Annotated in this window: 196 protein-coding genes, 9 tRNA genes and 1 other RNA gene (1 of these 206 only partly in view); 68 read left to right on the top strand and 138 right to left on the bottom strand. The window is 68.9% G+C overall.

The features are described from left to right. The 3 genes from efp to ACFXOO_RS06290 form a co-directional block, all read right to left on the bottom strand. Positions 1-70, bottom strand: partial view of an elongation factor P gene (gene efp, locus ACFXOO_RS06280; protein WP_378839454.1) — the beginning only. It extends 491 nt beyond the left edge of the window; the window shows 70 of its 561 coding nt (coding positions 1-70); its start codon is at positions 68-70; the stop codon falls past the left edge of the window. Between the two features lie 112 nt (positions 71-182). Then, a complete protein-coding gene (locus tag ACFXOO_RS06285; RefSeq protein WP_378839456.1) occupies positions 183-641 on the bottom strand; it encodes a type II 3-dehydroquinate dehydratase in 459 nt (152 codons plus the stop codon). After that, a complete protein-coding gene (locus ACFXOO_RS06290) occupies positions 638-2,476 on the bottom strand; it encodes a bifunctional sugar phosphate isomerase/epimerase/4-hydroxyphenylpyruvate dioxygenase family protein (protein WP_378839459.1) in 1,839 nt (612 codons plus the stop codon). Before ACFXOO_RS06290 ends, ACFXOO_RS06285 begins: the two co-directional genes overlap by 4 nt. Positions 2,477-2,551: 75 nt before the next feature. Between ACFXOO_RS06290 and ACFXOO_RS06295 the strand changes: the two genes are divergently transcribed. The 3 genes from ACFXOO_RS06295 (at position 2,552) to ACFXOO_RS06305 (ending at position 5,671) form a co-directional block, all read left to right on the top strand. Continuing rightward, positions 2,552-3,184: a TetR/AcrR family transcriptional regulator gene (locus ACFXOO_RS06295; RefSeq protein WP_378839461.1), complete on the top strand. Its 633-nt coding sequence runs from the start codon at positions 2,552-2,554 to the stop codon at positions 3,182-3,184. Between the two features lie 271 nt (positions 3,185-3,455). Further along, a complete protein-coding gene (locus ACFXOO_RS06300; protein WP_378839464.1) occupies positions 3,456-4,331 on the top strand; it encodes a shikimate dehydrogenase in 876 nt (291 codons plus the stop codon). A gap of 17 nt (positions 4,332-4,348) precedes the next feature. Continuing rightward, the gene (locus tag ACFXOO_RS06305) at positions 4,349-5,671 is read left to right on the top strand and encodes an MFS transporter (RefSeq protein ID WP_394563063.1); all 1,323 of its coding nucleotides are present in this window, start codon (positions 4,349-4,351) and stop codon (positions 5,669-5,671) included. 95 nt (positions 5,672-5,766) lie between these two features. Here the strand turns inward: ACFXOO_RS06305 and ACFXOO_RS06310 are convergent, their stop codons facing one another. The 11 genes from ACFXOO_RS06310 to ACFXOO_RS06360 form a co-directional block, all read right to left on the bottom strand. Then, on the bottom strand, positions 5,767-6,273 hold the full coding sequence (locus ACFXOO_RS06310; RefSeq protein ID WP_394563064.1) for a GNAT family N-acetyltransferase: 507 nt from the start codon (positions 6,271-6,273) through the stop codon (positions 5,767-5,769). Between the two features lie 23 nt (positions 6,274-6,296). Next, positions 6,297-7,385: a 3-dehydroquinate synthase gene (aroB, locus tag ACFXOO_RS06315; RefSeq protein ID WP_394563065.1), complete on the bottom strand. Its 1,089-nt coding sequence runs from the start codon at positions 7,383-7,385 to the stop codon at positions 6,297-6,299. After that, a complete protein-coding gene (locus ACFXOO_RS06320; protein ID WP_378839518.1) occupies positions 7,382-7,942 on the bottom strand; it encodes a shikimate kinase in 561 nt (186 codons plus the stop codon). Before ACFXOO_RS06320 ends, aroB begins: the two co-directional genes overlap by 4 nt. Beyond that, complete coding sequence (gene aroC, locus ACFXOO_RS06325; protein WP_378850554.1) at positions 7,926-9,155, bottom strand: chorismate synthase; 1,230 nt, start codon at positions 9,153-9,155, stop codon at positions 7,926-7,928. Before aroC ends, ACFXOO_RS06320 begins: the two co-directional genes overlap by 17 nt. A 30-nt stretch (positions 9,156-9,185) precedes the next feature. Continuing rightward, positions 9,186-10,064 (bottom strand): shikimate dehydrogenase family protein, encoded by an 879-nt coding sequence (locus tag ACFXOO_RS06330; RefSeq protein ID WP_378850551.1) that lies wholly within the window; start codon positions 10,062-10,064, stop codon positions 9,186-9,188. Further along, on the bottom strand, positions 10,022-11,269 hold the full coding sequence (mltG, locus tag ACFXOO_RS06335; RefSeq protein ID WP_378850548.1) for an endolytic transglycosylase MltG: 1,248 nt from the start codon (positions 11,267-11,269) through the stop codon (positions 10,022-10,024). The genes ACFXOO_RS06330 and mltG overlap by 43 nt, the downstream gene beginning before the upstream one ends. Before the next feature lie 314 nt (positions 11,270-11,583). After that, on the bottom strand, positions 11,584-12,066 hold the full coding sequence (gene ruvX, locus ACFXOO_RS06340) for a Holliday junction resolvase RuvX (protein WP_378839530.1): 483 nt from the start codon (positions 12,064-12,066) through the stop codon (positions 11,584-11,586). Further along, a complete protein-coding gene (alaS, locus tag ACFXOO_RS06345; protein ID WP_378850546.1) occupies positions 12,063-14,729 on the bottom strand; it encodes an alanine--tRNA ligase in 2,667 nt (888 codons plus the stop codon). Before alaS ends, ruvX begins: the two co-directional genes overlap by 4 nt. 59 nt (positions 14,730-14,788) lie before the next feature. Beyond that, complete coding sequence (locus ACFXOO_RS06350) at positions 14,789-15,247, bottom strand: hypothetical protein (RefSeq protein ID WP_378839536.1); 459 nt, start codon at positions 15,245-15,247, stop codon at positions 14,789-14,791. 122 nt (positions 15,248-15,369) lie between these two features. Continuing rightward, positions 15,370-15,999, bottom strand: a complete 630-nt coding sequence (rpsD, locus tag ACFXOO_RS06355) for a 30S ribosomal protein S4 (RefSeq protein WP_378839538.1) — start codon at positions 15,997-15,999, stop codon at positions 15,370-15,372. A gap of 207 nt (positions 16,000-16,206) precedes the next feature. Further along, positions 16,207-17,610 (bottom strand): replication-associated recombination protein A, encoded by a 1,404-nt coding sequence (locus ACFXOO_RS06360; protein WP_378850543.1) that lies wholly within the window; start codon positions 17,608-17,610, stop codon positions 16,207-16,209. Positions 17,611-17,729: 119 nt separating this feature from the next. Between ACFXOO_RS06360 and ACFXOO_RS06365 the strand changes: the two genes are divergently transcribed. From ACFXOO_RS06365 to ACFXOO_RS06375, 3 genes are all read left to right on the top strand, one after another. Further along, entirely contained in the window at positions 17,730-18,008 is a 279-nt protein-coding gene (locus tag ACFXOO_RS06365; protein ID WP_378850541.1) for a dioxygenase, read from the top strand. Between the two features lie 362 nt (positions 18,009-18,370). Continuing rightward, on the top strand, positions 18,371-19,651 hold the full coding sequence (locus tag ACFXOO_RS06370; RefSeq protein WP_378851302.1) for a DUF349 domain-containing protein: 1,281 nt from the start codon (positions 18,371-18,373) through the stop codon (positions 19,649-19,651). Positions 19,652-19,741: 90 nt separating this feature from the next. After that, positions 19,742-20,335 carry a hypothetical protein gene (locus tag ACFXOO_RS06375; RefSeq protein WP_378850538.1) on the top strand — a complete coding sequence of 198 codons (594 nt, stop codon included), beginning with the start codon at positions 19,742-19,744 and terminating at the stop codon, positions 20,333-20,335. On the opposite strand, the gene ACFXOO_RS06380 is transcribed toward ACFXOO_RS06375, so the two are convergent. From ACFXOO_RS06380 to ACFXOO_RS06415, 8 genes are all read right to left on the bottom strand, one after another. Then, entirely contained in the window at positions 20,322-22,574 is a 2,253-nt protein-coding gene (locus tag ACFXOO_RS06380; RefSeq protein ID WP_378839549.1) for a RelA/SpoT family protein, read from the bottom strand. The two genes, ACFXOO_RS06375 and ACFXOO_RS06380, sit on opposite strands and share 14 nt — an antisense overlap. Before the next feature lie 59 nt (positions 22,575-22,633). After that, positions 22,634-23,626 (bottom strand): protein translocase subunit SecF, encoded by a 993-nt coding sequence (gene secF, locus ACFXOO_RS06385; protein ID WP_378839551.1) that lies wholly within the window; start codon positions 23,624-23,626, stop codon positions 22,634-22,636. Further along, positions 23,626-25,368: a protein translocase subunit SecD gene (secD, locus tag ACFXOO_RS06390; RefSeq protein ID WP_378850535.1), complete on the bottom strand. Its 1,743-nt coding sequence runs from the start codon at positions 25,366-25,368 to the stop codon at positions 23,626-23,628. Before secD ends, secF begins: the two co-directional genes overlap by 1 nt. A 39-nt stretch (positions 25,369-25,407) precedes the next feature. Further along, entirely contained in the window at positions 25,408-25,863 is a 456-nt protein-coding gene (yajC, locus tag ACFXOO_RS06395) for a preprotein translocase subunit YajC (protein WP_378839556.1), read from the bottom strand. A gap of 81 nt (positions 25,864-25,944) precedes the next feature. Then, entirely contained in the window at positions 25,945-26,976 is a 1,032-nt protein-coding gene (gene ruvB, locus ACFXOO_RS06400; protein WP_378839558.1) for a Holliday junction branch migration DNA helicase RuvB, read from the bottom strand. Beyond that, the gene (gene ruvA, locus ACFXOO_RS06405) at positions 26,969-27,589 is read right to left on the bottom strand and encodes a Holliday junction branch migration protein RuvA (protein WP_378850532.1); all 621 of its coding nucleotides are present in this window, start codon (positions 27,587-27,589) and stop codon (positions 26,969-26,971) included. The genes ruvB and ruvA overlap by 8 nt, the downstream gene beginning before the upstream one ends. A 45-nt stretch (positions 27,590-27,634) precedes the next feature. After that, complete coding sequence (ruvC, locus tag ACFXOO_RS06410) at positions 27,635-28,201, bottom strand: crossover junction endodeoxyribonuclease RuvC (RefSeq protein ID WP_378839564.1); 567 nt, start codon at positions 28,199-28,201, stop codon at positions 27,635-27,637. 96 nt (positions 28,202-28,297) lie between these two features. Then, entirely contained in the window at positions 28,298-29,056 is a 759-nt protein-coding gene (locus ACFXOO_RS06415; protein WP_378839566.1) for a YebC/PmpR family DNA-binding transcriptional regulator, read from the bottom strand. Between the two features lie 115 nt (positions 29,057-29,171). Here ACFXOO_RS06415 and ACFXOO_RS06420 point away from each other — a divergent pair, with 115 nt between their 5' ends. Beyond that, complete coding sequence (locus tag ACFXOO_RS06420) at positions 29,172-30,554, top strand: pyridoxal phosphate-dependent decarboxylase family protein (protein WP_394563066.1); 1,383 nt, start codon at positions 29,172-29,174, stop codon at positions 30,552-30,554. Here the strand turns inward: ACFXOO_RS06420 and ACFXOO_RS06425 are convergent. From ACFXOO_RS06425 to pdxS, 3 genes are read right to left on the bottom strand one after another with little or no spacing between them, the layout of a single operon-like run. Then, positions 30,538-31,071 (bottom strand): DUF1697 domain-containing protein, encoded by a 534-nt coding sequence (locus tag ACFXOO_RS06425; RefSeq protein ID WP_378850526.1) that lies wholly within the window; start codon positions 31,069-31,071, stop codon positions 30,538-30,540. The genes ACFXOO_RS06420 and ACFXOO_RS06425 overlap by 17 nt on opposite strands. Before the next feature lie 4 nt (positions 31,072-31,075). Next, positions 31,076-31,693 carry a pyridoxal 5'-phosphate synthase glutaminase subunit PdxT gene (gene pdxT / locus ACFXOO_RS06430; protein WP_378850523.1) on the bottom strand — a complete coding sequence of 206 codons (618 nt, stop codon included), beginning with the start codon at positions 31,691-31,693 and terminating at the stop codon, positions 31,076-31,078. An 11-nt stretch (positions 31,694-31,704) separates the two neighbouring features. Then, positions 31,705-32,598 carry a pyridoxal 5'-phosphate synthase lyase subunit PdxS gene (gene pdxS / locus ACFXOO_RS06435; protein ID WP_378839577.1) on the bottom strand — a complete coding sequence of 298 codons (894 nt, stop codon included), beginning with the start codon at positions 32,596-32,598 and terminating at the stop codon, positions 31,705-31,707. A 41-nt stretch (positions 32,599-32,639) separates the two neighbouring features. Here pdxS and pdxY point away from each other — a divergent pair, with 41 nt between their 5' ends. Further along, a complete protein-coding gene (gene pdxY, locus ACFXOO_RS06440; protein WP_378839579.1) occupies positions 32,640-33,491 on the top strand; it encodes a pyridoxal kinase PdxY in 852 nt (283 codons plus the stop codon). 6 nt (positions 33,492-33,497) lie between these two features. Here pdxY and ACFXOO_RS06445 read toward each other — a convergent pair whose 3' ends face one another. From ACFXOO_RS06445 to ACFXOO_RS06470, 6 genes are all read right to left on the bottom strand, one after another. Next, a complete protein-coding gene (locus ACFXOO_RS06445; RefSeq protein WP_378839581.1) occupies positions 33,498-34,070 on the bottom strand; it encodes an HIT family protein in 573 nt (190 codons plus the stop codon). After that, a complete protein-coding gene (gene thrS, locus ACFXOO_RS06450; RefSeq protein WP_378839854.1) occupies positions 34,070-35,998 on the bottom strand; it encodes a threonine--tRNA ligase in 1,929 nt (642 codons plus the stop codon). Before thrS ends, ACFXOO_RS06445 begins: the two co-directional genes overlap by 1 nt. Positions 35,999-36,219: 221 nt before the next feature. Then, positions 36,220-37,521 carry a low temperature requirement protein A gene (locus tag ACFXOO_RS06455; RefSeq protein WP_378839583.1) on the bottom strand — a complete coding sequence of 434 codons (1,302 nt, stop codon included), beginning with the start codon at positions 37,519-37,521 and terminating at the stop codon, positions 36,220-36,222. A gap of 171 nt (positions 37,522-37,692) precedes the next feature. Next, positions 37,693-37,767: transfer RNA gene (locus ACFXOO_RS06460), tRNA-Val, on the bottom strand. A gap of 25 nt (positions 37,768-37,792) precedes the next feature. After that, positions 37,793-37,866: transfer RNA gene (locus ACFXOO_RS06465), tRNA-Cys, on the bottom strand. A 50-nt stretch (positions 37,867-37,916) separates the two neighbouring features. Beyond that, positions 37,917-37,988: transfer RNA gene (locus ACFXOO_RS06470), tRNA-Gly, on the bottom strand. A 151-nt stretch (positions 37,989-38,139) separates the two neighbouring features. On the opposite strand from ACFXOO_RS06470, the gene ACFXOO_RS06475 reads away from it, so the two are divergent. Then, a tRNA-Val gene (locus tag ACFXOO_RS06475) sits at positions 38,140-38,212 on the top strand. Positions 38,213-38,252: 40 nt separating this feature from the next. Here the strand turns inward: ACFXOO_RS06475 and ACFXOO_RS06480 are convergent. The 4 genes from ACFXOO_RS06480 to zapE form a co-directional block, all read right to left on the bottom strand. Further along, on the bottom strand, positions 38,253-39,344 hold the full coding sequence (locus ACFXOO_RS06480; RefSeq protein WP_378839585.1) for a hypothetical protein: 1,092 nt from the start codon (positions 39,342-39,344) through the stop codon (positions 38,253-38,255). A gap of 130 nt (positions 39,345-39,474) precedes the next feature. After that, the gene (locus tag ACFXOO_RS06485) at positions 39,475-40,023 is read right to left on the bottom strand and encodes a type II toxin-antitoxin system PemK/MazF family toxin (RefSeq protein WP_394563067.1); all 549 of its coding nucleotides are present in this window, start codon (positions 40,021-40,023) and stop codon (positions 39,475-39,477) included. Between the two features lie 97 nt (positions 40,024-40,120). Continuing rightward, positions 40,121-41,389 (bottom strand): ammonium transporter, encoded by a 1,269-nt coding sequence (locus ACFXOO_RS06490; RefSeq protein ID WP_378839589.1) that lies wholly within the window; start codon positions 41,387-41,389, stop codon positions 40,121-40,123. A gap of 168 nt (positions 41,390-41,557) precedes the next feature. Further along, a complete protein-coding gene (gene zapE, locus ACFXOO_RS06495; protein ID WP_378850478.1) occupies positions 41,558-42,592 on the bottom strand; it encodes a cell division protein ZapE in 1,035 nt (344 codons plus the stop codon). 131 nt (positions 42,593-42,723) lie between these two features. Here zapE and ACFXOO_RS06500 point away from each other — a divergent pair, with 131 nt between their 5' ends. From ACFXOO_RS06500 to ACFXOO_RS06510, 3 genes are all read left to right on the top strand, one after another. Beyond that, positions 42,724-43,626, top strand: coding sequence for a sulfurtransferase (locus ACFXOO_RS06500; RefSeq protein WP_378839594.1), 903 nt, complete (start codon positions 42,724-42,726; stop codon positions 43,624-43,626). Positions 43,627-43,725: 99 nt separating this feature from the next. Next, positions 43,726-44,166, top strand: a complete 441-nt coding sequence (locus tag ACFXOO_RS06505) for a SufE family protein (RefSeq protein WP_378839596.1) — start codon at positions 43,726-43,728, stop codon at positions 44,164-44,166. A gap of 8 nt (positions 44,167-44,174) precedes the next feature. Next, a complete protein-coding gene (locus ACFXOO_RS06510; protein ID WP_394563069.1) occupies positions 44,175-44,897 on the top strand; it encodes a dihydrofolate reductase family protein in 723 nt (240 codons plus the stop codon). Here the strand turns inward: ACFXOO_RS06510 and ACFXOO_RS06515 are convergent. After that, on the bottom strand, positions 44,866-46,089 hold the full coding sequence (locus ACFXOO_RS06515) for an alpha/beta hydrolase (RefSeq protein ID WP_378839601.1): 1,224 nt from the start codon (positions 46,087-46,089) through the stop codon (positions 44,866-44,868). The genes ACFXOO_RS06510 and ACFXOO_RS06515 overlap by 32 nt on opposite strands. A gap of 25 nt (positions 46,090-46,114) precedes the next feature. Between ACFXOO_RS06515 and ACFXOO_RS06520 the strand changes: the two genes are divergently transcribed. From ACFXOO_RS06520 to ACFXOO_RS06535, 4 genes are all read left to right on the top strand, one after another. Then, the gene (locus tag ACFXOO_RS06520) at positions 46,115-46,705 is read left to right on the top strand and encodes a DUF3000 domain-containing protein (protein WP_378839604.1); all 591 of its coding nucleotides are present in this window, start codon (positions 46,115-46,117) and stop codon (positions 46,703-46,705) included. Then, positions 46,698-47,897 (top strand): ribonuclease D, encoded by a 1,200-nt coding sequence (locus ACFXOO_RS06525; RefSeq protein ID WP_378839606.1) that lies wholly within the window; start codon positions 46,698-46,700, stop codon positions 47,895-47,897. Before ACFXOO_RS06520 ends, ACFXOO_RS06525 begins: the two co-directional genes overlap by 8 nt. Positions 47,898-47,970: 73 nt before the next feature. Then, entirely contained in the window at positions 47,971-49,179 is a 1,209-nt protein-coding gene (locus ACFXOO_RS06530; RefSeq protein WP_378850472.1) for a thiolase family protein, read from the top strand. A gap of 9 nt (positions 49,180-49,188) precedes the next feature. Continuing rightward, entirely contained in the window at positions 49,189-51,351 is a 2,163-nt protein-coding gene (locus ACFXOO_RS06535; protein ID WP_394563071.1) for a 3-hydroxyacyl-CoA dehydrogenase NAD-binding domain-containing protein, read from the top strand. Between the two features lie 95 nt (positions 51,352-51,446). On the opposite strand, the gene dxs is transcribed toward ACFXOO_RS06535, so the two are convergent. The 5 genes from dxs to dut all read right to left on the bottom strand — a co-directional run bounded on the left by dxs (position 51,447) and on the right by dut (position 58,593). Next, positions 51,447-53,420 (bottom strand): 1-deoxy-D-xylulose-5-phosphate synthase, encoded by a 1,974-nt coding sequence (dxs, locus tag ACFXOO_RS06540; protein WP_378839614.1) that lies wholly within the window; start codon positions 53,418-53,420, stop codon positions 51,447-51,449. A gap of 324 nt (positions 53,421-53,744) precedes the next feature. Then, positions 53,745-56,579: an aconitate hydratase gene (locus tag ACFXOO_RS06545; protein ID WP_394563073.1), complete on the bottom strand. Its 2,835-nt coding sequence runs from the start codon at positions 56,577-56,579 to the stop codon at positions 53,745-53,747. Between the two features lie 135 nt (positions 56,580-56,714). After that, complete coding sequence (locus tag ACFXOO_RS06550; protein WP_394563075.1) at positions 56,715-57,464, bottom strand: DUF3159 domain-containing protein; 750 nt, start codon at positions 57,462-57,464, stop codon at positions 56,715-56,717. A gap of 56 nt (positions 57,465-57,520) precedes the next feature. Further along, positions 57,521-58,141 carry a DUF3710 domain-containing protein gene (locus ACFXOO_RS06555; RefSeq protein WP_394563077.1) on the bottom strand — a complete coding sequence of 207 codons (621 nt, stop codon included), beginning with the start codon at positions 58,139-58,141 and terminating at the stop codon, positions 57,521-57,523. Continuing rightward, positions 58,138-58,593: a dUTP diphosphatase gene (gene dut, locus ACFXOO_RS06560; protein ID WP_378839624.1), complete on the bottom strand. Its 456-nt coding sequence runs from the start codon at positions 58,591-58,593 to the stop codon at positions 58,138-58,140. The genes ACFXOO_RS06555 and dut overlap by 4 nt, the downstream gene beginning before the upstream one ends. Before the next feature lie 39 nt (positions 58,594-58,632). Between dut and ACFXOO_RS06565 the strand changes: the two genes are divergently transcribed. Next, a complete protein-coding gene (locus tag ACFXOO_RS06565; RefSeq protein WP_378850460.1) occupies positions 58,633-59,097 on the top strand; it encodes a DUF3093 domain-containing protein in 465 nt (154 codons plus the stop codon). Between the two features lie 12 nt (positions 59,098-59,109). Here ACFXOO_RS06565 and ACFXOO_RS06570 read toward each other — a convergent pair whose 3' ends face one another. Beyond that, on the bottom strand, positions 59,110-59,400 hold the full coding sequence (locus ACFXOO_RS06570) for a DUF4193 domain-containing protein (protein ID WP_378850457.1): 291 nt from the start codon (positions 59,398-59,400) through the stop codon (positions 59,110-59,112). Positions 59,401-59,629: 229 nt separating this feature from the next. Here ACFXOO_RS06570 and sepH point away from each other — a divergent pair, with 229 nt between their 5' ends. Further along, positions 59,630-60,682 carry a septation protein SepH gene (gene sepH / locus ACFXOO_RS06575; RefSeq protein ID WP_394563078.1) on the top strand — a complete coding sequence of 351 codons (1,053 nt, stop codon included), beginning with the start codon at positions 59,630-59,632 and terminating at the stop codon, positions 60,680-60,682. A gap of 21 nt (positions 60,683-60,703) precedes the next feature. Here sepH and ACFXOO_RS06580 read toward each other — a convergent pair whose 3' ends face one another. After that, the gene (locus ACFXOO_RS06580) at positions 60,704-61,834 is read right to left on the bottom strand and encodes an alkaline phosphatase family protein (protein WP_378839634.1); all 1,131 of its coding nucleotides are present in this window, start codon (positions 61,832-61,834) and stop codon (positions 60,704-60,706) included. 84 nt (positions 61,835-61,918) lie between these two features. Here ACFXOO_RS06580 and ACFXOO_RS06585 point away from each other — a divergent pair, with 84 nt between their 5' ends. Then, entirely contained in the window at positions 61,919-64,387 is a 2,469-nt protein-coding gene (locus ACFXOO_RS06585; RefSeq protein WP_378839636.1) for a DNA topoisomerase (ATP-hydrolyzing) subunit A, read from the top strand. Positions 64,388-64,404: 17 nt separating this feature from the next. On the opposite strand, the gene ACFXOO_RS06590 is transcribed toward ACFXOO_RS06585, so the two are convergent. Beyond that, entirely contained in the window at positions 64,405-66,486 is a 2,082-nt protein-coding gene (locus ACFXOO_RS06590; protein ID WP_394563079.1) for a type IIA DNA topoisomerase subunit B, read from the bottom strand. 171 nt (positions 66,487-66,657) lie between these two features. Between ACFXOO_RS06590 and ACFXOO_RS06595 the strand changes: the two genes are divergently transcribed. Then, positions 66,658-66,882, top strand: a complete 225-nt coding sequence (locus tag ACFXOO_RS06595) for a hypothetical protein (protein ID WP_378850449.1) — start codon at positions 66,658-66,660, stop codon at positions 66,880-66,882. Between the two features lie 105 nt (positions 66,883-66,987). Here the strand turns inward: ACFXOO_RS06595 and ACFXOO_RS06600 are convergent, their stop codons facing one another. Further along, positions 66,988-68,049, bottom strand: a complete 1,062-nt coding sequence (locus ACFXOO_RS06600; protein ID WP_394563080.1) for an alanine racemase — start codon at positions 68,047-68,049, stop codon at positions 66,988-66,990. Beyond that, a complete protein-coding gene (locus tag ACFXOO_RS06605) occupies positions 68,046-68,744 on the bottom strand; it encodes an alanine racemase C-terminal domain-containing protein (protein ID WP_394563081.1) in 699 nt (232 codons plus the stop codon). The genes ACFXOO_RS06600 and ACFXOO_RS06605 overlap by 4 nt, the downstream gene beginning before the upstream one ends. Before the next feature lie 44 nt (positions 68,745-68,788). On the opposite strand from ACFXOO_RS06605, the gene ACFXOO_RS06610 reads away from it, so the two are divergent. Continuing rightward, on the top strand, positions 68,789-69,811 hold the full coding sequence (locus ACFXOO_RS06610; RefSeq protein WP_394563082.1) for a sugar-transfer associated ATP-grasp domain-containing protein: 1,023 nt from the start codon (positions 68,789-68,791) through the stop codon (positions 69,809-69,811). 66 nt (positions 69,812-69,877) lie between these two features. On the opposite strand, the gene ACFXOO_RS06615 is transcribed toward ACFXOO_RS06610, so the two are convergent. The 3 genes from ACFXOO_RS06615 to ACFXOO_RS06625 form a co-directional block, all read right to left on the bottom strand. Then, a complete protein-coding gene (locus ACFXOO_RS06615; RefSeq protein WP_394563083.1) occupies positions 69,878-70,576 on the bottom strand; it encodes a coenzyme F420-0:L-glutamate ligase in 699 nt (232 codons plus the stop codon). Continuing rightward, entirely contained in the window at positions 70,576-72,090 is a 1,515-nt protein-coding gene (locus ACFXOO_RS06620; protein ID WP_378851299.1) for an RNA polymerase sigma factor, read from the bottom strand. Before ACFXOO_RS06620 ends, ACFXOO_RS06615 begins: the two co-directional genes overlap by 1 nt. A gap of 158 nt (positions 72,091-72,248) precedes the next feature. Then, positions 72,249-73,163, bottom strand: coding sequence for a proteasome assembly chaperone family protein (locus ACFXOO_RS06625; protein WP_378839656.1), 915 nt, complete (start codon positions 73,161-73,163; stop codon positions 72,249-72,251). Positions 73,164-73,251: 88 nt separating this feature from the next. Here ACFXOO_RS06625 and ACFXOO_RS06630 point away from each other — a divergent pair, with 88 nt between their 5' ends. The 3 genes from ACFXOO_RS06630 (at position 73,252) to sucB (ending at position 77,935) form a co-directional block, all read left to right on the top strand. Further along, positions 73,252-74,730, top strand: a complete 1,479-nt coding sequence (locus ACFXOO_RS06630) for a leucyl aminopeptidase (RefSeq protein ID WP_394563084.1) — start codon at positions 73,252-73,254, stop codon at positions 74,728-74,730. After that, positions 74,727-76,100 carry a dihydrolipoyl dehydrogenase gene (lpdA, locus tag ACFXOO_RS06635; RefSeq protein ID WP_394563085.1) on the top strand — a complete coding sequence of 458 codons (1,374 nt, stop codon included), beginning with the start codon at positions 74,727-74,729 and terminating at the stop codon, positions 76,098-76,100. Before ACFXOO_RS06630 ends, lpdA begins: the two co-directional genes overlap by 4 nt. 74 nt (positions 76,101-76,174) lie before the next feature. After that, entirely contained in the window at positions 76,175-77,935 is a 1,761-nt protein-coding gene (gene sucB, locus ACFXOO_RS06640) for a 2-oxoglutarate dehydrogenase, E2 component, dihydrolipoamide succinyltransferase (RefSeq protein WP_394563087.1), read from the top strand. 1 nt (position 77,936) lies between these two features. Here sucB and ACFXOO_RS06645 read toward each other — a convergent pair whose 3' ends face one another. Then, the gene (locus ACFXOO_RS06645) at positions 77,937-79,313 is read right to left on the bottom strand and encodes a hypothetical protein (protein WP_394563088.1); all 1,377 of its coding nucleotides are present in this window, start codon (positions 79,311-79,313) and stop codon (positions 77,937-77,939) included. A 127-nt stretch (positions 79,314-79,440) separates the two neighbouring features. Between ACFXOO_RS06645 and ACFXOO_RS06650 the strand changes: the two genes are divergently transcribed. Then, complete coding sequence (locus ACFXOO_RS06650) at positions 79,441-80,151, top strand: DUF4191 family protein (protein ID WP_378839670.1); 711 nt, start codon at positions 79,441-79,443, stop codon at positions 80,149-80,151. 24 nt (positions 80,152-80,175) lie between these two features. Here ACFXOO_RS06650 and ACFXOO_RS06655 read toward each other — a convergent pair whose 3' ends face one another. Beyond that, positions 80,176-80,538 carry an RDD family protein gene (locus ACFXOO_RS06655; protein WP_378839857.1) on the bottom strand — a complete coding sequence of 121 codons (363 nt, stop codon included), beginning with the start codon at positions 80,536-80,538 and terminating at the stop codon, positions 80,176-80,178. A 214-nt stretch (positions 80,539-80,752) separates the two neighbouring features. Between ACFXOO_RS06655 and glnA the strand changes: the two genes are divergently transcribed. Beyond that, positions 80,753-82,177 (top strand): type I glutamate--ammonia ligase, encoded by a 1,425-nt coding sequence (gene glnA / locus ACFXOO_RS06660; RefSeq protein WP_378839672.1) that lies wholly within the window; start codon positions 80,753-80,755, stop codon positions 82,175-82,177. A gap of 61 nt (positions 82,178-82,238) precedes the next feature. On the opposite strand, the gene ACFXOO_RS06665 is transcribed toward glnA, so the two are convergent. The 3 genes from ACFXOO_RS06665 to ACFXOO_RS06675 are packed head-to-tail and all read right to left on the bottom strand — an operon-like array spanning position 82,239 to position 86,868. Next, positions 82,239-85,244, bottom strand: a complete 3,006-nt coding sequence (locus ACFXOO_RS06665; protein ID WP_394563089.1) for a bifunctional [glutamine synthetase] adenylyltransferase/[glutamine synthetase]-adenylyl-L-tyrosine phosphorylase — start codon at positions 85,242-85,244, stop codon at positions 82,239-82,241. A gap of 14 nt (positions 85,245-85,258) precedes the next feature. After that, entirely contained in the window at positions 85,259-86,596 is a 1,338-nt protein-coding gene (locus ACFXOO_RS06670) for a glutamine synthetase family protein (RefSeq protein WP_378839677.1), read from the bottom strand. A gap of 38 nt (positions 86,597-86,634) precedes the next feature. Continuing rightward, positions 86,635-86,868 (bottom strand): SPOR domain-containing protein, encoded by a 234-nt coding sequence (locus tag ACFXOO_RS06675; protein ID WP_378839680.1) that lies wholly within the window; start codon positions 86,866-86,868, stop codon positions 86,635-86,637. 86 nt (positions 86,869-86,954) lie between these two features. Here ACFXOO_RS06675 and ppgK point away from each other — a divergent pair, with 86 nt between their 5' ends. Beyond that, a complete protein-coding gene (gene ppgK, locus ACFXOO_RS06680; RefSeq protein WP_378839682.1) occupies positions 86,955-87,776 on the top strand; it encodes a polyphosphate--glucose phosphotransferase in 822 nt (273 codons plus the stop codon). A gap of 5 nt (positions 87,777-87,781) precedes the next feature. Here the strand turns inward: ppgK and rnpB are convergent. Beyond that, an RNA gene (rnpB, locus tag ACFXOO_RS06685) (RNase P RNA component class A) lies at positions 87,782-88,142 on the bottom strand. 167 nt (positions 88,143-88,309) lie between these two features. Here rnpB and ACFXOO_RS06690 point away from each other — a divergent pair. Further along, on the top strand, positions 88,310-88,963 hold the full coding sequence (locus tag ACFXOO_RS06690) for an LPXTG cell wall anchor domain-containing protein (RefSeq protein WP_378839686.1): 654 nt from the start codon (positions 88,310-88,312) through the stop codon (positions 88,961-88,963). 114 nt (positions 88,964-89,077) lie between these two features. On the opposite strand, the gene ACFXOO_RS06695 is transcribed toward ACFXOO_RS06690, so the two are convergent. From ACFXOO_RS06695 to ACFXOO_RS06710, 4 genes are all read right to left on the bottom strand, one after another. Then, on the bottom strand, positions 89,078-90,832 hold the full coding sequence (locus tag ACFXOO_RS06695; protein WP_394563090.1) for a bifunctional 3'-5' exonuclease/DNA polymerase: 1,755 nt from the start codon (positions 90,830-90,832) through the stop codon (positions 89,078-89,080). A 12-nt stretch (positions 90,833-90,844) separates the two neighbouring features. After that, the gene (locus tag ACFXOO_RS06700; protein WP_394563092.1) at positions 90,845-91,576 is read right to left on the bottom strand and encodes a zinc ribbon domain-containing protein; all 732 of its coding nucleotides are present in this window, start codon (positions 91,574-91,576) and stop codon (positions 90,845-90,847) included. Between the two features lie 341 nt (positions 91,577-91,917). Then, on the bottom strand, positions 91,918-94,809 hold the full coding sequence (locus ACFXOO_RS06705; RefSeq protein WP_394563094.1) for a fibronectin type III domain-containing protein: 2,892 nt from the start codon (positions 94,807-94,809) through the stop codon (positions 91,918-91,920). A 426-nt stretch (positions 94,810-95,235) separates the two neighbouring features. Next, positions 95,236-95,308, bottom strand: a tRNA-Val gene (locus ACFXOO_RS06710). Positions 95,309-95,485: 177 nt separating this feature from the next. On the opposite strand from ACFXOO_RS06710, the gene aceE reads away from it, so the two are divergent. From aceE to ACFXOO_RS06740, 6 genes are all read left to right on the top strand, one after another. Then, on the top strand, positions 95,486-98,212 hold the full coding sequence (aceE, locus tag ACFXOO_RS06715) for a pyruvate dehydrogenase (acetyl-transferring), homodimeric type (protein ID WP_394563095.1): 2,727 nt from the start codon (positions 95,486-95,488) through the stop codon (positions 98,210-98,212). 17 nt (positions 98,213-98,229) lie between these two features. Next, positions 98,230-99,426: a PucR family transcriptional regulator gene (locus ACFXOO_RS06720; protein ID WP_378839697.1), complete on the top strand. Its 1,197-nt coding sequence runs from the start codon at positions 98,230-98,232 to the stop codon at positions 99,424-99,426. Between the two features lie 95 nt (positions 99,427-99,521). Continuing rightward, positions 99,522-100,436 carry an ACP S-malonyltransferase gene (locus ACFXOO_RS06725; protein ID WP_378839700.1) on the top strand — a complete coding sequence of 305 codons (915 nt, stop codon included), beginning with the start codon at positions 99,522-99,524 and terminating at the stop codon, positions 100,434-100,436. Beyond that, a complete protein-coding gene (locus tag ACFXOO_RS06730) occupies positions 100,433-101,434 on the top strand; it encodes a beta-ketoacyl-ACP synthase III (protein WP_378839702.1) in 1,002 nt (333 codons plus the stop codon). Before ACFXOO_RS06725 ends, ACFXOO_RS06730 begins: the two co-directional genes overlap by 4 nt. Before the next feature lie 75 nt (positions 101,435-101,509). Beyond that, positions 101,510-101,758: an acyl carrier protein gene (locus ACFXOO_RS06735; protein ID WP_045276804.1), complete on the top strand. Its 249-nt coding sequence runs from the start codon at positions 101,510-101,512 to the stop codon at positions 101,756-101,758. Between the two features lie 109 nt (positions 101,759-101,867). Beyond that, complete coding sequence (locus ACFXOO_RS06740; RefSeq protein ID WP_394563098.1) at positions 101,868-103,106, top strand: beta-ketoacyl-[acyl-carrier-protein] synthase family protein; 1,239 nt, start codon at positions 101,868-101,870, stop codon at positions 103,104-103,106. A gap of 152 nt (positions 103,107-103,258) precedes the next feature. Here ACFXOO_RS06740 and ACFXOO_RS06745 read toward each other — a convergent pair whose 3' ends face one another. Continuing rightward, complete coding sequence (locus ACFXOO_RS06745) at positions 103,259-103,762, bottom strand: DUF3145 domain-containing protein (protein ID WP_378839859.1); 504 nt, start codon at positions 103,760-103,762, stop codon at positions 103,259-103,261. Between the two features lie 214 nt (positions 103,763-103,976). After that, the gene (locus tag ACFXOO_RS06750) at positions 103,977-104,750 is read right to left on the bottom strand and encodes a hypothetical protein (RefSeq protein WP_378839708.1); all 774 of its coding nucleotides are present in this window, start codon (positions 104,748-104,750) and stop codon (positions 103,977-103,979) included. 213 nt (positions 104,751-104,963) lie between these two features. On the opposite strand from ACFXOO_RS06750, the gene ACFXOO_RS06755 reads away from it, so the two are divergent. Further along, on the top strand, positions 104,964-106,976 hold the full coding sequence (locus ACFXOO_RS06755) for a DUF262 domain-containing protein (RefSeq protein ID WP_394563100.1): 2,013 nt from the start codon (positions 104,964-104,966) through the stop codon (positions 106,974-106,976). A 103-nt stretch (positions 106,977-107,079) separates the two neighbouring features. On the opposite strand, the gene ACFXOO_RS06760 is transcribed toward ACFXOO_RS06755, so the two are convergent. Both ACFXOO_RS06760 and ACFXOO_RS06765 read right to left on the bottom strand, forming a co-directional pair. Then, positions 107,080-107,153 (bottom strand) — tRNA-Ile (locus ACFXOO_RS06760). Between the two features lie 48 nt (positions 107,154-107,201). Next, positions 107,202-108,302, bottom strand: coding sequence for a DMT family transporter (locus tag ACFXOO_RS06765; protein ID WP_378839713.1), 1,101 nt, complete (start codon positions 108,300-108,302; stop codon positions 107,202-107,204). A gap of 42 nt (positions 108,303-108,344) precedes the next feature. On the opposite strand from ACFXOO_RS06765, the gene def reads away from it, so the two are divergent. Beyond that, complete coding sequence (gene def, locus ACFXOO_RS06770; RefSeq protein ID WP_394563101.1) at positions 108,345-108,911, top strand: peptide deformylase; 567 nt, start codon at positions 108,345-108,347, stop codon at positions 108,909-108,911. A 117-nt stretch (positions 108,912-109,028) separates the two neighbouring features. Here the strand turns inward: def and ACFXOO_RS06775 are convergent. From ACFXOO_RS06775 to dusB, 5 genes are all read right to left on the bottom strand, one after another. Next, a tRNA-Asn gene (locus ACFXOO_RS06775) sits at positions 109,029-109,101 on the bottom strand. A 61-nt stretch (positions 109,102-109,162) separates the two neighbouring features. Continuing rightward, positions 109,163-109,954: an ATP-binding cassette domain-containing protein gene (locus tag ACFXOO_RS06780; protein WP_378839718.1), complete on the bottom strand. Its 792-nt coding sequence runs from the start codon at positions 109,952-109,954 to the stop codon at positions 109,163-109,165. Between the two features lie 57 nt (positions 109,955-110,011). Further along, entirely contained in the window at positions 110,012-111,889 is a 1,878-nt protein-coding gene (dnaG, locus tag ACFXOO_RS06785) for a DNA primase (RefSeq protein WP_394563102.1), read from the bottom strand. Beyond that, on the bottom strand, positions 111,889-113,262 hold the full coding sequence (locus ACFXOO_RS06790; protein ID WP_378839723.1) for a deoxyguanosinetriphosphate triphosphohydrolase: 1,374 nt from the start codon (positions 113,260-113,262) through the stop codon (positions 111,889-111,891). Before ACFXOO_RS06790 ends, dnaG begins: the two co-directional genes overlap by 1 nt. A gap of 5 nt (positions 113,263-113,267) precedes the next feature. Next, on the bottom strand, positions 113,268-114,428 hold the full coding sequence (gene dusB, locus ACFXOO_RS06795; protein WP_394563220.1) for a tRNA dihydrouridine synthase DusB: 1,161 nt from the start codon (positions 114,426-114,428) through the stop codon (positions 113,268-113,270). A 213-nt stretch (positions 114,429-114,641) separates the two neighbouring features. On the opposite strand from dusB, the gene ACFXOO_RS06800 reads away from it, so the two are divergent. Continuing rightward, positions 114,642-115,142, top strand: coding sequence for a glutathione peroxidase (locus tag ACFXOO_RS06800; protein WP_394563103.1), 501 nt, complete (start codon positions 114,642-114,644; stop codon positions 115,140-115,142). Between the two features lie 50 nt (positions 115,143-115,192). Here the strand turns inward: ACFXOO_RS06800 and ACFXOO_RS06805 are convergent, their stop codons facing one another. The 5 genes from ACFXOO_RS06805 to recO all read right to left on the bottom strand — a co-directional run bounded on the left by ACFXOO_RS06805 (position 115,193) and on the right by recO (position 119,219). Further along, a complete protein-coding gene (locus ACFXOO_RS06805; RefSeq protein WP_394563104.1) occupies positions 115,193-115,882 on the bottom strand; it encodes a DsbA family protein in 690 nt (229 codons plus the stop codon). Positions 115,883-115,928: 46 nt separating this feature from the next. Next, a complete protein-coding gene (locus ACFXOO_RS06810; RefSeq protein ID WP_394563105.1) occupies positions 115,929-116,786 on the bottom strand; it encodes a hypothetical protein in 858 nt (285 codons plus the stop codon). A gap of 138 nt (positions 116,787-116,924) precedes the next feature. After that, positions 116,925-117,587, bottom strand: a complete 663-nt coding sequence (locus ACFXOO_RS06815; protein ID WP_394563106.1) for a hypothetical protein — start codon at positions 117,585-117,587, stop codon at positions 116,925-116,927. Positions 117,588-117,690: 103 nt separating this feature from the next. Further along, the gene (locus ACFXOO_RS06820; protein WP_378839736.1) at positions 117,691-118,494 is read right to left on the bottom strand and encodes an isoprenyl transferase; all 804 of its coding nucleotides are present in this window, start codon (positions 118,492-118,494) and stop codon (positions 117,691-117,693) included. After that, positions 118,491-119,219, bottom strand: coding sequence for a DNA repair protein RecO (recO, locus tag ACFXOO_RS06825; protein WP_378839738.1), 729 nt, complete (start codon positions 119,217-119,219; stop codon positions 118,491-118,493). The genes ACFXOO_RS06820 and recO overlap by 4 nt, the downstream gene beginning before the upstream one ends. Before the next feature lie 102 nt (positions 119,220-119,321). Here recO and ACFXOO_RS06830 point away from each other — a divergent pair, with 102 nt between their 5' ends. After that, positions 119,322-120,008, top strand: coding sequence for a trimeric intracellular cation channel family protein (locus tag ACFXOO_RS06830; protein WP_378839741.1), 687 nt, complete (start codon positions 119,322-119,324; stop codon positions 120,006-120,008). 85 nt (positions 120,009-120,093) lie between these two features. On the opposite strand, the gene leuA is transcribed toward ACFXOO_RS06830, so the two are convergent. The 13 genes from leuA to lepA form a co-directional block, all read right to left on the bottom strand. Next, on the bottom strand, positions 120,094-121,854 hold the full coding sequence (leuA, locus tag ACFXOO_RS06835; protein ID WP_394563108.1) for a 2-isopropylmalate synthase: 1,761 nt from the start codon (positions 121,852-121,854) through the stop codon (positions 120,094-120,096). A 141-nt stretch (positions 121,855-121,995) separates the two neighbouring features. Continuing rightward, a complete protein-coding gene (locus ACFXOO_RS06840) occupies positions 121,996-122,931 on the bottom strand; it encodes a zinc-binding alcohol dehydrogenase family protein (protein ID WP_378839746.1) in 936 nt (311 codons plus the stop codon). A gap of 186 nt (positions 122,932-123,117) precedes the next feature. Then, on the bottom strand, positions 123,118-124,014 hold the full coding sequence (gene era / locus ACFXOO_RS06845; RefSeq protein ID WP_378839748.1) for a GTPase Era: 897 nt from the start codon (positions 124,012-124,014) through the stop codon (positions 123,118-123,120). Continuing rightward, a complete protein-coding gene (locus ACFXOO_RS06850; RefSeq protein ID WP_378839750.1) occupies positions 124,007-125,482 on the bottom strand; it encodes a hemolysin family protein in 1,476 nt (491 codons plus the stop codon). Before ACFXOO_RS06850 ends, era begins: the two co-directional genes overlap by 8 nt. After that, positions 125,479-125,949 carry an rRNA maturation RNase YbeY gene (gene ybeY, locus ACFXOO_RS06855; protein WP_378839753.1) on the bottom strand — a complete coding sequence of 157 codons (471 nt, stop codon included), beginning with the start codon at positions 125,947-125,949 and terminating at the stop codon, positions 125,479-125,481. The genes ACFXOO_RS06850 and ybeY overlap by 4 nt, the downstream gene beginning before the upstream one ends. Continuing rightward, a complete protein-coding gene (locus ACFXOO_RS06860) occupies positions 125,946-126,974 on the bottom strand; it encodes a PhoH family protein (RefSeq protein ID WP_378839864.1) in 1,029 nt (342 codons plus the stop codon). The genes ybeY and ACFXOO_RS06860 overlap by 4 nt, the downstream gene beginning before the upstream one ends. A gap of 55 nt (positions 126,975-127,029) precedes the next feature. Next, complete coding sequence (locus ACFXOO_RS06865) at positions 127,030-127,377, bottom strand: HIT domain-containing protein (RefSeq protein ID WP_378839755.1); 348 nt, start codon at positions 127,375-127,377, stop codon at positions 127,030-127,032. Positions 127,378-127,434: 57 nt separating this feature from the next. Further along, the gene (locus ACFXOO_RS06870; RefSeq protein WP_378839758.1) at positions 127,435-128,172 is read right to left on the bottom strand and encodes a 16S rRNA (uracil(1498)-N(3))-methyltransferase; all 738 of its coding nucleotides are present in this window, start codon (positions 128,170-128,172) and stop codon (positions 127,435-127,437) included. 4 nt (positions 128,173-128,176) lie between these two features. Further along, complete coding sequence (gene dnaJ, locus ACFXOO_RS06875; protein WP_378839760.1) at positions 128,177-129,298, bottom strand: molecular chaperone DnaJ; 1,122 nt, start codon at positions 129,296-129,298, stop codon at positions 128,177-128,179. Positions 129,299-129,350: 52 nt separating this feature from the next. Next, positions 129,351-130,391 (bottom strand): heat-inducible transcriptional repressor HrcA, encoded by a 1,041-nt coding sequence (gene hrcA / locus ACFXOO_RS06880; protein ID WP_378839763.1) that lies wholly within the window; start codon positions 130,389-130,391, stop codon positions 129,351-129,353. Between the two features lie 79 nt (positions 130,392-130,470). Beyond that, entirely contained in the window at positions 130,471-131,688 is a 1,218-nt protein-coding gene (gene hemW, locus ACFXOO_RS06885) for a radical SAM family heme chaperone HemW (RefSeq protein WP_378839765.1), read from the bottom strand. Further along, the gene (locus ACFXOO_RS06890; RefSeq protein ID WP_378839768.1) at positions 131,688-132,338 is read right to left on the bottom strand and encodes a DUF1990 family protein; all 651 of its coding nucleotides are present in this window, start codon (positions 132,336-132,338) and stop codon (positions 131,688-131,690) included. Before ACFXOO_RS06890 ends, hemW begins: the two co-directional genes overlap by 1 nt. Positions 132,339-132,347: 9 nt before the next feature. Beyond that, complete coding sequence (gene lepA, locus ACFXOO_RS06895) at positions 132,348-134,201, bottom strand: translation elongation factor 4 (protein ID WP_394563110.1); 1,854 nt, start codon at positions 134,199-134,201, stop codon at positions 132,348-132,350. 205 nt (positions 134,202-134,406) lie between these two features. On the opposite strand from lepA, the gene ACFXOO_RS06900 reads away from it, so the two are divergent. The 3 genes from ACFXOO_RS06900 (at position 134,407) to rpsT (ending at position 138,391) form a co-directional block, all read left to right on the top strand. Continuing rightward, positions 134,407-137,238 (top strand): ExeM/NucH family extracellular endonuclease, encoded by a 2,832-nt coding sequence (locus ACFXOO_RS06900; RefSeq protein WP_394563111.1) that lies wholly within the window; start codon positions 134,407-134,409, stop codon positions 137,236-137,238. Positions 137,239-137,298: 60 nt separating this feature from the next. Then, on the top strand, positions 137,299-138,018 hold the full coding sequence (locus ACFXOO_RS06905; RefSeq protein ID WP_378839778.1) for an alpha/beta fold hydrolase: 720 nt from the start codon (positions 137,299-137,301) through the stop codon (positions 138,016-138,018). A 112-nt stretch (positions 138,019-138,130) separates the two neighbouring features. Continuing rightward, positions 138,131-138,391 (top strand): 30S ribosomal protein S20, encoded by a 261-nt coding sequence (gene rpsT / locus ACFXOO_RS06910; protein ID WP_378839781.1) that lies wholly within the window; start codon positions 138,131-138,133, stop codon positions 138,389-138,391. Between the two features lie 112 nt (positions 138,392-138,503). Here rpsT and holA read toward each other — a convergent pair whose 3' ends face one another. The 5 genes from holA to ACFXOO_RS06935 all read right to left on the bottom strand — a co-directional run bounded on the left by holA (position 138,504) and on the right by ACFXOO_RS06935 (position 146,705). After that, positions 138,504-139,445 (bottom strand): DNA polymerase III subunit delta, encoded by a 942-nt coding sequence (gene holA / locus ACFXOO_RS06915; protein WP_378839783.1) that lies wholly within the window; start codon positions 139,443-139,445, stop codon positions 138,504-138,506. Then, positions 139,385-142,009 (bottom strand): ComEC/Rec2 family competence protein, encoded by a 2,625-nt coding sequence (locus ACFXOO_RS06920; protein WP_394563112.1) that lies wholly within the window; start codon positions 142,007-142,009, stop codon positions 139,385-139,387. The genes holA and ACFXOO_RS06920 overlap by 61 nt, the downstream gene beginning before the upstream one ends. Continuing rightward, the gene (locus tag ACFXOO_RS06925; protein ID WP_378850356.1) at positions 142,006-142,638 is read right to left on the bottom strand and encodes a helix-hairpin-helix domain-containing protein; all 633 of its coding nucleotides are present in this window, start codon (positions 142,636-142,638) and stop codon (positions 142,006-142,008) included. The genes ACFXOO_RS06920 and ACFXOO_RS06925 overlap by 4 nt, the downstream gene beginning before the upstream one ends. Positions 142,639-142,731: 93 nt before the next feature. Continuing rightward, positions 142,732-145,314 carry a leucine--tRNA ligase gene (gene leuS / locus ACFXOO_RS06930; RefSeq protein WP_378850353.1) on the bottom strand — a complete coding sequence of 861 codons (2,583 nt, stop codon included), beginning with the start codon at positions 145,312-145,314 and terminating at the stop codon, positions 142,732-142,734. Between the two features lie 68 nt (positions 145,315-145,382). Continuing rightward, positions 145,383-146,705, bottom strand: coding sequence for an anthranilate synthase component I family protein (locus ACFXOO_RS06935; protein WP_394563114.1), 1,323 nt, complete (start codon positions 146,703-146,705; stop codon positions 145,383-145,385). A gap of 42 nt (positions 146,706-146,747) precedes the next feature. Here ACFXOO_RS06935 and ACFXOO_RS06940 point away from each other — a divergent pair, with 42 nt between their 5' ends. The 5 genes from ACFXOO_RS06940 (at position 146,748) to ACFXOO_RS06960 (ending at position 150,960) form a co-directional block, all read left to right on the top strand. Beyond that, positions 146,748-147,434 carry a DedA family protein gene (locus tag ACFXOO_RS06940; RefSeq protein ID WP_394563115.1) on the top strand — a complete coding sequence of 229 codons (687 nt, stop codon included), beginning with the start codon at positions 146,748-146,750 and terminating at the stop codon, positions 147,432-147,434. A gap of 12 nt (positions 147,435-147,446) precedes the next feature. Continuing rightward, positions 147,447-148,502: an App1 family protein gene (locus ACFXOO_RS06945; RefSeq protein WP_378839800.1), complete on the top strand. Its 1,056-nt coding sequence runs from the start codon at positions 147,447-147,449 to the stop codon at positions 148,500-148,502. Between the two features lie 65 nt (positions 148,503-148,567). Further along, entirely contained in the window at positions 148,568-149,278 is a 711-nt protein-coding gene (locus ACFXOO_RS06950) for an SOS response-associated peptidase (RefSeq protein WP_394563116.1), read from the top strand. Between the two features lie 78 nt (positions 149,279-149,356). Beyond that, the gene (locus ACFXOO_RS06955; protein ID WP_378851297.1) at positions 149,357-150,199 is read left to right on the top strand and encodes a 3-methyladenine DNA glycosylase; all 843 of its coding nucleotides are present in this window, start codon (positions 149,357-149,359) and stop codon (positions 150,197-150,199) included. 104 nt (positions 150,200-150,303) lie between these two features. Further along, entirely contained in the window at positions 150,304-150,960 is a 657-nt protein-coding gene (locus tag ACFXOO_RS06960; RefSeq protein WP_378850345.1) for a DUF805 domain-containing protein, read from the top strand. 28 nt (positions 150,961-150,988) lie between these two features. On the opposite strand, the gene ACFXOO_RS06965 is transcribed toward ACFXOO_RS06960, so the two are convergent. Next, positions 150,989-151,954, bottom strand: coding sequence for an alpha/beta fold hydrolase (locus ACFXOO_RS06965; RefSeq protein ID WP_378839809.1), 966 nt, complete (start codon positions 151,952-151,954; stop codon positions 150,989-150,991). A gap of 64 nt (positions 151,955-152,018) precedes the next feature. Here ACFXOO_RS06965 and ACFXOO_RS06970 point away from each other — a divergent pair, with 64 nt between their 5' ends. Further along, complete coding sequence (locus ACFXOO_RS06970) at positions 152,019-152,525, top strand: 2'-5' RNA ligase family protein (RefSeq protein WP_378839811.1); 507 nt, start codon at positions 152,019-152,021, stop codon at positions 152,523-152,525. A 32-nt stretch (positions 152,526-152,557) separates the two neighbouring features. Here ACFXOO_RS06970 and ACFXOO_RS06975 read toward each other — a convergent pair whose 3' ends face one another. The 12 genes from ACFXOO_RS06975 to rplU form a co-directional block, all read right to left on the bottom strand. After that, on the bottom strand, positions 152,558-154,237 hold the full coding sequence (locus ACFXOO_RS06975; RefSeq protein WP_394563117.1) for an acyl-CoA dehydrogenase family protein: 1,680 nt from the start codon (positions 154,235-154,237) through the stop codon (positions 152,558-152,560). Beyond that, positions 154,234-155,319, bottom strand: a complete 1,086-nt coding sequence (locus ACFXOO_RS06980; protein WP_394563118.1) for a putative zinc-binding metallopeptidase — start codon at positions 155,317-155,319, stop codon at positions 154,234-154,236. The genes ACFXOO_RS06975 and ACFXOO_RS06980 overlap by 4 nt, the downstream gene beginning before the upstream one ends. 58 nt (positions 155,320-155,377) lie before the next feature. Then, a tRNA-Ala gene (locus ACFXOO_RS06985) sits at positions 155,378-155,450 on the bottom strand. Between the two features lie 80 nt (positions 155,451-155,530). Then, a complete protein-coding gene (gene rsfS, locus ACFXOO_RS06990; RefSeq protein WP_378839819.1) occupies positions 155,531-155,911 on the bottom strand; it encodes a ribosome silencing factor in 381 nt (126 codons plus the stop codon). Continuing rightward, positions 155,908-157,131, bottom strand: coding sequence for a hypothetical protein (locus tag ACFXOO_RS06995; protein WP_394563119.1), 1,224 nt, complete (start codon positions 157,129-157,131; stop codon positions 155,908-155,910). The genes rsfS and ACFXOO_RS06995 overlap by 4 nt, the downstream gene beginning before the upstream one ends. Then, positions 157,128-157,724 (bottom strand): nicotinate-nucleotide adenylyltransferase, encoded by a 597-nt coding sequence (gene nadD / locus ACFXOO_RS07000; protein ID WP_378839825.1) that lies wholly within the window; start codon positions 157,722-157,724, stop codon positions 157,128-157,130. Before nadD ends, ACFXOO_RS06995 begins: the two co-directional genes overlap by 4 nt. Positions 157,725-157,733: 9 nt before the next feature. Beyond that, on the bottom strand, positions 157,734-157,958 hold the full coding sequence (locus tag ACFXOO_RS07005) for a hypothetical protein (protein ID WP_378839827.1): 225 nt from the start codon (positions 157,956-157,958) through the stop codon (positions 157,734-157,736). A 55-nt stretch (positions 157,959-158,013) separates the two neighbouring features. Beyond that, entirely contained in the window at positions 158,014-159,303 is a 1,290-nt protein-coding gene (locus ACFXOO_RS07010; RefSeq protein WP_394563120.1) for a glutamate-5-semialdehyde dehydrogenase, read from the bottom strand. After that, a complete protein-coding gene (proB, locus tag ACFXOO_RS07015) occupies positions 159,300-160,160 on the bottom strand; it encodes a glutamate 5-kinase (RefSeq protein WP_378839832.1) in 861 nt (286 codons plus the stop codon). The genes ACFXOO_RS07010 and proB overlap by 4 nt, the downstream gene beginning before the upstream one ends. Then, on the bottom strand, positions 160,157-161,665 hold the full coding sequence (obgE, locus tag ACFXOO_RS07020; protein ID WP_378839835.1) for a GTPase ObgE: 1,509 nt from the start codon (positions 161,663-161,665) through the stop codon (positions 160,157-160,159). Before obgE ends, proB begins: the two co-directional genes overlap by 4 nt. Before the next feature lie 99 nt (positions 161,666-161,764). Further along, complete coding sequence (gene rpmA, locus ACFXOO_RS07025) at positions 161,765-162,028, bottom strand: 50S ribosomal protein L27 (RefSeq protein ID WP_378839837.1); 264 nt, start codon at positions 162,026-162,028, stop codon at positions 161,765-161,767. 20 nt (positions 162,029-162,048) lie between these two features. Continuing rightward, on the bottom strand, positions 162,049-162,357 hold the full coding sequence (rplU, locus tag ACFXOO_RS07030) for a 50S ribosomal protein L21 (protein WP_378839840.1): 309 nt from the start codon (positions 162,355-162,357) through the stop codon (positions 162,049-162,051). A 170-nt stretch (positions 162,358-162,527) separates the two neighbouring features. Between rplU and ACFXOO_RS07035 the strand changes: the two genes are divergently transcribed. After that, the gene (locus tag ACFXOO_RS07035; RefSeq protein ID WP_378839842.1) at positions 162,528-162,800 is read left to right on the top strand and encodes a DUF4031 domain-containing protein; all 273 of its coding nucleotides are present in this window, start codon (positions 162,528-162,530) and stop codon (positions 162,798-162,800) included. A 28-nt stretch (positions 162,801-162,828) separates the two neighbouring features. Here ACFXOO_RS07035 and ACFXOO_RS07040 read toward each other — a convergent pair whose 3' ends face one another. After that, positions 162,829-165,156, bottom strand: coding sequence for an Rne/Rng family ribonuclease (locus ACFXOO_RS07040; RefSeq protein WP_394563121.1), 2,328 nt, complete (start codon positions 165,154-165,156; stop codon positions 162,829-162,831). Between the two features lie 288 nt (positions 165,157-165,444). Between ACFXOO_RS07040 and ACFXOO_RS07045 the strand changes: the two genes are divergently transcribed. After that, positions 165,445-166,062 carry a vitamin K epoxide reductase family protein gene (locus ACFXOO_RS07045; protein WP_378850292.1) on the top strand — a complete coding sequence of 206 codons (618 nt, stop codon included), beginning with the start codon at positions 165,445-165,447 and terminating at the stop codon, positions 166,060-166,062. Here the strand turns inward: ACFXOO_RS07045 and ACFXOO_RS07050 are convergent. The 5 genes from ACFXOO_RS07050 to ileS are packed head-to-tail and all read right to left on the bottom strand — an operon-like array spanning position 165,987 to position 172,124. Further along, positions 165,987-166,445 carry a DUF6578 domain-containing protein gene (locus ACFXOO_RS07050; RefSeq protein ID WP_394563122.1) on the bottom strand — a complete coding sequence of 153 codons (459 nt, stop codon included), beginning with the start codon at positions 166,443-166,445 and terminating at the stop codon, positions 165,987-165,989. The two genes, ACFXOO_RS07045 and ACFXOO_RS07050, sit on opposite strands and share 76 nt — an antisense overlap. Before the next feature lie 52 nt (positions 166,446-166,497). Further along, complete coding sequence (ndk, locus tag ACFXOO_RS07055) at positions 166,498-166,914, bottom strand: nucleoside-diphosphate kinase (RefSeq protein WP_378839877.1); 417 nt, start codon at positions 166,912-166,914, stop codon at positions 166,498-166,500. Between the two features lies 1 nt (position 166,915). Then, positions 166,916-167,338, bottom strand: a complete 423-nt coding sequence (locus ACFXOO_RS07060) for a DUF4233 domain-containing protein (RefSeq protein WP_394563123.1) — start codon at positions 167,336-167,338, stop codon at positions 166,916-166,918. Next, positions 167,335-168,687: a bifunctional folylpolyglutamate synthase/dihydrofolate synthase gene (locus ACFXOO_RS07065; RefSeq protein WP_394563124.1), complete on the bottom strand. Its 1,353-nt coding sequence runs from the start codon at positions 168,685-168,687 to the stop codon at positions 167,335-167,337. Before ACFXOO_RS07065 ends, ACFXOO_RS07060 begins: the two co-directional genes overlap by 4 nt. Next, the gene (gene ileS, locus ACFXOO_RS07070; RefSeq protein ID WP_394563125.1) at positions 168,684-172,124 is read right to left on the bottom strand and encodes an isoleucine--tRNA ligase; all 3,441 of its coding nucleotides are present in this window, start codon (positions 172,122-172,124) and stop codon (positions 168,684-168,686) included. Before ileS ends, ACFXOO_RS07065 begins: the two co-directional genes overlap by 4 nt. Before the next feature lie 441 nt (positions 172,125-172,565). Between ileS and ACFXOO_RS07075 the strand changes: the two genes are divergently transcribed. Both ACFXOO_RS07075 and ACFXOO_RS07080 read left to right on the top strand, forming a co-directional pair. Further along, the gene (locus tag ACFXOO_RS07075) at positions 172,566-173,912 is read left to right on the top strand and encodes an MFS transporter (protein WP_394563126.1); all 1,347 of its coding nucleotides are present in this window, start codon (positions 172,566-172,568) and stop codon (positions 173,910-173,912) included. Beyond that, positions 173,912-174,571, top strand: a complete 660-nt coding sequence (locus tag ACFXOO_RS07080; protein ID WP_378839891.1) for a pentapeptide repeat-containing protein — start codon at positions 173,912-173,914, stop codon at positions 174,569-174,571. Before ACFXOO_RS07075 ends, ACFXOO_RS07080 begins: the two co-directional genes overlap by 1 nt. A gap of 34 nt (positions 174,572-174,605) precedes the next feature. Here the strand turns inward: ACFXOO_RS07080 and ACFXOO_RS07085 are convergent, their stop codons facing one another. From ACFXOO_RS07085 to ACFXOO_RS07095, 3 genes are read right to left on the bottom strand one after another with little or no spacing between them, the layout of a single operon-like run. Next, a complete protein-coding gene (locus ACFXOO_RS07085; RefSeq protein WP_394563128.1) occupies positions 174,606-175,046 on the bottom strand; it encodes a hypothetical protein in 441 nt (146 codons plus the stop codon). A gap of 10 nt (positions 175,047-175,056) precedes the next feature. Then, a complete protein-coding gene (locus tag ACFXOO_RS07090) occupies positions 175,057-175,638 on the bottom strand; it encodes a DUF1990 family protein (protein ID WP_378850270.1) in 582 nt (193 codons plus the stop codon). Positions 175,639-175,675: 37 nt separating this feature from the next. Next, complete coding sequence (locus ACFXOO_RS07095; RefSeq protein WP_378850267.1) at positions 175,676-176,332, bottom strand: histidine phosphatase family protein; 657 nt, start codon at positions 176,330-176,332, stop codon at positions 175,676-175,678. A gap of 163 nt (positions 176,333-176,495) precedes the next feature. On the opposite strand from ACFXOO_RS07095, the gene ACFXOO_RS07100 reads away from it, so the two are divergent. Further along, positions 176,496-177,080: a GNAT family N-acetyltransferase gene (locus ACFXOO_RS07100; RefSeq protein WP_378839900.1), complete on the top strand. Its 585-nt coding sequence runs from the start codon at positions 176,496-176,498 to the stop codon at positions 177,078-177,080. Here ACFXOO_RS07100 and ACFXOO_RS07105 read toward each other — a convergent pair. Both ACFXOO_RS07105 and ACFXOO_RS07110 read right to left on the bottom strand, forming a co-directional pair. Then, positions 177,077-178,264 carry an RNA polymerase sigma factor gene (locus ACFXOO_RS07105; protein ID WP_378840662.1) on the bottom strand — a complete coding sequence of 396 codons (1,188 nt, stop codon included), beginning with the start codon at positions 178,262-178,264 and terminating at the stop codon, positions 177,077-177,079. The genes ACFXOO_RS07100 and ACFXOO_RS07105 overlap by 4 nt on opposite strands. Positions 178,265-178,324: 60 nt before the next feature. Beyond that, positions 178,325-178,744, bottom strand: a complete 420-nt coding sequence (locus ACFXOO_RS07110) for a YciI family protein (protein ID WP_378839902.1) — start codon at positions 178,742-178,744, stop codon at positions 178,325-178,327. A gap of 218 nt (positions 178,745-178,962) precedes the next feature. Here ACFXOO_RS07110 and ACFXOO_RS07115 point away from each other — a divergent pair, with 218 nt between their 5' ends. Next, entirely contained in the window at positions 178,963-179,103 is a 141-nt protein-coding gene (locus ACFXOO_RS07115; RefSeq protein WP_378839907.1) for a hypothetical protein, read from the top strand. A 17-nt stretch (positions 179,104-179,120) separates the two neighbouring features. Here ACFXOO_RS07115 and dinB read toward each other — a convergent pair whose 3' ends face one another. Continuing rightward, a complete protein-coding gene (dinB, locus tag ACFXOO_RS07120) occupies positions 179,121-180,317 on the bottom strand; it encodes a DNA polymerase IV (RefSeq protein ID WP_378850265.1) in 1,197 nt (398 codons plus the stop codon). A 142-nt stretch (positions 180,318-180,459) separates the two neighbouring features. On the opposite strand from dinB, the gene ACFXOO_RS07125 reads away from it, so the two are divergent. Beyond that, entirely contained in the window at positions 180,460-181,458 is a 999-nt protein-coding gene (locus tag ACFXOO_RS07125) for an NAD-dependent epimerase/dehydratase family protein (RefSeq protein ID WP_394563131.1), read from the top strand. On the opposite strand, the gene ACFXOO_RS07130 is transcribed toward ACFXOO_RS07125, so the two are convergent. The 5 genes from ACFXOO_RS07130 to ACFXOO_RS07150 all read right to left on the bottom strand — a co-directional run bounded on the left by ACFXOO_RS07130 (position 181,445) and on the right by ACFXOO_RS07150 (position 187,043). Continuing rightward, on the bottom strand, positions 181,445-182,269 hold the full coding sequence (locus tag ACFXOO_RS07130) for an undecaprenyl-diphosphate phosphatase (RefSeq protein WP_394563133.1): 825 nt from the start codon (positions 182,267-182,269) through the stop codon (positions 181,445-181,447). The genes ACFXOO_RS07125 and ACFXOO_RS07130 overlap by 14 nt on opposite strands. A 9-nt stretch (positions 182,270-182,278) precedes the next feature. Then, positions 182,279-183,580, bottom strand: coding sequence for a M20/M25/M40 family metallo-hydrolase (locus ACFXOO_RS07135; protein WP_394563134.1), 1,302 nt, complete (start codon positions 183,578-183,580; stop codon positions 182,279-182,281). Between the two features lie 131 nt (positions 183,581-183,711). Continuing rightward, a tRNA-Leu gene (locus ACFXOO_RS07140) sits at positions 183,712-183,796 on the bottom strand. Positions 183,797-183,876: 80 nt separating this feature from the next. Beyond that, positions 183,877-184,992: a VIT1/CCC1 family protein gene (locus ACFXOO_RS07145; RefSeq protein ID WP_394563135.1), complete on the bottom strand. Its 1,116-nt coding sequence runs from the start codon at positions 184,990-184,992 to the stop codon at positions 183,877-183,879. 179 nt (positions 184,993-185,171) lie between these two features. Further along, positions 185,172-187,043, bottom strand: coding sequence for a DEAD/DEAH box helicase (locus tag ACFXOO_RS07150; RefSeq protein ID WP_394563223.1), 1,872 nt, complete (start codon positions 187,041-187,043; stop codon positions 185,172-185,174). 160 nt (positions 187,044-187,203) lie between these two features. On the opposite strand from ACFXOO_RS07150, the gene ACFXOO_RS07155 reads away from it, so the two are divergent. Then, positions 187,204-188,070: an SGNH/GDSL hydrolase family protein gene (locus tag ACFXOO_RS07155; protein WP_378839920.1), complete on the top strand. Its 867-nt coding sequence runs from the start codon at positions 187,204-187,206 to the stop codon at positions 188,068-188,070. Positions 188,071-188,084: 14 nt separating this feature from the next. On the opposite strand, the gene ACFXOO_RS07160 is transcribed toward ACFXOO_RS07155, so the two are convergent. After that, positions 188,085-188,888 (bottom strand): TrmH family RNA methyltransferase, encoded by an 804-nt coding sequence (locus ACFXOO_RS07160; RefSeq protein WP_394563136.1) that lies wholly within the window; start codon positions 188,886-188,888, stop codon positions 188,085-188,087. Between the two features lie 101 nt (positions 188,889-188,989). Between ACFXOO_RS07160 and ACFXOO_RS07165 the strand changes: the two genes are divergently transcribed. Continuing rightward, on the top strand, positions 188,990-189,841 hold the full coding sequence (locus tag ACFXOO_RS07165; RefSeq protein WP_394563137.1) for a Sir2 family NAD-dependent protein deacetylase: 852 nt from the start codon (positions 188,990-188,992) through the stop codon (positions 189,839-189,841). A 25-nt stretch (positions 189,842-189,866) separates the two neighbouring features. Then, positions 189,867-190,463 carry a histidine phosphatase family protein gene (locus ACFXOO_RS07170; protein ID WP_378839927.1) on the top strand — a complete coding sequence of 199 codons (597 nt, stop codon included), beginning with the start codon at positions 189,867-189,869 and terminating at the stop codon, positions 190,461-190,463. Between the two features lie 14 nt (positions 190,464-190,477). Here ACFXOO_RS07170 and ACFXOO_RS07175 read toward each other — a convergent pair whose 3' ends face one another. The 5 genes from ACFXOO_RS07175 to ACFXOO_RS07195 form a co-directional block, all read right to left on the bottom strand. After that, entirely contained in the window at positions 190,478-191,296 is an 819-nt protein-coding gene (locus ACFXOO_RS07175; protein ID WP_394563139.1) for an HpcH/HpaI aldolase/citrate lyase family protein, read from the bottom strand. Further along, on the bottom strand, positions 191,293-191,859 hold the full coding sequence (locus ACFXOO_RS07180) for a MaoC family dehydratase (RefSeq protein ID WP_394563141.1): 567 nt from the start codon (positions 191,857-191,859) through the stop codon (positions 191,293-191,295). Before ACFXOO_RS07180 ends, ACFXOO_RS07175 begins: the two co-directional genes overlap by 4 nt. Positions 191,860-191,869: 10 nt before the next feature. After that, on the bottom strand, positions 191,870-193,024 hold the full coding sequence (locus tag ACFXOO_RS07185; RefSeq protein ID WP_378839934.1) for an acyl-CoA dehydrogenase family protein: 1,155 nt from the start codon (positions 193,022-193,024) through the stop codon (positions 191,870-191,872). A 76-nt stretch (positions 193,025-193,100) separates the two neighbouring features. Continuing rightward, the gene (locus tag ACFXOO_RS07190) at positions 193,101-195,131 is read right to left on the bottom strand and encodes an acetyl/propionyl/methylcrotonyl-CoA carboxylase subunit alpha (protein ID WP_394563143.1); all 2,031 of its coding nucleotides are present in this window, start codon (positions 195,129-195,131) and stop codon (positions 193,101-193,103) included. Between the two features lie 5 nt (positions 195,132-195,136). Beyond that, positions 195,137-196,741 carry a carboxyl transferase domain-containing protein gene (locus ACFXOO_RS07195; RefSeq protein ID WP_394563144.1) on the bottom strand — a complete coding sequence of 535 codons (1,605 nt, stop codon included), beginning with the start codon at positions 196,739-196,741 and terminating at the stop codon, positions 195,137-195,139. 106 nt (positions 196,742-196,847) lie between these two features. Here ACFXOO_RS07195 and ACFXOO_RS07200 point away from each other — a divergent pair, with 106 nt between their 5' ends. Beyond that, positions 196,848-197,456, top strand: coding sequence for a TetR/AcrR family transcriptional regulator (locus tag ACFXOO_RS07200; RefSeq protein ID WP_394563145.1), 609 nt, complete (start codon positions 196,848-196,850; stop codon positions 197,454-197,456). A 209-nt stretch (positions 197,457-197,665) separates the two neighbouring features. On the opposite strand, the gene ACFXOO_RS07205 is transcribed toward ACFXOO_RS07200, so the two are convergent. From ACFXOO_RS07205 to pdhA, 4 genes are all read right to left on the bottom strand, one after another. Next, a complete protein-coding gene (locus ACFXOO_RS07205) occupies positions 197,666-199,189 on the bottom strand; it encodes a DEAD/DEAH box helicase (protein ID WP_394563146.1) in 1,524 nt (507 codons plus the stop codon). A gap of 293 nt (positions 199,190-199,482) precedes the next feature. Further along, entirely contained in the window at positions 199,483-200,856 is a 1,374-nt protein-coding gene (locus tag ACFXOO_RS07210) for a dihydrolipoamide acetyltransferase family protein (protein WP_394563147.1), read from the bottom strand. Next, entirely contained in the window at positions 200,853-201,848 is a 996-nt protein-coding gene (locus ACFXOO_RS07215) for an alpha-ketoacid dehydrogenase subunit beta (RefSeq protein ID WP_394563225.1), read from the bottom strand. Before ACFXOO_RS07215 ends, ACFXOO_RS07210 begins: the two co-directional genes overlap by 4 nt. Positions 201,849-201,895: 47 nt before the next feature. Beyond that, the gene (gene pdhA, locus ACFXOO_RS07220) at positions 201,896-203,053 is read right to left on the bottom strand and encodes a pyruvate dehydrogenase (acetyl-transferring) E1 component subunit alpha (RefSeq protein ID WP_394563148.1); all 1,158 of its coding nucleotides are present in this window, start codon (positions 203,051-203,053) and stop codon (positions 201,896-201,898) included. A gap of 164 nt (positions 203,054-203,217) precedes the next feature. Here pdhA and ACFXOO_RS07225 point away from each other — a divergent pair, with 164 nt between their 5' ends. Then, on the top strand, positions 203,218-203,691 hold the full coding sequence (locus ACFXOO_RS07225) for an Lrp/AsnC family transcriptional regulator (protein WP_378839953.1): 474 nt from the start codon (positions 203,218-203,220) through the stop codon (positions 203,689-203,691). Here ACFXOO_RS07225 and ACFXOO_RS07230 read toward each other — a convergent pair. Beyond that, positions 203,663-204,655, bottom strand: a complete 993-nt coding sequence (locus ACFXOO_RS07230; protein WP_378839956.1) for a DMT family transporter — start codon at positions 204,653-204,655, stop codon at positions 203,663-203,665. The genes ACFXOO_RS07225 and ACFXOO_RS07230 overlap by 29 nt on opposite strands. Before the next feature lie 73 nt (positions 204,656-204,728). Here ACFXOO_RS07230 and ACFXOO_RS07235 point away from each other — a divergent pair, with 73 nt between their 5' ends. Beyond that, positions 204,729-205,289, top strand: coding sequence for a CGNR zinc finger domain-containing protein (locus tag ACFXOO_RS07235; RefSeq protein WP_378840669.1), 561 nt, complete (start codon positions 204,729-204,731; stop codon positions 205,287-205,289). On the opposite strand, the gene ACFXOO_RS07240 is transcribed toward ACFXOO_RS07235, so the two are convergent. Beyond that, positions 205,249-206,148 carry an alpha/beta fold hydrolase gene (locus ACFXOO_RS07240; protein WP_378839959.1) on the bottom strand — a complete coding sequence of 300 codons (900 nt, stop codon included), beginning with the start codon at positions 206,146-206,148 and terminating at the stop codon, positions 205,249-205,251. The two genes, ACFXOO_RS07235 and ACFXOO_RS07240, sit on opposite strands and share 41 nt — an antisense overlap. Before the next feature lie 69 nt (positions 206,149-206,217). Here ACFXOO_RS07240 and ACFXOO_RS07245 point away from each other — a divergent pair, with 69 nt between their 5' ends. Further along, positions 206,218-207,018: an exonuclease domain-containing protein gene (locus ACFXOO_RS07245; RefSeq protein WP_394563150.1), complete on the top strand. Its 801-nt coding sequence runs from the start codon at positions 206,218-206,220 to the stop codon at positions 207,016-207,018. 85 nt (positions 207,019-207,103) lie between these two features. On the opposite strand, the gene ACFXOO_RS07250 is transcribed toward ACFXOO_RS07245, so the two are convergent. The 3 genes from ACFXOO_RS07250 to glgA form a co-directional block, all read right to left on the bottom strand. Next, positions 207,104-207,361, bottom strand: coding sequence for a type B 50S ribosomal protein L31 (locus ACFXOO_RS07250; RefSeq protein WP_378839964.1), 258 nt, complete (start codon positions 207,359-207,361; stop codon positions 207,104-207,106). Between the two features lie 114 nt (positions 207,362-207,475). Beyond that, positions 207,476-208,261: an ABC transporter ATP-binding protein gene (locus ACFXOO_RS07255; protein ID WP_378850230.1), complete on the bottom strand. Its 786-nt coding sequence runs from the start codon at positions 208,259-208,261 to the stop codon at positions 207,476-207,478. A gap of 10 nt (positions 208,262-208,271) precedes the next feature. Beyond that, on the bottom strand, positions 208,272-209,465 hold the full coding sequence (gene glgA, locus ACFXOO_RS07260) for a glycogen synthase (protein ID WP_378839969.1): 1,194 nt from the start codon (positions 209,463-209,465) through the stop codon (positions 208,272-208,274). 77 nt (positions 209,466-209,542) lie between these two features. On the opposite strand from glgA, the gene glgC reads away from it, so the two are divergent. Then, entirely contained in the window at positions 209,543-210,787 is a 1,245-nt protein-coding gene (glgC, locus tag ACFXOO_RS07265) for a glucose-1-phosphate adenylyltransferase (RefSeq protein ID WP_378839971.1), read from the top strand. Between the two features lie 49 nt (positions 210,788-210,836). Further along, complete coding sequence (gene serB, locus ACFXOO_RS07270) at positions 210,837-211,478, top strand: phosphoserine phosphatase SerB (RefSeq protein WP_394563153.1); 642 nt, start codon at positions 210,837-210,839, stop codon at positions 211,476-211,478. Positions 211,479-211,493: 15 nt separating this feature from the next. On the opposite strand, the gene fabG is transcribed toward serB, so the two are convergent. After that, the gene (gene fabG, locus ACFXOO_RS07275) at positions 211,494-212,204 is read right to left on the bottom strand and encodes a 3-oxoacyl-ACP reductase FabG (RefSeq protein ID WP_378850225.1); all 711 of its coding nucleotides are present in this window, start codon (positions 212,202-212,204) and stop codon (positions 211,494-211,496) included. Positions 212,205-212,335: 131 nt separating this feature from the next. Here fabG and ACFXOO_RS07280 point away from each other — a divergent pair, with 131 nt between their 5' ends. Genes ACFXOO_RS07280 through ACFXOO_RS07295 form a run of 4 tightly spaced genes read left to right on the top strand, consistent with a single transcriptional unit; the run spans position 212,336 to position 214,364 of the window. Beyond that, positions 212,336-212,809 (top strand): DUF4190 domain-containing protein, encoded by a 474-nt coding sequence (locus ACFXOO_RS07280; RefSeq protein ID WP_394563155.1) that lies wholly within the window; start codon positions 212,336-212,338, stop codon positions 212,807-212,809. A gap of 51 nt (positions 212,810-212,860) precedes the next feature. Next, positions 212,861-213,241: a DUF3099 domain-containing protein gene (locus ACFXOO_RS07285; protein WP_378840672.1), complete on the top strand. Its 381-nt coding sequence runs from the start codon at positions 212,861-212,863 to the stop codon at positions 213,239-213,241. Further along, a complete protein-coding gene (locus ACFXOO_RS07290) occupies positions 213,238-213,465 on the top strand; it encodes a hypothetical protein (protein WP_378839981.1) in 228 nt (75 codons plus the stop codon). Before ACFXOO_RS07285 ends, ACFXOO_RS07290 begins: the two co-directional genes overlap by 4 nt. Continuing rightward, on the top strand, positions 213,462-214,364 hold the full coding sequence (locus ACFXOO_RS07295) for an SURF1 family protein (protein ID WP_394563156.1): 903 nt from the start codon (positions 213,462-213,464) through the stop codon (positions 214,362-214,364). Before ACFXOO_RS07290 ends, ACFXOO_RS07295 begins: the two co-directional genes overlap by 4 nt. 39 nt (positions 214,365-214,403) lie before the next feature. On the opposite strand, the gene ACFXOO_RS07300 is transcribed toward ACFXOO_RS07295, so the two are convergent. Continuing rightward, positions 214,404-216,002: an ABC-F family ATP-binding cassette domain-containing protein gene (locus ACFXOO_RS07300; protein ID WP_378839986.1), complete on the bottom strand. Its 1,599-nt coding sequence runs from the start codon at positions 216,000-216,002 to the stop codon at positions 214,404-214,406. A gap of 206 nt (positions 216,003-216,208) precedes the next feature. Between ACFXOO_RS07300 and ACFXOO_RS07305 the strand changes: the two genes are divergently transcribed. Continuing rightward, positions 216,209-216,859: a biotin transporter BioY gene (locus tag ACFXOO_RS07305; RefSeq protein ID WP_394563157.1), complete on the top strand. Its 651-nt coding sequence runs from the start codon at positions 216,209-216,211 to the stop codon at positions 216,857-216,859. Positions 216,860-217,010: the final 151 nt, after the last annotated feature.

Below are 217,010 nucleotides of genomic sequence, written 5' to 3' on the forward strand. Positions count from 1 at the left end.
CGATGACGTTCCACAGCTGACCGTCGATGCTGAGGACGACGCCGTTGCGGATGTCTGCGGTGGATGCCATGTGAGTACGAGTTCCGTTCGTGTGAGAGAAGCGGCCGCAACGCACGAGAAGCGGCAGGCCGACACCCGATTCTACGGGATGCGCCCGACGCCCGGTGAAGACGCCTCTCCCCTCAGCCTTCGGCGCCGCCCGCGATGACGTCGATGAGCCGTGTCGTGGCGGTCGCATAGCCCGCCACGCCCTCGCCGACCACGTGCACGACCGCGACGTCCGCCACGTAGGAGAGATGCCGGAACGACTCGCGCCGACGCACGTCCGAGATGTGGATCTCGGCGACCGGGAGGTCCGCCGCGGAGAGCGCGTCTCGAAGGACCACCGAGGTGTGGGTCAACCCGCCGGGGTTGATCACGATGCCCGCGCACGTGGTGCGCGCAGCATGGATCGCGTCGATCAGAACGCCCTCGTGGTTGCTCTGGAGGGCGTCCACCTCGAAGCCGTAGGCGGCCGCCGTGCGGGTGACGAGCTCCTCCACGTCCGCGAGGGTCTCGGTGCCGTAGATCTCGGGCTGCCGCGTGCCCAGCATGTTCAGGTTGGGTCCATTGACCAGCAGCAGGCGCCGGGGGGTGCTCATGGACGCACCTTACCAGCGGGCGCCCCGCCGGCCTGGGCCGTGAGGCGAACGGGGGCATTGCCCGCGCCGTAGCCGTCGTACCCGCCGCGCCGCTCCACGAACTCCCAGAAGATCCGACCGATCGTGCGGGTGTAGAACTGCAGATACTCGGTATCGCCGTCACGGTCGTAGACGAGGTCGAGCGATCGAAGCTCCTCGATCGTGGCCGCATCCAGGTCGAATCGTGCCGCGAGATCCTCGTAGTAGTTGAGCGGCATCCGCAGCACGTCCAGCCCACGCTCGCGCGCCGCTCGCGCGAGCGAGACCACGTCGGTGCAGGCGAAGGCGACATGACGGGGGATGCCGCCCGCACCGCCGCGCTCGGCGACGATCGGCGGCGCCACGTTGAGGGGGATGCGCACCGCACCGTCGGCCGACCGCAGCACCCGGGAGTGGACGAGCCCTTGAGGACCTGCCACTTCGGTGGCGCTCGCGGACTGCAGGGCGAACACCGACGTGTAGAAGAGCACCGACTCGTCGAGCACATGCCACGGCTCGGTGAGGCTGACGTGATCGATGCCGGAGATCGTGGACGGCCGAACCGGCTCGCCGTGCTCGAACTCCGACACCCAATCGGGCTCGCGGTCCCGCGCGGTCTCGGCCCAGTAGATCTCGGTGCCGCCGGGGGCGATCGCCGCCTCCAGCGCCTGCTCGCTCGCCGCCGTGCGCCGATATGCGAGCGGAGTGCCGAGCTCCCGGGCGCGCGCGGTCGCAGCATCCGGGTCGTCGACGGCGAAGCCGATCGCCGCGAGCTGCGGCTCCAGATCGCGCGCATGCTGCTCATTGAGGATCACGCGTGCGCTCCCCGCGGTCCACAGCGAAACCGGCTTCGTTCGATGGCGCCCCCGTGACGTGAACCCGGCACGCGCGAGCAGTGCTTCGATGTCCGATGTGTCCTCGGCCTTGATCTCGACGAAGTCGAACCCCCGAGGCGACGCGACGTCCGTCAGGGTGCGGATGTGCGGCGGCGCGTCGGTGCCGAGATCGCGGGCGACCGCATCTTCGAGCCAACGCAGCGAGCGGCGGGCGTGGACGGCCGTTTCGGTGCCGTCCGTCTGACGGAACGTGTCGTTGAAGACCTCCAGCGACAGCGGACCTTCGTACCCGGCGCGCAGCACGTGGCCGACGAAGCCGACCAGGTCGAAAGCACCCTCGCCGGGGAAGAGACGGTGATGACGACTCCAGGAGAGCACGTCCATCGAGAGCGACGGCGCGTCCGCGAGCTGCAGGAAGAAGATCTTCGAGCCGGGGATCGCCTCGATCTGAGCGGGATCGTGGCCGCGCGACAAGACGTGGAACGAATCCAGGCACACGCCTACCGCGGGATGATCCGCCAGTTCGACGACACGCCACGCGCGCCGGTAGTCGTCGATGAATCTGCCCCATGCCAGCGCCTCGAACGCGATGCGCACACCGTAGCCCTGAGCGAGCGCGCCCAACCGGCGCAGCTGGTCGGCACTGACCGCGTCGTCGTCGATCGTGGCGGTGCCGACGTTGCTGCAGCACAGCACCAGATGCATCCCCAGTCGCTGCATCAGCGCGAACTTCGCCTCGGCCCGGCGAAGGACGTCGGCGAACGTCGACTCGTCGACGCCCTCCACATCCCGCAGGGGCTGGTAGAGGTCGAGGGTGAGACCGAGCCTGTCCGCCAGGGCCCGGATCTCTTCCGGACTCTCCGGGGCGACGACGAGGTCCGGCTCGAAGATCTCCACGCCGTCGAAACCCGCGGCAGCGCAGGCGTGCAGCTTGTCCGCGAGCGTGCCGCTCAGGCACACGGTGGCGATCGACGTCTTCATCCGCGTCAATGTACCATGCAGTACATTGACGCGGATGCCCCGGGTCCGCGGCATCCGGTCCACTATCCTTGCGGCGTGAGCACCGTTCAGCGAGATGCCGCGCGAACTCGTGCGGAGCTGCTCGCCGTCGCGACCGAGGTCTTCGCCGAGGACGGCTACTCGGGTGCACGAGTCGACGACATCGCAGAGCGCACCCGCACCACGAAGCGGATGATCTACTACTACTTCGGGGGCAAGGAGCAGCTCTACAAGGCCGTGCTGGAGAACGCCTACCAGGGCATCCGCGAGGCGGAACGTGCGATCGACGTCGACGAGACCGATCCCCTCGTGGCGATCCGGCGCCTCGCCGAGCTGACCTACGATCACCACGTCTCCCATGATGCCTTCGTGCGCCTCGTCGCCATCGAGAACATCCACCGCGGTCAGTCCATCCGCACGTTGGAGTCCTTGCGCACCCTCGGCCAGCCCGCCAAGACCCTGCTCGACCGCATCCTCGAGAAGGGCCGAGAGCTCGGTGAGTTCCGGACCGATGTCGACGCCATCGATGTGCACCTCGTGATCAGTGCCTACTGCGTCTTCCAGATCGCCAATCAGTACACCTTCGGTTACCTCTTCGACACTGATCTGGCAGCTCCCGAGCGTCGAGACCACCTGCGCGCCGTGATCGGCGACGTCGTCGTCGGCTGGCTCACCTCCGGCGTGCGCTGACCCGACTGCCAGGCCCGGACCGGGCCGGCCCCCGCAGCTGATCGGGCCTTGGCCTGCCCGTCGCCTTGGCTCCGCTGCACGACGTCTCAGACGCGCGCGAATCCCACAGACCCTTGTCGGGATCCTGCGCAGTCCGCGCCGATCTGCGCAGTTCGTGCAGTGACGTCGCGGGACGCCCACGCTTCTTCTCCCCCGCAGGGTCTTGACACGCAAATCCCCGCGTGGTTCACTCTGGACGTACCAGTTAGTACATACGGAACGAAGGAGTACCGTGTCGGACGCCCATCCCTATCTCGTCGGGTTGATCGGTGCCGGAGTGACGCCGTCGCTGACGCCTCCCCTCCACATGACCGAGGCGCGGCACTGGGGACTCGACTACGTCTATCGGCCGATCGACCTCACTGCACTCGGTCTCGTCCCCGATCAGCTCCCCGACATCCTCGAGTGGACGCGCAGACTCGGATTCGATGCGTTGAACATCACGCACCCCTGCAAACGCCTCGTCATCGAGTACCTCGACCGCGTGGATCCCGTCGCCGCGGCACTGGGCGCCGTGAACACGGTGCTCTTCACCGACGAGGGCATGGTCGGCTACAACACCGACACGACCGGGTTCGAGAAGGCCTTCACCACGGGTCTGCCGGACGCCGCCGTCCAGCGCGTGACGATCCTCGGAGCGGGCGGAGCGGGTTCGGCCGTCGCCGACGCGCTGCTGCGCGTCGGCGTCGCTCACCTGAGCATCGTGGACGTCGAGACCGGACGGGCCGACGAGCTCGCAGGTGAGCTCGGCTCCCGCCACGACGCGACCGTCGACGCCCACTCCCCCGCCGACCTCCCCACCCTGCTGGCGGCGAGCGACGGTGTCGTGCACTGCACACCGACCGGAATGGCGGACCACCCCGGCATGCCGGTTCCGCGGCATCTGCTGCGGCCCGACCTGTGGGTCGCCGACATCGTCTACCGTCCGCTCGAGACCGAGCTTCTCCGGGCGGCACGCGGACTCGGATGCCGCACCCTGGACGGCGGTCGGATGGCCGTGTACCAGGCCGTCGACGCCCTCGCACTCATCACGGATCTCACCCCCGACCCCGACCGCATGATCGGTCACTTCCACGACCTCGTGCAGACGCACGACGTCCTCACCTGAAAGCGAGCAACACTCCGATGACAACCACCGCAACGACGCGGAAGACCCCCGTGAGGGCCGCCGTCGCCAGTTTCATGGGCAGTGCCGTCGAGTACTACGACTTCTTCCTGTTCGGCTCAGCGGCCGCGCTGATCTTCCCCACCGTTTTCTTCCCGTCGGGTGATCAGGCCGCTCTCGTGATGTCCTTCGCGACGTTCGGCTTCGCCTACATCGCACGCCCGTTCGGGGCCGTGATCCTCGGGCATTTCGGTGACCGGATCGGGCGTCAGAAGGTGCTCATGTTCACGCTCGTGCTGATGGGGGTGTCCACCTTCCTCATCGGATGCCTGCCCGGGTTCGAGCAGATCGGATGGTTCGCTCCGGCGCTGCTGGTGCTCTGCCGCCTCATGCAGGGCCTCTCCGCCGCCGGTGAGCAGGCCGGTGCCTCCTCCCTCACGCTCGAGCACGCTCCCGACGACCGTCGCTCGTTCTTCACCTCCTGGACGCTCACCGGTACGCAGGGCGGCCAGATCCTGGCCGCCTTGATCTTCATCCCCGTCGTGGCGCTCCCGGACGAGATCAAGTTCACATGGGGCTGGCGCGTGCCGTTCTGGCTGAGCGCCGTCGTCGTGCTCGTGGCCTTCTTCATCCGGCGGAGCCTGCACGAGACTCCCGCCTTCGAAGATGCCAAGGCACGCGGAGACATCGCGCGGATGCCGCTCATCCCGCTGCTGCGCGACCACTGGCGCGACGTACTCCGCGTGATCTGCTGCGCGTTCATCGCGGCCGTCTCGACGGTGTTCGGCAACCTGGCGATCGCCTACGGCGTGGTCGTCGGCCTCGACGCCTCCCTCACGCTGTGGCTTGTGGTCGTCGCGAACATCTTCGCCCTGGGCACCCAGCCGCTGTTCGGCCGACTCGCCGACCGCATCGGCCGCAAGCCCGTCTTCATCTACGGCGCGCTGTCGTCGGCGGCACTCATGCCCTTCTACATGCTGTCGATGTCGAGCGGCAACACGGTGCTCACGTTCGTCCTCGCCGTCCTCACCTTCTCGTTCGGATACGCCGCGGCCAACGCCGTCTGGCCGTCGTTCTACGGCGAGATGTTCAGCACGCGGGTGCGCTTCTCGGGCATGGCGATCGGCACCCAGCTCGGCTTCCTGATGGCCGGCTTCGCGCCGAGCATCGTCACCGCCTTCGGTGGCGTGCAGGAAGGCGGGTGGGTCGTGATCAGCGTCTTCACCGGCATCATCGCCGTGATCGCATCGGTCAGTGCGCTGACCGCGCGCGAGACGAAGAACGTGCCCACCGATGAGCTCGGGCTGTCCCGCGGACAGCACCGCGAGTCGGTCAGCGCCTGACCCGTCCCCGCAGGCACGTCGCGAAGCCCGTTCCCTCCCCCTGTGTGACGGGGGTTGCGCTTTTGGGTCCACAGGGCGGGACCGCTGTTGCGCGCTCAGAGCGGCTTGCGCATCTCCAGCTCGGGTCCGATCGTGCTGGTGAACGTGACGCCGGTCGGCTCGAAGCCGATCCTTCGGTAGGCGGCCTGCGCCCTCGTGTTCCCCGTGTGCACGTCCAGGGTGAGCGCGGCGACGTCGCTCGCCGAAGCCCAGGCGGCGGCGGCGTCCATGAGCTCGCCCAGGAGGCCCCTGCCACGGTGGGCGGGTGAGAGGTACACCCCGACGACGTCCGCTCGCCTGTCGACCACGTCGTGTCCGAGGTGATCTCTGGTCCCCGGCTCGCGGAGGAGCACGGTCACCGACCCCGCCCAATCGCCGTCAACGAGCGCGACGAACTGGGCCGACGTGTCTCCCATCGCCGCACCGGCCGCCCGTTCGCGCCAGAAGGCCTCGCTGCGCGCGAGCTCTTCGTCAGGCGTCGTGAGGAACGCCAGCGACGCCTGGGGATCGCTCACCGCCTCGATGCGCAGGTCGCGTACTTCCCTCCACTCGTGGAGCCTCACCCGGCGCACGGTCGTGGCGCGCGTCAACCGGCGACTTCCTGGTACGCGGCGAACAGGAGCGACTCGTCGGGCGCCTGCAGGACGGTCGGCCGAGCGAGATCGTCGAGCACGATGAAGCGCAGCATCCCTCCCCTGCTCTTCTTGTCCCGCTGCATCGTCGCGAGAAGCTGCGGCCACGCGCCCCCGCGGTACGACGTCGGCAGCCCCAGCATCTCGAGCACATCGCGATGACGCTGCGCCTGCGCGTCGGGCAGTCGTCCGGCGAGCCGCGACAGTTCGGCGGCGAAGAGCATACCGACCGAGATCGCGGCGCCATGACGCCACCGATAGCGTTCGGCATGCTCGATCGCGTGTCCGAGGGTGTGTCCGTAATTGAGCACTTCCCGCAGACCGCCCTCACGGAAGTCCTCGCTCACGACGCGCGCCTTCATCTCGATGGCCAGCTCGATGCAGCGACGGAACGCATCCGTACCCGGGTCGACGGCGGCCGCCGGATCGGCCTCGATCAGATCGAGGATCTCGGGGTACCAGATGAAGCCGGCCTTGACGACTTCGGCGAATCCGGCGACGGCCTCGTTCTTGGACAGCGTGTCGAGGGTCTCGAGGTCGCAGACGACGGCGCGCGGCGCCCAGAAGGCTCCGACGAGGTTCTTGCCCTCGGCCGTGTTGACGCCGGTCTTGCCGCCGACGGCGGCGTCGACCATTCCGAGGACGGTGGTCGGCACCTGGACGACCTGCACACCCCGAAGCCACGTGGCGGCCACGAAGCCGGCGAGATCGGTCACAGCTCCACCGCCGAACCCCACGACGGCGTCGGTCCGGGTGAAGTCCGCCTGGCCCATCACCTGCCAGCAGAAGGCCGCCACCTCGATGCGCTTGCCCTGCTCGGCGTCGGGGATCTCGGCGAGCAGCACCTCGCGGCCCTCAGTGCCCATCAGCAGCTCGCGAAGCCGCCCTGCCTCGGCCGTCAGGGTCGGAGGGTGCACGACCAGCACTTTGCGCACCGATGGCGCGAGAGCGGCGCCCACGAGGTCGAGGATGCCGCGGCCCACCGAGATGTCGTGCCCGGTCTCGCCGCTCACGTGCAGCGTGGTCGTGGTCGTGGTGTTCATGCGTCCTCCCGGGCGGCGTCGTGTGCCACCGATCGCGCGACCCGGGATTCGTCCCGCGCCCACCGCACGATGTCGGCGACCACCGCGGCCAGCGGGCCCGATGATGTGTCGAACGTGATGTCGGCGAGCTCGTCGTACAGGGGTCGTCGCTCGGCGTAGATGCGCTCCCACCGGAGCGCAGGCGTCTCCCGGCCCGAGAGCAACGGCCGCGTCTCGCCGTGCAAGCGGGCGGCGACGATGTGCGGCGCCACGGTCAGCAGGACGACGTCGTGCTGCGCGAGGTCGGCGCGGGTCTCAGCATCCAGCACCGCGCCGCCGCCGAGGGCGATCACTCCCCCGGCGTCGAGCGCCTCGGCGACGGCCGTCCGCTCGACGGCGCGGAAGTGCGCCTCGCCGTGGGCGGTGAAGAGATCGGCGATGGGCCCGTGGTCGCGGACCACGATCTTGTCGGTGTCGGTGAAGCTCAGACCGAGCTCCCGGGCGACACGACGACCCACGCTGGTTTTGCCCGCACCCATCGGCCCGATCAGGACGAGGGCGCTAGCGGGCGAGGTCATGTTCGACGAGCTCCGCGTCGCTGGCATCGGTCGTTCGCAGCGTGGTCGGGATCGCGGCGAGGTAGCCCTCGAGGTTCCGCCGCGTCTCCAGGATGTTGTCGCCGCCGAACTTCTCCAGCACGCTCTCGGCGAGCACGATCGCGACCATCGCCTCGGCGACGACACCCGCCGCGGGCACCGCGCAGACGTCCGATCGCTGATGGTGGGCAGAGGCGGTGTCGCCGGTCGCGACGTCGACCGTGCGCAGAGCATGCGGCACGGTCGCGATCGGCTTCATGCCCGCGCGCACGCGCAGAACGGTACCCGTGGACATTCCACCCTCCGTGCCGCCGGCGCGATCGGTCGAGCGGGTGATCCCGTCGGCGGTCGCGAAAAGCTCGTCGTGCGCCGCGGAACCCGGCCGGCGCGTGGTCTCGAAGCCGTCGCCGACCTCGACGCCCTTGATCGCCTGGATGCTCATGATGGCCTGCGCGAGCTTGCCGTCGAGGCGTCGGTCCCACTGCACATGGGAACCCAGGCCCGGGGGCAGACCGTAGGCGAGCACTTCGACGATGCCGCCGAGGGTGTCGCCGTCCTTGCGGGCGGCGTCGACCTCCTCGACCATGCGGGCGGACGTCTGGGGGTGGAAGCAGCGCAGCAGGTCGGCGTCGAGCGTGTCGACGTCGTCGGGAGTGGGCAGCGGGGCGCCGTCGGGTACGCGCACGGGGCCGATCGACAGGGTGTGACTGACCAGCCGGATGCCGAGTTCGCCGAGGAAGCCGCGCGCCAGAGCGCCGAGGGCGACGCGCGCCGCCGTCTCGCGCGCGCTCGCGCGCTCGAGGATCGGGCGGGCCTCGTCGAAGCCGTACTTCTGCATGCCGACGAGGTCGGCGTGCCCGGGGCGGGGTCGCGTGAGCGCCGCGCCGCGGCCGCGCGATCGTTCGGTGAGCTCGACGGGGTCGGGGCTCATCACCTCGACCCACTTGGGCCACTCCGTATTGCCGATGCGCAGTGCGATCGGGCTCCCGATGGAGTAGCCGTGGATGACACCCGTGGAGATCGAGAGCTCGTCTTCCTCGAATTTCATCCGCGAGCCGCGTCCGTAGCCGAGCTTGCGGCGGGCGAGGTCGGCCTGGATGGCAGCACGGGACACGGGCACACCCGCGGGCAGGCCCTCCATGATGGCGACGAGTTCGGGGCCGTGGGATTCGCCGGCCGTGGTCACGCGGAGCATTCCTCCAGTCTCCCACGACCCGGGCCGCGTTCAGTCGTCTGTGACGGCCTGCCGCATGGCGACGAGCACTGCGTCCTCATCGGCGAGTGGGGTGTGCACCTGGCCGGTGGCGAACACCCGCACCTGCAGGACCGCCTGATGCAGCAGCATCCCCAGCCCGGAGCGCGCCGTGCGACCGGCGTCCTCCCACGCGCGCGACAGCGCCGTCGGCCAGTGGCCGTAGACCACGTCCATCAGAAGTCCCCCGTGGGCGGCCAGAGAGCGTGCCGTCGCCGCGGGCACCACGGCCTCGCCCGGCAGCGTGGCGATCGTCACCGCGACGTCGTCGTGATCCGCGGCGGCGAACGGCACCGCCACGACGTCGACGCCGAGACGCTCGCCGATGGCCTCGAGGGGCGCGGTGACGCCCGGCCGCCGTGCGACGACGTCGATGCGCTCCGCGCCGAGCTCCGCGAGCGCGACCACCGCAGAGGCCGCGGTCGCACCGGCACCCACCAAGCGCGCATGCGCGACCGCTTCGATGCCGTCGTCCTCCAGCGCCCGCACGATGCCGCCGACATCGGTGTTGAATCCGTGGGGACGCCCGGTGGGGTCGATCAGCAGCGTGTTCACGGCGCCCGTCAGCTCCGCTCGTCGATCGAGCGTTCCGGCGGCGGCGAACGCCTCGCCTTTGAGCGGGAACGTGACAGACAGTCCGCGCCATGATTCGTCGAGCGAACCGAGCGTGGACGACAGCTCGGATGCCGCGACCCGGCGTCGCTCGTAGGTCCAGCCCAGTCCGAGCACGTCGTAGGCCGCGGCGTGCAGCTGGGGCGACCGACTGTGAGCGATGGGGTCGCCCCACACGGCGAGCCGCGTGCGCTCGGTCAGCACCCCGAGTCCGGGTGGTCCGCGCACCAAGCCTGCCACTGCGCGACCGCCCTGTTGTGGTCGGCCAGGTTGTCGGTGAACACCGTCTCACCGGTGTCGAGGTTGACCGTCACGAAGTACAGCCACGACCCGTCGGCGGGGTGCATCGCCGCGTCGATCGCGGTGTCCCCGGGGTTCGAGATGGGTCCGGCGGGCAGGCCGGTCACCACGTACGTGTTCCACGGATTGTCGTCGGCCAGCGCCTCGGCGGACGTGCTGACCGTGCCGTCGTGCATCTCGCCGTACCCGTACTGCGCGGTCGAGTCCATCTGCAGCTTGCCGAACGTCTCCTGATTCGACGGCGACAGCCGGTTCTGGATCACGCGCGACACCTTGTAGAAGTCTGCCTCGAACCGTGCTTCGCGCTGAATGATCGACGCGATCGTCAAGATCTCCTGACGTCGCTCGACGGGTACGGCTGCGGCGTCGAGGGACTGGACGGTGCGGTTCACCAGGGTGGTGATCACATCCTTCGCCGTCACACCGGGATCGAACGTGTAGGTCGCCGGGAACAGCCAGCCCTCCAGGCTGCCCGCGGTCACGCCGTAATCCGCGGGTGTCGCCACCGCCGCGTCGAAGTCCGCGAGCGGCAGACCGGTCGCTTCCACGAGGATCGGCAGTGACTGCGCGACAGTGAGGCCTTCGCGCAGCTGCGCGGTGTTCGACATCTTGTTGGCCGGGTCCAGGAGCGCCGCGAGGGCGGCTTCCGAGGTCATCTGCGTCTGCATCTTGAAGACCCCGGGCACGAACGGCGGATTCTGACCGGTGGAGATGAGGTAGTCGTAGAAGGCGCTCGGAGTCTTCGTGATGCCGGCGTCGAACAGGTGCTGCGAGATCGGGCTGCCGGTGTCGCCCGACGAGATCGTGACGAACGTCTCTCCGGTGGCGATGCCGGCGGCGTAGTCCTTGGGCTCCTCCCAGCCCATGAACGCGCGGATCTTGTCTTCGTACGTGTTCCACGCCCACAGGCCGCCGCCGGCGATGCCGCCGAGGGTCACCAGGACGATGCCGAGGGCGATCCACCCGCCGATCCGACGACGACGCTTGTTCTTGGGCGGAGGAGGCGCACCGATCTCATCCGTCGTGCGCGCGCCCGCGAAGAGATCCTCCAGCGCGGCCGGCGGAGCCGTCGGCCCCGTGACCGGAGCGGGCTCCGGGCGCGTGTTCGCGGACGACGACGAGGCGGCGGGGCGAGTGGGGTCCACGCGCGGCGCCGGCGCGCGAACGGGCTGGGCGGACGGGGCGGGCGGCGCGGACGTCGCGGGAGCGAGGTTCACGTCCCCTGTTTCGGCCGACGCCGCTCGTGCCGCGCGGCGAGAGAGAGGGGCGCCGCCGCTCGACGGTGACGCGTCGCTCCGGGGCGGCGTTCGAGTATCGGGGGCCGAACCGTTCGTCGCCCGCCCTTCCCCGGTGCCCGGCTTCGCGGAGCGCGTCGCCTGCTGTCGTGCGCGCGGATCAGGCAGCTTGCCGAACAGATCCGCCAACGGATCGTCGAAGGGCGACGATGAATCGGGCATGATCAGGTGAACTCCTGGTCCGGGGGAAGGGGGGATGCAGGTGTGCCGGGAGGACGGCCGCTGTTCTTCTCGACCTCGAGAGCCTGCTGCAGCAGCACGACCGCGGCGACTTGATCCACAATGCTACGAGAAGAACGCTGTGACCGCCCCGATTGCCGGAGAGCCGCGTGAGCGGACACGGTGCTCAGACGCTCATCCACCAGACGCACGGGGAGAGCGGATGCCGCAGCCAGAGCCGCGGCGAACTCCCGGGCGTCGGTCGTGGACGCGGTGTCCGCGCCGCTGAGACTCATCGGCAGGCCGACGAGGATCTCCATCGCGGCGAGCTCTCCGGCGAGCTCTGCGATCCGCGCGACCGACCCCTCCGCGCGCGGCACGGTCTCCACAGGGGTTGCGAGAAGGCCGTCGGGATCGCACTTCGCGACACCGACGCGGGCCTTGCCCACGTCGACACCGACGCGCACTCCGCGGCGGAACCCGGTCACGCGGGCACGGCCTCCAGGGCGCCGTGCACAGCGGTCAACGCGGCAGGCAGAGCCGAAGCGTCCGTCCCGCCGCCCTGCGCGACATCGTCGCGACCGCCGCCTCCACCGCCGAGGACTCCGGCGGCGAGCTTGGCGAGTGCGCCGGCCTTCGCACCCGTCGCGCGGGCCGCATCGTTCGTGGCGACGATCACGACGGGGCGGTGGTTCACCTCGGCGCCGATCGCGACCACCGCGGCCGGCGATCCGAGTCGGTCGCGCACCTGCAGCGTCAAAGTGCGCACATCGTCTGCCGACGCCGCAGCGCCGATCGACGTGGCGACCAGTCGGATGCCCCCCACGGTGACCGCGCTCTCCGCGATCGTGGGTGCACGGTCGGCGAGCGCCCTTGCCTCGAACCCGGCGATCTTCTTCTCGGCGGCCTTGAGGCTCGCCGTGAGCTCCGCGATCCGTGCCGGCAGCTGCTCGCGCGGCGTCTTCAGCGTGGACGTGAGCTGAGAGACGAGCGCGCGCTCCGCCGCGAGCGAACGGAAGGCGTCGAGACCGACGAGGGCCTCGACGCGACGGTTGGAGGCGCCGACGGAGGACTCCCCCACGAGGTTGATGAGACCGATCTCGGCGCTCGTGGCGACATGGGTCCCTCCGCAGAGCTCACGCGACCACGGACCCCCGATGTCGACCATGCGGACGACCTCGCCGTACTTCTCGCCGAACAGCGCCTGGGCGCCGAGGGCCTTGGCCTCGTCCAGCGCGACCACGCGGGTCGTCACCTCGAGATTGTCACGCACCGCGTTGTTCGCGATCTCCTCGATCTCGGTCTTGGTGGCATCCGACAGCGCCTGACCCCACGAGAAATCGAACCGCATGTAGCCGGCGCGGTTGAGCGAACCGGTCTGGGTCGCCGTCTTTCCGAGCGTGTCCCGGAGGGCCGCGTGGATCAGGTGGGTGGCGGAGTGCGCCTGCTGCGCAGCACGCCGGTTCACCGCGTCGACGACGGTGGTGGCGGGCTGGCCCACGGCCACCTCGCCGGTCGTGACTTCGACGGTGTGGCTCACGAGCCCGGGCACCGGCTTCTGAACGTCGAGCACGTCGAGCTCGTAGCCGGGACCGACGATGACGCCCTTGTCGGCCACCTGTCCGCCCGATTCCGCGTACAGCGCCGTCTCGCCGAGGATGACCTCGGCGATCTGCCCGGCCGTCGCCCGGTCGACGGGTGCCCCGTCGACCAGCAGACCGAGCACGGTCGACGCGGTCTCGAGGTCGGAGTACCCCGTGAACACGGTCTCGCCGCGACCACGCAGCTCGCGGTAGACGCTCGTATCGGCGAGCTGCCGCTTGCGGGAGCGCGCGTCGGCCTTGGCGCGGTTCCGCTGTTCGAGCATGAGGGTGTCGAAAGCCGCGCGGTCGACGGTCAGGCCGGCCTCTTCGGCGATCTCGAGCGTCAATTCGATCGGAAAGCCGTACGTGTCGTGCAGGAGGAACGCCTCGGATCCGCCGATCGTCGCACCCCCGGCGACCTTCGTCTGCGCGACCGAGTCGTCCAGCAGGGCGGAACCTGACGCCAGCGTCCGCAGGAAGGTCGCCTCCTCGGCGAGGGCGTACTGCTCGATGCGCGGATAGTCCGTCGCCACGATCGGGTAGGCGTCCTTCATCGCGTCGCGCGACGCGGCGAAGAGATCGGCGAAGGTCGGTCCGTCCACACCCAGCAGACGCATCGAGCGGATCGCCCGCCGCATCAGTCGGCGGAGGATGTAGCCGCGACCGTCGTTCGCGGGCGTCACGCCGTCGGCCAGCAGCATGAGCGACGAGCGCACATGGTCTGCCACGACGCGGAAGCGCACGTCGTCTTCGTGGTCCGCGCCGTACGTGCGTCCGGAGAGCTCGACGGCCTTGTCGAGGACCGGCCGCACCTGGTCGGTCTCGTACATGTTGTCGACGCCCTGCTTGATGAAGGCGATGCGCTCCAGGCCCATGCCGGTGTCGATGTTCTTGTTGGGCAGATCCCCGACGATGTCGAAGTCGTACTTCGACGTCACATTCGTGATCTCGTACTGCATGAACACCAGGTTCCAGATCTCCACGTACCGGTCGTCGTCGGTGGCAGGGCCGCCGTCGACGCCGTAGGCGGGTCCGCGATCGAAGAAGATCTCCGAGCAGGGTCCTGCCGGGCCGGGCAGACCTGTGGACCAGTAGTTGGTGTCCTTGCCCAGGCGCTGAATGCGCTCCTCCGGGAGACTCGTCAGCCCCAGCCAGAGATCGCGGGCCTCGTCGTCCTCCTCGTACACGGTGACCCAGAGGTCGTTCGCATCGAACCCGAGTCCCCCGTCCTCCTCCGGGGTGGTCAGCAGCTCCCACGCGTAGCGGATGGCGCCCTCTTTGAAGTAGTCGCCGAACGACCAGTTGCCGAGCATCTGGAAGAACGTGCCGTGCCGAGGCGTGTGCCCGACCTCTTCGATGTCGTTCGTCCGGATGCACTTCTGCACGTCGGCGGCCCGCGGATAGGGCGGGGGGACGTCACCGCTCAGATACGGGATGAACGGCACCATCCCCGCGACGGTGAACAGCAGCGCCGGGTCGTCGGTCACCAGGGAGGCCGAAGGGACGATGGTGTGGCCGCGCTTCTGGAAGAAGTCCAGGTAGCGGGCAGCGATCTCTACGGTCTTCATGAGTGGGTCCTCGATGGCAAGCGGGCACACCTCCACCCCGGAAGGTGGAGGGGTGGTGATCAGTCGGAATGCTTCTTCGCGGCATCGTCGGCGGAGTCGGCAGCCTCAGAGACCGCGTCCTTCGCCTCGTCGACGGCATCGGATGCCGCGGCCTTCGCGTCGTCGGCCGCATCCTTGACGTCGTCGGCCGCGTCTGCAACGTGGTCCTGAGCATCCTGGACGGCATCCTCCGCAGACGACTGCGCGGACGCGAGGGCATCGGACGCAGCATCCGTCACGCTCTTCGCGGCGCCCTTCGCGGACTCGAGGGCGTCCGAGGCGGCATCCTTCGCCTGAGTGACGATATCGCCGAGCCGGCCCTCCTGTTCGCGGTAGGCGTCGCCGATGCGATCGGTGAACTCCGCGATGCGCCCGTCGACCTCGGCGAGCAGCTCATGCCCTCGCGGGTCTTTGTTCACGAGATGCGCGGTGATGAAACCGCCGACGATACCGAGTAGAAACCACACAAGGCTTTTCACTGTCAGCACTCCCTGGGTCGGGCCGCGTCATGGGCGCGGCATCGTTCACATCGTATGCGGAAAACGCCGAAGGGCGCCGGGACGAGATCCCGACGCCCTTCGGCGATGACGACGGCGTGACGTCAGCGTGCCGCGTAGTACTCGACGACGAGCTGCACGTCACACGTGACGGGAACCTCGGCGCGCTTCGGGCGACGAACGAGACGTGCCTGCAGCTTGTCGAGCTCGACCTCGACGTAGCTCGGAACCGGGGGCAGCACGTCGGCGTGACCGCCGGCCGCGGCCACCTGGAAGGGCTCGGTGCCTTCCGACTTGGCCTTGACGTGGATGAGCTGTCCGGGCTTGACGCGGAACGAGGGGCGGTCCACGGTCTGACCGTCGACCAGGATGTGGCGGTGCACGACCAGCTGGCGGGCCTGAGCGGTGGTGCGGGCGAGGCCCGAGCGCAGAACCAGGGCGTCCAGACGCATCTCGAGCAGCTCGACGAGGTTCTCACCCGTCAGTCCGTCCTTGCGACGTGCCTCGTTGAAGGTGTTGCGCATCTGCTTCTCGCGGATGCCGTACTGCTCGCGCAGACGCTGCTTCTCACGGAGCCGGACGGCGTAGTCGCTGTCCTGCTTGCGCTTGGTGCGGCCGTGCTCACCCGGAGCGTAGGGACGCTTCTCGAGGTAGCGGGCGGCCTTCGGGGTCAGTGCGATGCCGAGGGCGCGCGAAAGGCGCACCTTCCGGCGGTCCTGGGACTTCGTAGCCACGAAGTGATCCTTCCGATGACGTGGCCGCGCATTTCGCGGCTCACGGACGTATCTCCGTCTTCTCGCCCTGTCCGGACTGCACGCCGGGGCATGCCGGAAGGTCGGTGAGGAGAAGAGGGGATGCCCGAAAACTGTGTTTCGAGCCGGTCCAGTCTACCAGAGGCGGTGCCCCGCCCCGTCACGGAGGCAGGGGACGGATGCTGCGGCTCAGGACCGCCCGTCGAGGATGCGCCGGATCTTCTCGAGGCGGGCCTGCACATCACGCTCCTGGCCGTGGTTGGTGGGCTCGTAGTACGTGCGGCCGCGGAGCTCATCCGGGAGGTACTGCTGCGCCACGACGCCGATCTCGCTGTCGTGCGGATAGCGGTAGCCCTTGCCGTGCCCGAGCTTCTTCGCCCCGGCATAGTGGGCATCTCGCAGGGGTGGCGGAACGCGACCGAATCCACCCGCCCGCACGTCGGCGATCGCCTTGTCGATCGCGAGGTAGGCGGCGTTGGACTTGGCGGTCGTCGCCAGGTAGGCGGTGGCCTCGGCGAGCGGTATCCGGCCCTCGGGCATGCCGATGAAGGCGACCGCGTCGGCGGCGGCCACCGCGATCTGCAGTCCGGACGGGTCGGCGAGCCCGATGTCTTCGGCCGCCGAGATGACGAGCCGACGAGCGATGAAGCGCGGATCCTCCCCCGCCTCGATCATCCGGGCGAGGTAGTGCAGGGCGGCGTCCACGTCGGACCCCCGGATGGACTTGATGAAGGCGCTGATGACGTCGTAGTGCTCATCGCCCTGTCGGTCGTAGCGCAGCAGTGCGCGATCAGCCGCCTGCGCGATGTGTTCAGCGGTGACGGTCGTCGCGGTGGGCGCGGAGTACGGCTCGTCGTGCTCGGGTGCGGCGTCGCCGTCTTCCTCGTCGTCGTCCGGGTTCGCGTCGGGCTCCTCGTCGAGACCCGCCGACATGGTGGCCGCGGCCTCGAGAGCGGTCAGCGCCCGGCGGGCGTCGCCGGAAGCCAGCCGGATGAGGGCGGCACGCGCCTCCGGGTCGAGTTCGACGGCCCCGGCGAGACCGCGCGGGTCCGCGACGGCGCGGTCGATCAGCAGGCCGAGGTCCTCGTCGGTCAGAGGGCGGAGCGTCAGGAGCAGCGACCGGGACATCAGGGGCGAGATCACCGAGAACGACGGATTCTCCGTCGTCGCGGCGATCAGGATCACCCAGCCGTTCTCGACACCCGGCAGCAGCGCGTCCTGCTGCGCCTTCGTGAAGCGGTGGATCTCGTCGAGGAAAAGGATCGTCGACTGCCCGTAGAGGTCGCGCTGCGTGAGCGCCTCCTGCATCACTTCGCGGACGTCTCGCACACCGGCCGTCACGGCGGACAACTCCACGAACCGCCGACCCGATGACCGCGCGATGGCCTGCGCCAGCGTCGTCTTGCCGGTGCCGGGCGGTCCCCACAGGATCACCGAGACAGCGGATGCCGCGGCATCCGGATTCGCCAGCGCCACGAGCGGCGACCCGCGGCGCAGCAGGTGCGACTGACCCGCGACCTCGTCCAGCGAGACGGGTCGCATCCGCACCGCCAGAGGCGTCTGCCCCTGGAAGAGCGCAGAAGAGGGAGTCATCCGTCCAGGCTAGTCGCGGGCTCCGACCCCCGCGTCGGCCGCCGTCGCCGCGGTTTTGCCCCGAAAGGACGGGGTCGTAGGATCGGGGCGGTCCGGGCATCCGGAGACGAGGAGGCCACGTGGCTGCGAGTGGCAAGGCCGGCAGAGATCGCGACACGCGTGCGGAGCGAGAGCGCATCCGCCTCTACCAGGCACGGCAGACCTTCCACGAGGAGCAGCTGCGGCGTCGTCGGCGCGACAACCTGATCGCCGGGGTCGTCGGCGGTGTCCTGATCCTGGCGGTCGTCGGCGGCCAGATCGCCTACTACACCGCGGGTCCCGGCGTACCGGGCCCGAGCCCGACACCCTCCGCCTCCGTCTCGACCACGCAATCCCCCACTCCCGCGCCCACCCCCTGACGGGCGATGTCCCCGCGCGACGACGCCGGGCGTATTAGGCTCGATGCTGTCCATCCCCCACAGGCGGCGCGAGCCGCGATGAGGTGCATCCCGTGACTGCCGCCGCAGATTCCCTTCCCGAAAACACCGAGCCGTCGACCGACGAGGTCGTCACCGACGAGACCACTGCTCCGGCCGCCGAGAGCGCTGAGGCCGAGGCTGCCGCCGAGAGCGCCGAGACGGTCGAGCCCGACGCCGGGACGGTCGAGCCCGAGCCTGGGCCCGAGGTCGAGTCGACGGTCCCCGCGGCCGACACCGAGTCTGCTGCGGTTCCCCCGGCGGTGTCACCGAAGCCGACGCCCGCACCCGGTCCGCGGGCGCCCATGCCCCGCCCACCCGCCGGGGCCGCGCGCCCGGTCGTGCCCGCGCCGACCCCCGGCGACGAGTCGTGGGGTCGCGTCGACGACGACGGCACGGTCTCGGTGCGCGAGGGCGAGGAATGGCGCGTCGTCGGACAGTTCCCCGACGGGTCGCCCGCGGAGGCTCTCGCCTATTTCGAGCGGAAGTACGCGGATCTCGCCAGCGAGGTCACGCTGCTCGAGGTGCGTCACCGCAATGGCGGCGCCCCGGCATCCGAACTGCGCTCGACGGCCAAGACCGTGGGCGACAAGGTCGCCGGTGCCGCCGCCGTGGGAGACCTGGCCCGACTCGAGAAGCGCCTGGCTGCCCTGATCGAAGATCTGAGCGCCGCCTCGGCGACCGAGGCGAAGGCCGCGCGAGAAGCGGTGGACGCCGCCGTGCGCGAGCGCACCGAACTCGTCGAGAAGGCAGAAGCACTCGCGGCCCGCGAACCGCGCACCATCCAGTGGAAGCAGACGTCCGCCGAGATCGGCGAGCTGTTCGACCAGTGGCAGTCGCAGCAGCAGAACGGTCCGCGTCTGCCCAAATCCACCGCGCAGGCACTGTGGAAGCGTTTCCGCGATGCGCGCGGCACCCTCGACAAGCTTCGCCGCGAGTTCTACTCCGAGCTCGACGGCGAGCACAAGGCGGTTCGCGATCGCAAGACGCGCATCGTCGAGAAGGCTGAGGCGCTCGCGCCCCGTGGCGAGGACGGCATCGGCGCCTACCGGGAGCTGCTCGACGAGTGGAAGGCGGCCGGCCGAGCCGGCAAGAAGGCCGACGACGCGCTGTGGGCGCGGTTCAAGGCGGCCGGCGACGCCCTCTACGCCGCTCGGGGTGAGCGCGAAGCCGCCGACGTCGAAGAGTCCCGCGAGAAGATCGAAGCCAAGCGGGCTCTGCTGGTCGAGGCAGCGGCGGTGCCCTCCGAGACCGACACCGCGAAGGCGCGCGCACAGCTGACGGCGATCCAGAGGCGGTGGGACGAGATCGGTCGCATCTTCCCCCGTGACAAGGAACGGGCTCTGGACGACGACCTCCGCAAGATCGAGACCACCATCCGCGGAAGAGAAGACACGGACTGGAAGCGCAACAATCCCGAGACCAAGGCTCGGACCAACGACATGTCGCGTCAGCTCACCGAGGCGATCGAGAAGCTCGAGAACGAGTTGGCCGCAGCTCAGAAGGCCGGCGACAAGAAGGCCGCGGCGGCCGCGCGCGAAGCGCTCGATGCCCGCAAGGCCTGGTTGAAGGTCGTCGGCGGCTGACCTCCTCCCCCTGAACGGCGCGGCCTCCGGTTCTCCACAGAACAGGAGACCGCGCCGTTCGGTCGTCTCGGGTCGGGCACGCTGACTGTCATGCACTCCCCCTACCTGTACTTCGCCGGTGAGCGTCTCTCGCGCGCGGAACTGTCGGCGGCGCGGCTCGACGGACACCTGGTCGAAGTGGGCGACGCCTACATCCCCGCGGATGCGGTCGAGACGCGGGGTCTGCGGGCGGGATCCCTCGTCGGCCTGCTGGGCGCCACACTCGCCGCCACGCACCTCAGTGCCGCCTGGATCCACGGCGCACTGCCCGAGCCGCCCTCACGCCACACGGTGCAACGCGCCGTGCAGAGACGAGTGCATCGCGTCCCGTCCCACCACATCGTCTACCGCGATCTTCAGGTGGCGGAGAGCGACCTCCAACGTCTCGGGGGCGTGTCCGTCACCTCGCCCGTCCGCACCCTCGCCGACCTCACGCGTGTGGACGATCCGCTCCATCGGCGGGTGGCGCAGTCGATGATCGACTCCATCCCCTCGATCGCCGCGGACGCGATCGTCTGGCTCGAGAACCACCGGTCACTGCCGGGTAAGAAGGACGCACTGACGTACTTGCGCGCGTCGGCGGGCGAAGCACCCGATCCGAGCGCGATGACGACGTCCGGACGGCGTGAGATCAGGAGGACGTGACGCGATAGACGTCGTAGACCGCGTCGATACGCCGTACCGCGTTCAAGACGCGTTCGAGGTGCACGATGTCGCCCATCTCGAACACGAACTTGCTCAGCGCCAGCCGATCGTTCGTCGTCGACACGGTGGCCGAGAGGATGTTCACATGGTGCTCGGTCAGCACCCGCGTGACATCGCTCAGAAGACCCGAGCGATCCAACGCCTCGATCTGGATCTGGACGAGGAAGATGCTCTTGGTCGTCGGGGCCCACTCGACGTCGATCAAGCGCTGCGGATCTTCACGCAGGGCCTTCACATTGGTGCAGTCCGAGCGGTGGACCGACACTCCGCTGCCGCGCGTCACGAACCCGATGATCTGATCACCGGGCACGGGAGTGCAGCATTTGGCGAGCTTGACGAGGATGTCGGGCGCTCCCCGGACGAGGATCCCCGAATCGCCACCGCGCGGCTGGCGCGCGCGACCGATGTGCGGGATCTCGATGGGTCCGGTCGACGTGTCCTCGTTCGCCTTGACCAGCGACGTGACCTTCTCGATGACGGATTGCGTCGAGACATGACCCTCGCCGACCGCGGCGTACAGCGCGGAGACGTCCTCGTAGCGCAGCTGCTGAGCCACCTCCGAGAACGAGTCCTGGCTCATCAGTCTCTGCAGGGGCAGGTTCTGACGGCGCATCGCGCGCGCGATGGCCTCCTTGCCCTGTTCGACGGCCTCTTCGCGACGCTCCTTCGTGAACCAGCCGCGGATCTTGCTCCGCGCGCGGGTGCTCTTGACGAACCCGAGCCAGTCCTGGCTGGGGCCGGCGTCCGGGTTCTTCGACGTGAAAACCTCGACGACGTCTCCGCTGGAGAGCTCCGACTCCAGCGGTACGAGCCGCCCATTGACCTTGGCCCCCATGGTGCGATGGCCGACCTCGGTGTGCACGGCGTACGCGAAATCGACCGGCGTCGCGCCGGCGGGAAGGCCGATGACGCGTCCCTTCGGAGTGAAGACGTAGACCTCCTTCGCGCCGATCTCGAAGCGCAACGAGTCGAGGAACTCGCCGGGGTCGGCTGTCTCGGCCTGCCAGTCCGAGATGCGCGCGAGCCAGGCCATGTCGGTGTCGAGCGACTTGCCCTCGCTCTTGCCGCCCGCCATCCGCTCCTTGTACTTCCAATGCGCCGCGACCCCGTACTCGGCCTGCTGGTTCATCTCGTTCGTACGGATCTGGATCTCGACCGTGCGCCCGCCGGGACCGATCACGGTCGTATGCAGCGACTGGTACAGGTTGAACTTCGGTGTCGCGATGTAATCCTTGAACCGACCGGGCAGCGGCGTCCAGCGCGCGTGGATGGCGCCCAGGACGGCATAGCAGTCGCGCACGGTTCCGACCAGCACGCGGATGCCGATCAGGTCGTAGATGTCGTCGAACTCGCGGCCGCGCACCACCATCTTCTGATACACGGAGTACAGCTGCTTCGGGCGCCCCATGACGCGTCCACGGATGCGCAGCTCGCGCAGATCGGACTCGACCGACTCGATCACGTTCTGCACGTACTGCTCCCGCTGCGGGGTGCGCTGCTTCACGAGACTCTCGATCTCGACGTAGAGCTTGGGGTGCAGAACAGCGAAGGACAGGTCCTCGAGCTCGGACTTGATCGCCTGGATGCCGAGTCGGTGCGCGAGCGGGGCGTAGATCTCGAGCGTCTCCGTCGCTTTGCGACGTGACTTCTCGGGCGGCACGAAACCCCACGTCCGTGCGTTGTGCAGGCGGTCGGCGAGTTTGATCAGCAGAACCCGGATGTCTCGCGACATCGCGACGATCATCTTGCGCACGGTCTCGGCCTGAGCACTTTCGCCGTACTTGACCTTGTCGAGCTTCGTGACTCCGTCCACGAGCATCGCGACCTCGTCGCCGAACTCGGCGGTGAGCTCGTCGAGCCGGTAGTCGGTGTCTTCCACGGTGTCGTGCAGCAGCGCCGCGGCGATGGCCCGTGGACCCAGTCCCAACTCCGCGAGGATCTGCGCAACCGCGAGCGGGTGGGTGATGTAGGGCTCACCGCTCTGCCGCTTCTGCCCTTCGTGGGCCTTCTCGGCCACGGCATAGGCGCGCTCGATGATCGTCAGATCACCCTTGGGATGGTGGGTTCGCACCGTCCGCAGCAGCTGCTCGGGACCGTCGCGACGTCCGGACCGCGAGAAGATGCGTGGCACGAGTCGCCGCAGCGACGACGATTGCGCGGCCGGAACGGTCTCCGTCATCCGATCGTCCTCCCCGCGCTGAATCTCTCAATCCTACGCCCGCGCGGGCAGCGCTCAGATCACGCGGTGGGCACCCCGGCACGCTCCCGAGCGGCCAGCACCTTCGCGTTGCGCGCCTTGATGGCCGGCTCGTTCTCCCGGAACAGCGAGAAGAGCGGTGCCGCGACGAACAGCGTCGAGTAGGCCGCGACGATGATGCCGACGAAGATCGACAGCGAGATGTCGCTGAGGGTCTGCGCCCCGAGCCAGAACGCGCCGATGAAGAGGATCGCCCCGACGGGCAGGATCGCCACCACCGTGGTGTTGATCGATCGGATGAGGGTCTGGTTCACCGCGAGGTTCACGGATTCCCCGAATGTCCGCCCCGAGATCTCGCCGTCCTCCTGCGTGTTCTCGCGCACCTTGTCGAAGACGACCGTCGTGTCGTAGAGCGCGTACGCCAGGATCGTGAGGAATCCGATGACCGCGGCCGGAGAGATCTCGAAGCCGGCCAGCGCATAGACGCCGATGGTGATGACGAGGACGTCGACGAGCCCGAGGATCGCGGCGACCGACATCTTCCACGTGCGGAAGTACAGCGCGAGGATGATGAACGTCAGCGCCAGGAAGATCGCGAGGCCCCAGAGCGACTGTCGCGTCACGTCGTTGCCCCAGCTGGGGCCGATGAAGGAGGCGGTGACCTCGCTGGCCGGGACGCTGTAGGCCTCCGCCAGCGCCGCCGTGACCGCCTGCGTCTCTTCCGGCGTCATCTGGTCGGCCTGCACGCGCACCGCGGTACCGCCCACCGTGGTCACCTTCGTCGCGGCGTTGGGAACCACGGACTGCACGGCTCGGGTGGCCTCGGTCTGGTCTGGGCTGCTCAGCCCGGAGACCGTGAACTGCGAACCGCCGGTGAACTCGATGGAGAACTGCACGGGCCGGAAGAGCGGAACGAGGCACGAGGCGATCACGAGGACCGCCGCGATGATGAACCACAGCCGGCGACGGCCGACGAACGGGAAGGAGGTCTTGCCGGAATACAGGTCGTTTCCGAGCTGGTTCATGGAGCGCATCAGTCGTCGCCCTTCTTGCCGGCGTTGCCGGGGGTTTTCGCGTCGGATGCTCCGGTCGCCGCGAGCTCGGCCTGCTTGCGCTCGGCGATGGTCTGGCGCCGCTCGGCCTCACCGCGCGACTTCGCACTCTTGCGGGCCTTGCCGCCGGGTGCGGACGACGCCGCGATCGGCGCACGGAACTGCGCGCGGCCACGGTAGACCGCGCCCAGTGCCTCCGGGTCGAGACCCGAGAGCTTGTGGCCCTGGCCGAAGAACCTGGTGCGGGCGAGCAGCTGCATGACGGGGTGGGTGAACAGGATGAAGATCAGCACGTCGATGGCGGTGGTCAGACCCAGCGTGAACGCGAAGCCCTTCACCGTGGCATCCGCCAGGATGTACAGCACGATCGCGGCCAGCACGTTGATCGACTTCGAGATGTAGATCGTCCGCCTCGCGCGCGCCCAGCCGTCCTCCACCGCGCTCGTCACCGATTTGCCGTCGCGCAGTTCGTCGCGAATGCGCTCGAAATACACGATGAACGAGTCGGCCGTGAATCCGATCGTGACGATGATGCCCGCGATGCCGGCGAGAGACAGACGGAATCCCATGCGCCAGGCCAGCACGCAGATCATGATGTAGGTCAGGACGCCCATGACGATCAGCGACGCGATGATGACCGAGCCGAGCGCGCGATACACCACGAGCGAGTAGACCGCGACGAGGATCAAGCCGATGAGGCCCGCGATGAAACCGATCTGAAGCTGCTGGGAGCCCAGCGTCGCCGAGATGGTGTCGGAGCTGACGACCTGGAAGCTGAGCGGCAGAGCACCGTACTTGAGCTGGTCGGCGAGAGTCTTGGCCGTCTCCTGGGTGAAGCTCCCGGTGATGCTCGGGTTGCCGTCGAGGATCACACCGTTCATCGACGGCGCGGAGAGCACGCTGCCGTCGAGCACGAACGCGAACTGGTTCAGCGGAGCCGTCTTGCCGTAGAGGCGCTGGCTGATCTCGCCGAAGGTCTGCGTACCGGCGTCGTCGAAGTTCAGGTTGACGGCCCACTGACCGTTCGTCTGCTGCAGACCGAAGGTCGCGTCGTCGATCGCCGTGCCGTCGAGCTCGACGGGACCGAGGATGTACTTGACCGACCCTGTGGTGTCGCACGTGATGAGCGGCTGATCCTTGGGCGCGTTCGCCGCGTCGTTCTCCGCGTTGCTGCAGTCGTATGCGAGGAACTGCGCCTGCAGGGCAGGGGTGATCCAGCTGACGTCGCTGCCGTCCGTCGGCGCGATCGTCGGCGTCGCGGGCAGCGCGGGGTCGGGCGTCGGGTACGGCGTGGAGGCGCCGTCATCGCCGACGAACGACGTGGCGGGTGCGCCCGTGTAGAGCACGGCACGCAGCTGCAGCTGAGCGGATGCCTGGATGCGCTGTCGTGTCTCCTCGTCTGCCTGCCCGGGGATCTGGACGACGATGTTCCTGCCGCCCTCGGTGGTGACATCGGCCTCGCCGACGCCCGACGCATCGACGCGCTGGCGGATGATCGACACCGCCTGCGTCAACTGCTCGTCGGTGGGGTTGGCGCCATCGGTGGTCTGTGCCTGGAGGATGATCTGCGTGCCGCCCTGGAGGTCGAGCGCGAGCTCGGGTGTCCAGGAGCTCTTGCCGAACACGTAGACGCCCAGGGCGTTGACGCCGAACAGGAGCGCGGTGATGACCAGGAGTCCGGTCAGCGCGCGCCAGGCATGACGGACGGGAGTGGAAGTCGCCACGGAAGGTCAGCTTTCTCGGTCGCCCCGAAGGGCGGGGAATCAGGCGCGGGGCTTGGTGTCTGCGTCGGGGTCGACCGGCTTCTCCGCCTTGTCGGCTGCGGCGATGCGCTGGTCGTCACTGAGCGAGGTGATCTCGCCGTCGGCGACGCCGGCGATGTATCCGGCCTCGCTGACCTCCGCCTCGATGAAGTCGTCTTCGGTCACGAAGCCCTCGGTGGGGTTGACGACGCGCAGGATCGCCTGGCTGTGCACCTTGATCTCGACGCCGGGCGCGATCTCGATGACGGCCGGCTGGTCGAGGTTGTCGGGGTCGAACTCGACGATGGTGCCGTAGAGGCCACCCTGCAGGAGCACCTCCGCACCGGGTACGGTCTGACGAGCCTTGGCCTCCTGCTCGACCTTCTGCTTCTGCATGCGTCGACGCGAGCTCCAGAACATGAAGGCCAGGAGCACGACCAGAAGGATGATGAGGCCGTAGTTGGCTAGGAAGTCCATGGAGGTGGGTGCACCTTTCGAGTGCGGCGCACCGGGCGGCGCTGCCGATAAGTAGGGAGGTGAGGCGAAAGCCTTCAGCGATTATAGGTCATCGAGTCTGAGCGCACCCTCGGGGTGGGTGACGCCCAGGTGGGCGTAGGCCTCCGGGGTCGCGACACGTCCGCGGGGCGTGCGTCCGAGGAACCCGATGCGCACCAGGTACGGCTCGACCACCGACTCGATCGTCTCGGACTCCTCGCCGACCGTCACGGCCAGCGTGTTCAGGCCCACGGGACCCCCGCGGAAGCGCCGTACCACGGCGTCGAGAACCGCGCGGTCGAGCCTGTCGAGGCCGATGACGTCGACGTCGTACAGGTCGAGCGCGGCATCGACCGTCGCGAGATCCCCCACGCCGTCGGCCGGGCCGTGCACGATGAGGAAGTCCCGCACCCGCCTCAGCAGACGGTTGGCGATCCGAGGTGTTCCGCGCGAGCGGCGGGCGATCTCCGCACGCGAAGGGTGGGGCAGGTCCACGCCCAGCATCTGAGCCGATCGATCGATCACGCGCTCGAGTTCGGCCGGATCGTAGTACTCCAGGTGCGCGGTGAACCCGAACCGATCGCGGAGGGGATTGGGGAGCAGCCCCGATCGCGTCGTCGCGCCCACCAGCGTGAACGGCGCCAGGTCGAGAGGGATGCTCGTGGCACCGGCTCCCTTGCCCACCATGATGTCGATGCGGAAGTCCTCCATGGCGAGGTAGAGCATCTCTTCCGCGGAACGCGCCATGCGGTGGATCTCATCGATGAACAGCACCTCGCCGGGCGTGAGGCTGGACAGCAGCGCGGCGAGGTCGCCGGCGTGCTGGATCGCCGGACCGCTCGACATGCGCAGGGGCCGACCGCTCTCGTGCGCGACGATCATCGCAAGGGTGGTCTTGCCGAGCCCGGGCGGGCCGGAGAGGAGGATGTGGTCAGGAGAACGCTGCTGGATGCGCGCCGCATCCAGCAGCAGCTGCAGCTGACCCCGCACCTTCTGCTGGCCGACGAATTCCGCCAACGACGTCGGGCGCAGCGCGCCCTCGATCGCGAGCTCGGTGTCGTCACGGGCGTCGTCGAGGTCTCTCAGGTCATCCACGCGCGGGCTCCTTGCGAGCAGGGCCGAGCACCGCGAGCGTCAGCCGCAGCACGGTCGGCACGGAGGTGCGCTCGATCGCCGTGGCCTCCTCGAGGACTCCGACCACGGCCTCCGCGGCGATCCGCTCGGACCAGCCGAGGCCGATGAGGGCCTGAGTGACTTGCGCGGTGAGCGCGGGCGCGGCATCCGGCCGGTCTGTCGTCGCGGTCCGCGCGGGGACGAGCTTGCCGGCCAACTGCACGGCGATCAGCTTCGCCGTCTTGGGGCCGATCCCCGACACCCTGCGGAACGGTGCGTCGTCGTCGGCGTCGACGGCCTCGGCGATCTGGGTCACCGTCAGGGAGGAGAGCACTCCCAGCGCCGACTTCGGGCCGACTCCGGTCACTCCCAGCAGCTGCGTGAAGACGACGAGCTCGTCGCGCGATCCGAAGCCGAAGAGGGAGAGCGCGTCCTCCCGCACGATCAGATGGGTGTGCAGGTGCACATCGTCGCCGACATGCGTCGCATGGGCCACCTGCGACGTCACGGCGACAGCAAGGCCGACTCCCCCGATCTCGATGATGATCGACTCCGGTTCGACGTGGGCGGCACGGCCGCGCAGCGAGGAGATCATGCCCTCAGCCTATGTTCAGCTCGGATATTTGTTCGAGCGACACGCTCACCGCCGACTGAGCCGCTCGGCGTCCGCCCATGCGCGCTGCGCCGGGGTCAGCGCCGCGGATCGATCGGCTGCGACGGGTCCGCCACGCCACGCGTGGCACAGCGCGATGGCGAGGGCGTCGGCGGCGTCCGCGGGCTGCGGCAGCTCCTCGAGCCGCAGCACCCGGGCGACCATGGCCTGCACCTGCCGCTTGTCCGCCGACCCGTACCCGGTGATCGCGGCCTTGACCTCGGTCGGGGTGTGGAGGGCGGCCGGTAGACCGCGTTCGCCGGCGAGCAGCAGGGCGATGCCGCTGGCTTGCGCGGTGCCCATCACGCTATGGCGGTTCTGCTGCGCGAACACCCGCTCGACGGCGACGACGGCCGGCCGGTGCTCGTCGAGCACCGCACGGATACCGCGTGCGATGGCGGCGAGACGCACCTCGATCGGATCGCCCGGTGCCGACCGGACCACGCCCACGTGGACGAGCGTCGCCGATCTGTCTCGAGCGACGTCGACCACGCCCACGCCGCACCGCGTCAGCCCGGGGTCGATGCCGAGGACGCGGAGAGGAGCGGATGCCACGTCCCCACGCTACGTCCCGCACGGGCGGCGACGCTTCAGGCGCACCGCACCCGGCAGCGGCACGACCTTGGTGACGCGCGGGCCGCAGCGTGCCGGCTACTCGTCGTTCTCGAGCTCCGCCTGCACATCGGCGGTCAGATCGAAGTTGCTGAAGACGTTCTGCACGTCGTCGCTGTCTTCGAGGGCGTCGATCAGCCGAAAGACCTTCCGTGCGGTGTCGGCGTCGATCTCCACCTTCAGGGTGGGCACGAACTCGACGTCCGCTGATTCGTAATCTATTCCGGCGTCCTGCAGCGCCGAGCGCACTTTGACGACGTCCTGCGCTTCGGTGATGACCTCGAAGCCGTCCGCGTGATCGGCGACCTCCTCCGCGCCGGCGTCCAGCACGGCGAGCATCACGTCGTCTTCGGTGGTGCCTTCGCCGCCCACGACGATGACTCCCTTGCGGTGGAAGTTGTACGCGACGCTGCCGGGGTCGGCCATGGTGCCGCCGTTGCGGGTCATCGCCGTGCGGACTTCTGCGGCCGCCCGGTTCTTGTTGTCGGTGAGGCACTCGATCAGCAGTGCGACGCCGTTGGGCCCGTAGCCTTCATAGAGGATCGTGGCGTAGTCGACGGACTCACCGCTGAGCCCCGCGCCGCGTTTGACGGCGCGATCGATGTTGTCGTTGGGGACCGAGGTCTTCTTGGCCTTCTGGATCGCGTCGACGAGCGTGGGGTTGCCGGAGAGGTCGGCGCCGCCCATCTTGGCCGCGACCTCGATGTTCTTGATGAGTTTGGCGAACGACTTCGCGCGGCGGGAGTCGATGACCGCCTTCTTGTGCTTCGTCGTCGCCCACTTGGAATGACCGCTCACAGCGCTCCTCTCGAAAGACCATCGTCGAGTCTACCCGTGGCCTCTCCCCGAATCGGCGGCGCGACCCGCAGGCGGTGCCTTGTATCACCGAGGGGGGCGGAGAACACTCCTGGGTATGGATGAAAGAGAACGCGCCCTGTCTGCCGCCCACCGCGGCGCCACCGACTTCCTGGATTCGCTGAGCACCCGGCCGGTGTGGCCTCGCGCGTCCCTGGACGACATGCTCAAAGTCTTCGGAGGGCCGCTCCCGGAGCAGGGGCAGGATGCCGCCACCGTGGTCGCCGAGCTCGCCGAGCGCGCCGACCCCGGCCTCGTGGCCATCCCCGGGCCGCGGTTCTTCGGGTTCGTGATCGGCGGCACGCTTCCCGCAGCGCTGGGAGCGGACTGGCTGGTCTCGGCCTGGGACCAGAACGCGGGCTCGAGCTCGATGACCACGGCGACCGTGGCGGTGGAGAGGGTCGCCGGACAGTGGATCTGCGACCTCCTCGGATTGCCGGCGCAGGCCTCCGTGGGCTTCGTCACGGGGGCGCAGATGTCGAACTTCGTGTGTCTCGCCGTCGCGCAGCACGCAGTGCTGCGCCGGGCGGGGTGGGATCTCGTGCGGCAGGGGCTGCGGGGCGCGCCGCGCGTGCAGCTCGTCGTGGGGGCGGATCGCCACGGATCGATCGACCGAGCGGCACGTTTCTGCGGGGTCGGCGCCGACGAACTCGTCACCGTCGCCTCCGACGATCAGGGGCGGATGATCCCGAAGGCCCTGGCGGCGGCGCTCGCAGACGGCCCGGAGATCCCTACGATCGTCTGCCTGCAGGCGGGTGAGGTGCACACCGGCGCCTTCGACGACTTCGCCGAGCTGATACCGATCGCCCGCCGCCACGGTGCGTGGGTGCACGTCGACGGCGCGTTCGGGTTGTGGGCGGCGGCGTCGCCCGGGCTGCAGTCGCTCACGGCGGGTGTCGGCGAGGCGGATTCCTGGACGACCGACGCCCACAAGACCCTCAACGTGCCCTACGACTGCGGGATGGCGATCGTCCGCGATCCCGCCGACTCCATCGCCATGTTCCGCACGGGCGGGGACTACCTGATGTACGCGAGCCTCGATCCGTGGGACGTGACGCCCGAGCTCTCCCGGCGCGGGCGGGGCGTGCCGACGTGGGCGGCGCTGCGCAGCCTCGGGCGCCGAGGGGTGGGGGATCTCGTCGACCGCCTGCACGCGAACGCGCGGCTCCTGGCCGCGCGGCTTCGCGACGTGCCGGGCGTGACGGTGGTGGATGACCCGCCCTACACCCAGGTGCTCTTCCATCTCGCCGACGACGCGGCGACCCGCGCCCTCGGCGCGGCGATCCTCGCCGACGGCACGGCGGCGCTGACCGGCGCCGAGTGGCGGGGTCGGGCGGTGCTCCGCTGCTCGATGTCGTCGTGGGCGACCACCGACGCCGACATCGCCCTGACCATCGGCGCCATCGCCCGACTGACCGGCGAGATCACTCCACGATCTTGATCAGCGTGCGCAGGTTCCGATTGGTCGTCGTCGCCTTGTAGCGGCTGCGGGCGAGGATCCGCGAGAACGGCGTGTCGACGGTGGTCCCCTTCACGGGGTGCCAGTAGAGGACGCCGTCGCCCGAACCGACGGGGTCGACGGCGGGATCAGCGGACGCCGCGGCTTCCGTGATCTCGTCCTGCACTGTCTGCTCGGAGCAGAAGATGACATAGGGGTGGCGGGTCGGATCCTGCGCGTCGAACGGGAATCCGGCGATGGCCGCCTCGAGCTCCACTTTCGTGACGATAATGATCCACGCCTCGTACCTGAAGCGGTCGCGCAAAGCCCTTTCGATGCTCGCCTTGAGCTGCGAGCGGGCGGATGCCGCGGCATCCGTCTCGAATCTCGCGTTGCCGCTCGCCAGGAAGGTCTTCACCTCGGCGAGGCCCAGGCCGCGCAGCATCGTGGCCAGGTCGGCGCTGCGGACCGTGATGCCGCCGACGTTCACTCCGCGCAGAAGCGCCACCCAGGTCGTCATGCCCTCACGGTAGTGCGCGTCGTGCGCCTCGAGGATCGAAGACCTGCTCGAGGAACAGCCGGTGGAAACGACGCTCCCCCGTCATCTCGGGGTGGAAGGACGTACCCATGATCGCCCCGGACCGGACGGCGACCACCCGGCCGTCGTCGAGGTGCGCCAGGGATTCGACGCCGTCCCCCACCCGGTCCACGAGCGGAGCCCGGATGAATGCGGCGTGCACGGCCGGCGATCCGAGCACGGGGACGTCGAGATCGGTCTCGAAGGAGTCGATCTGGCTGCCGAAGGCGTTCCTGCGCACCGTCACGTCAAGTCCGCCGAACGTCTGCTGCCCGGCGATGCCGTCCGTGATGGCGTCAGCGAGCAGGATCAGCCCCGCGCAGGTGCCGAACACGGGCATGCCCCCGGCGATGGCCTCTCGGACCGGCTCGCGCATGCCGAAGGCTCGCGAGAGCTTGTCGATCACGCTGGATTCGCCGCCCGGCAGCACGAGCCCGTCGACAGCGGCCAGTTCTCCGGGGCGGCGGACGAGGGAAACCTCGGCGCCGAGCTCGGTGAGCACACGGGCGTGCTCGCGGACGTCGCCCTGCAGAGCGAGCACGCCCACGCGGGCGGCGGAGGCCACGCGTCGCTGCTCTACCAGCCGCGCTCGGACAGACGGTGCGGCGCGGGCAGGTCCTTGACGTTGATCCCCACCATCGCCTCGCCCAGTCCCCGCGAGACATCTGCGACGATCTTCGCATCGTCGAAGAAGGTGGTGGCCTTCACGATCGCCGCCGCGCGCTGCGCCGGATTGCCCGACTTGAAGATGCCCGAGCCGACGAAGACCCCGTCGGCGCCGAGCTGCATCATCATCGCGGCATCCGCCGGTGTCGCCACGCCGCCGGCGACGAAGAGCACGACGGGCAGAGACCCGGTCTCGGCGACCTCGACGACGAGGTCATACGGGGCCTGGAGCTCCTTCGCGGCCACGTAGAGCTCGTCCTTCGTCATCGACCGGAGGACGTTGATCTCGCTTTTGATCTTGCGGATGTGCTTGGTCGCCTCGGAGACGTCGCCGGTACCGGCCTCGCCCTTGGAACGGATCATCGCGGCGCCCTCGTTGATACGACGCAGGGCCTCGCCGAGGTTCGTCGCGCCGCAGACGAAGGGCACCGTGAAGCCCCACTTGTCGATGTGGTTGACGTAGTCGGCAGGCGAGAGCACTTCGGATTCGTCGATGTAGTCGACGCCCAGCTCCTGCAGGACCTGCGCTTCGACGAAGTGACCGATGCGGGCCTTCGCCATCACCGGAATCGACACGGCCGCGATGATGCCGTCGATCATGTCGGGGTCGCTCATGCGCGACACGCCGCCCTCGGCGCGGATGTCGGCCGGTACGCGCTCGAGCGCCATCACGGCGACAGCACCGGCGTCTTCGGCGATCCTGGCCTGGTCGGCCGTGACGACGTCCATGATGACGCCGCCCTTGAGCATCTCGGCGAGACCGCGCTTGACGCGGCTCGATCCTGTCTGGGGAGTTTCGGGCATGACGAGAATCGTAGCCCGCCCGCCGGTGGGAAGATCGATGGGTGAAGATCCTCTCCATCCAGTCGGCCGTGGCATACGGCCACGTCGGCAATTCAGCCGCGGTGTTCCCCCTTCAGCGCATCGGCGTGGAGGTGCTCCCCGTCAATACGGTGAATTTCTCCAACCACACCGGGTACGGGCAGTGGCGCGGCCCCCTCATCGCTCCCGACGACGTCCGCGACGTCATCACCGGCATCGAGGAGCGCGGTGTCTTCCCCGAAATCGACGCCGTGCTGTCGGGCTATCAGGGCGGCGAGGGCATCGGGGACGTCATCCTCGATGCGGTCGCGCGCGTGAAGGCGGCCAACCCGTCGGCCGTGTACGCGTGCGACCCCGTGATGGGCAACGCGAAGTCCGGATGCTTCGTGGCACCGGCGATCCCCGAGCTGCTGCGCGAGCGCGTGGTGCCGGCGGCCGACATCATCACGCCGAACCAGTTCGAGCTGGGATACCTGACCCGCACCGACCCCGACACGCTCGAGTCGACGCTGGAGTCGGTCGAGCTCGCCCGCGCGATGGGCCCTCGAACCGTGCTCGTCACGAGTGTCGAGCGGCCGGATCGGCCGGCGGACACGATCGAGATGCTGGTCGTCGACGACGCCGGCGCCTGGATCGTGCAGACTCCGCTCCTGCCCATGAAGGCGAACGGCTCGGGCGACGTCACGGCCGCTCTGTTCACCGCGCATCTCGGGCGCACCGGCGATGCCGCCGACGCGCTCGCCCGTACCGTGTCCAGCGTGTTCGATCTTCTCGAGCACACCCACCGCTCGGGAGAGCGGGAACTCCAGTTGGTGGAGGCGCAGGAGTTCTATGCCCATCCGCGCATGCAGTTCGGGGTCACCCAGGTGCGCTGAGCGTCCTCACGCCGGCCAGGCCGCAGCGATCGTCTCGCGCACCTCGCCGAGCAGCTGTGGCAGCGCTTTGGTCTTGGCGATGATCGGGAAGAAGTTGGCGTCCGACGACCACCGGGGCACGACATGCTGGTGAAGGTGCGCGTCGACACCGGCTCCCGCGACCGCGCCCTGATTCATGCCGATGTTGAAGCCGTCGCATCGTGACACGGCACGCAACACCCGCATCGCGGTCTGCGTCATCGCGCCGATCTCGGCGACCTCCTCCTCGCTCGCCTCGTCGTAGAGCCCGATATGGCGGTAGGGGCACACCAGCAGGTGACCGGAGTTGTAGGGGAACAGGTTGAGCAGCGCGTAGCTCGTCTTCCCCCGCGCGACGATCAGCCCCTGCTCATCGGGGAGATCCGGCGCCGCACAGAAGGGGCAGGTCTCGCGGAGCGGTTCAGGACCCGCCTGGATGTAGACCATCCGGTGCGGCGTCCACAGTCGCTGGAACTCGTCGGGCACGCCGACCAGACCTGATGCAGCCGCCGACGGCACGTCGCCGTCGTGGTGCGCTGCGTCGTCGGCGGGAGCCGTCATCACTCGAAGTCCGCCGCGGTGTTGACGAGGACCCGGCCCGAGATGGCGTCTGTGATCCGGCGGATGGCGTCGTCGACGGGCACACCGTTCGTCTGCGTCCCGTCGCGGAACCGGAACGAGACCGTGCCGCCGTCCCTGTCCTGCTCCCCCACGATGAGCTGGAGGGGGACCTTCTGTGTCGTGTGGGTGCGGATCTTCTTCTGCATCCGGTCGTCGCTGTGATCGACCTCGGCGCGCACACCGCCGGCTCGCAGGCGGTGGATGATGTCGTCGAGGTAATCCACGTACTGCTCGGCCACCGGGATGCCGATGACCTGCAGCGGTGAGAGCCAGATCGGGAACGCCCCGGCGTAGTGCTCGAGCAGGATCGCGAAGAACCTCTCGATCGAGCCGAAGAGTGCGCGATGGATCATGACCGGACGATGCTTCGCGCCGTCGGGCCCGGTGTACTCGAGTTCGAACCGCTCCGGCTGGTTGAAATCGAGCTGGATCGTCGACATCTGCCACGTCCGGCCGATGGCGTCGCGCGCCTGCACCGAGATCTTGGGCCCGTAGAACGCCGCCCCACCGGGGTCGGGAACGAGTTCGAGACCGGATGCCTCGGCCACCTGGCGCAACGTCTCGGTCGCATCCGCCCACAGATCGTCGGACCCCAGGAACTTCGGGTTGCCCTCCTCCTTGGTGGAGAGCTCGAGGTAGAAGTCGTCGAGTCCGTAATCGCGCAGCACCTGCAGCACGAACTCCAGGTTGCGGGTGAGCTCTTCGCGCACCTGATCCTGCGCGACATAGATGTGCGCATCGTCCTGGGTCATACCGCGGACGCGGGTCAGACCCGACAGGGTGCCGCTCTTCTCGTAGCGGTACACCGTCCCGAACTCGGCGAGCCGCAGCGGAAGCTCGCGGTAGCTGCGACCGCGTGACCGGAAGATCAGGTTGTGGAACGGGCAGTTCATCGGCTTGAGGTAGTACTCCTGCCCCTGGCGCGACACGTTGCCGTCGGCGTCCACGACCTCGTCGAGCTGCATCGGCGGGTACATGCCGTCGGCGTACCACTGCAGGTGACCGCTCGTCATGAACAGGTCGGCTTTGGTGATGTGCGGCGAGTTGACCATCTCGTACCCGTTCGCGAGGAGCCGCTCGCGCATGTAGCGCTCGATCTCGTAGCGGATCATCCCCCCCTTGGGGTGGAAGACCGCGAGCCCCGGACCGATCTCGTCGGGGAACGAGAAGAGATCGAGCTCCGCGCCGAGCTTCCGGTGGTCGCGACGCGCCGCTTCGGCGAGGCGCTCCTGGTGGGCGCGCAGCTCGTCCTTCGTGGGCCAGGCCGTTCCGTAGATGCGCTGCAGCTGAGGGTTCTTCTCGCTCCCGCGCCAGTACGCGGCAGCCACACGGGTGAGGTCCCAGCCGTTGCCGATCATGCGCGTGTTCGGCAGGTGCGGGCCGCGGCACAGGTCCTTCCAGACCGTCTCTCCGTCGCGGTTGACGTTGTCGTAGATCGTGAGCTCGCCCGCTCCCACCTCGACCGAGGCGCCTTCGGTGGCGTCGGCTCCTGGTCCTTTCAGCCCGATCAGCTCGAGCTTGAACGGCTCGGCGGCGAGCTCGGTGCGTGCTTCGTCCTCGCTGACCACCCGACGGACGAAGCGCTGGCCCTCGCGGATGATCCGCTGCATCTCCTTGTCGACGGCCTTCACGTCCTCGGGAGTGAACGGCACATCCACACCGAAGTCGTAGTAGAAGCCGTCGGTGATGGGCGGGCCGATACCGAGGTTCGCCTGCGGATTGATGCGCTGCACCGCCTGGGCGAGCACATGGGCCGCAGAGTGCCGCAGGATGTTCAGCCCGTCGGGGCTGTCGATCGTCACCGGCTCGACGGTGTCGGCTTCGGTCACCTCGGACGCGAGGTCGGTCAGTTCGCCGTTGACGCGCATGGCCACGACGGAACGATCGGTGAACAGTGAAAAGCCGTCAGACACGAGAGATCTCTCCAGAAGAAGGGGGAACGCGGTCACTCAGCATCGGGCGCGCGCGGCGCCCCGCCCGCTCAAGCGGTCGGAGTTCGCGTCGTCGGGGTCGACAGGACGCGCTGCGACTGGTCCATGCGCCCAGTCTACGGTGACGACGGATGCCGCGCCGAGTCCGCCGCCGCACCTCAGCGGTGATCGCCGAGGACAGAATCCAGCTGCGTCTGCAGCATCCGCCACGCTCCGCCCTCGTACGCCAGGATCAGCACGACGGGAGCAGCGAGCACGAGCAGGACGCACGCCCACAGATCCACGCCGAGCGCGGCCGCGCCGATCGCTGCCGCCGGCAGCAGCAGGGTGATGAACTGCAGACCAGCTGTGCGCGGCAGCGAGGACAAGAGCCAGGCGTGAAGCAGGAGGATTGCGACGAGGAAGATCAGGACGGGGACGGCGATCGCCACGACCGCGGTCATCGTCGACACGTGATAGTGCTCGTCGTAGACGTAGCCGATCACGTGCAGGCCGGTCCCGACCGCGGCGATGGACGCGAAGACCAGGATGTGACCGTAGCCCCACGGGAACGCCCGGTCGCGGCGGAGCGCGAGTACGGGCCCGGCAGGGACCAGGAAATAGAGCCACCACAAGGCGAACGACAGCGCGACGCCGGCTCCGATGATGACGACGGTGGAAACGCCCCACCCCTCCGCCGCCGAAATGCCCTGTGCGGCGGCGAGCGTACCCAGCACGGTCTCGCCGAGGGCGACGATCGTGAGCAGCGAGTACCGTTCGGCGATGTGGAGCGGATGCCACGGGGTCGACCCGCCGCCGCTGCGCACACCGCGCCGTTCGGCGACGACGGGGCCGAGCAGTTCGATCGACCACAGGAGGATCGCGGCGAAGGATGCCTGAAGCAGATCGAACGGAAGGATCGCGACGGCGATCCACCCGACCTGAGCGACGGAGACGAACACCGCGTACGTCAGCGCGGCCGACCGGTAGACCGGATCGCTCGCTGCGACGCGCAGCCACTGCGCCACCATGGCGACACGCATCACGACATAGCCCGCCACCACGACGCGATTGTCGATCGCCTGTCCCTCTTCGATCGAGGCGAAGAGGGCGGGGATGCCGATCGCCAGGACGATGACCCCGGTCATCTGCACCATCGTCACCACGCGGAACAGCCAGTCATCGGTGTCGAAGGCCGAAGCGAACCAGGAGAAGTTGATCCACGCCCACACGATGGAGCCCATCGCGAACATGAACGCCACCAAGCCCGATTGCCAGTGCCCCTCGGCGATCGCGTGGGCGAATTCGTTCCCGGCGACGCCGAAGGCCGCGACGAACGTCAAGTCGAAGAGCAGCTCGAGCGGCGTCGCGGGGCGATGGGAGCCCGCCGTCGAACGTCCGCGCATGCGCGTGAGGGCGTGCCGGTAATAGCCCATTCGCTCGGCCGCCCCCGGGTGACCGTCGACTTCGTGCCCTGCCACAGTGCCTCCTGGTGTGATGCGCGATTGCCGACATCCTCGCATCCTGGGCACCGTGGTGTGCGCCACCGTCGGGCGCATCCGTCCATCCGCAGATGAGCCTTCGTCCGACCTCAGCGACATCGAGCGAGCCGCCTCGGGCAAGAAAAAACCCCGGCGAGCCGGGGTTTTTCGTGGTGCGCGATACTGGGATCGAACCAGTGACCTCTTCCGTGTCAGGGAAGCGCGCTACCGCTGCGCCAATCGCGCCTCTTCAGGCTGTTCAGTTGGAGAGTGGAGGTGGCGACGGGATTCGAACCCGTGTAAACGGCTTTGCAGGCCGGTGCCTAGCCGCTCGGCCACGCCACCACAGGGTTTCCCCACATGCCAGGCTCCCCGGAAAGGGAGTCCTGCACTCGAGCGGATGACGAGATTCGAACTCGCGACCCTAACCTTGGCAAGGTTATGCGCTACCACTGCGCCACATCCGCATCGCACCCGGATCGTTCCGGGCACTCGCATGACTTTACCTGATCCTCAGCCCGGTTCCAAACCAGGCTGGACCCCGCGTGTCACCCGCGGATGCGGTTCTCGGCGGGCGCCGGCATCCGGTAACATGATCAATCGGCCCCAGGGCCAGCGGGGCGATTGGCGCAGTTGGTAGCGCGCTTCCTTCACACGGAAGAGGTCGTCGGTTCGAGTCCGGCATCGCCCACCCTCACCCCCCCACGCCGTCAGGTGGTCGCTTCAGACCATCACGGCGCCACACCTTCCGCGGGTACTCGGAAGTTGTCGCCCTCGTACGACCAGAAGTTCGGCCAGAGCGCGATGACCCGATCCCTCTCCGCGGCGCTCGCGGTGTAGAAATGGTGCCGCGCCGTCGGACTCCAGAAGCGGGCGACCGGCACCGTCCCGGGTTGCGTCGAGGTCGCCGGGTACACGAAGTACGCCACGCCTTCATAGCTCCACACATCGGGCCAGGTGCTGATCACCCGATCCCGCTCGCCGGCATCCGCGGTGAAGAAGTGCCCGTTGTACTGCGCGCTCCAGAACCGGTAGAGCGCCACGGTTCCGGGCGCCTGCTTCCGGAACGCCGTGTACCGCTGACCCTCATAGGACCAGATGTCGGGCCATCGCGCGGCCACATTGTCGCGCTCTGCGGCGTCGGCCGTATAGAAGTGACCCTGGTAGACCGGACTCCAGAACCGGTAGACCGGGATCGGCGAGGCCGGGGCGGTCGAGGGTTCGACATCGGCTCCGCGATACTCGACGTGCAGGTGGTCGCAGGAGTCGTTGAACCTCGTCCAGCCCGAAGGAACGGTCAGGTTCTGTCCGCAGTTCAGCTGCCCCACACCGGCGGGGGTCGGCAGCACGCTCGTCAATGAGCGCACGAACGCGACGTCCTGGCGCGTGGCGCCGGTGGAGGCCACGCCGTTCACGCGGATGATGTCCACCGCGTGTCCGCCGCCGTTGACGATGTGGAACTGCCACCAGGCCGTCGGCTCGCTGCCTTCGCACCATCTGTTCAACGAGACGATCCTGATCGAGAAGCTCTGGTCGACCACGACCCGCTTCAACGCGTCGAGGAGGACGTCGTTGATGTTGCAGGCACGATTCGTGCGCGGGTTGGTGTATTCGTACCCATTGGCGTAGGCCTGGATCTGCGACTGCGCCGACGACGTGCCGAAACTCAGCCGCCCGCTGTCGAGCATCGCCCTGGCGTTCGCTTGGGCGGACGGTGCCACAGAAGCGGCGCGCGCAGGCGAGGCGTGTGCGACGAGCATCCCCACGAGGAGGAGACAGGCGGCGAGCAGCGCGACGGTGCGAGATCGGACGGCGTGCTTCATGCGACAGCTTTCTGATGGGGACGAGGCACCCTGGGGACCGATGACGCGAAGTGTCGATGGGCGTGAGGCTGTCTCTCCAACTTACTGATCGGCTCACCCTGCGGTATGTAGGCCGTTCAGTGGACACCGCTCAGGTGCCGACCGCCCAGCCGTACCGCCTGTGCAGAGCATCGGCCACGTGCATGAACCGCTCGAGATCAAGAGCGGATGCCTCGCGCCGCATACCCCCGGTGTGCACGCTGTAGACCTGTTCGACGTCGACCCATGAGGGCCTCCCCTGGCTGTCCCACGACCCCGTGCCGATCGAGAGGAAATCGCGGTCGGCCTCGTGCGGCTTGCTCGTGAGCCGGACGGCGTATACCCGGTCGGCCGATTGACGTCCGATGACGAGGACCGGACGGTCCTTGCCACGGCCGTCGTTCTCGTCGTACGGCACCCACGTCCAGATGACCTCGCCTGCGTCGGGCTGGCCGTCCCGGGACGGGGCGTAGGAGATGCGCAGACCCGTCTTCGCCGGCGGGACGACCTCTCGCGTCGCGAGCGCCTGTGCGGTGTCCGCGGGCACCGGAGGCCGTCCGGGGCCCGAGGACCTGCGTGCGCCCGCGGGCGCAGCATCCGCTCGCTTCGCAGGTGCCGTGCCGAACAGACGCGAGAGGAAGGAGCGCACGGGGTGGGTCATTCCGTCACCCTATCGATCGCGCCCCCGTGCGCGACGATCCTCGGAACCGCCGATGGGCGCCGCGGAGAGTCCACGGCGCCCATCGTCATACGAGGTGTCAGGAGCGCGCGTCGCTGAGGACGTAGCCCTCCTCGCCGTGGACGACGGTGTCGATCCCGGCGATCTCGTCTTCGTTCTTGACGCGGAACCCGATGGTCTTCTCGATGACCCAGCCGATGGCGAAGGCGAGGACGAACGAGTAGATCAGCACCGAGAAGGCCGCGATGGCCTGCACGAGCAGCTGGCGGGCATCGCCGCCGAGGAACAGGCCGGTGCCGTTGGCGAAGAAGCCGAGGTACAGGGTGCCGATGAGGCCACCGACGAGGTGGATGCCCACGACGTCGAGCGAGTCGTCGAAACCGAGCTTCCACTTCAGCTCCACCGCGAGTGCGCACACCGCGCCGGCGACGACTCCGAGCACGATCGCCCAGATCGGCGTGAGCGACCCGCACGCGGGCGTGATGGCGACCAGACCGGCGACGGCGCCGGACGCAGCGCCGACCGAGGTGGGCTTGCCGTCCTTGAGCTTCTCGACGAGCAGCCATGCCAGCAGCGCCGCAGCGGGAGCGGCGATGGTGTTCACGAACGCAATCGCGGCCGTGTTGTCCGCAGCAAGCTCGGAGCCGGCGTTGAACCCGAACCAGCCGAACCACAGGAGGCCCGCGCCCAGCAGGACGAACGGCGGGTTGTGCGGGACGGCGATGCCCTTCTGGAAACCGACGCGCTTTCCGAGAACGAGCGCGAGCGCGAGCGCTGCCGCACCGGCGTTGATGTGCACCGCGGTACCGCCGGCGAAGTCGATCGCACCCACCCCGATCCACTCCTGGAGGCCATAGGTGATCCATCCGCCGTAGGCGAAGCTGCCGTCGTCGGCGAGGCCGAAGTTGAAGACCCAGCTCGCCACCGGGAAGTACACGACGGTCGCCCACACGGCCGCGAAGATCATCCACGAGCCGAACTTGGCACGGTCGGCGATGGCGCCCGACACCAGCGCGACGGTGATGATCGCGAAGGTCGCCTGGAACGCGACGAAGGCCAGCGGCGGGTACGCGGCGCCCTCCGGCGTCTCGAGAAGGCTTTCGAGCCCGATGGCGCTCCAGTCGATCGACCAGGGTGCGCCGAGGCCGTCAGCCGAGGGGAAGGCGATCGCGTAGCCGTAGACGACCCAGAGGACGCCGATCAGACCGATCGCGCCGAAGCTCATCATCATCATGCTGATGACGCTCTTCGCCTTGACCAGGCCGCCGTAGAAGAATGCCAGGCCGGGGGTCATGAGCAGCACGAGCGCCGCGGCTAGCAGGATGAATGCGGTGTTGCCTTGATCCATCTCAGGTGGAACCTCTCTGCAGGGACGCAGGAAAACGCGTCGGGTGCCCCCAGTCTGCTTTCAGCGGGTTTCCGCGACCGTCGGTGCCTTGTTACCGTCCCGTTACGCCGGGTGCCGCCACGTAAACATCAGGTTTCGCGGAGCCGTGGCAGAGCCGCGCAATCGCCGTCATTCGTTCGTGAGGGCGATGAGCCGTGAGATGGCCCGAAGGTACTTCTTCCGGTAGCCGCCGGCAAGCATCTCATCGCCGAAGACCTGGTCCAGCGACAGCCCCGTAGCGCGGATCGGGATCTGTGCGTCGTACGCGCGATCGATGAAGGCGACCAGACGCAACGCCGAGGACTGATCTTCGAGCTGTTCGACCCCGCGGATGCCGATCACGGAAAGCCCGTCGATGAGTCGGATGTAGCGACTGGGGTGCACGCGGGCGAGGTGATCCACCAGGGTCGTGAACGAGTCGTCCGACACGAGAGCGCCGGCCGCGGCATCCGCCACCGCCTGCTCGTAGTCGGTCTCGGTGAGCACGAGCGCGTGCCCGTCGAGCGCGCGCTGCCGATAGTCGGTCCCGTCGATCCGGATGGTCTCGAAACTGGCGCTCATCGCATGGATCTCGCGCAGGAAGTCCTGGGCGGCGAAACGGCCTTCGCCGAGTGCGTTCGGAGGCGTGTTGGATGTCGCGGCCAGCCGGGTGCCCGTGGCCACCAGCTCCCCGAGCAGCCGGGTCATGACCATCGTGTCACCCGGATCGTCGAGTTCGAACTCGTCGATGCACAGCAGATCCGAGCCCTGGAAGAGGGCGACGGTCTTCTGGTAGCCCATCGCGCCGACCAGAGCGGTGTACTCGATGAACGATCCGAAGTACTTCCGCCGTGCCGGCATGGCGTGGTAGATCGCGGCGAGCAGGTGGGTCTTGCCCACGCCGAAACCACCGTCGAGGTAGACGCCGGGTTTGACGTCGGGGGCCTTCTTCGCCCGCCGGAACAGCCCGCCGCGCTCGGCGGGCGCCCCTCCGGCGGCGAACGCGATCAGCTTGTCCTTCGCCTCCACCTGGGACGGGTACGCCGGATCGGTGCGATAGGAATCGAACGTGGCCCCGTCGAACTGCGGCGGCGGAACGAGGGCCGCGACCATCTCGTCGCCCGACACGAGCGGTGTCTGATCGCCGATGTGGATGATCCCCGTGCGGGCAGACGTTGAGGTCATGGAATCCTGTGTCACATTCTTACGGAACGGGCGCGTACCCCGTCGACGGAATCTAGGGTCGAGGAGACGGTGTCAACCCTACGCCGTCGCCGCCATCGCCCCCGATCCCGCGGGCCCCTCCGAGGAGCACCATGACCGTCGAGCACGACACCTCATCACCCAAGTTCGCCGAGTACTCCGAACCGGGCAGGCTCGTGACCGGCGATTGGCTGCAGGAGCGCCTCGACCTCCCCGGTCTCGTCGTCGTCGAATCCGACGAGGACGTCCTCCTCTACGAGACAGGCCACATCCCCGGTGCCGTCAAGGTCGATTGGCACACCGAGCTGAACGACCCCGTCGTGCGCGACTACCTCGACGGCGACGGCTTCGCGGCGCTCCTCAGCAGGAAGGGCATCAGCCGGGACGACACGATCGTCATCTACGGCGACAAGAACAACTGGTGGGCCGCCTACGCCCTGTGGGTCTTCTCCCTCTTCGGCCACGAGGACGTGCGCCTCCTGGACGGCGGCAGAGACAAGTGGATCGCCGAGGGGCGGCCGCTGACGACGGATGCCACGACCCGCGAGTCCACCGACTATCCGGTCGTCGAGCGGGACGACGCGAAGCTGCGCGCCTACAAGGACGATGTGCTCGCGCACCTCGGCAGTCCGCTGATCGATGTGCGCTCCCCCGAGGAGTACTCCGGCGAGCGCACATCGGCACCCGCATATCCCGAAGAAGGCGCCCTCCGAGCCGGGCACATCCCCTCCGCGCGGAGCGTGCCCTGGGGCAAGGCCGTCGCCGAAGACGGAGGGTTCAAGTCCCGCGCCGAACTCGAGGCCGTCTACCTCGACGGGGCGGGGCTGAAGCCCGGTGACCAGGTGGTCGCCTACTGCCGGATCGGCGAGCGGTCGAGCCACACATGGTTCGTGCTGCAGCATCTGCTCGGCTTCGAGGACGTCCGCAACTACGACGGCTCCTGGACCGAGTGGGGCAGCGCGGTGCGCGTCCCCATCGCCGTCGGCGCGGAGCCGGGCGAGATCCCCGCTCGCTGAGGATCACGGATGCCGCGACCGGCACCGGTTGCGGCATCCGTCGTCTCCCGATGCTGCACGACCCCCTGACGCCACGGGCGGCATGGGAGGATGGAGTCGATGAGCGAGACAGCACTGCCGGGCGCCCTGGCCGAGATCCGCGACGAGTTCCTCGAGCTCCCGGAGGCCGATCGTCTTCAGCTTCTCCTCGAGTACTCGCGCGAGCTGCCTCCCGTGCCGGCCGAGTACGACGATCGACCCGAGCTGCGCGAGCGGGTCGTGGAGTGCCAGTCGCCGGTGTACATCATCGTGGACGTCGATGATGACGGCGTCGTCGCGATGCACGCGACGGCCCCGCCGGAGGCCCCTACGACACGCGGGTTCGCGAGCATCCTCGTGCAGGCGATCTCGGGGCTGAGCGCCGCCGAGGTGCTCGCCATCCCCTCGGACTTCCCGCAGAGCATCGGACTGACTCGGGCGGTGTCGCCCCTTCGGCTCGCCGGCATGACCGGCATGCTGCTGCGCGCGCAGCGCCAGGTGCGGCTCAGAACCGTCGACTGAGACCTGTCGTGATCGTCACCGAGATCATTCCGCACACGCTGTCGAGCGCGGACGCCGCCTCTGCGGACGGGCGGCGTCTCCTCACCGAGGCGTACACGCGTACCGAACCCTCCTACGTCCGGCTCAACATGATCACGAGCGTCACCGGCTCGGCCGCCGGTGACGACGGCACGAGCGAGACGCTGACGAACCGCGTCGATCGGATGATCCTCGGCATCATCCGGCGCGATGCCGACGTCGTCCTCGTCGGAGCGCAGAGCGTCCGCGCCGAAGGGTACGTGGTGCCGCGATCGGCGCGTTTGGCCATCGTGACCACCTCGGGTGATCTCAGCGGACACCGTCTCACGCTGGAGCCCGGAGCAGCGGCCGACCAGGTGCTGCTCGTCTGCCCCGCAGACCGCGCGGCAGAGCTCGCCGCGCGCACGAGCATCCACGGCGTCCAGGTCGTCGCCGTCGCCGGCGGCCCGCACCTCGCGCCCGCTGCGATCATCGAGGCGCTCGCCGAGCGCGACCTGCGGCGTGTGGTGTGCGAGGGCGGGCCGGGCCTGGCCTCGCAGTTCGCCGAGGCCGGGGTCATCGACGAGTACTGCGTCACGGTCGCTCCCGTGATCGAGCAGGCAGACGCCCCGTTCCTGCGCGTGGGCCACGACTCACGGCCCGTGACCGACGTGGCCGGGATGGTCGTGGACGGGAGCGGCTTCAGCTACCTGCGCCTGCGTCGTCGGATGTGAATCCGTGGCGGAGCACCCAGGACTCGATCGCATCGCTCCATCGCTCCTGGTCGTAGTTCCACAACTTGGTGTGGCGCGCCACGTCGAAGACGTTCAGCTCCACCAGGTCGGGGCGCGCGGCGTACAGGAGATGCGACGCGCCGCTCGGTACGAAGCCGTCGTCGTCGCTGTGCAGGATGAGGATCGGATGCTGCAGCTCTGCCGCGCGCGCCACGACATCCAGCTTGTCGAACGGGATCGCACCCCCCGCACCTGTGACGGGCGTGGCCCACTCCGAACGGAGCGTGCTGATCGCCATTCTGGCCACGGGGCGTGGGATGTGCAGGAGCTCCGCCTGATAGTCCAAGACGATGCGCCAGTCGATGACCGGCGAATCGAGGATGACGCCCGCGATCGTGCTGCGGTGCGCAGAGGTCAGTGCGACCTGGAGGGCGATCGCGCCGCCCATGGACCACCCCATCACCAGTACGCGCTGGGCCCCGCGACGCCGGGCGAAGCTCACCGCCGCATCGACGTCCCGCCATTCCGTCGCTCCGAGCCCGTACGTCCCGGTGCGACTGCGCGGACCCTCCCCGTCGTTGCGGTACGAGACGACGAGAGTCGTCATCCCGAGCCGATGGAAGACGGGCACCGCGCGCAGGCACTCCGAGCGCGTCGTCCCCCGCCCGTGCACTTGGATGACCCAGACGTCCGACATCTCCGCCGCGGGGAACAGCCACGCGGGGCACGGTCCGAGGGCCGAACCGATCAGCTCGTTCGTGAACGGCAGTTGGAGCTCCTCCGGCCGGTCGTAGTACCAGCCGCTGAAAGCCGCGCGCGAGGACAGATGGGCGTTGCCGGCGACGTGGGTCAGCAGTTTCCGCTTGACGCTGGTGGCGTCTTCGAACAGCACCGAGCCGAGCTTGACGTAATCGGTGGTCCCCGTCGTGAAGAGCCCGTACCGACCCGGAAGCTCCGTGTCGGCGGTGCGGGCGAGCGTGATCGTCTGAGCCGCGGTGTCGAGTCCGAGGATCTCGGTGTCCGCGACGCGGGCGGCAGGCGTGACCACTCGGCGAGCCATCGCGACGGACACGAAGGTCATCGCTGCGGTGGCGGCCACGAGCGCGCCGGACAAGACACTGATCGCGGCGACGAAGCCGGATCGAGCAGCGAGTGAGGCGCCGCTGCGTGCGGCGCGCCTGGGGACGACCATCGAGGCCCCAGCCTAGTCTGTCGACGTGGCAGAGCAGCGTCGACCGACGCCTCCTCCCTCGTTCGCCCGTGTGGCCGAGGCGTTGAGAGGTGTGTTGTTCCGTGAAGACCTCGTGGTCCGCGAGATCCCCGCTCCGACGGGCGTCGCCCCCGACGCCCTGGCGTTCGCCGCCGACATCCGTCCCGAGGAGGAGGGTATCGACTCGCCCTACGGCTCGGGACGCTTCATCCTGCTGCACGATCAGGACGAACCCTCGGCGTGGGACGGCGCGTGGCGCATCGTCTGCTTCGCGCAGGCTCCGCTGGAGCCGGAGATCGGCGTCGATCCCATGCTCGCCGACGTCGCGTGGTCATGGCTCGTGGACGCACTGGACTCCCGCGGCGCCGCCTACCACTCCGCGTCGGGGACGGCCACCAAGACGTTGTCCCGTGGGTACGGGAGCCTCGCGGACGAGGGTGACGGTGCGCAGATCGAGCTGCGGGCGTCGTGGACCCCGTCGGGCGATATGGTCGCCCACTTGGACGCATGGGGAGAATTGGTCTGCATGCTCGGCGGTCTCCCGCCGGGATCGGAGGGCATCTCGGTGCTCGGAACGCGAAGGTCTGCACGTGCCTGATTTCGTCGTCATCTCCGACGCGGCCGGGCTGGATGCCGCGGCCGCACAGCTCGCCGCCGGAACCGGGCCGGTCGCGGTGGACGTGGAGCGTGCCTCCGGCTTCCGATACTCCCAGCGGGCGTACCTCGTGCAGGTGTTCCGGCGTGATGCCGGCGTCTTCCTGTTCGACCCCCCGGCGATCGGAGACATGTCCGCACTGCAGGCGGCGATCGGCGACCAGGAGTGGGTGCTGCACGCCGCCAGTCAGGACATCCCGTCGCTCACCGAGTTGGGGCTGCTGGCCCCGTCGATCTTCGACACCGAACTCGGCGCCCGACTCCTGGGACATGCTCGGGTCGGTCTCGGCGCCGTCGTGGAGGACACCCTCGGCATCACACTCGCCAAGGCCCACTCTGCCGCGGACTGGTCGACGCGACCACTTCCCCAGCCGTGGCTCGAGTACGCCGCCCTCGACGTCCTGCACCTGGTGGATGTGCGGGACGCCCTGGTCGCTGAGCTCGCCGAACAGGGGAAGACAGAGCTCGCGGCGGAAGAGTTCGAAGCGGTGCGCACCCGCCTGCCGAGGCCGGCTCGCGAGGAGCCCTGGCGTCGTTTGAGCGGATTGCACACCGTGCGCGGGCGGCGCGCCCTCGCGGTGGCCCGCGCGCTATGGACGGCCAGGGAGGAGTTCGCCGAGGCGGAGGACGTCTCGCCCGGACGACTGGTACCCGATCGTGCCCTGATCGCCGCGGTGCAGGCCGACCCGCAGACCAAACTCGACCTGACCCGCGTCAAAGAATTCAACGGTCGTGCCAGCAGGTCGCAATTGGACCGGTGGTGGGCGGCGATCGAAGCCGGACGAGCCAGCACCGATCTGCCGCCGGAACGCGGTTCCGGCGGTGACACGCTGCCCCCTCCCCGTGCGTGGGTCGACCGCAACCCGCCCGCCGACGCCCGCCTGAAGACCGCGCGCCCGGTCGTGGAGGCGCGAGCGGAGGAACTCGGCATGCCGACGGAGAACCTCCTCACGCCCGACGTGCTGCGACGGGTCGCGTGGTCGCCACCCGCCGATCTGACCGCCGAGGCGATCGGGCACGCGCTCTCCGCACTCGGAGCCAGGGCATGGCAGATTGAGGAAACCTCACAGTTGATCGCCCAAGCCTTTGTAGATTCCGTGCAGGCGGCTTCCGACGTCCCCGAGGACGATTCGTAGGTTCAGGCCAACCGATGTCAGGCACCGACTGCCCCTCTTTAGGCTTGTTCCATTCCCTACTTTTGGAGGCAAAGTGGCCGAGATCTCGGACGTCTTCTTCGTCGATGGCACGCGCACCCCGTTCGGGCGCGCCGGCGAAAAAGGCCAGTACTGGAACACCCGATCCGACGACCTGGCCGTCAAGGCCACGATCGGCCTGATGGAGCGCAACCCGCAGGTGCCGGCTGATCGCATCGACGACTTCGCGCTCGCCGCGACGACCCAGACCGGAGACCAGGGTCTGACGCTGGGCCGCTCGGTCGGTATCCTCGCCGGTCTCCCCCAGACCGTGCCCGGATTCGCGATCGACCGCATGTGCGCCGGGGCGATGACGAGTGTCACCACCATGGCGGGCGCGATCGGCATCGGCATGTACGACGTCGCACTCGCCGGCGGCGTCGAGCACATGGGTCGGCACCCCCTCGACGGCAGCAACGTCGACCCGAACCCGCGCTTCGTGAGCGAGAAGCTCGTGAGCGCCGACGCCCTCAACATGGGGGTGACGGCCGAGCGCATCCACGACCGCTTCCCCGACCTCACCAAGGAACGCGCCGACAGGTTCGGGATGCGCAGCCAGCAGAAGGCGCAGGCCGCCTACGACGCCGGCAAGTTCCAGCCCGACCTCGTGTCGGTGGCGATCAAGGGGCCGGACGGCGCGTGGGGTCTGGCCACCGAGGACGAGGGCCGCCGCCCCGAAACCACCATGGAGGGGCTCGCCGGCCTCAAGACGCCGTTCCGTCCGCACGGCCGGGTGACGGCGGGCACCGCGTCCCCCCTCACCGACGGCGCCACGATCAGCCTGCTCGCCGGCGCATCCGCGGTCAAGGAACTCGGATTGCGGCCCAAGATGAGGCTCGTCTCCTTCGCCTTCGCCGGTGTCGAGCCCGAGATCATGGGGATCGGACCGATCCCGTCGACCGAGAAGGCGCTCCGCAAGGCCGGACTGTCGATCGGGGACATCGGACTGTTCGAGCTGAACGAGGCATTCGCCGTCCAGGTCATCTCGCTGCTCGATCACTTCGACATCGCAGACGACGATCCCCGCGTCAACCAGTGGGGTGGCGCCATCGCCATCGGGCATCCTCTCGCAGCCACCGGCGTCCGCCTCATGATCCAACTCGCCGCGCAGTTCCAGGAACGACCCGACGTGCGCTACGGACTCACCGCGATGTGCGTGGGGCTCGGCCAGGGGGGTTCCGTCATCTGGGAGAACCCCCACTTCGACGGCAAGAAGAAGAAGTAGGCGCCGGCCATGACCGATTCGATCGCCGCGCAGTACGCGCACGTGGACTTCTCCCCCCTCGAGGCCCTGACCGATGGTGAGGTCGTCACGCACTCGCCCGTGCGTGACGTCCGACTGACGTCGGGCAAGGTGCTCGCCCTGATCACCCTCGACAACGGGCGGGATCACACCCGCCCCAACACGCTCGGACCAGCGACGCTGGCAGAGCTCGGTGACACGCTCGATGCACTCGCCGCCCGAGCGGCCGCGGGCGAGATCCACGCCGTGGGCATCACCGGCAAGCAGTACATCCTGGCCGCCGGAGCAGACCTGTCCGACATCTCCAAGGTGCCGTCGACCGACATCGCGCGGCTCGTCGCCCAGCGCGGGCACCAGGTGCTCGGAAAGCTGAGCGAACTGGGCGTGCCTTCGTTCGCTTTCGTGAACGGTCTGGCGCTCGGCGGCGGGTTGGAGATCGCGCTCAACTCGACCTACCGAACTGTGGATGCCTCGGCAGCCGCGATCGCTCTCCCCGAGGTCTTCCTCGGCATCATCCCCGGCTGGGGCGGTGCCTATCTCCTTCCGAACCTCATCGGCATCGAGAACGCGCTCGAGGTCGTGATCTCCAATCCGTTGAAGCAGAACCGCATGCTCAAGCCGCAGCAGGCGTTCGACTACGGAATCTTCGATGCGATCTTCCCCTCCTCGACCTACCTGGAGCGGTCGCTCCGCTGGGCAGACGGCGTCCTCGACGGATCGGTGAAGGTCGAACGCAAGAACACGCCCGGCAAGCTCGAGCGCCTCACGAAGTGGCCGATCGCCATCAAGATGGCGCGCGGAATGCTGGAGAGTCGCATCGGCACCGTACCGGCGTCGCCGTACGCCGCGCTCGAGCTGCTCGACAAGGCCAAGAGCGGTACCAAGGCGGAGGGCTTCGCCCGCGAGGACGATGCTCTTGCTTCCCTCGTCACCGGCGACCAGTTCGCCGCGTCGATGTATGCGTTCGATCTCGTGCAGAAGCGCGCGAAACGCCCGGTCGGCGCACCCGACAAGGCCCTCGCGAAGCGGGTGACGAAGGTCGGCATCATCGGTGCGGGACTCATGGCGACCCAATTCGCCCTGCTCTTCATCCGTCGCCTGCAGGTTCCGGTGCTGATCACCGACCTGGATCAGGCGCGGGTCGACAAAGGGGTGGCGTACATCCACGACGAGATCGCTGCACTGGAGCGCAAGGGGCGCCTCGACGGCGACCAGGCCAACAAGCTGCGTGGGCTCATCCACGGAACCACCGACAAGAGTGAGTACGCCGACTGCGACTTCGTGATCGAAGCGGTGTTCGAGGAGGTGAGCGTCAAGCAGCAGGTCTTCAGCGAGATCGAGAAGGTCGTCGCCGAGGACGCGATCCTCGCCACGAACACCTCGTCGCTCTCGGTCGAGGAGATCGGCGCGACGCTCGCGCATCCCGAGCGCCTGGTGGGCTTCCACTTCTTCAACCCCGTCGCGGTCATGCCGCTCATCGAGATCGTGAAGACGCCGCAGACGAACGAGGCCGCCCTGTCCACCGCGTTCGTGGTCGCGAAGAACCTCGGCAAAAATGCGGTGCTCACCGCGGATGCGCCCGGCTTCGTCGTGAATCGGCTGCTCGCCAAGGTCATGGGGGAAGCGGCGCGTGCGATGTACGAGGGCACTCCCCTCCTCGTCGTCGAGAAGGCCTTCGCTCCGCTCGGGCTGCCGATGTCGCCGTTCCAGCTGATCGATCTCGTGGGCTGGAAGGTCGCTGCGCACGTGCAGGACACGATGGCACACGCCTTCCCCGATCGCTTCTACGCATCCGAGAACTTCCACCAGCTCGCCGAGCTGCCGACGGTGCTCGAGAAGGACAAGAGCGGGAAGGTCACCGGCTGGTCGAAGCCGGCCGAGAAGGTGCTCAAGGGTGCTGTCGGGTCCTCGCCCTCGTCCGAGGCCGAGATCCTTCGCCGCGTGCAGGACGGACTCGCCGGGGAGATGAAGCTCATGCTCGACGAGGGCGTGGTGCCTGAGGTCGAAGACATCGATCTGTGCCTCATCCTCGGCGCCGGCTGGCCGTTCATCGACGGCGGCGCGTCGCCGTACCTCGATCGCGAAGGCGCGTCGGCGCGCGTTTTCGACGGTACGTTCCACACCCCGCCGATCCGCGGAATCGCCTCGCGCTGATCTCACGCCCGAGAACGGGGGCGGATGCCGCAGCATCCGTCCCCGTTCTGTTCGTGGGCCTCGTGCCGTGACCGGCCCTGTCGGTGAGCGGTGGGCTACCGGCCGCGCTGCTCCGCGTCGGAGTCGGCCTCGGTCGCAGCATCCGTCAGCCACAGTGCCCCGGTGTCGGTCGTGGGGCGGGCGACCGGGATGCGGGTGCCGAGCACCTGCGAGACCACGTCCTGTGCGATCTTCGCCGAGGTCAGCCCGGCGTCTTCGAGGATCTGATCGCGCGAGGCATGCGGGATGAACTCATCGGGGACGCCCAGCTCGTCCACCGCCGTGTCGACGCCGGCCTCGCGCAGCACCTGGCGAACCCGCGTGCCGATGCCGCCGACGCGGATTCCGTCTTCGATCGTGATCACCAGACGGTGCGTCGCCGCCAGATCGACGACCGAAGGCTGCACCGGGACGACCCAGCGCGGGTCGATGACCGTCGACCCGATGCCCTGAGCGCGCAACCGGTCGGCGACCTCGACCGCGAGGTGGGCCATCGGACCGATTCCGACGATGAGGACGTCCTGCGCATCGCTGCGCACGAGCACGTCCACGCCGTCCGCCAGCCGCTCCAGTGCGGGGAGCGGCGAGCCCACACCGCCCTTCGGGAAGCGCAGCACGGTCGGGGCGTCGTCGACGGCGACAGCCTCGCGCAGCTCTTCGCGCAGACGCTCGGCGTCGCGTGGAACGGCTATGCGGATGTGCGGCACCAGCTGGAGCATCGCGAGATCCCAGATGCCGTGGTGGCTGGGGCCGTCCGGGCCGGTGACCCCGGCACGGTCGAGCACGAACGTCACCCCCGCACGGTGCAGCGCGACGTCCATCAGGACCTGGTCGAACGCGCGGTTCATGAAGGTGGCGTACAGGGCGACCACGGGGTGCAGACCGCCGTACGCCATGCCGGCGGCGGAGGTCACCGCGTGCTGCTCCGCGATGCCGACGTCGTAGACGCGGTCGGGGAATCGCTGTGCGAACGGCAGCAGGCCGACGGGACGGAGCATCGCCGCGGTGATGGCGATGATGTCCTCGCGCTCCTCGCCGATGGCGCGCAGCTCCTCGGCGAAGACCTCGGTCCAGGCGACGTCGCCATTCGAGCCCAGGGCCAGACCCGTCAGCGGGTCGATACGTCCGACGGCGTGGAACTGGTCGGCCTCGTCATCGCGCGCAGGTTGGTACCCGCGACCCTTGTCGGTGATGGCGTGCACGATCACCGGAGCACCGTACGACTTCGCCAGCTCGAGGGTCTCGATGACGCTCCCGAGATCGTGACCGTCGATGGGACCGAGATATTTGATGTCGAGGTTCGAGTACAGGTCGGCGTTGTTCGTGAAGCGGGACAGGAAGCCCCGTGTGCCGCCCCGCACACCGCGGTACACGGCACGGGCTGCGGGCCCGAGCTTCTGGAACAGGCTGTCCGAACCGGTCTGAAGGTTGCGGTACGCCTCGCCGGTGCGGATGCGGTTGAGGTATCGTGCCATGCCGCCGATGGTCGGGGCGTAGGACCGCCCGTTGTCATTGACGATGATGACGAGGTTGCGGTCGTTGTCGTCGGAGATGTTGTTGAGCGCCTCCCACGTCATCCCGCCGGTCAGCGCACCGTCACCCACCACGGCGACCACGTGCCGGTCCTTGCGGCCGGTGCGGGTCAGCGCCCGGGACACCCCGTCCGCCCAGCTCAGCGAACTCGAGGCGTGGGAGGACTCCACGACGTCGTGCGGGCTCTCGGACCGCTGCGGGTAGCCCGCCAGTCCACCGCGAGAACGGAGCGCGGAGAAGTCCTGGCGGCCCGTCAGGAGCTTGTGCACATACGACTGGTGGCCGGTGTCGAAGATGAAAGGGTCCTGCGGAGAGTCGAACACCGCGTGCATGGCGATCGTCAGCTCGACCACGCCGAGGTTCGGGCCCAGGTGTCCGCCGGTCTGCGACACGTTCTCGACGAGGAACGTGCGGATCTGCGCGGCGAGGTCCTCGAGCTCTTCGACACTCAGCCCGTCGAGGTCACGGGGCCCCGTCACCGAGTCCAATCGCACCATGCGATCCCCCTTCTGGAACGTCTACCGAGTCTACCCGGCGGGTTCCGTCGACGTCGCAGCCGCGCAGGGTCCGGCATCCGCTCCCGCTCGATCCGAAGATCCGCGACCGGTCACGACACGCCGTATCGACCCGGTCGCGCCGGGCGCCTCGCGGCGCGTCGCGACTGTTCGCGGGCACCGGCATCCGCATCGGCACCGACGTCGCGGCAGCGGCAGGGGCATCCGCCGCCGCACGCGACACGCCGCCTCCCCCGAGGGGAAGGCGGCGTGCGCCGAACACTCACGAGTGAGTGTCGAGCCGACGTGATTTCGGGGCGTCGGGAGTCAGACGAGCGATCGCAGGACGTAGGGCAGGATGCCGCCGTTGCGGTAATAGTCCGCTTCGCCGGGTGTGTCGATGCGGACGATCGCATCGAACTCGATGGTCTGCTTGCCTTCCGGCGAGAACTCGCTCGGCGCGGCGGTGACACGGACCGTCTTGGGTGTCACTCCCTCGTTGAGCTCGGCGATGCCCGTGATAGAGACGATCTCGGTGCCGTCCAGTCCCAACGAGGCCCAGCTCTCGCCGGCGGGGAACTGCAGGGGCACGACGCCCATGCCGATCAGGTTCGAGCGGTGGATGCGCTCGAAGCTCTCGGTGATCACCGCCTTCACCCCCAGCAGGCTCGTGCCCTTGGCTGCCCAGTCACGCGAGGAGCCCGAACCGTATTCCTTGCCGCCGAAGATGACCAGAGGCGTTCCCTCGTCCTGGTAGTTCTGCGACGCGTCGTAGATGAAGGACTTCGGGCCGCCCTCCTGCGTGAAGTCGCGCGTGTACCCGCCCTCGACCTCGGTTCCGCCGTTGACCTCGCGCAGCAGCTGGTTCTTCAGGCGGATGTTCGCGAACGTCCCGCGGATCATCACCTCGTGGTTGCCGCGGCGCGAGCCGTAGGAGTTGAAGTCCTTCTGTGCGACGCCGTGATCCGTCAGGTACTGCGCGGCAGGCGTCCCGGCCTTGATGTTGCCGGCCGGACTGATGTGGTCGGTGGTGACCGAGTCCAGCAGTGTCGCGAGGACACGGGCGCCGGAGATGTCGCTCACCGGGGTGAGTTCCATCGTCATACCGTCGAAGTACGGCGCCTTGCGGACGTAGGTCGACTCCTCGTCCCACTGGAAGATCGAATCGTCCGGCGTCGGGAGGTTCTTCCAGCGATCGTCGCCCTCGAACACGGTGGCGTACTGCTTGATGAACTGCTCGCGGGAGATCGACGTGTCGATCGTCGCCTGCACCTCTTCGGGCGACGGCCAGATGTCCTTGAGGAACACGTCGTTGCCGTCCTCGTCCTTGCCCAGAGCATCGGTCTCGAAGTCGAAGTGCATCGATCCGGCGAGGGCGTAGGCGACCACGAGCGGCGGCGACGCGAGATAGTTCATCTTCACGTCGGGGCTGATGCGGCCTTCGAAGTTGCGGTTGCCCGAGAGCACAGCTGTGACGGCGAGATCGTGGTCGTTGACCGCCGCTGAGACTTCCTCGATGAGCGGCCCGGAGTTGCCGATGCAGATCGTGCAGCCGTAGCCGACGGTGTAGAAGCCGAGCCCCTCGAGCGCCTTGTCGAGACCGGACTTCTCGTAGTAGTCGGTGACGACCTTCGAGCCGGGGCCGAGCGTGGTCTTCACCCACGGCTTCTGCTTGAGCCCCTTGTTCAGAGCGTTGCGCGCCAGCAGACCCGCCGCGAGCATGACGGACGGGTTCGAGGTGTTCGTGCACGACGTGATGGCCGCGAGCGTGACCGCGCCGTTGTCGAGCACATAGCTCGACCCGTCGGGGGCCGTGACCTTGACCGGCTTGGAGGCCGCTGCCGGACCGCCGCTCGAGATGAGGATCTCTCCGGTGTGAGAGTGCTCCTCGCCGGGAACCGGTCCGGGGTCGGACGCGGGGAACGACTGGTCGGATTCGAGATCGACGATCGATTCGGACGACTCCACCGATGCGTAGGCGAGGATGTCCTTCTCGAACTGGTTCTTCGCCTCGGACAGCAGGATGCGGTCCTGCGGGCGCTTGGGGCCCGCGATCGACGGGACGACCGTCGCGAGGTCGAGCTCGATGTACTCGCTGAAGACGGGCTCGATGGACGGGTCGTGCCAGAGCTTCTGCAGCTTCGCGTACTCCCCCACCAGGGCGACCGACGCGTCGCTGCGCCCCGTCAGGCGCAGGTAGTCGAGCGTCACGTCGTCGATGGGGAACATCGCGGCCGTCGATCCGAACTCGGGGCTCATGTTGCCGATCGTGGCGCGGTTGGCGAGCGGGACCGATGCCACGCCCTCTCCGTAGAACTCCACGAACTTGCCGACGACACCGTGCTTCCGCAGCATCTCGGTGATCGTGAGCACCACGTCGGTGGCGGTCACGCCCGCAGGAATCTCGCCGGTCAGTCGGAACCCGACGACGCGCGGGATGAGCATCGAGACGGGCTGGCCGAGCATGGCGGCCTCGGCCTCGATACCGCCGACGCCCCAGCCCAGCACGCCGAGGCCGTTGACCATGGTGGTGTGGGAGTCGGTGCCCACGCAGGTGTCGGGGTAGGCGCGCAGGACGCCGTCGACAGACCGGTCGTAGATGACCTTCGCCAGGTGCTCGATGTTCACCTGGTGCACGATGCCGGTTCCCGGCGGAACGACCTTGAAGTCGTCGAACGCCGTCTGACCCCAGCGCAGGAACTGGTACCGCTCGCCGTTGCGCTCGTACTCGATCTCGACGTTGCGCTCGAGGGCGTTCTCGCTGCCGAACAGGTCGGCGATGACGGAGTGGTCGATGACCATCTCCGCGGGCGAGAGCGGGTTGATCTTGTTCGCGTCGCCGCCCAGCTCCGCGACGGCCTCTCGCATCGTGGCGAGATCGACGATGCAGGGCACACCGGTGAAGTCCTGCATCACGACGCGGGCGGGAGTGAACTGAATCTCGGTGTCGGGCTCGGCCGCGGCATCCCAGTTGCCGAGCGCCTCGATCTGCGCCTTCGTGACGTTGGCACCGTCTTCGGTGCGCAACAGGTTCTCGAGCAGCACCTTGAGGCTGAACGGGAGCTTCTCGTGACCGGGAACGGTGTCGATGCGGAAGATCTCGTAGTCGGTGCTGCCGACCGTCAGGGTGCTCTTGGCACCGAAGCTGTCAACCGTGGACACGCGTGTCTCCTTCGTCGCCGGCGGGCCTGGCCGCAAGGGCCGGTACGCCCATCTTTCCCCGCGTGCGACGCCAGAGCTAGTGAGGCCTGCCTAAGTCGCAGAAGGGATATTTATCTTGATATCAAGATAAATGTATCACTTGGCGGTGGCGGGGTAGAGCGCCCGCACGGCGAGCCAGGTGACCGCTATCAGCGGTGCGAACAACGGCAGCCCCATGACCAGCTTGAGCGTCCCGAGCGCCGCGACGTCGTCGGCGAAATACAGCGGAAGCTGCACGATCAGGCGCGCCGCGAAGAGCGCCGCCCACGCGATCGCGAGCCAGAAGAACACCCGGCGCTTGCGCTTGTCGCGCCGCCAGGCGACCCCCTCCCCCATGAGGAAGCCCGCCGCCAGACCGATCAGCGACCAGCCGGTCACCGCCGACACCAGGAAGGCCGCGCCGTACACGGTGTTCGTGATGAACCCGGGGATGAAGTTGTTGCTGGCTTCGCCGGTGAACGCCGCGAACGCGGCGGCGACACCCGCAGCGATGAGGCCTCCCAGCGCGGCATTGACCGGCTGGCGTGCGATCAGGCGAGCCACGGTGAACAGGGCGGCCACACCGACCGACAGACCCAGCGAGAGCCAGAGGTTGCCGTCCTGCGTCGCCGGATCGATGGTCAGCGTGTACACGACGATGAAGACCAGGCCGGGCACCACCGACTCGATGACCCCCCGCCAGCCGCCCATCGCGCTCCACACGACATGGCCGGTGCTCTTGCCTTTGGCCGTGGCCGGATCCATGCCTGCCCGACGGGCGGCGTTCCCCAGGGCCGCGCCGAGAAGTGCCGACGCCGTGGGTTGGTCCTCCGCCGCCGCATCGTCAGTGCCGCTCGCACCATCCACCGGCACCCGACTCGATCGCCGTGATTCGGCCGGACCGTCGGTGGGCGCTGCGCCGGTCACGCGGTACCCGGCGTTGCGGGCATGCGCAGCGGGATGAGGTCACGGGGGGGCATGGGCGTGCCTCCGCGTACGACCACGATCGACCGGAAGAGGTCTTCGATCTTCGCTGCGGCGTCGACGTCGCTCGTCCCGGCACCGCCGATGACGCCCCGTAGGAACCACCGGGGTCCGTCGACGCCGACGAACCGCGCCAGTCTTTTGCCCGCCGTGCCGTCGGCCGCCGCCACCGGCACTTCGGCGAGCAGCTCCGACCCCAGCGGGCCCTCGCGTTCCTCGACACGGCCGCCCTGCGATCGGATCTGCTCCCGGATCTGGTCGCGGGTCTCAGCCCACAACCCCGTCGTCCGCGGTGCGGCGAAGGGCTGGACCTGCAGGGTGGAGTCTGCGTAGTCCAGGCCGACGGCCACGATGCGCTTCGTCTGCTCTTCGACTTCGAGGCGCAGGTTGAGGCCTTCGCGCGGAAGGATCTTGATGCCGCCGAGGTCGATGTACGGACGCACCGGGTTCGCTTCGGACTCGTCGAACGGTCCGTCGGTGGCGCGATCCAAGGTGGCCGCGCGGGTCGTGCCGGCATCAGCCGTCACATCGGCGCTGTTTGTGGGGGTCGAATCGGTCATGACTGACTTCCTTGCTGGGTCTGATATCCGGTGGAGCCGAAGCCGCCGGCGCCTCGCGTGCTGTCCGGGAGCTCGTCGACCGGGATGAATCGTGCCTGTGCGACCGGCATCACGATCAGCTGGGCGATACGGTCTCCCGGCGCGATCTCGTAGGCGTTCACGCGATCGGTGTTCAGGAGCGCGACCTTGATCTCGCCCCGGTACCCCGCGTCGATGGTGCCGGGGGAATTGACGATCGTAATGCCGTACTTGGCGGCCAGTCCGCTGCGCGGCACCACGAAGGCCGCGTGGTCCGCGGGGAGGGCGATACGCACTCCGGTGGCCACGAGGGCGCGCTCCCCCGGCTCGAGGCGGACAGCCTCGCGGGCGACGAGATCGGCGCCGGCATCGCCCGGATGCGCGTAGGCCGGGACCTCAGGCGCGATAATGAGGACGTCCACGGTTTCAGCCACGCAACGAGGGTAATGCAGAAGACAGTGCGGAGTATCCGAGTGAAGTCAGCTCCCGTCTACCGGGAACGATTGGGGCCGTCGCTCTGGGCGATGGTCGCTGCGGCGCTGAGCGCGCCGATGGCGGCGCTCGTGTTCGTGCAGGTCAACCCCACCCTCGCGCTCGCGGTGGGCGCCGTCGTGGGGGCGGCCATCATCGCGTTGATGATCGCCGGCTCCCCGGTCGTCGAGATCCGTGACGGATGGCTGTACGCCGGGCGGGCGCACATCGAGGTCCGCCACCTCGGCGGCACCGAAGTGTTCCGCGGCGATGAGGCACGCGCAGCCCGCGGTGTCGGTCTGCACCCGAGATCGTGGCACGTCATCCGCGGCGGGATCGACGGGATCGCCGTCATCGAAGTGACCGATCCCGACGACCCGTGTCCGTCGTGGGTCATCTCCTCGAGGACCCCCGACAGACTGGCGGCGGCCGTCCGTTCCACGGAGGCCGCCGCGTCCAGAGCCTGATCGGCTCTTCTGTCAGGCGCATTCCTTGCAGATGGGCCCGCCTGCACTGTCGTGGTCGAGCTGTGAACGATGCTTCACGAGGAAGCAGTTCGAACAGGTGAATTCGTCTTCCTGAGCGGGGAGCACGACGACGTCGAGCTCGAGATCCGACAGGTCGGCGCCGGGCAGTTCGAAACCCGAGGGGTTGTCGGCGTCTTCGACGTCGACCGACCCTGAGAGTTTGTCGGGAACCCGCTCCTTGAGGGCCTCGATCGACTCGCTGTCGTCCTCAGTTTTGCGGGGGGCGTCGTAATCCGTGGCCATGCGTAAGCGTCTCTTCTTTCCCAGATATCGGTGCTTCACCCTTCCGGGCGGGCACAGTTTGCACGACCGAACAGCTTTTCGCAAATGCGATCATCTCGATCCGGCGGAGTTCCGGAGGCGGTGGTGTCGGTCGCCCCGTGAAACTCGCGGCGCGCCCGCGATATTCCCGGGCCCGGGGACGCGCTGTGACAGCATGGTCGACACACCGCCGGATCGGAGAGGCGTTCGCATGGAACAGCTCAAAGTCATCGGAACCGAGGACGACAGATTCGTCCTGGCGACCGAATCGGGCGAGCGATTCTCGCTCGCCATCGACGACGTGCTGCGCGGCGAGATCCGCCGGGCACGCCGTGAACGCGAGACCGATGCGCCGACGAAGCGCGCGAGTCCACGCGAGATCCAGGCCCATGTCCGCGCCGGCCTGTCCACTGAGGAAGTGGCGGCCCTTCTCGACACCCGCGTCGAAGACGTCGTCCGCTTCGAAGGCCCGGTCCTTGCGGAGCGCGAGCACGTCGTCGGCCAGGCCCTCGCCGTCCCGGTCCTGCTGGGAGCTGAGCTCGAGCCCGACGCTCTGCCGACGTTCGGCGCCGCCGTGCGCGCGAAACTCGCCGAAGCCGGCGGCACGGGCGAACGATGGACCAGTTGGAAAGAGACGTCGGGATGGATCGTCAAGCTGGAGTTCTCCGCAGGCGGCGTCGACCACGACGCTCGCTGGGGGTTCGACCCGAGACGCACGATCCTGTCGCCGCTGAACGCGGACGCTGTCCAGTTGTCGCGTCAGGGGTCATTGCCTGACGGTCTCATCCCGCGGTTGAGGGCACTGGAGGTCACGCCCGCGAAGGACGACACCCGCTTCCACAGCGGCGCCTTCGGACCCCGTCGACTGCCAGATCCGGAAGCCGACCTCACCGCACCGGAGGTGCCCGCTCCCGCCGCCCCCGCCGTGCAGCATGCCGCCATCAAGCGTGCGCCCGACGCGCCGGTCGCTTCCGCGGAGACGGCCGACCTGCTCGAGGCTCTCCGTCGACGTCGCGGCCAGCGGGAGCCGTTGCCCGGTCTGGACGTCCCGCCGCCTGCCCGCTCCCAACCGAAGCCGATGGCGCTGTTCGACGCCCTCGAGCCCGGCTACGACGAAAAGCCCGCTGCTGCGGAACGAGACAAGGCGAAAGCCGAAGTGGAAGCCGCCATCGCCGCGAACGACTCCGGTGCTCGACGCAAGGGTCGATCGTCGATGCCGTCGTGGGACGAGATCGTGTTCGGCGCTCGCACCGACGAGAACTGAGCGGCGCAGCGCGACGCCGACTCAGGCGTAGGCGCCCAGCCGCAGCATCGGCACGGAGCGCTCCTCATCGGTCAGCGAGCCGTGCTGACCGACCATCCTCTGCGGGCCCTTGTCGAGCAGTCGATCGTCGTAGTAGGCCACCTGAGCGCGCGCGGCGACCATCACATCTCCGATCCGACCGAGCACCGGCTCTGCGACGTGCCGCCCGAACAAGCCCCGCGCGATCGCCTCGTCGCGGGAGAACACCCACGAACGACCGGACTCGGCCGCGGTCCACCGGTCCTGGACGCGGGACGCCTCTCCCGCCTCCGCATAGAGGTGGAGCATCCGCGGTTCTCCACCGATCAGCCGCACGCCCTCGAGCAGCGCGTCTCCCTCCGACAGCAGCACCTGGCGGTGTCGCGGCACATCGACCATGCCGTGATCGGCCGTGAGCACCGCACCCACGCCGCGGGGCAGTGACGCCTGCAGTGCGAGGGCCGCGCGGTCGACGAGTTCGAGCGTGGTGCCCCACTCGTCCGACTCCCAGCCGTAGCGGTGACCCGCGCTGTCCAGCTCCGGCGCGTACAGATACACCAGCGCGCCGGGATGCTGCGCCGCCGCGTCGGCCGCCAGCTCGACGCGCTCGATCAGGTCGTCTGCCACGCGGAACGTGGCTCCTCGCAGCGTCGCCTCGGTGAAGCCCGATCCGAGGTACTCGGCTCTCGACACGACGAAACATGGCCGACCCCGCGCGGCCTCGCGTTCCATGATCGGGGTGCAGCGCTGCCAGGTCGTGGGCGACAGGCCGTCGGTCTCCCACCCCTTCAGCTGGTTGGGCACGTCGTCCGTGCCGGGCACCCGCGCGCGGTAGCCGACGATGCCGTGCTCCCCCGGCCACTCGCCGGTCAGGAGGCTCGTCAGAGCCGCGGCTGTCGTGGAGGGGAAGACGGTGCGGGCGACGTCCTTCTTGGTCGACAGCGGCGCGAGGAAACGCGCGTGCCCGGCGCGGCCTGCGAGGTTGCGCGCACCCAGCCCGTCGACGACGAACACGACGGCGCTGTCGGCGGGCGCGAACCACTCGGAGGAGGCGCTCAAGGACGCCAGCAGCTGCGGGAGCACCTCGGTGAGGCTCCGGGCGCGGGGAGGCTCCGCGGGTAGGCTGGGGGTCATCAGGGTCAGTCTCCCACATGGGGTGGGAGCGATCCGTCGGCGCTCGGACAGGGCGCGTCCGAGTCCCCCACCGCCGGAAGCAGTATGCCCGCATCTCCCCCGCCGCCGCCCGCATCCGAGCGCGCCCCCGAACGCATCGAGGACGTCGACGTCTCGGCCGAGATGCAGGGCTCGTTCCTCGAGTACGCGTACTCGGTCATCTATTCGCGGGCGCTGCCCGACGCGCGCGATGGGCTGAAGCCCGTCCAGCGCCGCATCCTCTACCAGATGTCCGAGATGGGCCTGCGGCCCGACCGAGGACACGTCAAGAGCGCGCGCGTCGTCGGCGAGGTGATGGGCAAGCTCCACCCGCACGGCGACACGGCCATCTACGACGCGCTGGTGCGCCTCGCACAACCGTTCTCACTGCGTGTCGCACTGGTGGACGGTCACGGCAACTTCGGGTCGCTGGACGACGGCCCCGCCGCCTCGCGCTACACCGAGGCGCGCCTCGCACCGGCGGCGCTCGCGCTCACACAGGACCTCGACGAGGACGTCGTCGACTTCATCCCGAACTACGACGGGCAGTTCCAGCAGCCCGAAGTGCTTCCCGCCGCCTTCCCCAATCTGCTCGTCAACGGCGCCACGGGGATCGCGGTCGGCATGGCCACGAACATGGCGCCGCACAACCTCGTCGAGGTCGTGAGCGCAGCGGTCCACCTGCTGCACCATCCTTCGGCGACGGTCGAGGAGCTGATGGAGTTCGTGCCCGGACCCGATCTTCCGTCCGGCGGCATCATCGTCGGGCTCGACGGCATCAAGGACGCCTACACCAGCGGGCGCGGCAGCTTCCGGACGAGGGCGAAGGTGTCGATCGAATCGATCGGACCACGGCGGATGGGTATCGTCGTGACAGAGCTGCCGTATCTCGTCGGCCCGGAGCGGATCATCGAGAAGATCAAGGACGCCGTGGGAGCGAAGAAGCTCACCGGTATCGCCGATGTCACGGACCTCACCGACCGTCACCACGGACTGCGTCTCGTGATCGGCATCAAGACGGGTTTCGAGCCGACCGCGGTCCTCGAGCAGCTGTATCGCCTGACTCCGCTCGAAGATTCCTTCAGCATCAACAACGTCGCCCTGGTGAACGGCCAGCCGCAGACCCTCGGCCTCCGCGAGCTGCTGCGCGTCTACCTCGAACACCGTCTCCAGGTCATCACCCGACGCAGCCGCTACCGCCTCGCCCGCAGACGGGAGCGATTGCACCTCGTCGAAGGTCTGCTCATCGCGATCCTCGATATCGACGAGGTCATCCAGGTCATCCGCGGGTCCGATGACAGCGAGCAGGCCCGCACCCGGCTGATGGACGTGTTCGACCTGTCGGAACGGCAGGCCGAGTACATCCTCGAGCTGCGCCTGCGCCGCCTGACCCGGTTCTCCCGGATCGAGCTCGAGGCCGAGCGCGACGCGTTGAAGGCAGAGATCGCCGAACTCGAGACGCTGCTCGCCAGCGACACGCTGCTCCGCGCGCTGGTGGCGAAGGAGCTGGAAGCGGCGGCGGAGACCTACGGCACACCGCGGCGGACGCTCCTGCTCAACGGCGGTCCGGTGACCGCTCGATCGTCGCGGTCCGCGGCGCCGGCCGACCTGCAGATCGCGGATGCCCCCTGCCGGGTGTTCCTCTCGGCCACCGGTCGGATGGTCCGCGCCGAGATGACGGCTGACGTGCCCCACGGCGGAATCGTGCCGCCCGCGCGACGCTCCAAGCACGACGCCGTGCGTTCATCGGTCGATACGACCACCCGCGGAGACATCGGGGCGGTGACCAGCACCGGGCGGCTCGTGCGTTTCACGCCGGTCGACCTGCCCTCGGTGCCCGGTAACTCCGTGCAGCTCAGTGCGGGAACCCGCGCCGAGCAGTATCTCGGTCTGGGCAAGGACGAGCATCTCGTGGCTCTCGTGCCCCTGACGGACGACCCACCCATCGCCCTCGGAACGGCGCAGGGCGTCGTGAAACGCGTCTCGGCTTCGGAGCTCGCAGCCAAGCACGACGTCGAGATCATTTCTCTCAAACCGGGCGATCGGGTCGTGGGCGCGGCCGCCGCCCCGGACGACGTCGAGCTCGTCTTCATCACCACGGATGCGCAGCTCCTCCGGTTCGACGCCGACGCCGTGCGCCCGCAGGGCCGTGCCGCGGGTGGAATGGCGGGCGTCCGCGTGAGCCCGGGCGAGAGCGTCGTGTTCTTCGGGGCCGTCGCGAAAGATGCCGCCGACCCGGTCGTGATCACCATCGCCGGGACCACGCAGGCATTGACCGGCGCCGACCCCGGCACAGGCAAGGTCTCGGCGTGGGACGAGTTCCCGCCGAAGGGACGCGCCACCGGCGGTGTTCGAGCGCAGCGCTTCCTGCGAGGCGAGGACACCATCACCCTGGCCTGGGTGGGACCCTCCCCCGCGCGTGCCGTCGGTGCGGACGGGTCGGTCCGTGCGCTGCCGGACGCGGGCGCGAAGCGCGACGCCTCGGGTCAGCCGCTCGACGGTGTGGTCGGAGCGATCGGCTCCGCGGTCGGCTGATCCGCCGACGCAGCGCGTCAGGCGTCGATGCGCTCGCGCGAGAGCCCGGCCGACGACTCCACGATGAACTCCTTGCGGGGGGCGACGTCGTTGCCCATGAGCAACTCGAACACGGTCGCCGCCGACTCCGCGTCCGAGACGCGCACGCGGCGCAGCATCCTGCCGGCCCGGTCCATCGTCGTCGTCGCGAGCTGTTCGGCGTCCATCTCGCCCAGTCCCTTGTAGCGCTGGATCGGCTCCTGCCAGCGCTTACCCGCTTTGGTGAGCTTCGCCAGTAGCGCGTGCAACTCCTGCTCGGAGTAGGTGTAGATCGTCTCGTTCGCCTTGGAGCCGGCGTTCACGACGATCACGCGGTGCAGGGGCGGAACCGCCGCGAAGACACGACCGTCCTCGATCAGCGGTCGCATGTATCGGAAGAACAGCGTCAGCAGGAGCGTCCGGATATGGGCACCGTCGACGTCGGCGTCGCTCATCAGGATGATCTTGCCGTAGCGGGCGGTGTCGAGGTCGAAGGTGCGCCCCGAGCCGGAGCCGATCACCTGGATGATGGACGCGCACTCGGCATTGCCGAGCATGTCGCTCACCGACGCCTTCTGGACGTTCAGGATCTTGCCTCGGATGGGAAGCAGCGCCTGATACTCGCTGTTGCGGGCGAGCTTCGCTGTTCCGAGCGCGGAGTCGCCTTCGACGATGAACAATTCGGAGTCGCCCACGTCGTTCGACCGGCAGTCGACGAGCTTTGCGGGCAGCGACGAGGACTCCAGCGCGTTCTTGCGCCGCTGCGTCTCTTTGTGGGCACGCGCCGAGATGCGCGCCTTCATCTCCGAGACGACCTTGTCGAGCAGCAGAGCGGTCTGAGCCTTGTCGTCCCGCTTCGGCGAGGCGAACAGCGCGGTCAGTTCCTTCGAGACGACGTTCGAGACGATCTGGCGAACGGCCGGTGTGCCCAGCACTTCTTTGGTCTGACCCTCGAACTGCGGCTCCGGGAGACGCACCGTCAGCACGACGGTCATGCCCGCGAGGATGTCGTCCTTCTCGATCTTGTCGGTACCGACCTTCAGCCGACGCGCGTTCTGCTCGACCTGCCCCCGCAGCACCTTCATCAGGCCGGCTTCGAATCCCTGCTGATGGGTACCGCCCTTCGGCGTGGCGATGATGTTCACGAAGGACCGCATCACGGTGTCGTATCCGGTGCCCCAGCGGAGCGCCACATCGACGACGCACTCGCGGTCCACCTCCGTCGGGATCATCGCCCCGGTGGCCTGCAGCACGGGCACGGTCTCGGCGAACGTACCGGTGCCTGTCAGCCGCCAGGTGTCGGTCACCCCCGCGTCCGGCGCGAGGAAGTCCGCGAACTCTGAGATGCCGCCGTCATAGCGATAGCTCGTCTCGACCGGCGCCTCGCCGCTCGGCACGCGACGTTCGTCTCGGATGACCAGCTCGAGCCCGGGGACCAGGAACGCCGTCTGACGTGCCCGCTGCTCCAGCTCGTCGAGGTGGAAGGTCGCGTCCTTCGTGAAGATCTGCCGGTCTGCCCAGTAGCGGATGCGGGTGCCCGTGACGCCACGCGGTGCCCGGCCGGCCACCCGCAGCTCGGAGCTCTTCTCGAAGGGTGTGAAGACGGCATCCGGGCTCTCACCGGCGAAGTTCCCCGGCTCGCCGCGGTGGAACGACATCGCCCAAGTCTTGCCGCCGCGATCGACCTCGACGTCGAGACGTTCCGACAGGGCATTCACCACGGATGCCCCGACACCGTGCAGTCCGCCGGAGGCCGCGTAGGACCCTCCACCGAACTTGCCGCCGGCGTGAAGCTTCGTGAAGACGACTTCCACGCCCGTGAGTCCCGTGCGGGGTTCGATGTCCACGGGGATGCCGCGAGCGCGGTCCCGGACCTCGACGCTGCCGTCCGCGTGCAGGACGATCTCGATGCGACTGCCGAAGCCTCCGAGCGCCTCATCGACGGAGTTGTCGATGATCTCCCACAGGCAGTGCATGAGCCCTCGGGAATCGGTCGAGCCGATATACATGCCGGGGCGTTTGCGAACGGCCTCGAGGCCCTCGAGCACCTGCAGGTGATGGGCGGAATACTCGGAGGTCACAGTCCTCAAGCTTAAGCGCGGTCCCGACACCGGTTCGGCAGACACTCAGCGGGGCATTCCCACGTACGCGCACAGCGAAATGTCATTGGATCGCGGCATTATCGAAACAATGCCGTGGTTGTATGTCATGCACCTGCAACAGCACGCGACACGTCGAGGAGGCCACCGAAAATGAACACTATTTCCCGCACATCCGAGCCCACCGCCGTTCTCGAATACCGCCTGAGCGCGATCGACCGCTGCGATTCCTGTGGAGCACAGGCGTACATCGCCGCAGAGGTCAACGGCAGCGAATTGCTGTTCTGCGCTCACCACGGACGCAAGTACGAAGAGAAGCTCCGCGGCATGGCGACCACGTGGCACGACGAGACGTCGCGTCTGTCTGAGACCGCCTGACTTTCAGCGTCAGAGAACCGGGTCCGGGAGCGTCGCGCTCCCGGACCCGGTTCTTCGTTCGCCGGCTTCGCCGACCGGGTCACGCCGTGCTCACACAGGCCGTGCTCACACAGGGAGCGTGCCGACGTACCGACGGGGAACGGACGGGGAGATGCGCACCGCGATCTCCTCGCCGATCGTTCCGATCGACTCGGCCAGATCGGTCGCCGTCGACGTCGTACCGCCGAGGCCGCCGTAGACCTCGACGATCTGCCCGGGCGCGGAGTCCGGCCAGGGGTCGACGATGGTCTGGTCGGCGTCGATCCGCCGAACCACGCGCTGTCCGGCAGGAGTGGTGACCGAGAAGCGACCCGCCAGCGCCGACGGCAGACCGTCGAGCGCCCCCACCGCGAGGTGCACCCCGTGCTCGGAGACGGATACGACACGCGTGCGGAGTGACCCGATCGGCCGCAGGCCGAGTGCTGTCTCGTCGGGACCGCCGCCCGGCCGGATGCCGTAGCAGAACGCTCCCACCCGCACCATGTCCTGGCGGAATCCGGGGCGGGCGAACGACGCCGCGCTCGCGGCGAGATGCCGCCACTCCGGCGACAGTCCGGCCTCGATCGCCTGGGAGCACGCTCGGTCGAACACGGCTCGCGCGTGGTCATCCTCTTCATCGGATGCCTCGGCCAGATGGCTCCACAGGCCGGCGACATGCACGACGCCGCTGGTCTGGAGTTCGGCGGCGCGTTCGACGAACGCCGGCCACTCCTCGGGGCGCACGCCGTTGCGGTGAAGCCCTGAATCGATCTTGAGGTGCACGCGGGCGACCGCCCGTCGCAGGCGGGCGATCGCCGCCACGTCCTCGAGCAGGTCGCGATCGCCCACGCCGACGTCGAGGTCTTCGGCGAGAGCGAGCTCCACGTCGTCGCGGTTGCCGGCGAGCCAGACGAACACCCTCGCGCGCATGCCCACGGCTTCGCGCACGGCAGCGCCGGTTCGTGCGTCGAAGGCCCCGAACCACCGCACCCCCGCCGCGTGGGCCGTCGGGACGACACGGTCGAGGCCGTGCCCGTACGCGTCATCCTTGACGACGAGCATCAGCTCGGCGGGAGCGACCGCCCGCTGCACCGTGGCGATGTTCGCTCGGAGCGCCTCGAGGTCGACGACCAGTTCGGTGACGTTCATGTCCCGACGATCCGGTACGCGCGCTGACCCACCACCGTCACGATCTCGCGCGGGGTGAGCCCGGTGACCGTCGCCCAGGCGGCAAGCGAGGGCTCACCGGCTGCGGGGTCTCCGAAGAAGACGGCCTCGTCACCGCGCCGCACGAGGGCGTCGCCGACATCGACGACGCAGACATCCATCGCCACCCGACCGACGATGCGGTGCAGGACGCCACCGATGGCGATGTCGACGTGATTGCCGAGCGTCCGCACGACGCCCTGGGCGTAGCCACCCGTCACGAGGGCCACGTGGGTGTCCGTCGGCGCATGGTGCGTGTAGCCGTACGAGACGCCCTCTCCGGCGAAGAGGCGCTTGACGCTCAGCACGGCCCCGGTCAGGCGCAGCACCGGCCGGCCTTCCGAGCCGGGAAGACCGAACAGCGACGCCGCCGCGGCCTGCCACGGCGAGGTCTTGCGCAGTGGGCCGTCGGCCACGAGCGATCCGCCGGCGGCACCCTGCGCAGCCTCATCGACGACAGCGGCGCCGTGCCCCCAGGCATCGTGCGTGAGTGCGCCGACGAGAGCCGTGATGGCACCGGTCCGACTGAGCAGCGCGACGTTCGCCTGCAGCGCGGATGCCGAGATCGTCGCCGTCGGCGCCGTGCGACGAGCGGTCGCGCCAGCCGACGGCGGGTGCTCGGCGGTCTCGGATGTCACGCCGTCTAGACTAACCGGGTCCCCGTCACGACCCTGGAGAACGCATGCCCCGCACCGGCCTCGGCCTCACGCCCCGCCTTCGATACCTCGTCGGTCGAGCCCGCCGGATCGACGTCGGCTCCGTGGTCGAACGCGCCGGCGAGGCCTCCGCTCAGCACGGCAAATGGAAGCCGGCTGTCGTCGCCGACATGCTGTGGCAGGCCGGATTCCGCAACGTCGGCTTCCAGGACTACATCGACTACGACTTCGCGATCCTGAACCGGGACGAGCGGTCGACGTTCATGACGCACCCGGTTTCGAACCAGCTCTCGCAGAAGTACGACGACCCGGCGTTCCGCCATATCTTCCAGGACAAGGTCGAGTTCGATCGGGTCTTCAGCGACCACCTGAAGCGTGAGTGGATGGTCGTCGATGACGGGAACGCCGACGACGTGCGATCCTTCGCCGAGCGGCTCGGCACCATCGTCACGAAGGAGCCTGTCGGTCAGGCCGGCACCGGTGTCCACCGCTACCACGCGGCGGACATCGAGGATTGGGACGCGTTCCATCGTGGTCTGCGTGACCGCGGCGAGCTGCTCATCGAAGAGGTGATCCGCCAGCACGACGATCTTGCGGCGGTATGCCCCGGCACGGTGAACACCACTCGGGTGACGGCGTTCTTCGACGGCGAGCAGACCCACATCCTCGCCATGGCGCAGAAATTCGGACGCGGTGCCGTCAGTGATCAGATGACCTACGGCGGCTTCTACACGATGCTCGATGAGCGTGGCCACGCCGTCGGCGCCGGCTACGACTCGCACGGGCACGTGCATGTGCGGCATCCGGATTCGGACTTCCCGATCGCCGACTTCCAGCTTCCGATGATCGACGAGGTGATCGCCTTCGTCGATCGTGTCGCACGCGTGGTCCCGCAGGTGCGCTACGTGGGCTGGGACATCGTCGTCACCCCCGAGGGCCCTGTGCTCGTGGAGGGCAACTGGGGCGCTGGTGTGTATGAGAACAAGCCCAGCGTCACCGGCATCCGTACGGGCCACAAGGGCAGATACCGCGAGGCGATCGGATTCTGAACGGCCCGCCCCCGGCGGACGACGAAGCCCCGTTCCGAGGAACGGGGCTTGTGTCGGGTCATCCGCTCAGGCGGGACGGATCACTCCGAGCGGAGTGGATTCGTGGCCCTGACCCAACGGGTTGTCTTTCAAGATCGTGACGAGGCGTCGCTCCGCGGCTTTGTCGAGTGTCGACCCGAGGATGTTCCCGCCGAGGTCGTTGATGTCGACCACAGCCACTTCGGCGGACCCGCCGAGCAGCGCCTTGAGCCGCGTAGCCACCTCACGGGGCTTCTCCGGCCCCAGCACGACCGCCTCGTTGTACGGCGGGATCGTGCCCTTCGTGGGCCCGTCGATCGCCCGCGCCTTATCGCCGGCCACGCGATAGAAGTCGCCCTTACGGCCGAACACCTTCGTCACGGCCGACACGCCGGCTGCGAAGAGGATCCGAGGCGTACCGCACTCGCGCAATGCCATCTCCATCGTCTCGGGCATGCCCAGGCCGATGCCGTAGGGCGTGCGCACGACGAACTTCGAGAGGAAGAACGCCAGCTTGCGCGGCTGGATCGAAGCGATGGGATACGACCGTCCCTGCGTGATCGCGACGATCTTCTCGGTCACGAACAGGGTGTCCCCCGGCTGCACGACACCGCGCGCGTAGTCCTCGATGAAGGCGTCGAGGTCATCACCCGGCATGACGACACGGGTGCGCACGGGTATGCGCGCGTACGTGGTGCCGTCGACCGTGACGGTGAGCGCCTTGCCGGCGTTCGATTCGTACAGCATCACTCGAGATAGTCGCGCAGCGACTGCGAACGGGACGGATGCCGCAGCTTCGCCATCGTCTTCGACTCGATCTGACGGATACGCTCGCGGGTCACGCCGAAGGTGTCGCCGATCTGATCGAGGGTCTTGGGCTGACCGTCGCCGAGACCGAAGCGCATGCGGATGACGCCCGCCTCACGCTCGCTCAAGGAATCCAGCAGCGACTCCAGCTGACGCTGGAGCATCGTGAACCCCACCGCGTCGGCGGGCACCACGGCCTCGGTGTCTTCGATGAGGTCGCCGAACTCGCTGTCGCCGTCCTCACCGAGAGGCGTGTGCAGGGAGATCGGCTCACGGCCGTACTTCTGAACCTCGATGACCTTCTCAGGGGTCATGTCCAGTTCGCGGCTGAGCTCCTCAGGCGTGGGTTCGCGACCCAGGTCCTGCAGCATCTGACGCTGCACGCGGGCCAGCTTGTTGATGACCTCGACCATGTGGACGGGGATGCGGATCGTGCGGGCCTGGTCGGCCATGGCACGGGTGATCGCCTGACGGATCCACCACGTCGCATACGTGGAGAACTTGAAGCCCTTCGTGTAGTCGAACTTCTCCACCGCACGGATCAGACCGAGGTTGCCCTCCTGGATGAGATCCAGGAACTGCATTCCACGACCGGTGTAGCGCTTCGCGAGGGATACGACGAGGCGGAGGTTCGCGCCCAGGAGGTGCGACTTCGCGCGCTGACCGTCACGAGCCACCCACTGCAGGTCGAGTCCCACCTGCTTGGACTTCTCCGCCGCCGTCATGTGCGAGAGCTTCTCCTCGGCGAAGAGTCCCGCCTCGATGCGCATGGCGAGCTCGACTTCTTCGGCCGCATTCAGCAGCGGAACTTTGCCGATCTGCTTGAGGTAGTCCTTGACGGGGTCTGCCGTCGCACCGGTGATCTGCGTCGAGTACACCGGGACATCGTCTTCGTCGCTCGATGAGATGACGATCGCACCTGTGGGCAGGGGCTCGGAGAACGCGGGCTTCTTCTCGTCCTCGTCGTCCTCCTCCTCCACCGTCTCGGCTTCGGCGGGCTCCGCCTCGGCAGGCTTCTTCGCGCGGCCGGCCTTGGCGACAGGCGCCTCCTCGGTGTCGTCGGCGTCGTCGACGGCGTCTTCGTCGATCTCGACGTCGACGAGCTCTTCGTCGGCCGGCGCCTCGTCGTCGTCACCCTTTTTCGCGGTGCTCTTCTTGGGGGCAGCCGTCGTCTTCTTCGCGGGCGCCTTGGCGGCAGCCGTCTTGGGCGCAGCGGCTTTCGCTGCGGGGGCCTTCGCGGCGGGCTTCTTCGCCGTCGTCGCCTTCGCCGGTGCGCTCGGGGCGTCCACGGCCTCATCGACGGCGTCGACGGTCTTCGCCGTACGGGAACGGGTGGGAGTGTTCGTGCCTGCGGTCACGGTTCGCCTTTCACCGGCGGACGTGTGCGGACGTCCATCGGTCGTGTTTCGGACACTAGTAAGACCCTTGTCAAGTCCTCGTCCTGCGGGAGTGATCCTGCGGGACTGGTTGACAACGGGTCAGGTTGTACAGTATCTCACACCTTACGCGCGCTATCCGCACGGACAGCGCGCTGCGATGGGGAGACCTCGGATACAACCTGCGAGAGCCCGCCCGCATTCCCCCCGGCGGGGTGAGGCAGGGCTCGACGGGCTCAGCGGTCGTCGTCGCCGCTCGGCCGATTGGCGAGGAATCTCTCGAGCTCCGCTGCCAGCTCGTCCGCGCTGGGCAGATCGCCCGTGTGGATGATCGGCGTCGCGAGCGTGGAGCCGGCCATGTAGGAGTCGTAGCGCTCTTCGAGGCCCTGCAGCATGCGGGAGAGCTCGTCGTTGCCGCTGACCTGTTCCGTCACCTTCTCGAGGTACTCGCGGTTCTCTTCGCGCAGCTCCTCCCCCGCGAACACCAGACCGGTCGCGGCGGTGAGGGCATCCAGGCCGGCGAGGGTCGCCGCCGGATACTCGGTGTCGGCCAGATAATGCGGCACGAGCAGGACGAATCCCGCGATGCGCGCGCCGACCTCAGCGAAGCGGTACTCGAGGAGGTGGCCGACGGTCGCGGGCACCTGCGTGTGGGGCTGCCACACCGAGTGGGCGGCGGTGAGTTCCGATCGAGTGCCGCTCACCGTGGTGCCGATGGGCCGCGTGTGGGGAACCGGCATCGGGATCGCGTGCACCCAGGTGACCGACGACACGGCGAAGGAATCGGCCAGTGCGAGCACGGCCTCGGAGAACGCATCCCAGACGAAGTCGGGCTCATAGCCGGCTAGAACCAGGAAGGGACTGCCTTCCGCGTCGTGGGCCAGAGACAGTTCCAGGCGCTGCGGCCGGTAGTCCGTCAGATGGTCCTGTTCGAAGGCGACGGTGGGGCGCCGCGCCCGGTAGTCCAGCAGGACATCATTCGAGAAGACGGCCAGGGGTGTGGGGTCGAGGTCGTCGCGCACATAGTCGACCAGACCGGATACGGCGCTTCCGGCGTCGGTGAATCCGGTGAGGGCGATCACGAGCGGTAGACCCGCCGGCACGGAGGGCGCAGCGGTCGCGCGCACGAACAAAGACGCGGGCCAAGGCATGCCTCCACTCTACGAGGGGTGATCTGCGCCCAGACGCGTCGCACTCCCGCTCACAGCGAACACGACGAGCGAACCTAGGATGGAGCCCATGTCGTTTCCGGACCTGAGCTGCACATCCGCGCCCATTTTGAAATCGGAGGCCGACGCGATACTGCTGGCGCTGCCGCCGCTCGATCGCGAGGACGCCCCCGCTCTGGAGGGGTGGCCGGGCGTGAGAGACGCCCTCCTCGCGATCGGTTTCACGGGCGCCCCGTCCTCCTTCGTCCGCGTCTACGCGCCGGAGTCGACCGCGAAGCCGCTGGCGGTCGTCGGCACCGGTCACGCGCCCGACGCCGCAGCCGTCCGCGACGCCGTGGGAACCGGCATCCGCCTTCTCACCGGCTACACGACCGTCGCGATCGCCGCGCCCCTCGCCGACCCCGCTCTGTGGCGCCACGCGGCCGAGGGCGCGACGCTGGGCGGGTACCGATTCGACGCGTACAAGAGAGAGGCCCCCGCGCCGCGTGCCGCACATGTCGTCGTGCACACGGACGAGGAGGTGGGTGACGACGCCGTGGCCGCGATCACCGCGGCGGCATCCGCCGTCGCCCTCGTGAAAGACCTCGTGGGCATCCCCGCGGAGTGGCTCGGGCCCGAAGATCTGGCCCGCCGCGCGACGGAGTCCGTGGCGGATCTTCCCATCACCGTCGAGGTGCTGGATGAGGATCGACTCGCCGCCGAGGGATACGGCGGCATCCTCGGTGTCGGGCAGGGATCGGATCGCCCGCCGCGGCTCGTGAAGCTGGACTATTCACCCCCGTCCGCCACCCGGCACATCGCTGTCGTCGGCAAGGGGATCACGTTCGACACCGGCGGCCTCTCCCTCAAGCCGCCCGCCGGCATGGTCGGGATGAAGTACGACATGTGCGGAGCCGCGACGGCACTCGCCGTGGTGCGCGCGGCCGCGCAACTCGGACTGCCCGTGCGGGTGACGGGATTCCTCTGCATCGCCGACAACATGCCTTCGGGGAGGGCGATCCGCCCGGGCGATGTTCTGCGGGTGCTGGACGGCACGACCGTGGAGGTGCTGAACACGGACGCCGAGGGACGCCTCGTGCTCGCCGACGGCCTGGTCGCCGCCAGTCGGACGCGGCCCGACCTCATCGTGGATGTCGCCACGTTGACGGGCGCGATCACGGTGGCGCTCGGCAATCGCCACACCGGTGTGATGGGCGACGACGGTGCGGTGCGGGAGTACCTCGACGCCGCGACGAGCGTGGGCGAACTGGCCTGGCAGCTCCCCCTCCCCGCGCACATGGTCGACGAGCTCGACTCCCCCATCGCCGACCTGCAGAACGCGAAGATCGGCGACACCGCCGGAGGGTCGCTGTTCGCCGGCCTCTTCCTGCAGCACTTCGTGGGTCGTGTGGGCGACGAGAAGGATGCGCCCCGCATTCCGTGGGTGCATCTGGACATCGCCGGCAGCGGCATGAACAAGGGCAGCGGGTTCGGGTTCACCGACAAGGGGACGACCGGTGCGACCGTGCGATCGCTGATCCACCTCCTCGCCTCCGAGGCCGCCAAGTGACGGATCGCAGCTTCGACCTGGTCGTCCTCGGCGGCGGCAGCGGCGGCTATGCCGCTGCGATCCGCGCCGCCGAGCTGGGCAAGACCGTCGCGCTCGTCGAGAAGGACAAGCTCGGCGGAACGTGTCTGCATCGCGGATGCATCCCGACGAAAGCTCTGCTCCACGCGGCGGAGGTTGCGGATGCCGCCAGGGACTCCGCGTCGTTCGGCGTGCGTGCGACCTTCGACGGGATCGATGTCGCGGGCGTGCGGAAATATCGTGAGGGCATCGTCGCCAAGAAGTTCAAGGGCCTCGAGGGACTCATCGCCACGCGCGGCATCACGGTTGTGCGTGGGGAGGGCACACTCGTGTCCGGTCCCGCGGTCCGCGTCGGCGAGGACCGGTACGTCGGCGGTGACGTCGTCCTCGCCACCGGGTCGTACAGTCGATCGCTGCCCGGCCTGGAGATCGGCGGACGGATCCTGACGAGCGAGCAGGCGCTGCAGCTCGACGAGGTCCCCCAGCGTGTCGTGATCCTCGGCGGGGGCGTCATCGGGGTGGAGTTCGCGAGCGTCTGGCGCTCCTTCGGCGCCGACGTCACCGTCATCGAGGCGCTCGAGCACCTCGTTCCGAATGAGGATGTCACCTCGAGCAAAGCGCTCGAGCGCGCGTTCCGCAAACGCGGTATCGGCTTCTCGCTGGGTGTGCGATTCGCCGGAGTGACGCAGACGTCCGACGCCGTCGCCGTCACGCTCGAGGACGGCAAGACCTTCGAAGCCGACTACCTGCTCGTCGCGGTCGGCCGCGGCCCTTCGACCGCCGGCCTCGGCTACGAGGAGGCGGGTGTCGCACTCGAACGGGGGTTCGTCGTCACTGACGACCGCCTGCGCACGAACGTGGAGCATGTCTGGGCGGTCGGTGACATCGTGCCGGGCCTGCAGCTGGCGCATCGTGGATTCCAGCAGGGAATCTTCGTCGCGGAGGAGATCGCCGGACTCCGCCCGGTCGTCGTGCCCGACCTGCACGTCCCCAAGATCACCTACAGCAGCCCCGAGGTGGCCTCCGTCGGGCAGACCGAGGCCCAGGCTGTCGCCGCGCTCGGCGTAGACGCAGTCGTCGCATACGAATACAACCTGGCGGGCAACGGCAAGAGCGAGATCATCGGCACGACCGGCATCGTCAAGGTGGTCCGGGCGAAGCAGGGTCCGGTGCTCGGCGTGCACCTCGTCGGAGACCGCGTCGGCGAGCTCATCACGGAAGGTCAGCTCTCCGTCGTCTGGGAGGCGCACCCCGAGGACATCGCCCCGTTCCTGCACGCACACCCGACGCAGAGCGAAGCCCTGGGCGAAGCCTTCCTGGCATTGGCCGGCAAGCCGCTTCACGCGCTCTGACGTGCCGCGCGACGCGAGGGCACGCCGCATCACTAAGCTAGAAACGACATCGAAATCTTGAAGGAGACATCGTCATGAGCACTTCTGTGGTCCTCCCCGCGCTCGGAGAGAGCGTCACCGAGGGAACGGTGACCCGCTGGCTCAAGCAGGTCGGCGACACGATCCAAGAAGACGAAGGCCTCCTCGAGATCTCGACCGACAAAGTCGACACGGAGATCCCTTCGCCCGTGAGCGGCGTGCTCGAAGAGATCCTCGTCCAGGAGGACGAGACCGTCGAGGTCGGCGCCGTCCTGGCGAAGATCGGTGACGGGTCCGAGGCCGGCAACGCCGCTCCCGCCGCCACCGAGGAAGAGGCACCCGCCGCTCCCGAGCCTGAAGCCGCTCCGGTAGAGGCCCCGGCACCGGCAGCCGCTGAGCCCGCACCCGCCTCTGCGCCGCAGGGCGAGGGAACAGATGTCGTGCTGCCCGAGCTCGGCGAGAGCGTCACGGAGGGTACGGTCACGCGCTGGCTGAAGGAGGTCGGCGACCACGTCGACGTCGACGAGCCGCTCCTCGAGATCTCCACTGACAAGGTCGACACCGAGATTCCGTCACCCGTCGCCGGCACGCTCCAGGCCATCCTCGTGAAGGAGGACGAGACCGTCGAGGTGGGCGCCGCTCTTGCGCGCATCGGAGACGGCGCCGCTCCCGCGGCCGCCGCCCCCGCGCAGGAGGCACCGGCCGCACCCGCCCCAGCGGCGCCGGCCGAGACCGCGCCCGAGGCGCCGTCGACCGAGAAGCCCGTCGAAGCCGACAAGCCGGCTCCGGCCGCACCTGCCGCGGAAGCACCCGCACCCGCCCCCGCGGCGCCTGCCGCAGCCGCACCGGCTCAGAAGGCCCCTGCGGAGCCTGCTCCGGCAGCATCCGTCTCCGACGACGACACCATCACGTACGTGACGCCCCTGGTTCGACGTCTCGCCCAGCAGCAGGGCATCGACCTCGCGACCGTCACCGGAACGGGCGTCGGCGGTCGTATCCGCAAGGAGGACGTGCTCAAGGCGGCTGAGGCGGCATCCGCGCCGGCTCCCGAGACCGCGGCGGCGGCGGCGCCCGCCGCGCCTGCCGCCGTCGAGGTCTCCCCGTTGCGGGGCACCACCCAGCCGATGTCTCGTCTGCGCAAGGTCCTCGCCGAGCGTGCGGTGGCCTCGATGCAGGCCACCGCCCAGCTCACGACCGTGGTCGAGGTCGACGTCACCAAGCTTGCGACGTTCCGCGACAAGGTGAAGAACGAATTCCTGAGCAAGACCGGCGACAAGCTCTCGTTCCTGCCGTTCTTCGCCCTGGCGGCGGCCGAGTCCCTGCAGGCCTTCCCCGTCGTCAACGCGACCGTGGATGGCACGAACATCGTCTACCCGCCCACGGAGAACCTCTCGATCGCCGTGGACACCGAGCGGGGCCTCCTGACGCCCGTGCTCCGCGACGCGGCGACCAAGAACCTCGCGCAGATCGCGCACGAGATCGCCGACCTGGCGGCCCGCACGCGTGACAACAAGCTCAAGCCCGACGAGCTGGGCGGTGGCACGTTCACGCTGACGAACACAGGATCGCGCGGAGCCCTGTTCGACACTCCGGTGGTCTTCCTCCCCCAGTCCGCGATCCTCGGTACCGGCATCGTCGTCAAGCGTCCCGGTGTGGTGTCGGTGGACGGCAAGGATGCGATCTCCGTCCGCTCCTACGTCTACCTCGCGCTGTCGTACGATCACCGGATCATCGACGGATCGGACGCCGCCCGCTTCCTCGGCGCCGTCAAGACCCGGCTCGAGGCCGCACAGTTCGAGGCTCAGCTGGGCATCTGAGTCACCCTTCCTGCTTCGCGACATCATGGATGTCGCGAAGCAGGAATCGGTCATCCAGGCGGACGACGATCACGAGCTGGGATGCGACCGAGCTGTCGCGGGCATCGACTCTGAGGACGGCCGCTCCGCCGAACTCGTCGAGCAGGGTGACGACGTGTGATGCCGCGGGGAGATCGGCTGCGCCCTTCGGGTGCACCTCCCACGGGTCTTCCATGACCTCGGACAGGCAGGCGGGATCATCCCCGCAGCCCGCTCTCACCGTCAGAAGTTCACCGGCAGTGCTCACCCATTGCTCGGCGCCGACATCCGGCGGGGGCGGCGCCGAGTCCGCTGTGGTGGGTTGTTCCTCGCCGGCAGCAAGGGGTCCGGCCGTCGGGGTCGGGGTCGCCGTGGATGCGCTCTGTGATGCTGCTCCCGCGGATGCCGGCGCCGTGTCTCCCGCCGGCCACATCACGCCGACACAGATGACGACGGCGGCGCTCACCGCGGCCATGACCCACGGCCTACGAATCGGCCCCGCACTCTTCGACCGCAGACGACGCCAGATGCGCATCGTCATCCGGGAGGCGGTGTCTGCGAGATCCGCGTCGACATGACGCGCGATCAGCGCCAGAACACCGCCCTCCTTCACCGCTGCCATGTCGTCGTCGTCTGCCGTGGGACTCGACGGACTGATCGGGCGCGAGAGCACCGGAGCCAGGATCGCCGTGGCGAGGGGCAACGGTGCGGCCGCAGCGAACGCCCTGGTCTCCCACTGCTCGATCGACCGCAGCAGGCGACGCGGCTCGGCGAGCAACTCGGCGGCGGCGGCGAAAACCGGCCGAAGCGAGGACGACGCTTCGTCGGTGATGAGCGTGCAGAGCCGCATCGTCGAACTGTCAGCGGACGCCCGGTCGCGATCGCCCACCGTGTCCGTGCCGGTCCGGCCCGCTCCCGCCGCGAACATCGGCCGGCCGCCGTCGATCAGCCACCATTCGCCGGCCAGGGGGTCGCGCGGCGTGCGCTCCACCCATTCCGAGGCACCGCGCATGAGGCTCACCGCCAACGTCACGGCCTCGCCGTCGCTGAGCGGCGCGCCGATCGCCGTCCTCCGTCGCAGGAATGTCTCGACGGTCTCGGTGCAGACGGGCAGCGCGACGTCGTGACCATCTGCCCGTCGGAGCACATCGATCGGGGCCAGCAGATGCCCGTGGGCACGAGCGTCCCACCCTCGCCACAGAGGGCCGAGGACATCCGCGTCCACCAGCACGCACATCTGCCCTCCCGGCATCCGGGTCAGCATTCCCGGCCAGGGGGTGTCGGGGCGATCTACGTCCCTGATGGTCCGATAGCCGCGCAGCAAGCCGTCGGTGTCGGCGTCTGCGGTCTCGGGGAGCATGCGTCGAGTGTGGGTCGCGGCGCGCTCAGGTGGCTTGCGCCCCTCTGCTTCTGTGCATCGTCGCACTCCAGCAACGGCTGTGGAGGAACCAACCCAGATCGCGAGACCGAAAAGGTACGCTGGACTCATGGCAGCCCGCACCACCACGCCCGAAAAGCGCCCAGGTTTCTTCTCACAGCTCCGCTCCCTGTTCACCTTCACGCGGAGCGCCTATCCGTGGCTGCCGTGGGTGCTCGTCGGCGTCCTGCTCCTCGGCATCGGCATCGGCGTGCTCGTCGGCTTCCTGCTCCCGCCGGTCGCCGTGTGGAGCATCATCCTGTGGGGTCTGACGGGCCTGATGCTGGGTCTGCTCGGCTCACTGATGACCATGACGCGACTGTCGACCACCGCGATGTACAAGAAGATCGATGGGATGCCCGGCGCTGCCGGTCACGTGCTGAGCTCGTCGCTCGGACGGAACTGGCAGGCCAGCGAGACGCCGGTGGGCATCAACCCGAAGACGCAGGAGGCCGTCTACCGCACGATCGGGCGCGGCGGCGTCGTCATCGTCGGCGAGGGTGCCCGCGGGCGGCTCACGCGACTGGTGAACGAGGAACGATCCAAGGTCCAGCGCGTCGCGAACGGCGTCCCGATCACGGTGATCTATCTCGGACACGGCGCCGATGATGTGCCCATCGGCAAGCTCGCGCCCACGATCAAGTCGCTGCCGAAGAAGGTCGATCGCGCGACGATGGCCGCGGTGATCAAGCGGATCGATTCGGTGTCGCAGTCGCTCGCGTCCCTCCCCATCCCGAAGGGCATCGACCCGACGAAGGCCCGCGCACCGCGGCCGCGCTGACTCCGTCACGCGAGCCGTCCCCGATCAAGAGCGGATGAGGACGGTACCCGCCGCCTTGTCATGCAGCCCGCGGTGGTCGGCGTCCCAGATGGCCGCCGGGATCACGAGCACGAGCAGGATGCTGCGCACGATGGGCCGCCAGAGGCCGACCCACTGACCGCTGGTCGTGACGACGCGCATGCCGGTCACGCGGTGACCGGGGCTGCCCCCGATCGTGGGGACGAACAGGACCTGGACGACGATGAAGACGATGATCGGGGCGAACTGGCTCAGGCCGGCCTCCGAGGGCAGCGCAAACTGGTTGTAGCCGAAGAACGCCGTAGCGATGACGAGTGCGCACACCCAGTCGATCGCCAGGGCGCCGACTCTCCGTCCGAGCTTGGCCATGCTCCGCGAGCCCTCGCGCGGCAGTCCCAGTCGCTCACCCGGGTAGCTCGAATCAGACGCAGGATCGCTCACCTCATGAGCCTAACCCCGCCCGCGTAACACGCCGGAAACATGGGAGATACTGCGGGGCAACGCCTTCCCGGTAGGTTGCCAGAACGCCCACGTGGTGGGCGCGGCCGAATCCCGATTCCGGTGCCCTACCTCTGGAGCCTTCATGTTCAAAGATTCATCAGAGGTGCTCAAGTTCATCAAGGACGAGGACGTAAAGTTCCTCGACATCCGTTTCACGGATCTTCCTGGTGTTCAGCAGCACTTCAACATCCCCGCTTCGACTGTCGACGAAGAGTTCTTCACCGTCGGACAGCTGTTCGACGGCTCGTCGATCCGCGGCTTCGCGAACATCCACGAGTCCGACATGCAGCTCATCCCGGACGTGTCGACCGCGTACGTCGACCAGTTCCGCGAAGCAAAGACCCTCATCATGATCTTCGACATCTACAACCCGCGTAACGGCGAGATCTACCACAAGGACCCGCGCCAGGTCGCGAAGAAGGCCGAGAAGTACCTCGCGTCGACCGGAATCGCCGACACGGCGTTCTTCGCACCGGAGGCGGAGTTCTACATCTTCGACGACGTGCGGTTCGAGGTGAAGCAGAACTCGAGCTTCTACCACGTGGACTCCGAAGAGGGCGCTTGGAACAGCGGCCGCGTCGAAGAGGGCGGCAACCTCGGCAACAAGACCCCGTACAAGGGCGGGTACTTCCCCGTCAGCCCGGTCGACAAGACGGCCGATCTGCGCGACGACATCACCCTCAAGCTCATCGAGGCGGGCTTCATCCTCGAGCGCTCGCACCACGAGGTCGGCACCGGTGGTCAGCAGGAGATCAACTACCGCTTCGACACGATGGTGCACGCGGCCGACGACATCCTCAAGTTCAAGTACATCGTCAAGAACGTGTCGGAGCAGTGGGGCAAGTCCGCGACCTTCATGCCGAAGCCGCTGTTCGGCGACAACGGCTCGGGCATGCACGTGCACCAGTCGCTCTGGTCCGACGGCAAGCCGCTCTTCTACGACGAGAAGGGCTACGGCGGCCTGTCCGACACCGCTCGCTGGTACATCGGCGGCCTGCTCGCCCATGCACCCGCCGTGCTCGCATTCACGAACCCGACGATCAACTCGTACAAGCGTCTCGTCAAGGGCTACGAGGCTCCGGTCAACCTGGTCTACTCGGCCGGAAACCGCTCGGCGGCCATCCGCATCCCGATCACGGGAACGAACCCGAAGGCCAAGCGCATCGAGTTCCGTGCACCGGATGCTTCGGGCAACCCGTATCTCGCGTTCGCTGCTCAGCTGATGGCGGGCCTCGACGGGATCAAGAACCGCATCGAGCCGCATGAGCCCGTCGACAAGGACCTGTACGAGCTTCCCCCCGAGGAGGCCAAGAACATCCCGCAGGTTCCCAACTCCCTCCTCGACTCGCTCGATGCGCTCGCGGCCGACCACGAGTTCCTTTTGGCCGGCGGCGTGTTCACGCCCGAGCTGATCGAGACGTGGATCGAGTACAAGATCGAGAACGAGATCAAGCCGATCGCGGCCCGTCCGCACCCGTTCGAGTTCGAGCTCTACTACGGCGTCTGACGCCCTCTGCGAGGAAGGCCCCGGGGTGTTTCCCCGGGGCCTTCCTCGCGTCTGAGACCCGTCAGCCGTAGAACAGCTTCTCGAAGATGCGGCGCGCCCGCCGTGTCGTGGCGAAGTAGCGCTCCTCGAGGGCTGTCGCCGACCCTGGCGGATAGCCGAGGATCCGGGCGATGCCGTCGAGCTGCCAGCGATCGGTCGGGAGGACGTCGCTCGTCTTGCCCGTCCAGAGGGTGTTGGCCGAGCGCAGTCTGCTCGCGAGGTGCCACGCCTCCCCCAGTCGCTGCGCTGCGAGTGATGAGATGAGCCCGTCCGCCTCAGCGGCCTCCAGAGCGCGCAGGGTCGACGTCGTGCGCAGGCCCGGCACACGTCCGGCGTGCTCGAGCTGCATCAACTGCACGAGCCACTCGACGTCGCTCAGCGTTCCCGGCCCGAGCTTCAGGTGCCGCGCTCTGTCGACGCCCTGCGGGAGTCGCTCGTTCTCGACGCGCGCCTTGATCCTCTTGATGTCGCGAAGCCCCTGGAGATCGACCGTGGTCGGGTAACGCACCGAGTTGGCCAGCGCCGTGAAGTCCCTGATCAGATTCACGCTGCCCGCGACGCCCCGGGCCCGCAGCAAAGCCTGCGCCTCCCACGACATACTCCACCGCCGGTAGTACTCGGCGTACGCGTCGATGGACCGGGCGAGTGGTCCGCTCCGTCCTTCCGGCCGCAGATCGGCGTCCAGATCCAGCGGCAGCCGGAAATCCTCCGAGCGGCGCCGAAGCTCGGCCACGATCTCGAGCGCGAGTCTGTGGCCGCGCTCGGGTTCCATGTCCGGCGCGCGGTACACGTAAAGGATGTCGGCGTCCGACCCGAATCCCAGCTCCGCGCCGCCGAATCGGCCCATAGCGATGACGGCGAAGTCGAAATCGCCCGCGTCGTCGGGCACGCGCTCGCGGCGGATGGCGCGCAGCGTCGCCTGGATCGTCGTCTCCGTGATCGTGGTGAGAGATGCCGCGACGTCTTCGATGCTCTGCACGTCGAGCAGTCCGCCCATGGCCGTGCGGAGGATCTCACGCCGACGGATGGCCCGCACCGCCCGCACGGCGTCTTCCACGCTCTCGTGACGCGCCTGGATGGCGCGTGCCTCCTGCTGCAGCAGGACACCCCTGCGCGGCCGCAGCTGCTCCTCATCGTCGAGCCACGCGGATGCCTCGGGAATCCACTCCATCAACTCGCCGATGTACCGCGAACCCGATAGGACGGTCGTAAGACTCTCGGCCGCCGCGGAAGAATCGCGCAGCATCCGCAGAAACCACGGGGTCTCGCCGAGACGCTCACTGATGCGCCGGAACGCCAGCAGCCCGTAGTCGGGGTCGGCCCCGTCCGCGAACCACTGGATCATCACAGGCATGAGGTGACGCTGAATGGTCGCTTTCCGTGACAACCCGGTGGTCAGAGCCGCCATATGACGCAGCGCGCCCACGGGATCTCGGAACCCGATCGCAGCGAGACGGTCGTGCGCCTGCGCGGTGGACAGGGACCGCTGCGCTTCCGGCAGGGCGGCGACGGCGGAGAGCAGCGGTCGGTAGAACAGGCGGACGTGGATCTCCCGTACCTCGCGCTTGATGCCTTCCCACACCTGAGTGAGCGCTGCACCGCTCGGCGCGAGTCCGGTCGCGCGGGCGAGCACCCGCAGCCCGTCCGGCGTGTTCGGCATGAGGTGGGTGCGGCGCAGTCCCCGCAGCTGCAGACGATGCTCCATCAGGCGCAGCATCCGGTAGTCACGCTCGAACTTCGCCGCTTCGGGCCGTCCGATGTACCCCTCGCTCACCAGGGCGTCGATCGCGTCGAGCGTGCTGCGCTGACGGATGCTCGCATCGCTCAGGCCGTGGACCAGCTGCAGCAGCTGCACGGTGAACTCGATGTCACGGATGCCGCCCGGACCGAGCTTGATCTGCAGGGCGATCTGGTCTCGTGGGATGTTGTCGGTGACGCGCTCGCGCATGCGCTGCACGCTCTCGACGAAGTTCTCCCTCCCCGAGCTCGTCCACACCTTCGGCTGGACCGCGTCGACGTACGCCTGCCCCAGTTCGACGTCGCCCGCGAGTGGACGCGCCTTCAGGAGAGCCTGGAACTCCCAGCTCTTGGCCCAGCGCTCGTAATAGGCGAGGTGCGAGCTCAGCGTGCGCACGAGCGCGCCCTGCTTGCCCTCGGGGCGCAGGTTCGGATCGACCTCCCACAGCGGCGGCTCGATCTCGGTACCGGATATTCCTCGCATCGTCTGCACAGCGAGGCGGGTGGCGATGTCGATGACCCGGCTCTCACCCCAGGCCTCGGTGTCGCGCTCGGACGCACCGCCCACGAAGATCACGTCCACGTCGCTGACGTAGTTCAGCTCGCGCGCGCCCGCTTTGCCCATGCCGATGATCGCGAGCTGCGTGCCCGCCACCTGCTCGCGTGGGAAGAGCCCCCGGCCCGCGTCGCCACCCGACACGCGTGTGCGAGCAACCGCGAGAGACGCCTCCAGGGCCGCGCCCGCGGCATCCGCCAGTTTCTCCGCCACGTCCTTGACGGCCTGCACCGGGTCGTCGGAGAGAAGGTCGTACACCGCGATCGCGGCGATCAGGCGCCGGTAGCGGACCCGTAGCGCGACCCACTCGGCATCGGTACCGGCCGACGCGAACCCATCGACGACGTCCACCGCGGCGAGCATCTCGCTGAGGAGTTCCCCTTGAGAGGGAAGTCGCGAGCCCGCGTCCACGAGGTGGACGATCTCGTCGGGATGCCGCAGATAGAAGTCGCTGAAGCCGTCGGAGGCGCCCAGCAGTGCCCACACGGCGTCACGGCCGCGTTCGTGCACCAGTACGTCCCGCACCGGTCCCGCTGCCCGCCGGGCGACGCGGACGATGCCCCCCAGCGCGGCATCGGCGTCCGCCGCACGAGCGGACCCGCGGGTCAGCTCGACGAGCGGCAGGCCCACGAGTTCTTCCAGCTCGTGGAAGAGTGCATCGGCCGCCGCGAGATCGCTGAACCCCCGACGCGCGAGGTCGGTGAGGATCGTGGACCGCTCGCTGGACGAAGTCATCGCGCAGCCTCGGGCTAGAGCATCTCCAGGTTGCTCTTGAGCTCGAAGGGCGTCACCTGCGAACGGTACTCCTGCCACTCCCGACGCTTGTTGAGCAGGACGTAGTTGAACACCTGCTCGCCGAGGGTCTCCGCGACCAGCTCGGACTCCTCCATGGATTCGAGAGCGTGATCAAGGCTGGCCGGAAGCGGCGCATAGCCGAGGGCGCGGCGTTCGGAGTCGGTCAATGACCAGACATTGTCCTCGGCCTCAGGAGGCAGTTCGTAGCCCTCTTCGATGCCCTTGAGCCCTGCGGCCAGCATCAGCGCGTACGAGAGGTACGGGTTGGCGGCGGAATCCAGACCACGGTACTCGACGCGGGAAGACTGCCCCTTGTTCGGCTTGTACATCGGCACGCGCACGAGCGCCGAGCGGTTGTTGTGTCCCCAGCAGATGAAGCTCGGAGCCTCATCCCCGCCCCACAGGCGCTTGTAGGAGTTCACGAACTGATTGGTCACCGCGGCGATCTCGCTCGCGTGACGCAGCAGCCCCGCGATGAACTGCCGACCCACCCGAGAGAGCTGGTACTGACCGCCCTCTTCGTAGAACGCATTGACGTCGCCCTCGAACAGCGACATGTGGGTGTGCATCCCGCTGCCGGGCTTGCCGCTGAGCGGCTTGGGCATGAATGTCGCGTAGACGCCCTGCTCGATCGCCACCTCTTTGATCACGGTGCGGAAGGTCATGATGTTGTCGGCGGTCGCGAGAGCGTCCGCGTACCGGAGGTCGATCTCGTTCTGGCCGGGCCCGCCCTCGTGGTGGCTGAATTCGACCGAGATGCCGAGGTCTTCCAGCATCCGCACGGAGCGACGACGGAAGTCGTGCGCAGTCCCCCCGGGCACGTTGTCGAAGTAGCCGGCCGAATCCACGGGCTCCGGGCCCTCAGCACCGTAGGTGGAGGACTTCAGCAGGTAGAACTCGATCTCCGGGTGCGTGTAGAAGGTGAACCCGGCGTCAGCGGCCTTCGCGAGCGTGCGCTTGAGGACGTGACGGGGATCGGCGACCGCGGGCTGCCCGTCGGGTGTCGTGATGTCGCAGAACATGCGGGCGGTCGGGTCGATCTCACCGCGCCACGGCAGGATCTGGAACGTCGTCGGATCGGGATGGGCCAGCAGATCCGACTCGTACGACCGCGTCAGCCCCTCGATCGCGGAGCCGTCGAAACCCAGACCCTCGGCGAAGGCGCCCTCCACCTCGGCCGGTGCGATCGCCACCGACTTGAGCGTGCCGATCACATCGGTGAACCACAGCCGGACGAACTTGACGCCGCGCTCCTCGATCGTGCGCAGAACGAAATCCCGCTGCTTGTCCATCGAATCCCCTTAGGTACTGCCTGAAGCCGGAGGCCAGACTACTTGTCGTCGGTGTCGCTTTCGGTGGGAGAAGCAGATGCCCCGCCCCACCCTTCCTCCCGAGCCTCTTCATCGGCCCACGCACGCGAGCGCGCGCGCAGCAGCTCCGGCGCGTTGGCCGCTTCTTCCGCGGTATCGAAAGGACCGGCGCGGTCGACCGCGGGCGACTCGAAACCGCGCTCCACGGCGCCGGTGTCGAGGTTGTACCAGAACTTCTCGCTGTCGTTCGTCATAGCCCTCACCTTGCTTGCGGCCGGCGTCTCGGCCCCTCTCGCTCGATCCTACTGATCGGGGGCCCGACGCTGGCTAGGCTGAGCGCATGGCAACGAAGACAGCAGTGGGAATCGACATCGGCGGCACCGGCATCAAGGGAGCGCTGGTCGATCTGGAAGCAGGAACCCTGCTGAGCGACCGGGTGAAGGTCGCGACGCCGTCCGGAGCGGAGCCGCCGGACGTCCTGAAGGCCGTCGAGCAGGTGCTGTCCACCCTCGCCGTGACCGACGCAGACGTCCCCCTGGGGGTGGCCTTCCCCGCCATCGTGAAGGGCGGCCGAACCCTGTCGGCCGCGAACGTCTCGAAGAAGTGGATCGACTTCGAGGCGGAGAAGTTCTTCGAGAAGGGACTCGGTCGCGAGATCCACTTCGCGAACGACGCCGATGTCGCCGGCGTCGCCGAACTGCGCTACGGCGCGGCGAAGGGCGTCCCGGGCCTGACCATCCTCACCACGCTGGGAACGGGGATCGGGTCGGCGTTGCTCTACAACGGCGTCCTCATCCCGAACTCCGAGCTCGGCCACGTGCAGCGCGCGAAGCACGGCAAGGACGCCGAGGCGTTCGCCGCGTATTCGGCGATGGAGCGCGAAGAGCTGTCGTGGACGGACTGGGCCGAACGGCTGCAGTGGTACTACAGCTACATCGAGTTCCTGTTCAGCCCCGACCTCCTCATCGTCGGCGGAGGCGTGTCCAAGCACGCGGATGAGTTCCTGCCGCTGCTGAAGCTGAGGACGCCCATCGTCCCCGCCGTCCACCGCAACAACGCGGGGATCATCGGTGCCGCGGCCCTCGCGCTGGCGTCGGACGCACCGGAGGAGGCCAAGGCCTCGACTCCCCTCGAAGCCGAGCCCGGACACCTTCCGGGCTGAGAGGGCGAATGGGCCGGCCTGTACGCCGGGTTCTGTCCGGGGGCGTGAGCCCCGTGGACGGTCATCTCTCTCGGCGACGTGTTGCCACGCCGCTCTAGCGGCCTACCCGAGGACTCGGCGAGCCGCGTCAACATCCTCTGTCTGGCCTTGCTCCGGGCGAGGTTTGCCGTGCGGGCCGCGTCACCGCGACCCCGGTGGTCTCTTACACCACCCTTTCACCCTTACCGCGGCCGAAACCGCGGCGGTCTGCTCTCTGTGGCACTGTCTCGCGGATCACTCCGGGTGGGTGTTATCCACCGCCCTGCCCTGCGGAGCCCGGACGTTCCTCGGTGCGCTTGCGCGCCACGCGACCGTCCAGCCGACCCATTCGCACTCTGATTCTACGCGGAGCCGCCCCGCGCCCACCTCTCCCGTTAGCGCTCGGCGACACGCTCGCAGAATTACTCCGACGACATCGACGATGGTGAGCTATGCTTTGAAGACTGATGCCTGACTGGGGATGGCACAGCAACTGCCTCTGGGGGGCAATTATCATGCGCAAAATTACTGTCGCGCTCGGCATCGCCGCGCTCATCGCATTCGCAGCACCGACCGCTGCGTTCGCCGACGACTCCGCCTATCCGCCGGACGCTCCGACGACACCGAGCCTCACGGGCTCGGGAGCCGTCTCCGAGTGCCGCAACGACGTTCCGTGGATCAACTATTCCGTCGTCCTGACCGATCCGGCCGGCGTCTCCACGAGCCGCAGCGCCACACTGACGCTGAGCAACGGCTCGCAGACGACCGGACCCATCGCGCTCGGCGAGCTGGTCGACAACAAGCTGACGGGTTCGGTGCTGTGGCCCGGTGCCACCGTCGACGCTGCGGGCAACCCGACCGATTGGCCCGGCTGGTCGCTCGTCAACGGATCGTGGGTACAGGACCAGGACGAATTCGCGTGGACGCGGGGAGAGATCACCGCCACCATCAACGTGAACCCGTCGGCAGGCGTGGCGCTCTCGTATCCGCTCGCGACTCCTGACTGCGTTGCCGGGCCGACGGCGGCGACCGCCGCTGCGGCAGGCGGCACGGGCACGTTGCCCGCCACGGGTATGAGCGACTCGGTCCTGCCGATCGGCATCGCCGGCGGCGTCATCGCGCTGCTGGGCGGTGGCCTGCTGGTCACGCGCCGCCTCGTCCGCCGCTGACGGCCGGGTGACGGGTCTCGCGGCCCGTCTCCGCGCTCTTCCTCGCGACGACAGAACCCCGTCCTCTCCGGAGGTCGGGGTTCTCGTCGTGATCCGTGCGGGAACCCGACGCCGCTAGGCCTTGTCCGCGGCCTCGGCGATCCGGAGTTCGAGCGGGAAGTCCAGAGGAAAGTCCCCGAAGAGCAGGCGGGCCGCGGATGCTGCGGCCTCGCGTGCGGCGACGGCCACCTGATCGGCGAGCGCCGCGGGCGTGTGCACGATCACTTCGTCATGCAGGAAGAACGCAAGATGCGGCCGGCGCTCGAACGCGGGCCCCGACAGGGGCGCGGCATCCGTCTCGGCCACGATCGGCATCGCGGCCAGGCGCGCGCGCAGATCCGCCAGCCACGCCAGGGCCCATTCGGCCGCCGTGCCCTGAACGATGAAGTTGCGGGTGAAGCGGCCCCGATCGCGGGCGGAGCGTCGAGCGCGCGACTCCTCCAGCTCGGACGCGTCGGGAGCGCCCGCCCGGGCCTGCACGTCGCGCCATTCGGCCGAGGGTGCAGCCGCAGACCTACCGAGCCAGGTCGAGACGACTCCCCCACCGTCCCCGACGCGCGCCGCCTCGTCGACCATCGCCATCGCTCGCGGGAAGGATCGTCTGAGGCGCGGCAGCAACCGGCCGCTCTCGCCGCTCGTCGCCCCGTACATCGCCCCCAGCAGGGCGACCTTGGCCTCGGCGCGCGTGGTGACCGCGCCACGCTCGACCACACCCGCGTACAGATCCCGGCCGCGTGCCGCGTCGGCGAGGGCGAGATCGCCCGACATGGCGGCGAGCACCCTCGGCTCGAGCTGCGCGACATCGGCGATCACGAGTCGCCACCCCTCGTCGGCACGCACCGCGGCGCGCAACTGACGCGGCAGCTGCAGCGCGCCCCCGCCCGAGGAGGCCCACCGACCCGTCACGACGCCGGCCGGGACGTAGACGGGGCGAAACCGCCCGTGGTGCACCCACTCGTCCAACCACGCCCACCCGTTCGCGGAGTACAGTCGCGCCATCCTCTTGTACTCCAGGAGCGGTTCGATGACAGGATGCTCGAACTCTGCGAGCTCCCACCGGCTCGTCGACTGCGCCGGCACGCCAGCCCGATGGAGCGCTCGCAGCAGCTTCGGGTGTGAATCGAGGCTCGCACGGGGGTCGCCGAGGGCGTCGCGCACCCGCCCGGCGAGCTCCTCCATCCGCGCCGGAGGCGAGCCCGCGGCCGGTCGGGGACCGAGGGCGGCCCTCAGGAGCTCGTCGTGGGTCTCGACATCCCACGGAAGTCCTGCAGCGCGGAGCTCCTCTGCGATGAGTGCGCCCGCGGACTCCGCCGCGAGCAGCAGCCGCAGACGGCCGGGATCGGTCGAGCCCTGCACGGCCGCGCGCTGGCGTGCGAACTCGGCAGCCACGGCGGAGGGTGTGGACGGCAGGTCGTCATGCGACGAGCGCACGTCCAGATCGAACAGTGCGGGCGCGCCCACGGCCCCACCCTGACTGATGGACGCGCGCTCCCACGCCGACGCAGCCCGCAACTCCGGGGCGTCGGTGACGGCGGTCGAATCCTTGAGGATCGCGTGGCAGAGCCGCAGATCATCGCACCGGGCGACACGGACCCCGGCGGCGAGGAGCGGCGGGTACCAGACGGTGGTGTCATTCCACACCCATCGCGGACCCCACCTCGTCTCGGCGTCCGACACCCACTCCGAGACGTCGTCGGGTCCGAGGACGACCTCGGACTCCGGCATCCCCCGCCCATCGCGCAGCTCGGCGACGACCGCATCGCCTGCGCGGCTCAGGACGACCCAGCGCGGGGGCTCAGGACCGTCCGACGAAACGTTCGACGTCGTCATCGTCGCCTGCGGTCACAGACCGGACTCCTCGGTCCGCACGAGGATGCATCCGCACTCGGGGCACGTGACGACCGTGTCGGCGGGCGTCTGGCGGATGCGCTGCACGTCGGTTCCCGAGAGCACCATGTTGCATCCTCCGCACGTCCCCCGGGTCAGGAGCCCCGCGCCCACCCCTCGTGCCGCGAGTCGCTCATAGAACGCCACGAGATCGTCCGGGATGGTCCCCGTGATCGCCGCGCGGTCGCGCGTGCGCTCCTCGAACCGGGCGTTCGCCTCGGCGACGACACGCTTCGCCTCTGCGCTGAGCGTCGCCCCCTCGGCGTTGGTGTCGGCGATCGCGGCCTCCTGGCCGGCCACGGCGGCATCGGCCTGTTCCAGACGCTCCATGACTTCGAGCTCGGCATCCTCCAGGTCGCTCTTACGACGCGCCAGTGACGCGATCTCGCTCTCGAGCCCCTGGGCTTCCTTCGGGTTGCTGCTGGTCGCGAGGCGTCCGGCATCACGCGTGCTGCGGGCGTCGACCATCGCGACATCGGACTCGATGCGGCTGAGCTCTGTGCGGAGATCGTCTCGGGCGCCCAGCCGAGCGGACAGCTCGTGCGAAAGCTCCTGGCGGCGCGCGGTGAGCTCCTGGATGCGGGCGGCCTGCGGCGGGTTCCTGCGAGCGTGGTCGGCGTGTCGCAGTGAGATGTCGAGGTCCGCGAGATCGAGCAGGCGCCGCTGGTCGGCAGGACTGGAGTTCATGTGGGCCCTGCCGGGATCGAACCGACGACATCCACGGTGTAAAGCGACCGATACTCCGCTGGCCCTGTTTCGTACGCTACATACTTCGCCTGAGTCTACCCGTTTTTGCGGTTTGTCAGCTTGGCGGCGCCTCGAACTAGCGTTCGTCCCCGCCAGACCGAGCGTGTCGGTATCGGATCTAATGACGTGGGAGGACTTCTCTCGCGATCGGCTTTGCTGACGGCGGCCCAGACACATCTGAGCCGTTCTCACTGCCATGCCGTTCTGCACCCGGTAACGACATCGGCGAGCAGTTCAGTAAGAGATTCGTATCGCTGAAGTCTGCGCGGACCCGCCTCGCGCTACTTGATCGTGAGCTTCCCGGATGCTGCCGACCCAGTCCCCGCAGCCGTGATCGCCTGAACATTCAACGTGTAGGTCTTGCCGACGACCAGCCTCGTCATGGCGAACGAACGGACCGTGGCCGCGACCGTGCTGCTGTAGGCACCTTGACCCGTACTGTCCACACCGTCGCGAGACACGCGGTAGCCGGTGATGATGTGCCCCGCTGGAACGACCGGTGGCTGCCAGGTCATCGTGGCTGTGGCGGCTGCGGTCTGGGTCACTTTGAAGCTGGTCGGCGGGTCGGCGACCAGGGTGATCTTGCCGGATACAGCCAGTCCGGCACCGGCCGAGGTGATCGCTCGAACGGTTAGCGTGTAGCTGTTACCCAGGACGAGTCGAGTCATCGAGAAGGTCCGTGCCGTCGCTGGGATGATGCTTGCGTACGCCCCCTGGCCGGCGGCATCGACGCCGTCGCGCGAAACGCGGTAGCCGGTGATCGTCTGTCCCGCCGGTACAGCGGGAGGCTGCCACGTCATGGTTGCTGTTCCGGCGGCGGTCTGGCTGAGCGCGAAGCTGACCGGCGTCGGTGCGACGATCTTGATCCGACCCGACGTGGGCATGCCCGACCCCGCGGCCGTGATCGCCTGCACCGCGAAGGTGTAGGTCTGGCCCGGGACGAGCCTGGTCATCGAGAAGCTGCGGATCGTTGATGCAACGGTGCCGGTGTAGGCACCCTGCCCGGCGCTGTCGACGCCGTCGCGTGACACGCGGTACCCCGTGATCGTCTGGCCGGCGGGAACGGCAGGCGGCTGCCAGGTCATCGTCGCTGTGCCCGTCCTGGTCTGGCTCAGAACGTAGCTCACTGGCGCTGAGGCGAGGGTCGGAGACGCCGAGACGCTGTATCCGGCCGAATCTGTCGCCATGCAGAACGTAGACGATCCGCACGAGACCCCGGTGAAGGTAGCACCGGCACTCGCCAATCCCGTTCGCGCCGTCCATGTCGACCCGTCGAACGTTGACGCGTTCCCGCCTGCTGCGGAGCCCACCGCGACGCAGGATGTCGTGGCTCGACAGGACACAGCGACCGCCTCGGTGCCAAGGCCGGTGGATGCCGCAGCTGACCAGGCGGTCCCGTTCCATGATCGTGAAGCACCAGCGGAATCGATCGCGACGCAGTAAGTGCTCGTTGCGCACGAGATGGCGCTGACGACACCGCCGGTGTAGTTCGTTGGCGACCACGCCGTGCCATTGAAGGTGAACACCTTGTCCTGTGATTTCAGAGCGCAGAAGGTCGCGGACACACAGCTCACGCCGGTCGTTGTGAGCGCCTCGATGGACGGACCGGAGCTGTAAGCCCAGCCGCCACTTCGGTAGATCTGCACGCCCCCGTAGATGTTTACCGCAAGGCAGAACGACGTGCTCGTACACGATAGGGTCACCAGCCAACTGCTGCCGACCGGCACCGGGGACCCCCACGTTCCGCCATTGAACGTGTTCATCTGGGTCGGGGTATCCCAGTAGATGCCCCGGTCCTTATCGACCCCCACTGACGCGCAGAATGTCGCCGACACACACGAGACTGCAGACGCACCCCAGTTGTACGGGAATACGGCGACCTCGGGGGCCCAGTAGCTTCCGTTGTAAGTGACCGCGCCGCCACTGAAGTTGACCGCTGCGCACTGCGACGCTGATGAACAGGAGACTGAGTCGAGGCCGCGTTGGTTCGGGAAGTCGACGACACCGGTCCACGTCGTCCCGTCGTAACGCGATATGCCTTGCGGTAGTGGCCATCTTCCGTCCGGGCCCACCTGCATGACGCAGAGCGTCGCGGACGCGCATGCCAGCGGTCCGTAAAACACTCCACCGCCCTCACCGACGGGTGTATTCCAGTCGCTGCCGTTGAATTTCCAGACCGTTGTCTGGTCGTCGTCGTAATAATACGAAGCGGCCCCATCTGAGATCAGGCAGTTCGAGTTGGTCACGCACGCGATCGACAGCAGTGCGCTTGATCCCCGCGCGTTGGCGATCGGCGCCTGCCAGACACCTGACTTGTACAGCACCACTCGATCAATGGTGATCGCGGCGCAGAACGAACTTCCGACACACGAGACGGCGAGCAGATCGGCCGGCGCGGCGGTCTTCGGCGCTGCCCAGACCGTCCCATTGAAGGTGGAAGCCTTCCCGCCGGCGCCGACCACCATGCAGAACGTGGCGGAGACGCAGTCCACCCACTTCACGCCGGTACCACCGTTGACGGTCGCGGGGATGCTCCACGACGTTCCCTTGAGGACGGAGGCCTTGGAGGCGGCATCCGTCCCCACACAGAACTCCGCCGTCGCACACGACACGGAGACGAAGTCGACTTTCGAGGCGACGACACCGGCCTGAGCCCACGAGTTCCCGTTGAACACGGACCACGCTCCGCCGCGCCCGACAGCCACGCAGAACAGTTGCGTCGCGCACGACACCGCCACTGCACTCGACATGCCCGGGATCTTCGACAGGCTGCTCCACGTCGATCCGTCGTAGGTCGTCCCGAATCCGGCGCCGTCGACCGCCACGCACGTTGTGGACGCGGCCGCACAGTCCTGCGCCACGATGCCGCCTCGGGGAAGGTTGGTGGGCGTCGGCGTCTGCCAGACCCAAGGCGCGGATGCTGCCGCCGCCGCTGCCGTCCGTTCACCGTCCGCGCCCGCCGCTACGGCTGCAGCAACACCGATCTCGGCGACGGCATACCCCGCAATACTCGCGTTCGCTGGCACGACGATCAGCGAGGATGCGAAAGCAATTACTGCAATCATGGAAATAGCGAACCGTCGGCTGATTTTTCCGGTGGATTCCAGCCTGGACATCTTTGCTACCGCCTCGCCGGTTGCCCCCAGAGCGCCGGCGAAAAACATCTTCCCCATGTGCGGACCGTACTAGTCACGACGCTCTGCGACAAGAGCCGCCGGAAAACGCCGTACAGTCGGCGATGTTTGCGCAATCGAGCGACCGGACACTTCCAAAAGCTTCTCTTCCCGCTCGGCGATCCAGTCCAGCGCCAAAGCGGCCGTATCGGATCGTAGGTCGAACGCAGGTGAGATTTGCCCAACCAGATCATGCCGATGAGGGTAGAGGTCGTTTGAGAACCGTTGCAGCGCAGACAGCTATGAAGGTCGGCGTCCGACAGCCCGGTGAGTTGATCAGAACAGCGACGGCCGCCGGCCTGTCTTGATCGCTAGGCAGACAAGCGAAGTGAACGTACCGCGAACGCAGCTCACATTCCCGGGGGCCGCCGAGGGATCCGACTGCCTGTGACCTACCGACTCTCGCGATCCCAAGAATCCTCCATGTGGGCCCTGCCGGGATCGAACCGACGACATCCACGGTGTAAACGTGGCGCTCTACCAGCTGAGCTAAAGGCCCTCGCCACCAGTGTATGAGGCCGATGGCGAGAAGAGAGCGCGCGTTCCCGCTGTGGACGGTCCGGGCACCTGAAGACTGGATAGGCTGGACGACGGTGCGTTGTGCTGTTCAGACAAAGGCGGCGCCGCATCGATTGTGAATCCCTGGCACGATCTGCCAGACGACGAAAGGTCTCGCGTGACTGTCCACGATCAGGATCCGTACTCCCAGGGCTCGGCCGACAGCGATCCCGACGAGACGAGCGAGTGGCAGGAATCCCTGCAGCAGCTCGTCGCCGAGAAGGGCCACCAGCGTGGTCGCGAGATCATGCTGAGCCTGTTGAGCTCTTCGCACGATCTGCACCTCGGCGTGCCCATGGTCCCCACGACCGACTACATCAACACGATCGCGCCCGAGAACGAGCCCGACTTCCCCGGTGACGAGGAGATCGAGCGACGGTACCGCGCGTGGATCCGCTGGAACGCCGCCGTGACCGTGCATCGCGCACAGCGCCCCGGTGTCGGCGTCGGCGGTCACATCTCGACGTACGCCTCCTCTGCCGCGCTGTACGAGGTCGGCTTCAACCACTTCTTCCGCGGCGCCGACCACCCGTCCGGCGGCGACCAGATCTTCATCCAGGGCCACGCCTCCCCCGGCACCTATGCGCGTGCCTTCCTCGAGGGCCGCGTGACGGAGGCTCAGCTCGACGGCTTCCGCCAGGAGAAGTCGGCATCGCCCAACGGCATCCCGTCGTATCCGCACCCGCGCCTCATGCCGGACTTCTGGCAGTTCCCGACGGTCTCGATGGGTCTCGGACCGATCAACGCGATCTACCAGGCGATGACGAACAAGTACCTCGCGAACCGCGGGATCAAGGATGTCGCCGACTCGCACGTCTGGGCCTTCCTCGGCGACGGTGAGATGGACGAGGTCGAGAGCCGCGGACAACTGCAGGTGGCTGCGAACGAAGGCCTCGACAACCTGACCTTCGTCATCAACGCCAACCTGCAGCGCCTGGACGGTCCCGTCCGCGGAAACGGCAAGATCATCCAGGAGCTGGAGAGCTTCTTCCGCGGTGCCGGCTGGAACGTCATCAAGGTGGTCTGGGGTCGTGAATGGGACGACCTGCTCGCCCGCGACACGGACGGCGCGCTGCGCAATCTGATGAACGTCACGCCTGACGGCGACTACCAGACGTTCAAGACCGAGAACGGCGCCTACGTGCGCGAGAACTTCTTCGGTCGGGACGAGCGCGCGCTCGCCCTGGTGAAGGACTACACGGACGACCAGATCTGGAGCCTCAAGCGCGGCGGCCACGACTACCGCAAGGTCTACGCCGCCTACAAGGCCGCGATGGAGCACAAGGGTCAGCCGACCGTCATCATCGCCAAGACGATCAAGGGCTACGGCCTGGGGCCGCACTTCGAGGGCCGCAACGCGACGCATCAGATGAAGAAGATGACGCTGGACGATCTGAAGCAGTTCCGCGACACGATGCACATCCCGATCACGGACGCGCAGCTCGACGAGAACCCGTACCTGCCGCCGTACTACAACCCCGGTCCGCAGGACGAGACGATCCAGTACCTGATGGAACGGCGCCGTGCCCTGGGCGGTTTCCTTCCCGCCCGTCGCTCCGAGCACGTCGCCCTCACCCTTCCGGGTGATGCCGCGTACGCCTTGCCGAAGAAGGGTTCGGGCACCCAGGAGGTCGCCACGACGATGGCGTTCGTCCGGCTCCTGAAAGACCTGCTGCGGTCGAAGGACTTCGGCAACCGCATCGTGCCGATCATCCCCGACGAAGCACGCACGTTCGGCATGGACGCGTTCTTCCCGACGGCGAAGATCTACAACCCCAACGGGCAGCACTACACTTCGGTCGACCGCGAGCTGCTCCTGGCGTACAAGGAGAGCCCGCAGGGGCAGATCGTGCACGTCGGCATCAACGAGGCCGGCGGTATGGCCGCCTACACGAACATCGGCACGAGCTACTCGACGCACGGCGAACCGCTGATCCCGGTCTACGTCTTCTACTCGATGTTCGGCTACCAGCGCACCGGCGATGCCATGTGGGCGGCGTCCGATCAGATGTCCCGCGGTTTCATCATCGGCGCCACCGCCGGACGCACCACGCTGACGGGCGAGGGCCTGCAGCACGCGGACGGGCACTCGCACCTGCTGGCCTCGACCAACCCGGCCACCGTCGCCTACGACCCGGCGTACGGCTACGAGATCGCGCACATCGTGCGTTCGGGGCTGGAGCGGATGTACGGCGGCTCCCACGACGACCCGAACGTCTCGTACTACCTCACGGTCTACAACGAGCCGATCGTCCAGCCTGCTGAACCGGAGGGTGTGGACGTGGACGGTATCGTCCGCGGCATCCACCGGCTCTCGTGGGGCCAGGGTGACGGGCACCGCGTACAGCTGCTGGCCTCCGGCGTCGGTGTGCCGTGGGCGATCGAGGCTCAGCACCTGCTCGGGCAGGACTGGGGCATCGCCGCAGACGTCTGGTCGGTCACCTCCTGGACCGAGTTGCGTCGCGACGGCCTGGCCGCGGACGAGCACAACTTCCTGCACCCCGAGGCCGAGCCCCGGACCGCCTACGTGACCGAGCGTCTTCGCGAGAGCGACGGCCCGGTCATCGCGACCAGCGACTGGATGCACGCCGTCCCCGACCAGATCCGTCAGTGGGTGCCTCGTCGCTACCTCACGCTCGGGGCCGATGGCTTCGGCTTCTCCGACACCCGCGCTGCGGCGCGCCGCTACTTCAAGATCGACGGCCCGTCGATGGTCGTCCGCGCGCTGCAGGCGCTCGCGGATGAAGGTGCCATCGATCGCGGCCTCGTCGGTCAGGCGATCGAGAAGTACCGCCTCCACGACGTGAACGCGGGCACCAGCGGCAACGCCGGCGGAGAGAGCTGACGGGTGCTTCGACACCGATGAACAAGACGGAGACGCTCGCTTGGCTGCGACGCATCTCGGGTGACCTCGCCACGGCGACCACCATGCGACTGGAGGAATCACTCCCCTGGTACGCCGAGATGCCGCCGGCCCGCCGCTCGGCGGTGGGCCTGGTCGCCCAAGCGGGCATCACGTCGTTCATCCAGTGGTACGACGATCCGGCGTCCACCCCGTGGATCGCGGCCGACGTCTTCCTGGCGGCGCCGCGCGAGCTTCTGCGGAGCGTCAGTCTGACCCAGACGCTGCAGCTGATCCGCGTGACGGTCGAAGTCACCGAGGAGCGCATCCAGGGCAAGACCGAGGATCTCCGCGAAGCGATCCTGCTGTATTCGCGCGAGGTCGCCTTCGCCGCCGCCGACGTCTATGCCCGCGCCGCAGAGGCCCGCGGACTCTGGGACGCACGCCTCGAAGCGCTCGTCGTGGACTCGATCCTGACGGGCGAGGCCGACGACGAGCTGCCCAGTCGGATCGCCGCACTCGGGTGGCACGGTCACGGCGAAGTCTCGGTGCTGGTGGGAACGACTCCTCCGCAGTTCGACGTCGATCAGCTGCGCCGGACGGCGCGGAAGTTGGGCGTGGACGTGCTCATCGGAGTGCAGGGGTCGCGCCTCGTCCTGGTCATCGGACGCTCGGACTCTCCGCCGCGCGAAGAGATCGAGCCGGAACTGCCGTTCCCCGAGATCGCGCGCCGTCTGGAACCCGGCTTCGGAGACGGATACCTCGTGCTCGGCCCTGCGGTGCCCGCGCTCGTCGATGCCGGCCAGAGCGCACGGGCGGCGCTGGCCGGGTTCGCCGTCGCACGCGCATGGCGCCACGCGCCGCGGCCGGTGGAGGCCGACGACCTGCTCCCCGAGCGGGCTCTCGCGGGCGATCCACTCGCGAAGCAGACCCTCGTCGAGCGCATCTTCCGTCCCCTGCAGGCGCACAGCTCGGACCTGGTGACGACCCTGTGGAGCTATCTCGACAACGGACGTTCGCTCGAAGCCACTGCACGTGAGCTGTTCGTGCACCCCAACACGGTCCGGTATCGGCTCAAGCGCGTCTCCGAGGTCATCGGATGGGATGCCACCGGGCCGCGCGAGGCTCTGATCCTGCAGACCGCGCTCATCCTCGGATCCGTAGGATTCATCCCCACCGACCCGACACGCCGGCGGATGCCTGCGTCGCGACGCTGACGGTCGGTGATGATGTAGACCGCCCACAAAGCATCGGGCGATTCTTGTGCGGTGATCGCCAGAAGGCGCTCCGTCGTTCTTGGGAGGATGGACTGATGTTCATTGCCGTATTCCCCGGCCAGGGCTCACAGTCCCCCGGTTTCCTCGCCCCCTGGCTCGAACGCGACGGCGCGCGCGAGCGACTGGTCGAGTACTCGGAGTGGTCGGGCGTCGACCTCGTCGCAGCCGGCACGGAATGGGACGCGGAACGCATCCGTGACACACAGGTGGCTCAGCCGCTGATCGTCGCGGCGAGCTTGCTGTCGTGGAACGAACTGGCTGACCGTGGCGCGATCACGGGAGTCGCGGGTCACTCCGTCGGCGAGTTCGCCGCCGCGGCCGCTGCCGGCGTGCTCAGCGAGCAGGACGCACTCCGCCTCGTCGGCATCCGCGGCCGCGCGATGGCCGAGGCGGCCGCAGCCGAGCAGACCGGGATGAGCGCGATCATCGGCGGGGACGAGGCATCCGTGCTCGCCCGCCTCGACGAACTCGGCCTGACCCCCGCGAACTACAACGGCGGCGGACAACTCGTCGCCGCCGGCGCGCTGGGTGGCTTGCAGGCCCTCGCTGCGCAGCCGGTCTCCGGCACGCGGGTCATCCCGTTGCAGGTCGCCGGCGCATTCCACACGTCGTACATGGCCCCCGCGGTCGAGGCGCTCCGCGCCGCCGCCGATCAGGTGCTCGCGTCCGATCCGACGCTGACCATCTGGACCAACAGCGACGGCGAGACCGTCACTTCCGGTGCGGCCTATCGCGATGCGCTGATCGCACAGGTGGCCTCACCCGTGCGGTGGGATCTGTGCATGGCGTCCTTCGCGGCGCACGAGGTCACGGGACTTGTCGAGATGGCACCGGCGGGCACGCTGACGGGGCTCGCGAAGCGCGCTCTGCGCGGCGTGCCGTCTGTGGCCCTCAAGACGCCCGACGACCTCGCGGCGGCCGCCGCTCTGTTGACTGGAGATCGCGCATGAGCCCGACATTGACGCAGGCGACCGGCCCCGCCCACACCCGCATCTATTCGTACGGAGCCGCCCGCGGCGAGATCGCGGTTCCCAACGATGATCTGGTCGGTCCCATTGATTCGAGCGACGAGTGGATCCGTCAGCGCACCGGAATCGTCACGCGTATGCGAGCCGTCGCGACCACGGACGCGATAGATCTGGCGACGGATGCCGCGACCGAGGCCATCGCGAAATCCGGCGTCTCCGCCGACCTCATCGACGCCGTCATCGTCGCGACCATCAGCAACCCCAAGCAGACCCCGTCGGTTTCGGCGATCGTCGCGGACCGCGTCGGGTCGAACCCGGCGGCGGCCTACGACCTGAACGCCGCCTGCGCCGGCTTCGCTTACGGCGTCGCACAAGCCGATGCGCTGATTCGCGCGGGCGCCGCACATTACGCGCTGGTCATCGGCACCGAGAAGCTCAGCGATGTCGTCGATCCGGCGGACCGCAGCATTTCGTTCCTCCTCGGCGACGGCGCGGGAGCCGTCGTGATCGGCCCGAGCGATACGCCCGGCATCGGACCCACCGTGTGGGGGTCGGATGGTTCGAAGGCCGAAGCCGTGGGGATGAACGGTACGCTCACCCAGTTCCGTGACGGCGAGGTGCCGTGGCCGACCCTGCGCCAGGAGGGCCCGACCGTCTTCCGCTGGGCCGTCTGGGAGATGGTGAAAGTGGCACGCGAGGCTCTCGAAGCCGCCGGTGTCGACGCATCCGATCTGGCGGCTTTCGTGCCTCACCAGGCGAACATGCGCATCATCGACGAGTTCGCCAAGCAGCTGAAGCTGCCCGACACCGTCGTGATCGCCCGAGACATCGAGACGACCGGCAACACGTCGGCCGCCTCCATCCCCCTCGCAACGCACCGGCTTCTGGCCGAGAACCCGCAGCTGAGCGGTGGACTCGCGCTGCAGATCGGATTCGGCGCCGGACTCGTGTTCGGCGCGCAGGTCGTCGTCCTCCCGTGAGCCGACGACCACCGACCCTAAACTGAACAACGGCCCCGACGGGGCCCGCAGACCCCCGAAGAACAGGAGAAACCCATGGCATTCACCACCGACGAGGTGCTCGCAGGCCTTGCAGAGCTCATCACCGACGAGACCGGCATCTCGGCCGACGAGGTCGCCCTCGAGAAGTCGTTCACCGATGACCTCGACATCGACTCGATCTCGATGATGACGATCGTCGTGAACGCCGAGGAGAAGTTCGGCGTCACCATCCCCGACGACGAGGTCAAGAACCTCAAGACCGTGGGCGACGCCGTCACCTTCATCACGTCCAACCAGGCGTAGGCAGAACCGGTGGGGGCTCCGCCCCGAACACCGGCCTGCTGACGCACGCTCCGGTGGGGGCTCTTCGCCCCCACCGGTCATGCAGATTTCTTCGCGAGGATCCACACCCATGAGTACGTCACGCATCGTCGTCACCGGCATCGGAGCGTCGTCGCCGATCGGCGGCACCGCGCCCGACAGCTGGACCGCCCTGCTCGGCGGCGCCTCCGGCGCCCGCACCCTCGAGCACGAGTGGGTGGAGCAGTACTCGCTCCCTGTCACGTTCGCCGCCGAAGCGCTCGTCCGCCCGGAAGCGGTGCTGGAGCGGACCGAGGTGCGCCGCCTCGACCCGTCCTCGCAGTTCGCCCTCGTGGCGGCCCGCGAAGCCTGGGCCGACGCCGGAGCGCCCGACGTCGAGCCCGAGCGCCTCGGCGTGGACTTCGCGACGGGGATCGGCGGCCTGTGGACGCTTCTGGACGCGTGGGACACGCTGCGCGAGAAAGGACCCCGACGGGTCATGCCCATGACCGTGCCCATGCTGATGCCGAACGCGGCCGCGGCCGCCGTGTCGATGCATTTCGGGGCGCGGGCGTTCGCCCGCACGGTCGCGTCTGCCTGCGCATCGAGCACGGAGTCCATCGTCAACGCGTTCGAGCACCTGCGCGCCGGTCTCGCCGATGTCGTCATCGCGGGTGGGACGGAGTCGGCGATCCACCCCATCACCATGGCTTCGTTCGCGTCGATGCAGGCGCTGTCCAAGCGCAACGACGATCCGGCCCACGCGTCGAGGCCCTACAGCGCCGACCGAGACGGGTTCGTGATGGGCGAGGGCGCGGGAGCGCTCGTCCTCGAGACCGAGGAGCACGCGATCGCCCGTGGGGCGAGGATCTACGCGGTCATCGTGGGCGGAGGCGTGACAGCCGACTCGTACCACATCACGGCGAACGACCCTGAAGGTCGGGGCGCGAGCAGGGCTGTGACCTTCGCTCTCGAACAGGCCGGCGTATCGCCGGACGATGTGACGCACATCAATGCGCACGCCACCTCGACCCCGGTGGGCGATCCGGCGGAGTACACGGCCCTGAAGACCGTCTTCGGCGACCGCGTCCACGAGATCCCCGTGTCGGCCACCAAGGCCTCCACCGGTCACCTGCTCGGCGGCACGGGCGCCCTCGAGGCGATCTTCTCGATCCTCGCGATCCAGAACCGCATCGCCCCGCCCACGATCAACCTCACCACCCAGGACCCCGAGATCCCCCTGCGCGTCTCGGGCGAACCGATCCCCCTCGGGGACGGGCCGCAGCTCGCGATCAGCAACTCTTTCGGATTCGGCGGACACAACGCCGTCCTCGCGATTTCGACGCCGTAGCGAGGCATCCTCGACCGACGCACACGAAGACGCCCCCGGAGATCACACCGGGGGCGTCTGTCGTGTCAGGCGGGGATTCGCGTTCCCTGCGTCCGGGTTGGGGCCGCCGACCGCGGGTAGTGGCGCCTCGCCGCCTGAGATCTGAGGGGGTGTCAGCCCACCTTGTGCAGCCACACGACGGGCGCGTCATCGCTCGCATGGCGGAACGGCTCGAGCTCATCGTCCCAGGCGGCTCCGAGGGCGACGTCGAGTTCACGCTGCAGCTCGAACATGTCGCCGGCGGCGACCTCCATGGCATAGCGGATACGGTCTTCGCCGATGACCACGTTGCCGCCGGAATCGGTCTGCGCGTAGTGGATGCCGAGGCCCGGAGTGTGCAGCCAGCGGCCCCCGTCGCTGCGCGGTGTCGGATCTTCCGTCACCTCGAACCGCAAGTGCTCCCATCCGCGGATCGCCGTCGTCAACGCGGCGCCGGTTCCCACCGGACCTTCCCAGTAGTACTCGGTGCGTCGACTGCCCGACAGCACAGGCTGTTCGGTCCAGTCGAAGTTCACTCCCCGACCGAGGGCGCGTCCTACCGCCCACTCGAGGTGGGGGCACAGCGCGCGCGGCGCGGAGTGGATGAAGATCACCCCGCGCGATTGACGTGTCGCCATCATGTCTCCGTTTCTTCAGGTTCGTCTTCCCCAACGACCTGACGGATACCGCAGCGATGTGTGTTCGGTTGTGCGGCCATTATCGCTCATCTGCACCGAGAATCACAAGCGTGTCATTCCGGTCCCGTCGTCACCCCATTCCGACGGGACGCAGACGGGGAATGCCGGAGGCCCCGGCTGTGCGCCGAGGCCTCCGTCGTCCGCTCCCGAGTGATCAGGCTTCGCTCATGGCCGTGACGACGGCCTGACCCTTCGCGGCGTAATAGGCGGCGCGTGCAGCATCCTTGCGAGCCTGCTCGACGTAGCCCGCATCGAGGATGTCCTGATCGACGGGGAAGCTCTCGACGCGGTTCACGCCGTGGTACTTCTCGATGTACGCGTCGAGTTCGGGGCCCGACGTCCACGATGTGATGAGGTTGTAGCGCGGCTCGGAACCCACGTGGGTGGCGGCGTGCCACAGGCGCTGGGTGTCGATGATGAGCTGCGCTCCGGCCGGAAGTGCGATGCGCGTCTCGCCCTCGGGATCGGTGCGGTTCTCCCGCAGCACGAAGAAGCTGTCCTTGTCGTCGGTGAGGTTGAAGAAGCCACGCACGACCCAGCCGGTGCCGTCGGGGTTGAGGCGGTTGTTGTCGTCCTGATGCAGGTTGTACAGGCAGTCGCCGTAGGGCGTGGGCTGCAGTTCGATCACGCGGCACCGCCCGACGTTGGCGCCGGGCTCCTGCGCGCGGCGGGTGAGATGGGGCGCCTTCTCGACCTGCGAATCGATCCACACGCCGTCCTTGTCGGTGCGCGGCGGCTTGTGATTCCAGAAGCCGTTGCACTCGATGTCACCGAAGGCGCTCGCAAGCGGTGCGAATCGGGTGTCGCCCGACGACTTCCAGTCGTTGTACTCGATGTCGAGCCATTCCTTGGGGTCGAGCTCCTGGTTGTAGCGGTCCAGGACGACGTAGCCGGTCTCTTCGAGCGCGGCGGAGGTGATGTAACTCATGAGGAGAGTCGTACCTTTCGTAGGGGGCCAGCACGTTTTAACAGGCCCAACTTAGGCAACCCTACATCGGGGCCCTGCGACACACCCGGAGACCGGCCGACGCGACCGGACCGCGGGGAGACGGTCGGTTAGGCTTGCCCACGGCCGCCTCGAGGCTGCCGCGATTGCCGTCTCGACGAGCCGCTTTCGCCGTCGGACGGAGGATGTCGCAGCATGGGATCAGCCACCAATGTCGACGCCGTCGCCGTCAACACGATCGCGTGGCTCGCGGCGGCGGAGACCAGCATCGTCGTTCCCGTCTATCAGCGCCAGTACCGCTGGGACATCGGCGGATGTGAGCAACTGCTCGCCGACGTGCGCGCCGTGGCAGACGCCGAAGATCGCGGGATGCACTTCATCGGCTCGATCCTGTCCACCCTCAGCACCGACCGGGACGACGCCGAGCTCGTCCTGATCGACGGTCAGCAGCGCATCACGACGCTCATGCTGCTCGTCGCGGCGCTCCACCACATCGCTCAGGACGTCCGTCCGCTCCTCGCGGCCGAGATGCACACCGTCCTCGTGCGCGCGAGCGACCCCGAACGTACCAAGCTCCGCCCCCACCGGGCGTGGGCGGATGTCTTCGAGAGAATCATCCGCGACCGACCGGTTGCGGGAGACGACGCGCAGGATTCGCGCTTCGACAGCAACTACGCGTTCTTCCGCAGTCAGGTGCGCCCCGATGAGGTTCCGCGCATCTGGCGAGGACTGCGACGGCTCGAGCACGTCGCGATCACCCTCGGTGCCGGCGCGCATGCCCAGCAGATCTTCGAGAGCCTGAACTCGACGGGCGAGCCCCTGCGCGATCACGAACTGATCCACAACTACGTGCTCATGGGCCTGTCGCACGCCGAACAGACCGAGATCGAAGACACGTTCTGGGTGCCCATCGAACAGAACACCGGTCAGGCCATCGGCTCGTTCTGGCGGGACTACCTCGTGATGACGACCGGGCGGGAGGTGTCGGTTCCCGGCACCCGGGGCGTCTACGACGCGTTCCGAGCCGAGTTCCCCCGCCTCGACCTCGATTCGCTGCGTTCCGCTGCCGCGCAGTGGCGAGCGGCATCCGATGTCTACCGCGCACTGCTGCATCCCGCGCGAGAGCCCGACGCCGCCCTCGCCCGCCACCTCGCCCACGTGAACACGTTCGGACGCGCGATGTACCCGCTGCTCATGCGCGTCTACCTCGACTATCGCCGGGGGACGACGGATGCCGCGGCCTTCGCGGCCACCCTCGAGGCCGTGCAGTCACTGCTGCTGCGTCGTACGGTCGTCGGCACCGGGACCGACCGCTTGGTCGCGCGACTGTGCCGCGCCTGGAACGAGGGGCCCGACGCGCTGACGCTCGCCTTCGCCCGCATCACCCCGTCGGACGAACGCGTACGGGTCGCCCTCAAGTTCGGACCGCTCCCCCATCCGGCGTACGTGCTGGGTCGGCTCGCCGATGTCGAGGACACGACCGCCGTCGACATCGAGCACATCGTGCCGCTCATACCGGCGGACGATTGGACGGGCGACGGTGTACGACGGTGGCGGGATTACTCCGAGGACGAGCAGAACAGCCACCGTGCGCTCGCTCCCACGTTGGGCAACCTCACGCTCCTCGAGGAGCCCCTCGCCATCCGCGCGTTCGACGCCGCGTTCCCGACCAAACGGGATCAGGTCTATGCCGAGAGCCGCATACCCCTCACCGCCGATCTGGTCGGAGTTTCAGAGTGGAATACCGCGGCACTTTCGCGGCGGACGGCGGCACTCACCGGGGGTTTCCTCGCGTTGTGGGCCAAGCCCCCGATCGTCGGGATCGACGATGACGGACTGACGCCGGTGTTGGACGCCGTGCGTCGACGCGGGTGGCCGGCCGGATGGCAGCGCGAATTCGAGTACGTCGAGTACCGCGGAGAGCATTGGGAGGTCTACGACGTCAAGTACCTCTTCAACCGCATCTTCCGGCGACTGTGGGCGGACTCACGCGCAGACGTGATCTCCTTCAGCCTGCGCCGTGGCGGGCCCGTCTATGATTCGCCGTCCTGGCAGGGACAGTGGGACGCTCTCGACGACGACACCCATCTGTACATGGGGTGGGACTCGAAGTACATGCTGACAGCGGTTCAGGGCGTGCTCGAAGAGGCCGGGATCGCTGCGGAGGTCTTCGTCAAGTACTCCTACGTCGGCGCCGCGATGAGGTGATCGATCCACACCGCTCGCACGACGCCCGGACGTTCACGGATGGGTCACGCCGAGCGAGGGAGAACCCGACACGGCGTGTCCCGTCCGTGAACGGAACGAGGTGTAGGGCGGGTGGGACTTGAACCCACGATCGTCGGGTTATGAGCCCGCTGCCTTGACCAGCTTGGCCACCGCCCCCTGCACGACGAGCCTACTCGGCAGAGACGAGCAGTCCGCAGTGGGTGATCACTTCGGATCGGGCTTTCGCAGACGCAGGGGACCGTCCGATTCGTCGATCGGCGGCGCAGGCCACACTTTCGACACGGCGTCGGTGATGCGGATCGATCCGGTGCTGGGAGCGCGGTTCTCGCCGCCGTCGCTGCCCCGCTCGATCGGCACCTCCTTGCTGTGCCCGCTCACGACCTCGGGGTGGAACCGAGCCAACTGCACGACGCCCCACACGGCGATCGCGCCGGCGATGCCGAAGCCCACGAACGCCCACCACGGGGCGCCCGACGCTTCCCCGAGCACCAGCAGCCCGATGAACACCGCCACGATCGGGTCGACGACGGTCAGCCCCGCGATGACGAGGTCGGGGGGTCCCGCCGAATAGGCGGTCTGGACGAAGTAGGCACCCATCGCCACGGCGGCGAGAAGCGCCACCAGGCAGACAAGCGTCAGCCATTCGAAGTCGCCGTCCTGAATGCGCTTGATGACCACTTTCGCGAGGGTCGCGACGAAACCGTAGATGACGCCCGCTGCCATGATGTAGAACAGCGCCTGCATGCGGGTGCGCAGCCAGAACCAGAGCACGGCGAAGACGACGATCACGACGGCGAGGATCGCCAAGATGATGATCAGCTGCAGTTCCGTGATCGGGTGTTCTTCGGCGAAGAACGCCGCGATCGTGACGAACAGGAAGATACCGCCCACGCACGCCACGATCGCGATGATCGACTGACGGGTCGGCTTGTTCCCCGACACCCGCGCGTTCAGCAGCGTCGTGATGACGAGGGCGATCGCGCCGAGGGGCTGCACCAGGATCAGCGGAGCGACCGCCAGCGCACCGAGCTGGCAGAGGATCGCGAGCGCGAGCATGATCGTGCCCAGCACCCAGGACGGGCGCTTCAGGAGACTGAGAAGCTGCCCGCCGGTGAGCCCGCTGGAGCTCGCGTGCTCCGAGAGCCGCTCCACCTTCGCGACCCCGCGGTGCTGATACTGCGCGCCGAGCGACATGAACACCGCACCCAGCAGCGCGAGGGGTATGCCCGTGAGGATCGCCGGGTCGCGGAAGAAGCCGACGAGGTCGTCGGTCACATCGGAGATCGTCAGCCCGTAGCCCAGCACGTGTCGACACTAACGGCTCCGCTCGCTCGGTAGGCTCAAGACGTGGCCGTTCTGCCGATCCGAATCATTGGCGACCCGGTGCTGCATTCCACCGCAGCACCCGTCGCGGAGATCACCGATGAGGTCCGCGCCCTGGTGGCGGACATGTTCGAGACGATGGATGCCGCACCCGGTGTCGGCCTCGCCGCGCCTCAGGTGGGCGTCGGCCTGCGCATCTACACCTACAGCTATGCGGATGACGCCGGAGAACCGTGGCGCGGCGTGATCGTCAACCCTGAACTGTGGATGCGACCTCTCGTCCCCGGAGAACCCGATCCCGACGACGAATCGGAGGGCTGCCTGTCCTTCCCCGGCGAGCGGTTCCCGCTCCGACGCTCCGAGGAGGTACTCGTGACCGGCACCGATCTCGAAGGGGCCCCGGTGCGCATCGAGGTCGATGGCTGGCGCGCACGCATCATGCAGCACGAGTTCGACCACCTCGACGGCATCCTCTACGTCGACCGTCTCGATGACGGCGAATGGAAGACGGTCCAGAAGATCGCGCGCAAGCGGGGATGGGGCCGGCCGGGACAGGCGTGGACCCCTGGCTTGGACGACATCGACGCGTGAGCCGTCCGCGCGAGGGCGGACGCCCTGCCGGACGCCTCCGTCGGACCCGCATGACGGGTTCGGACGAGCTGCTCGGGGAATGAAGAACGGCCCCGGAGTGGAGTCCAGGGCCGTTCGCTCCCCGGCTTGGACTCGAACCAAGAACCTGCCGGTTAACAGCCGGCTGCTCTGCCAATTGAGCTACCGAGGAAGAGCCCGGCCGAAGCCGGGCAACCCCACCATCCTAGCAAAGGATCGGACGTGCTCGTGAATCAGGACGACACCAGGCGCTGATCCGGGTCGGCGCTCGGCGTCCACAGCAGGTCGTCCATTCTCGGTCCGTATGCGATCGGATGACCCCCGCGCATGACGAGGACCGCAGCGCTCAGGTCGCTCGCGATCTGCGCGTCGTTGGTCACGACGACCGTTGACATGCCGTCGGCGTCGCGGCGACGGAGGATGGCGTCGCAGGCTGCCCGCCGCGCCTCCACATCGAGGTTTGCGAAGGGTTCGTCGACGATCAGAACCCGTGGGCTGTGGATGAGGGTCCGCGCGAGCGCGACGCGCTGTCGCATGCCCGCGCTGAGCTCGTACGGGTACTTCGCCGACGCCCCCAGGGGGAGCATGAACTCGTCCAGGAGAGTGGCCACGCGCACCTCGAGCGCGTGCGCGTTCACCCGCCGATCGCGACTGACGATGGGCTCCGCGATGACGTCCGACACGGTCATCCGCGCCGGGAGATCCGCCCCCGCCCGTTGCGCCAGGTATCCCGTGACCCACGTGAGCGTGCGGCGATCCCGCCCCGGCCGCCGGACCGGGATCCCATCGACGTACGCGTCGCCGCCGACGACGGCGAGGCCCATCTCGTCGATACCCGCCAGCACCGCGGCAAGGCTCGACTTGCCCGCACCGGTGGGGCCCATCAGAGCGAGCGAGGTCGCATGGGGCAGGTCGAACGACACTCCGTCCACGACACGGAGGCTTTCGGACGAGCGCGCGGAGGCCCGGGCGATGGAGAGGTCGGTGCAGCGGATCGCGACATCGGGGTCTCGGCGGCGGGACATGACTTCATCCTGCCCGCCCAGCCCACCCCGCGCCACTCGAGAGCCGGGACCGCCTCCTCAGGCCTCGATCAGCCGTTGACGGGCGACGTCCAGTTCACGGAGACGGAGACGCACGATGCGTCCCTCCTCCGAGTCGGCCGACACCCGCTGGATGGCCCCCAGCAGCTCGGTCTTCTCACGATCGAGCGAACGCAGCACGAGGTTGTGAGCGAGATCGATCGTCGAGTTGACCGCGTGCGCGTCGTCCCGGGCGGGGAACGGCGAGGTCAGGAGCTCGGCCGCCAGCGAGCGGTACGGTTCCCGCACGGCGGTCACGGCATCTGCGGACCACCCGGGCCGCGTGGTGTCTGCGCCCACCAGCGTCTGCCGGACGGCATCCAGCGCCGCCGTGCGGAAAGGCAGGGCCACCGCCTGCTCGAAGAGCGCGATGTCGAGGCGGTGCCCGAACTGCAGGAAGCCCATCAGGGCGTCCCGCTCGAGGGCTGCGTCCTTCGTGCGCGGGAGCGTTGCGATGGTGGTGCGCTCCAGGACAGGCGAGCCGTCGGCATCGGACGCGGCCTGCGCGGCCGGACCGTTCGCCGGCCGTCGCGACGCCGGATCCTGGCCCGCCGACGTGGACCGTGCAGCGCGCTCCACCGCGCGTTCGACCTCCGGCAGATCGAGTCCGAGACGTCGGGCGAGCACCCGCGTGTAGCCGGGCCGCAACGCGGGGTCGCGGATCTCGGCGACGATCGGGGCCGCGGCGCGCAGCCCGCCCGCTCTGCCTTCCACGCTCGCCAGGTCGAACGCGGCCAGACGCTGATCGATGACGAACTCGAACATGGGCGCCTTGGCGTCCATCAGCGCACGCACGGCTCCGTCGCCGCGCTGCAGCCGTAGATCGCAGGGATCGAGTCCCCCCGGAGCGACGGCGACGTACGTCTGTGCGGCGAATCGCTTCTCGTCGGCGAAGGCGCGCAGCGCCGCCTTCTGACCGGCGGCGTCGGGATCGAAGGTGAAGATCACCTCTCCGGCGGTGGTGTCATCGCCCATCACCCGCCGGAGCACGCTGATGTGATCCGCGCCGAACGCCGTGCCGCAGGTGGCGACCGCCGTGGTGACTCCCGCCAAGTGGCAGGCCATGACATCCGTGTAGCCCTCCACGACCACGACGCGGTGTTCCCGGGAGACGTCGCGCTTGGCGAGATCGAGCCCGTAGAGCACCTGGGCCTTCTTGTAGATGATCGTCTCGGGGGTGTTCAGATACTTCGGCCCGTTGTCATCGTCGAACAGCCGCCGGGCGCCGAACCCGATGACCTGCCCTGTCACGTCACGGATCGGCCAGACCAGCCGGCCGCGAAAACGGTCGTAGACGCCGCGTTTCCCCTGCGAGACGAGCCCTGCCGAGATCAGCTCGTCCCTGGTGAACTTCTGCGCGATCAGGGCGTCGGCGAGCGACTGCCAGCCCTGCGGGGCGTACCCGACCCCGAAGTGGGCCGCGGCCCCCGCGTCGAAGCCACGTTCGCCGAGGAAGCGGCGTCCGAGGTCGGCGCCCGCGGTGCCGAGCTGCTCGCGGTAGAACTCGGCCGCGGCGGCGTTCGCGGCGTACAGTCGCGCGCGTCCTGCCGTCTCGGGGGCGGGACCACCGCCCTCTTCGTAGTGGAGAGAGAACCCGATCCGGCCGGCGAGCATCTCGACGGCCTCGGTGAACGTGACGTGATCGATCGCACGCAGGAACGAATAGACGTCGCCGGACTCGCCGCACCCGAAGCAGTGGTAGAAGCCGACCTGCGGACGCACGTTGAAACTCGGGCTGCGCTCGTCGTGGAAGGGACAGAGGCCCTTCAGCGAACCCACGCCCGCGGGCTTCAGGGCGACACGCTCGCCGATCACGTCGGCGATGTTGGTCCGCGACTTGACCTCGTCGACGTCCGCCTGGCGGATCCGTCCGGCCATCAGAACCCCTCGAGAGGCTGTGGGAGGGCGTAGGCGGACGGTGGGGTGGGACGGATGCCGGGAACCCAGACGCCGAGGGCGGCGACGTCGAGCTCCCCGACGAGGCGTCCGTGCCACGCGATCGCGAAGCGGTCGGTGAGGCTCGCGACCTGGTCGACCACCACCCGCTTGCGCGCGGCGTGGGTGTCGGCGAGGGCGAAGTCCTCGGCGTGGATGGCGTCGAGGTGCTCCGGAGACTCCCACAGGGCGGTCGCCAGCCGCTTCAGGACGTGGCGCTGCTCCTTGTAGAGCGCCTTCCGACCCTCGATGGAGACCACGAAGGCGCCGATGGTGCCCTTGAGCACGGCCATCTCCGCCTCGATGACCCGCGGCACGACGACCTGGCCGCTGTAGCGGGTCAACGACGGCGCGGCGTACGCCTCGCGAGTGGCGGCGGTGGCCGCCCGGGCGAAGCGTCCGATCAGGTCGGAGGTGAGGTTCTTCAGGCGGGCGAGTGCCGAGCGGGTCCCGTCGAACGACTCGATCCACTCGGGGAGCCGCATCAGGCGGTAGAGCGCATCGGCGAGCTCGTCGCGCGTGAGGTCGTAGCCGACCCAGGTCTGCATCGCGCTGATCAGCGCTTCATGCTCGCGCGGATCGGAGAGGCGGCGCGGATCGAGGTAGCCGTTGACGATGGCGTCCTCGAAATCGTGCACCGAGTAGGCGATGTCGTCCGAGAGATCCATCACCTCGGCCTCGATGCAGCGCACCCGGCCGGGTGCGCCTTCCCGCATCCACCGGAACACGTCCTCGTCCTCGGGGTAGACGCCGTACTTGAGGCGGCCCCCCGGGTCGGGTACCGGATGGGCTGCCGTCCACGGGTACTTGCACGTCGCGTCGAGGCTCGCGCGGGTCAGATTGAGGCCGTGGTTACGTCCCTCGTCATCGATCACCTTCGACTCGAGGCGCGTCACGATGCGCAGGGTCTGGGCGTTCCCCTCGAAGCCGCCGATGTCTTCGGCCCAGCTGTTCAGCGCACGCTCGCCGTTGTGTCCGAACGGCGGATGGCCGAGGTCGTGACTGAGGCACGCGGTGTCGACGACGTCGGGCGACAGGAGCAGCTCGGTGGCCAGCTCCCGGCCCACCTGGGCGACCTCCAGGGAGTGCGTCAGACGGTTGCGCGCGAAGTCGGCAGGGCTGGCGGGGCTGAGCACCTGCGTCTTGGCCGCGAGTCGCCGGAGCGCCGCGGAGTGCAGCACCCGGGCGCGGTCGCGCGCGAACGCATCCCGACGCGAACGATGCGTCTCCGGCCAGAAGCGCGCGGCATCGGTGTCGGTGTAGCCGGTCGGACGCCCTTGCGCGACGCCCACGGCGATCGTGCGCTCATCGGTCATGCTGATCACCCGCCACTGTGGTCGAGTTCCGCATCGGCGAGGGCGACGGATGCCTCGGCTCCGAGGTCGCGCGAGGACAGCCAGCCGTCGGGCAGCGCGGGTCGTTTGGGGGTGCCCGCGCGTCCGCGCTGTCCCTCCGCGGCCGCGCCGGGGTACGGTGCGTCCTGGTCGAGCTGTGCGAGCAGGGCGTCGATCTCGCCGAGGGTGGACGCCGTGGCCAGAGCGGCGCGGAGGTCTCCCCCCACCGGATAGCCCTTGAAGTACCAGGCGACATGCTTGCGGATGTCACGGCATCCGCGGCCCTCGTCTTCGAAGAACTCCACGAGCAGCTCGGCGTGCCGGCGGAAGGCCGCGGCGACGAAGCCGAGTGTCGCGTCGACGGGGTCAGCGGTCGCGGCGCCCGGACCGCCCAGTGCGCGGGCGAGGTCGCCGAACAGCCAGGGTCGGCCGAGGCATCCGCGGCCCACGACGACGCCGTCACAGCCGGTCTCGGCCATCATGCGGACCGCATCGTCGGCACTCCAGATGTCGCCGTTGCCCAGGACGGGCACGCTCGCGACGGCCTCTTTGAGCGCGGTGATGGCCGACCAGTCCGCCTGCCCCGAATAGAACTCCGCGGCCGTCCGGGCGTGCAGCGCGATGGAGGCGACTCCGGCGTCTTCGGCGATGCGGCCGGCGTCGAGGTAGGTCAGGTGGTCGGAGTCGATGCCCTTGCGCATCTTGACGGTGAGGGGAACGTCACCCGCGGCCTGCACGGTACGCGTCACGATCTCGCGGAACAGGCCGAGCTTCCACGGCAGCGCCGAACCGCCGCCCTTCCGGGTGACCTTCGGCACGGGGCATCCGAAGTTCAGATCGATGTGGTCGGCATGGTCTTCGGCCACGAGGATGCGGACCGCTTCGGCCATCGTCGCAGGATCGACGCCGTACAGCTGGATCGATCGCGGCGTCTCGGATTCGTGATGGCGGATGAGTCGCATGGTGGTGGCGTTGCGCTCGACGAGAGCGCGGGAGGTGATCATCTCGCTGACGTACAGCCCCGCGCCGTATTCGCGGCAGAGGCGCCGGAAAGCGGTGTTGGTGATGCCCGCCATGGGGGCCAGTACGACCGGTGCGTCGAGCGTGATCGGTCCGATCTGGAGTGGATCCGTCCGCGTCGGAGCCATCGGGTTCGCCACCGTCAGGCCGGGAGCGGGAGAAAGCACGGTGGTCACTCCCCCATTCTCCCAGACCCGCGCGGCGTCCGTCTCCGCGGTGCCGCGCCCGGTGGACAGCGCCGTGCCCGCGCGGGCGCACCACTCATCGTCGTGTCGATGAGTCTGCTGACAGGCTGTCCGGCCCGATGCCCGACATCGTGCGCGCCGCCTACAATCGGCGTCATGGCCACTGTCGAAGACGCACCGCTCAGCAGCATCCCCTTCTCGACCTCCGACGGCCGGCAGGCCACGCTCGGCGATTACGCCGGCAAGGTCCTGCTCATCGTGAACGTGGCTTCGCGCTGCGGGCTCGCCCCGCAGTACGAACAGCTCGAGCAACTTAAGAAGACCTACGGCGACCGCGGATTCGAGGTGCTCGCGTTCCCGAGCAACCAGTTCCTGCAAGAGCTGTCGAAGATGGACGACATCCTCGAGTACTGCTCGATGACCTGGGGAGTCACGTTCCCCGTGATGGACAAGGTGCGCGTCAACGGGGGCAACGCGGCGCCGCTGTACAAAGAACTCAAGAAGGCCGAGGACGCCGCGGGCAAGTCCGGGCGGGTGACCTGGAACTTCGAGAAGTTCCTGGTGCTGCCGGACGGCGACGTGCATCGCTTCCGTCCGCAGACGAAGCCCGACGACCCCGCCATCGTCAGCCTGATCGAGGCGAATCTGCCGGCCTGACCGGCGCGCACCAGGACACGGTCGGGGAACCGGCGACGGCGACGGCGACTCTAGGCGGGTACATCGTCCGTGACGGCGGCGTCCCGGCGCTCCAACCACACCTGGCGGGCGATCTGACTGAACGCCTCCGCCGGCTGCGCGCCGCTGACACCGTACTTCCCGTCGATGACGAAGAACGGCACGCCGTTGATGCCGTACGCGGTCGCCTGCGCCTGGTCGGCCCGCACATCGGCGAGGAACTGATCGCTTTCCAGAGCCTGCCGCGCCGCCTCCGGGTCGAGCCCGGCGTCGGCGGCGAGCGCCACCAGATCGTCGATGCGCCCCACGTGCCTGCCCTCGGTGAAGTACGCCGACATGAGTCGCTCGGCGAGCTCGCGCTGAGCGCCATGGGCTTTGGCGAAGTGCAGCAGTTCATGCGCTTTCACCGTGTTCGTGTGCTTCAGGAGATCGAACCGGTACTCCAGCCCCGCTTCGGCGGCAACACCCGTGACCCGCTCGAGCATCTGACGCGCCTCGTCGGGCGTGATGCCCTTGTGCTCTGCGAGGTAGTCGTACTCTCCGCCGTCGAAATCCACCGGGGTGTCGGGGGACAGTTCGTACGAGTGGAACTCCACCTCCACGACCGGCGCGTCGTCATCGGCGGCCACGGCGGCGAGACCCGTCTCCAGGTTGCGCTTGCCGATGTAGCACCACGGGCACGCGATGTCGCTCCACACGTCGATCTTGATGGCGTCAGTCATGTCAGACGCAACGGAGAAGACGGGCACGGATATTCCCGCGCAATGCTCAGACCGGCGGGTTCTCGTCCGGGAAGAACCGGAACCGCAGCCGCACGCTGTCATCGAAGGGAATCACGAGGGTCGAGGCATCCGCGGACCATCTGTCCGGGACGAGGTACAGCCGACCTCCGCCCTCCACGAGCAGGCGCAAGCCGTAGTACCGGTAGCGGTACGTCTGCGTCCCGCTCTCGGCGTCGACGGGGGCGGATGCCTCGTCCAGACTCTGCACGGTGATGTCGGCGTTGCCCGGCGCCAGACGCTCGCGGGTGTCGAGCACGACGGCGGGAAGGGAGGAGAGGTCGGCGGCCTGGCTGCGCGCCTCGCCCAGGCCCCATGACTGTGCCACCGTCGCGGTCGTCCAGAAAGCCCCGGCCGCCACGACCAGGACGAAGAGCACGACCACGCCGAGGCCGCCGCGCTCGGCTCGCGACGAACGGGACACGGCCGCCGCGTAGGCGCAGAAGCCCGCGCCCGCCGTGAGGAGCAACGGGGTGAGGAAGGAGGAGGCGTCCCACGATCGCAGCGCGCCGTACACACCGGCGAACACGAGCCCGGTGAAGAGGAGCACCGCGCCGAGAGCGCCGAACACGACGGCCGCTCTGCGCGCGTGCTCGCCGCTCGAGCTCGTCCACCGGCGGAGGACCCGGTGGCCGAGCACGAGCAGCGCGGAGAGCGAGAGCACGACGATCGCGGGCAGCAGCAACGCGCCCGGGCTGCGCATGACGAATCCCTGGTTGCTCAGCCGCAGCAGATCGACGTCGATGCCGAAGTACGAGAAGTACGCCCGCGACGACACGTATCCGAAGTAGAAGAGCAGACCCGCGACCAGTGTCGCCGGGGCGACGAAGTTGCCGAGGAATCCCATCCACTTCTCGAATCCCGGACCGCCCGCTCCGGCTGGAGGTTCCGGGGCGCCCGGTGGTGGTGCCGACGATTCCGGAGCGCTCTGCGCCGCGGCGGGCGATCGCGCGGATGTGCGGTGACCGCGACCCCGGGGCATCCGTCACTCCCCCTCGTCCGGCGTGGACGCAGACGTGATGACGATCGGCGGCCCCGGATCAGCCGACCGCGCCTGCGCCGCGTCGCAGAACCTGGGCTCGCTGCATTCGAGAGTGCCGGTGAACGTCACCTCAGCCGTACCCGCGAACGCCGCCGACTCCGTCAGAGGCAGGCTGCACGCCGTGAACGGGGTGTCGGCGGACATCGTGAATCCCAGGCAGGGCTGATCCGGCGCGATCGATCCGCATCCGGTGGTCCCGGCCGTGAGCGCATCGACGGGGACGGAGATCGTCCCGGTGAGGCGGAAGGTGACATCCTCCGGGGCGCCCGGGTCTCCCCAGAAGAGCCCCACCGTGGCGCACCACGCGCCCTCTCCCACCGGCTCCGGATCACCCTGCAGTCCGTACGGCGGACCGCCGTATTCCGCGATGGGTCCGGTGCGGCGGGTCGTCTGCGCGGGGTCTGCCGGGCCGTCCGCGATCGGCGTGGCGGGGGGATCTGCCTCCGCCGCCGGGGACTCTCCGGGGGCGGACGCGGTCGGCGACGGCGACGCGCTGGCGGCGGCGTCGACGGCATCCACGTCCCCGGCGGGCGTACAGCCGACCAGGAGCAGCGCGCAGGCCGTGACCACCGAGGACAGGAGCAAGCCTCTGCGTCGCCCACGCATGCGTCCCCCTCACCCGGGACCGCGCGCGTGTGCGGCACGGTGTCCGTCGGAGGGCAGGATACGCCCGGGCACCGGGACGGCGGAAGACCGGCCGTCCGCGGCCTCAGGACGTGGGCGTGTCGATCGCTCCGCCGAAGCGGCGATCCCGGTCGAGATAGAGCCCGATGGCCCGCCAGAGTTCCGCTCTCCCGAAGTCCGGCCACAGCGTGTCGAGGAACACGAACTCGGCGTAGGCGGACTCCCACAGCAGGAAGTTCGAGGATCGCTGCTCACCGCTCGAGCGCACGAACAGATCCACGTCAGGCATGTCGGGCTGGTAGAGCCGCTTCTGGATGAGCTTCTCCGTGACCGCCGAGGGCTTCAGGCGCCCCGCGGCGATGTCGTCGCCGATCGAGCGCATCGCGTCGACGAGTTCGACGCGACCGCCGTAGTTGACGCACATCGTGAGCGTGAGCACGTCGTTGCCGGCCGTCAGCTTTTCGGCGAACTGCAGTTCCTTGATCACCGAGCCCCAGAGCCGCGGCTTGCGACCCGCCCAGCGCACCCGCACACCCCATTCGTTCAGCTGATCGCGGCGGCGGTGCAGTACGTCGCGGTTGAACCCCATGAGGAAGCGCACTTCGTCGGGCGACCGCGACCAGTTCTCGGTCGAGAAGGCGTACACGGACAGGTGCGTCACGCCCGCCTGGATCGCGCCGGCGACCACGTCCAGGAGCGCGGCCTCCCCCGCCTTGTGTCCCTCCACACGGGTCAGACCGCGGCGGTTCGCCCAGCGTCCGTTGCCGTCCATCACGATCGCGACGTGCCGCGGCACCGAACCCCGGGGGAATGCCGGTGGCTGCTGACCGGTCCAGTCCACCGGCCGATAGGCGACGGCGTCCCGGTGCGTGAACGGCTTCGGGGTCACTGCGCGGCCTCGAGATGGGTGAACGAGCGGATGCCTCGTTCCAGATGCCACTGCGCGTACGCGGCGACGAGTCCCGACGCCGCGGCGGTGGCGGCCGGGGACGCGGCATCCACATCCGTCCACTCGCCGGAGATCAGCGCGGTCAGAAGGCCCGACGTCGCGATGTCGACCCGCACCGAGCCGACCGGCGCACAGTCGGGACAGACCATCCCGCCCAGCTGGGCCACGAATGCGCCGTGCGGGCCGGGCGCACCGCAGCGGGCGCATTCGGTCAGTCCGGGCGCCCACCCCGACAGGGCCATCGCGCGCAGCAGGTAGGAGTCGAGGATGCTTCGGGCAGCGTGCTCGCCGCGTGCCAGCGCGCGGAGCCCGCCGACGAGGAGAAGGTACTGCTGCGGGGTGGCCTCGGCCTCATTCAGGCGGTCGGCCGTTTCGACCATCGCGCTCGCGGACGTGTACCGGTCGTAGTGCACGACGATGTCGGCGCCGTACGAACCGAGGGACTCCGCCTGCTGCACGATGTCGAGGTTGCGGCCTTCGTAGAGCTGCACGTCGGCGACCATGAACGGCTCGAGGCGGGAGCCGAAGCGCGACGACGTTCGCCGAACACCCTTGGCCACCGCGCGGACCTTGCCGTGGCGGCGGCTGAGCAGGGTCAGGATGCGGTCTGCCTCGCCCAGCTTGTGGGTGCGCAGCACCACGACCTCGTCACGATAGGTGGGCACCCCTCCATTATCCCGCTGACCACCGACGCGCAGCCGGAAGCGGGGCGCGGGGCGGCCGTGTCGGAGCCTCCCGCCGAGCACCCGGGCCGGGATGATGGTGAGGTGAACGACCCGATCCTCGTCATCCCCCTGTGGGCTGACCTCACCGCCGTCGGACTCGGCGGCGTGCAGGGCGCCCTGTTCGCCTCCGGCTTCCGCGGCGAACGCCGCCTCGATCTGCTCGGCGTCGCCATCATCGGCGTGGTGATGGGCATGGGCGGCGGACTCATCCGCGACCTGCTGCTGAACGTGACCCCCACCACCCTGCAGAACAACTGGTACCTGCTCACCGCGAGCGGAGCGGCCCTGGTCGGCATGCTGTTGGCCAACGTGTTCCAGCGGCTCAACCGGGTCATCGTGGTGCTGGATGCGGTCGTGATCGGCATGTTCGGGGCCTTCGGCACCAGCAAGGCCATCACGCTGGGCATCCCTCTCGTGCCCGCCGTCTTCGTCGGCGTCTGCGCGGCGGTGGGCGGCGGCATCCTTCGCGACGTCATGATGGGGCTGCCCGTCGCCATCATGCACGTGGGTTCTCTCTACGCCGTCGCCGCGGCGGCCGGATGCCTCGTCCTGGCGACCTCGGCCGCCTTCGGGCTCCCCCTGGTCACGGCTGCGGTGATCGGGATCGTCGTGACGACCATCATCCGCATCCTCGCCGTCACGTTCGACCTGTCCCTCCCCGAGCAGCGCCTGCTGTACCGCCGCAAGGTCGCGGTCGAGACCTCCGCCATCCCGATCGTCCGGGGCTGATCGCCTTTCGGGCCGAAACACCCGTCCCACATCGGTTCCCCCGCGCACAGAGCGGGTCTCGACGCGGGACGGGGTCTCGCGCAGGTCAGACGGCGGCGAGCGAACCGGTGCGCTCGCCGGAGCGGATCGCGCGGTTCACACCGGACACGACCGCCTTGAGCGACGCCGTCGAGATGTCACCGTCGATACCGACGCCCCACAGGCGATCGCCGTCGACCTGCAGTTCGACGTAGGCCGCCGCCTGGGCGTCGCCGCCTGCGCTGAGCGTGTGCTCGACGTAGTCGTACAGCGAGATGTCGAAGCCGTGCTCCCGCACCACCTCGAGGAACGCCGCGATCGGCCCGTTGCCGCGACCGGTCGCATCCTGCACACCGTCGCCGTCACGCAGGCGCACATGCAATTCGACATCGCCGGTCATGTCGCTCGCCGTCCGCGTGCCGAGCAGCTCGAAGCGTCCCCAGCGATCGTCGGCGACGTCCGCCGGCAGGTACTCGTCGCGGAAGATCGACCAGATCTGGTCGCTCGTGACCTCGCCGCCCTCAGCGTCCGTCTTCGCCTGCACGACTCCCGAGAATTCGATCTGCAGGCGGCGCGGCAGGTCCAGCGCGTGGTCGCTCTTCAGCAGGTATGCGACGCCGCCCTTGCCGGACTGCGAGTTGACACGGATGACCGCTTCGTACGAGCGACCCAGGTCCTTCGGATCGATGGGCAGGTAGGGCACGCCCCACTCGATCTCGTCGATGCCGACGCCCTCCGCTGCGGCGCGGGCCTCCATCGCCTCGAAGCCCTTCTTGATCGCGTCCTGGTGCGAACCGCTGAACGCCGTGAACACGAGGTCGCCCGCCCACGGGCTGCGCTCGTGCACCGGCAGCTGGTTGCAGTACTCCGCCGTGCGCTTGACGTGGTCGATGTCGCTGAAGTCGATCTGCGGGTCGACGCCTTGGGTCAGCATGTTGACTCCGAGGGCGACGATGTCGACGTTGCCGGTGCGCTCGCCGTTACCGAACAGGCATCCCTCGATCCGGTCGGCGCCCGCCAGGTATCCCAGCTCGGCGGCGGCGATCGCCGTGCCACGGTCGTTGTGCGGGTGCAGGGAGATGATGACGTTCTCGCGATGGTTCAGGTGCCGGCCCATCCACTCGATCGAATCGGCGTAGACGTTGGGCGTGGACATCTCGACGGTGGCGGGCAGGTTGAGGATCACCTTGCGCTCGGGCGTCGGGACGAAGATCTCCATGACCGCGTTGCACACCTCGGCGGCGAAATCGAGTTCGGTGCCCGTGTAGCTCTCGGGAGAGTACTCGTAGAACACGGCGGTCTCGGGAACGGTCTGCTCGTACTCGACGCACCAGCGCGCACCCTGCTGGGCGATGTCGATGATGCCCTGCTTGTCGGTGCGGAAGACGACGTCGCGCTGCAGCACGCTCGTGGAGTTGTAGAGGTGCACGATCGCCTGCTTCGCACCCTTGATCGACTCGAAGGTGCGCTTGATCAACTCTTCGCGCGCCTGCGTGAGCACCTGGATCGTGACGTCGTCGGGGATGACGTCCTCTTCGATGAGATGGCGCACGAAGTCGAAATCGGTCTGGCTGGCCGAGGGGAATCCGACCTCGATCTCCTTGTAGCCCATCGACACGAGCAGGTCGAACATGATGCGTTTGCGCTCAGGGCTCATCGGGTCGATGAGCGCCTGATTGCCGTCGCGGAGGTCGACCGCGCACCAGCGCGGCGCCTGGGTGATGCGATTGTCGGGCCAGGTGCGGTCCGGCAGATCGACGCGGATCTGCTCGTGGAACGGCCGGTACTTGTGGATCGGCATGCCGGAGGGCTTCTGAGTGTTCTGCATGATGTCGCTTCTCTGGTCGTCGGTGGATTCACCGGTATAGGAGGCGGGCCAACACCGAGCTCCGCGACGAGGAGGGCCCTAGAACGAGGACTCGTCGCGGCAGCTAAGGAGAAGCTGGCCGAAGCGCATGCACAGATGCTATCAGGGGTGGAGGGCGATCTTTCCGCCCGGATGTCCCTCGGCGAGGAATCGCAGCGCCTCGGGGGCGTCGGCGAGGGGGTAGGTGCGCGCCATCGGAACCTCGATGCGCCCGTCGGCCGCGAGCTCGACGAGGCGTGGCCTCGCGGCATCGCGGAAGGCGGCGCTCTCGGGTTGAGCACCGGCGATCGCGGCGAACCCCGCCCGTTCCGCGCGATCGAACGCGGCGATCGTCACGATGCGTGCGCGATCGGCGACGAGTTCGAGGGAGACGTCGACCGCCTCGTCGGTGCCGACGGCGTCGAGGGCAGCGTCCACGCCCCCCGGGGCGAGATCGCGCACGCGGTCTGCGAGCCCCGGACCGTACTCCACCGGCACACCGCCGAACCGCTCGACGCGATCGAAGCTTCCACGGCCGGCCGTGCCGATCACGCGCGCGCCGATGACCCGAGCCTGCTGCAGCACACTCACCCCGACCGCGCCGGAGGCGCCGTGCAGGAGGACGGTGGCGCCGGCACGCACACCCGTGACATCGAGCATCTGCGCGGCGGTGGTGCCCGCCAGCAACAGGTTCGCCGCTTCGTCGTGGTTGAGCGCGCGCGGCTTCGCCAGCACCTTCGCTGCGGGAACGGTCAGTGCCGTCGCGTAGCCGCCGCTCACGCGGAAGGCGATCACCTCGTCGCCGACCGATGCCGCGCCGGTGACGATCTCCGTGCCCGACCCGATCGCCTCGATGACGCCGGACACCTCATAGCCGATGGCCGCGGGCAGGTCGACGCCCGGACGCCGGACCGCGACGTGCTTCGCGTCAGCCGGGTTGACGCCGACCGCACGCACCCGGATCGTGACCTCGCCGGGGCCGGGAGGGGCGAGGTCGATCTCGCGGAATTCCCATTCGTCGGGCCTGCCCCACTGCGTGGCGAACCATCCTCGTTCCATGAGTCCAGTCAACACCGTCGGCGGGTGTTGCCGCTGTCTCATGATGCGGCGCACGCACGCACTCAGAACCCTCCGTCGGACAGGCGTCCCGGCGTCCCTCCGGCCACGGCGCCTCGACGAACTGCGCTTCGCGGCGCATGCCGACGCGTTCGGCGAGCCGCGCGTCGTGCTCCACCGCCATGACGTTCAGAAGCCGAGGCGACCGAGTTGCTTGGGATCCCGCTGCCATTCCTTCGCCACCCGGACGTGGAGTGAGAGGAAGACCCTGCCACCGACGAGCGGCTCGATCTGTGCGCGTGCTCGCGCTCCGACATCGGCCAGGCGCGAACCGCGGTGACCGATGATGATCGCCTTCTGGCTGTCGCGCTCGACGACGACGTTCGCGAAGATGTCCGTCAGGTCGGAGTTCTCCCGTGGGGCCATGTCTTCGATCGTCACCGCGATCGAGTGCGGCAACTCATCGCGGACGCCTTCCAGCGCCGCCTCCCGGATGATCTCGGCGACGCGGTCCTCGATCGACTCGTCGGTGACGACATCTTCGGGGTAGAGCGCAGGACCGAACGGCATGAGCGTCAGGACCTCGTCGGTGAGCACGTCCAGCTGCTCCCGGGTCAGTGCCGACAGGGGGATGACGGCCGCCCAGTCCTCGCGGAGGGCATCGACCTCGAGGAGTCGCTCGGTGATCTGGTCGCGGGCGGCGGCATCCGTCTTGGTCACGATCGCGATCTTCTTCGCCCGCGGATACCCGTCGAGGGACTGCGCGATGCGTCGATCGCCCGGGCCGACCTTCTCGGTCGCGGGCACGCAGAATCCGATCACGTCGACGTCGCCGAGCACCTGCTCGACCAGGCTGTTCAGGCGCTCGCCGAGCAGCGTGCGCGGCTTGTGGATGCCGGGGGTGTCGACGATGACGAGCTGGCCGGCCGGGCGGTTGAGGATGCCGCGGATCGCGCGTCGCGTCGTCTGGGGCTTGTCGCTCGTGATCGCGACCTTCTCACCCACGAGCGCGTTAGTGAGCGTCGATTTGCCGACGTTGGGGCGCCCGACGAACGTCACGAATCCGGAGCGGATCTCTTCAGACATGTGTTTCGCCCTTCTCTGCCGCGGCCTTGTTCCTCGCCGTGGACTTCTTGCTCTTCGACCCGGCGCTCTTCGATCCGGAGCTCTTGGCCGCCGCCGTCACGATGGGCCCGGTTCCCGTGCTCTGCGCGGCCGCGGCATCCTTCTCGCGCCTCGACGGGCGTCGGGACTGCTCCTTGTCCACGTCGCGGTCGAAAGCGGCTTCCGCAGCCTCCAAGGACTCGGCACGTTCGACGAAGACGGTGGCGATCCCCCGGCGGCGGCCGTGCGAGACACCACCGGTCATGATCAGACCGGCGTACTCGGCGGTGGCGCCGGGCTGCGGGATGCGCCCGAGCGCCTTGCCGAGCAGACCGCCGATCGAATCGACGTCGTCGTCGTCGAGGTCGATGCCGAACAGGTCGCCCACCTCATCGAGGGCCAGACGCGCGCTCACGCGGTAACGGCCGTGGTCGAGTTCGACGACCTCATCGGCACGGGGATCGTACTCGTCGGCGATCTCGCCCACGAGCTCCTCGATGATGTCCTCGAGAGTGACGATGCCCGACACTCCGCCGTACTCGTCGATCACCAGGCACACGTGCACGGCGTCGCGCTTCATCTGCTGGAGGAGCGTCTCGGCGCGCATCGACTCGGGCACGAAGACCGCCCGACGGGCGATCCGCGTGATCGGCGCGTCGCGCCAGCCGGCCTCGTCGCGGAACCCGAACTGCACGAGGTCCTTGAGGTACAGCATCCCCACGACGTCATCGGCCTCGTCGTCGACGATGGGGATGCGGGAGATGCCCTTCTCGAGGAAGATCGACATGGCCTCACGGGTCGAGGCCGCGGCATCCACCGTCACCATGTCGGTGCGCGGCACCATGACGGCACGCACGTAGGTGTCGGTGAAGTCGAAGACGGAGTGGATCAGCTCGCGATCGTCCTCCTCGATCAGGTCCTGCTCTGCGGCCTCGTCGACCATGCTGAGCAACTGCTCCTCGGAGGCGAACGAGGTGCTGCGCGACACGCCCGGGGTGAGCCGGTTGCCGAGCGCGACGAGCGCGTGGGCGAGAGGGCCGAGCAGGATGCGGACGAATCGGATGACCGGCGCCGCGCTGCGCAGCAGCCCCTTCGCATGCTGCCGACCCACGCTGCGCGGACTCGCGCCCACGAGCACGAAGGAGATCAGTGTCATCAGGATCGCGGCGGCCAGCATGGCCCACCAGATGTTGTCGAACAGGACGGTGAACGCCACGGTGACCAGGACCGCCGCCGCCGTCTCGGTCAGGATGCGGATGAAGACGACCGCGTTGGCGTGCGCGTCGGGGTCGGCCGCGATGCGCCGCAGGTACGCGCGATTGCGCCCCTCAGTGCTGAGCTCGGCGAGATCGGCGCGCGAGGTGACACCGAGTGCCGAATCGACCGCGGCCATCAGGCCGCCGAAGGCGACGAGCGCGACAGCGCCGAGGAGGAGGAAGAAGGGCGTCATGCGCGACGGCGGCGGCGCTCGGCGAGCTCGAAGCTCACGATCAGATCGCGCTGCAGACCGAACATCTCGCGTTCCTCCGCGGGCTCCGCATGGTCGAACCCGAGCAGGTGCAGGAGACCATGCGTGGTGAGCATGACGAGCTCGTCGATCGTGGAGTGCTTCGCCGTGACGGCCTGAGCCTCGGCCACTTGGGGGCACAGCACGATGTCGCCGAGCAGACCGGCCGGCGTGGGCGCGTCCTCCGTGCCCGGACGCAGCTCATCCATCGGGAAGCTCAGCACGTCGGTCGGACCGGGCTCGTCCATCCACTGCACGTGGAGAGCCTCCATCGCGCCCTCGTCCACGAGGACGATCGCGACATCCGCATCGGGGCTGACGTGCAGTTCGGCGAGGTTGTGCTCCGTCAGACGCAGCAGCACGGTTTCGTCGATCGCGATGGCGGATTCGTTGTTGATCTCGATGGTCACGAGCGGCCCCGCTTCGGCGTGTGGTCGCGCGGCCCGCCCGTGCGGGTGGATCCTCGTCGCTCGGCACGATTGGCGAAGTCGGATGCCTCGTTGCCTTCGCGACGCGCGGCGAGGCGCTTTTCGTCGTACTCGGTGTAGGCGTCGACGATGCGACCCACCAGCGTGTGCCGCACCACGTCATCGCTCGTGAGATACGCGAAGTGGATGTCGTCCACGTCGGACAGCACGCGGGTGACGAGGCGCAGCCCGGAGGTGCCCTGGGGCAGGTCCACCTGAGTGATGTCGCCGGTGACGACCATGCGCGTGCCGAATCCGAGTCGCGTCAGGAACATCTTCATCTGCTCGGGCGTCGTGTTCTGCGCCTCGTCGAGGACCACGAACGAGTCGTTCAGGGTGCGGCCGCGCATATAGGCGAGGGGTGCCACCTCGATCGTGCCGCTGGCCATCAGCTTGGGGACGATCTCCGGGTCGATCATCTCGTTGAGGGCGTCGTACAGCGGTCGCAGATACGGGTCGATCTTGTCCGTCAGGGTGCCCGGAAGGAAGCCGAGGCGCTCCCCCGCTTCGACGGCGGGTCGGGTGAGGATGATGCGGCTGACCTCCTTGCGCTGGAGGGCCTGCACGGCCTTGGCCATGGCGAGGTAGGTCTTGCCGGTGCCGGCCGGACCGATGCCGAAGACGATCGTCGCCTCGTCGATCGCATCGACGTACGCCTTCTGCCCGAGCGTCTTGGGGCGGATGATCTTCCCGCGCGACGAGAGGATCGCCTCTCCCATGACCTCGGACGGCCGCTGAACGCCGTCACCCTGCAGGATGCGGCTGGACGTGCTCACGTCGGCGGGTGCGAGCGCATGGCCCGAACGGGTCATCTCCACGAGCTCGTCGACGAGGGACCTGGCGGCCGCGACGGCCGCCGCGGGGCCGGTGAGGGTGATCTCGTTGCCGCGGACGTGCACGTCGACATCAGGATGCTCTCCCTCGACCACCCTCAGCAAGCGGTCCTGCGGGCCGAGGAGCTGCACCATGGCGACACCGTCGACCAGGACGGTGTCGACCGACTGGTCGGGGGATTCGGACGACTCAGGCACGGATACTCTCTTCACTCAGTCCACCGGCGAGCACGTGCGCGTGCACGTGGAACACCGTTTGGCCGGCAGCGGCGCCGGTGTTGAACACAAGGCGGAACTCGCCCTTCGCGTGCTCCCGCGCGAGGTCGCCCGCCACGGCGATCACCTCGGCGAGGAGAGCCGGATCGCCCGCCGCCAGCTCGACGACGTCGCGGTACTCCGATGTCTTCGGGATCACCAGCAGATGCACGGGAGCCTGGGGGGCGATATCGCGGATCGCGAACACATTGTCGGTCTCCGCGATGATCTCGGACGGGATCTCACCACCGAGGATGCGGGTGAAGATCGTCGGCTCGCTCATGGGGCCAGTCTACCGAGCCGTCGAAAGCCCGGCTGGCTCCGGTCGTCCGGACCGATCTCACCAGCGGCGGATCGCGGCGCTCACGACGACGATCGCCGCGGGGCCCGCCGTCGAGGTGCGCAGCACCGCATCGCCGATGCGCACGCCGCGGGCGCCGGCGGTCTCGAGCGCGGAGAGCTCCTCCGGAGCGATTCCGCCCTCGGGCCCGACGACGAGGACGATGTCGCGCTCGTCCGCGCCGTCGAAGTCCATCGAAGTGAGGGCGCGGGAGGCCGTGGGCTCCAGCACGAGGACTCGCGCCGTCTCGGCGCGGGCCACGAGCTGCTTCGTGGTCGAAAGCGGCGCGACCTCGGGCACCCACGCGCGATGCGCCTGCTTGGCCGCCTCGCGCACGATGCTCGCCCATCGCACCCGACCCTTCTCGGCCTTTCCCACCTCCCACCGCGCGACGCTGCGCGCGGCCTGCCACGGGACGATCTCGTCGACACCGAGCTCGGTGGCGGCCTGGACGGCAAGCTCGTCGCGGTCGCCCTTCGCCAGCGCCTGCACGAGCACGATGCGCGGCGCGGAGGGCGAGGCATCCGTCCGCTCCGCGATGCGGACGATGACCTCGCGCGGTGAGACCGACTCGCATGCGCCGGTCAGCCACGCACCCCGACCGTCGCCGACGGTCACCTCCTCGCCGACGCGCACCCGACGCACAGCGGCGGCATGGTGCGCCTCGGCACCCGTCAGCGCGACGACATCGCCGGGGCGGGCCGTCGTGACCGTGTCGAGGAGGAAGTGCAGAACCATGCGGTCAGCCGCGGAAGCGATCGCGCAGCTTGGCGAACAGCCCCTGGTGGAACTCCGACAGGTGCGGCGCCGGGGCCTTGAGCTTCTTCGCGAAGTCCTCGATCATCGCGCGCTGCCTCGCGTCGAGGCGCGACGGCGTCACCACGTGCACGCCGACCTTGAGGTCGCCCCGCTGGCTTCCTCGCAGCGGAGTGATGCCGCGGCCCTTGATCGTGAGCACGTCGCCGCCCTGAACCCCCGCGCGCAGCTCGAGCTCGACGGGGCCGTCCAGCGACTCGATCGTCGTGGTCGTGCCGAGGATGGCATCGGGCATCGACACCTCGAGCGTGGCGAGCAGGTCGTCGCCGTCTCGGCTGAAGACCTCGTGCGGCGTGACCGTCACCTCGAGGTAGAGGTCGCCGTTGGGCCCCCCGGCCGGCCCGACCTCACCCGATCCGGGCAGTTGCAGGCGCAGGCCGGTCTCGACGCCCGCCGGGATGTCGATCGACACGGTACGGCGCGAGCGCACGCGACCCTGCCCCTGGCAGGTGGCGCACGGATACGGGATCGTCGTGCCGTATCCCTGGCACGAACCGCAGGGCTGGCTGGTGACGACGTTGCCGAGCAGGCTTCGGACGGTGCGCTGCACCTGACCCGCACCGTGGCAGATGTCGCATGTGACGGGCGAGGTTCCCGGCTGGCAGCACGACCCCTGGCACGTCTCGCAGAGCACGGCGGTGTCGACATCGATGTCGCGGTGGACGCCGAAGACGATGTCCTCCAGGCCCAGGGTGACGCGGACGAGGGCGTCCTGACCTCGCTCGCGCCGCGAGCGAGGTCGCCCGGAGCGCTGACCCCCGGCCGCGCCGAAGAAGGTCTCGAAGATGTCGCCGAAGCCGCCGAACCCGCCCGCCGCGCCCCCACCTCCGCCGAACGGCGACGAGTCGCCGCCCATGTCGTAGCGACGACGCTGCTCGGGGTCGTTGAGCACGTCGTAGGCGTGGGTCACGAGTTTGAACCGCTCGGATGCCTCGGGGCTCGGGTTCACGTCGGGGTGGAGCTCGCGCGCCAGCCGGCGGTACGCCTTCTTGATCTCCTCGGGGGTCGCCTCGCGCGAGACACCGAGGACTTCGTAGTGGTCAGCCACAATCGCCTTCCTGCCCGCGCAGGACGCGGGGATCGTTCGTCACGGATGCTGCTCAGCGAGCGTTGTCGTCGTCTTCGAGCATCCGGGTGAGATAGCCGGCGACGGCTCGTACCGCCGCAAGATTGGTCGGGTAGTCCATGCGCGTGGGACCCATGAGTCCGACGCGTGCGTTTCCTCGGGCGGAGTCGTAGCCGCTGGCGAGCACGGAAGCCTCGGAGAGCCCGAAGGACTCGTTCTCGCGCCCGATGCTGGCCGCGAGGCCGTGCTCGTCCGCGGTCATCTCCGCCATCAGGCGCAACAGCGTGACCTGCTCCTCGATCGCCTCCAGCAGCGGGTAGATGCTGCCGCGGAAATCGGACTCGCGCCGCGCCAGATTCGCCGCACCGGCCATGACGAGGCGATCCTGACGGAACTCGTCGAGCTCCTCGGCCACGACGGCCGCGATCACCCGGGCCGCCGAGTCGGTCGCGAGGGGCCCCAGCGTCTCTTCGGCCAGCATCTCCCCCACGCGGTGCGCGGCGTCGCGTACGGATCGTCCGACGACGAGGTCGGCGATGCCGCGGCGCAGCCGCGCGATGTCGGCCTCGTCGAACTCCTCCCGCACGAACGCGAGTCGCTGCGACACCCGTCCGGTGTCGGTCACGACGATCACGAGCATGCGCCCGGCGCCGAGTGCGACGAGCTCCACATGGGAGACACTCGCCCGCGCGAAGGAGGGATACTGCACGATGGCGACCTGACCGGTGAGCTGCGTCAGGGCGCGCACGGTACGCGACAACAGGTCGTCCAGGTCGGTCGGACCCTCGAGGAACGAGGCGATCGCCGCGCGCTGCGCCGGGGTGAGCGGACGGAGCTCGGCGAGATGATCGACGAAGACGCGATAGCCCTTGTCGGTGGGTACGCGTCCCGACGAGGTGTGCGGAGCGGTGATCAGCTCTTCGTCCTCGAGCAGCGCCATGTCGTTGCGGATCGTCGCGGCGGAGACGCCGAACGAATGCCGGTCGACGATGGCCTTGCTGCCGACGGGCTCATGGGTGTCGACGTAGTCCTGCACGATCGCCCGGAGGACCTGCAGTCCGCGCTCACTGACCATGTCATCCCCTCCCGCCTGGCACTCGCATGTCTGGAGTGCCAATTCTATCGGATCGCCCGGGCAACGGATGGGAGGCGCGTCAGTCCGTCAGCGCCCGCACCACGGCGTCGGCGAGGAGCCGCCCGCGGAGGGTGAGGACGATGCGTCCGTGCACGGCGTCGGCGCCGTCGATGAGTCCATCCGCGATGAGCGCGGCCACGGCATGACGCCCCTCGCCGAGCAGATCCGCGATCGGCAGCCCCTCGCGGATGCGGGAGCGCAGCAGGACGTCCTCGAGCGACCGGGCGGCGGCATCCGGCTGCTCCCTCCCCGCGGCGGGCGATTCGCCTGCCGCCAGCCGCTGCGCGTACGCCGCGGGATGCTTGACGTTCCAGAAGCGCGTACCGGCGATATGGCTGTGCGCGCCGGGACCGAATCCCCACCAGTCCGCACCCCGCCAGTAGGCGAGATTGTGGCGCGACCGGTGGCGCTCGCCCGTCGACCAGTTCGACACTTCGTACCAGTCGTAGCCCGCCGCCCCCAGCAGCTCGTCGGCGAGCTCGTACATGTCGGCCTGCAGGTCGTCGTCGGGTGCGGGCACCTCTCCGCGTCGGATCTGGCGGGCGAGCTTGGTGCCGTCCTCGATGATGAGGGCGTAGGCCGAGATGTGATCGGGTTCGTGCGCGAGGGCCGTCTCGAGCGAGTGGCGCCAGTCGGCGAGGCTCTCGCCGGGTGCGCCGTAGATGAGGTCGAGGCTGACGTCGAGGCCGGCGGTGCGGGCGAACTGGACCGCTGTCGTCACGTTGTCGGGATCGTGGGTGCGGTCGAGGGCCGCCAGCACGTGCGGCACCGAGGACTGCATCCCGATGGACATGCGCGTCACGCCGGCGGCCGCGAGATCGGATGCCACGCCCGGAGTGACCGTGTCGGGATTGGCCTCGACCGTCACCTCGGCACCGGCGACGAGCCCGAACCGATCGCGGACCGCCTCGAGCATGCGCGCGAGGTCGCCCGCCGGCAGCAGCGTCGGCGTCCCGCCCCCGAAGAACACCGTCGTGGCGGGCCGCAGCCCCCCGGCCTCGACCAGCACCTCTGCGGCCAGGTCGACCTCGCGAAGGACGACGTCGGCGTACTCGTCTTGGCGTGCACCCTGCAGTTCGGTCGAGGTGTAGGTGTTGAAGTCGCAGTAGCCGCAGCGGACGCGACAGAACGGCACGTGCAGGTAGACGCCGAAGTCGGTGTCTGCATCGATGCGCGTGCCGGACGGCAGCCGGCCGTCGGCGGGTGCGGGATCGCCGAGCGGAAGAGCGGAGCCCATCAGCCGGGCGTCGTGTACAGCGGGGAGATCGCCCGGAGGTAGCGGGTGAACAGGGCCTTGCGCCGCCGCCGCGTGAGAGCGGGGAACAGCTTGTAGGCCAGCGCGATCGGCGCGTCGAAAGCCCGCACGGTGAACCACACCTCGTCGTTGCCGCGCCACTCGATCATGAACGACTCCTCGCCGCTGACCACCGAGCTGCCCACGGTGCCGAGGGCGAATCCGACTCTGCGCGGTTCCTCCACGGCGAAGATCACCCGCAGCTCGGCGTCGACGCGCTGACCGCCGATGCGCCCGCGGAGGTGCACGGTCGAACCCGCACCGACGTAAGGTGTGCCGTCGGCGTCGAAGCGCTGCTCGACCTCGAGGCGACTGGGAGCGGTCGGATTGCCCTCGTCGTCGAAACTGACACCCGAGTACATCGGACCGGCGGCGGGCCGCACGTCCTTCAGCTCGAGACCGCCACCGCGTTGCGCATCCCACGACAGCAGCGCCTCGCTGGCGGTGGTGAACCGCTGCTCACCACTGCCGATCCGCCACGACTCCTCCGCGGGGAGGCTGCGCTCGGGCGGGTACTGCATGAGGTCGGGGGCCTGCGTCGCCCCGACCGCGGCGTAATCGACGGTCTCGTCTCGAAAGGTCCCACGGCGCATCGGCGAAGCCTACTTTCCGTCCTTCTTCTCCGTGTCGCCCGACAGGGCGGCGATGAACGCCTCCTGCGGCACCTCGACGCGGCCGACCATCTTCATGCGCTTCTTGCCTTCCTTCTGCTTCTCCAGAAGTTTGCGCTTTCGGCTGATGTCACCGCCGTAGCATTTCGCGAGCACGTCCTTGCGCATCGCCCGTATCGACTCGCGGGCGATGATGCGTGCGCCGATCGCGGCCTGGATCGGCACCTCGAACTGCTGACGCGGGATGAGCTTTTTGAGGCGCTCGGTCATGAGCACGCCGTAGGCGTACGCCTTCTCCCGGTGCACGATCGCACTGAAGGCGTCGACCGGCTCGCCCTGCAGCAGGATGTCGACCTTCACGAGGTCCGCCTCCTGATCGCCGCTGGGCTCGTAGTCCAGCGACGCGTAGCCGGCGGTCTTTGACTTCAGATGGTCGAAGAAGTCGAAGACGATCTCACCGAGGGGCATCGTGTAGCGGATCTCGACCCGGTCTTCGCCGAGGTATTCCATGCCGAGGAGCGTGCCACGCCGCGACTGGCACAGTTCCATGATGGTGCCGACGTAGTCCTTGGGTGCGAGGATCGCGGCCTTGACCATCGGCTCGGTGACGCTGGAGATCTTCGTGCCGGACGGGAACTCGCTCGGGTTCGTGACGGTGAAGGACTTCTTGTCGTCCGTGATGACTTCATAGGTCACGGACGGGGCGGTCGAGATGAGATCGAGCCCGAATTCGCGCTCCAGACGCTCGGTCACGATCTCCAGATGAAGAAGCCCGAGGAAGCCGCAGCGGAACCCGAATCCGAGGGCGACCGACGTCTCGGGCTCGTAGTTGAGCGAAGCATCCGAGAGCTTCAGCTTGTCGAGGGCCTCGCGGAGGATCGGGTAGTCGCTGCCGTCGATGGGGTACAGACCCGAGAACACCATCGGCTTGGGGTCGGTGTAGCCGGGCAGCGCCTGCTTCGACGGCTTCGCGGCGCTCGTCACGGTGTCGCCGACTTTGGACTGGCGGACGTCTTTCACACCGGTGATGAGGTAGCCGACCTCGCCGACACCCAGCCCCTTGGTGGGGGTCGGCTCGGGCGAGGAGACGCCGATCTCGAGCAGTTCGTGGACGGCACGGGTCGACATCATCTGGATGCGCTCGCGCGGGTTGAGCGATCCGTCGATCATGCGCACATAGGTGATGACGCCGCGATAGGAGTCGTAGACCGAGTCGAAGATCATGGCCCGGGTCGGGGCATCCGGGTCACCCCGCGGCGACGGGATCTGCTGGACGACGTGGTCGAGCAGTTCCTCGACGCCCATGCCCGTCTTGCCGCTCACGCGGAGTACGTCCTCAGGCTCGCCGCCGATGAGGCTGGCGAGCTCCCGTGCGTATTTCTCGGGGTCGGCGGCGGGCAGGTCGATCTTGTTGAGGACCGGGATGATCTGCAGATCGTTCTCGAGCGCGAGGTAGAGGTTGGCCAGTGTCTGCGCCTCGATCCCCTGTGCGGCATCGACCAGCAGGATCGCGCCCTCGCAGGCGGCCAGCGATCGACTCACCTCGTAGGTGAAGTCGACGTGACCGGGGGTGTCGATCATGTTCAGTGCGTAAGTGTTGCCGTCGACCTCCCACGGCATGCGCACCGCCTGCGACTTGATCGTGATGCCGCGCTCGCGTTCGATGTCCATGCGGTCCAGGTACTGCGCGCGCATGTCTCGGTCGGAGACGACGCCGGTGATCTGCAGCATGCGGTCGGCGAGCGTCGACTTGCCGTGGTCGATGTGAGCGATGATGCAGAAGTTGCGGAGCTGCGCGGGCGGCGTCGCGGACGGCTGGAGGGGCGTGAGGGCGCGAGGTGACATGTCCTGTCGATTCTACGCGGCGGGATGCCACGGCACGGTGCGGCCGCGTCGACATGACATTCGCGTGACGTTCACGTGTCGTTCCGCAGGTCCCCTTGCGCGAACGACGAGGCTCGGAGAGAGTCGTCTGCGGGGAGACGACTGGGGTCCGAAATCCGAAAGTACAACGACGTCGCGTTCGTGACGTCCTCATGAAGCCGTCGCTATGAAGGAGCCTTCGTCCGTGCATCCCCCCACCAATCCCTTTTCCGTGCGCGATCCTCGAGCCGGGCGGCGGTGGACGGCGGGACTCGCTCTCGGCGCGCTCATCGTGACCGGGCTGGTCGCCCCGACCGCGGCTTCCGCGGCGGTCTCGCCCGACGCGGACGTCGTGATCACCGAGGTCTACGGCGGCGGCGGCAACTCCGGGGGCGCGTTCAACCGCGACTTCATCGAGCTGCGCAACGTCGGCACCGAGTCGGCATCCCTGTCGTCGTGGAGCGTGCAGTACGCCTCGACGGCCGGCTCGTCGTGGCAGCTCACGGCCCTCACCGGCGTGACCCTGCCGGCGGGAGCATCGCTGCTGATCGGCGAGGGCGTCGGCGCCAACACCGCCCTGCCCGCCTTCTCCCCTGACGTCGAAGGCACCATCCCGCTGAGCGGAAGCGGCGGCAAGGTCGCCCTCGTCTCCGATCAGGTCGCGCTCTCCGGCAACGCCGGCCTCGCTGCCGCCCCTCAGGTCGTGGACTACGTGGGCTGGGGCGCCGCCACCGACTTCGCCGGTTCGGCCGCCGCCCCCGGTACCGGCAACGCGACGTCGATCTCCCGCAGCGCCGCGGCGGCGAACACCGCGGACAACGCGGCGGACTTCACCGCCGGTGCCCCCACGCCCCAGGGGATCGGGGCCGACCCGGATCCCGACCCCGAACCTGAGCCGACCGATCCGGTGACCATCGCCGAGATCCAGGGCACCGGCGCCGCATCGCCGTACGTCGGGGAGACCGTCACCACGAGCGGAGTCGTGACGGCCTCCTACCCCTCGGGCGGCTTCAACGGCTACGTCATCCAGACTCCGGGTACGGGCGGCGCGATCGACCTCGCCACGCACACCGCCTCGGACGCCGTCTTCATCTACTCCCCCGCCGCGACCGAGGTGGCGGTCGGCGACACCGTCCAGCTCACGGGAGCGGTCAGCGAGTTCAACGGACTCACCGAGATCACGGTCGCCGCGGGTGCAGCGACGAAGATCGCGGATGCCGCGGCCCCGGTCGCCGCGACGGTGGCGTGGCCGAGCGCCGACGTCCAGCGCGAGTCGCTCGAATCGATGCTCATCGCCCCGCAGGGCACGTACACCGTGAGCAACACCTACTCCACCAACCAGTACGGGGAGGTGGGACTCGCGTTCGGCGACCAGCCCCTGCGGCAGCCGACCGACGTCGCGCGTCCGGGCACCGCGGAGGCCGCCGCAGTGGCCGCCGACAACGCCGCACGCGCCGTGGTGCTCGATGACGGAGCATCCGTGAACTTCCTGTCCGCGGCGAACAGCGCGCTCACTCCCCCGTACGTCTCGCTCGTCGAGCCGCTCGTCGTGGGCGCGACCGCGAGCTTCACGGCGCCGGTGATCGTCGATCAGCGCAATGGCGTGTGGAAGTTCAACCCGACCGCGCCTGTGGCGGGCGACGGCAGCGGCGTCGACGGGGTGCAGTTCTCCAACCCGCGCACGTCAGCGCCCGCGGCGGTCGGCGGCGACGTGTCGGTGGCCTCATTCAACGTCCTCAACTACTTCACGACACTCGGCACCGACAGCGCCACGTGCACGGCGTATCGTGACCGCACGGGTGACGGCCTGTCCGTCAGCGGCGGCTGCGACCAGCGCGGAGCGTGGGACAGCGGGGACCTCGAGCGCCAGCAGCAGAAGATTGTCGCAGCCATCAACGCCCTCGACGCCGACGTGGTCGGGCTCATGGAGATCGAGAACTCCGCCGCGCTCGGCGAGGCGCCCGATGAGGCGACCGCGACTCTCGTGGCCGCCCTCAATGCCGCCGCCGGGGCGCCCCGGTGGGCGTTCATCCCGTCCTCGACGGATCTTCCCGACGCGTCGGAGCAGGACGTCATCACCAACGCGATCATCTACCAGCCGGCGGCGGCGACGCCGGTCGGGGCATCCCGGGCCCTCGGAACGCAGTCCGCCGACGATCAGGCCTTCGGCAACGCGCGGGAGCCCATCGCCCAGGTCTTCCGGCCGGCGACGGGCGGCGAGCGCTTCCTCTTCGCCGTGAACCACTTCAAGTCGAAGGGGTCGGCCGGCCCGTGGGCGGGCGACGCCGACACGGGCGACGGGCAGGGCGCGTCCAACGAATCACGGGTGCGTCAGGCCACGGCGCTCAGGGACTGGATCGCGTCGATCCAGGGCGATGTGTCGTCGGTGTTCCTCGCGGGTGACTTCAACTCGTACGGCCGCGAGGACCCGCTGCAGGTCCTGTACGACGCCGGCTACGTCGACGCCGAGCAGTCGCTCGGGATCGAGTCGTCGTCGTACTCGTTCTCGGGTCTGTCGGGCTCGCTGGACCACATCCTCATGAGCGCGGACGCGCGCGAGCGCGCCACCGGGGGCGACATCTGGAACATCAACTCCGGCGAATCGGTGGCACTGGAGTACAGCCGCTACAACGTGCACGGAACGCTGTTCTCAGCGCCCGACCCGTATCGCTCCTCCGACCATGACCCCGTGAAGGTCGGCGTCGCGGCGGGTGTCGACGAGCGCATCGTGACGAAGACGGCCTTGATCGCCCTTCCCCCCGTGCACATCAACCGGCTGCTGCCGGCGACGCTCGTCGCCGCCGTCAGCGGCGCACGCGGACTCACCGGCACGGTGGAATTCCGCGAGGGCGACACGGTGATCGGCTCGACGGCGGTCACGAAGGGGGTTGCGATCCTGCGGCTGCCCTCGAACCTCACCCGGGGAACACACCGTTACACGGCCACGTTCGTTCCGACCGACGCGAACACGACCATCGGCTCGAGCAGCTCGTCCGCCCGCGTGACGGTCCTGTTCTAGCAGGCCCGCGTCAGGGTCGTCCCCGCGCCTGGACGACCGTGCTCTCGTACGCTGGAGAGCATGGTCGTCCAGGTCGTCCTCGTTCACGGCATCCGCACATCGGCGAGCATGTGGCGCACCCAGGTCGAGTACCTCTCCGCGCGCGGCAACCCGGTGACCGCCGTCGACCTCCCCGGCCACGGCACGCGCATGGCGGAGGAGTTCACCCTCGAGGGGGCGTTCTCGACCATCGACGAGGCGGTGCGGCGCGCCGCCTCCGAGGGGCCCGTGCTGCTGGCCGCGCACTCGATGGGCGGGCTGCTGTCGATCGAGTACGTGGGTCGGGAGGACCCGCCGCCGGTCGCGGGCTTCATCGCGGCATCCTGCACCGCCATTCCGCGGGGTGTCGGACTCGCCACGTACCGGATGCTCGCGCGTCGGTTCGACTCCTTGCCCGACCGCGGGATGTGGCTGACCGAGCGGATGCTGGCGCGCACCCTGCCCGAGGAGACCCGTGCCGACTTCGGGGCGGGCGGGTATGCCTTCGACGCGCAGGATGTCGCACTGCAGAGCCTGTCCGTGCTCGACCTGCTCGCCGCTCTTCGCCGCATCGACGTGCCGCTCTGGTTCGTCAACGGGCAGTTCGACCAGTTGCGGGCGAACGAGCGACTCTTCACCCAGGTCGCTCCCCGGGCCGAGCTGATCGTCGTCCCCCGCACCACGCATCTGGTCACCGCCATGCGCCCGCGGGTGTTCAACGCGCTCCTCGGCCTCGCGCTCACGACCCTCGAATCGACCTGATAGACTCGGTGTTTGACTTGCGTGTGGGTGTATCCCGCACGACCGCCGCGCGGCATCCCTCTCGTGCTCACCGGCAACCTACCGAACATTCCTCTCACGAAAGATTCCACACGTGGCGAACATCAAGTCGCAGATCAAGCGCAACAAGACCAACGCGAAGGCGAACGAGCGCAACAAGGCGGTCAAGAGCCAGCTCCGCACCGAGGTGCGTCGCACCCGTGAGGCCGTCGCGGCCGGCGACAAGGCCGCTGCCGAGAAGGCTCTGGCCACGGCGTCCAAGAAGCTCGACAAGGCCGTGAGCAAGGGCGTCATCCACGAGAACCAGGCGGCGAACCGCAAGTCGGCCATCGCCAAGCAGGTCGCGTCGCTCTAGCCGACGCGCTGCATCTTCGCAGCCGAGCCCGTCCCCTCGCCGGGGCGGGCTTTTCTGCGTGGGCCGAGTGGTGTCGACGGCGCACCTCAGCCGGCGTCGAAGCACCGAGGACCTACCCGCCGAACGGCTCCCGCGTCGCGATCACGGTCACGAGCCGTTCCAGCGCGAAGATCGGGTCGCGAGATGCTCCCTTGACCTCGGCATCCGCCCTTGCGGCGGCCTGGATCGCGAGGCCGAGAGTGCCGTCGGTCCATCCCGACAGGTCACGTCGGGCGCGATCGACCTGCCAATCCTTCATGCCGAGCCGCGCAGCGAGGGCGCCGGACGGCTCGCGGTTGCCCGCCACGCGGGCCATCGTGCGCAGCTTCGACGCGATCGCCGCCACCATGGGCACCGGGTCCGCGCCGGACGCGAGAGCGTGCCGAAGAGCCACGAGAGCGTCGCCGTAACGCCCCGCGATCGCCGTGTCGGCGACCGTGAACGCCGACGTCTCGACGCGGCCGCCGTAGTAACGGGCCACGACCTGCTCGCTGATGTCGCCCGCCACATCGGCGATGAGCTGCTGGCATGCGGCGGCGAGCTCGGTCAGATCGTCGGCGAACGCCGAGACCAGCGCCCGCAACGCGGGGGACGCGATGCGCACTCCCGCGCTCTTGAACTCGCCCGCCGCGAAATCGAACCGGTCGGAGTCGCGCTTGACCGCCGCGCACGGCACCTCGATGCCGCCTCCCTGACCCCCGCGGACGGCGTCGAGCAGCTTCTTGCCCCGCACGCTCGATCCGGTGTGCCGCAGGACGACGGTGGCGCCGTCCTGCGGGTTCGCGAGGTAGCCGATCGCTTCGGCGAGGAAGGTGTCGCTACACTTCTCGACGCCCGACACACGCACCAGCCGCGGCTCACCGAACAGCGACGGCGACGTCACCGTGAGCAGGGTGCCGGCGACGTAGTCGTCAGCGCGCACGTCGGTCACCTCGAGACTGGCGTCCTCAGCTCTCAGATACTCCCGGATCGCGGCGGTGGCGCGTTCGGCCAGCACCTCTTCCGGCCCGGACACCAGCACGATGGGAGCGGGCTGCGGAGCCCGCCAGGACACCTGCGGGATCGCGCTGCGCGCCCTGGCCGCGGGGGCGCGTCGTGGGGTGGCCATTCCCCCAGCCTACCGACGGGTCCCGACACGGGAGGACTGCGCTCGCGCCAGAGCGTGACCCCGTCAGGGGTCGGCCAGACCGCCAGCAATCCGCTGAGATCCGTGCGGGCGACGGTCATCCGCCCCTGCTCGAGGAAAGCGAGGGTCTCGGCGCGCGGGTGTCCGTAACTGTTGTCCGCACCCACCGACACGAGGGCGACGGATGCCTCGATCTCTGCGTACAGCGCGGGCTCCTGGTCGGCGCTGCCGTGGTGGGCGACCTTGACGACCTCGTACGGCGGCGCGAGCACGTCCGACGCGAGCAGCGCACGCTGAGCGGATGCGCCGAGGTCACCGAGGTAGACCGACGTGGGCACGCGCCCGCCCCGCACGTCGACGATCACTCCGGCATCGTTGCCCGGCGGGAACGCCGTGTTCTGCGGCCGCGGCCAGAGCACCCGCCAGCGGGCCTCGCCCAGCATCCCCGTCATCCCGGCGGACACCTCGACGATCCGCGCTCCGTCCTCGGCCAGCTGCGCGAGCATCCGTGCGTCGGCGGGCTCGCCGACCGGGCCGTGCAGCACGATGTCGACCCGTCCTGAGAGCACACGCACTCCCCCGGCGTGGTCGAGGTCGAAGTGTGTGAGCACGAGCAGATCGACGCGACCGATGCCCGCGCGCGCAAGGCAGTCCTCGAGCGCGGCGGGCTCAGGACCGGTGTCGACCAGCGCCACACGGGTGTCCGAACGAATCAGCACCGCGTCGCCCTGCCCGACGTCGCACGCGAGGATCGCCCAGCCCGACGGCAGGGTCCACCGGCCGGCGACGCTGCCCAGCGTCGCCGTGCCCCCGACGATCCCCACCACGACGGCCACGAGGGCGGCGGCCGCGACCTGCACTCGACGTGCGCGGAGTCCGTCGGCCGCAGCGCGTCGTCGAGTGAGCAGCCCGACACAGACGCCGACCATCGCGAGCGCGGCGACCCCCCACCACCCTTCGATCCACGGCACCGCGTTCCCCGGCAGCGCTGACATCACTTCGGCGGTGGCCGCTATCCAGGCGGCCGGCACCCAGGCGAGCGCGGCGAGCCCGGACGCCAGCAGGGGGAAGGCACCCGCCAGACACGCGGCGAGCCCCACGATCGTCGCGACCGGCGCGGCGGGCGCGGCGACGAGGTTCGCCAGGACCCCGTAGAGGGGCACCACCGGGGTGATCAGCACGAGCAGCGGACCGCAGGCCAGTTGAGCGGCGAGCGGCACGGAGAGGACGAAGGCGAGGGAACGAGGCATCCATCGCTCCAATCCCGCGGCGAGGGGACGCGCGAACAGGAGCAGCGACGCCGTCGCCGTCGCCGACAGCGCGAACCCCAGCGACCAGGCCAGCCACGGGTCGCCGACCAGGAGCACCGTCACCGCGAGCGCCAGCACCGAGATGCCCGATCCGGTGCGGCCGAGCTGCACGGCGAGCATCGCGATGGCCGCCATCGCACCCGCCCGCACCACGCTCGGCTCGGGTGTCACCAGCAGGACGAAGCCGATGAGCGCCGTGAGCCCGGCACAGACACGCATCCAGCGCCGGGCGCCGGCCAGCGCCGCAAGCGCGAAGGCGAGTCCGACCACGATCGCGCAGTTCGCTCCCGACACCGCGGTGAGGTGAGAGAGGCTCGATGCCTTCATCGCGACGTCCAGAGCCGGATCGACCGCGCTCGTGTCCCCCACGGCGAGACCCGGGACGAGGCCGCCGCCCGGCTGCGGGAGCGTGGCGCTGACGCGCACCAATCCGCGCCGGAGGTCCGATGCGACCGCCCAGACGCCGCGGGGGGCCGAGACGACCGACACGCCCCGCGAGGCGGTCACCTCGAGGGCCGCCCGGTCTCCTTGCCGCGACGCACGAGCCGTGCCCCGCACCTCGACGAACGAGCCCACGTCGAGCGCGGCGATCCCGTCGACGTCGGCGGGCGCGACACGGACGGCGATGCCGACCGCCACCGGGTGTACCTCGCGGCCGACCGCGATCCGTATGGCGTCGACGTCGAACGTGAGGCGGCCGTCGGCTCGCGGTTCGACCTTGCTCGTGATCGTGCCCGACACCGCCATCGCGCGACCCCCGTCCACGGCGATGTCGAGTGCCGCCGCTCGGGCAGGCAGGACGACGGCGACATGGGATGCCGCGGCCGCCGCACCCGCCAGCGAAACGACCAGCAGGACGGGCCAGACACCCCCGGCTCCGCCCACGCCGGCGCGCCGTCCGCGTACGCCGCGGCGGACCAGGATCCCCAGCACCCCCACCACGGCGCACCACAGTCCCCCCGCGACGGCGGGCGCGGCATCCGGCACCCCCGTCGTGAGGAACGCGCTCCCCGCGCACGCCGCGGCCACCGGCAGGAGGCGCAACCGGCGCGCCCAGACGCGCAGCGCATCCGCAGCGGGTGATACCGCCGGGTCTTGCGACGGTGCGCGCGCAGACGCGGCGGGCCTGGCGTCGCCGTTCACACCGTGACCAGCTCGCGCAGGCTCTCGAGCATCTTGTCCCCGATACCGGGCACGGCCAGCAGGTCTTCCACGCTCGTGAATCGGCCGTTGGTCTCGCGCCATTCCAGGATGCGCCTGGCCATGGCCGGGCCGATGCGGGGCAGGGTGTCCAGGGCGGCCTCATCGGCGGTGTTGAGGTTCACGCGACCGTCGGTCGCGATCGCACCCGATGTCTCCCCCTCGTCCGCGGCCCCGGCGGCGCGCTGGTCACCGAGAGCAGGCACGGCGAGCTGCTCGCCGTCCGACACCGGCCTGGCGAGGTTCACCCCGGTGGGGTCGGCGGCGTCGGTGAATCCCCCGGCGGCGGCGATGACGTCGATCACGCGCGCTCCGCCGTCCAGGACGTAGAGGCCCGGATCGACCACAGCCCCGAACACGTGCACGTAGAGGGGCGCTGCGGATGCCGCAGCCCCGCCGTCCCCCTCGTCGATGACCGCGCCGGGCGTGACGGACTCCGTCGGCGCCATCGCACCCCGGAGGACGCCGATGCCCACGGTGACGGCGAGTGCGAGGAGCACGACCACGATCGCCGCACCCACCCCGAGTCTTCGGGGTCGCGACGCGGGCGCCGCCTCCAGGACCGAGGTCATCCCGCCAGGCTAGGCAGCGCCACCCTCGCGTCCCTCGCGCTCGAGCCGGTCCCGGGGAGTACCGGGGAACTGCTCGAGTTGTGGAGGAGGGGCTTACTTCGTGCTGAAGCTGACGACCTTGGGCGCTCGGACGACCGCTCGGACGACCTCACGGTCGCCGAGCGAGCGGAGGATGCGCTGGTCCGCCCGTGCGAGTGCTTCGAGCTCGGCGCCGTCGATGCGCGCCGGCACGGTGAAGGTGGCGCGCACCTTGCCGTCGACCTGGACGACGGCCGTCACGGACTCCTCGACCAGGAGGGTCGGGTCGGGCTGACGCCACGGGACGAGGCCGACGAAGGGCGCGTACCCGAGGATCTCCCACATCTCCTCCGCGGTGTGCGGGGCGAAGAGATCGAGGATCATCGCGGTGACTTCGGCCGCCTCGCGGACGGCGGGGTCGGTCGGGCCCGCACCGGAGTCGATCACCTTGCGTGTCGCGTTCACCAGCTCCATGAGGCGGGCGACGACGACGTTGAACTTCGTCTGCTCGACGAGGCCGGGTGCGTCGGCGAGCAGGCGGTGCGTGACGCGTCGAAGCGCCTCGTCACCTTCGGCCCACACGACATCGGTGCTGCTGTCGACGTCCTTGGCCACACGCCACGCCCGCGCGAGGAACTTCTGCGCCCCCGCGGTCGAGACGTCCTCCCAGTTGATGTCGTCCTCGACGGGGCCGGCGAATGCGATCGCCACGCGCACGGCGTCGGCACCGGGATCGACCATGCTGGCGGCGAACTCGACGAGGTTGCCCTTGCTCTTGGACATCTTCGAGCCGTCCAGAAGCACCATGCCCTGGTTGATGAGGCTCGAGAAGGGCTCGGTGAAGTCCACCAGACCGATGTCGAACAGCACCTTGGTGATGAAGCGCGCGTAGAGCAGGTGCAGGATCGCATGCTCGACACCACCGATGTATGAGTCGACCGGTGCCCATTTGTCGGCCTGGCGGGTCGAGAACGCCTCGTTCGCATCACCCGGCGAAAGGAACCGCAGGAAGTACCACGAGCTGTCCACGAACGTGTCCATCGTGTCGGGGTCGCGCAGGGCGGGCTCGCCCGTCTCGGGGTCGACGGTCTGCATCCATTCGACCGCGCCCCCGAGGGGTGACGTCCCCTTCGGCGTGAGATCGAGACCGTCGGCGTCGGGCAGCGTCAGCGGGAGCTGGTCCGCCGGCACCGGCAGGATGCGCCCGTCCGCCGTGTGGATCATCGGGATCGGCGTGCCCCAGAAGCGCTGCCGGGAGATCAGCCAGTCGCGGAGGCGGTAAGTCTTGGCCGCGCGGCCGGTGCCCGCCGCCTGGAGACGCTCGATCGCACGCGCGATCGCGTTGCGCTTGGACAGACCGTCGAGCGGACCGGAGTTGATCATCCGCCCCTCGCCGACGAGGGCGACCCCCGTCTTGGCAGGGTCGATGGTGTCGAGCCCGCCGTCGGGCATGATCGGATCGCCATTGTCGTCGAGCTCGATCACGGGGATCGCGCCGGTCACGGGCGCGGTGGTGTCGACGACCACGCGGACCGGAAGATCGAAGGCGCGCGCGAAGTCGAGATCGCGCTGATCGTGGGCGGGAACCGCCATCACGGCACCGTGCCCGTAGTCGGCGAGCACGTAGTCCGCCGCCCAGATGGGCAGACGCTCCCCGTTCAGCGGGTTGATCGCGTATCGCTCGAGGAAGACGCCCGTCTTCGGCCGGTCCGTCGCCTGACGATCGATCTCGGTCACCTTCTGCACGCCCTCCAGGTACTCCTGGAAGCGCTCGCGAGCGGGAGCGGATGCTCCGGCGGCGAGTTCTGCGGCGAGGTCGGAGTCGGGTGCCACGACGAAGAACGTCGCGCCGGCGAGCGTGTCGGGCCGCGTCGAGAAGACCGTCACCTTCTCGTCCCGGCCCTCGATCTCGAAGTCGATGTCGGCGCCGACCGAGCGCCCGATCCAGTTGCGCTGCATCCGGATCACCTTCGACGGCCATGATCCCTCGAGCTGATTGAGGTCGTCCAGGAGGCGATCCGCGTACTCGGTGATGCGGAAGTACCACTGCGTGAGCTTCTTCTTGACTACGACCGTGCCACAGCGTTCGCAGCGACCGTCGACGACCTGCTCGTTCGCGAGCACCGTCTGGTCGTGCGGGCACCAGTTGACAGGGCTGTCCTTGCGATACGCGAGACCGCGTTCGTGCAGCGTCTGGAAGAGCCACTGGTTCCAGCGGTAGTAGTCCGCATCGCTGGTGTGGAGCACGCGGCTCCAGTCGTACGACGTCCCGAAGTTCTTCAGGCTCGACTTCTGCTGGTCGATGTTGCGGTACGTCCACTCGCGCGGCTCGACACCACGTTGGATCGCCGCGTTCTCCGCCGGAAGCCCGAACGAGTCCCAGCCGATCGGGTTGAGGACGTTGTACCCGCGGTGACGCCAGAACCGGGCCACGACGTCGACGTACGCGTAGTTCTCGGCGTGGCCCATGTGCATGTCGCCCGACGGGTAGGGGAACATCCCCAGCACGTACTTGCGCGGGCGGGTGTCCTCCTCGCCGGCCGCGCGGAACGGGTCCTGCTCCTGCCACCGCTGCTGCCACTTCACCTGCACCGCGTGCACGTCGTACACGCCGCCGTCGGGACTGGGAGCGGGGGGAGACGAGGTGGTTTGCGACACAGGACGACCAATCGTGATGAGCAGGGGGATGCGCCGGGCGCACCCTTCAGGTTACCCGAATCGCCGTTTCACCAGCCCCGCGGCAGCCCCGCGCCGACAGCGGCGAGCGGCCCCCGCGCCTTCACGCCGACCTCGGCGACCTCGTCCGCCGCGTCGGACAACCAGGTGATGCCGCCACCCGCGCCGACATACGCGCCGGCCGCCGACGTCACGATCGAGCGGATGACCATCGCGAGGTCGAGGTCGCCGTCCACGCCGATCCATCCGTAGCAGCCTGCGAACACCCCGCGCTCCGCGCCTTCGAGGCGACGCAGGATCGTCATGGCCGACAGCTTCGGAACCCCCGTCATGCTGCCCGCGGGGAACGTGGCATCCCACAGCCGCCCCACGGTCGTGCCCTCCCGCAGATCGCCCTCCACCGTGCTCACGAGTTGATGCACAGCGGGGTAGCTCTCCACCGCCAGCAGTCCGGTGGCCGCCACCGTCGACGGCTCGCACACCTGCGAGAGGTCGTTGCGCATCAGATCGACGATCATGACGTTCTCGGCGCGCTCCTTCTCACTAGCCAGCAGCTCCGCCGACAGGCGGACGTCGGACGCGGCGTCCGTCCCTCGCGGGCGCGTCCCCTTGATCGGCCGCGTCCGCACGTGCCCGTCGTGGACCTGCAGGAACTGTTCCGGGCTCGCGCTGGCTAGAGCAAACGGCGCGCTGCGCACCAGGCCCCCATGATGCGCGGGCGTGGCCGAGCGAAGCCTTCCATAGGCGTCGATCGCATCGACGCGGCCGTCGATCTCGAACCTCGTCGTCAAGCACAGCTGATAGGCGTCGCCAGCGCGGATCGCGTCGCGGCACCGCTGCACCAGATCGGCGTAGTCGGCGGGTGTGTGGCGGGCTCGGGCCTGCACCGGCGGTCCGGCATCCGCCGCCCCGATCACGGCTGCGGATCCGGCGAGCGCCCACCCCTGAACCTCCAGGGCGAAGCCGTCCAGCTCGTCCGGCGGCGCGACCACCCAGAGTCGCCGGCGCGCATGATCGACCGAGACGAACCGCGTCACCCGCAGCCAGAGATCCTGCGGGACACCGTCCTGGATCGGGGGCGCGGAGACACCGGCGCGGGCGGCACCGTCGTCGTAGCCGTGCCAGCCCACCCACCCTCCCGCGAACGGCCCCCACGGGCGCTCCTCGCGGCCCGCTCCCCGCGCACAGAGAACGTCGCGGACGACGGACGGGTCGCGTTCGGGAGCCCCGATCCCGAGCCAGCTCCAGCCGGCCGTGGCGTCCGGTCCGGCATCCAGCCAGAAGGCATGCGGATGCTGCGCCGGGCCTCCTGCGAACAGCTGAGCGGGATCGACCCAGGCGGGCAGGAGGAGGGCTGCCGAAGGTGCGGGCACCTTCCCAGGCTAGAGGGCGCGCCAGGTTCTAGGCTCGGCTCCGTGAACGAGTTCCTCACGTGGCTGCTCGACGTCGTTCAGAACGTCGACCCGCTCGTGCGCACGCTCGTCGCCGGTGCGGCGATCCTCCTCGAGACGAGCGTGCTGATCGGACTCGTGTTCCCCGGGGACACCATCGTCATCGTCGCCGGCACCGCGGTCGCCTCCCCCCTGGAAGGCGTGCTGCTCGGCATCGCCGTGCTGGTGGGGGCCCTGATCGGCGAGAGCATCGGGTTCTTCCTCGGGCGATATCTCGGCCCGTACATCCGTCGCTCGTGGGTCGGTCGCAAGATCGGCGACGCGAGCTGGAGACGTTCGGAACGCTATCTGCAGCGACGCGGCGGACCGGCGATCTTCCTCTCCCGCTTCCTGCCGGTCCTGCACTCGCTCGTCCCGCTCACCGTCGGCATGAGCGGCTTCACCTATCGACGCTTCCTCGCGTGGACCGCACCGGCCTGTGCGATCTGGGCCACCCTCTACATCTCCGTGGCGGCAGCCGCCGCCGGCACCTACCGAGAGCTCGCCGACCGCCTGCACTACGCCGGATACATCTTCGTCGGCGTCATCGTGATCTTCCTCGTCCTCGTCGTGATCGGCAAGAAGGTCATCGAGCGGGTCGAGCGTCGGCACCTGGCCGAGGAACCTCTCGTCGATCCGCCCGCGGACCCCTCGACGCCATCCCAGTCGTGAAAGACTGAGGCAATGGCCGACACATCTTCCCGACCGCCTCGCGTGAAGATGCTGCTGATCGCGCGGTGGGAGTACCGCTTCCACTCCTGGCGGGAACGCCGGGCGCGGGCGCGGGGGCTGACGCCCACCGTCACGCCCTTCCCCGGATACGGGAGCGTGGACTGGGTGCGCGTCCTCGGTCGCGTGCTGATCGTCCCGCCGGCCCGTCAGCGCGAGGGCGGCGACTACGCCAGCGTGCGCGGATGGCGCAGCTTCGCTGCGGTGCCGGTCGGCTACGCGCAGGTCGCCATCACGGTCGACGGTGCGACGCACGACGTGGTCGCCGACCGCGGCGGCGTCATCGACGTCGTCCTCCCCGCCGCCCTGGCCTCGGGGTGGCAGAAGCTCACCATGACGGTTGAGGGCGGAGAGCCGATCGAGACCCGCGTGTTCATCGTCGGAGCCGACGTGCGCTTCGGGGTCGTCTCCGACGTCGATGACACCGTCATGGTCACCGCACTCCCGCGGCCGTTCGTCGCCGCGTGGAACTCGTTCGTCGTGGACGAGCATGCCCGCCAGCCCGTGCCGGGCATGGCCGTGCTGATGGAGCGCCTCGTGCGGCAGCATCCGGGCTCCCCCGTCGTCTACCTCTCGACCGGGGCATGGAACATCGCGCCCACGCTGCTGCGCTTCTTCCATCGTCACCTGTACCCCGAGGGCTCGGTCCTCCTGACGGACTGGGGCCCGACGCACGACCGGTGGTTCCGGAGCGGCCGCGAGCACAAACTCACCAACCTGCAGCGGCTCGCCGAGGAGTTCCCGCAGGTGCGTTGGCTCCTCATCGGTGACGATGGGCAGGAAGACGACTCGATCTACACGGCGTTCACGAACGAGCACCCCGAACGCGTGGCCGCCGTCGCCATTCGCCGGCTCTCCCCCGCGGAGGCCGTTCTGGCCGGTGGCCGCACGGTGGTCGACGACCACGAAGCCGCGGGAGTGCCGTGGGTGACCGGTCCGGACGGCGCCGGCCTCGTCGAGCGCCTGCGGGACGTGGGCGTCATCGCGCGGGGTCGGTCCGACCAGGCCTGACCCCCGGCCGCGATCGCGGAGCGGTCGGCGAGCTCGACGTCGCAGGTCCCCCGTACGCTGGAAGCATGTGCGGTCGTTTCGTCGTTGCGAATGTCGGTTCCGAGCTCGTCGGAGTACTCAGGGTGGACGTCGAGGGTGATGACCTGCCGCAGCCCTCGTACAACGTCGCCCCGACCGATGCGGCGGCCATCGTGCTCGACTCCGCCAAGACCGAGCCCCCGACGCGGCGCCTCGAGTCCGCGCGCTGGGGACTCGTGCCGTCGTGGGCGAAGGACCCCTCGATCGGCTCCCGAGCCTTCAACGCCCGGTCTGAAGAGCTCGAAGACAAGAAGATGTTCCGCTCGGCCCTCGAGAAGCGTCGGGCCGTGGTGCCGGTGTCGGGCTACTACGAGTGGAAGAAGGTGGGCGATGAGAAGGTGCCGCACTACATCCACCCCGGTGACGACTCGCCGATGTTCCTCGCGGGTCTCTACGAGTGGTGGAAGAACCCGGCACTCGCTGACGACGATCCCGCGCGGTGGCTGCTGAGCTTCACGATCCTCACCCGCGACGCGATCGGCCACCTCGGGTCGATCCACGACCGCATGCCGCTGTTCCTCGATCCTGATTTCGCCGACGCGTGGCTCGACCCCACGATCGAGAACGTCGGCGACATCCTCGACGCGGCCGTCGACGCGGCACCCGATGTCGCCGAGACACTCACCGACCACGTCGTCGGAAAAGCCGCCGGTAACGTGCGCAACAACGGCGCCGAGTTGATCGAACCCGTGGGATGACATGACGGTGGGCACGATGTTCACCCGCACGGTGCCACGGACGGCCCGCCTCCGCGGACGTCGCCGGCGGCGACGGTGCTGACGGCTCGCGAGTGGCGCGAGCTCGAGGCTGCACATCACGTGCGCGCCGATGCCCTCACCGCCGACCACCGCGCGCGTGCGTCGCGCCAGGAGAAGCATCCGATCGAGGACTTCCTCTTCACCTACTACGGCTACAAGCCCGCCGTGCTCCGGCGATGGCATCCGGGTACGGGGGTGGAGCTGGCGGATGCCGCGACCGAGCCGCGTGCGGCGTGGCGATGGTATCGATCCGGGCCGACGCCCGGAAGCCTCGTGGTCGACGCGGATCGATTCCACCGCGAGCGCACCACCCAGGTGGAGCTCATCGACCGGATCCTCGCACGCACCGCCGCGCGACCGGGCAGCTTCGGGTGCTTCGGTCTGCACGAGTGGGCGATGGTCTACCGTCAGCCCGAGCATCGTCACGACGTGCCCCTCCGCCTCGGTCGGCGCGCCACGGATGAGGTCGTGGACACGCACGAACTGCGGTGCACCCACTTCGACGCCTTCCGGTTCTTCACGCCTGAGGCCGAGCCGCGCAACCGGGCCGTGCTGACCCGGTCCGACCAGCCCGAGTCCGAGCAGCCCGGCTGCCTGCACGCCGGCATGGACGTGTACAAGTGGGCCGTCAAGCTGTCGCCGCTCGTTCCCGGCGACCTCCTCCTGGACGCCTACGAGCTCGCACGGGACATCCGCCGCGTCGACATGCAGGCATCGCCCTACGACATGAGGGCGTGGGGGGCGGAGCCGCTCCGGATCGAGACGCCCGAGGGGAAGGCCGAATACGTCCGACGTCAGCGCGCGTTCGCAGCGAGGTCCAACGCGCTGCGGGCGCGCGTGCGGGAGTCCATCGCTCGCTGACGTCACGCTCTCCGGCACCGCGCGACGCACGGGGTTCGGATGCGGGGCTCGGTCGATGTGGGTGATGGGCCACAATGGGGTGTCCGCACCGAAGGAGACCTCCCATGTCGACGCCCGCCTCGCCGCCCGCCGGCTGGTACCCCGACCCGCAGGACGATCACCGCGAGCGCTGGTGGAACGGCCTCGCGTGGACGGCCTCGACGAGGGCGCCGGAGCCCGACGCGATCGCTGCTCTCACGCCGGCCGTGGACGTCTCCGCGCCGATGCAGACCGCTCGCGAGCCGTACGCTCCGGCTCCCGCCCATCCGATGTCCGCGCCCGGGGTGGTGTACCCCTACGTTGGCAGTCAGACCGTGCAACCGTACGGGCAGGTCCGGCCTAACGACGCGTGGGCATACGGTGCCCCGCCCGTGCAGGGGATGGGAAGCGCGATCACGTCGGTGTTCCGCCACTACGTCGACTTCAGCGGGCGGGCGGGTCGCCCGGAGTTCTGGTACTGGTACCTGTTCAACGCCATCCTGACGATCGGCACCATCCTGCTCTTCGTGATCGGGATCCTGCTGCCCCCGGTCATCTGGCTCGGCATCCTCGCCTACCTCGCGCTCGCGCTCTGGGGACTCGTGGTGTTCCTCCCCACCCTGGCGCTCGAGGTGCGGCGTCTGCGTGATGCGGCGCTGCCCTGGCCGCTCATCTTCCTCGCGGTCGTGCCGTTCGGCAGCCTCGTGCTGATCGCCCTGTGGTGTCAGCCGAGCAAGGCCTGAGCAGTCCGCAGAGCCTGGGCGCCCTCGGTCATCGTGGGGCGTAGGCGCGCCACAGGATGCGGGCGTGCTCGCGCTTGGCATGGGCGACGCCTTCTTCGTCGCGTCGGAGCGCGTACACCCACTCCATCGCCCGGGTGAGCGTCGCGCCCAGCAGCATCCGCACATCGCGATGGCGTGCCGGCGGGACCTCGGCCTCCTCGTTCGACATGCGTCCGCGCGCGGCGACCTCGCCGTCCACGTGCCGCTGCGCGAGCTTGGCGACGCCGACCGCGTGACCGTGGATGATCGAATGCGCCGCGCCTTCGATCTCCCACCGCCGAGCGTCACGGGCGCGGGCGACCAGACGCGAGTGGAACCGGCGCGGGGAACTCCGGTCGAACTCACCGCGGATGAGGAGCAGTTCGGCCGACACGTGGTGCACCCGGTCGGAGATCCGGTAGCGCAGCATGTGCGGGAGCACCGAGAGGAAGTACACCGTGCCGCACAGGAGGTAGGCCGAGACGGCGATCACCGCCAGGTGGATGGTCTCGTGGAGCGCCGACTGGATGAATCGGACGGCCTGCGTGAACGCTCCCGCCTCGGCTTCGTTGATGACGGGGCTCACCAGGATCGCGTGAGTGAGCTCCGGACGGCGGATGAGCACCTCGGTGACGACCTGACTGCCCATCGAATGCCCGATGAGGACCGGGTTCTGGAGATGGTAGCGGTCGAGGACCGCCTCGACCTGATCTGCGAAGTACTCGATCGTGGGTTCTTCGTGCGCCCTCGACATCCCCGCGAAGCCCGGCATGTCGAGGGCGTACACGTCCTCGCGGAGCGCCAGAGTCGGGGCCAGGAGCTCGAAGTACGTCGATGCGACGCCGATGCCGGCCACCAGCACGAACGGACGCGTACTGCCCGATGAGGTCGTCGAAACCCTGGTGACACGTGTCGTGGAATCCCCGTTGCGCACGTGCTCCACCGCGACGTCGAGGGGAGGACTCTCATCTGGCACCTCCCCAGGATGCCATCGTTCGCGCGAGAGCCCGGACCTGCAGGCTTGCTAGGGTCGGTCGCACATGAGCGACGTCGTCAGCATCGAGCTTCTCCTCGACCCGGAATCCGACGCTTCGGTGCGCGGGGACTGGGACCGTCTGGCGCGCGCCGGACATTCCAGTCTCGGGTCCCACCGTTCGCCGAGCAACAGCCCCCACGTGACGCTCCTGGTCCGCCCCGCGCTCGCCCAGAACCGTTTCGCGCAGGCCTCGGCTCTCCTGCCGGTGACGCTCTCGCTCGGCTCCCCCATCGTGTTCGCGCACGGCGACCGCGGCGTGCTGGTGCGGCCGGTACTGCTCACCCCCGAGCTGCAGGCGCTGCATGCCGCCGTGCACGCTGCCGCGGCGCCCGGCGAGGATGCTCCGCACACTGCACCCGGGGAATGGACGCCGCACGTCAGCCTGGCGCGTCGGCTCCGCCTGACGTCTCTCCCCGAGGCACTCGAACTGCTCGGGCCGGAGTCCACCGCGTCCGGAGTCGCCCTCCGGCGGTGGGACTCGGCATCGGCGACCGTCACGACGCTGGACTGACCACCACGTCACTCCAGGGAGGCGACCACGCCTCAGTGACGGGCGACGATGGCCGCGGCATCCGTCCCACGCGGGAGGACCCCGTACTGCGCACCCCTCTGCTCCCCGAGGCGCGCGGCCAGGAAGGTCTCGGCGTCGAGTGAGGGAGCGTGCCGCAGCATGAGGGAGCCCTGCAGTGCGAGCGCCAGATTCTCCGCCAATCGCCGCGCCTGGGCCTGCGCGCCCGCGGGATCGGCGTCGGCGACCTCCGCGAGCAACGCAACAGCCCGGTCGACGTGGGCGTCGAGCAGGCCGGACGCGCCGCGGGATGTCTCGAGCTCCTCGACGAGCGCGGCCACCGAGTCGGGATTGCGGGTCAGTGCCCTTACCACATCGAGCGCGATGACGTTGCCCGAGCCCTCCCAGATCGACATCACGGGCTGCTCCCGGTACCGACGGGCGAGGGGGAAGTGCTCGATGTACCCGTTGCCGCCGAGGCACTCGAGGGCTTCGTACGCGTGATGCGGTCCGCGTTTGGTGACCCAGTACTTGGCGATGGGGGTGGCGATACGACGCAGCGCGACGTCCTGCTCGGAGGCATCCGCGTCGAAGAGCTGCGCCAGCCGGAGTCCCGTCAGCATCGCGGCCTCGGACTCCATCGCGAGGTCGGCGAGAACGGCCGACATCGCGGGCTGGTCGACGAGCGGCGCTCCGAGCGCGGATCGGCCACGCGCGTGCCAGACGGCTTCCGCGACGCTCTGGCGCATTCCGGCGGCCGCGCCGAGGATGCAGTCGAGCCGGGTGCGCTGCACCATCTCGATGATGGCGTTCACGCCGCGCCCCGGCTCGCCGATCAGCACCCCGACGGTGCCGTCGAGCTCGACTTCGGCGGAGGCGTTGGACCGGTTGCCGAGCTTGTCCTTGAGTTTCTGGATGCGGAAGGAGTTGCGCATTCCCCGGGGCAGCAGCCGGGGCACGAACAGGCAGCTCAGTCCCTCGTCCTTGCCGCCACGGCGGGTCTGCGCGAGCATCAGGAACCCGTCCGACATGGGCGCGGAGCAGAACCATTTGTGTCCGGTCAGCTGATAGGCCTGCCCGCCCATGTGCACACCGGCGGTCGTGGCTGCCCGGAGGTCCGAGCCGCCCTGTTTCTCGGTCATCGCCATGCCGATGAGGGCGCTGCCCTTCTCCTCGTTCGGCAGCAGGCGCGGCTCGTACTCGCGCGACAGCAGGCGCGGCATCCATTCCTCCGCCACACGCGGCGACTGCTGAATCGCGGCCACGGCGGCGTGCGTCATCGAGACCGGGCAGGCATGCCCCGCCTCCACCTGCGCGAACAGCATGAACGTCGCGGCACGGGCGACGGATGCTCCGGGGCGGGGCTCGGCCCACGCCGAGGTGTGCGCTCCGCGCGCGAGGGCCGCCGACAGGACGCGATGGTAGGACGGGTCGTACTCGACCTCGTCGAGGCGATATCCCCACCGGTCGTGCGGGTACGCGACCGGGGTGTGCACGTTCGCGCGCTCGGCGTCGGCCTGGAACTCCCCCGACCCGACGTGCGTGCCGGCCTCGTGCAGGTCACCGCCGGCCCACCCGGCGCCGAACGCCTCGACCGCTGCGACGAGCGGCGCGTTCAGCCCGAATTCGTCGACCTCGACACGGAAGGGCGGCTGATTGTGCACCTTGTGCGTGGCGGCTCCGATCACGCGCTGGCCGCGCGAATACGAGGTCATGTGCGGTCCGCCGACCCCTGGAGCGCGAGCGACGCCTGCTGCGCGGTGGTGAGGGGCGCGCGGGTGACCATTTCGTGCACGAACCCGAGCTTGGTGCGGACGGTCGGCACGATGTCGAACGGGTACAGGTCACCGAAGCCCATGGCGCGGTTGATGCGGTTGAAGGCCTGCGACATCCATTCCCAATCGCCGAGCAGCTGGTGCACCGATTCGTCGCGGTACGACTCCCGCGGGATCACGTCGGTGTCGCGTGCGTTGGTGGTGGCGGCATCGAGATGGATGCCGATCGCCGCCGCCGTCTGCAGGGTTCCGGTGATGTGCAGATAATGCGCGAACGTCTCGGCGAAGTCCTCCCACGGGTGCATCGTGGCGTATTCGGAGATGTACTCGTCGCGCCATCCTGCCGGCGCCCCCGAGGCGTAGTGGCGGGTCAGCGCCTCCTGATAGCTGGCACGCTCGTCACCGAACAGCGCGCGGCAGCGCGTCCATGCCGCGTCATCGGTCAGCAGGACGTTCTGGAAGTAGTGCCCGACCTCGTGACGCAGGTGGCCGAGCATCGTGCGATAGGGCTCGCCCAGCCGGATGCGCAGGGCTTCCCGCCGATCGTCGAGGCTCTCGGCCAGATCGAGGCTGATGATGCCGTTCGCGTGCCCGATCATGATGCGCTCGCCCTGAGAGAGGCTCGAGAGGAAGTCGAACCCGAGCCCACCGGGCCGGACGTCCCACGGCACGATCGGCAGGCCGAGGTCGGCGAGCTGCAGCAGCAGCCGACGCTTCGCCTCCTCCGTCTTCGCCAGCTTCTCGAGGGCGACCGTGTCGTCGGACGGAGGTCGCCGCCGGGTCAGTCGGCACGCGATGCACCGCCCCGCCGGCGCGTCGTCTCGCACCAGCCAGTTGCACTGCCACCCGCGGTTCGAGCAGGTGTGCCACGTCTCCCCGTCGATCACGACCCGCCCGTTGTAGACCCCGAAGAACTGACGGCTGATGACGTGGAAAGCGATCGTGCCATCGCACTCGGGACACGTCAGCGTGTCGAGGTAGACGAAGTGCCGACAGTACGGGCACCGAGGCTGCGAGCTCATGACTTCACCGTAGCGTCGCGCATGGAGGCGACGAACACGGTGCGAGAGAATTATCCGGTGGATCTGAGGGGACTCGAACCCCTGACCCCCTGCATGCCATGCAGGTGCGCTACCAGCTGCGCCACAGACCCAGAATCGTTGCTCCGCCGTGGCGGGGCAACCCCCCTAGATTACTACATCCGAGAGCGTGGGACGAACCACGACGGCCGGGTCAGTCGGCGGACGCGACGCGCGACGGCAACTCGATCGGGACCACCGGGCAGTCCTTCCAGAGACGCTCGAGTCCGTAGTACACGCGCTCCTGCTCGTGGAAGACGTGCACCACGAGATCGCCGAAGTCCAGCAGGATCCAGCGCGACTCCTTGCGGCCCTCACGGCGGAGCCGCTTGTAGCCCGACTCCAGCAGCTTGGTCTCGACCTCATCGGCGATCGATGCGACGTTGCGCTCGTTGCGCCCCGTCACGAGAAGGAAGATGTCGACGAGTGGCAGCGGCTCCGAGACGTCGAGAGCGACGAGGTCCTCGCCGCTCTTGTCGTCTGCGGCGGCGGCGGCGATCGCCAGCATCCGCCGGGAATTGTCGGTCGCGGTCATGAGAATACTCCTGTCGCAACGGCGAGGATCAAGACACCGACAAGAGCGATGGCAAGCACACCGATGGTGATTCCGAGGGCGAGCATGAGGCGCCCGCCCTTCTCGGGGGCGGGGGGGCGAATGATCTCGCCGGTGGTCTTCACCGTGCTGATCGCCGCACTCGCAGCGATCGGGGTGGGAGAGGAATGCGCGGGCAGTTCGCCGTCGACGAGCACGGCGTCGACGTCCTTGCCGTCGGTCGTACCGGGCGCGTGGCCCTGCGAGCCCAATCCCTCCGGGAGGGCGAACGTGCCGGTGATGAGCACCTCGCCTGTCGCGGTCACGGGGCTCATCATCGCGCCCTCGGGGGTCTGCGACAGGATCAGCGCATTCGTCGTGGACTGCGAGCCGGTGGTCGTGCTGCTGCGCGCGATGAGCTGGTCGAACGAGGGCGGAAGGGTGACGGCAGCGATCGGAGCGGGACCGTCGCCGGCCAGCAGCTCGGAGCCGAAGGCGGGATCGACCACGGGGCCCGACGCGGGTGCATCGAGATCGTCATCATCCGCGGCGTCTCCGACGATGCCCGCCGGCTCATCGCGGGGTCCGTCTTCGTGCTCTTCGTCATGGTCCGTGGCCTCGTCGGCGGAGTCTTCGATGACGGATGCCTCGATCACGTCGTCGCCCTCGGACTCATCGGGCGCGGCGGTGACCTGCTCGAGGTCGCTGTCGACCGCGGCGTCCGTGCGGGCGGCGACGTCGCCGGGCTGATCCTCGCGCTCTGCGGTGGACGCGGCTGACGACTGCGCGTTCAGCATGCCGGAGGTGATGACGGGGACGGATGCCGTACGGATCCGTTCCTGTTGGCGCGCCTGGCGTCGCGTGAGCGGGTTGACTCCGAGGTCGACGCTGGCGTCGGGCGCCGGCGCCGGGGCGAGGTCGATGGGCTCGGCAGCACGGGCCAGCGGCACGGCGGGCGCAGGGCTCTCCAGCCGGCCGGCGGATGAAGGATCCTCGGGTGCGGCGTCCGCGGGCGCGTCGCCGTGCGCCGTCGACGATCCGGCCGAGTCGCTCGACCCCTCGGCGTCGGAGCGCGCGGCGTCGTCGAGGGCGCGGGCGGCGGCCGCAGCATCCGCTGCCCGGAGGTCTTCAGGCGTCACGATCGGCGTCGACGCGGTGTTGCGGATCTCCCGCAGCTGACGACGGGTCAGCGGCTGGACTTCGTGTTGTTCGGGTGCGGTCATGCGTTGCTCCGATAGAGGTGATGCTTCGCGATGTACTGGACGACGCCGTCGGGGACGAGATACCAGACGGGATGCCCCATCTTGACCCGCTTCCGGCAGTCGGTCGAGGAGATCGACAGCGCCGGAATCTCGAGCTGACTCACCTTGCCGCCCGGCAGTCCGTCGGTGGTGAGCACGTGCCCCGGCCGGGAGACGGCCACGAAGTGGGCCAGGTCCCACAGTTCATCATGGTCCCTCCAACTGAGAATCTGCGCCACAGCGTCGGCGCCGGAGATGAAGAACAGCTCCGCGTCCGGCCGCGCCGCCTTCAGATCGCGCAGCGTGTCGATCGTGTAGGTGGGGCCGGCCCGGTCGATGTCGACGCGGCTGACGGTGAACTGCGGGTTGGCGGCCGTCGCGATCACCGCCATGAGGTAACGATGCTCGCCCGCCGTGACCACCTCTTTCTGCCACGGGCGGCCGGTCGGAACGAAGATCACTTCGTCGAGGCCGAACGAGGAGGCGACCTCACTGGCGGCCACCAGGTGCCCGTGATGGATGGGATCGAACGTCCCACCCATGACCCCGATCCTCGGGGCTGCCGTCACCTGCATGCGGTCGACCTAGTGGCCGTGCCCCACTTCTGGCTTGTCGTTCGCGTGCGCGCGTGCGTAAGCCTCGGCCTTGCTGCCGTGGCGGTTGGCCACGTTGCGGTACGAGAGGGTCACGAGACCGAGCGCCGCGAACGCGATGATCGCCACGATGGGGTAGCCGATCGTCTCGAGCATCACGTTGCCGTGCTGCTCCCCCTCTTCAGCTGCGAGGGCGATGAGCGAGGCGAAGGTCATCTGGGCTCCGTTTCGGATGGGGCGGTGCACACGGTGCGCACCTCAGTTTAGGACGTCAGGCTCGGACTTGTCCTGAGCCGCGCGCGAGCCACTTGGTGCTGTTCAGCTCAGCGAGTCCCATCGGGCCCCGGGCATGCAGCTTCTGGGTGGAGATGCCGACCTCCGCTCCGAAGCCGAACTCGGCTCCGTCGGTGAAGCGGGTGGACGCGTTCGCCATCACCACGGCCGAATCGACCTCGGCGAGGAAGCGCTCGGCCATCGCCTCGTCCTCGGTGATGATCGCCTCCGTGTGGTGAGTCGAGTACCGACGGATGTGCGCCATGGCCGCATCGACGTCGTCCACGACGCGCATCGAGAGGTCGAGGCTCATGTGCTCGGTCGCCCAGTCGTCCTCGGTCGCCGGCACGACGCCGGCGGCCAGCATGCGCACGTCGTCGTCGCCGTGGACGGTGACGCCGGCCTCCTGCAGGGCGGCCACCACGGGACGCACGAGACGCTCCGCGGCATCGCGGTGCACCAGTACGGTCTCGACCGCGTTGCAGACGCTCGGACGCTGCGCCTTCGCGTTGACGACGATCTCCTGCGCCCAGGACTCCGGGGCGGTCGCGTCGAGGAAGATGTGGACGACACCGGCGCCGGTCTCGATGACGGGGACGGATGACTCGGTCACGACGGTCTCGATCAGCTGAGCGCTCCCTCGGGGAACGAGGACGTCGACGATCCCCCGCGCCTGCATCAGCTCGCGCGCCCCCGCGCGGCCGTAGTCATCGACAGTCTGCACAGCTTCGGGGTCGACGCCGGCGGACGTGAGAGCCTGTCGCATCGCGTCGATGAGCGCGCGGTTCGTCGACTCGGCCGCGGAGCCTCCACGCAGCACCACAGCGTTGCCCGAACGCAGGGCCAGCGCGGTGATGTCGACGGTGACGTTGGGCCGCGCCTCGTAGATCGAGCCGACAACTCCGAACGGCACCGACACCTTCTGCAGTCGGATGCCGTTCGGGAGCAGCCGTTCGTCGAGGATGCGCCCCACCGGGTCGGGGAGCTCGGCGACGTCGCGGACGGCCTGCGCCAGCGCCGCCACGCGTCCTTCGTCCAGGCGCAGTCTGTCCTGCAGGCCCTCCGACAACCCGGTCGCCCGACCGCGCTCGAGGTCAGCGTGGTTCGCCTCGACGATGAGAGCAGCGGATGCCTCGAGTGAATCGGCGATCGCGCGCAGCACGTCGCGCTTGCGCGCGTCGGAGAGCAGACCGATCTGCCTCGACGCGTCCTTTGCCCGCAGCATCCGCTCACGAAGCACGTCCGCCGCCGATGCCTCGACAGCGCTCTCGCCCGCGGTGATGGTCATCGGCCCAGTGTATCGGCGGGCAGCGCCGCGACCGGGGCCGTGCGGATGGGGCCGGTCGGCGTCGGTGTGCTCCCGTGCGGGTGCGGATCGAACCAGGTGCCGATGTCGTCGCCGTCGAGAGCCGCCGCCACCCGATCGGCGCTCGTGACGAGCACGCCCACTCCCGCTGCGGCGGCCAGACGCGCGGCCGAGACCTTCGTGGCCGCTCCCCCGGTGCCGACGCTGTTCACGACGCCCGAGCCGAACTCGTAGCCGTGCAGGTCGTCGTCGTACTCGACCCGATGGATGGGGCGTGCGCCCGGCTGATCCGGCGGGCGGGTGAACAGGCACTCGATGTCGCTCAGCAGCACCAGCGCATCAGCGCCGATGAGCTCGGCCACGAGCGCGGCGAGCCGGTCGTTGTCACCGAATCGGATCTCGTGGGTGGCGACCGTGTCGTTCTCGTTCACGATCGGCAGGATGCGCAGGCCGAGCAGTCGCTCCATCGCGCGCCGGGCGTTGGAGCGGTGCGTGGGGTTCTCGAGGTCTCCCGCCGTCAGCAGAACCTGGCCGGCGACGATGCGGAACGGGCGTAGGGATTCCTGGTAGCGGTAGATCAGGACGTTCTGCCCGACCGCGGCCGCCGCCTGCTGAGTGGCGAGGTCGCTGGGCCTCGCATCCAGAGCGAGGAACGGCATTCCCGTCGCGATCGCGCCCGACGAGACCAGCACCACCTCCGTGCCCCGGCCGTGCGCGACGGCCAGCGCTTCGACGATCGGCTGGATCTTGCCGGCGTTCTCACCACTGATCGACGACGAGCCGACCTTGACCACGACGCGGCGGGCTGTGCGCAGCTCCGCCCTCGTGCGTGCGGTCACTGCGCGTCCTCGTCGAAGGACTCACCCGCGCCGATCCGCTCGGCCTCGAGATCGGCACGAGCCTCGGCTTTCGCATCCATCATCGCGTGATAGCGCTCACGGCGCTGCGATGTCGTGCGGCGGTTGTCCTGCAGCAGACGCGGATCGGTACCGCGCGGCGCCGTCATGAGCTCGGCCACCGACGTGAGCGTCGGCTGCCAGTCGAAGACGACACCGTCACCCTCGCCGATCACGACGGTGGAGCCCGTCGTCGCGCCCACGCGGTGCAGTTCGTCCTCGACGCCCAGCTTCTCCAGGCGATCGGCGAGATAGCCGACGGCCTCTTCGTTCTGGAAGTCGGTCTGCTGCATCCAGCGCACAGGCTTGTCGCCGATGATGCGGTAGATGTCGCCGTACGATCCGCCTTCGATGCGGATCGTGAAGTCCTTCTCGCTGCCACGCGGGCGGATGACGATGCGCTCGGGCGCCGGCTTCGCCGCCTCTTCCGCACGGTGCCGCAGCACGACGTCGCCGAGCGCGTAGGTCAGCTGGCGCAGGCCATCATGGCTGACGGTCGAGATCTCGAAGACGCGGAATCCGCGAGCCTCCAGGTCGGGACGGACCAGGTCGGCGAGCTCTTGCGCCTCCGGCACATCGACCTTGTTGAGCGCGATGAGCTGCGGACGTTCGAGCAAGGGAACCTGGCCGTCGGGGACGGGGTAGGCGGCGAGCTCCGCGAGGATGATGTCGAGGTCGCTGATCGGGTCGCGACCGGGCTCGAGCGTGGCGCAGTCCAGCACGTGGACCAGAGCCGTGCACCGCTCGACGTGGCGGAGGAACTCCAGGCCCAGGCCCTTGCCCTCGCTGGCGCCCTCGATCAGACCGGGGACGTCGGCGACCGTATAGCGGGTGTCGCCCGCCTGGACGACGCCCAGGTTGGGATGCAGGGTCGTGAACGGATACTCGGCGATCTTCGGACGCGCCGCGGAGATGGCCGCCACGAGGCTCGATTTGCCGGCCGATGGGAAGCCCACGAGCGCGACGTCGGCGACGGTCTTGAGTTCGAGGACGACATCGCCTTCCCAGCCCGGCGTGCCGAGCAGTGCGAAACCCGGCGCCTTGCGCTTCGGATTCGACAGTGCGGCATTGCCGAGACCGCCGATGCCGCCGGGCGCGACGATGAATCGCATACCCGGCTCGACGAGGTCGACGAGCACTTCGCCCGAGGCGTCCTTCACCACGGTGCCGACCGGGATCGGCAGTTCGAGGTTCTCGCCCTCTGCGCCCGATCGGTGGTCGCCCATCCCGAATCCGCCGTTACTGGCGGACCGGTGCGGAGAATGGTGGTACGACAGGAGCGTGGTCACCTGGGGGTCGGCGACCAGGATGACGTCGCCACCGTGCCCACCATTGCCGCCGTCGGGCCCTGCCAAAGGCTTGAACTTCTCGCGTTTGACCGAGACGCAGCCGTTGCCGCCTTTGCCCGCACGCAGGTGCAGAGTGACGTGGTCGACGAACGTGACCATTCGCTCCTCCTCCGTGATGGGCCTCAGCGGCCTTCGATGAAAACACGAGGGGGCGAGCCGAAGCCCGCCCCCTCGTATGAAACTGTGTGCAGCCTCGAACTACTCCGCAGCCACCGCGGCGACGATGTTGACGACCTTGCGGCCGCCCTTCTGGCCGAATTCGACCGCGCCCGGGGTCAGGGCGAACAGCGTGTCGTCGCCGCCACGGCCGACGTTCACGCCGGGGTGGAAGTGCGTGCCACGCTGGCGGACGATGATCTCGCCGGCGAGGACCTTCTGGCCGCCGAAACGCTTGACGCCGAGGCGCTGAGCGTTGGAGTCACGACCGTTACGGGTGGAGCTTGCGCCCTTTTTGTGTGCCATGTCCTGAGTCTCTTCCGTGCTTACTTGATGCCCGTGACCTTGACGCGCGTGAGGTCCTGACGGTGCCCCTGGCGCTTCTTGTACCCGGTCTTGTTCTTGAACTTCTGGATGATGATCTTCGGGCCGCGCTCTTCACCGAGGACCTCGGCGGTGACGCTGACCTTCGCGAGCGTGTCGGCGTCAGTCGTCACGGCGTCGCCGTCGACCAGCAGAACGGCGGGAAGCTGGATGCTGTCGCCGATCTTCGCCGCCTGTCGGTCGAGAACGACGATCGTGCCGACCTCGACCTTTTCCTGCCGTCCACCGGCGCGCACAACTGCGTAGACCACTTCATACCTTGTTTCTTCAGGGAGCGCGCGGCTCCGGATGCCTGGGCAAAGATGCGGTGCGGAAGCAAATACTGTCGTCAACGCACCAAAGGGATACATTACCGGATCGGGGCCGATATCCCAAAAGCTGATGCGGTCCGACTCCCGCGGCGCGGTCGTAGGATCCGTCTGTGACGATCCTGATCGACGACCCCCGCTGGCCCGCGCACGGGCGGATGTGGGCGCACCTCGTGAGCGACTCGGATCTGGCCGAGCTGCACGCGTTCGCCGAGGCGAACGGGATCCCCCGGCGCGGGTTCGATCGCGACCACTACGACGTGCCCGAAGACGCCCACGCTCGACTCGTCGCCGCGGGTGCCGTGCACGTCGACGGTCGCACGCTCGTACGATCGCTGATCGCGTCGGGCCTCCGGGTGACGGCGCGCCAGCGTCGCGGACGATGACCGCCCGCGACGCCGAGATGCGTCGCCCTCAGTCCTGGGTGGGGGTCGTGCTCACCGGCGTACCCGTCAGGGCGGCCGTGGTCACGCGTCGCCGTCCGCGGCCCTGACCGGGGGCCTTCGGCTCCGGAAGGGCGTTCAGCACGACGTCCAGCAGAGCATCCTTCTCGGTGCGCGGCGGGGCGGCGGGTGCGGGACGCTTCTTGCGCTGCTTCTTGGGACGCTCTGCAGTGACCTGCTCGACAGGCTCGGAGACAGCGGCTTCCGTCTCGGTGGCCGGCACCTCTTCCGCGTGCGGGTGGATCGTCGATGCGGCGATCTGCGCCAGTGCGGACTTCACTCCCTCGGTGATCATGTGGGTGCCGCCCCCGGAAGACGATCCGTTCGTGTTGCTGGGCGGCCCCGAGCGCGGGCGACGCCCCGTCGGCGAGCCCGTGAGCGGAGCGCGGTGCTTCATGACGGGATCGTGGTGCACGACGACACCCCGGCCGGCGCAGACGTCGCACGGCTCACTGAAGGTCTCGAGCAGGCCCAGCCCGAGCTTCTTGCGGGTCATCTGCACGAGACCCAGTGACGTCACCTCAGCGACCTGATGCTTCGTGCGGTCGCGACTGAGGCACTCCACCAGGCGGCGCAGCACGAGGTCCCGGTTGGACTCGAGCACCATGTCGATGAAGTCGACCACGATGATGCCGCCGATGTCGCGCAGTCGCAGCTGGCGGACGATCTCCTCGGCGGCTTCGAGGTTGTTCTTGGTGACGGTCTCCTCGAGGTTTCCTCCGGAGCCGACGAACTTCCCGGTGTTGACGTCCACAACGGTCATGGCCTCGGTGCGGTCGATCACGAGCGAACCGCCGGACGGCAGCCAGACCTTGCGGTCGAGCGCCTTCTCGATCTGCTCCGTGACGCGGAAGTCGTCGAAGGGGTCGCCGTCGCTGTCGTAGCGCTCGATGCGCTCGAGCAGATCGGGCGCGACGCCTGCGACGTAGCTCTCGATCGTCTGAGCGGCGTCTTCGCCCTGGATGAGCATCTTGGAGAAGTCCTCGTTGAAGACGTCGCGCACGATCTTGACGAGCAGGTCGGGCTCCGAGTGCAGCAGCGCGGGCGCCTGCACGGATTCGAGCTGGGCGCTGATGTGCTCCCACTGCGAGGTCAGTCGCTGCACGTCGACGGTGAGCTGGTCTTCGGTGGCGCCCTCGGCGGCGGTGCGCACGATGACGCCGCTCGACTCAGGCAGCACCTCCTTGAGGATGCGCTTGAGGCGCGCGCGCTCGGTGTCGGGGAGCTTGCGCGAGATCCCGTTCATCGCGCCGCCCGGCACGTAGACGAGGTATCGGCCGGGAAGTGAGATCTGGCTCGTGAGCCGCGCACCCTTGTGGCCGACGGGATCCTTCGTGACCTGTACGAGGACCCGGTCCCCCGACTTCAGGGCGAGCTCGATGCGTCGCGGCTGGTTGCCGGTTTCGACGCCGTCCCAGTCCACCTCGCCGGAGTACAGCACGGCGTTACGGCCGCGGCCGATGTCGACGAACGCGGCCTCCATGCTGGGCAGAACGTTCTGCACGCGCCCGAGGTAGACGTTGCCGATCAGAGAGGCGTCCTGGTTGCGGGCGACGTAGTGCTCGACGAGCACCTTGTCTTCGAGCACCGCGATCTGGATGCGGCCGTTCTTGGAACGGACGATCATGGTGCGGTCGACGGCCTCGCGACGCGCGAGGAACTCGGCCTCGGTCACGACCGTGCGACGTCGCCCTGCCTCGCGTCCGTCGCGACGACGCTGCTTCTTGGCTTCGAGACGCGTGGAACCCTTGATGCGCTGCGGCTCGGTGATGAGCTCGACCGCGCGCTGGCGCGGCTGATGCTGCGGCGGCTGCGGGGCATCGGGCGCGTCTTCCCGCCCTTCGCCGCCGGTGCGGCGCCGGTTGCGACGTCGGCCGCCCGCGGATGCGGAGTCTTCGTCGACCGACTCCTCGACGCGGCTCTGCCGGACGGGCGGGAGCGGCGGCAGCGCGATGATGGGCGGAGCGTAGAAGTGCAGCTGGGTCGAGACGGCCGAGACGAAGACCTCGGGGATCAGGCCGAGCGTCACTGCGGTCAGCGGAACATCGTCCGCAGGCTCCGTGGGCGGGGCCGCTTCGTCCGCCTGGGGTGACGAGGAGTCCTCCGCGGAGGCAGCGTCGGCGAAGACCTCTGCGACCTCCAGATCGTCACTCGGCCCGGCACCCGCGTCGAGGGAGGGCAACGTGTCGGGCGAAGGCTCCGTGTCGGGCGAGGGACTCGACTCGGGTGCGGTAGGGGTCAGCTCCTCCGCGGGCTCCGGCGTGTTCTCGAACTCGGTCTGGTCATTGTCATCAGCCATCACTGGCGCTCCCTGCGGGCGGCACCGCGTCGCCCGGCGAAATATCGTGCGGCTCCCTGGGGTGGGGCCGCGAACTCAATGCGGTCTGCAACAGGCTCTGTGGCTCGTGCTGCGATAGGGCTCACGTGGCCCTGAAGTATTCGTGTGACGCGACGTCCGTCGTGGCCGTGACGCATCGAAGCCCATTATCGCACTTTCACCCGGGCGATGCGCGACGGCACGCTCCCGCGGGTCGCGAGAGGGGTCGGCACCGGGGACTCCCCCAGCCCGGACTGGGATAATGCCGACATGTCCTCGTCGCTGTCACGCACGCGCCCGACCGGCCTCGCCATCTGGCTGATCATCGCCGGCGTCATCGGGTGGTGGGCGGCGTTCTCGCTCACCGTGGAGAAGTTCGCGCTCCTGGAGAATCCGGGGTCCAGCGCCTCGTGCGACTTCAGTGTGCTGGTGCAGTGCGGCAAGAACCTCGACTCGTGGCAGGGCAGCGCGTTCGGTTTCCCGAACCCGCTCATCGGGCTGGCCGCGTGGATCGCGCCGATCGTCGTGGGTGTCGCGATCCTGGCCGGTGCACGATTCGCACGATGGTTCTGGTGGCTGTTCTGGCTCGGCTTCCTGTTCGCGTTCGGCTTCTGCTGCTGGCTCGCCTACCAGAGCATCTTCTCGTTGGCGACTCTGTGCCCCTGGTGCATGGTGACGTGGTCGGTGGCGATCCCGTCGTTCTATGCCGTCACCCTTCACCTGCTGCGGAGCGGTGTCGCGCCGGTGTCGGAGCGCGTTCGCGAGGTCGCGGATCGACTCATGGCGTGGGTGCCGCTGATGGCGATCCTCAGCTACGCCGTGATCCTGTTCATCGCGCAGCTGCGGCTCGACGCGATCGTGAACATCTTCACGCTGATCTTCGGCTGAGTGCCCTTCGCCGCCTCTGCACACGCCACGTCCGGGGCGGCCCGTCGTGGGCGTCGGACATCGCAGTGCGTACGCCTGTTGCAGGCGCGATCCCGCTCAGCCGGGGCTTCGGGCGGACGGCGCAAGGACCGACGCTCGACGACTTCCCGCGTGACCGCGTGCACCTGCAGAACCCGCCCGCGAACCCGATCGACGAAATCGTCCTCGTGGTGAGACTCGATCGCGTCGACGGTCGCCACCAGCACCGGGCCCAGTGTGTCGGCGAGGGCAAGATGAGGTGACCGCGTCGCGATTCCGAAGTCGATATCGTCGCCGACGGCGAACGCTTCCCCGCAACACTGCCACTCCCAGTCCGCCAGCCAGATTCGCGTGATGGCGCTCATGCTGTCCGCCCCCTGCCAACGCAGGGGACGAACGCGGCCGGCCGCATGGTCGTCAGGCGAACCAGATGGCCAGCTCGCGGGCAGCCGACTCCGGGCTGTCCGAACCGTGCACGAGGTTCTGCTGCACCTTCAGGCCCCAATCGCGACCGAAGTCGCCGCGGATCGTCCCGGGTGCCGCGGTCGTCGGATCGGTCGTACCTGCGAGCGAGCGGAAGCCCTCGATGACGCGATTGCCGGCCAGACGGATGGCGACCGACGGTCCCGACAGCATGAACTCGAGCAGCGGCTCGTAGAACGGCTTGCCCTCGTGCTCGGCGTAATGCCGCGCGAGGGTCTCGCGGTCGGGTTCGACCAGACGGATGTCGACGAGGGAATAGCCCTTCGCCTCGATGCGCGCGAGGATCGCGCCCGTGAGGCCGCGGGCGACGCCGTCGGGCTTGACCAGGATGAGGGTCTCTTCGGTCGACATGTCATTCTCCGTCGGGGGTGGGATCTTGCTGCGCGAGGCGCGCGTTGCGGGCGTCGAGCGACGCCCCCTTGATCGTCGCATACGCCCAGAGCCCACCGAAAATGAGGGCGACGAGCGCGAAGGCCGGCACGAGCAGAGCGGCGGCGAGGACGAGGCCCTGCAGGATCCACCCCAGCACGATTCCCCACCGGTGCTGCAGCGTCCGCCCGGCGAGCAGCATGACGAGTGCCACCGTGGATCCGGCGACGATGCCCCACCAGGGCTCGATCCCGGCGGGGAGAGCGGCGAGGCCGTACACGAGGAGCCCGCCGAGGAACACCACGAGCGACTCGGCAGCGAGGACGATCGATCCGAGCGACTCGGCGGCGCCCCGACGTCGGGGCGGTCGCCTCGGAGGCCGTTCCTCACCGGTGCCGGCGCTCATTCGCCGCCCCCGCTCTTCCATTGCTGCTCCGCTGCGAGGGCCAGCGCCTCGCCGGCGAGTACGACCGAACCCGCGATGATCACGGCACGCCGAGCGGATGCCGAAGCCCAACTGCGCGCCTCAGCCGCGGCGTCGTCGAGGTTGCGGTGCACGGTGACCGGCAGACCCGACGCCTCGGCGATGTCCGCCACCACGTCGGCCTCGTTCGCGCGCTCGGAGTCGGGCGCAGTGGCGAACACGTGGGTGGCGATCGGCGCGAACTCCGCCACAATCCCGCGCGCGTCCTTGTCTTCGAGCACCCCGAGCACGACCCCCCACTCGTCGAAGTCGAAAGCCGTCCTCATGGCCTCCACCAGCGCGTGCGCTCCGTGCGGATTGTGGGCTGCATCGACCAGCACGGTCGGCTCGATGCCGACGAGCTGCAGTCGACCGGGCGACGTGACCTGGGCGAGCCCGTCGGTCAGCACATCGGCGCTCAAGGGCTGTGCCGCACCGCCGATGAGCGACTCCACCGCCGCGATCGCGAGCGCCGCGTTGAATCCCTGGTGCGCGCCGTAGAGGGGCAGGTATTCGTCTTCGTAGACACCGGCGAGTCCACGCACCGAGATGAGCTGCCCGCCGACCGCGAGGCGGTCGGACGCGAGCGCGAAACCCTCTCCCTCGAACGCGATCGACGCCCCGTGTGCGGCGGCCGCCGCACGGAGCACGGCCTCGGCCGCGGCGTCCTGGCGGGCCGAGACGACGAGCGCGCCGTCCTTGATGATCCCGGCCTTGACGGAGGCGATCTCGGCGATCGTGTCGCCCAGACGATCGGCGTGGTCGAGGTCGATCGGGGCGAACACGGCGACGTCGCCGTCGGCGGTGTTCGTCGAATCCCACGCGCCACCCATGCCGACTTCGAGCACGAGCACATCGATCGGCGCATCCGCGAACACGACGAAGGCGAGCACCGTGAGCAGCTCGAAGAACGTCAGCGGCGCGTCATCGGCCTTCTCGAGCTCTGCGTCCACGAGGCCGACGAAGGGAGAGATCTCGTCCCACGCGTCGGCGATCGCGGCGTCGTCGGCCGGTTCGCCGTCGATCATGATCCGCTCGGTGAACCGCTCGAGGTGGGGACTCGTGAACAGTCCCGTGCGCAGACCGTGGGCGCGGACCAGGCTCTCGATGATGCGGCTCGTCGAAGTCTTGCCGTTCGTGCCCGTGACGTGCACGACGCGGTACGTGCGCTGCGGGTCGTCGAGCAGCTCGAGCACGCGGCGGGTGCGCTCCACGCGCGGCTGGACCCACTGCTCGCCCTGACGGGTCAGCAGCTCGGCGTAGACGGCATCTGCGCGTGCGCGGTCGTTCACGCCTGCACCGCCTCGTCCTCGGCGGCGGGCGCAGCGGTCCGCGTCACGGCGACGTGGAAGCCGCCGGCGTTCGCATAGGTGCCCGCCGGCACGTAGGACACATGCTCCGGCAGAGTGCCGAAGACCGTGGGATGCCACGTCTCAGGCGGGTCATCCGTCGCGACGTGCACATCACGACCGACCACCTGCACGTCGTGCGCGAGCGCGAGCGTCTCGCCCGCGACGTTCGCGACATCGAAGGCCGACGCCACCGCGTCGCCGTCGACGGGGTCGGCGAACAGCAGGTGCAGCCGGATGCGGTCGCTCACGTCGAACCCGGCAGCCTTTCGGGTGTCCTGTACGGCTCGGATCAGGTCGCGTGCCAGCCCTTCGGCCTCGAGCTCGGGGGTCGTGGTCGTGTCCAGCAGCACGAACCCTCCGCCCGTCAACAGCGCGAGCGCCTCGCCCGCGGGGCGACCGGCGGTCTCGAGAACGAGGTCGTACTCCCCCGGCTCGAGCGCGAGCCCGCCGGCGGTGACCACGCCGTCGGTCTCACTCCAGTCTCCGGCTTTCGCGGCCCTGATGGCCTGCTGCACCTGCTTGCCCAGGCGCGGACCCGCGGCACGCGCGTTGACCGAGAGCCGGTAGGTGATGCCGTACTGCGCGGCGGTGCCGTCTTCGAGATCGATCAGTTCGACGCTCTTGACGTTGAGTTCGTCGCGGAGGATGTCGTCGAACCGACCGAGGGACGAAGCATCCGTCTTCACGACCGTGAGTCGCGCCAGCGGCAGACGCACGCGCTTGCCCTCCTTCTTGCGCAGCGCATTCGCCGCACCCGACACCTCGCGAACCGCGTCCATCGTGGTGCGGATGTCGTCGGCGGCCGGGAAGTCGTCGGCATCGGGCCAGTCCTGGAGATGCACGCTGCGTCCGCCGGTGAGGCCCTGCCAGATGCGCTCGGCGATCAGCGGGATCAGCGGCGCCGCGACACGGGTGACCGTCTCAAGCACCGTATAGAGAGTGTCGAAGGACTCACGACTGCGCGGGTCGTCGGACATTCCGACCCAGAAGCGATCGCGCGAGCGACGCACGTACCAGTTGGTGAGCGCCTCGGCGAAGTCCCGCAGCCGTTCCGCAGCCGTCGTCGAGTCGAGGGTCTCGAGGTCGTTCGCGACCTCGCGCACCAGGTCGCCGGTGAGCGCGAGGATGTAGCGATCGAGCACGTCGGTGGAATCGGTGCGCCAGGAGGCCTCGTAGCCGCCGGAGGAGGCGTTGGCGTACGTGGCGAAGAAGTACCACGTGTTCCAGAGGGGGAGGAGGAATTCGCGCACGCCCGAGCGGATGCCCTCTTCGGTGACGATGAGGTTGCCACCGCGCAGCACCGAGCTCGACATGAGGAACCAGCGCATCGCATCGGATCCGTCACGATCGAAGACCTCTGAGACGTCGGGGTAGTTGCGCAACGACTTCGACATCTTCTGTCCGTCGTTGCCGAGCACGATCCCGTGACAGCTCACGCCCGTGAACGCGGGGCGGTCGAACAGCGCGGTCGACAGGACGTGCATGAGGTAGAACCATCCGCGGGTCTGACCGATGTACTCGACGATGAAGTCCGCGGGTGCATGCTCGTCGAACCAGTCGTGATTCTCGAACGGGTAGTGCACCTGGGCGAACGGCATCGAACCCGAGTCGAACCACACGTCCAGGACGTCCTCGATGCGGCGCATCGTCGAGCGTCCGGTGGGGTCGTCGGGATTCGGCCTGGTCAGCTCGTCGATGAACGGGCGGTGCAGGTCGACCTCGCCGTCGGTGTTGCGGGGCAGGCGGCCGAAATCGGCCTCCATCTCGGCGAGGGACCCGTACGCATCCACGCGCGGATACTCGGGGTCGTCGCTCTTCCAGATGGGGATCGGCGAGCCCCAGTAGCGGTTGCGGCTGATCGACCAGTCCCGCGCACCCTCGAGCCACTTGCCGAACTGCCCGTACTTGACGTTCTCGGGCGCCCAGGTGATCTGCTCGTTGTTCGCGAGCATGTCGTCCTTGATGTCGGTGACGCGCACGAACCAGCTCGAGACGGCCTTGTAGATGAGGGGGTTCCGGCAGCGCCAGCAGTGCGGGTACGAATGCTCGTAGCTGGCCTCGCGCAGCAGGCGCCCGCGCTGGGTGAGCAGTCGGATGAGCGGCCGGTTGGCGTCCATCCACAACTCCCCGGCGACGTCCGTCACCTGCGGCAGGAACTTGCCGCCGTCGTCCAGGCTCATGATCAGCGGGATGCCGGCCGCAGCCGTGACCCTCTGGTCGTCCTCGCCGTAGGCGGGCGCCTGGTGCACGATTCCGGTGCCGTCGCTGACCGTCACGTAGTCGTCGACGAGGATGCGCCAGGCATCGGCGGTGCCCCAGGTCGCGGCATCCGCGTAGTAATCGAACAGGCGGTCGTACTCGACGTCGGCGAGATCTGCGCCGAGCACGGTTTGCTGCACGGCTGCCCGTGCCTCGTCGAGGCTCGCGTAGCCCAGGTCCTTCACGTAGCCGCCGAGCAGTTCCTCCGCGAGCAGATAGCGATGCGCGGTCGCCTCGATGCGGTCGTCGGGGTGGCCCGACGGATCGTGGTGCACGTCCGCGGCGCCGGCGGGTCCGCCGGGCAGGACCACGTAGCGGATGCCGGGACCCACGGCGAGCGCGAGGTTCGTCGGCAGCGTCCACGGCGTCGTCGTCCAGGCGAGGGCTCGCACTCCGGTGAGCCCGAGGGCTTCGGCCTTGAGCCCGACGAGCGGGAAGGTGACGGTGACCGACGGGTCCTGGCGCATCTTGTAGACGTCGTCGTCCATGCGCAGCTCATGGCTCGACAGCGGCGTCTCGTCACGCCAGCAGTACGGCAGCACGCGGTAGCCCTCGTAGGCCAGTCCCTTGTCGTACAGCGTCTTGAACGCCCAGAGCACGGACTCCATGTACGTGGTGTCGAGCGTTTTGTAGCCGCGCTCGAAATCCACCCAGCGCGCCTGGCGCGTCACGTAGTCCTGCCACTCCCGCGTGTAGGTCAGCACCGATTCGCGGGCCCGACCGTTGAAGGTGGCGATGCCCATGCGCTCGATCTCGGCCTTCTCGGTGATGCCGAGCTGCTTCATGGCCTCGAGCTCGGCGGGCAGCCCGTGCGTGTCCCACCCGAAGACGCGGTCGACCTTCTTGCCGCGCATCGTCTGGAAGCGGGGGAACAGGTCTTTCGCGTATCCGGTCAGAAGGTGCCCGTAGTGCGGCAGGCCGTTCGCGAACGGAGGACCGTCGTAGAAGACCCACTCCGGCGAGCCGTCGCGCTGAGCGATCGAGGCCCGGAACGTGTCATCGGCCTCCCAGTACGCGAGCACGTCTCGCTCGATCTCCGGAAACCGGGGACTGGGGACGACGGATGCCGCGTCGGCGGCGGGCCCGAATGAACCGGTGGCGGGGCGTGGATAGGTCATGTCACTCCAGCAGGTTGCGTGCGTTGTGCGTTGCTTCCTGCGAGGACGACCCTCCCGTCGGAAGGACCGCGGTACCACCCCGCGTACGCGAACCCCTCGCGGAGCCACGCCTCTCTCACTGCGGCGATGACGGGCCTGCCCCGCCCGGTTCTACTGGGGGCCGAGACCCTGTTCTTCCGGGAGCTCCCCGGTGATGGCCGGATCTGCGCTGCTCCTTCGATTGTACTCCGGGCGCGGCATCCGGCGTCGACCCTCCTGCGGGCTTTCGCGGCCCCCGCCCTCGCGAACAGTCGCGACGCGCCGTTGCCGCCGCCCACCACGCGGCGTGTCGCGCCCGTTCGCCGTCCACGAGGCGCCACCCGACCGGCTGTGACGGCGCTGCCCGATCGGTGTCACCCATTGCTGGACGCGATCCATCAACGTCTCCGGGTGGCAGGATGGATGCCTGTGACCACCGCTCCTCCCGCCCCGCTGTCCGACCGCTCCGTCCCCGCCCGCCGTATCGCGTGGGCCTCCATGGTCGGGACATCGCTCGAGTCCTTCGACTTCTATCTCTTCGCCTACTTCTCGGCATACTTCCTCGGACCACTGTTCTTCGACCCGCTCGGCACGTTCGGCGGTCAGCTCGCAGCCTTCGCCACCATCGCGGTCGCCTTCGTGGTGCGCCCCATCGGCGCAGTGCTGTTCGGGCACATGGGCGACCGACTCGGACGGCGGACCACGCTGCTCTGGACGGTCGGCATCATGGGTGTCGCGACCGGCCTCATCGGCCTGCTGCCGACGTACGCGCAGGCGGGATGGCTCGGCGCTGTTCTCATCGTGCTGCTGCGCGTGGTGCAGGGTCTGTCGCTCGGCGGTGAATGGGGAGGGTCGATCCTCCTCGCGACGGAGAACTCCGGCCGGGTCAAGCGCGCGTTCTACGCCGCTATCCCCCAGCTCGGCTCCCCCGTCGGTTCGATGCTGACCGCGGTGGTGTTCATCGTCATGACCCTCGTGCTGCCGGCCGAGGAGCTCGCCGCCTGGGGCTGGCGCATTCCCTTCCTCCTCGCGATCCCCCTGCTGGCCGTCTCGCTCTACCTGCGATGGTCTATCGACGAGACACCCGTGTTCAAGGAAGTCGTGGCCGAAGGCCGTCGCGACCGTCTGCCGTTCCTGACGATGTTCCGGCAGCGGCCGGCCGCCATCGCGATCGCCGTCGGCGCCGCACTCCTGGGCATCGGGTCGTACTCGCTGATGAACACCTACACGATCAACTACGGCGTCGCGCAGCTGGGCTTCAGCTATCAGGACCTGCTGATCGCGACCACGATCGGCGCGCTCGTGCAATTCGTCACGATCCCCCTCTTCGGTGTCTGGGCGACCCGCATCGGCTCGGCTCGCGTCGTCGCCTGGGGAGCGCTCGGCACGCTCCTCATCACCTTCCCGATGTACTTCCTGCTGCAGTTCGCGACGTTCCCGATCCTGGTCGCGACCATGGTGGTCGGCGGCATCCTGCCGACGATGTCGTGGGCAGCGCTCGGCGGACTCATGAACGACCTGTTCCCCGACCACTACCGCTATTCGGCTCTGTCGATCTCCTACGCCATCGCCGCCACCGTCAGCGGCTTCGTGCCGTTGCTGACGATCGCGATCGGCGAGGCCACGGCCTACGCCTGGTGGCACCCGGGCATCGTCCTCGGTGCGATGTCGCTCGTGACCCTCGTCGCGGCATGGGCGGCGGCGCGGGTGCCCCGCGTGCCCGAGTCCGAGGCGGACGCCGACCGGTTCGCCGCGGCCGGTCGCACGTGATGGCCCGAGCCCCTCAGAAGCCCGCTCCGCCTCGCATCGCGTATCCGGACGTGCCGGCCGATCTCGAAGACGCCACGACGGTACGAGCGCGCGAGAACGCGTTCCAGCTCCGTTGGGCGAGTCTGGAGCCGGTGACGGATGCCGCGCACGCCATGATCTCGGAGTGTGTCGTGGAGGGGGCATCCGTGGAGCGTCTCGACCTCACGGGGGCAGTGCTCACCGATGTCGAGATCACGGATCTGCGGGCCACCGAGGTCGCCGCACGAACGTCGCGGTGGCGGACCGTCCGTGTGCGCGGCGGTCGCATCGGGACGCTCGACCTGAGCGGGGCCACGCTGGGCTCGGTCGAGCTGCGCGGGGTGCGCGTCGACTATCTGAGCCTCGGCTCGGCGAAGGTCACCGACCTGTCGATCGTCGACTGCACGATCGGCGCGATCGACCTTCCGAACGCCGTCTGGTCGCGCGTCTCGTTCGAGGGATGCCGCGCCGATGAGGTCGACAACCGCGGGATGCGGTCGACCGACGTCGACCTGCGCGGACTCGAGGCCGTCGCCTTCACCGACCCGACTGCGCTCCGCGGTGTCACCCTGACCGAGCGGCAGACGATCGGGCTGTCAGGAGCATTCGCCTCCGCGCTCGGCATCGACGTCCGCGACTGAGCACTTCGAGGCCGCCCCTCGCACTCGGCCGGATTCAGTCCCCGCCGCCACCTCCACCGCCGTCACCGCTTCCACCGCCGTCTCCGCTTCCACCGCCGTCTCCGCTTCCACCGCCGTCACCGCTTCCACCGCCGTCACCGCTTCCACCGCCGTCACCGCCGTCACCGCTTCCACCGCCCTCGCCGTCACGGTCGTCGCCGTCACGGTCGTTGCCCGCCGCGCGGCCGTGCCCCCCGTCTCCGGTGGCCGCAGGAGATCCGTCCGAGGACCGCGCCGGGGCGGGCCTCGTCGTCGCGCTCTTCTCGAACCCCGCGTAGGCGACCGCGAACGCGATGCCGATCCCCATGCCGATGGCGATGCCGACACCGATGCTGTCCATGACGATCCCCATGACGATACCCAGCACCAAGCCCGTGGGGATGCCGAACGCCCAGGCCTTGGGACTGATCTGAAAACCTTTGCCGTCGTTGCTCATGACAACGACCCTAGGAAGCGCCGAAACGGCGGGCATCCACCGCGAGGGGGAGTTTCACGCGCCTGCGGGGGGGAAATCCCTTCTCCCCGTCGGACCGTGAGGGCATGTCGAGGGCCCTCAGGTAACGGCGGGTCATCGTCGTCTGCACCAGGCGGGCGACCGGGCCGCCGAGACGCGTGAACCACCGCCCGGGAGCGGAGAACGCGGTGATCCGGAAGACCACCTCCCCGGACGGTCGCAAGCGGAGCTCGAAGCGCTCTTCACCCCGTTCCGGGTGGCCGGGGAGCGTCCCGTAGGCGAACCCGCAGAGATCGGTGGTCCTCTCGGCCCACACGACCACGCAGGGGATCCGGAACCCCAGCGGTCCGATCCGCACCAGCATCCGCACGTACGTCCCGGTCCGCAACGGCACCTGAGACAGACGGATGATCGCGCCGGCCCGACGCTGCGCCTGCCCTGCGAGCAGAAGGTCGCAGGTCTGCTCGTAGTCCTCCCTGCCCCGCCCGACCAGGCGTTCGACGCGCACGTGGCGATAGCCGGCGGGCAGTGCGCCGGCGGTCGCGCCGACCTCGGGATAGGTCACATCGGGCATCCGCCCACGGTACGCGCCCAAAAATGCCCTCAGCCGTTCAGGACTCCGAAGGCACGAGTGGCAGCTCGAGTCCGTAGTTCCAGGACATGATGGCCGGCTGCTCACGGTAGTAGCTGAGCACCGACACAGAACCGGCATCCAGCGTGATCTGCGCTCCGAAGCGCGGCGCCATCCGCAGGTACACGGCGGTGAGGATACGAAGGAAATGCCCATGGGCAACGAGCGCGACATCCCCGGTCACCATCGCGGGCAGCACCCTGGTGAGCACCCGCGACGCGCGCGCGGCCACCTCCTCGACGGTCTCGCCGGGCGTGAGCCCCCGGATGACGCCGTGGGTGAAGGCGCTCCAGTTGTAACCCAGCTCGCTGCGGATGTCGCGCGTCGTGCGCCCTTCGTAGCCGCCGTAGTCCCACTCGACGAGGAGGGGATCGACATCGGCGTGCAGGCCGGCGAGCTCTGCGGTCCTGCGGGCACGCTGCAGCGGTGACGTGAGCACGAGCGAGAAGTCGTAGCCCGAGACCAGCTCGCCGGCACCGCGGGCGAGGTCCTCTCCCCGCGAGGTGAGCGGGATGTCCGTGAGACCGGTGTGCCGGCCGCTCTTGGACCACTCCGTCTCGCCATGGCGCAGGAGAACCAGCTTCCCCTTCGGATTGTCGGGGGCGGGTCGGTCGGGCAGCGGATCATTGGTGGCCACACTGCAACCGTATCGTCGACGCGTCGGACTCGACCGACGCCTCTCTTGAAGAGACTCCGCGTTTCGGATTGACTGTGGGCACGCGCCGGCGGGGAGCGACCCGCAGCGGGCACGGACGCCGCGCCCGATGCGGTGCCGGTGCCGACATTTCCCGGAGGTGGGTATGGAGACGTCGCATGTGATCAGGCCGCTCGACCCCGAGACCTATCCGGCGTGGCTGGCCCTCGCCGACAAGCACAACGGGGTCTGGGGCGGATGCTACTGCTCGTACTTCCACGCAGACACGGCGAACACCGTCAAGAGCGAGCACGACGGGCCCACCTTCAAGAAGCGCCTCGTGGCGGAGGGCGTCGCGCACGCCGCGCTCGTCTTCGACGGCGATGACGCCATCGCGTGGTGCCAGTACGGCAGTCCGCTGGAGCTGCCCGGCATCTATCACCGCAAGCAGTACGACGCAGGTGAGACCCGCCCGGCGCCGTGGCGCATCACATGCTTCTTCGTCGACCGCGACCACCGACGATCCGGAGTGGCGCGGGAAGCCCTGGACGGCGCACTCGACCTGATCGGCCACGCCGGCGGTGGTGAGGTGGTGTCGTTCCCGAACGAGCTCGTCCCGGGCAAGCGGACGTCTTCCTCGTTCCTCCACAACGGCACCAGGGCTATGTTCGAGAAGGCGGGGTTCACGTTCGAGCGTCACATCGGCAAGAGCAAGACCGTCATGCGCAAGACGGTCCCGCCGGCGGATTAGTCCCGGACCGCTGCTTTGGCGAGCAGGATGACGCGTTCTTGCGCGTTCATCGTCAACGCGGCCGCCGCGGAGAACTCGGCACGGGCCTCGTCGGCACGTCCGAGTCGCTGCAGCAGTTCACCGCGGACGCTGGGCAGCAGATGCGACCTCTGCAGTCCACCCTCCGATGCCAGCCGATCGACGATCCGCAACGCGGACGCGGGACCGGTCGCCATCGACACCGCCACGGCCCGATTCAACTCGACCACAGGGCTCGGGGCGATCGTTTCCAGCGCTTCGTACAGGATCACGATCTGCGGCCAGTCGGTGTCGTGGACGCTCGGTGCGATCGCGTGGCATTCGGCGATCGCGGCCTGCAGCGCGTATGGTCCGCGACCGCGGCCGAGTGCGTCCGCCCGCTCCAGGGATGCCCGGCCGCGGCGGATCTGCGCGTGATCCCAACGTCCGCGATTCTGTTCGGCGAGCAGGATGGGCCTGCCGTCGGGCCCGACGCGTGCCGGGAAGTGGGAAGCCTGCAATTCCATGAGGGCCACGAGGGCGTGTACCTCGGGTTCCCGAGGCATGAGACCGGAGAGCACCCGGCCGATGCGGAGCGCCTCGTTCGCGAGGTCCGTGCGGATCCACCGATCGCCGGACGTCGCCGCATAGCCTTCGGTGAAGACGAGATAGATCACCGACAGCACCGAACCGAGGCGCGCCTTCCACTCGACGGGCTCGGGTATCGCGAAAGGCACCCGCGCGGCGGACAGCGTCTTCTTCGCCCGGACGATGCGCTGCTGCACGGTCGCTACGGGCAGGAGGAACATGCGGGCGATCTCTTCGGTCGTCAAGCCGCCGATGAGCCGCAGCGTCATCGCGACCTGCGCCTCCCTGGCGAGCACGGGATGGCAGGCGGCGAAGACCAGCCGCAGGACGTCGTCGTCGATCGGCTGCCACTCCTCATCGGGCGGAGCCGCCTCCCGGGCGAGGGAGCGATAGCGGTCGTCGAGCCGTTGCGCACGGCGCCAGTGGTCGATCGCCTTGCGCTTGGCCACGGCGGTGAGCCACGCCCCCGCGTTCCGAGGGACGCCCGCATCGGGCCATTGCCTCAGCGCGTCGACCACCGCCTCCTGCGCCAGATCCTCGGCGAGTGCGACATCCCCCGTCAGCCTCGCCAGCGTCGAGACGATGTGCGCGCTCTCCATACGCCACACCGCGTCCACGGTGCGGCGTACGTCGGTCGTCGCCTCGGGTGACACGACGGTTCAGGCGAGGTCGCCGCGCGCCGCAGCCTCTGCCTTGAGGTAGTCGTTGTCGGCGAAGTCCGCGAAGTCGCTCATGTCGGTGACTCGGCGCACCTCGAGCTTGGACCCGGGACCGAGCGGGCAGCGACTGGCCCACTCGACCGCCTCCTCCTTGGAAGAGACCTGGATGATCCAGAAACCGCTGAACAGCTCGTGGGTCTCGCCGTAGGGGCCGTCCGTGACGATCGGCTCGTCGGCGCTGAAGTCGACGACGAAGTTCTTCGACATGTCATCGGCGAGCCCGTCGCCGGCGAGCATGACGCCGGCCTTGTTCAGCGCCTCGTTGTAGGCGCCCATCTTGTTGATGATGTCCTCGAAGTCGGCGTGCTTGTAGGCCTCGACGGCGGCTTCGGTCGCGCGCATGATCAGCATGTACTTCATGGAGGTGTCCTTCTTCTCGGTGGGCTCGGTCGGGATGACCGCGAACGGCGGGTCGCGATGTGCGCCCTCCTACTATCCCGTCGAACGGGATCCGGCGGAATCGACACCGGATCGAGTATTCGTCGAGATCTTCTTTCTGTCCGACGGCGGGTGGTCGCTGACGCGCCCGGGCACGGGCCCGGGCCACTGGACGGCCGAGGTGTCCGTAGGCTGACGGCATGAACTCGCATGCCGTGGATCCCCGGGTCTGCCCGACCTGCGGCGATGAGCTGCGGTTCGAGATCCTCGACGACGAGAAGTTCCTGGTCGCGTGGTCGTGCGTGCATTGTGGTCTGATCCGCACCACCGAGCCGGTGTGACGACCTCGTCCGCGCGCTCACTCGTGTTCCGGGAGCACCGGCGTCGACCAGCCCGGATCGCGACCGAGCTGCGCCGCGCGGCCCACTGAGGACGCGCCGAAACGATCGCGCACCGCGTCGAGCACCGTGTCCAGTCGCGCGCCGTCCTCCCAATCGATCGGCAGCTCAGGCGGCAGACTGTCGGCGCGGCCCAGCCCCGACAGGGAGATGCCGATGAGTGTCAGGCCGCGGTCGATGATCTCGGGCTGCGCGGCCTCGAGCAGCCCGCGCGCGACCGAGAGCAGGACGGCGGTACGGTCGGAAGGCGAGCCGACGGTGCGCGACCGGGTGGCCTTCTGGAAGTCGCCGTAACGAAGTCGCAGCACGACCGTGCGGCACACCCGGTCGCCGTCGCGGAGGCGCCGCGCGAGCCGATCGACGATCTGCGTCAGGATGAGATCCAGTTCCTCGGCGGTACGCGCGCGGCTGCCGAGCGCACGCTGCGACCCGATGGACCTGCGGCGCCCAGTGGTGTCGACCGGCCGAGGATCTCGCAGCCGTGCCAGGGCGTGCAGGTGCGCCCCGGTCGCTCTGCCCAGGAGCCGCTCGGCGGTTGCGGCTTCGAGTTCTGCCAGCTGTCCGACCGTATTGATGCCCAGGCGGTGGAGCTTCTCGGCCGTCACAGCGCCGACACCCCACAATCGTTCGACGGGCAGCGGAAGAAGGAACTCCTGCTCGCGCTCGGGTTCGACCACGAGCAGCCCGTCGGGCTTGCTCACCGCGCTGGCGACCTTCGCGAGGAACTTCGTGCGGGCGACACCGACCGAGATGGCCAGTCCGACCTCCGTCCGAACCCGTTCGCGCAATCGCACGGCGATGTGCTCGGGTGTGCCCGCGATGCGGCGGAGTCCGCCGACCTCGAGGAACGCCTCGTCGATCGACAGGCCCTCGACGAGCGGCGTCGTGTCGCGGAAGATCGCGAAGACGTCGCGGCTGGCGGCGGAGTACGCTTCCATCCGCGGCGGGACCACGACCGCGTCCGGACACAGATCGCGCGCCTGCCGGGCGCCCATCGCGGTGCGCACGCCGCGTGCCTTCGCCTCGTAGCTCGCCGCGAGCACGACGCCCCCACCGACGATCACCGGTCGGCCGCGCAGCGCGGGCGCGTCACGCTGCTCCACCGAGGCGTAGAACGCGTCGAGATCGGCGTGCAGCACGGTCGCCTCGTCCCGCATGCCCTCCTCCGATCCGTCGTGCGAATCGTCGCACGGACCAGCGACATCACGTCAGCGAGGCATGCCGCGAGAGCGACGGCGACGGATCTGCTGACGGCGAACGTCGCTGCGGCTGTGCGCACGCCCGTGCCACGATGCGGGGATGAACATCCTGGTGCTGGGTGGAACGGCGTGGCTCAGCCATCGCATCGCGTCGATGTTCGTCGACGGCGGGCATGACGTCACCTGCGTGGCACGCGGATCGTCCGTACCTGCCGGCGCGCGACTGGTCAACGCGGACCGCGACGTCGACGACGCGCTCGGTGCGCTCGCCGGCGAGCGATGGGATGCCGTGATCGACGTCGCCCGTCAGCCCGGCCATGTGCGCACCGCAGTTCGAGACCTGGCGTCGGCTGCGGGCATGTACGTGTTCGTCTCGACCGGCAACGTCTACGCCTCGCATCAGGAGGTGGGCGCCGACGAGGACGCCCTCCTGGTCGAGCCGCTCGCGGCCGACCACTTCACCGACCCCGAGCAGTACGGTGCCGCGAAGGTCGCCTGCGAGGAGGCCGCCCTCGCGGCCTTCGGCATCGACCGGGTGCTGATCGCCCGCGCCGGCCTCATCGGCGGACCGGGCGACCACACCCAGCGCACGAGCTATTGGCCGTGGCGATTCGCGCACCCTGCCGCCGAGCACACCGTGCTGGTCCCCGACGCGCCCGAGCTCCCCACCGCGGTCATCGACGTCAGGGATCTCGCGGCCTGGCTGGTGCGATGCGTCGAAGGCGGAGTGACCGGCATCTACAACGCGATGGGTCCCGTCCTTACGTTCCCCGCGCACCTCGCGGCCGCGAGCGCGGCCGCCCGCAGCAGCGCGATCGCGGTGCTCGCACCGGAACCCTGGTTGCAGGAGCACGACGTGTCGGAGTGGGCGGGTCCGCGTTCGCTGCCCCTGTGGTTGGTCGACCGGTCGTGGTACGGCTTCAACGGGAGATCGAACGCCCGCGCCGTGGCGGCAGGGCTCACCCTCCGCCCCCTCGTCGAGACGCTGGAAGACGGACTGGCCGAAAGGGCGGCGCATCCGCCGGACGTCCACCTCGCCGGCCTGACCGACGCCGACGAACGCGCGCTGATCGGCGAGCTCGAACTCAGGGCTGAATGACCCCCGTGGACAGCAGGACGATGACCACCACGCCGAGGGCGATGCGGTAGACGACGAACGGCAGGAAGCTGTGCCGGGAGATGTACTTCATGAAGAACGCGATCACCGCGAGCGCCACGACGAACGCGACGACGGTCGCCGCCAGCGTCTCACCCAGGGTGTACACGCCCGGCACGTCGTAGCTCTTGTACAGCTGGTAGAACCCACTGCCGAACACGGCCGGGATCGCGAGGAGGAAGGCGTACCGAGCGGCCGCCGCCCGCTCGAACCCCATGAAGAGTCCGGCGGTGATGGTTCCGCCGGAGCGGGAGACCCCCGGGATCAGCGCGAGTGCCTGGGCACCGCCGAAGATCGCGCCCTGACCGATCGTGATGTCCTGCAGCTTGCGCTTCTTCGCTCCGATCATGTCGGCGATGCCGAGCAGGACGCCGAAGAGGATCAGCATCGCGGCGACCACCCACAGCGAGCGGAACACGGTCTCGATCTGGTCCTGCAGCAGCAGTCCCAGCACGACGATCGGGATCGACCCGACGATGATGAGCCAGCCCATGCGCGCGTCGGGATCGTTGCGCGGGATCTTGCCGAAGAGCGCCCGGAACCACTGTCCGATGATGCGGACGATGTCACGCCAGAAGAAGATCACCACCGCCGCTTCGGTGCCGATCTGCGTGATCGCGGTGAAGGCGGCCCCCGGATCTTCCGCCCCGGGGAGGAAGGCGCCGAGGATGCGCAGGTGCGCGCTGGAGGAGATCGGCAGGAACTCGGTGAGCCCCTGTACGAGACCCAGCAGGATCGCCTCGAAGAAGTGCATGGATGCCTCTCAGTACGTGCGGAGCAGATCGGTGAGCACGGCCTGGCCGAAGACGAGGGCGTCCAGGGGGACGCGTTCGTCGACGCCGTGGAACATGCCCGTGAAGTCGAGCTCGGCGGGGAGCTTGAGCGGCGCGAAGCCGTACCCGGCGATCCCGAGCGTCGCGAGGGCCTTGTTGTCGGTGCCCGCGCCGAGCAGGTACGGGATGACGGGCACGCCCGGATCATGACGACCGAGCGCTCCCACCATGGCTTCCACCAGCGCGCCGTCGAAGGGGACCTCGAGGCCGATGTCGCGAACGACCATCTCGATCTCGATGTCGTCGCCGACGATCTCGCGGATTCGAGCGAGCACCGTCTCCTCGGTCCCCGGCAGCACCCGCACATCGATCAGCGCCTCCGCGCGGTCGGGGATGACGTTGTGCTTGTATCCGGCCGACAGCGCCGTCGGGTTGGTGGTCGTCCGCAGCGTCGAGCGGATGAAGGCGGATGCCGCGCCCGTCGTGTCTGCGAGTTCGTCGGGGGTCGCGGCATCCGTGTCGGACAGTTCGGCCAGGCGGCCCAGCAGCTGCTCCGTCGTCGTCGTGAGCTCGATCGGCCACTCCGTGCGGCCGATCGCCTGGACGGCCTCGGCGAGACGCGTGACCGCGTTGTCGGGGTGGAAGCGGCTGCCGTGGCCGGCCCGACCGCGCGCGACGAGCCGGATCCACATGAGCGCCTTCTCACCGACCTGCAGGAGGTAGGCGGTGCGCTCGCCCACCGAGATGGAGTAGCCGCCGACCTCGCTGATGGCCTCGGTCGCGCCCTCGAACCATTCCGGACGATCGCGGACGACCAGGGCGGAGCCCTCGACCCCGCCGTTCTCCTCATCGGCGAAGAACGTCACGATGATGTCGCGCCGGGGAGCGTCGCCCGAGCGCACGATATCGGCGACGGCCGTGAGGATCATCGCATCCATGTTCTTCATGTCGACCGCACCGCGCCCCCACAGCATCCCGTCGCGGATCTCGCCCGCGAACGGATCGACGCTCCAGTCCTCGGCGATGGCGGGGACGACATCGAGATGGCCGTGCACGATGAGCGCCGGCAGCGAGCGATCCCTGCCCGCGATGCGGGCGCTGACGTTGGTCCGCCGCGGAACCGGCTCGTAGTACTGCGGGGTGAGGCCGAGTTCGGAGAGGTAGGCGCCGACATACTCCGCCGCCTCCCGCTCGCCCTGAGACCGGCCACCGCCGTAGTTCGTGGTGTCGATGCGGATCAGGTCCCGTGCGAGGCGCACGACCTCGGGAAGGTCGATGTCTGGCGAGGGCATGCGGACTAACCTACCGGCGCCGGCCAGGTGCGCATGACAGGGTGCAGACCCTCTCGGCGTCACGCCGCTGCCATCGTCCGGAGAACGAGAAAGACCCCCCGGAAAAGCATCGGGAGGTTTTTCTCGTTCTGTGCGCGAAGGGGGACTTGAACCCCCACGCCCGTAAAGGGCACTAGCACCTCAAGCTAGCGCGTCTACCTATTCCGCCACCCGCGCATGGGTGTGTGGTTGTCACCAACCGAAGATCGAGCCTAGCACGTCGTGCGCAGGCCCGAAAATTGCGGCCGGGCCCACGTCTACCCCATGGAGACGCCGAACAGCAGGCCCAGCGCGTACGTGATCGCGGCCGCGCCGAACCCGATGACGAGCTGTCGCACAGCCCGTCGCAGCGGCGGACCGCCGGAGAGCAGGCCGACCATCGCGCCCGTCGACAAGAGGGCGACGCCCACGAGGAACAGCGCCAGCACCACGGCCCACACCCCCGTCAGTCCGAAGATCCACGGCAGCACCGGGATGATCGCGCCGGAGGCGAAGAACAGGAAGCTCGAGCCCGCGGCACCCCAGTCGCTGCCCACGACCTCGTGCGCTTCGACGACCTCGGCGGGGCGCCGATACGGTTCCGAGCCGTCCGCCGCTTCCTGGGCGGCGCCGATCACCGCGCGCGCGCTGACGATGGCCTCGTCGGCCGACATACCGCGCGCGCGGTAGACGAGGGCGAGCTCGTTCGCGTCGAGGTCGAGGTGCGGCAGAGCCGCATCCGCGTAGTTGTTGGGCTCGGTCGCGGCGAGCAGCTCGCGTTGGGAGCGCACCGAGACGAACTCCCCCGCGCCCATCGACAGCGCGCCGGCCAGCAGGCCGGCGACCCCGCTGAACAGCACGAACCCCGGTGCGACGCCCGTGGCACCGATTCCGAGGACGAGCGCGAGGTTCGAGACGAGCCCGTCGTTCGCGCCGAACACCGCCGCGCGGAAGGTCCCCGACAGGCGGCGGCGCCCTCTCGCCGCGAGCCCTCGCACGACCTCGTGGTGGATCTTCTCGTCCGCGGCCATCGTGGTCGTCGCGAACGGGTCGTCGTCGTAGGGTGAGCGTCCTTCGGCGTTCTGCGCGAGGGCGAGCACGAAGATCGACCCGAATCGCTTCGCCATCCAGCCGAGCACGCGGGTGCCCACGTCGGGGGCGGGAAGTCGCTTCGGCTCGCCGCCCAGCAGTCCCAGCCAGTGCGCTTCATGCCGGCCCTCGGCGTCGGCGAGCGCTTGGAGGATGTCGCGTTCCTCCCCCTCGCGACGACCCGCGAGAACGCGGTACACCTGTGCTTCGGCACGCTCGTTGACGAGGTACTGCGCCCACCGGCGGCGATCGCGAGCGGTCGGCTCGGCGGTCGACGGGACGGGCGGCTGTGCGGGCGCGCTCAAGGGAGCCTCCAAGGCTGCGGTGCGGGGAACGCCATCCACGCTAGCCAGCGGGCCGTCGCTGTCATGCCTTCAGATCGGGATTGCCAGGATTTCGGGCTTCCGAACGGCGCGGCATCCGACCGAGAACCGGAGAAGCGCCGGAGACAGGACGGCTACCGCGACGACCCGTGATCCGCGAGCTACGAACGCACCCGCGAACGCAGGACATCGATGCGCGACTGCAGCTGGGCGACGGTCGCCGCGGAGACGGCCGGGCCGCCGGTGATGCGCCGCAGCTCGGCGTGCACGGCACCGTGGGGCTCGCCGCTCTGTCGCGCGTACAGCCCCACGAGGCTGTTCAGCAGCTGCCGCTGCTCTTTCAGCGTGCGATGCAGGGCAGCGGGGAGCGCGGGTTGGACCGGTTCACCGGATGCTGCTTCCTGCGCCTCGCGCGCGCTCCGGTGACGCCCCTGGCGCGCCTGCCGCTGCATGAGCAGATCGTGCACGTGCTCGGGTTCGAGCAGCCCCGGCAGCCCCAGGAACTCCTCTTCCTCCGGCGTGCCGGGGACGGCGAGCTGCCCGAACTCCTTGCCGTCGAAGAGCACGCGGTCGAAATGCGCGTGGGAGGCGAGCGCCTGGTACGTGAAGTCGTAGGTCAGGGCGTCGGATGCCGATTCCCCGCGCTCTGCGGCATCCATCGCGTCCTCGTCCAGCGACCACTCGTCGTCGCCGGTGCTGTCGCGGTCGAGGGCGTGGTCGCGCTGGCGCTCGAGCTCGCTCGCCAGGGCCAGCAGCTGCGGCACGTTCGGAAGGAACACGCTTGCGGTCTCACCACGTCGACGAGCGCGGACGAAGCGTCCGATGGCCTGTGCGAAGAACAGCGGAGTCGACGCGGAGGTCGCGTAGACACCCACGGCGAGCCGCGGCACGTCGACGCCCTCCGATACCATGCGCACCGCGACCATCCACCTTGAGGTGCTCTGCGAGAACGTCTCGATCCGAGAGGACGCCTCGGACTCGTCCGAGAGGACGACGGTCGGCATCTCGCCCGTGAGTTCGTTCAGAATCGTCGCATACGCGCGCGCAGCCGTCTGATCGGTCGCGATCACCAGACCCCCCGCGTCGGGCACCTGCTGGCGCACCTCGGAGAGACGCCGGTCGGCCGAGCGCAACACCGCCGGGATCCATTCGCCCTCGGGATCGAGCGCGGTCCGCCACGCCTGGGCGGTGATGTCCTTGGTGTTGTCCTGGCCGAGATGGGCCTCCATCTCATCGCCGGTCTTGGTGCGCCAGCGCATCTTGCCGGCGTAGACGAGGAAGATGACCGGACGCACGACGCCGTCCTCGAGAGCCCGCTGATAGCCGTACGCGTAGTCGGAGCGCGAGAGACGGATGCCGTGCGGGTCGGGGTGGTACTCCACGAACGGGATCGGTGCGGTGTCACTCCGGAACGGTGTGCCCGACAGAAGGAGCCGGCGCGTCGCGCGCGCGAACGCCTCCCGCAGGGCCTCCCCCCAGCTGAGGGCGTCACCGCCGTGGTGGACCTCGTCGAGGATGACCAGCGTGCGCGCATCGAGGATCAGCCGCTCGTGCACCGACGATTTGGTCGCGACCTGCGCGTAGGTCACCGCGACGCCGTGGTAGTGCCGACCGGGGGCGGCGTGACGGTTGCTGAAGGCGGGATCGAGCCGGATGCCGACGCGGGCCGCGGCATCGGCCCACTGGGTCTTCAGGTGCTCGGTCGGGGCGACGACCACGATCCGCTCGATCACCCGCCGGCGCATGAGCTCGCTCGCGAGGCGCAGGGCGAACGTCGTCTTGCCCGCGCCGGGGGTCGCCGCCGCGAGGAAGTCCCGTGGGCCGGAGCCGGGGCCGTCCGGTCCGTCCAGTCGGAAGTACAGGTCGAGTGCCTCGACCTGCCACGCCCGCAGCCGCTGCGCGGTGCCCCACGGCGCACGCTGCGGGTAAGCCGGCGACAGATGCTCGGCGGCGAACCCGCCGAAGTGCTCTCCGTCGCCGGGCGAGGCGGCGTCTCCGCCCGCATCGTTCGCGCCCGGCCGATCGTCGAGCATGCGCTCGGGAGCCGCTGAATCGTCGATCGTGGGCCCCCTTTCCCTGCCGTCACCCCGGCGGGGGCGACTCACCACGATAGACGAGAGCGCTGACATCCGGGCCCGGTGCATGTCACCGAGTGGGGATACTCTCGATCCAGACCGCTGACGGAGGACGCACATGCCAGAGTCGGACGACACCACCCCTCGCCCCCTTTTCATCGACAATCAGACCCCGCACCCGTGGCGCCGGTACGTCGCCCTCGGCGACTCCTTCACCGAAGGCATCGGCGACCCGGACCCCGAGTCGCCCGACGGGCACCGCGGATGGGCCGACCGCGTCGCCGAGGTGCTCGCATTGCAGGTCGACGACTTCGCCTACGCCAACCTCGCCGTGCGGGGAAAGCTCATCGCGCAGATCGTGGCCGACCAGATCGAGCCCGCACTCGCCCTCTCCCCCGACCTGATCACCCTGTCCGCCGGCGGGAATGACGTGATCCGCCCGGGCGCCGACCCCGACGCGATCGCCGCCCAGTTCGAGGACGCGGTGATCCGCCTGAGCCGCGACGGGGCCACGATCGTGGTGTTCACGGGCATCGACACCGAATTCACGCCCGTGTTCCGCGGCATCCGCGGCAAGGTCGCGATCTACAACGAGAACATCCGCGCGATCGCCGAACGCCATGACTGCATCGTGGCCGATCAGTGGGCGCTCAAGGAGGTGCAGGACATGCGTTTCTTCGATGACGACCGCCTGCACTACAACGCGCTCGGTCATCACGAAGTCGCGCGGATGGTGCTGCGCACGCTCAACGTTCCGAACGACCTGCAGGCGATGCAGCCCGACACCCAGCCGCTGCGCACATGGCGGCAGGCGCGCAGCGTCGATCTGGTGTGGGCGCGGTCCTACCTCATGCCGTGGGTGCTCCGGCGACTGCGGCATCAATCGTCGGGCGACGAGATCTCCGCCAAACGGCCCCAACCACTCCCCATCATCACCCTCGCGCCGGGGACGGACGCCGCGGCCCCCCGCGGCGAGCAGGTCTGACTCGTCCGGTCTCGTCAGCGGAGCGCCCAGAGCGCCACCGCCGACGCCGCGGCGACGTTGAGGGAATCGACCCCGCCGGCCATCGGGATCGTCACCACGGTGTCGGCGACGGCCAGGGCCTTCCTGCTCAGTCCGTCGCCCTCGGCCCCCATTATGAGCGCCACGCGTTCCGGACGTCGAGCGGCGAACTCGTCCAGCGGCACCGCTTCATCGGCGAGGGCCAGAGCGGCCAGGACGAAGCCCAGGTCCTTCAGCTGCGGACCGGCCTCCCGCCACTCCGGGAGTCTGGTCCACGGCACCTGGAACACCGTCCCCATGCTCACGCGCACGCTGCGGCGGTAGAGCGGGTCGGCGCAGCAGGGCGAGACCAGCACGGCGTCCGCGCCGAGACCCGCGGCTCCACGGAAGGCCGCGCCCACGTTGGTGTGGTCCATGATGTCCTCGAGGATCAGCACCGTGCGCGCTCCGCGCACGACGTCGGCCACCGCGAGCGGTGATGGCCGGTGCATCGCCGCGAGCAGCCCACGGTGCACGGCGTATCCGGTGACGCTCTCTGCGAGGTCGGCGGAGACGACGAAGACCGGCACGTCGTCGACATCCGCGGCGAGCAGTTCACGCACATCCGCCAGCCACTTGTCCTGTACGAGCACCGATCGCGGACGGTGGCCTGCCGCGATCGCCCGGCCGAGCACCTTCGCCGATTCGGCGATGTACAGCCCTCCGGCGGGCTCCAGCACGCGGCGCAGCGCGACGTCCGTCAGATCCCGGTAGTCCGCCAGGCGCGGGTCGTCCGCCTCCACGATGGTCTCGATGTGCATGATTCCTCCTCGCCCACTCTCGCAGGTCACCCGGCCGGCACTCCGTGTAACCTCCGCGAAAAGCGCGGCCCGTATGCTCGAAAGTGCGAGGAGGTGAGCGCATGTCGGCACTGGTCGGATTCGACCCGCAGACGACGGCGATGGTCGGGCGCGCCATCGATGCGCTCGCCGGCCGCCGCGTGGCGATCGTCACGGGTGCCGGCGTGTCCACCGACTCGGGTATCCCGGACTACCGCGGGAAAGGTGCGCCCACCCGCACCCCGATGACAGTCGACCAGTTCTACGCGAGCGACGCCGCCCGACGGCGTTACTGGGTCGGGTCGCACCTGGGCTGGCGCGCGTTCGCGGCGGCCCAGCCCAACGCGGGGCACGAGGCGATCGCCGATCTCGAGGCCTCCGGGATCGCCACGGGCGTCATCACCCAGAACGTCGACGGGCTGCATGTGCGCGCGGGCAGCCGCAGGGTCGTCGAGCTGCACGGAACCATGCGCCGGGTGTTCTGCACGCACTGCGGTCAGGTGTTCGACCGCCGCGACCTCGCGGTCCGGGTGGAACGCGAGAACCCGTGGATCGGGGTCGACGAGGACGTCATCCTCGGGCCGGACGGAGACGTGTCACCCGAGACCGCGGACGGCTTCCGCGTGCCTGACTGCAGCGTCTGCGGAGGCATGCTCAAGCCGGACGTCGTGTTCTTCGGCGAGTTCATTCCCGCCGAGAAGTTCCGCGAAGCGGAGCAGCTGGTCCAGACCAGCGAGGCGCTCATCGTGGCCGGGTCGTCGCTGGTCGTGAACTCCGGCATCCGCTTGGTGGAGCGCGCGCGGCGACGGAAGCTCCCGGTCGTCATCCTCAACCGCGGTGCGACCCGCGCCGACGGCAAGGCCACGGTGAAGGTCGATGCGGGGACGAGCGAAGTCCTCAGCGCCCTCGCGGTGGCCCTGCCCGCCGCTCGGTGAGTGCCGGCGCGCTTAGGCTCGAAGCGTGACTCTTCTCACCCTCGTCCGGCACGGTGAAACCGACTGGAACCGGGACCGCCTGATCCAGGGGTCGACGGACATCCCCCTGAACGACACCGGCCGGCAGCAGGCACGGGATGCCGCGGCGGCGCTCCGTGAGGATCTCCCGCGTCATCTGCCCGTCGTGGTCGTTTCGAGCGACCTGTCGCGCGCACGGGAGACGGCCGAGATCATCGCGACAGAGCTGGGGACGGCGGCTCCCCGTCCGTATGCCGACCTGCGCGAGCGCGCCTACGGAGAAGCGGAAGGACTCGACGTCGACGAGTTCCGTCGGCGCTGGGGCGACTGGAACAGCGCCGATGTGCCCGGCGCGGAGACCCGTCTGCAGCTGCGCGATCGTGCACTGCGGGGGCTGCGTCGTGTCGTGCATGACACGCGCGCGGCGACCGGCGCGGGCGGGGCGACGCTGATCGCCGTGGCCCACGGAGCCCTCATCCGCGAAGTGCTCCTCCATGCGAGTGCGGGAGAGTTCCCACCCCCGGGCGTGCGTCTGGCCAACGGCTCCGCCCACCCGATCCTGTTCGAGCGAGACCGTCTGCGCCTGGCGTCCCCCGTCGCCTGAGTCGCGCTCCGCTCTCAGGCGGACTGACCCGCGCGCCCGAGGAGCGCGCGGGCGTGCCGCAGCACCGGCTCGTCCACCATCCGTCCCTGGTAGGTGAACACACCCCGCTCCGTCTCCGCCGTGCCCAGCACGCTGCGCGCCCAGACGATGAGTTCCTCGTCGGGCCGGTAGGCGGCCCGGATGACGGGCACTTGGCTCGGGTGGATGCACGCGGTGGCCGAGAAACCGGATGCCGCGGCATCCGTGGCCTCGACCCGCAGCCGTTTCACGTCGGCGATGTCGAGGTGCACGGCGTCGATCGCCGCCTTGCCTCGCGATCCGGCGGCCAGGAGTACCCGCGACCTGGCGACGCGCGCGACGTCCCGGTAACGTCCGTTCGGCTTCCGGCTCGAGGAGCCCCCGAGGCTGGCGACGAGGTCTTCGGCACCCCACATGAGCGCCACCACCTGCTCGTGGGCGGCCAGCTTCTCGGCGGCGGCGACCCCGCGCGCGGTCTCGCAGAGCGCGACGATCGAGTAGCGGCCGTCGATGGCGGAGAGTTGCTTCGCGCTCTCGGCCTTGGCGACCATGACCCTGCGGTAGTCGGTCTGTGAGAGCGTGGCGATATCGGCCACGAATGCGTCGGTGCCGGGGGGGTTCACACGGACGATCACGCGCTCGGGGTCGAGTTCGGACTCGATCAACGCTCCGCGCGCCGCGACCTTGGCACCGGGCGCGACGGCGTCCTCCAGGTCGAGGATCACGGCGTCGGAGCGCTCGACGGCCTTCGCGAAGCGCTCGGGGCGGTCGGCGGGACAGAACAGCAGCGCGGGCCCGAGCGCGAAGGCGGTCACGGGGCGTCCACGGGGTCGGGAGACGCCTGACCGGCGGTGGCGTTGCGGCACGCGGCATCCGTTCGCCACATGAGCGCGGCCCGCGTCGCCGTGGCCACCACGGTGTCGTCCTGGTTGCGTCCGGTGTGGCGCAGCGTCACGACGGCCTGACCCGGACGCGACGAGGAGTCGCGCACCGCGACGATCTCGGTGTCGACGTAGAGGGTGTCGCCCGCGAAGAGCGGCGCGGGGAAGGCGATATCGCTCAGTCCCACCTGCGCCACGAGCGTGCCCTGCGTCAGTTGCGAGACGGATGCCCCGACCATCGTGGCGAGCGTCCACATCGAGTTCATCAGCCTCTGCCCGAACGGCTGGGTCGCCGCGTAGGCGGCGTCGAGATGCAGCGCCTGCGTGTTCATGGTCAGCGAGGAGAACAGCACGTTGTCGGCCTCGGTCGCGGTGCGACCGGGGCGATGCAGATAGCGGGCGCCGACCTGCATCTCATCGGCGAACAGGCCCCGCTGCACGACCCCGTGCGGGGACGCGAGCGGTTCGGCGGTAACGGCGGAGTCTTCGGATGCCATGGCGATCACGCTACCCGTCGAGCCCGAGCGACCGCGCGATCACCAGGAGCTGCACCTCGGTGGTGCCCTCGCCGATCTCGAGGATCTTCGAGTCGCGGTAGTGGCGCGCGACCGGGTACTCGTTCATGAAGCCGTTGCCCCCGAAGATCTGGGTCGCATCGCGGGCGTTGTCCATCGCCGCGTCGCTGGCCGTCAGCTTGGCGATCGCGGCCTCGGTCTTGAACGGCTTGCCGGCGTCGCGCAGACGGGCCGCGTAGTGCCACGCGAGGCGCGCGTTGTGCACGCGCAGCTGCATGCGGGCGATCATGAACTGGATGCTCTGCCGGGTCGACAGCGTTTCGCCGAAGACGGTGCGCTTCTTCGCGTAGTCGACGGCCGCCTCCAGGCACCCCTCGGCCGCACCCGTCGACAGCGCGGCGATCGCAATGCGCCCCTCGTCGAGGATGTGGAGGAAGTTGGCGAACCCTCGGCCGCGCTCGCCCAGCAGATTCGTCGCCGGCACGCGGGCGTCGACGAACGTCAGCGGGTGAGTGTCGGAAGCGTGCCACCCGACCTTGTCGTACCCCGGTCCCACGGTGAAGCCCTCGGTACCGCTGGGCACGATGATGGTCGAGATCTCCTTGCGGCCGTCACGCTCGCCGGTCACGGCCGTGACCGTCACGAATCTGGTGATCGCCGTTCCCGAGTTCGTGATGAACTGCTTCGACCCGTTCACCACCCACTCCTCCCCCTCGGCCCGCGCCGTGGTGCGCGTCGCACCCGCATCCGAACCCGCCTCCGGCTCGGTGAGCCCGAAGCCCGCCAGCGCCCGTCCTGCCAGCAGATCGGGCAGCAGCTCCTGCTTCTGCGCGTCGGTGCCGAACCGGAACACGGGCATCGCCCCCAGGCTGACGCCGGCCTCGAGCGTGATCGCGAGGGACTGGTCGACGCGGCCGAGCGCTTCGATCGCGACGCAGAGCGCGAAGTAGTCCCCGCCCTGGCCGCCGTACTCCTCGGGGAAGGGCAGCCCGAAAAGCCCCATCTCCCCCATCTGGGCGACCACGTCCAGCGGCAGGGTGTGCGTGCGGTCCGCCTCGTACGCCTGGGGAGCCACGACCTCCTCGGCGAACTCGCGCACCATGTCGGCGAGCTGCTGCTCGTCATCGGTCAGATCGTCGTACTTCATGGTGTCCTCCAGGATCGGGAGCGGGGGCGGATGCCTCGTGGGCGTGTGCGACGGTGGGTCGGGGTCAGGCGGCGTGTCATGGCGCGGTCACCCGTGCGAGGACCTGGTCGCGGCGCACCTGTTCGCCGATCGCCACCCGCAGAGACACGATGCCGTCGTGCGGCGCGACCAACGGCTGCTCCATCTTCATCGCCTCGATGGTCACGACCCGCTCGCCCGTCCGCACGCGGGCGCCGTCCGCGACGTGCACGGCGACCACGGCCCCGGGCATCGGCGCCCTGAGGTCGGGTGAGGCCGAGGCATCCGCTCGTTCGCGGGTGGCGAGCCGGTGCAGCTTCGCCTCGCGTCGCGTGATCGGGCGCAGCGTTGCCGTGACTCCGTCGGCATGCACCCACAGCAGGCCGTCTGCGTCTCGGGCGAGACGGATGCCCTGCTCCGCCGCCGCATCGGATCGGGCCGGTTCGTCTGTGCCGTCTCGATCCTGCCGTCCGTTCCGAGGTCGGAAAGGCACGGATGAATGGACGATGCCGCCGTCCGACGTGAGGAACCACGTCGTCGTGGCGACGGCCGACGCGCCGAGTCGCCACCCCGTCGCGGTGCGCCAGAGAACGGATGCCGCCCGTTCCCGACTCGAGGACGGCGAGCCGACCTGCTCGGCGCGCGTCTCGAACCGCGCCGCCGCCGCGAGCGCCCGCACCGACGGCGCCGGGTCGACGAACGGCGGCAGGCGATCGATCAGACCCGTGTCGAGGTCTCCGGCCCGCACGGCCGGATCCGACAGCAGCTCGCGCAGGAAGCCGATGTTGGATTCGACACCGAGCAGGACCGTCTCGGCGAGACCCCTCTCGAGCAGGGCGAGCGCCTCGGCGCGGTCGGTCCCGTGCGCGATGACCTTCGCGATCATCGGATCGTAGTCGGCGGTGACGACCGATCCGGTCTGCACCGCGGCATCCGCCCGCAGTCCTGCGCCCGGCTCCCAGCACAGGACGCCGCCCGTCGCCGGCAGGAAACCGCGCGACGGGCTCTCGGCGTACACCCGCGCCTCGATGGCGTGGCCGTTCCACGGGACGTCCTGCTGGGCGATGCTGAGCGGTTGACCCGCGGCCACACGGACCTGCTGCTCGACGAGGTCGACACCGGTCACCATCTCGGTGACCGGATGCTCGACCTGCAGGCGCGTGTTCATCTCGATGAAGAAGAAGTCGTCGGGGCGATCGCCGGCCACGAGGAACTCCACGGTGCCCGCGCCCCGGTAGTCGACGGATGCCGCAGCCGCGCAGGCAGCGGCTCCGAGGCGTTCGCGGGTCTCCGCATCCACCACCGGCGACGGCGCCTCCTCGACGACCTTCTGGTGCCGGCGCTGAAGCGTGCACTCCCGCTCGCCGAGATGGATGACGGCGCCGTGCGTGTCGGCCAGCACCTGCACCTCGATGTGGCGGGGGCGCTCGATCAGCCTCTCGAGCAGCAGTGTGTCATCGCCGAACGCCGCGGCGGCGACGCGGCGTGCGGCGGCGAGGGCTTCCGGCAGCTCGGCGGGTTCACGGACGACCTGCATACCCTTCCCCCCGCCGCCGGCCGACGGCTTGACGAGCAGGGGGAAGCCCGTGCGCGCCGCGGCGGCGGCGATCTCCCGGTCCGACATGCCGACGGCGCTGAAACCGGGCACCGTCGGCACCCCGTGCCGCTGGACGTGCTCTTTCGCACGGATCTTGTCGCCCATCACATCGAGGGCCTGAACCGTGGGGCCGATGAACACGATGCCCGCCTCTTCGCAGGCCGCCGCGAACGCGGTGTTCTCCGACAGGAACCCGTAGCCCGGGTGCACGGCCCGAGCGCCGGTCTGCGCAGCCGCCGCGAGGACCGCGTCGATCGAGAGGTAGGACTGCCGCGCGGCCGCGGGCCCGATGCGCACGGCGACGTCCGCTTCGAGCACGTGGGGGGCGTCGGCGTCGGCGTCGCTGTAGACCGCGACCGAGCGGATGCCCAGGCGACGGAGCGTGCGGATGACCCGGCGTGCGATCTCGCCGCGGTTGGCGACGAGCACGGTGTCGAACAGCGCAGTCGGAGACACATCGTGTCGCGTCGCGCGGTCGGTGATCGGGGGCATCGCCGTCACATCCGGAAGAGGCCGAAGCGGGGTTCGGGAAGCGGCGTGCGGGAGACGATGTCGAGGGCCAGCCCGATGACCGACCGGGTGTCGGCGGGATCGATCACGCCGTCGTCCCATAGCCGCGCGGTCGCGTAGTAGGGACTGCCCTGCTCGTCGTAGCGCTCGCGGATCGGCGCCTCGAAGGCCGCCTGCTCCTGTGCGGACCACTCCTCGCCGCGCCCTTCGAGCTGGTCGCGCTTGACGGTGGAGAGGACGGATGCCGCCTGCGGCCCGCCCATCACCGAGATGCGGCTCGCCGGCCAGGTCCACAGGAACCGCGGAGAATATGCCCGTCCGCACATCGAGTAGTTCCCGGCGCCGAACGAACCTCCGATGACGACCGTCAGCTTGGGCACGCGCGTGGTGGCCACGGCGGTGACCATCTTCGCGCCGTCCTTCGCGATCCCGCCGGCCTCGGCATCGCGTCCCACCATGAATCCCGAGATGTTCTGCAGGAAGAGCAGCGGGATGCCGCGCTGGTCCGCCAGTTCGATGAAGTGGGCGCCCTTCTGCGCGGACTCGCCGAACAGCACGCCGTTGTTCGCGATGATGCCGACCGGGTGGCCGTGGATGCGGGCGAACCCCGTCACGAGGGTGTCTCCGTATTCGCGCTTGAACTCGTGGAGGTCGCTGCCGTCGACCAGACGCGCGATGACGGCTCGCACGTCGTAGGGCTGGTTCACGTCGACGGGCACGACGCCGTACAGCTCGTCGACAGCGGACAGCGGCTCGACCGCGGGAACCACCTCCCAGGCGGGGACGGGAGGAAGCGGCAGGGTCGCGACGATGTCGCGCACGATCTCGAGCGCGTGCTCGTCGTCCTCGGCGAGATGGTCGACGACGCCGGATCGGCGCGCGTGCAGCTCGCCGCCGCCCAGTTCCTCGGCGGTCACGATCTCGCCGATCGCGGCCTTCACGAGCGGCGGCCCGCCGAGGAAGATCGTGCCCTGCCCGCGGACGATGACCGTCTCGTCGCTCATGGCCGGCACATACGCACCGCCCGCAGTGCACGAGCCCAGCACCGCGGCGATCTGCGGAATGCCCGCCGCCGACATGCGCGCCTGGTTGAAGAAGATCCGTCCGAAGTGGTCGCGATCGGGGAACACCTCATCCTGCATGGGCAGATAGGCGCCCCCGGAATCGACGAGCGCGATGCACGGCAGCCGGTTCTCGAGCGCGATCTCCTGCGCGCGCAGGTGCTTCTTGACCGTCATCGGAAAATAGGTCCCGCCCTTCACCGTCGCGTCGTTGCAGATCACCATCACCGGGCGACCGTGAACGAGCCCGATGCCCGCGATCACCCCCGCTGCCGGCGCGCTGTCCTCGTACAGCCCCGTGGCGGCGAGCGGCGCCACCTCGAGGAACGGGCTGCCCTCATCCAGCAGACGGGTGACACGGTCGCGCGGCAGCAGTTTTCCTCGCTCCGTGTGCCGGCGACGCGATGACTCGGGACCACCGACGGATGCCGCGGCGAGCCGAGACCGCAGGTCCTCCGCGAGTGCCGCCTGGGCATCACGGGTGCGCTCGAACAGCTGTCGATCGATCACAGGAAGGTCGATCACCGCCATGCGCGTCTCCTTCGACGTCACGATCCGGTCACGCGGGTTGTCCGCCCGGGCTGTCTTTGGTTAGTGTTCACTAACCGAGATCTGATGTTAGCGAGGATTAACTGAAATGGCAAGTGACGGCTCGGTGACGACGACCACCCGCGATCGCGCGAAGGCTGATCGCCAGAGCGCCCTCCTCCGTGAGGCGGCGCGGCTTTTCGCCGAACGGGGTTTCGCCGCGGTCAGCCTCGAGGATCTCGGCGCGGCGGTCGGGGTGAGCGGCCCGGCCGTCTACCGCCATTTCGCCAACAAGCAGGCCCTCCTGGGCGCCATTCTGATCGGCGTCAGCGAGCGACTGCGCGACGGCGGCGCCCAGGTGCTGGCGGGGCCTCACGACCGGGAGCGCCAGCTCGAGGATCTGGTGAGCTTCCACGTCGAGTTCGCCCTCGGCTCGGCCGACGTCATCCGAGTGCAGGACCGCGACCTCTCGAGCCTCGCCGACGCCGACCGACACCGGGTGCGCCGGCTGCAGAGGGAGTACGTCGACATGTGGATCACCGTGCTGCACGCACGGCATCCCGAACGCTCGGAGGGCGATCTCCGGGTGCGGGCGCACGCGTGCTTCGGGCTGATCAACTCCACGCCGCACAGCATGCGCGACGGACGCCGTTCCCCGTCGGATGCCGCGGTCCGCGGCATCCTCGAGTCGATGGCTGTGGCCGCCCTGAGCGCGTGACGTCCCCGCTGGGCGCCCGTGTCGCCTCTGGGCTGCCGGCCGAGCCTGTCCCCCGCTGAGGTACCGCACGGTGGTTGGCGTCCCGAAGTTCTGCGGAGAGTGACGAAACGCCGCCTCCTGTGGCCAGGAGACGGCGTTTCGCGCGGTGCTGCAGAACTACGGGACGGCGGTCCGCGCCTCAGATCAGTCCCACACCTCTTCGGACCGGATCAGCCCTGCGCGCGGCGGTTCGGACGATTCGCGCGCACGGTGTCGCCGACGCGCATACCCCCGGAACGCTGCCCGCCCGAGCCTGCCGGGCGACCCTGACCCGACCCGCCGGAGCGACCCTGGCCTGCTCCACCGGCACGACCCGAGCCCGCATCGCTGCGGGCCTGACCGCGGCCGCCCTCGGAGCGGCCCTGGCCGGAACCGCGGGTGCCCTCGGTGCGCTGCGTGCGCTTGCGCTGGGCGTTGGCGCCCTGCGAGCGCCCACCGCCCTGCGACTGCTGCACCGCGGCACGCGGCTGCGGCTTGACGTACTCGGCCTCGGGACCGACGAGATCGGTGACCGCGGCGGAGTCGTGCTTCACCGAGATGGGCCGAGCCGAGATGGCCGCCTTGCGCAGCAGCGCCTCGGTGTCCTTGCGCTGCGCGGGGAGCATGACCGTCACGACGTCACCGGCGCTGCCGGCACGGGCCGTGCGGCCCGAGCGGTGCAGATATGCCTTGTGCTCGGTGGGCGGGTCGACGTGCACCACGAGCTCGACGTCGTCGACGTGAACGCCGCGCGCCGCGACATCCGTGGCCACGAGGACGCGCACCGAACCGTCGCCGAACGCGGCGAGGTTGCGGTCGCGCTGGGGCTGCGACAGGTTTCCGTGCAGGTCGACCGCGGGGATGCCCTGGTCGGTGAGCTGCTTCGCGAGCTTCTTGGCGTGGTGCTTGGTGCGCATGAACAGGATGCGGCGACCGCGCCCGCGTGCGAGCGCCGTGACGAGGTCCTTCTTGGTGTCGGCGTCCGGGGTCTCGAAGACGTGGTGAGTCATGGCGGCGACGGGCGAGTTCGCCTCGTCGACGGAGTGCAGCACCTCGTTCTGCAGGAAGCGGCGGACGAGCTTGTCCACACCGTTGTCCAGCGTCGCGGAGAACAGCAGACGCTGGCCACCGTTCGGCGTCTTGTCGAGGATGCGCGTGACGACCGGCAGGAAGCCGAGGTCGGCCATGTGGTCGGCCTCGTCGAGCACGGTGATCTCGATGGCGTCGAGCGTGAGGTGACGCTGCTGCAGGAGGTCTTCCAGACGACCCGGGCAGGCCACGACGATGTCGACGCCGGCATTCAGCGCGTCGACCTGACGCTTCTGGTTCACGCCGCCGTAGATCGTGGTGGTCTTCAGGCCGTAGGCGGCCGCGAGGGGCGCGAGCACGGCGTCGATCTGCGTGGCGAGCTCGCGGGTCGGGGCGAGCACGAGCGCGAGGGGGCGACCGGCGCGGCGGCTTCCGCCGGCGAGCTTGCCGCCGAGGCGGGCGACCATCGGGATGGAGAAGGCGAGCGTCTTGCCCGAGCCGGTCTTGCCGCGTCCGAGGACGTCGCGTCCACCGAGCGTGTCGGGGAGCGTGTCGACCTGGATGGGGAAGGGCTCGTTGATGCCCTGCTCGGAGAGCACGCGCACGATCGGCGCGGGCACGCCGAGAGCGGCGAAAGTGGGGGTGTCGGTGATCACGGTGTCAGTGGTCACGGTGGTGGTGGTCACAGTGGTGCCTTTCAGGCAGGCTGCACCGACCGCACGAAACGGTGGTGGCCCGGCACAACGATGGCGGTGTGCCGGCAGAGGGCGAAGGCGTCGGGTGACGCATCCGTTCGCCGTGAGAAGTGTTCTGCATGCGCGGGGCCGAGGCCTGCCGCGGGAACGAAGAGGGGCGTTCTGACGACGCAGGGAGACCGAAACGATCTCGCCAGTGTTCCTACTCTAGCGGACCGCGCTGAACGCACGCTGACCACCGGCGTGGACGGCGCGTCCCGCCGACGTGCGCTGCAGGTGCGACCTCAGCGCAGCAGCATGGCGCGCCCCGGCTCGCGGAGGACGTCGCCGACTTCCACGAGGAACCGCGCACCCTGCTCCCCGTCCACCAGTCTGTGGTCGAACGAGAGCGAGAGCGTCATGACGTCCCGGAGCGCGATCTCGCCGCGATGCTCCCACGGTCGGCGCCGCACCGCGCCGAGCGCGAGGATGCCGGCCTCGCCCGGATTCAGGATCGGCGTGCCGGCGTCGATCCCGAACACGCCCACGTTCGTGAGGGAGAACGTCCCTCCGCGGAGGCGCTCGGGCGGCGTCTTGCCCGTGCGCGCGGTCGTGGTGAGCTCGGCGATCGCATCGGCGAGGTCGACCAGTGTCAACGCGTCGGCGTCGGGGATGTTCGGGACGATGAGTCCGCGATCGGTCGCCGCCGCCATGCCGAGATTGACGTAGTGATGCTCGACGATCTCGCCGGCCGTCTCGTCCCAGCGCGAGTTCAGTCCGGGATGCCGGGCCAGCGCCAGGCACACCGCTTTCGCCGCGACAGCCGTGACGCCGATCCGGTGTCCGTCGAGCGCGCGGTCGGCCTTGAGCGACGCGATGAGCGCCGTGGTCTCCGTGATGTCGACGTCGAGGAACGTCGTGACGTGCGGAGCGGTGAAGGCGCTCTGCACCATCGCCGCCGCCGTGTGCTTGCGCACGCCTCGGATCGGCACCCGGGTGACCCGCGCAGCCGCCCCCTTGTCGGCAGGCGTTTCGGCAGGCGTCTCGGCTGGCGTTTCGGCTGGCTGTCCGCGCATGGCGAAGGCCTCGACATCCGCGCGGGTGATCAACCCGGTGGGACCGGATGCCGCCACCTGCGCGAGGTCGATGCCGAGGTCTCTCGCCCGTCGGCGCACCGGCGGCGTCGACCGTGGGCGGCTCCGGGCGGTGTCGCGGGCGTCCACGGTGTCGATGATCGCGTCGTGCGGAGCCGCGTCGCGGACGGCGAGGTCACCGCGAGTCGAGGGATGAGCGGATGCCGCGACCCGCGCCCGTCGCTGCGGCCGAGCCGTCCCGCGGGGTGCGGCGCCGTACCCGACGAGATTCGGCACGGCCTTTTCGGCGGCGTCGTGGTCGGCGGCAGCATCCGCCCGTCCGGTTCGGGGTGACGGCACCGCCCCGCCCGCCGTCTCGAACGTGACGAACACCGATCCGACCGGCACGACGTCGCCGGCGGTGGCGTGAAGCGTTTGGATGATGCCCGCGTGGGGTGAGGGCAGCTCGACGATCGCCTTCGCCGTCTCGACCTCGGCGATCGTCTGGTTCAGTGTCACCGTGTCGCCCTCGGCGACCAGCCACTGCACGAGCTCGGCTTCGGGCAGGCCCTCACCGAGATCCGGCAGACGGAAGTCCTCGGTCATGACCACACCCCCGACATGCTGTTCGGGCGGTCCATCACGCGATCGACCGCGTCGAGGATCCGGTCGAGATCGGGCAGATGGTGGCGCTCGAGCTTGGCGGGCGGATACGGGATGTCGTGCCCGGTGACCCGCACCGGCGCGGATTCGAGGAACGAGAAGCACCGCTCGGTGACGCCGGCGATCAGCTCGGCCGCGACCCCGGCTTCGCGGGCCGCCTCGTGGGTGACCACGACGCGCCCGGTCTTGCGGACGGACGCCTCGATCGTGCGGTAGTCCACCGGCGAAAGGGATCTCAGGTCGATGACCTCGATCGACACGCCGTCGTCCTCTGCGGCCGTGGCGGCGTCCATCGCCGTGGTGACCTGCGCGCCGTACGTCAGCAGTGTGATGTCCGAGCCGCTCCGCGCGACGCGCGCGACGCCCATCGGCGCGACGTCGGCCAGGTTGCCCTGCAGGTCGACGGGACCTTTCGCGTGGTACAGCCGTTTCGGTTCGAAGAACACCACCGGGTCGTCGCAGGCGATCGCCTGGCGGAGCATCGTGTAGGCGTCCTGAGGGTTCGAGACGGCGACGACGCGCAGGCCGGACGTGTGCACGAAGTACGCCTCGGGCGACTCGGAGTGGTGCTCGGCGGCGCCCACGCCGCCCGCCCAGGGAATGCGGATGGTGAGGGGCATCGTGACGGCACCGCGGGTGCGGTAGTGGAGTTTCGCCACCTGGCTCACGATCTGGTTGAACGCCGGATAGACGAAGCCGTCGAACTGGATCTCGACGACCGGCCGGTATCCCCGGTACGCCAGGCCGACGGCCGTCCCCATGATGCCGGACTCCGCGAGGGGGGTGTCGATGACCCGCAGGGCACCGAATTCGTCGAGCAGTCCGTCGGTCACGCGGAACACGCCGCCCAATGCGCCGATGTCCTCGCCCATGAGCAGGACGTGGGGATCATCGGCCATCGCCTGACGCAAACCGTGCGTGATGGCCTTCGCCATCGTCAGCTGGGTGCTCCCGGCGCGGACATCGGCTCCGATCGCGGCGGTCATCGCGCGGCCTCCGTTCCCCCGTCGGCGAAGCCGTCGAGATAGGTGGCGAAATGGGCGCGCTGCTCGTCCAGACCGGCGTGCGGCTCGGCGTACACGTCGTCGAGGACCTCGAGGGGGCCTCGCGAGACCGATCCGAGGCAGGCCGCGCGGACGGCGGACGCGAGACGGTCCGCCTCGGCCGCGACACCCTCCGTGAAGTCCCCGTCGAACGCATCGCGCGCGCGGAGCAGATTCTCCATCCGCGTGATCGGGTCGCGCCGCAGCCAACGCTCGACGTCGGCGTCATCGCGATAGCGCGTCGGGTCGTCCGAGGTCGTGTGCGGCCCCATGCGGTAGGTCACCGCCTCGATGAACGACGGCCCCTCCCCGCGACGCGCGCGGTCGAGGGCCCAGCGCATGGCCGCGAGCGACGCGAGCGCATCGTTGCCGTCGATCCGGATGCTGGGAATGCCGAACCCCGGCGCCCGGCCGGCGATCGGGAAGGCCGACTGCACCGTGACCGGCTCCGAGATCGCCCACTGGTTGTTGCTGCAGACGAACACCACGGGAGCCTGGAACGAGGAGGCGAACACCATCGCCTCGTTCACGTCGCCCTGACTCGTCGCACCGTCGCCGAAATAGGTGACGGCCACCTGATCGGCACGCACGCCCGGCCGGAGCGCGGCGTCGCGCTGGATACCCATCGCGTAGCCCACCGCGTGGAGCGTCTGCGCTCCGATGATGATCTGGGGAGTGGCCGTGTGCAGGGAGTACGGATCGAAGCTCGAGTGGGCCTCGCCGCGCCAGCTGAGCACAAAAGCCTCCGGCGCCGCACCACGGACGTGGAGCACGCCGTGCTCGCGATAACTGGGGAAGACGAAGTCATCGAAACGCAGGGCATGCGCGGTCCCGACCTGAACCGCCTCCTGTCCGCGGCAGGGTGCCCACAGGCCGAGCTGTCCCTGTCTCTGCAGGGCGACGCCTTCGGCATCGATGCGTCTCACCAGCACCATGTCGCGGTACAGACGCTGGAGCAACGGAACGTCCACATCGGCGATCCACGGGTCGAGCCTCGCGTCCGAGAGGCGCTCACCGTCTTCGTCGATCACCCGGGCGACATCGTCGACGTCTGTCGCGGTGCGGGGCGTGGGGGTCAGGGTGTGCGCCATCGTCATCCCTCCGGTGCGATCGCGCCCTCGTGAGGCCGATCGACGTCAGATGCCGGCGTCGTCGCCGGCACCCTGAGGCTACGACTACGTCGCACCTAGCTCAAGCATCCGGCTCCTGCTTGAGCATGTTGCGCAATCGTGTCCCGTGAGTCCTGCTATTGTTTCGCACTATGGGAAATCTCGACCACGTCGATCTGGAGCTTCTGAGTGCGCTGGCCGGCGATCCCCGCGCGACCGTCGTCGCACTCGCCGAGAAGCTCGGCCTCTCGCGGAACACCGTGCAGGCGCGGATGGCGAGACTCGAGCGGGCGAACGTCTTCCTCTCCTACGAGCGCGCGATCTCCTCGCATGCGCTCGGGTTTCCGATCGAGGCGTTCCTGAACGTGATGGTGCGTCAGGCGGACCTGCCTCGCATCACGGTCGAGCTCGCGAAGATCCCGGAGGTCGTCCAGGCCCACGGATTGAGCGGGCAGGTCGACCTGCTGGTGCGCGTCGCGTGCCGCGACACGCAGCATCTGTTCGACACGGATGCGCGCATCCTCGCGATCGAGGGCGTCGAACGCACCGAGACGTCGCTCGTGATGGGCGAGGTCATCGGCTACCGCGTGGCGCCCCTCATGGAGCTGGCACGACAGGAACCATAGCGGCCTGACCGCGCGGTTCACCCGCCGACGAGGCATCCATCCGCACCAGGACGACGCCGACGAGGATCAGCGCGCCGCCGACGAACTGGACGGGCGCCGGGGTCTCGCCGAGGAACAGCCAGGCGAAGCCCAGGGCGAACAGCACCTCCGACAAGCCGACGAACGACGCCAGGCGCGAGCCGATCCGCGGCACCGCCATCACGCCGAACGCGTACCCGACCGACGTCGCGACGGCCGCGACCCACAGCAGCGGAACGAACCACGGCACGCTGACACCGGCCAGCTCGACGCTGACCGCAGGCGCGGTCAGCGGCAGGACGCCGATGAGACCCAGTACGCCCACCAGCGCGGCTCCCGTGAACAGGCCTCCGGATGCCAGCGCCAGGGGCGGCAGGTCATCTCCGGCACGCTCCGAGATCAGGAAGTAGGCGCCGACGCAGATGGCGGCGCCGAGCGCGAAGAGGGTACCCAGCAGATCGAAGGCGGCTCCCGCGATGTCCACGACGAGGATCAGCCCGCCGATGGCGACGATCGAGCCGACGACGACGAGCCGCGAGGGCGCCCGGCGCGTCCGCGCCCAGGCGAAGAGCACCAGCAGCACGGGCGCCAGATACTGGATCAGTAGTGCCACGGCCACCGGCATCCGCTGCATCGCGGAGAAGTAGAAGATCTGACACCCGGCGACACCCGTGAGTCCGAAGCCGACGATGATCCGCCAGTGCCTGCGGAGGAAGGATCGCTCTGCACGCAGCGCGGAGACCAGAGCGGGGGCGAGCACGAGGCCCGCCACGGCCATGCGCACGAGCAGGGCCGCTCCGACGGACCAGCCCGCCTCCAGCAGCGGCTTCATGAACGGCCCGCTCGACGAGAAGGCGAGGGCGGAGCCGACGGCCATCATCAGGCCGGTGGAGCTCATGCGGGCAGCCGTGCTCGACGGGTGCGGGGCGGTGAGGGAGGAGGTCATGCGCGATCCCACTGTCAGGAGTCAAATGCGTTTACACTAGTGACAGTACCGTCCCGGAATGTCAGGAGTCAAGATGGTTTTCATCCATGACACACAAGTCGCGCTGAACGCAGCCGTCGACCTGGTCAACTCCCTGCCCGAGACCGACAGCGAGGGGACCGATCGACTGTGCACCGCAGCCGATCTCGACGAGTACCTGCGCACGCACGACTACACCGGCGACATCCGGCGCGATGCCCGAGAACTCCGCGAACTGCGGGACATCCGACCTCGCCTGCATGAACTGTGGCGCACCGACCGCGCGGGCGCCGTGCCGCTCGTGAACGCCATGCTGCGCGACGGCCAGGCACTCCCCCAGCTGGTGATCCACGACGACTACGACTGGCATATCCACGCGACGTCGGATGCTGCGCCCCTGGCCACCCGCATCCTCGTCGAGGCCGCCATGGCGTTCACCGACGTGATCCGCTCGGACGCGTACGACAGGGTGCGGGTGTGCGCGGCGGACGATTGCGGATCGGTCTACGTGGACTACTCGCGCAACGGCTCGAAGCGCTACTGCGACACGGGCAATTGCGGAAACCGCATGAACGTCAACGCGTACCGTCGCCGGAAGGCGCAAGAAAGCGCCTGATCGCGTCGGCGGCCTGCTCGGGCGTCTCGTAGTGGATGAGGTGTCCCACGTCGGCGATCTCCACGAGCTCAGCGTCGGGGAACTGCTTCGCCAGGCGACGCTCGGCCTCGATCGGCGTGATGTCGTCCCTGTCGGCGGCGATCAGCAGCGTGGGCGGGGCGATGCGGGCGGCGAACTCGCTGACGTCGTGCGACACCGATGCGACGAAGGCATCATGCAGGACGTCGCGATCGGCGAAGCGCGAGAAGTAGGTGTCGTGCTGGTCGTGGATGAATCGACGCAGATCGGGGTCCTTGGTCTTCGCCATCGACGCGCTCATGATGCGCACGACCAGCTTGTTCCGAAGGACCGCCTCCCCTGCACGTGCGGGGAGCTTGGCACCGGCCCAGTAGTAGAAGACCGCCAGGCGGGTCAGGATGCCACGGGGCCCCTGCAACGCCGGCGCTCCGATGGGGTTCACCAGGATCACGCGAGGTGTCCTCAGGCCGCCCGCCACGGCGGATGCCACGACGATCGACCCGAAGGAGTGACCGAGGATGACCGCGCCGGGCGCCACCGCACGCACGAAGGCATCCAGCCAGGCCACGTAGTCCTCGAGCGTGTGCGCGCGGCCGACGAGCGCCTCAGTCTCACCGAAGCCGGGGAGGTCCGGGGAGATGATCCGGTAGCCGTCCAGATAGGCCACCACCGGTTCCAGTCCATGGTGCTCCCCCCGGAAGCCGTGAACGGCCACCACGGTGGTCTCCGCGTCCGCAGGACCGTAGACCCAGTACGCGGTCGTGCCGCCGAGGACGCCCACCTCGTGCCGCTCGACCGGTATCGAGGCGAGTCGCGCGGCGTAGGGGTGGGGTGCGGGCATCCTCCGAGTCTACGATCGAGCCCGCTCGGCGAACGAGCGACGGGGCGGCCGCGGTGTGGCTCTCGGCCGATGTCGGACGGGGCGCATACTGTGAACGGCATGATCCCCTCGCCGGAGCGACCGTCGCTGGCACCGCCCCTGTTCGAGATGACCGATTTCGAAGAGACCCGCACCGTCCTTCCCGATTGGGTTCAGCTGGTCGGGGTGTTCGATCTCGAGACGACCGGCATCGATGTGACGACGGACCGCATCGTCACCGCGCACGTGGGGCTCCTGGACGCCTCTGGCGGGGTCGTGCGTTCTTCCGACTGGCTGGCCGACCCGGGGATCGACATCCCGGCGGGTGCACACGCAGTGCACGGCATATCGACGCAGCACGCGCGCGCTCACGGCCGCCCGGCGCGTGACGTGGCCGAAGATGTCGTCGACGCGCTGCGTGCGCTCCTGGACGCCGGCATCCCCGTCGTCGCGTACAACGCGCCGTACGACTTCTCGCTCCTCAAGTACGAGGCGATCCGCCATGGCGTCGAGCCGATCCATGATCCCTCACCGGTCATCGACCCGCTGGTCGTCGATAAGACCTACGACAGATACCGTCGCGGAAAGCGGACGCTGGAGGCGGTCGCCGCCCATTACGCCGTGCAGCTGGTCGGTGCGCACGACGCCGCCGCCGACGCGATCGCGGCCGGCAGAGTGGCGCAAGCTCTGGCAGAGCGCTTCGCCACGCGGCTGCCGCCGACACTCGCCGAACTGCACACGCAGCAGATCGCGTGGGCGCGCGCTCAGGCCGAGAGCTTGACGGAGTACTTCATCCAGGTCGGTCGCCTCGACCCCGAAGACCGCCTCGACGGCAGCTGGCCGATCCGCTGACCAGCGGCAGGCCGGGCGACGTCACGCGTGGCGAACGAAGAAGGCCCCCGGCCGGAACCGGGGACCTTCGATCGTGCGGACCGAGTTACTTGCTCGAGCCGCCGAAATTCTTGAAGCGCTGGTTGAACTTCTCGACGCGACCGGCCGAGTCCATGATGCGCTGCTTGCCCGTGTAGAACGGGTGCGATGCCGACGAGATCTCGACGTCGATGACGGGATACTCGACACCGTCGAGCTCGATCTTCTTGTCGCTCGACACAGTCGAGCGGGTGAGGAAGGTCTCGCCCGAGCCGAGGTCGCGGAAGACGACGTTCTGGTAGACGGGGTGGATGTCAGTCTGCATGCGGGATCCTCGTGAGTGGCGGACGGTTCTTTGACGGTCAGAACCGGGAAAGTCGCGGTGCCGGGGCACCAAGGGACGATTCTAACAGCCTTCGGGCCTGATGGGGAATCGAGGTCAGCGAGCGGCCCGCGCCGCGTAGCGTCCGTCGTGCTCTGTCAGCACGATGGCCTGGGCGAACGCGTCGCTCAGAGCGTCCGAGGTCAAGGCGTCGGCCAATGGTCCCGAGGCGACCGGCGCGCCGTCGCGCAGCAGGAGGACGTGGGTGAAGCCCACGGGGATCTCTTCCACGTGGTGCGTCACCATGACCATGGCGGGCGTGGTCGGCGACTGCGCGTATCCGCCGAGCAACGTCAGAAGCTCCTCGCGCGCACCGAGGTCGAGGCTCGCCGTCGGCTCGTCGAGGAGGAGGAGCTCCGGGTCGGTCATGATGGCCCGCGCGATCTGCACGCGCTTCTGCTCGCCGTCCGAGAGCGTGCCGAACGTGCGGTCCGCCAGGTGATCGAGCTTCCACTCGGCGAGGACGCGGAGAGCGCGTCGCTCGTCGATGTCGTCGTAGGTCTCGTTCCAGCGTCCGACGACCGAGAAGGCCGCGGTCAGCACCACGTCGACGACGGTCTCCTCCTCGGGCACCCGTCGGGCCATGGCCGAGGACGCGAATCCGATGCGCGGACGCAGCTCGAACACGTCGGTCCGCCCCAGCTGCTCGCCCAGGATGGTGACGGTTCCCGACGTCGGGTGCAGGAGGGTGTCCGCCAACTGCAGGAGCGTCGTCTTGCCCGCTCCGTTGGGGCCGAGGATGACCCAGCGCTCGTCGTCGCCCACAGACCAGTCGAGGTGATCGATGATGTTCCGGGCGTTCCGACGGACGACGACGTCGGAGAATTCGAGCACCTGCTGCATGTCGTCCAGCCTATCGGCCGAGCCCGGCGACCTCCGCGTAGAGCGCGGCCGTCGTGTCGGCGATCGCGGCCCAGCTGAAGTCCTCCGCGGCGCGCCGGCGACCGGCCTCCCCGTAGGTGCGAGCCCGTTCGGGGTCGGAGACGACCTCGGCGATGACGCGGGCCAGGTCCGCGACATAGGCGTCGGGATCGATGGGTGTTCCCGTCCCGTCCTGCACCTGCTCGATCGGCACGAGGCGGCCCGTGACGCCGTCCACGACGACCTCGGGGATCCCGCCGGTCGCCGTTCCCACGACCGCGGCACCGCACGCCATGGCCTCGAGGTTGACGATGCCGAGCGGCTCGTAGATGGACGGGCAGACGAATGTCGTCGCGGCCGTGAGCACCGCGCACAGCTGGTCGCGCTGGAGGAACGTCTCGATCCAGATCACGCCCTCGCGGGCGGCTTGGAGTCCGCGCACCAGCTCCTGCACCTCGGCCATGATCTGCGGGGTGTCGGGCGCCCCGGCGCACAGCACGATCTGCACCTCCGGAGGAAGCATCTCGGCGGCGCGCAGGAAGTACGGCAGTCCCTTCTGGCGTGTGATGCGGCCGACGAAGACCACCGACGGTCGCTGCGGGTCGATGCCCAGCTCGTCGAGCAGTTCGGGGTCCTCCACGGGCCGCCACGTCTCGACGTCGATGCCGTTGTAGATCACGCGCACCTTGCCGGGGTCCAGCGCCGGATAGCTGCGCAAGATGTCGCCCCTCATCCCCTCGCTCACGGCGACGATCGCCGCCGCGCCTTCGTAGGCGGTCTTCTCGATGTAGCTCGACACCGCGTAGCCCCCGCCGAGCTGCTCGGCCTTCCACGGCCTCAGCGGCTCCAGGCTGTGCGCCGTCACGATGTGCGGGATGCCGTGCAGCAGCGACGACAGGTGCCCGGCGAAGTTGGCGTACCAGGTGTGGCTGTGCACCACGTCTGCCCCGGCGACATCCGTCACGATCTCGAGATCGGTGCCGAGCGTCTGGATCGCACCGTTGGCGTCGTCCAGTTCCGACGGCACGGAGTAGGCCGTCGTGTCGGGTTCGTCACGGGGAGCGCCGAACGCCCTGACCTGCACCTCCATGGTCGGACGCAGCGCTTTGACCAGCTCGGTGACGTGGACTCCCGCCCCGCCGTAGATCTCGGGTGGGTACTCCTTGGTCACGATGTCGACGCGCATGGGACGAACGCTAGTACACACGAAACGCAGGGGAAAGGCGGTGACGACGAGTCAGCAGTGGCCCTATGGTTGGTGCCATGCCTACGACGCCGAAGGTCTTCGGAATCATCCTCGCCGGTGGCGAGGGCAAACGACTCATGCCCCTCACCGCCGACAGAGCGAAGCCCGCGGTGCCCTTCGGTGGGCAGTACCGGCTGATCGACTTCGCGATCTCCAACCTCATCAATTCGGGCCTGCGCCAGCTCGTCGTCCTGACGCAGTACAAGTCGCACAGCCTCGACCGGCACATCTCGCAGACCTGGCGCATGTCGCCTCTGCTGGATTCCTATGTGACCTCGGTCCCCGCGCAGCAGCGACTGGGAAAGCGATGGTTCTCGGGATCCGCGGACGCCATCCTGCAGAGCCTGAACCTCATCAACGACGAGAAGCCCGACATCGTCATCGTGATCGGCGCCGACCACGTCTACCGCATGGACTTCCGGCAGATGCTCGACGCCCACATCGCCTCCGGTGCGCGGGCGACCGTGGCCGGCATCCGCCAGCCGATCGAGCTGGCCAACCAGTTCGGGGTGATCGACGTCGATGAGAAGGACCCGACCAAGATCAACGAGTTCCTGGAGAAGCCCCAGAACCCGACGGGTCTCGCCGATTCGCCGCACGAGGTGCTGGCGTCGATGGGCAACTACATCTTCAATACGGACGCCTTGATCGAGGCGGTCGAGGCGGACGGCGAACTGCCGACCTCGAATCACGACATGGGCGGCGACATCATCCCGTACTTCGTCGGTCGCGGCGAGGCCGGCGTCTACGACATGAAGCGCAACGACGTCCCGGGGTCGACCGACCGCGACCGCGACTACTGGCGCGACGTGGGGACGATCGACTCGTTCTTCGACGCCCACATGGACCTCATCTCGACGCTGCCGATCTTCAACCTGTACAACATGGACTGGCCGATCCACTCGCAGACGGTCAACTCGCCGCCGGCGAAGTTCGTGCGTGACTCGGTGGGTCGCATCGGCAACGCGATCGACTCGATCGTCTCGCTCGGGTCGGTGCTGTCGGGCACTCATCTGGAGCGCAGCGTCATCGGACCGTGGGCGCTCGCCGGCGGCGGGTCCACCATCACCGACTCCGTGATCTTCGAGAATGTCCGCGTCGGCTCGGGCGCCCGGATCCACCGCGCGATCCTCGACAAGAACGTGGTCCTCGCGGACGGCGCGACCGTCGGAGTGGACCGCGACCACGATCTGTCGCGGGGATTCACCATCACCGACTCGGGCCTCACGATCGTCGGGAAGAACGTCCGCGTCGACCAGTGAGATCTTCCGCGGGTCGGTGACGACTCGTGCCGTTCGTTACGGTGAGAGCGTGTCGGACTCCTTCTCGCGCTTCCTGGTCGTGCTCGATGCGGACTCCACGCTCATCCGCAACGAGGTCATCGAGCTGATCGCCGATGAAGCGGGCCGGGGTGTCGAGGTGGCGGCCGCGACCGAAGCCGCGATGCGCGGCGAGGTGGACTTCGCCGAGAGCCTGCGCACCCGGGTGCGTGCGCTCGAGGGGGTCGCGGTGTCGGCATTCGGGCGGGTGCTGTCGAGGATCGAACCGACGCCCGGTGTGCACGAACTCATCGCCGCGGTGCACGGTCGTGGCGGGCGCGTCGGCGTCGTGTCGGGGGGGTTTCACGAGATCCTCGACACCGTCGCCCCCGACCTGGGCGTCGATGTCTGGCGGGCGAACCGGCTGGCGGTCGAGCGCGGGGTGCTTGCGGGGACCGTGGACGGACAGATCGTGGATGCCGAGGCCAAAGCCCGTTGGCTGCGCACCTGGGCCGCCGAGGCCGACGTCCCGCTCACGCGGACGATCGCCATCGGCGACGGCGCCAACGACCTCAGGATGATGGCGGCCGCCGGCCTCGGCCTGGCCTTCAATGCCAAGCCGGCCGTGCGCGCTCAGGCCGATCTGGTCGTCGGCCCCGTCGACCTCCGAGAGGTCATACCCCTGCTGCCCTGAACGGCGAGCGGCGCGTCAATGACCCATACCCAGGCCGCCGTCGACCGGAATGACGGCCCCCGAGATGTAGGCCGCGGCGTCCGAAGCCAGCCACGTGACGACACCCGCGACCTCGTCCGTGGTGGCGAATCTGCCGGCGGGGATGTTCTTCTTGTATTCGGCCTGCGTCTGCTCGGGCAGCTCAGCCGTCATGTCCGTTTCGATGAAGCCGGGCGCGACCACGTTCGCGGTGATGCCGCGCGCTCCGAGTTCGCGGGTCAGCGAGCGGGCGAAGCCGACGAGCCCGCTCTTGGACGCCGCGTAGTTGACCTGACCCGCGGACCCGTAGAGCCCGACGACGCTGGAGATCAGGATGACCCGGCCCCAGCGTGCGCGCAGCATCCCCTTGGATGCGCGCTTGACCACCCGGAAGGCACCGCCGAGGTTCGTCGCGATGACGCTGTCGAAATCGTCCTCGGTCATACGCAGCAGGAGCGTGTCCTTCGTCACACCGGCATTGGCGACGACGATCTCGATGGGTCCGAGTGCCTGCTCGACCTGGCTGAACGCGGCATCGACGGCCGCAGCATCCGTCACATCGGCCCGCACAGTGAGCGTGCCCTCCGGACCTTCGCCCGATCGTGCGGTGACAGCCACCCGATAGCCCTCCGCCACGAAGCGTTCGGCGATCGCACGACCGATGCCGCGGTTTCCACCGGTGATGAGGACGACACGACCGTCTGACATGGGCACTCCTTGTTCGGGGACCCGTTCAGAGTAGTCGGACCGCCCCCGGCCCACGGCGTCGAGCGACGCTCGGATTGACCTGTCCGGCGCTCGCTGACACGCTGGACGGAAGCTCTGACGAAAGGCGTCCCGTGTCCGACACGAATTCCGACCACACCGGCCCCGAGGTCCCGCGGCCGGCCACGCCACCCGCGTACGACGCTCCGGCGGCTCCGCCGTATGCGACGCCCGAGTACGGCGGCGCATCCGGCTACTCGCCGGCTCCGGGATACGCCACCGCTCCCCCGGCGTACGGTGCTGCCGGCTACCCCGCCCCACCCGCCTACCGCGGCTACCCCGCCCCGGCCAAGACGAACAGTCTCGCGATCGTGTCGCTCGTCTCGGCGATCGCCGGCATGGTCTTCATCCCGTTCATCGGATCCATCGTCGCGGTGATCACCGGCCACATCTCCCTGAAGCAGTTGCGCACGTCGGGCGAACAGGGCAAGGGACTCGGTACGGCCGGGCTCATCGTCGGCTACGTGGGCCTCGCGCTGTCGATCCTCGGGGTCATCCTGTTCTTCCTTTTCATCGGCGTCGTGGCCAGCCAGTCCAGGGGCTATTGAGGCGCTCGATCCGGCGCCCACCCCCTCCACGCGGCGTATTCTTGACGCGTGATGAAGGCGTCGGCACACCCCCAGTCCGCGACCTCGCTCCCGCGGGCTCCGAAGGACGATGCGTCGTCACGATCGACGCGCTATCTCCTGATGATGGGCATCCGCGTCCTGTGCTTCGTGCTGATCCTGGTGCTGCAGCCCTTCGGCTGGTACACCTGGGTTCTGGCGGCCGCTGCGGTGTTCCTGCCCTACTTCGCGATGGTCGTCGCCAACGTCGGTTCGGACGTGCACGACACCCCGGTGCTCGAGAACCCCGAGCGTCAGCTGGAGGCCGCACCGACCACGCGAACCCCGGCGCCCGCGACACCCGCTCCCCTGATCATCCAGCTGCACGAGTCCACCCCGCGACCCCCGACGGACGCGCCGGACACGGTGCGATGACCGCAGCGGTCGACGCCCCCGACTGCTCGAGAGCCGGATGCCGCGTGCCGGCGCGCTGGCGGGTGGAATGGCGCAACCCCCGCATCCACGCGGCGGATCGTCGCAAGACATGGGTGGCGTGCGATGACCACGTCGCGTACCTGCGAGAATTCCTCGCCGCCCGCGAGTTCCCCGTCGAGGTGGCACTGCTCCACTCCGGCGCGGGCGTGGACGGCGCCGCATGAGCCGCCGGACGGCCACACCGGCCATGCGCTGGACCCTGTACATCGCGATCGCGATCGTGTTCGCCATCGCGTGCGCGTTCCTGTCCCAGTGGCAGTTCTCGCGCAACTCCTGGCGCAGCGAGCAGTTGACGCTGATCGCGCAGAACTACGACGCGGATCCGGTCGCCGTCTCCGACGTCCTCACCGACGACGGCGCGCTGGTGCCGGGCACGGAGTGGCAGCCGGTGCTTCTGCGAGGGCAGTACCTGTCCGAGCAGCAGCTTCTCGTGCGGAATCGGCCCCATGGCGGAACGGCGGCCTACGAAGTGCTCGTCCCGTTCGCGACCGACGACGGACGCGTTCTGATGATCGATCGCGGGTGGGTCCCGCCCGGTGACCAGCACGCCGACCCCGACACCGTGCCCGCGGCTCCCGCCGGCGAGGTCGAGGTCATCGCCCGGGTGCGACCCGGCGAGGACCTTCCGCGGTCGGGGCGGACGACGGCGCCCGATGGCCAGGTGCCCACGATCAATCTCCCGGTGATCGCCGGGCTGCTCGATCCCGTCCTCCCCGCGCCTGTCGAGCAGGGCGCCTACGGGATCATGGTGTCCGAGGACCCCGCGGCCGCAGTGACGCCCACCCCGCTGGAATCGCCGTCCGATGATCCCGGACCCTACCTGTCGTACGCCGTCCAGTGGATCCTGTTCGCCGTGATGGGCTTCATCTTCATCTGGTACGTCATCCGCAGTGAGCGACGGCACCGGCGCGAAGAGGCGGAGGAGCAGATTCTCGCCGCGCAGGCGCGCGCCGAAGGCCGCGAGCCGGAGCCTCCGGCATCCGTCACCCGCGAGCGGGATCGCGCCCGTCGCAGAGACCGCGACGCCGCGGACGAGGACGCCCTCGCCGACAGCCACCGCTGACCGGCGCGGGCTTCGCGATCGGTCGGGGTGCAGACCTGATCAGGCGAGCGTGATCAGGTCGATGTAGTCGCGGCCCCAGATGTCCTCGACGCCGTCCGGGAGGATCAGCACCCGCTCGGGGTTGAGTGAGACGACCGCCCCCTCGTCGTGCGATACGAGCACCACGGCACCCTCGTAATGCGCGAGGGCGTCGAGGATCTCTTCACGCGACGCAGGATCGAGGTTGTTCGTGGGCTCGTCGAGCAGCAGCATGTTGGCAGAGGACACGACCAGCGTGGCCAGTGACAGACGCGTCTTCTCGCCGCCCGAGAGGACGCCTGCGGGCTTGAGCACGTCGTCGCCGGTGAACAGGAACGACCCGAGCACCTTGCGCGCCTCGGTGGCGGTGATGTGCGGAGCGGCCGACATCATGTTCTCGAGGACGGAACGCGATACGTCCAGGTTCTCGTGCTCCTGCGCGTAATACCCGATCTTCAATCCGTGGCCCGGCTCGAGCTGCCCGGTGTCGGGTTTGTCCACGCCCGCGAGGATGCGCAGGAGCGTCGTCTTCCCCGCGCCGTTCAGGCCGAGGACGACGACCTTCGACCCGCGGTCGATCGCCAGGTCGACATCCGTGAAGATCTCCAGCGATCCGTACGACTTCGACAGTCCCGATGCCATCAGCGGGGTCTTCCCGCAGGGCGCGGGCTTCGGGAACCGCAGCTTGGCCACGCGATCCTCCTGGCGGACGTCGTCCAGCCCCGACAGCATCTTCTCGGCGCGGGCCACCATCTGGTGCGCCGCCGCGGCCTTCGACGCCTTCGCACCGAAACGGGCGGCCTGCATCTGCAGCTGGGTCGCCTTCTTCTCGACGTTGACGCGTTCCTTCTTGCGGCGCTCTTCGTCGGCGACACGCTGACGGAGGTAGTTCTTCCAGTTCATGTTGTAGACGTCGATGATCTGACGGTTCGCGTCGAGGTAGAAAACGCGGTTGACCGTCTCTCCGACCAGCTCCACATCGTGACTGATCACGATCAGTCCGCCCTTGTAGTTCTTGAGGAACTCGCGCAGCCACACGACGCTGTCGGCGTCGAGGTGGTTCGTGGGCTCGTCGAGGATCATCGACTCGGCGTCCGAGAACAGGATGCGGGCGAGCTCGATGCGGCGGCGCTGTCCACCCGAGAGGGTCTTCAGCGGCTGATCGAGGATACGGTCGGGAAGCGAGAGGTTGTTCGCGATCGACGCCGCCTCGGCCTCGGCGGTGTAGCCGCCGAGCGCTTCGAAGCGCTCCGTCAGCTGACCGTAAGAGCGCATCGCTTTCGCCGCGACGGCTTCGTCGGCGTCGCCCATCGCCATCGTGGCGTCGTGCATGCCCAGAGCGATCGTTCCGAGTCCGCGGGCATCGAGGATGCGCGTACGGGCGAGCATCTCGGGGTCGCCCGAGCGGGGATCCTGCGGGAGGTAGCCGAGTTCACCCGACCGCTCGACCTTGCCGTCCGCGGGCAGGAGATCGCCCGCGAGCACCTTGGTGAGTGTGGTCTTCCCCGCCCCGTTGCGCCCGACCAGACCGACCTTGTCTCCGTCGGAGACGCGGAACGAGACGTCCGACATGAGGACGCGGGCGCCCACGCGGATTTCGAGATCGTGCACGGCGAGCACAGCAGACGTCCGTTTCCTGAAGTGTGGGGAGGTGTGGCCGACGGGCCAAACCCTCAGTATAGGCGCCCCGTCCGAGCGGTCTCTGAGTGCCCCCTCGGAGGTGGGGGCGCGAGCCCGGGCAGGACGCGGACGGGCCCGGGTGAGCGCCCCCTAGGATGAGTCGGGAAACGGGGCACCGCTCCCGTCCTGCCGTCCGAAGGAGCACGATGTCACTCACCGCATCCCCCCGTCACCGCGTCCTGGCCGATCATGTGGTTCCTTCACGCTCGCGCGCACTCTCCCTGGCGACGGATGCTGCGCTCATCGCGGTCGGAACCGCCCTGGTCGCACTCGCCGCCCAGATCGTCATCCCCTTCTGGCCGGTTCCGTTGACGGCGCAGACCTTCGCGGTGCTCCTGGTGGGGACCGCTCTCGGGCCGCTGCGAGGAGTGCTCTCCCTCTCGGTGTATCTCGTCCTGGGTCTCGTGGGACTGCCGATCTTCGCAGACGGCCATTCGGGCAGCCTCTTCGCGCTCACCACGGGCGGGTTCATCCTCGGTTTCATCGCGGCCGCGGCTCTGGTCGGCGGGCTGGCGCGTCGCGCGTGGGACCGGAAGGTGCTCGGGATGTTCGTCGCCTTCCTGTCCGGAAGCGTCGTCATGTACGTGTTCGGGCTTCCGTGGCTCGCTGTCTCGCTCGCGAACTTCGGGCCGGCGGTCTGGCAGGACGCGATGGGCTACGACACCCTCATCGGCGCGACCCTCGGCGCCGGCTTCTTCCCGTTCGTCCTCGGCGATGTCGTGAAGGCGATCTTCGCAGCGGCCCTCTTGCCGCTCGCCTGGAAGGGCGTGGGCGCGCTCGACGCGCGCAAGCGCTGACCGTCCCTCTCGACGCCCAGGAGCGGGGGGGGGGGGGGGGGGGGGGGGGGGGGGGGGGGGGGGGGGGGGGGGGGGGGGGGGGGGGGGGGGGGGGGGGGGGGGGGGGGGGGGGGGGGGGGGGGGGGGGGGGGGGGGGGGGGGGGGGGGGGGG

Source organism: Microbacterium sp. P03, from assembly GCF_043556235.1.
Classification (GTDB): domain Bacteria; phylum Actinomycetota; class Actinomycetes; order Actinomycetales; family Microbacteriaceae; genus Microbacterium.

What these genes read in the sequence shown, in the direction of transcription:
- ACFXOO_RS06285 (WP_378839456.1), bottom strand. Translation starts at nt 641, where the DNA reads ATGAGCACCCCCCGGCGCCTGCTGCTGGTCAATGGACCCAACCTGAAC.
- ACFXOO_RS06290 (WP_378839459.1), bottom strand. Translation starts at nt 2,476, where the DNA reads ATGAAGACGTCGATCGCCACCGTGTGCCTGAGCGGCACGCTCGCGGAC.
- ACFXOO_RS06305 (WP_394563063.1), top strand. Translation starts at nt 4,349, where the DNA reads ATGACAACCACCGCAACGACGCGGAAGACCCCCGTGAGGGCCGCCGTC.
- aroB (WP_394563065.1), bottom strand. Translation starts at nt 7,385, where the DNA reads ATGAACACCACGACCACGACCACGCTGCACGTGAGCGGCGAGACCGGG.
- ACFXOO_RS06320 (WP_378839518.1), bottom strand. Translation starts at nt 7,942, where the DNA reads ATGACCTCGCCCGCTAGCGCCCTCGTCCTGATCGGGCCGATGGGTGCG.
- aroC (WP_378850554.1), bottom strand. Translation starts at nt 9,155, where the DNA reads ATGCTCCGCGTGACCACGGCCGGCGAATCCCACGGCCCCGAACTCGTC.
- alaS (WP_378850546.1), bottom strand. Translation starts at nt 14,729, where the DNA reads ATGAAGACCGTAGAGATCGCTGCCCGCTACCTGGACTTCTTCCAGAAG.
- ACFXOO_RS06360 (WP_378850543.1), bottom strand. Translation starts at nt 17,610, where the DNA reads ATGACTCCCTCTTCTGCGCTCTTCCAGGGGCAGACGCCTCTGGCGGTG.
- ACFXOO_RS06370 (WP_378851302.1), top strand. Translation starts at nt 18,371, where the DNA reads ATGCCCCGCCCACCCGCCGGGGCCGCGCGCCCGGTCGTGCCCGCGCCG.
- ACFXOO_RS06375 (WP_378850538.1), top strand. Translation starts at nt 19,742, where the DNA reads ATGCACTCCCCCTACCTGTACTTCGCCGGTGAGCGTCTCTCGCGCGCG.
- ACFXOO_RS06380 (WP_378839549.1), bottom strand. Translation starts at nt 22,574, where the DNA reads ATGACGGAGACCGTTCCGGCCGCGCAATCGTCGTCGCTGCGGCGACTC.
- secF (WP_378839551.1), bottom strand. Translation starts at nt 23,626, where the DNA reads ATGCGCTCCATGAACCAGCTCGGAAACGACCTGTATTCCGGCAAGACC.
- yajC (WP_378839556.1), bottom strand. Translation starts at nt 25,863, where the DNA reads ATGGACTTCCTAGCCAACTACGGCCTCATCATCCTTCTGGTCGTGCTC.
- ruvA (WP_378850532.1), bottom strand. Translation starts at nt 27,589, where the DNA reads ATGATCTCCTCGCTGCGCGGCCGTGCCGCCCACGTCGAACCGGAGTCG.
- ACFXOO_RS06420 (WP_394563066.1), top strand. Translation starts at nt 29,172, where the DNA reads ATGGATGAAAGAGAACGCGCCCTGTCTGCCGCCCACCGCGGCGCCACC.
- ACFXOO_RS06425 (WP_378850526.1), bottom strand. Translation starts at nt 31,071, where the DNA reads ATGACGACCTGGGTGGCGCTTCTGCGCGGAGTGAACGTCGGCGGCATC.
- pdxS (WP_378839577.1), bottom strand. Translation starts at nt 32,598, where the DNA reads ATGCCCGAAACTCCCCAGACAGGATCGAGCCGCGTCAAGCGCGGTCTC.
- ACFXOO_RS06445 (WP_378839581.1), bottom strand. Translation starts at nt 34,070, where the DNA reads ATGACGGCTCCCGCCGACGACGCAGCGCACCACGACGGCGACGTGCCG.
- thrS (WP_378839854.1), bottom strand. Translation starts at nt 35,998, where the DNA reads ATGCGCGTCAACGGCGAACTGACCGACCTCGCGTCCGAGGTGACCGAA.
- ACFXOO_RS06480 (WP_378839585.1), bottom strand. Translation starts at nt 39,344, where the DNA reads ATGAAGCACGCCGTCCGATCTCGCACCGTCGCGCTGCTCGCCGCCTGT.
- ACFXOO_RS06485 (WP_394563067.1), bottom strand. Translation starts at nt 40,023, where the DNA reads ATGACCCACCCCGTGCGCTCCTTCCTCTCGCGTCTGTTCGGCACGGCA.
- ACFXOO_RS06490 (WP_378839589.1), bottom strand. Translation starts at nt 41,389, where the DNA reads ATGGATCAAGGCAACACCGCATTCATCCTGCTAGCCGCGGCGCTCGTG.
- zapE (WP_378850478.1), bottom strand. Translation starts at nt 42,592, where the DNA reads ATGACCTCAACGTCTGCCCGCACGGGGATCATCCACATCGGCGATCAG.
- ACFXOO_RS06500 (WP_378839594.1), top strand. Translation starts at nt 42,724, where the DNA reads ATGACCGTCGAGCACGACACCTCATCACCCAAGTTCGCCGAGTACTCC.
- ACFXOO_RS06505 (WP_378839596.1), top strand. Translation starts at nt 43,726, where the DNA reads ATGAGCGAGACAGCACTGCCGGGCGCCCTGGCCGAGATCCGCGACGAG.
- ACFXOO_RS06515 (WP_378839601.1), bottom strand. Translation starts at nt 46,089, where the DNA reads ATGGTCGTCCCCAGGCGCGCCGCACGCAGCGGCGCCTCACTCGCTGCT.
- ACFXOO_RS06535 (WP_394563071.1), top strand. Translation starts at nt 49,189, where the DNA reads ATGACCGATTCGATCGCCGCGCAGTACGCGCACGTGGACTTCTCCCCC.
- dxs (WP_378839614.1), bottom strand. Translation starts at nt 53,420, where the DNA reads ATGGTGCGATTGGACTCGGTGACGGGGCCCCGTGACCTCGACGGGCTG.
- ACFXOO_RS06555 (WP_394563077.1), bottom strand. Translation starts at nt 58,141, where the DNA reads ATGACCGATTCGACCCCCACAAACAGCGCCGATGTGACGGCTGATGCC.
- ACFXOO_RS06570 (WP_378850457.1), bottom strand. Translation starts at nt 59,400, where the DNA reads ATGGCCACGGATTACGACGCCCCCCGCAAAACTGAGGACGACAGCGAG.
- sepH (WP_394563078.1), top strand. Translation starts at nt 59,630, where the DNA reads ATGGAACAGCTCAAAGTCATCGGAACCGAGGACGACAGATTCGTCCTG.
- ACFXOO_RS06580 (WP_378839634.1), bottom strand. Translation starts at nt 61,834, where the DNA reads ATGACCCCCAGCCTACCCGCGGAGCCTCCCCGCGCCCGGAGCCTCACC.
- ACFXOO_RS06585 (WP_378839636.1), top strand. Translation starts at nt 61,919, where the DNA reads ATGCCCGCATCTCCCCCGCCGCCGCCCGCATCCGAGCGCGCCCCCGAA.
- ACFXOO_RS06595 (WP_378850449.1), top strand. Translation starts at nt 66,658, where the DNA reads ATGAACACTATTTCCCGCACATCCGAGCCCACCGCCGTTCTCGAATAC.
- ACFXOO_RS06600 (WP_394563080.1), bottom strand. Translation starts at nt 68,049, where the DNA reads ATGAACGTCACCGAACTGGTCGTCGACCTCGAGGCGCTCCGAGCGAAC.
- ACFXOO_RS06610 (WP_394563082.1), top strand. Translation starts at nt 68,789, where the DNA reads ATGCCCCGCACCGGCCTCGGCCTCACGCCCCGCCTTCGATACCTCGTC.
- ACFXOO_RS06615 (WP_394563083.1), bottom strand. Translation starts at nt 70,576, where the DNA reads ATGCTGTACGAATCGAACGCCGGCAAGGCGCTCACCGTCACGGTCGAC.
- ACFXOO_RS06625 (WP_378839656.1), bottom strand. Translation starts at nt 73,163, where the DNA reads ATGCCTTGGCCCGCGTCTTTGTTCGTGCGCGCGACCGCTGCGCCCTCC.
- ACFXOO_RS06630 (WP_394563084.1), top strand. Translation starts at nt 73,252, where the DNA reads ATGTCGTTTCCGGACCTGAGCTGCACATCCGCGCCCATTTTGAAATCG.
- sucB (WP_394563087.1), top strand. Translation starts at nt 76,175, where the DNA reads ATGAGCACTTCTGTGGTCCTCCCCGCGCTCGGAGAGAGCGTCACCGAG.
- ACFXOO_RS06645 (WP_394563088.1), bottom strand. Translation starts at nt 79,313, where the DNA reads ATGCTCCCCGAGACCGCAGACGCCGACACCGACGGCTTGCTGCGCGGC.
- ACFXOO_RS06650 (WP_378839670.1), top strand. Translation starts at nt 79,441, where the DNA reads ATGGCAGCCCGCACCACCACGCCCGAAAAGCGCCCAGGTTTCTTCTCA.
- ACFXOO_RS06655 (WP_378839857.1), bottom strand. Translation starts at nt 80,538, where the DNA reads ATGGCCAAGCTCGGACGGAGAGTCGGCGCCCTGGCGATCGACTGGGTG.
- glnA (WP_378839672.1), top strand. Translation starts at nt 80,753, where the DNA reads ATGTTCAAAGATTCATCAGAGGTGCTCAAGTTCATCAAGGACGAGGAC.
- ACFXOO_RS06665 (WP_394563089.1), bottom strand. Translation starts at nt 85,244, where the DNA reads ATGACTTCGTCCAGCGAGCGGTCCACGATCCTCACCGACCTCGCGCGT.
- ACFXOO_RS06670 (WP_378839677.1), bottom strand. Translation starts at nt 86,596, where the DNA reads ATGGACAAGCAGCGGGATTTCGTTCTGCGCACGATCGAGGAGCGCGGC.
- ACFXOO_RS06675 (WP_378839680.1), bottom strand. Translation starts at nt 86,868, where the DNA reads ATGACGAACGACAGCGAGAAGTTCTGGTACAACCTCGACACCGGCGCC.
- ppgK (WP_378839682.1), top strand. Translation starts at nt 86,955, where the DNA reads ATGGCAACGAAGACAGCAGTGGGAATCGACATCGGCGGCACCGGCATC.
- ACFXOO_RS06690 (WP_378839686.1), top strand. Translation starts at nt 88,310, where the DNA reads ATGCGCAAAATTACTGTCGCGCTCGGCATCGCCGCGCTCATCGCATTC.
- ACFXOO_RS06695 (WP_394563090.1), bottom strand. Translation starts at nt 90,832, where the DNA reads ATGACGACGTCGAACGTTTCGTCGGACGGTCCTGAGCCCCCGCGCTGG.
- ACFXOO_RS06700 (WP_394563092.1), bottom strand. Translation starts at nt 91,576, where the DNA reads ATGAACTCCAGTCCTGCCGACCAGCGGCGCCTGCTCGATCTCGCGGAC.
- ACFXOO_RS06705 (WP_394563094.1), bottom strand. Translation starts at nt 94,809, where the DNA reads ATGGGGAAGATGTTTTTCGCCGGCGCTCTGGGGGCAACCGGCGAGGCG.
- ACFXOO_RS06720 (WP_378839697.1), top strand. Translation starts at nt 98,230, where the DNA reads ATGAACAAGACGGAGACGCTCGCTTGGCTGCGACGCATCTCGGGTGAC.
- ACFXOO_RS06725 (WP_378839700.1), top strand. Translation starts at nt 99,522, where the DNA reads ATGTTCATTGCCGTATTCCCCGGCCAGGGCTCACAGTCCCCCGGTTTC.
- ACFXOO_RS06730 (WP_378839702.1), top strand. Translation starts at nt 100,433, where the DNA reads ATGAGCCCGACATTGACGCAGGCGACCGGCCCCGCCCACACCCGCATC.
- ACFXOO_RS06735 (WP_045276804.1), top strand. Translation starts at nt 101,510, where the DNA reads ATGGCATTCACCACCGACGAGGTGCTCGCAGGCCTTGCAGAGCTCATC.
- ACFXOO_RS06740 (WP_394563098.1), top strand. Translation starts at nt 101,868, where the DNA reads ATGAGTACGTCACGCATCGTCGTCACCGGCATCGGAGCGTCGTCGCCG.
- ACFXOO_RS06745 (WP_378839859.1), bottom strand. Translation starts at nt 103,762, where the DNA reads ATGGCGACACGTCAATCGCGCGGGGTGATCTTCATCCACTCCGCGCCG.
- ACFXOO_RS06750 (WP_378839708.1), bottom strand. Translation starts at nt 104,750, where the DNA reads ATGAGTTACATCACCTCCGCCGCGCTCGAAGAGACCGGCTACGTCGTC.
- ACFXOO_RS06755 (WP_394563100.1), top strand. Translation starts at nt 104,964, where the DNA reads ATGGGATCAGCCACCAATGTCGACGCCGTCGCCGTCAACACGATCGCG.
- ACFXOO_RS06780 (WP_378839718.1), bottom strand. Translation starts at nt 109,954, where the DNA reads ATGTCCCGCCGCCGAGACCCCGATGTCGCGATCCGCTGCACCGACCTC.
- dnaG (WP_394563102.1), bottom strand. Translation starts at nt 111,889, where the DNA reads ATGGCCGGACGGATCCGCCAGGCGGACGTCGACGAGGTCAAGTCGCGG.
- ACFXOO_RS06790 (WP_378839723.1), bottom strand. Translation starts at nt 113,262, where the DNA reads ATGACCGATGAGCGCACGATCGCCGTGGGCGTCGCGCAAGGGCGTCCG.
- dusB (WP_394563220.1), bottom strand. Translation starts at nt 114,428, where the DNA reads ATGGCTCCGACGCGGACGGATCCACTCCAGATCGGACCGATCACGCTC.
- ACFXOO_RS06800 (WP_394563103.1), top strand. Translation starts at nt 114,642, where the DNA reads ATGGCCACTGTCGAAGACGCACCGCTCAGCAGCATCCCCTTCTCGACC.
- ACFXOO_RS06805 (WP_394563104.1), bottom strand. Translation starts at nt 115,882, where the DNA reads ATGACTGACGCCATCAAGATCGACGTGTGGAGCGACATCGCGTGCCCG.
- ACFXOO_RS06810 (WP_394563105.1), bottom strand. Translation starts at nt 116,786, where the DNA reads ATGGGATTCCTCGGCAACTTCGTCGCCCCGGCGACACTGGTCGCGGGT.
- ACFXOO_RS06815 (WP_394563106.1), bottom strand. Translation starts at nt 117,587, where the DNA reads ATGCGTGGGCGACGCAGAGGCTTGCTCCTGTCCTCGGTGGTCACGGCC.
- leuA (WP_394563108.1), bottom strand. Translation starts at nt 121,854, where the DNA reads ATGCAGAACACTCAGAAGCCCTCCGGCATGCCGATCCACAAGTACCGG.
- ACFXOO_RS06840 (WP_378839746.1), bottom strand. Translation starts at nt 122,931, where the DNA reads ATGGAACGAGGATGGTTCGCCACGCAGTGGGGCAGGCCCGACGAATGG.
- era (WP_378839748.1), bottom strand. Translation starts at nt 124,014, where the DNA reads ATGTCTGAAGAGATCCGCTCCGGATTCGTGACGTTCGTCGGGCGCCCC.
- ACFXOO_RS06850 (WP_378839750.1), bottom strand. Translation starts at nt 125,482, where the DNA reads ATGACGCCCTTCTTCCTCCTCCTCGGCGCTGTCGCGCTCGTCGCCTTC.
- ACFXOO_RS06860 (WP_378839864.1), bottom strand. Translation starts at nt 126,974, where the DNA reads ATGGTGCAGCTCCTCGGCCCGCAGGACCGCTTGCTGAGGGTGGTCGAG.
- ACFXOO_RS06865 (WP_378839755.1), bottom strand. Translation starts at nt 127,377, where the DNA reads ATGAGCGAGCCGACGATCTTCACCCGCATCCTCGGTGGTGAGATCCCG.
- ACFXOO_RS06870 (WP_378839758.1), bottom strand. Translation starts at nt 128,172, where the DNA reads ATGGTTCTGCACTTCCTCCTCGACACGGTCACGACGGCCCGCCCCGGC.
- hrcA (WP_378839763.1), bottom strand. Translation starts at nt 130,391, where the DNA reads ATGGTCAGTGAGCGCGGACTGCAGGTCCTCCGGGCGATCGTGCAGGAC.
- hemW (WP_378839765.1), bottom strand. Translation starts at nt 131,688, where the DNA reads ATGGGCTCCGCTCTTCCGCTCGGCGATCCCGCACCCGCCGACGGCCGG.
- ACFXOO_RS06890 (WP_378839768.1), bottom strand. Translation starts at nt 132,338, where the DNA reads ATGCGCCGTGGGACCTTTCGAGACGAGACCGTCGATTACGCCGCGGTC.
- lepA (WP_394563110.1), bottom strand. Translation starts at nt 134,201, where the DNA reads ATGTCACCTCGCGCCCTCACGCCCCTCCAGCCGTCCGCGACGCCGCCC.
- ACFXOO_RS06900 (WP_394563111.1), top strand. Translation starts at nt 134,407, where the DNA reads ATGAAGGAGCCTTCGTCCGTGCATCCCCCCACCAATCCCTTTTCCGTG.
- ACFXOO_RS06905 (WP_378839778.1), top strand. Translation starts at nt 137,299, where the DNA reads ATGGTCGTCCAGGTCGTCCTCGTTCACGGCATCCGCACATCGGCGAGC.
- ACFXOO_RS06925 (WP_378850356.1), bottom strand. Translation starts at nt 142,638, where the DNA reads ATGACCTCGGTCCTGGAGGCGGCGCCCGCGTCGCGACCCCGAAGACTC.
- ACFXOO_RS06945 (WP_378839800.1), top strand. Translation starts at nt 147,447, where the DNA reads ATGGCCGACACATCTTCCCGACCGCCTCGCGTGAAGATGCTGCTGATC.
- ACFXOO_RS06950 (WP_394563116.1), top strand. Translation starts at nt 148,568, where the DNA reads ATGTGCGGTCGTTTCGTCGTTGCGAATGTCGGTTCCGAGCTCGTCGGA.
- ACFXOO_RS06960 (WP_378850345.1), top strand. Translation starts at nt 150,304, where the DNA reads ATGTCGACGCCCGCCTCGCCGCCCGCCGGCTGGTACCCCGACCCGCAG.
- ACFXOO_RS06970 (WP_378839811.1), top strand. Translation starts at nt 152,019, where the DNA reads ATGAGCGACGTCGTCAGCATCGAGCTTCTCCTCGACCCGGAATCCGAC.
- ACFXOO_RS06975 (WP_394563117.1), bottom strand. Translation starts at nt 154,237, where the DNA reads ATGACCTCGTATTCGCGCGGCCAGCGCGTGATCGGAGCCGCCACGCAC.
- ACFXOO_RS06980 (WP_394563118.1), bottom strand. Translation starts at nt 155,319, where the DNA reads ATGAGCTCGCAGCCTCGGTGCCCGTACTGTCGGCACTTCGTCTACCTC.
- rsfS (WP_378839819.1), bottom strand. Translation starts at nt 155,911, where the DNA reads ATGACCGCGACCGACAATTCCCGGCGGATGCTGGCGATCGCCGCCGCC.
- ACFXOO_RS06995 (WP_394563119.1), bottom strand. Translation starts at nt 157,131, where the DNA reads ATGACCGCACCCGAACAACACGAAGTCCAGCCGCTGACCCGTCGTCAG.
- nadD (WP_378839825.1), bottom strand. Translation starts at nt 157,724, where the DNA reads ATGCAGGTGACGGCAGCCCCGAGGATCGGGGTCATGGGTGGGACGTTC.
- ACFXOO_RS07005 (WP_378839827.1), bottom strand. Translation starts at nt 157,958, where the DNA reads ATGACCTTCGCCTCGCTCATCGCCCTCGCAGCTGAAGAGGGGGAGCAG.
- ACFXOO_RS07010 (WP_394563120.1), bottom strand. Translation starts at nt 159,303, where the DNA reads ATGACCATCACCGCGGGCGAGAGCGCTGTCGAGGCATCGGCGGCGGAC.
- obgE (WP_378839835.1), bottom strand. Translation starts at nt 161,665, where the DNA reads ATGGTCACGTTCGTCGACCACGTCACTCTGCACCTGCGTGCGGGCAAA.
- rpmA (WP_378839837.1), bottom strand. Translation starts at nt 162,028, where the DNA reads ATGGCACACAAAAAGGGCGCAAGCTCCACCCGTAACGGTCGTGACTCC.
- ACFXOO_RS07040 (WP_394563121.1), bottom strand. Translation starts at nt 165,156, where the DNA reads ATGGCTGATGACAATGACCAGACCGAGTTCGAGAACACGCCGGAGCCC.
- ACFXOO_RS07045 (WP_378850292.1), top strand. Translation starts at nt 165,445, where the DNA reads ATGTCCTCGTCGCTGTCACGCACGCGCCCGACCGGCCTCGCCATCTGG.
- ACFXOO_RS07050 (WP_394563122.1), bottom strand. Translation starts at nt 166,445, where the DNA reads ATGAGCGCCATCACGCGAATCTGGCTGGCGGACTGGGAGTGGCAGTGT.
- ndk (WP_378839877.1), bottom strand. Translation starts at nt 166,914, where the DNA reads ATGTCGACCGAAGAGACCCTCATCCTGGTCAAGCCCGACGGCGTCGCC.
- ACFXOO_RS07060 (WP_394563123.1), bottom strand. Translation starts at nt 167,338, where the DNA reads ATGAGCGCCGGCACCGGTGAGGAACGGCCTCCGAGGCGACCGCCCCGA.
- ileS (WP_394563125.1), bottom strand. Translation starts at nt 172,124, where the DNA reads ATGACCTATCCACGCCCCGCCACCGGTTCATTCGGGCCCGCCGCCGAC.
- ACFXOO_RS07075 (WP_394563126.1), top strand. Translation starts at nt 172,566, where the DNA reads ATGCCTGTGACCACCGCTCCTCCCGCCCCGCTGTCCGACCGCTCCGTC.
- ACFXOO_RS07080 (WP_378839891.1), top strand. Translation starts at nt 173,912, where the DNA reads ATGGCCCGAGCCCCTCAGAAGCCCGCTCCGCCTCGCATCGCGTATCCG.
- ACFXOO_RS07085 (WP_394563128.1), bottom strand. Translation starts at nt 175,046, where the DNA reads ATGAGCAACGACGGCAAAGGTTTTCAGATCAGTCCCAAGGCCTGGGCG.
- ACFXOO_RS07090 (WP_378850270.1), bottom strand. Translation starts at nt 175,638, where the DNA reads ATGCCCGATGTGACCTATCCCGAGGTCGGCGCGACCGCCGGCGCACTG.
- ACFXOO_RS07100 (WP_378839900.1), top strand. Translation starts at nt 176,496, where the DNA reads ATGGAGACGTCGCATGTGATCAGGCCGCTCGACCCCGAGACCTATCCG.
- ACFXOO_RS07105 (WP_378840662.1), bottom strand. Translation starts at nt 178,264, where the DNA reads ATGGAGAGCGCGCACATCGTCTCGACGCTGGCGAGGCTGACGGGGGAT.
- ACFXOO_RS07110 (WP_378839902.1), bottom strand. Translation starts at nt 178,744, where the DNA reads ATGAAGTACATGCTGATCATGCGCGCGACCGAAGCCGCCGTCGAGGCC.
- ACFXOO_RS07115 (WP_378839907.1), top strand. Translation starts at nt 178,963, where the DNA reads ATGAACTCGCATGCCGTGGATCCCCGGGTCTGCCCGACCTGCGGCGAT.
- dinB (WP_378850265.1), bottom strand. Translation starts at nt 180,317, where the DNA reads ATGCGGGACGAGGCGACCGTGCTGCACGCCGATCTCGACGCGTTCTAC.
- ACFXOO_RS07125 (WP_394563131.1), top strand. Translation starts at nt 180,460, where the DNA reads ATGAACATCCTGGTGCTGGGTGGAACGGCGTGGCTCAGCCATCGCATC.
- ACFXOO_RS07130 (WP_394563133.1), bottom strand. Translation starts at nt 182,269, where the DNA reads ATGCACTTCTTCGAGGCGATCCTGCTGGGTCTCGTACAGGGGCTCACC.
- ACFXOO_RS07135 (WP_394563134.1), bottom strand. Translation starts at nt 183,580, where the DNA reads ATGCCCTCGCCAGACATCGACCTTCCCGAGGTCGTGCGCCTCGCACGG.
- ACFXOO_RS07150 (WP_394563223.1), bottom strand. Translation starts at nt 187,043, where the DNA reads ATGCTCGACGATCGGCCGGGCGCGAACGATGCGGGCGGAGACGCCGCC.
- ACFXOO_RS07155 (WP_378839920.1), top strand. Translation starts at nt 187,204, where the DNA reads ATGCCAGAGTCGGACGACACCACCCCTCGCCCCCTTTTCATCGACAAT.
- ACFXOO_RS07160 (WP_394563136.1), bottom strand. Translation starts at nt 188,888, where the DNA reads ATGCACATCGAGACCATCGTGGAGGCGGACGACCCGCGCCTGGCGGAC.
- ACFXOO_RS07165 (WP_394563137.1), top strand. Translation starts at nt 188,990, where the DNA reads ATGTCGGCACTGGTCGGATTCGACCCGCAGACGACGGCGATGGTCGGG.
- ACFXOO_RS07180 (WP_394563141.1), bottom strand. Translation starts at nt 191,859, where the DNA reads ATGGCATCCGAAGACTCCGCCGTTACCGCCGAACCGCTCGCGTCCCCG.
- ACFXOO_RS07185 (WP_378839934.1), bottom strand. Translation starts at nt 193,024, where the DNA reads ATGAAGTACGACGATCTGACCGATGACGAGCAGCAGCTCGCCGACATG.
- ACFXOO_RS07190 (WP_394563143.1), bottom strand. Translation starts at nt 195,131, where the DNA reads ATGCCCCCGATCACCGACCGCGCGACGCGACACGATGTGTCTCCGACT.
- ACFXOO_RS07195 (WP_394563144.1), bottom strand. Translation starts at nt 196,741, where the DNA reads ATGGCGGTGATCGACCTTCCTGTGATCGATCGACAGCTGTTCGAGCGC.
- ACFXOO_RS07200 (WP_394563145.1), top strand. Translation starts at nt 196,848, where the DNA reads ATGGCAAGTGACGGCTCGGTGACGACGACCACCCGCGATCGCGCGAAG.
- ACFXOO_RS07210 (WP_394563147.1), bottom strand. Translation starts at nt 200,856, where the DNA reads ATGACCGAGGACTTCCGTCTGCCGGATCTCGGTGAGGGCCTGCCCGAA.
- ACFXOO_RS07215 (WP_394563225.1), bottom strand. Translation starts at nt 201,848, where the DNA reads ATGGCGAAGGCCATCACGCACGGTTTGCGTCAGGCGATGGCCGATGAT.
- pdhA (WP_394563148.1), bottom strand. Translation starts at nt 203,053, where the DNA reads ATGACGATGGCGCACACCCTGACCCCCACGCCCCGCACCGCGACAGAC.
- ACFXOO_RS07225 (WP_378839953.1), top strand. Translation starts at nt 203,218, where the DNA reads ATGGGAAATCTCGACCACGTCGATCTGGAGCTTCTGAGTGCGCTGGCC.
- ACFXOO_RS07230 (WP_378839956.1), bottom strand. Translation starts at nt 204,655, where the DNA reads ATGACCTCCTCCCTCACCGCCCCGCACCCGTCGAGCACGGCTGCCCGC.
- ACFXOO_RS07235 (WP_378840669.1), top strand. Translation starts at nt 204,729, where the DNA reads ATGGTTTTCATCCATGACACACAAGTCGCGCTGAACGCAGCCGTCGAC.
- ACFXOO_RS07240 (WP_378839959.1), bottom strand. Translation starts at nt 206,148, where the DNA reads ATGCCCGCACCCCACCCCTACGCCGCGCGACTCGCCTCGATACCGGTC.
- ACFXOO_RS07245 (WP_394563150.1), top strand. Translation starts at nt 206,218, where the DNA reads ATGTCGGACGGGGCGCATACTGTGAACGGCATGATCCCCTCGCCGGAG.
- ACFXOO_RS07250 (WP_378839964.1), bottom strand. Translation starts at nt 207,361, where the DNA reads ATGCAGACTGACATCCACCCCGTCTACCAGAACGTCGTCTTCCGCGAC.
- ACFXOO_RS07255 (WP_378850230.1), bottom strand. Translation starts at nt 208,261, where the DNA reads ATGCAGCAGGTGCTCGAATTCTCCGACGTCGTCGTCCGTCGGAACGCC.
- glgA (WP_378839969.1), bottom strand. Translation starts at nt 209,465, where the DNA reads ATGCGCGTCGACATCGTGACCAAGGAGTACCCACCCGAGATCTACGGC.
- glgC (WP_378839971.1), top strand. Translation starts at nt 209,543, where the DNA reads ATGCCTACGACGCCGAAGGTCTTCGGAATCATCCTCGCCGGTGGCGAG.
- fabG (WP_378850225.1), bottom strand. Translation starts at nt 212,204, where the DNA reads ATGTCAGACGGTCGTGTCGTCCTCATCACCGGTGGAAACCGCGGCATC.
- ACFXOO_RS07285 (WP_378840672.1), top strand. Translation starts at nt 212,861, where the DNA reads ATGAAGGCGTCGGCACACCCCCAGTCCGCGACCTCGCTCCCGCGGGCT.
- ACFXOO_RS07290 (WP_378839981.1), top strand. Translation starts at nt 213,238, where the DNA reads ATGACCGCAGCGGTCGACGCCCCCGACTGCTCGAGAGCCGGATGCCGC.
- ACFXOO_RS07295 (WP_394563156.1), top strand. Translation starts at nt 213,462, where the DNA reads ATGAGCCGCCGGACGGCCACACCGGCCATGCGCTGGACCCTGTACATC.
- ACFXOO_RS07305 (WP_394563157.1), top strand. Translation starts at nt 216,209, where the DNA reads ATGTCACTCACCGCATCCCCCCGTCACCGCGTCCTGGCCGATCATGTG.